At 43.0% G+C, this 230,686-nt stretch carries 195 protein-coding genes, 3 pseudogenes, 1 riboswitch and 1 other annotated feature (2 of these 200 cut by a window edge); of the genes and pseudogenes, 45 read left to right on the top strand and 153 right to left on the bottom strand.

Features of this window, described 5'->3' with window-relative positions:
• The 14 genes from IGI82_RS06550 to IGI82_RS06485 form a co-directional block, all read right to left on the bottom strand.
• On the bottom strand, nucleotides 1-314 hold the 5' portion of the coding sequence (locus tag IGI82_RS06550) for a hypothetical protein (protein ID WP_438841925.1). Its footprint begins 160 nt before the window's first position; only the first 314 of its 474 coding nucleotides appear in the window; it begins with the start codon at nucleotides 312-314; the stop codon falls past the left edge of the window.
• Nucleotides 265-1,878, bottom strand: coding sequence for a type II secretion system protein (locus IGI82_RS06545; RefSeq protein WP_438841924.1), 1,614 nt, complete (start codon nucleotides 1,876-1,878; stop codon nucleotides 265-267). Before IGI82_RS06545 ends, IGI82_RS06550 begins: the two co-directional genes overlap by 50 nt.
• On the bottom strand, nucleotides 1,865-2,551 hold the full coding sequence (locus tag IGI82_RS06540; RefSeq protein ID WP_413153471.1) for a type II secretion system protein: 687 nt from the start codon (nucleotides 2,549-2,551) through the stop codon (nucleotides 1,865-1,867). The genes IGI82_RS06545 and IGI82_RS06540 overlap by 14 nt, the downstream gene beginning before the upstream one ends.
• Nucleotides 2,552-2,594: 43 nt before the next feature.
• A complete protein-coding gene (locus tag IGI82_RS06535; RefSeq protein ID WP_375818963.1) occupies nucleotides 2,595-3,290 on the bottom strand; it encodes a type IV pilus modification PilV family protein in 696 nt (231 codons plus the stop codon).
• Nucleotides 3,291-3,315: 25 nt separating this feature from the next.
• Nucleotides 3,316-3,639 (bottom strand): hypothetical protein, encoded by a 324-nt coding sequence (locus IGI82_RS06530; RefSeq protein ID WP_413153626.1) that lies wholly within the window; start codon nucleotides 3,637-3,639, stop codon nucleotides 3,316-3,318.
• Between the two features lie 38 nt (nucleotides 3,640-3,677).
• The gene (locus IGI82_RS06525; protein ID WP_167826738.1) at nucleotides 3,678-5,132 is read right to left on the bottom strand and encodes a hypothetical protein; all 1,455 of its coding nucleotides are present in this window, start codon (nucleotides 5,130-5,132) and stop codon (nucleotides 3,678-3,680) included.
• Between the two features lie 13 nt (nucleotides 5,133-5,145).
• Nucleotides 5,146-6,189 carry a hypothetical protein gene (locus IGI82_RS06520; protein ID WP_061054321.1) on the bottom strand — a complete coding sequence of 348 codons (1,044 nt, stop codon included), beginning with the start codon at nucleotides 6,187-6,189 and terminating at the stop codon, nucleotides 5,146-5,148.
• Nucleotides 6,182-7,561: a glucosaminidase domain-containing protein gene (locus tag IGI82_RS06515; protein WP_438841923.1), complete on the bottom strand. Its 1,380-nt coding sequence runs from the start codon at nucleotides 7,559-7,561 to the stop codon at nucleotides 6,182-6,184. The genes IGI82_RS06520 and IGI82_RS06515 overlap by 8 nt, the downstream gene beginning before the upstream one ends.
• Nucleotides 7,494-7,868 carry a hypothetical protein gene (locus IGI82_RS06510; RefSeq protein ID WP_005235091.1) on the bottom strand — a complete coding sequence of 125 codons (375 nt, stop codon included), beginning with the start codon at nucleotides 7,866-7,868 and terminating at the stop codon, nucleotides 7,494-7,496. Before IGI82_RS06510 ends, IGI82_RS06515 begins: the two co-directional genes overlap by 68 nt.
• A complete protein-coding gene (locus IGI82_RS06505; RefSeq protein ID WP_375818778.1) occupies nucleotides 7,865-9,172 on the bottom strand; it encodes a hypothetical protein in 1,308 nt (435 codons plus the stop codon). Before IGI82_RS06505 ends, IGI82_RS06510 begins: the two co-directional genes overlap by 4 nt.
• Nucleotides 9,173-9,309: 137 nt before the next feature.
• A complete protein-coding gene (locus tag IGI82_RS06500) occupies nucleotides 9,310-10,395 on the bottom strand; it encodes a DivIVA domain-containing protein (RefSeq protein ID WP_142964400.1) in 1,086 nt (361 codons plus the stop codon).
• A gap of 789 nt (nucleotides 10,396-11,184) precedes the next feature.
• A complete protein-coding gene (locus IGI82_RS06495) occupies nucleotides 11,185-11,913 on the bottom strand; it encodes a GntR family transcriptional regulator (protein ID WP_438841922.1) in 729 nt (242 codons plus the stop codon).
• 101 nt (nucleotides 11,914-12,014) lie between these two features.
• Entirely contained in the window at nucleotides 12,015-13,370 is a 1,356-nt protein-coding gene (gene celB / locus IGI82_RS06490; RefSeq protein ID WP_016610408.1) for a PTS cellobiose transporter subunit IIC, read from the bottom strand.
• Nucleotides 13,354-13,866 carry a hypothetical protein gene (locus IGI82_RS06485; protein ID WP_015509419.1) on the bottom strand — a complete coding sequence of 171 codons (513 nt, stop codon included), beginning with the start codon at nucleotides 13,864-13,866 and terminating at the stop codon, nucleotides 13,354-13,356. Before IGI82_RS06485 ends, celB begins: the two co-directional genes overlap by 17 nt.
• Before the next feature lie 418 nt (nucleotides 13,867-14,284).
• Between IGI82_RS06485 and IGI82_RS06480 the strand changes: the two genes are divergently transcribed.
• On the top strand, nucleotides 14,285-14,653 hold the full coding sequence (locus IGI82_RS06480; RefSeq protein ID WP_077454582.1) for an iron chaperone: 369 nt from the start codon (nucleotides 14,285-14,287) through the stop codon (nucleotides 14,651-14,653).
• Between the two features lie 77 nt (nucleotides 14,654-14,730).
• Here the strand turns inward: IGI82_RS06480 and IGI82_RS06475 are convergent, their stop codons facing one another.
• Nucleotides 14,731-16,071, bottom strand: coding sequence for a peptidoglycan DD-metalloendopeptidase family protein (locus tag IGI82_RS06475; protein WP_010747909.1), 1,341 nt, complete (start codon nucleotides 16,069-16,071; stop codon nucleotides 14,731-14,733).
• A 283-nt stretch (nucleotides 16,072-16,354) separates the two neighbouring features.
• Between IGI82_RS06475 and IGI82_RS06470 the strand changes: the two genes are divergently transcribed.
• Nucleotides 16,355-16,786 (top strand): GNAT family N-acetyltransferase, encoded by a 432-nt coding sequence (locus IGI82_RS06470; protein WP_438841921.1) that lies wholly within the window; start codon nucleotides 16,355-16,357, stop codon nucleotides 16,784-16,786.
• Nucleotides 16,787-17,039: 253 nt separating this feature from the next.
• On the opposite strand, the gene IGI82_RS06465 is transcribed toward IGI82_RS06470, so the two are convergent.
• From IGI82_RS06465 to IGI82_RS06395, 15 genes and pseudogenes are all read right to left on the bottom strand, one after another.
• Nucleotides 17,040-18,350, bottom strand: a complete 1,311-nt coding sequence (locus IGI82_RS06465; protein WP_438841920.1) for an alpha-glucosidase/alpha-galactosidase — start codon at nucleotides 18,348-18,350, stop codon at nucleotides 17,040-17,042.
• Nucleotides 18,351-18,369: 19 nt separating this feature from the next.
• Nucleotides 18,370-18,471: pseudogene (locus IGI82_RS06460) on the bottom strand (carbohydrate ABC transporter permease); the annotation flags it as partial.
• Between the two features lie 150 nt (nucleotides 18,472-18,621).
• Complete coding sequence (locus tag IGI82_RS06455; RefSeq protein WP_438841919.1) at nucleotides 18,622-19,644, bottom strand: LacI family DNA-binding transcriptional regulator; 1,023 nt, start codon at nucleotides 19,642-19,644, stop codon at nucleotides 18,622-18,624.
• Nucleotides 19,645-19,863: 219 nt separating this feature from the next.
• The gene (locus IGI82_RS06450) at nucleotides 19,864-20,556 is read right to left on the bottom strand and encodes a response regulator transcription factor (RefSeq protein ID WP_438841918.1); all 693 of its coding nucleotides are present in this window, start codon (nucleotides 20,554-20,556) and stop codon (nucleotides 19,864-19,866) included.
• A gap of 11 nt (nucleotides 20,557-20,567) precedes the next feature.
• Nucleotides 20,568-23,168, bottom strand: a complete 2,601-nt coding sequence (locus IGI82_RS06445) for a sensor histidine kinase (RefSeq protein ID WP_128487538.1) — start codon at nucleotides 23,166-23,168, stop codon at nucleotides 20,568-20,570.
• Between the two features lie 12 nt (nucleotides 23,169-23,180).
• Nucleotides 23,181-23,717 (bottom strand): potassium-transporting ATPase subunit C, encoded by a 537-nt coding sequence (locus IGI82_RS06440; RefSeq protein ID WP_015509414.1) that lies wholly within the window; start codon nucleotides 23,715-23,717, stop codon nucleotides 23,181-23,183.
• 41 nt (nucleotides 23,718-23,758) lie between these two features.
• Entirely contained in the window at nucleotides 23,759-25,789 is a 2,031-nt protein-coding gene (gene kdpB, locus IGI82_RS06435; RefSeq protein WP_438841917.1) for a potassium-transporting ATPase subunit KdpB, read from the bottom strand.
• Between the two features lie 12 nt (nucleotides 25,790-25,801).
• Entirely contained in the window at nucleotides 25,802-27,478 is a 1,677-nt protein-coding gene (gene kdpA / locus IGI82_RS06430; protein ID WP_438841916.1) for a potassium-transporting ATPase subunit KdpA, read from the bottom strand.
• A gap of 259 nt (nucleotides 27,479-27,737) precedes the next feature.
• On the bottom strand, nucleotides 27,738-34,103 hold the full coding sequence (locus tag IGI82_RS06425; protein ID WP_438841915.1) for a bacterial Ig-like domain-containing protein: 6,366 nt from the start codon (nucleotides 34,101-34,103) through the stop codon (nucleotides 27,738-27,740).
• Between the two features lie 27 nt (nucleotides 34,104-34,130).
• A complete protein-coding gene (locus tag IGI82_RS06420; RefSeq protein ID WP_015509411.1) occupies nucleotides 34,131-34,859 on the bottom strand; it encodes a LytTR family transcriptional regulator DNA-binding domain-containing protein in 729 nt (242 codons plus the stop codon).
• A gap of 614 nt (nucleotides 34,860-35,473) precedes the next feature.
• The gene (locus tag IGI82_RS06415) at nucleotides 35,474-36,508 is read right to left on the bottom strand and encodes a DUF916 and DUF3324 domain-containing protein (RefSeq protein ID WP_438841914.1); all 1,035 of its coding nucleotides are present in this window, start codon (nucleotides 36,506-36,508) and stop codon (nucleotides 35,474-35,476) included.
• A 111-nt stretch (nucleotides 36,509-36,619) separates the two neighbouring features.
• A complete protein-coding gene (locus tag IGI82_RS06410; protein WP_005225652.1) occupies nucleotides 36,620-37,267 on the bottom strand; it encodes a WxL domain-containing protein in 648 nt (215 codons plus the stop codon).
• Entirely contained in the window at nucleotides 37,264-37,572 is a 309-nt protein-coding gene (locus tag IGI82_RS06405) for a hypothetical protein (RefSeq protein ID WP_115232166.1), read from the bottom strand. Before IGI82_RS06405 ends, IGI82_RS06410 begins: the two co-directional genes overlap by 4 nt.
• A gap of 14 nt (nucleotides 37,573-37,586) precedes the next feature.
• Complete coding sequence (locus tag IGI82_RS06400; protein WP_438841913.1) at nucleotides 37,587-39,056, bottom strand: adhesive domain-containing protein; 1,470 nt, start codon at nucleotides 39,054-39,056, stop codon at nucleotides 37,587-37,589.
• A 102-nt stretch (nucleotides 39,057-39,158) separates the two neighbouring features.
• The gene (locus tag IGI82_RS06395; protein ID WP_438841912.1) at nucleotides 39,159-48,557 is read right to left on the bottom strand and encodes an Ig-like domain-containing protein; all 9,399 of its coding nucleotides are present in this window, start codon (nucleotides 48,555-48,557) and stop codon (nucleotides 39,159-39,161) included.
• A gap of 1,159 nt (nucleotides 48,558-49,716) precedes the next feature.
• Here IGI82_RS06395 and IGI82_RS06390 point away from each other — a divergent pair.
• Entirely contained in the window at nucleotides 49,717-50,601 is an 885-nt protein-coding gene (locus IGI82_RS06390; protein ID WP_142962533.1) for a helix-turn-helix domain-containing protein, read from the top strand.
• A 73-nt stretch (nucleotides 50,602-50,674) separates the two neighbouring features.
• Here the strand turns inward: IGI82_RS06390 and IGI82_RS06385 are convergent, their stop codons facing one another.
• Nucleotides 50,675-52,237 carry a polysaccharide deacetylase family protein gene (locus IGI82_RS06385; protein WP_438841911.1) on the bottom strand — a complete coding sequence of 521 codons (1,563 nt, stop codon included), beginning with the start codon at nucleotides 52,235-52,237 and terminating at the stop codon, nucleotides 50,675-50,677.
• Between the two features lie 234 nt (nucleotides 52,238-52,471).
• Here IGI82_RS06385 and IGI82_RS06380 point away from each other — a divergent pair, with 234 nt between their 5' ends.
• Nucleotides 52,472-53,146: a CPBP family intramembrane glutamic endopeptidase gene (locus IGI82_RS06380; protein WP_438842596.1), complete on the top strand. Its 675-nt coding sequence runs from the start codon at nucleotides 52,472-52,474 to the stop codon at nucleotides 53,144-53,146.
• A 78-nt stretch (nucleotides 53,147-53,224) separates the two neighbouring features.
• On the opposite strand, the gene IGI82_RS06375 is transcribed toward IGI82_RS06380, so the two are convergent.
• The gene (locus IGI82_RS06375; RefSeq protein WP_438841910.1) at nucleotides 53,225-57,517 is read right to left on the bottom strand and encodes a MucBP domain-containing protein; all 4,293 of its coding nucleotides are present in this window, start codon (nucleotides 57,515-57,517) and stop codon (nucleotides 53,225-53,227) included.
• A 637-nt stretch (nucleotides 57,518-58,154) separates the two neighbouring features.
• Here IGI82_RS06375 and IGI82_RS06370 point away from each other — a divergent pair.
• Nucleotides 58,155-58,769 (top strand): helix-turn-helix transcriptional regulator, encoded by a 615-nt coding sequence (locus IGI82_RS06370; protein WP_438841909.1) that lies wholly within the window; start codon nucleotides 58,155-58,157, stop codon nucleotides 58,767-58,769.
• 112 nt (nucleotides 58,770-58,881) lie between these two features.
• On the opposite strand, the gene IGI82_RS06365 is transcribed toward IGI82_RS06370, so the two are convergent.
• The 20 genes from IGI82_RS06365 to IGI82_RS06270 all read right to left on the bottom strand — a co-directional run bounded on the left by IGI82_RS06365 (nucleotide 58,882) and on the right by IGI82_RS06270 (nucleotide 78,415).
• Nucleotides 58,882-60,048 (bottom strand): nucleotide sugar dehydrogenase, encoded by a 1,167-nt coding sequence (locus IGI82_RS06365; RefSeq protein ID WP_438841908.1) that lies wholly within the window; start codon nucleotides 60,046-60,048, stop codon nucleotides 58,882-58,884.
• Nucleotides 60,049-60,091: 43 nt separating this feature from the next.
• Nucleotides 60,092-60,931: a dTDP-4-dehydrorhamnose reductase gene (gene rfbD / locus IGI82_RS06360; RefSeq protein ID WP_438841907.1), complete on the bottom strand. Its 840-nt coding sequence runs from the start codon at nucleotides 60,929-60,931 to the stop codon at nucleotides 60,092-60,094.
• A gap of 50 nt (nucleotides 60,932-60,981) precedes the next feature.
• A complete protein-coding gene (gene rfbB / locus IGI82_RS06355) occupies nucleotides 60,982-62,010 on the bottom strand; it encodes a dTDP-glucose 4,6-dehydratase (protein ID WP_438841906.1) in 1,029 nt (342 codons plus the stop codon).
• Nucleotides 62,011-62,023: 13 nt separating this feature from the next.
• Nucleotides 62,024-62,605 (bottom strand): dTDP-4-dehydrorhamnose 3,5-epimerase, encoded by a 582-nt coding sequence (gene rfbC, locus IGI82_RS06350; RefSeq protein ID WP_016608107.1) that lies wholly within the window; start codon nucleotides 62,603-62,605, stop codon nucleotides 62,024-62,026.
• Between the two features lie 2 nt (nucleotides 62,606-62,607).
• The gene (gene rfbA / locus IGI82_RS06345) at nucleotides 62,608-63,477 is read right to left on the bottom strand and encodes a glucose-1-phosphate thymidylyltransferase RfbA (RefSeq protein WP_128432394.1); all 870 of its coding nucleotides are present in this window, start codon (nucleotides 63,475-63,477) and stop codon (nucleotides 62,608-62,610) included.
• A gap of 16 nt (nucleotides 63,478-63,493) precedes the next feature.
• Nucleotides 63,494-64,912: an oligosaccharide flippase family protein gene (locus IGI82_RS06340; RefSeq protein ID WP_438841905.1), complete on the bottom strand. Its 1,419-nt coding sequence runs from the start codon at nucleotides 64,910-64,912 to the stop codon at nucleotides 63,494-63,496.
• Between the two features lie 60 nt (nucleotides 64,913-64,972).
• Complete coding sequence (locus tag IGI82_RS06335; protein ID WP_220426790.1) at nucleotides 64,973-65,830, bottom strand: ATP-grasp fold amidoligase family protein; 858 nt, start codon at nucleotides 65,828-65,830, stop codon at nucleotides 64,973-64,975.
• Between the two features lie 75 nt (nucleotides 65,831-65,905).
• A complete protein-coding gene (locus IGI82_RS06330) occupies nucleotides 65,906-66,910 on the bottom strand; it encodes an NAD-dependent epimerase/dehydratase family protein (protein ID WP_220426791.1) in 1,005 nt (334 codons plus the stop codon).
• Nucleotides 66,911-66,931: 21 nt separating this feature from the next.
• On the bottom strand, nucleotides 66,932-67,846 hold the full coding sequence (locus IGI82_RS06325) for a glycosyltransferase domain-containing protein (protein ID WP_438841904.1): 915 nt from the start codon (nucleotides 67,844-67,846) through the stop codon (nucleotides 66,932-66,934).
• The gene (locus IGI82_RS06320; RefSeq protein WP_438841903.1) at nucleotides 67,847-68,902 is read right to left on the bottom strand and encodes an EpsG family protein; all 1,056 of its coding nucleotides are present in this window, start codon (nucleotides 68,900-68,902) and stop codon (nucleotides 67,847-67,849) included. It lies immediately after the preceding gene.
• Nucleotides 68,903-68,916: 14 nt separating this feature from the next.
• Entirely contained in the window at nucleotides 68,917-69,840 is a 924-nt protein-coding gene (locus IGI82_RS06315; protein WP_438841902.1) for a glycosyltransferase family 2 protein, read from the bottom strand.
• Entirely contained in the window at nucleotides 69,827-70,972 is a 1,146-nt protein-coding gene (locus tag IGI82_RS06310) for a hypothetical protein (RefSeq protein WP_016608116.1), read from the bottom strand. The genes IGI82_RS06315 and IGI82_RS06310 overlap by 14 nt, the downstream gene beginning before the upstream one ends.
• Entirely contained in the window at nucleotides 70,953-71,813 is an 861-nt protein-coding gene (locus tag IGI82_RS06305) for a sugar nucleotide-binding protein (RefSeq protein ID WP_438841901.1), read from the bottom strand. Before IGI82_RS06305 ends, IGI82_RS06310 begins: the two co-directional genes overlap by 20 nt.
• Complete coding sequence (locus tag IGI82_RS06300) at nucleotides 71,810-72,424, bottom strand: sugar transferase (RefSeq protein ID WP_196228627.1); 615 nt, start codon at nucleotides 72,422-72,424, stop codon at nucleotides 71,810-71,812. The genes IGI82_RS06305 and IGI82_RS06300 overlap by 4 nt, the downstream gene beginning before the upstream one ends.
• A gap of 12 nt (nucleotides 72,425-72,436) precedes the next feature.
• Nucleotides 72,437-74,254 (bottom strand): polysaccharide biosynthesis protein, encoded by a 1,818-nt coding sequence (locus IGI82_RS06295; RefSeq protein WP_438841900.1) that lies wholly within the window; start codon nucleotides 74,252-74,254, stop codon nucleotides 72,437-72,439.
• A 12-nt stretch (nucleotides 74,255-74,266) separates the two neighbouring features.
• The gene (locus tag IGI82_RS06290) at nucleotides 74,267-75,031 is read right to left on the bottom strand and encodes a tyrosine-protein phosphatase (RefSeq protein ID WP_438841899.1); all 765 of its coding nucleotides are present in this window, start codon (nucleotides 75,029-75,031) and stop codon (nucleotides 74,267-74,269) included.
• Nucleotides 75,032-75,054: 23 nt separating this feature from the next.
• Nucleotides 75,055-75,762, bottom strand: a complete 708-nt coding sequence (locus IGI82_RS06285) for a CpsD/CapB family tyrosine-protein kinase (protein WP_016608122.1) — start codon at nucleotides 75,760-75,762, stop codon at nucleotides 75,055-75,057.
• A 9-nt stretch (nucleotides 75,763-75,771) separates the two neighbouring features.
• On the bottom strand, nucleotides 75,772-76,551 hold the full coding sequence (locus IGI82_RS06280; protein ID WP_074931986.1) for a YveK family protein: 780 nt from the start codon (nucleotides 76,549-76,551) through the stop codon (nucleotides 75,772-75,774).
• A gap of 15 nt (nucleotides 76,552-76,566) precedes the next feature.
• On the bottom strand, nucleotides 76,567-77,499 hold the full coding sequence (locus IGI82_RS06275; RefSeq protein ID WP_074931990.1) for an LCP family glycopolymer transferase: 933 nt from the start codon (nucleotides 77,497-77,499) through the stop codon (nucleotides 76,567-76,569).
• A gap of 46 nt (nucleotides 77,500-77,545) precedes the next feature.
• On the bottom strand, nucleotides 77,546-78,415 hold the full coding sequence (locus IGI82_RS06270) for a hypothetical protein (protein WP_074931993.1): 870 nt from the start codon (nucleotides 78,413-78,415) through the stop codon (nucleotides 77,546-77,548).
• Nucleotides 78,416-79,269: 854 nt separating this feature from the next.
• On the opposite strand from IGI82_RS06270, the gene IGI82_RS06265 reads away from it, so the two are divergent.
• Nucleotides 79,270-80,739: a helix-turn-helix domain-containing protein gene (locus IGI82_RS06265; RefSeq protein WP_438841898.1), complete on the top strand. Its 1,470-nt coding sequence runs from the start codon at nucleotides 79,270-79,272 to the stop codon at nucleotides 80,737-80,739.
• 229 nt (nucleotides 80,740-80,968) lie between these two features.
• Here IGI82_RS06265 and IGI82_RS06260 read toward each other — a convergent pair whose 3' ends face one another.
• The 3 genes from IGI82_RS06260 to IGI82_RS06250 form a co-directional block, all read right to left on the bottom strand.
• Complete coding sequence (locus IGI82_RS06260) at nucleotides 80,969-82,159, bottom strand: 3D domain-containing protein (RefSeq protein ID WP_438841897.1); 1,191 nt, start codon at nucleotides 82,157-82,159, stop codon at nucleotides 80,969-80,971.
• Nucleotides 82,160-82,364: 205 nt separating this feature from the next.
• Complete coding sequence (locus IGI82_RS06255; RefSeq protein WP_005234965.1) at nucleotides 82,365-83,132, bottom strand: putative ABC transporter permease; 768 nt, start codon at nucleotides 83,130-83,132, stop codon at nucleotides 82,365-82,367.
• A 138-nt stretch (nucleotides 83,133-83,270) separates the two neighbouring features.
• Entirely contained in the window at nucleotides 83,271-83,648 is a 378-nt protein-coding gene (locus IGI82_RS06250) for a DUF7006 family protein (protein ID WP_005234961.1), read from the bottom strand.
• A 489-nt stretch (nucleotides 83,649-84,137) separates the two neighbouring features.
• Here IGI82_RS06250 and IGI82_RS06245 point away from each other — a divergent pair, with 489 nt between their 5' ends.
• The gene (locus IGI82_RS06245) at nucleotides 84,138-84,761 is read left to right on the top strand and encodes a hypothetical protein (protein WP_438841896.1); all 624 of its coding nucleotides are present in this window, start codon (nucleotides 84,138-84,140) and stop codon (nucleotides 84,759-84,761) included.
• A gap of 62 nt (nucleotides 84,762-84,823) precedes the next feature.
• On the opposite strand, the gene IGI82_RS06240 is transcribed toward IGI82_RS06245, so the two are convergent.
• The 3 genes from IGI82_RS06240 to IGI82_RS06230 form a co-directional block, all read right to left on the bottom strand.
• The gene (locus IGI82_RS06240; RefSeq protein WP_438841895.1) at nucleotides 84,824-86,677 is read right to left on the bottom strand and encodes a glucosaminidase domain-containing protein; all 1,854 of its coding nucleotides are present in this window, start codon (nucleotides 86,675-86,677) and stop codon (nucleotides 84,824-84,826) included.
• A gap of 33 nt (nucleotides 86,678-86,710) precedes the next feature.
• Nucleotides 86,711-88,201: a PcsB-like coiled-coil domain-containing protein gene (locus IGI82_RS06235; RefSeq protein WP_438841894.1), complete on the bottom strand. Its 1,491-nt coding sequence runs from the start codon at nucleotides 88,199-88,201 to the stop codon at nucleotides 86,711-86,713.
• A 368-nt stretch (nucleotides 88,202-88,569) separates the two neighbouring features.
• Nucleotides 88,570-89,190: a TetR/AcrR family transcriptional regulator gene (locus IGI82_RS06230; RefSeq protein WP_074535069.1), complete on the bottom strand. Its 621-nt coding sequence runs from the start codon at nucleotides 89,188-89,190 to the stop codon at nucleotides 88,570-88,572.
• Between the two features lie 109 nt (nucleotides 89,191-89,299).
• Here IGI82_RS06230 and IGI82_RS06225 point away from each other — a divergent pair, with 109 nt between their 5' ends.
• Nucleotides 89,300-89,902 carry an ECF transporter S component gene (locus tag IGI82_RS06225; RefSeq protein ID WP_438841893.1) on the top strand — a complete coding sequence of 201 codons (603 nt, stop codon included), beginning with the start codon at nucleotides 89,300-89,302 and terminating at the stop codon, nucleotides 89,900-89,902.
• 132 nt (nucleotides 89,903-90,034) lie between these two features.
• Here the strand turns inward: IGI82_RS06225 and IGI82_RS06220 are convergent, their stop codons facing one another.
• The 8 genes from IGI82_RS06220 to IGI82_RS06185 form a co-directional block, all read right to left on the bottom strand.
• The gene (locus tag IGI82_RS06220; RefSeq protein WP_005234953.1) at nucleotides 90,035-90,394 is read right to left on the bottom strand and encodes a DUF1304 domain-containing protein; all 360 of its coding nucleotides are present in this window, start codon (nucleotides 90,392-90,394) and stop codon (nucleotides 90,035-90,037) included.
• Between the two features lie 2 nt (nucleotides 90,395-90,396).
• On the bottom strand, nucleotides 90,397-90,684 hold the full coding sequence (locus tag IGI82_RS06215; RefSeq protein ID WP_016608137.1) for a putative quinol monooxygenase: 288 nt from the start codon (nucleotides 90,682-90,684) through the stop codon (nucleotides 90,397-90,399).
• Nucleotides 90,685-90,698: 14 nt separating this feature from the next.
• Complete coding sequence (locus IGI82_RS06210; RefSeq protein WP_008378805.1) at nucleotides 90,699-91,334, bottom strand: nitroreductase family protein; 636 nt, start codon at nucleotides 91,332-91,334, stop codon at nucleotides 90,699-90,701.
• Between the two features lie 14 nt (nucleotides 91,335-91,348).
• Nucleotides 91,349-91,756 carry a MarR family winged helix-turn-helix transcriptional regulator gene (locus IGI82_RS06205; RefSeq protein WP_034857624.1) on the bottom strand — a complete coding sequence of 136 codons (408 nt, stop codon included), beginning with the start codon at nucleotides 91,754-91,756 and terminating at the stop codon, nucleotides 91,349-91,351.
• Between the two features lie 209 nt (nucleotides 91,757-91,965).
• On the bottom strand, nucleotides 91,966-94,632 hold the full coding sequence (locus IGI82_RS06200; RefSeq protein ID WP_438841892.1) for a cation-translocating P-type ATPase: 2,667 nt from the start codon (nucleotides 94,630-94,632) through the stop codon (nucleotides 91,966-91,968).
• A 765-nt stretch (nucleotides 94,633-95,397) separates the two neighbouring features.
• Nucleotides 95,398-96,312: a cation diffusion facilitator family transporter gene (locus tag IGI82_RS06195; RefSeq protein WP_438841891.1), complete on the bottom strand. Its 915-nt coding sequence runs from the start codon at nucleotides 96,310-96,312 to the stop codon at nucleotides 95,398-95,400.
• A 177-nt stretch (nucleotides 96,313-96,489) separates the two neighbouring features.
• Nucleotides 96,490-97,629, bottom strand: a complete 1,140-nt coding sequence (locus IGI82_RS06190; protein ID WP_438841890.1) for an LCP family protein — start codon at nucleotides 97,627-97,629, stop codon at nucleotides 96,490-96,492.
• 193 nt (nucleotides 97,630-97,822) lie between these two features.
• Nucleotides 97,823-98,287 carry a VOC family protein gene (locus IGI82_RS06185; protein ID WP_438841889.1) on the bottom strand — a complete coding sequence of 155 codons (465 nt, stop codon included), beginning with the start codon at nucleotides 98,285-98,287 and terminating at the stop codon, nucleotides 97,823-97,825.
• 77 nt (nucleotides 98,288-98,364) lie between these two features.
• On the opposite strand from IGI82_RS06185, the gene IGI82_RS06180 reads away from it, so the two are divergent.
• From IGI82_RS06180 to IGI82_RS06160, 5 genes are all read left to right on the top strand, one after another.
• Complete coding sequence (locus tag IGI82_RS06180) at nucleotides 98,365-99,297, top strand: helix-turn-helix transcriptional regulator (RefSeq protein ID WP_438841888.1); 933 nt, start codon at nucleotides 98,365-98,367, stop codon at nucleotides 99,295-99,297.
• A gap of 70 nt (nucleotides 99,298-99,367) precedes the next feature.
• Complete coding sequence (locus IGI82_RS06175; RefSeq protein WP_015509366.1) at nucleotides 99,368-99,727, top strand: hypothetical protein; 360 nt, start codon at nucleotides 99,368-99,370, stop codon at nucleotides 99,725-99,727.
• 150 nt (nucleotides 99,728-99,877) lie between these two features.
• A complete protein-coding gene (locus IGI82_RS06170; protein WP_373192885.1) occupies nucleotides 99,878-100,417 on the top strand; it encodes a GNAT family N-acetyltransferase in 540 nt (179 codons plus the stop codon).
• A gap of 15 nt (nucleotides 100,418-100,432) precedes the next feature.
• Nucleotides 100,433-102,163, top strand: a complete 1,731-nt coding sequence (locus IGI82_RS06165; protein ID WP_010747847.1) for an ABC transporter ATP-binding protein — start codon at nucleotides 100,433-100,435, stop codon at nucleotides 102,161-102,163.
• Nucleotides 102,160-103,914, top strand: coding sequence for an ABC transporter ATP-binding protein (locus IGI82_RS06160; RefSeq protein ID WP_115232141.1), 1,755 nt, complete (start codon nucleotides 102,160-102,162; stop codon nucleotides 103,912-103,914). Before IGI82_RS06165 ends, IGI82_RS06160 begins: the two co-directional genes overlap by 4 nt.
• A gap of 67 nt (nucleotides 103,915-103,981) precedes the next feature.
• Here the strand turns inward: IGI82_RS06160 and IGI82_RS06155 are convergent, their stop codons facing one another.
• The 6 genes and pseudogenes from IGI82_RS06155 to IGI82_RS06130 form a co-directional block, all read right to left on the bottom strand.
• The gene (locus IGI82_RS06155) at nucleotides 103,982-104,254 is read right to left on the bottom strand and encodes a GNAT family N-acetyltransferase (RefSeq protein WP_438841887.1); all 273 of its coding nucleotides are present in this window, start codon (nucleotides 104,252-104,254) and stop codon (nucleotides 103,982-103,984) included.
• Nucleotides 104,242-104,520 carry a (4Fe-4S)-binding protein gene (locus IGI82_RS06150; protein WP_167823029.1) on the bottom strand — a complete coding sequence of 93 codons (279 nt, stop codon included), beginning with the start codon at nucleotides 104,518-104,520 and terminating at the stop codon, nucleotides 104,242-104,244. The genes IGI82_RS06155 and IGI82_RS06150 overlap by 13 nt, the downstream gene beginning before the upstream one ends.
• 190 nt (nucleotides 104,521-104,710) lie before the next feature.
• Nucleotides 104,711-106,903: an alpha-galactosidase gene (locus IGI82_RS06145; RefSeq protein ID WP_438841886.1), complete on the bottom strand. Its 2,193-nt coding sequence runs from the start codon at nucleotides 106,901-106,903 to the stop codon at nucleotides 104,711-104,713.
• Between the two features lie 40 nt (nucleotides 106,904-106,943).
• Nucleotides 106,944-107,759, bottom strand: a pseudogene (locus tag IGI82_RS06140) (carbohydrate ABC transporter permease); the annotation flags it as partial.
• A gap of 2 nt (nucleotides 107,760-107,761) precedes the next feature.
• On the bottom strand, nucleotides 107,762-108,637 hold the full coding sequence (locus tag IGI82_RS06135; RefSeq protein WP_010747841.1) for a carbohydrate ABC transporter permease: 876 nt from the start codon (nucleotides 108,635-108,637) through the stop codon (nucleotides 107,762-107,764).
• A 61-nt stretch (nucleotides 108,638-108,698) separates the two neighbouring features.
• Nucleotides 108,699-109,988, bottom strand: a complete 1,290-nt coding sequence (locus tag IGI82_RS06130) for an ABC transporter substrate-binding protein (protein WP_016608159.1) — start codon at nucleotides 109,986-109,988, stop codon at nucleotides 108,699-108,701.
• Between the two features lie 168 nt (nucleotides 109,989-110,156).
• Here IGI82_RS06130 and IGI82_RS06125 point away from each other — a divergent pair, with 168 nt between their 5' ends.
• Entirely contained in the window at nucleotides 110,157-111,680 is a 1,524-nt protein-coding gene (locus IGI82_RS06125; RefSeq protein ID WP_438841885.1) for a response regulator transcription factor, read from the top strand.
• Nucleotides 111,677-113,380 (top strand): sensor histidine kinase, encoded by a 1,704-nt coding sequence (locus IGI82_RS06120; protein ID WP_087627200.1) that lies wholly within the window; start codon nucleotides 111,677-111,679, stop codon nucleotides 113,378-113,380. Before IGI82_RS06125 ends, IGI82_RS06120 begins: the two co-directional genes overlap by 4 nt.
• Nucleotides 113,381-113,489: 109 nt before the next feature.
• Here the strand turns inward: IGI82_RS06120 and yicI are convergent, their stop codons facing one another.
• The 4 genes from yicI to IGI82_RS06100 all read right to left on the bottom strand — a co-directional run bounded on the left by yicI (nucleotide 113,490) and on the right by IGI82_RS06100 (nucleotide 118,869).
• On the bottom strand, nucleotides 113,490-115,772 hold the full coding sequence (gene yicI, locus IGI82_RS06115) for an alpha-xylosidase (RefSeq protein ID WP_194193041.1): 2,283 nt from the start codon (nucleotides 115,770-115,772) through the stop codon (nucleotides 113,490-113,492).
• 12 nt (nucleotides 115,773-115,784) lie between these two features.
• Nucleotides 115,785-116,660, bottom strand: a complete 876-nt coding sequence (locus IGI82_RS06110) for a carbohydrate ABC transporter permease (protein ID WP_159160345.1) — start codon at nucleotides 116,658-116,660, stop codon at nucleotides 115,785-115,787.
• A complete protein-coding gene (locus IGI82_RS06105; protein WP_008378847.1) occupies nucleotides 116,657-117,523 on the bottom strand; it encodes a carbohydrate ABC transporter permease in 867 nt (288 codons plus the stop codon). The genes IGI82_RS06110 and IGI82_RS06105 overlap by 4 nt, the downstream gene beginning before the upstream one ends.
• A gap of 71 nt (nucleotides 117,524-117,594) precedes the next feature.
• The gene (locus tag IGI82_RS06100; RefSeq protein WP_438841884.1) at nucleotides 117,595-118,869 is read right to left on the bottom strand and encodes an ABC transporter substrate-binding protein; all 1,275 of its coding nucleotides are present in this window, start codon (nucleotides 118,867-118,869) and stop codon (nucleotides 117,595-117,597) included.
• A 117-nt stretch (nucleotides 118,870-118,986) separates the two neighbouring features.
• Here IGI82_RS06100 and IGI82_RS06095 point away from each other — a divergent pair, with 117 nt between their 5' ends.
• Nucleotides 118,987-119,934 carry an AraC family transcriptional regulator gene (locus IGI82_RS06095; protein ID WP_016608166.1) on the top strand — a complete coding sequence of 316 codons (948 nt, stop codon included), beginning with the start codon at nucleotides 118,987-118,989 and terminating at the stop codon, nucleotides 119,932-119,934.
• Between the two features lie 80 nt (nucleotides 119,935-120,014).
• Here IGI82_RS06095 and IGI82_RS06090 read toward each other — a convergent pair whose 3' ends face one another.
• From IGI82_RS06090 to IGI82_RS06050, 9 genes are all read right to left on the bottom strand, one after another.
• Complete coding sequence (locus tag IGI82_RS06090) at nucleotides 120,015-121,442, bottom strand: 6-phospho-beta-glucosidase (protein ID WP_438841883.1); 1,428 nt, start codon at nucleotides 121,440-121,442, stop codon at nucleotides 120,015-120,017.
• Between the two features lie 16 nt (nucleotides 121,443-121,458).
• On the bottom strand, nucleotides 121,459-123,330 hold the full coding sequence (locus tag IGI82_RS06085; RefSeq protein ID WP_438841882.1) for a beta-glucoside-specific PTS transporter subunit IIABC: 1,872 nt from the start codon (nucleotides 123,328-123,330) through the stop codon (nucleotides 121,459-121,461).
• A gap of 116 nt (nucleotides 123,331-123,446) precedes the next feature.
• A complete protein-coding gene (gene licT, locus IGI82_RS06080) occupies nucleotides 123,447-124,283 on the bottom strand; it encodes a BglG family transcription antiterminator LicT (protein ID WP_438841881.1) in 837 nt (278 codons plus the stop codon).
• 227 nt (nucleotides 124,284-124,510) lie between these two features.
• Nucleotides 124,511-125,557 (bottom strand): hypothetical protein, encoded by a 1,047-nt coding sequence (locus IGI82_RS06075; RefSeq protein WP_438841880.1) that lies wholly within the window; start codon nucleotides 125,555-125,557, stop codon nucleotides 124,511-124,513.
• Between the two features lie 241 nt (nucleotides 125,558-125,798).
• Nucleotides 125,799-126,614 (bottom strand): carbohydrate ABC transporter permease, encoded by an 816-nt coding sequence (locus tag IGI82_RS06070; RefSeq protein ID WP_431399431.1) that lies wholly within the window; start codon nucleotides 126,612-126,614, stop codon nucleotides 125,799-125,801.
• Between the two features lie 21 nt (nucleotides 126,615-126,635).
• Nucleotides 126,636-127,520: a carbohydrate ABC transporter permease gene (locus tag IGI82_RS06065; protein ID WP_438841879.1), complete on the bottom strand. Its 885-nt coding sequence runs from the start codon at nucleotides 127,518-127,520 to the stop codon at nucleotides 126,636-126,638.
• A 30-nt stretch (nucleotides 127,521-127,550) separates the two neighbouring features.
• Nucleotides 127,551-128,861 carry an ABC transporter substrate-binding protein gene (locus IGI82_RS06060; RefSeq protein ID WP_438841878.1) on the bottom strand — a complete coding sequence of 437 codons (1,311 nt, stop codon included), beginning with the start codon at nucleotides 128,859-128,861 and terminating at the stop codon, nucleotides 127,551-127,553.
• 171 nt (nucleotides 128,862-129,032) lie between these two features.
• The gene (locus tag IGI82_RS06055) at nucleotides 129,033-130,145 is read right to left on the bottom strand and encodes an NADH-dependent flavin oxidoreductase (RefSeq protein WP_438841877.1); all 1,113 of its coding nucleotides are present in this window, start codon (nucleotides 130,143-130,145) and stop codon (nucleotides 129,033-129,035) included.
• A gap of 171 nt (nucleotides 130,146-130,316) precedes the next feature.
• Nucleotides 130,317-130,688 (bottom strand): MarR family winged helix-turn-helix transcriptional regulator, encoded by a 372-nt coding sequence (locus IGI82_RS06050; protein WP_016613534.1) that lies wholly within the window; start codon nucleotides 130,686-130,688, stop codon nucleotides 130,317-130,319.
• A 321-nt stretch (nucleotides 130,689-131,009) separates the two neighbouring features.
• Here IGI82_RS06050 and IGI82_RS06045 point away from each other — a divergent pair, with 321 nt between their 5' ends.
• Entirely contained in the window at nucleotides 131,010-131,669 is a 660-nt protein-coding gene (locus IGI82_RS06045) for a hypothetical protein (RefSeq protein WP_438841876.1), read from the top strand.
• A 44-nt stretch (nucleotides 131,670-131,713) separates the two neighbouring features.
• Here IGI82_RS06045 and IGI82_RS06040 read toward each other — a convergent pair whose 3' ends face one another.
• From IGI82_RS06040 to IGI82_RS05995, 10 genes are all read right to left on the bottom strand, one after another.
• The gene (locus IGI82_RS06040; RefSeq protein WP_438841875.1) at nucleotides 131,714-133,090 is read right to left on the bottom strand and encodes a TrkH family potassium uptake protein; all 1,377 of its coding nucleotides are present in this window, start codon (nucleotides 133,088-133,090) and stop codon (nucleotides 131,714-131,716) included.
• A 78-nt stretch (nucleotides 133,091-133,168) separates the two neighbouring features.
• Nucleotides 133,169-133,798: a V-type ATP synthase subunit D gene (locus IGI82_RS06035; RefSeq protein WP_010747829.1), complete on the bottom strand. Its 630-nt coding sequence runs from the start codon at nucleotides 133,796-133,798 to the stop codon at nucleotides 133,169-133,171.
• Nucleotides 133,779-135,176: a V-type ATP synthase subunit B gene (locus tag IGI82_RS06030; protein ID WP_325843286.1), complete on the bottom strand. Its 1,398-nt coding sequence runs from the start codon at nucleotides 135,174-135,176 to the stop codon at nucleotides 133,779-133,781. Before IGI82_RS06030 ends, IGI82_RS06035 begins: the two co-directional genes overlap by 20 nt.
• Nucleotides 135,160-136,947, bottom strand: coding sequence for a V-type ATP synthase subunit A (locus IGI82_RS06025; protein ID WP_087627189.1), 1,788 nt, complete (start codon nucleotides 136,945-136,947; stop codon nucleotides 135,160-135,162). The genes IGI82_RS06030 and IGI82_RS06025 overlap by 17 nt, the downstream gene beginning before the upstream one ends.
• A gap of 15 nt (nucleotides 136,948-136,962) precedes the next feature.
• Nucleotides 136,963-137,271: a V-type ATP synthase subunit F gene (locus IGI82_RS06020; protein WP_005225570.1), complete on the bottom strand. Its 309-nt coding sequence runs from the start codon at nucleotides 137,269-137,271 to the stop codon at nucleotides 136,963-136,965.
• On the bottom strand, nucleotides 137,261-138,247 hold the full coding sequence (locus tag IGI82_RS06015) for a V-type ATPase subunit (protein ID WP_087627188.1): 987 nt from the start codon (nucleotides 138,245-138,247) through the stop codon (nucleotides 137,261-137,263). The genes IGI82_RS06020 and IGI82_RS06015 overlap by 11 nt, the downstream gene beginning before the upstream one ends.
• Nucleotides 138,248-138,250: 3 nt before the next feature.
• Nucleotides 138,251-138,835: a hypothetical protein gene (locus IGI82_RS06010; RefSeq protein ID WP_087627187.1), complete on the bottom strand. Its 585-nt coding sequence runs from the start codon at nucleotides 138,833-138,835 to the stop codon at nucleotides 138,251-138,253.
• 13 nt (nucleotides 138,836-138,848) lie between these two features.
• Nucleotides 138,849-139,319 (bottom strand): V-type ATP synthase subunit K, encoded by a 471-nt coding sequence (locus tag IGI82_RS06005; RefSeq protein WP_005225567.1) that lies wholly within the window; start codon nucleotides 139,317-139,319, stop codon nucleotides 138,849-138,851.
• Nucleotides 139,316-141,277 carry a V-type ATP synthase subunit I gene (locus IGI82_RS06000; protein WP_413153538.1) on the bottom strand — a complete coding sequence of 654 codons (1,962 nt, stop codon included), beginning with the start codon at nucleotides 141,275-141,277 and terminating at the stop codon, nucleotides 139,316-139,318. The genes IGI82_RS06005 and IGI82_RS06000 overlap by 4 nt, the downstream gene beginning before the upstream one ends.
• Nucleotides 141,255-141,587, bottom strand: a complete 333-nt coding sequence (locus IGI82_RS05995; RefSeq protein WP_015509344.1) for a hypothetical protein — start codon at nucleotides 141,585-141,587, stop codon at nucleotides 141,255-141,257. Before IGI82_RS05995 ends, IGI82_RS06000 begins: the two co-directional genes overlap by 23 nt.
• A gap of 110 nt (nucleotides 141,588-141,697) precedes the next feature.
• Nucleotides 141,698-141,751 (bottom strand) — a sequence feature (sodium ion sensor (DUF1646 type); this cis-regulatory element may regulate processes involved in with the transportation of sodium ions).
• A 675-nt stretch (nucleotides 141,752-142,426) separates the two neighbouring features.
• Between IGI82_RS05995 and IGI82_RS05990 the strand changes: the two genes are divergently transcribed.
• The 10 genes from IGI82_RS05990 (at nucleotide 142,427) to IGI82_RS05945 (ending at nucleotide 147,918) form a co-directional block, all read left to right on the top strand.
• Nucleotides 142,427-142,675 (top strand): hypothetical protein, encoded by a 249-nt coding sequence (locus IGI82_RS05990; protein WP_438841874.1) that lies wholly within the window; start codon nucleotides 142,427-142,429, stop codon nucleotides 142,673-142,675.
• Complete coding sequence (locus IGI82_RS05985; RefSeq protein ID WP_438769688.1) at nucleotides 142,662-143,189, top strand: GNAT family N-acetyltransferase; 528 nt, start codon at nucleotides 142,662-142,664, stop codon at nucleotides 143,187-143,189. The genes IGI82_RS05990 and IGI82_RS05985 overlap by 14 nt, the downstream gene beginning before the upstream one ends.
• Before the next feature lie 57 nt (nucleotides 143,190-143,246).
• Nucleotides 143,247-143,732 (top strand): tetratricopeptide repeat protein, encoded by a 486-nt coding sequence (locus IGI82_RS05980; protein WP_086338469.1) that lies wholly within the window; start codon nucleotides 143,247-143,249, stop codon nucleotides 143,730-143,732.
• Nucleotides 143,733-143,958: 226 nt separating this feature from the next.
• The gene (locus IGI82_RS05975) at nucleotides 143,959-144,330 is read left to right on the top strand and encodes a hypothetical protein (RefSeq protein WP_074535041.1); all 372 of its coding nucleotides are present in this window, start codon (nucleotides 143,959-143,961) and stop codon (nucleotides 144,328-144,330) included.
• Nucleotides 144,331-144,365: 35 nt separating this feature from the next.
• Nucleotides 144,366-144,782, top strand: a complete 417-nt coding sequence (locus IGI82_RS05970) for a YybH family protein (RefSeq protein ID WP_375818650.1) — start codon at nucleotides 144,366-144,368, stop codon at nucleotides 144,780-144,782.
• An 84-nt stretch (nucleotides 144,783-144,866) separates the two neighbouring features.
• Nucleotides 144,867-145,451, top strand: a complete 585-nt coding sequence (locus tag IGI82_RS05965; RefSeq protein WP_288723619.1) for an AAA family ATPase — start codon at nucleotides 144,867-144,869, stop codon at nucleotides 145,449-145,451.
• 103 nt (nucleotides 145,452-145,554) lie between these two features.
• Entirely contained in the window at nucleotides 145,555-145,977 is a 423-nt protein-coding gene (locus IGI82_RS05960; RefSeq protein ID WP_438841873.1) for a VOC family protein, read from the top strand.
• 213 nt (nucleotides 145,978-146,190) lie between these two features.
• Nucleotides 146,191-146,349, top strand: a complete 159-nt coding sequence (locus tag IGI82_RS05955) for a hypothetical protein (protein WP_167823014.1) — start codon at nucleotides 146,191-146,193, stop codon at nucleotides 146,347-146,349.
• Between the two features lie 124 nt (nucleotides 146,350-146,473).
• Nucleotides 146,474-146,662, top strand: coding sequence for a hypothetical protein (locus IGI82_RS05950; RefSeq protein WP_005225554.1), 189 nt, complete (start codon nucleotides 146,474-146,476; stop codon nucleotides 146,660-146,662).
• A gap of 404 nt (nucleotides 146,663-147,066) precedes the next feature.
• Complete coding sequence (locus tag IGI82_RS05945) at nucleotides 147,067-147,918, top strand: Rgg/GadR/MutR family transcriptional regulator (protein WP_438841872.1); 852 nt, start codon at nucleotides 147,067-147,069, stop codon at nucleotides 147,916-147,918.
• Nucleotides 147,919-147,990: 72 nt separating this feature from the next.
• Here the strand turns inward: IGI82_RS05945 and IGI82_RS05940 are convergent, their stop codons facing one another.
• The 4 genes from IGI82_RS05940 to IGI82_RS05925 form a co-directional block, all read right to left on the bottom strand.
• Nucleotides 147,991-149,217 carry a glycoside hydrolase family 3 protein gene (locus IGI82_RS05940; protein ID WP_438841871.1) on the bottom strand — a complete coding sequence of 409 codons (1,227 nt, stop codon included), beginning with the start codon at nucleotides 149,215-149,217 and terminating at the stop codon, nucleotides 147,991-147,993.
• A 130-nt stretch (nucleotides 149,218-149,347) separates the two neighbouring features.
• Nucleotides 149,348-149,878: a folate family ECF transporter S component gene (locus tag IGI82_RS05935; RefSeq protein ID WP_005225551.1), complete on the bottom strand. Its 531-nt coding sequence runs from the start codon at nucleotides 149,876-149,878 to the stop codon at nucleotides 149,348-149,350.
• A gap of 26 nt (nucleotides 149,879-149,904) precedes the next feature.
• Nucleotides 149,905-150,006: riboswitch (THF riboswitch) on the bottom strand.
• 230 nt (nucleotides 150,007-150,236) lie between these two features.
• Entirely contained in the window at nucleotides 150,237-150,419 is a 183-nt protein-coding gene (locus IGI82_RS05930; RefSeq protein WP_005225550.1) for a hypothetical protein, read from the bottom strand.
• 31 nt (nucleotides 150,420-150,450) lie between these two features.
• Nucleotides 150,451-151,716 carry an MFS transporter gene (locus IGI82_RS05925; protein WP_438841870.1) on the bottom strand — a complete coding sequence of 422 codons (1,266 nt, stop codon included), beginning with the start codon at nucleotides 151,714-151,716 and terminating at the stop codon, nucleotides 150,451-150,453.
• 222 nt (nucleotides 151,717-151,938) lie between these two features.
• On the opposite strand from IGI82_RS05925, the gene IGI82_RS05920 reads away from it, so the two are divergent.
• Nucleotides 151,939-152,595: a Crp/Fnr family transcriptional regulator gene (locus tag IGI82_RS05920; RefSeq protein ID WP_008378905.1), complete on the top strand. Its 657-nt coding sequence runs from the start codon at nucleotides 151,939-151,941 to the stop codon at nucleotides 152,593-152,595.
• Nucleotides 152,596-152,739: 144 nt separating this feature from the next.
• On the opposite strand, the gene IGI82_RS05915 is transcribed toward IGI82_RS05920, so the two are convergent.
• From IGI82_RS05915 to IGI82_RS05795, 25 genes and pseudogenes are all read right to left on the bottom strand, one after another.
• On the bottom strand, nucleotides 152,740-153,345 hold the full coding sequence (locus IGI82_RS05915) for an SIS domain-containing protein (protein WP_438841869.1): 606 nt from the start codon (nucleotides 153,343-153,345) through the stop codon (nucleotides 152,740-152,742).
• Between the two features lie 14 nt (nucleotides 153,346-153,359).
• On the bottom strand, nucleotides 153,360-153,854 hold the full coding sequence (locus IGI82_RS05910) for a PTS sugar transporter subunit IIB (protein ID WP_413153545.1): 495 nt from the start codon (nucleotides 153,852-153,854) through the stop codon (nucleotides 153,360-153,362).
• On the bottom strand, nucleotides 153,851-154,933 hold the full coding sequence (locus tag IGI82_RS05905) for a PucR family transcriptional regulator (protein WP_438841868.1): 1,083 nt from the start codon (nucleotides 154,931-154,933) through the stop codon (nucleotides 153,851-153,853). The genes IGI82_RS05910 and IGI82_RS05905 overlap by 4 nt, the downstream gene beginning before the upstream one ends.
• 72 nt (nucleotides 154,934-155,005) lie before the next feature.
• A complete protein-coding gene (gene dapA / locus IGI82_RS05900) occupies nucleotides 155,006-155,902 on the bottom strand; it encodes a 4-hydroxy-tetrahydrodipicolinate synthase (protein WP_438841867.1) in 897 nt (298 codons plus the stop codon).
• Between the two features lie 4 nt (nucleotides 155,903-155,906).
• Complete coding sequence (locus IGI82_RS05895) at nucleotides 155,907-156,299, bottom strand: PTS sugar transporter subunit IIA (RefSeq protein ID WP_438841866.1); 393 nt, start codon at nucleotides 156,297-156,299, stop codon at nucleotides 155,907-155,909.
• Between the two features lie 21 nt (nucleotides 156,300-156,320).
• Nucleotides 156,321-157,247 carry a phosphoglycerate dehydrogenase gene (locus IGI82_RS05890; RefSeq protein WP_123834364.1) on the bottom strand — a complete coding sequence of 309 codons (927 nt, stop codon included), beginning with the start codon at nucleotides 157,245-157,247 and terminating at the stop codon, nucleotides 156,321-156,323.
• 12 nt (nucleotides 157,248-157,259) lie between these two features.
• On the bottom strand, nucleotides 157,260-158,093 hold the full coding sequence (locus tag IGI82_RS05885) for a PTS system mannose/fructose/sorbose family transporter subunit IID (protein ID WP_016621554.1): 834 nt from the start codon (nucleotides 158,091-158,093) through the stop codon (nucleotides 157,260-157,262).
• Entirely contained in the window at nucleotides 158,090-158,839 is a 750-nt protein-coding gene (locus IGI82_RS05880) for a PTS mannose/fructose/sorbose/N-acetylgalactosamine transporter subunit IIC (RefSeq protein WP_016608209.1), read from the bottom strand. The genes IGI82_RS05885 and IGI82_RS05880 overlap by 4 nt, the downstream gene beginning before the upstream one ends.
• 18 nt (nucleotides 158,840-158,857) lie before the next feature.
• Complete coding sequence (locus IGI82_RS05875) at nucleotides 158,858-159,337, bottom strand: PTS system mannose/fructose/N-acetylgalactosamine-transporter subunit IIB (RefSeq protein WP_016608210.1); 480 nt, start codon at nucleotides 159,335-159,337, stop codon at nucleotides 158,858-158,860.
• On the bottom strand, nucleotides 159,334-159,984 hold the full coding sequence (locus IGI82_RS05870) for a KDPG and KHG aldolase (RefSeq protein WP_016608211.1): 651 nt from the start codon (nucleotides 159,982-159,984) through the stop codon (nucleotides 159,334-159,336). The genes IGI82_RS05875 and IGI82_RS05870 overlap by 4 nt, the downstream gene beginning before the upstream one ends.
• Before the next feature lie 180 nt (nucleotides 159,985-160,164).
• Complete coding sequence (locus IGI82_RS05865; RefSeq protein ID WP_375818646.1) at nucleotides 160,165-160,557, bottom strand: OsmC family protein; 393 nt, start codon at nucleotides 160,555-160,557, stop codon at nucleotides 160,165-160,167.
• Nucleotides 160,554-161,444 (bottom strand): ATP-binding cassette domain-containing protein, encoded by an 891-nt coding sequence (locus tag IGI82_RS05860; protein WP_438841865.1) that lies wholly within the window; start codon nucleotides 161,442-161,444, stop codon nucleotides 160,554-160,556. Before IGI82_RS05860 ends, IGI82_RS05865 begins: the two co-directional genes overlap by 4 nt.
• Nucleotides 161,444-162,322: an ABC transporter ATP-binding protein gene (locus IGI82_RS05855; protein ID WP_060791841.1), complete on the bottom strand. Its 879-nt coding sequence runs from the start codon at nucleotides 162,320-162,322 to the stop codon at nucleotides 161,444-161,446. Before IGI82_RS05855 ends, IGI82_RS05860 begins: the two co-directional genes overlap by 1 nt.
• Before the next feature lie 3 nt (nucleotides 162,323-162,325).
• Entirely contained in the window at nucleotides 162,326-163,156 is an 831-nt protein-coding gene (locus IGI82_RS05850) for an ABC transporter permease (protein WP_005225544.1), read from the bottom strand.
• Nucleotides 163,156-164,115: an ABC transporter permease gene (locus tag IGI82_RS05845; RefSeq protein ID WP_002307597.1), complete on the bottom strand. Its 960-nt coding sequence runs from the start codon at nucleotides 164,113-164,115 to the stop codon at nucleotides 163,156-163,158. Before IGI82_RS05845 ends, IGI82_RS05850 begins: the two co-directional genes overlap by 1 nt.
• Before the next feature lie 72 nt (nucleotides 164,116-164,187).
• Nucleotides 164,188-165,768 carry an ABC transporter substrate-binding protein gene (locus IGI82_RS05840; protein WP_438841864.1) on the bottom strand — a complete coding sequence of 527 codons (1,581 nt, stop codon included), beginning with the start codon at nucleotides 165,766-165,768 and terminating at the stop codon, nucleotides 164,188-164,190.
• Nucleotides 165,769-165,819: 51 nt separating this feature from the next.
• Nucleotides 165,820-166,649: pseudogene (locus IGI82_RS05835) on the bottom strand (MetQ/NlpA family ABC transporter substrate-binding protein).
• A 256-nt stretch (nucleotides 166,650-166,905) separates the two neighbouring features.
• Complete coding sequence (locus tag IGI82_RS05830; protein WP_061054393.1) at nucleotides 166,906-168,000, bottom strand: aminotransferase class I/II-fold pyridoxal phosphate-dependent enzyme; 1,095 nt, start codon at nucleotides 167,998-168,000, stop codon at nucleotides 166,906-166,908.
• Nucleotides 167,990-169,189, bottom strand: coding sequence for a MalY/PatB family protein (locus IGI82_RS05825; protein WP_087627171.1), 1,200 nt, complete (start codon nucleotides 169,187-169,189; stop codon nucleotides 167,990-167,992). The genes IGI82_RS05830 and IGI82_RS05825 overlap by 11 nt, the downstream gene beginning before the upstream one ends.
• Entirely contained in the window at nucleotides 169,179-170,147 is a 969-nt protein-coding gene (locus tag IGI82_RS05820) for a homoserine O-succinyltransferase (protein ID WP_438841863.1), read from the bottom strand. The genes IGI82_RS05825 and IGI82_RS05820 overlap by 11 nt, the downstream gene beginning before the upstream one ends.
• Before the next feature lie 399 nt (nucleotides 170,148-170,546).
• Nucleotides 170,547-171,317, bottom strand: coding sequence for a C39 family peptidase (locus IGI82_RS05815; protein ID WP_438841862.1), 771 nt, complete (start codon nucleotides 171,315-171,317; stop codon nucleotides 170,547-170,549).
• Nucleotides 171,318-171,455: 138 nt separating this feature from the next.
• The gene (locus IGI82_RS05810; protein WP_005225537.1) at nucleotides 171,456-172,067 is read right to left on the bottom strand and encodes a hypothetical protein; all 612 of its coding nucleotides are present in this window, start codon (nucleotides 172,065-172,067) and stop codon (nucleotides 171,456-171,458) included.
• A gap of 118 nt (nucleotides 172,068-172,185) precedes the next feature.
• Entirely contained in the window at nucleotides 172,186-173,073 is an 888-nt protein-coding gene (rsmA, locus tag IGI82_RS05805; RefSeq protein WP_438841861.1) for a 16S rRNA (adenine(1518)-N(6)/adenine(1519)-N(6))-dimethyltransferase RsmA, read from the bottom strand.
• Nucleotides 173,070-173,642 carry a ribonuclease M5 gene (gene rnmV, locus IGI82_RS05800; protein WP_118214878.1) on the bottom strand — a complete coding sequence of 191 codons (573 nt, stop codon included), beginning with the start codon at nucleotides 173,640-173,642 and terminating at the stop codon, nucleotides 173,070-173,072. The genes rsmA and rnmV overlap by 4 nt, the downstream gene beginning before the upstream one ends.
• Nucleotides 173,635-174,405 (bottom strand): TatD family hydrolase, encoded by a 771-nt coding sequence (locus tag IGI82_RS05795; protein ID WP_438841860.1) that lies wholly within the window; start codon nucleotides 174,403-174,405, stop codon nucleotides 173,635-173,637. The genes rnmV and IGI82_RS05795 overlap by 8 nt, the downstream gene beginning before the upstream one ends.
• Nucleotides 174,406-174,590: 185 nt before the next feature.
• Between IGI82_RS05795 and IGI82_RS05790 the strand changes: the two genes are divergently transcribed.
• From IGI82_RS05790 to IGI82_RS05780, 3 genes are all read left to right on the top strand, one after another.
• On the top strand, nucleotides 174,591-175,307 hold the full coding sequence (locus IGI82_RS05790) for a hypothetical protein (protein WP_159160321.1): 717 nt from the start codon (nucleotides 174,591-174,593) through the stop codon (nucleotides 175,305-175,307).
• Nucleotides 175,308-175,480: 173 nt separating this feature from the next.
• A complete protein-coding gene (locus IGI82_RS05785) occupies nucleotides 175,481-176,341 on the top strand; it encodes a metallophosphoesterase (RefSeq protein ID WP_208788186.1) in 861 nt (286 codons plus the stop codon).
• A gap of 134 nt (nucleotides 176,342-176,475) precedes the next feature.
• Complete coding sequence (locus tag IGI82_RS05780) at nucleotides 176,476-176,649, top strand: hypothetical protein (RefSeq protein WP_010747796.1); 174 nt, start codon at nucleotides 176,476-176,478, stop codon at nucleotides 176,647-176,649.
• Nucleotides 176,650-176,677: 28 nt separating this feature from the next.
• On the opposite strand, the gene IGI82_RS05775 is transcribed toward IGI82_RS05780, so the two are convergent.
• Both IGI82_RS05775 and IGI82_RS05770 read right to left on the bottom strand, forming a co-directional pair.
• Nucleotides 176,678-178,435: a metal ABC transporter permease subunit gene (locus IGI82_RS05775; protein ID WP_005225531.1), complete on the bottom strand. Its 1,758-nt coding sequence runs from the start codon at nucleotides 178,433-178,435 to the stop codon at nucleotides 176,678-176,680.
• A 1-nt stretch (nucleotide 178,436) separates the two neighbouring features.
• Complete coding sequence (locus IGI82_RS05770) at nucleotides 178,437-179,159, bottom strand: metal ABC transporter ATP-binding protein (RefSeq protein ID WP_010747795.1); 723 nt, start codon at nucleotides 179,157-179,159, stop codon at nucleotides 178,437-178,439.
• 573 nt (nucleotides 179,160-179,732) lie between these two features.
• Between IGI82_RS05770 and IGI82_RS05765 the strand changes: the two genes are divergently transcribed.
• Entirely contained in the window at nucleotides 179,733-181,247 is a 1,515-nt protein-coding gene (locus IGI82_RS05765; RefSeq protein WP_438841859.1) for a flavocytochrome c, read from the top strand.
• A gap of 84 nt (nucleotides 181,248-181,331) precedes the next feature.
• On the opposite strand, the gene IGI82_RS05760 is transcribed toward IGI82_RS05765, so the two are convergent.
• The 4 genes from IGI82_RS05760 to IGI82_RS05745 all read right to left on the bottom strand — a co-directional run bounded on the left by IGI82_RS05760 (nucleotide 181,332) and on the right by IGI82_RS05745 (nucleotide 186,910).
• Nucleotides 181,332-183,398 (bottom strand): beta-galactosidase, encoded by a 2,067-nt coding sequence (locus tag IGI82_RS05760; protein WP_087627165.1) that lies wholly within the window; start codon nucleotides 183,396-183,398, stop codon nucleotides 181,332-181,334.
• 9 nt (nucleotides 183,399-183,407) lie between these two features.
• Nucleotides 183,408-184,262, bottom strand: coding sequence for a sugar ABC transporter permease (locus IGI82_RS05755; RefSeq protein ID WP_438841858.1), 855 nt, complete (start codon nucleotides 184,260-184,262; stop codon nucleotides 183,408-183,410).
• Between the two features lies 1 nt (nucleotide 184,263).
• Nucleotides 184,264-185,499, bottom strand: coding sequence for a carbohydrate ABC transporter permease (locus IGI82_RS05750; RefSeq protein WP_096742849.1), 1,236 nt, complete (start codon nucleotides 185,497-185,499; stop codon nucleotides 184,264-184,266).
• 139 nt (nucleotides 185,500-185,638) lie between these two features.
• Nucleotides 185,639-186,910 carry an extracellular solute-binding protein gene (locus IGI82_RS05745; protein WP_438841857.1) on the bottom strand — a complete coding sequence of 424 codons (1,272 nt, stop codon included), beginning with the start codon at nucleotides 186,908-186,910 and terminating at the stop codon, nucleotides 185,639-185,641.
• A gap of 254 nt (nucleotides 186,911-187,164) precedes the next feature.
• On the opposite strand from IGI82_RS05745, the gene IGI82_RS05740 reads away from it, so the two are divergent.
• Nucleotides 187,165-188,163, top strand: a complete 999-nt coding sequence (locus tag IGI82_RS05740; protein ID WP_081116594.1) for a LacI family DNA-binding transcriptional regulator — start codon at nucleotides 187,165-187,167, stop codon at nucleotides 188,161-188,163.
• A gap of 82 nt (nucleotides 188,164-188,245) precedes the next feature.
• Here IGI82_RS05740 and IGI82_RS05735 read toward each other — a convergent pair whose 3' ends face one another.
• The 17 genes from IGI82_RS05735 to IGI82_RS05655 all read right to left on the bottom strand — a co-directional run bounded on the left by IGI82_RS05735 (nucleotide 188,246) and on the right by IGI82_RS05655 (nucleotide 209,244).
• Entirely contained in the window at nucleotides 188,246-188,767 is a 522-nt protein-coding gene (locus IGI82_RS05735; RefSeq protein WP_086294879.1) for a GNAT family N-acetyltransferase, read from the bottom strand.
• A 17-nt stretch (nucleotides 188,768-188,784) separates the two neighbouring features.
• A complete protein-coding gene (locus IGI82_RS05730) occupies nucleotides 188,785-189,546 on the bottom strand; it encodes a YibE/F family protein (protein WP_438841856.1) in 762 nt (253 codons plus the stop codon).
• Nucleotides 189,543-190,574 (bottom strand): YibE/F family protein, encoded by a 1,032-nt coding sequence (locus IGI82_RS05725; RefSeq protein ID WP_438841855.1) that lies wholly within the window; start codon nucleotides 190,572-190,574, stop codon nucleotides 189,543-189,545. Before IGI82_RS05725 ends, IGI82_RS05730 begins: the two co-directional genes overlap by 4 nt.
• Nucleotides 190,575-190,742: 168 nt before the next feature.
• Nucleotides 190,743-191,702, bottom strand: a complete 960-nt coding sequence (locus IGI82_RS05720; protein ID WP_015509314.1) for a D-2-hydroxyacid dehydrogenase — start codon at nucleotides 191,700-191,702, stop codon at nucleotides 190,743-190,745.
• Nucleotides 191,699-193,030 carry an APC family permease gene (locus tag IGI82_RS05715; RefSeq protein WP_087627159.1) on the bottom strand — a complete coding sequence of 444 codons (1,332 nt, stop codon included), beginning with the start codon at nucleotides 193,028-193,030 and terminating at the stop codon, nucleotides 191,699-191,701. The genes IGI82_RS05720 and IGI82_RS05715 overlap by 4 nt, the downstream gene beginning before the upstream one ends.
• A 123-nt stretch (nucleotides 193,031-193,153) precedes the next feature.
• Nucleotides 193,154-194,374 carry an MFS transporter gene (locus tag IGI82_RS05710; protein WP_010747782.1) on the bottom strand — a complete coding sequence of 407 codons (1,221 nt, stop codon included), beginning with the start codon at nucleotides 194,372-194,374 and terminating at the stop codon, nucleotides 193,154-193,156.
• A 188-nt stretch (nucleotides 194,375-194,562) separates the two neighbouring features.
• On the bottom strand, nucleotides 194,563-195,162 hold the full coding sequence (locus tag IGI82_RS05705) for a YczE/YyaS/YitT family protein (RefSeq protein WP_005225521.1): 600 nt from the start codon (nucleotides 195,160-195,162) through the stop codon (nucleotides 194,563-194,565).
• A gap of 107 nt (nucleotides 195,163-195,269) precedes the next feature.
• The gene (locus tag IGI82_RS05700; protein ID WP_005225520.1) at nucleotides 195,270-196,754 is read right to left on the bottom strand and encodes a response regulator transcription factor; all 1,485 of its coding nucleotides are present in this window, start codon (nucleotides 196,752-196,754) and stop codon (nucleotides 195,270-195,272) included.
• A complete protein-coding gene (locus IGI82_RS05695; protein ID WP_087627158.1) occupies nucleotides 196,747-198,495 on the bottom strand; it encodes a sensor histidine kinase in 1,749 nt (582 codons plus the stop codon). Before IGI82_RS05695 ends, IGI82_RS05700 begins: the two co-directional genes overlap by 8 nt.
• The gene (locus IGI82_RS05690) at nucleotides 198,488-199,108 is read right to left on the bottom strand and encodes a DUF624 domain-containing protein (protein ID WP_074535016.1); all 621 of its coding nucleotides are present in this window, start codon (nucleotides 199,106-199,108) and stop codon (nucleotides 198,488-198,490) included. Before IGI82_RS05690 ends, IGI82_RS05695 begins: the two co-directional genes overlap by 8 nt.
• A gap of 278 nt (nucleotides 199,109-199,386) precedes the next feature.
• Nucleotides 199,387-200,856: an ABC transporter substrate-binding protein gene (locus IGI82_RS05685; RefSeq protein ID WP_005225517.1), complete on the bottom strand. Its 1,470-nt coding sequence runs from the start codon at nucleotides 200,854-200,856 to the stop codon at nucleotides 199,387-199,389.
• A gap of 27 nt (nucleotides 200,857-200,883) precedes the next feature.
• A complete protein-coding gene (locus IGI82_RS05680; protein WP_005225516.1) occupies nucleotides 200,884-201,804 on the bottom strand; it encodes a carbohydrate ABC transporter permease in 921 nt (306 codons plus the stop codon).
• A gap of 13 nt (nucleotides 201,805-201,817) precedes the next feature.
• Complete coding sequence (locus tag IGI82_RS05675) at nucleotides 201,818-202,699, bottom strand: ABC transporter permease (RefSeq protein ID WP_086294872.1); 882 nt, start codon at nucleotides 202,697-202,699, stop codon at nucleotides 201,818-201,820.
• A gap of 240 nt (nucleotides 202,700-202,939) precedes the next feature.
• Nucleotides 202,940-204,331: a glycoside hydrolase family 1 protein gene (locus tag IGI82_RS05670; protein ID WP_438841854.1), complete on the bottom strand. Its 1,392-nt coding sequence runs from the start codon at nucleotides 204,329-204,331 to the stop codon at nucleotides 202,940-202,942.
• Nucleotides 204,324-205,199, bottom strand: coding sequence for an ROK family protein (locus IGI82_RS05665; RefSeq protein WP_005225513.1), 876 nt, complete (start codon nucleotides 205,197-205,199; stop codon nucleotides 204,324-204,326). Before IGI82_RS05665 ends, IGI82_RS05670 begins: the two co-directional genes overlap by 8 nt.
• A gap of 3 nt (nucleotides 205,200-205,202) precedes the next feature.
• Nucleotides 205,203-207,881: an alpha-mannosidase gene (locus tag IGI82_RS05660; RefSeq protein ID WP_438841853.1), complete on the bottom strand. Its 2,679-nt coding sequence runs from the start codon at nucleotides 207,879-207,881 to the stop codon at nucleotides 205,203-205,205.
• A gap of 73 nt (nucleotides 207,882-207,954) precedes the next feature.
• Complete coding sequence (locus tag IGI82_RS05655) at nucleotides 207,955-209,244, bottom strand: glycoside hydrolase family 125 protein (protein ID WP_438841852.1); 1,290 nt, start codon at nucleotides 209,242-209,244, stop codon at nucleotides 207,955-207,957.
• 155 nt (nucleotides 209,245-209,399) lie between these two features.
• On the opposite strand from IGI82_RS05655, the gene IGI82_RS05650 reads away from it, so the two are divergent.
• Nucleotides 209,400-210,452: a GntR family transcriptional regulator gene (locus tag IGI82_RS05650; RefSeq protein ID WP_413141109.1), complete on the top strand. Its 1,053-nt coding sequence runs from the start codon at nucleotides 209,400-209,402 to the stop codon at nucleotides 210,450-210,452.
• Nucleotides 210,453-210,457: 5 nt separating this feature from the next.
• Nucleotides 210,458-212,608 (top strand): GH92 family glycosyl hydrolase, encoded by a 2,151-nt coding sequence (locus tag IGI82_RS05645; protein ID WP_087627154.1) that lies wholly within the window; start codon nucleotides 210,458-210,460, stop codon nucleotides 212,606-212,608.
• Between the two features lie 85 nt (nucleotides 212,609-212,693).
• On the opposite strand, the gene IGI82_RS05640 is transcribed toward IGI82_RS05645, so the two are convergent.
• Nucleotides 212,694-213,500 (bottom strand): Cof-type HAD-IIB family hydrolase, encoded by an 807-nt coding sequence (locus tag IGI82_RS05640; protein WP_015509304.1) that lies wholly within the window; start codon nucleotides 213,498-213,500, stop codon nucleotides 212,694-212,696.
• Between the two features lie 172 nt (nucleotides 213,501-213,672).
• Here IGI82_RS05640 and IGI82_RS05635 point away from each other — a divergent pair, with 172 nt between their 5' ends.
• From IGI82_RS05635 to IGI82_RS05615, 5 genes are all read left to right on the top strand, one after another.
• Nucleotides 213,673-214,668 (top strand): ROK family protein, encoded by a 996-nt coding sequence (locus tag IGI82_RS05635; RefSeq protein ID WP_087627153.1) that lies wholly within the window; start codon nucleotides 213,673-213,675, stop codon nucleotides 214,666-214,668.
• 37 nt (nucleotides 214,669-214,705) lie between these two features.
• Complete coding sequence (locus IGI82_RS05630) at nucleotides 214,706-216,547, top strand: FAD/NAD(P)-binding protein (RefSeq protein ID WP_087627152.1); 1,842 nt, start codon at nucleotides 214,706-214,708, stop codon at nucleotides 216,545-216,547.
• 191 nt (nucleotides 216,548-216,738) lie between these two features.
• A complete protein-coding gene (locus IGI82_RS05625) occupies nucleotides 216,739-217,677 on the top strand; it encodes an AAA family ATPase (RefSeq protein WP_005225502.1) in 939 nt (312 codons plus the stop codon).
• Nucleotides 217,678-217,679: 2 nt separating this feature from the next.
• Complete coding sequence (locus tag IGI82_RS05620; protein ID WP_395997132.1) at nucleotides 217,680-218,723, top strand: DUF58 domain-containing protein; 1,044 nt, start codon at nucleotides 217,680-217,682, stop codon at nucleotides 218,721-218,723.
• Entirely contained in the window at nucleotides 218,720-220,858 is a 2,139-nt protein-coding gene (locus IGI82_RS05615) for a transglutaminase-like domain-containing protein (protein ID WP_438841851.1), read from the top strand. The genes IGI82_RS05620 and IGI82_RS05615 overlap by 4 nt, the downstream gene beginning before the upstream one ends.
• Nucleotides 220,859-220,916: 58 nt before the next feature.
• Here the strand turns inward: IGI82_RS05615 and IGI82_RS05610 are convergent, their stop codons facing one another.
• Entirely contained in the window at nucleotides 220,917-223,568 is a 2,652-nt protein-coding gene (locus IGI82_RS05610; protein ID WP_016608271.1) for a cation-translocating P-type ATPase, read from the bottom strand.
• A 349-nt stretch (nucleotides 223,569-223,917) separates the two neighbouring features.
• Between IGI82_RS05610 and IGI82_RS05605 the strand changes: the two genes are divergently transcribed.
• Nucleotides 223,918-224,661, top strand: a complete 744-nt coding sequence (locus tag IGI82_RS05605; RefSeq protein ID WP_034857682.1) for an NADPH-dependent oxidoreductase — start codon at nucleotides 223,918-223,920, stop codon at nucleotides 224,659-224,661.
• Between the two features lie 110 nt (nucleotides 224,662-224,771).
• Here IGI82_RS05605 and IGI82_RS05600 read toward each other — a convergent pair whose 3' ends face one another.
• On the bottom strand, nucleotides 224,772-225,131 hold the full coding sequence (locus IGI82_RS05600) for a hypothetical protein (RefSeq protein WP_438841850.1): 360 nt from the start codon (nucleotides 225,129-225,131) through the stop codon (nucleotides 224,772-224,774).
• A gap of 159 nt (nucleotides 225,132-225,290) precedes the next feature.
• Here IGI82_RS05600 and IGI82_RS05595 point away from each other — a divergent pair, with 159 nt between their 5' ends.
• Together IGI82_RS05595 and IGI82_RS05590 are read left to right on the top strand one after the other, a co-directional pair.
• Complete coding sequence (locus tag IGI82_RS05595) at nucleotides 225,291-225,599, top strand: DUF5960 family protein (RefSeq protein ID WP_008378984.1); 309 nt, start codon at nucleotides 225,291-225,293, stop codon at nucleotides 225,597-225,599.
• Between the two features lie 128 nt (nucleotides 225,600-225,727).
• Nucleotides 225,728-225,934 (top strand): hypothetical protein, encoded by a 207-nt coding sequence (locus IGI82_RS05590; RefSeq protein ID WP_015509297.1) that lies wholly within the window; start codon nucleotides 225,728-225,730, stop codon nucleotides 225,932-225,934.
• A 143-nt stretch (nucleotides 225,935-226,077) separates the two neighbouring features.
• On the opposite strand, the gene IGI82_RS05585 is transcribed toward IGI82_RS05590, so the two are convergent.
• Nucleotides 226,078-226,371, bottom strand: a complete 294-nt coding sequence (locus IGI82_RS05585) for a hypothetical protein (protein WP_128488171.1) — start codon at nucleotides 226,369-226,371, stop codon at nucleotides 226,078-226,080.
• A gap of 310 nt (nucleotides 226,372-226,681) precedes the next feature.
• Here IGI82_RS05585 and IGI82_RS05580 point away from each other — a divergent pair, with 310 nt between their 5' ends.
• A complete protein-coding gene (locus IGI82_RS05580; RefSeq protein ID WP_438841849.1) occupies nucleotides 226,682-227,137 on the top strand; it encodes a type II toxin-antitoxin system HicB family antitoxin in 456 nt (151 codons plus the stop codon).
• Between the two features lie 162 nt (nucleotides 227,138-227,299).
• Here IGI82_RS05580 and pepV read toward each other — a convergent pair whose 3' ends face one another.
• Nucleotides 227,300-228,724 carry a dipeptidase PepV gene (gene pepV / locus IGI82_RS05575; protein ID WP_438841848.1) on the bottom strand — a complete coding sequence of 475 codons (1,425 nt, stop codon included), beginning with the start codon at nucleotides 228,722-228,724 and terminating at the stop codon, nucleotides 227,300-227,302.
• 159 nt (nucleotides 228,725-228,883) lie between these two features.
• On the opposite strand from pepV, the gene IGI82_RS05570 reads away from it, so the two are divergent.
• Nucleotides 228,884-229,720, top strand: coding sequence for an NAD(P)H-hydrate dehydratase (locus IGI82_RS05570; RefSeq protein WP_438841847.1), 837 nt, complete (start codon nucleotides 228,884-228,886; stop codon nucleotides 229,718-229,720).
• Between the two features lie 74 nt (nucleotides 229,721-229,794).
• Here IGI82_RS05570 and IGI82_RS05565 read toward each other — a convergent pair whose 3' ends face one another.
• Nucleotides 229,795-230,686 carry the final stretch of a beta-galactosidase gene (locus IGI82_RS05565; RefSeq protein ID WP_438841846.1) on the bottom strand. The gene runs 1,163 nt beyond the window's last position, so only the last 892 of its 2,055 coding nucleotides appear in the window; its start codon lies beyond the right edge, outside the window; the stop codon is at nucleotides 229,795-229,797.

Below are 230,686 nucleotides of genomic sequence, written 5' to 3'. Positions count from 1 at the left end.
TGTTGCAGTTGATTTTCCAGTTCCACCTGGTCATCCATATAGTAAGGTACGAGAACGACCGTTCCTTCAAGACGCCGGTTATGAGCCCCTGTTGCTAAAAAAGTCGGGTCAAATAATGCCAAATCTGGCAGGATTTCCATGACAAAGGTCGACTCTCTATCCACAGCTAAATGAAAGGGTTCAACGCCTGTATGACCCAAGATCAGCTGGGCACCATTTTTTAAGGTGATTTGATTCCAATACGCTGGATCTTCATAGTAAGAATCAAAAACCGCTGAGCTGCCTGCTTCTGCTAATGCCAGTCTTCGGCGCATCGATAAATGAAAGCCCGTGAACCTCCATCATGGTATTGCTGCCATCCAATGTGATTCTTGACGGGTCATGAGGCACTGTGAATTGATTTTGATTCTGAAAATACGAGAAATCATCGATCGTTCCACCACTAGGCATCATCGTATTCGTCAGCATAAAATCACCATAAACAGTAATCCTTCGTTCCGTATCTTCGGTACTATGCACGATCGAGCCTTCCGTGACCGGTCCCGCATAAAAATTGCTGCTCGTCAGAACCATTGACGGCTTCATAAACGTCAAACTACCATCTGCAGCAGGGTTTTGTTTCGTAGCTTCTCGATGATAGAAATTAAAATAATTGCTATTTAATTCGCCTAATCCAGAGCCCGCATCTGGTGAATTTACAGAAACATTCAGATGACCTTCAGCAAAGAGAACTCCTTCTTGCTCAACTCTCGAAGCCGAACTATTGGTATTGTTGATCCATACGTTTCCAGCAAGGATATCCGTATATGCTTGTGAGAGGACCAAGCGGCTGCCAGCTCGACTGCCCAAATCGATATACATTCCTAGACCCGCTTGCAAGAAGACGTCTTTGATCAAGTTCAACCCGTTGCTAGGCTGTCCGCCATCATTCTGGATCGCAAGCAGACTTTTTGCCGAAAACTGCCCGCTTCCCTGTCCTTCCATCTGGACCCCATGATTAAAGAAAAAGGAACCATCGAAATGCAGCCGATTAAGAATCGGCTTTGTACGAAAATCTAAAAATCTGCCGTCTTGAAAATCTTGCAGGACATTGTTGGCAAACCCAAATTGCAGGAAGTCATCCGATTCAAAGGCGAGATAATCAAATGATGGGCGTACGCGCTGGAAATCGGCGACTTCGAATAATTTTCGAATCCAAGTATCGGCGGATACCGCTTGTCCTACTGTAGAGGGTAGGTAATAGGGATAAAAAATGTTTCGCCAAATATCCAGCTGTGTTTGTCTTTGTTCGAGGTCTTCTTCTTCAAGCTGCATTTCATAGATATATTCGGCAGAAGCTGTATGTACTCGCGGCTGTCCTTCAGCCAGTTGCGTCTGATCCGTGACTTGCGATTGAATTTGAATAATGATTTGAAGATTGGTTTTATCTGGCAGCATCGAGGCTGCTTGGATCCATCCTTGCTCCCCACCAGATTTCGTCATTACATAAGGGGCGATCTCATTATATTCATAGTCAACAATAGAGGAGGTAAAAGAAAATTTATTATCGATGGTCTCATTCACATCGACTTCATCCAGCACAGATCTCAATTCGTTATCTAGATTGTCTATCCATTCATTATTATTAGAATAGAAGCCGCCAGATTGCATGGTTCGAGTGATTAAATCATCTATTCTCAGTTTTAGGTCCTGAGAAGCGAGTTGAAAGGAATATTCGTGTACATCTTCCACGCGACGGAAGCTATCTACCGTTCGAATTTGTGAATTGACATTTCGAGCAACAAGGAAGACCAAGCCAATCATCAAAGAGGAAAGAATGATCGCCGCGAGGGCATAAATCAGCGCAAAACCCGCTTCATTTTTTCTACCATCGTCCATTCCCCGGTACCCCCCCTCTTGCTTTCTCATTGTCCCGATAATTGATCGTAAATTCTCGTCTATAGATAATCTGCTCGTGGTTATCAGTGACCAGATCCTCCATCTGCCACCAGCCAGTCAAATCATCATAATAATCCGCAAAATTGATCGTTTCCGTGTAAAATAAAACGAAAAATTTGGTCTGTATACTGAACGTATCGCGATAATTTGGCGTATAGTGATGGGTCAGCGTCGCTTCATTCTCATTTTTTTGTTGAATGATCTTTAACTTAATGGTAGGGTCTTTCGTATCATAGACTCTGGCACGGATATTGTTGGTATCTGTGATATCCGTCACAACCATTCGCGGACTGCCCTCTTCCGTAATTGCTGCCCCTAAGGTTCCTTCGGGCATGGTTTTGACAATATGTTCCTCGTGGAAAAGAAGACTATCATATTTTCCTAAATACCCCGCATGTTCATAGATGCCGTCAATTTTGGCGATTTGGTCTGCTTGCGCCATGATTTCATTCGCGATCCCTTGAAAGGCAGCAATTCGACCTTGACGGACAGAGGCTTGGACGATCAGAAAGAGTGTCCCAGAAAAGAGAGCAATGATAATGCCGAATATCACGATCGCCCCTAACAATTCGACAAGCGTGACTCCTTGCTCATCCTGTAACCGATGCTTCATCTGCGCCCCTCCTTTGCAACTTCCGCAAGAACAGCCAGCCCTCTCAATAGTCAACTACCCAATGCAGATACGTTTCTGTCAAAAATGCGCCCGTTTGTTTATCGAAGACCTGAATAATAAGTCCGATGCCCAGCTGCCGACGATCATAACTGTCTTCTCGCAGTCCATGCCTGGGGTCTTCACGAATGGAGACCTTGACTAAATAGTTGGTGGTTTCTTCATTCTCCGACAAGTACGTTCCCATATAGAGGCGATTTTCTTCCGAATTTGCCAAGGGCTGCGGCAAATGAGCGCCAGAATGATCGTATACCACTTTGCGAATAAATCGTCCCCGATTGAGATCATCTACAGCAATCGGAATTTCTTCATACATCGGTTGCCCTTGCGCATTGTATTGAATCCCTGAATTATCGAGGACCAAATGGTGTCTGCGAATTTCTGAGGGGTCATCTGGATCGACCATCATCCAAGATGGTCGAGCAGTAAAGATCCCGATATTCAAATCCGCCAAATCTTGGGTCTGCGCTCGGTAGATTAGCCATTCCTTGACGTCATCTCGTGCTGCGATAGCCTCTTCCATTCGGGTATTGTAGCTAAGGATCAGGTTGTTTTGGATGATCAGCATGGCGATCATGACCATCGCGATCCCGAGAATGACGATCGCTCCAAGGATCTCAACAAGGCTGAACCCTGATTCATCAAGTACTCTATGTGCTTGTCTGCCGTTTTTCAGTTTCATCACCTGCTTTTTGCCTAGCCCCCGATCAAGGAGAATCCTTTTCTTCTAGCTGGTTGATACTTGTATCTGGGTCAAGAAAAGATAATTTGCTAAGGGTGAACCCCCAGTGAATCAGTTTATTGAAATCAGGGTAGTCAGCTAATGGAATACTTTTTTTGGCTTTGCGTGTGATGCGAATTCGTTCCCTGATATAATGATACCTTTCTTCTTCAACCAGTCGCTGAATCTCGGCGAGCCCTTTTTCAACATCAGGATCTTCGACATTCGCTTGCATGTATTGTTGGTAGAAATAATCCAAATACTTCCCGTATTGAAGAAAATAACGGTATTCAATTTCTTCAATGACCATTTTCACGTGAATCTCTCCTTGACTTATTTTCTAGCAACTTATTGAAGTGAGTGCAAATGCCGATAGATGATCGCAGTGGCACTCTCTGGCCGATCATTGTCTAACTGAAAGACCTCCTTTAATGATTGTCGATCAGAAGCCTGAATGACTTCGACTTTCGGTAAAAGTTCGTAGGCAAGATGGCTATCGTCTGCGACACTTGTATCGATCATCACTTGTTCGATCAGTGAACGGGTGACGCCATAACCGTCTTCACTTTGATAGGATCGGTCCAAAGGGAAACTATAATAAAACCAGCCATCATCGGGATTATAGATCCAAGTATTTCGATCGATCTGACGGTAATCGCTCAAAGAGCCGAATTCGATCATGATGGCTTCTGAGTCGATCTGGGCGGGACTTTCAGACACAAAGCTGCTTAGCGTTTTCACCGTTTGGGTCGGATACAACCCAGCAGCATCGGGAAACGCACTGATCATCTCTGGCAATTGAAAGGCACTGCCTAACCCAGATTCTGTCGTCGTGTAATCAAATGACGACTGGTCAATCGTTCCTTGTTCTCCGAGATACGTGAATCCCGTAGGTTCTTCATTGGTGGAAAAGGGGCTGGCTAGCTGCGACTCCGCCCAGTTTCGAACAAAATAACGATACCCTTCAAGATAATAACTATAGGTCAAGTTGGCTGCTTCAAAGGTCCACTCAGCAACCGGATCAGCAGGATTGAGCAGCAGCAGTTCCCCACTCATTTTCTGCATGACCGGTTGTTGGTTTCGTCGAAAGGAATAGCTGAAGTGCGCTTCGACAAGGACCGGTTCTTGCCAGAGATCTGGCGGACCATCGATCAAGTCTGATGACGGTTGCTCCTCCATTTCTTCATTGCCTTCGGTGTGATCGTAGAAGTTCTCAGGATTATCCTGTCCTTCAGCGTCTAATTCCCCCAATAACTCCTGCATCTCTTCACTATCGAAGGCATCCAAGGCAGGCGTGGGTGCCAACTCTTCGATCGTCTCATCGCTGATCCAAACCATCACTTGACCATCAAGAGCATTTCCAACAAGTTCTGGGATCTGCTGGGTCACGTTCTGATACCCTCTTGCTAAAATTTCGTTTTCATCAAAGCGAGACAGTACTGGTAATAAGTCTGGCGCATCACTCGCATCTGCCGCCTGCTCAAAGGCTGCTTCCTCACTGTCTGGCGCGATATAGCGCAGCACTTCTTCAAAGCTTGCTCGAACAAACACTGGCACTTCACTGGCGTTCATTACCCGAACGGATCGTTGGATCGTCGTCCCTGTAAGGGTCATTCGTTCCTGCCATTCTTCCAAAATCTCGATTTTTTCGAACACTTCATTTTCATCCGCTAAACGACGAATGTGAATAGACTGATTATTCTGCCAAATCAAGATGCTAAGCAACAAAAGAAAGAAAAGCAGACCCGCGATACTATTTCTTAACACTATTTTTTTTTGCAACCTTGTTTCCTCTTTTCTCAAGTAATGAAGGCTCTCAAGTAAAGAGATAAATGCCTAATAGAATGAATAAGGCGATCAATGATACACAGAAGATGATAGATAATATCAAGTTTTGATCAATAAAACGAAACACATCTGCTACATGGTTGATACTCATTGAGACTTCCCCAACGAAACGGTCTGCTTCGATGGCTTCTTCCCCAAATGCCTGTCCATCACCAATGACGGATAAATGATAGCCTTGCTCTTCGTCAGCCTCGATCGATAGCACTCGGCGGGCAATATAGCCTGTTCCTGAGCTATTTGTAAAGACTCCGATCCCGTTTGGCTGTACTTGAGTGAAGGCTTGTTCTCTTAAAATGATCAAATCTTGTGTGCGTAATGCGGAGCTGTCAAGATTCGCCATGCCATTATCAGATAAACGCACCACCCGATGATTGAAAACCGTCATCTCGTTTTGATCAGCTACATATAAGCCGATAAACGTAAAGAGGACAGTCATGCTACAAACCAAGAAAATCAGATAAATGATTTTCAGTACGAGATCACCAGATTTCTTTTTAGCTGTTGGTTTCTTCGTCGCAGCTTTGCCTTTTTGCGGGGTTGGTCGTTTCTGGGAAACCTCCGCTGGTTTTTTGCCTTGCTTGTGGGTCCCTTTTGATTTGGCATTCGGATTACTTGATTTCTTAGTTTTCCCCTGCTCGTTGCGCTGGCTTGGACGTGCTTGCTGCGGTGGACGCTTTTTCTTTTTGCGTGGTGCTTCACTGGTCGTACTGGCAGCTGCTCTTTCTTTTTGCTTGCTAGGATGCTGCTTTTCGGTCGGTAATTTGGGGCGATTCGCTGTGCTAGCCGCTTTTTTTCGTTTCTTTTTCGCAGGCGCCTGTCCTGTCGGTTCTTTTTGAGGTGGCTTTTTTGGTCGTTTCTTGCCACTTGAAGGGCTGGCTTGCTTGCCTTGCGCCTGAAACTTTTCGATTCGGGGATTTCTCGGTGTATCCTCTGGTTGTTCTCGTTTTTTTTCACGTTTGGCAGGCTGTGGCGGACGTTTTTTTCTTCTAGGTGCTTGCGACTGATTACTCATTGGCATCTACCTCGCTGCCCGCTCGTTCCATCCCTCTTAATTGGTTTGCATAAGTATTGGCATTGGCGTTTTCCTGCAAGCGATCCTTGACAGTCCGAATGGACGCAGGCAAATTCCCTGAGCCTCGACGATTTACCGAGCTTCTTTGCAAGTCTTCAAACAACGAACGGGTCGTCTTAGCTTCTTCCTTGCGGGCTGCTTCGATTGCTTGTGCACGTGTGCGTTCAATCTCTTCCAAGACCTCTTCGGTTGGCTCGTTGTCATAGATGGTTAGATCATAGGCCTCGATCAACGCATTCAGCTTTTGGTCATAATGGATGTCCGTGGCATAGCGCCCTGTCAACCATGCAGTTGCTTCCCGATAGGTTGGGGCATTTTCTTTCCAAACGGGGGCATAAAAGCGCGGGTTGCCTGTGATGCCTCCTCTTAGTAAGCGAGCGTAATCTTCGATGGATTCACGGTAACTTGGGTATTTACGGAAATTGGAAGAGATCGTATACCACGCACCACTTCCATCATCTTCTTGCGTATTGAAGGTCACTTTTTGCCCACGAAAGCTGCCCTTGATGCCAAAGAGATTGTGGTTTGGCGGACTGGATAAAGCACTATTTCCTGAGCCAGTCTCCAAGATGGCTTGTGCGATCATCACTGAAGCATAAAGATCATTGTTATAGGCAACATCCTGCGCGTCAGAACCGATCTCATTGATGAATTGTTGTGTCGTTAGATTACGTGAAACCGAAAACTGAAAGTTGCTTTCCCGCTCTTCTTCATCGATCGGCGATTCGGGTTCTTCAGTGATTGGATCGGGATCTTTTTCTTTGTCCTGATTGGTTTGATTCCCATTTGATTGGTTGTTTCCGCTATTGTTGCTGCTGTTGGTATCGTTTGTTTCTTCCTCGTTCGTTTCAGGTCCAGCAGGCTGATTCGGCTGTTGATCGCCTTCTGAAGGCTCTGGCGTCGGCGGAACATCTTCAATCTCTTGGTCTTCTGTTTCATCGGTGCCGCTCTCTGTTTCTTCCTCGTCTATCTGCCCATCATCTGCCGGTCGTTCAATATCATTTACGACTTGAACTTCCGTTCCTTTTTCGGCCTGCTCCGATTCTTCTGGGAGGCTTTCATTTGTTTGTTCTGGAGGAGTATCAAGTTGCTCCGTTATCCTGTCAGCTCCTTCGTAGGAGACCGGTCGGAGGGCATCCGTTATCGATTGCCCACGACTTTCTCGTTGTGCATCGATGGTTTCCATATAAGTAGATGGTTCTACACCTAAGATCGATCGAACCATGGCTTCAGAAATCGTTTGATTATTGATGATTCCGATAAATGCTCCGATCGCTAACAGACTTTTTACGTTTCTTCTGGGCTTTTTCATCTTCTTGATCCTCCTCCTTGGGGCTGTTCTTGCTGGTGCCTTTTTTTGGTCGTTCATGGTCTTTGCTTTCATTTTTTTCAAGCTGTACAAGTAGCAATTGATAATGGAAGGCATTGTTCCGCAAATACATCGTAAAACCTAGCAAAAGAGCGAGTAAAAACAAATGACTGATAGTGACATATTCTCGAAAGGCAGAGAGATAAAAATAGGCGGTCAGCTGCAAAAATACCGCTAATGGAATCAAAGAAGCAATAAAGTAGATGCGGTATAAGAATAAGAATCGTTGTTTTTGCTTTTGGGTTCTCATAGACTGCTCCTAACGTCTGTATTGCCTTCAATCAATGCTTTTTTTTCTAATAGATAGCTTTCGCTTTGGAGAAGATCAAAGTAAGCGGCTTTTCGTAAAAGATTGTCATAGTCCATCTTCATAATGCGTGCGTAAGGTTTTCTAAACCATGGTCGCTCATACAATTTGACCCGTGACTCAATCACGCTGCATTCATAAAAAACCAAGCTGATATCTTTAGCAGAAAGGTTGTTGTCGACCACTTGCTGCACTTGCCCTCTCTCATAGGTCAACTCTTTTTCGTTCAAGGTCATCTTTTCGATCTTTTGTACGAGATTGTCATTGATGCGCCAAACCTGTTCCAGGTATTTGGCTTTTTGAAAAAGATAGGTATATTCTCGTAAGCTGATCTTCAATTGCGTATGCCAGTTCTCGTCTTCTTCATCGGTCAAGCTGTTTAAATAGTGGATACTATTTTTGATCAAAGAGGCTTCCAAGTTTTCGATGTAGATCTCAAGCTTTTGATTGGCCAAGCGCAAGCGCTCTTTGCTTGCTCGTTCTCGTTTCGCCTCTTCCTCCAACGCTAATTCATTGGCGTTGACTTTGGACAATTGCTTGGCTTTTTTTGACTGTTTTTTTTTGCTGCTTTTTTTGCGAACTTTCTTTTTGAACTTTGGTGGCTCATCCGCACTGACCTTTTGGAACTCGACTGTGTCTTCCAGCTCTTTTTTCACTGCATCGGTTTTGCCTTGCCGTTTTTCTTCATGGACTTGCGCTTTCGGGCGACTCACAAACGTGACATTTTGTTCATCGATCACGCTTTGAACGATTTTTGCCAGTTGCTCTTTAAAGTCGTTCGCATCACTTACACCAGCCGAGGCTTGCTGCTGCAAGCTGGCATCCAACTGAATCGTAAAGGGAAACTCTTCTTCTGTGTAAGCGATTGGTACAAACTCCAAAAACAGATTGCTTTTTTCATCGGACACATGATTGATGCCGATTTGCGTCCACACAAACTGTGGGAATTGCTGTTCCAAAGGAATGCGTAATTTTGAGTAATCGATTTTTTTCCGTAAAATCTCCATCTCGATATGATGGGTGAAGGCTTCGATGGAATAAAATTGCTCAAAGTAATGCGTCACTTGTTTGCGGATCGAGGATTTGAGCGGCCACTTTTTTTGATAGAGGTTGTCGCAGGCAGTGATTACTGATGGAAGTGCCTCTTGTTTATAAAATAATTCCTCAAGATTTGGACTCAAGGTTGGATAGATGGCAATTTTTAAAATATCATTCGTCACATTCGTCCCAATAACCAACATTCTCATAAGAAATCAACTCGTAGTTGTTGCCCGTGATTTCTTAAACAGCACATATGGTCCTAGTGGGTTTCCCTCCTTTGTCGTGTCGCTCTCAGAAATTATTCAGCAGACCTTTTCGTCTATTCCGACTTATAACCTTCGTTTTAGTCTGGCAGATTCAATACTTTGCTATGCTGGATCAACTGCTCAAACAGCCCTTTCGACTCATGATGAAACGCCGTAAGTCGTTCTTGGTATTGCTTGATCTCTTGACGGATCTTCATCACTTCCATCGATGCTTCTGAAATGATCTTGTGGGCTTCATTTTCCGCCATTTGACGTCTTCTGTCAGCTTCCAGTTCTGCTTCAGCAGCGGTTTCCCGTGCTTTTTCTTTTGCTTCGATCAAAATCGTCGCCAGCTCGTCCTTCATTTGTTCGACCTTAGTCAATTCACGTTCCAAGTCACGCTGTAAGACATTCTTATCTGCCAATTGTTCGACTCTTGAACGCTCGAGATCACGATATTTCGCTTCGGCTTCTTGCAAGCGCATGTTCAACTGTTGATTTTCATTTTCAAGCGAAGTGATCCGCCGCATGCTTTCGACTTCTTTTAATTTGTAGTTTTCGATAATCGCCGCTTTTTCTTCTAAATGAATCGCTTTTTCTTCAAAAGCTTGGACTTGCTTGCTTTTTTCTTCTAATTCTTTTAGCAGTTCATCTTCTCTTTGACGCAATTGTTCGAGCTCTTCTTCTACTTCGATCAATTCGTCTTCTTGACTCGTCAACTGCTCAATTTCCTGCTCATAATTGGTTTTGAGTGCTTCTTGTTGACGTTCTGCTTCTTTTAACTGCTGCTGTAACTCGTTGTAGCGCATTTGCAGCTGCTTGTTTTCATAAATGATACTTTCTTGTTGCGTCGCTTGCGAAGCCATCCGATTGATGGATTCTTGTTTGTTTTCCAATTGCTTGGTCAAATGTTCGACGGTTTTGGTCAATTGTGAAACGGTATTTTCTAATGCCAGCAGCTCTTCTTGGGCATCATCCTCATACTCGTCTTCCTCGTATTCTTCATCATCGTACTCATCGTCCTCGTACTCGTCGTCTTCATATTCTTCATCGTCATACTCATCGTCATCATATTCTTCATCATCGTACTCGTCTTCGTCGTACTCTTCTTCATCATATTCCTCGTCGTAGACATGAACGCCTTCGTAAGTTTCTTCATCTTTCTTTTTGCGAAATAATGCCATGTTACCCCTCCTGATTCCTCACTCATCGATGATTTGATTCGTTGAACAATTTAATGTGTCTACAAATTGGTCTGCTTGTTAGTCTGCTTTCGTGAAAAGTTGCACTTTGGCTGTTCTACCCTCGGGCTTTTTTTCAAACGAGCTGACGTTTCTGCTATGACCTTTTGAGCAGTGATGTCCGCTTCCTTCTTGTCCCCCTTCGCTTAAAAAAGAAAGCAAAGACCCCCACATCCCTGGATTTCCACGACCTCCATGTATTTTGGAAGATAGAAATCAAGTAAATGAATCGGCCTGTTTCTCAATAAAATAGCCATTAAACGAAAAGACGGCTTCCGTTCGCAGAACATCTGTTGTCTATTTGATAGTATCAAAGCAAAAACAGATTGAAAAATCAGATATTTCTTCACTTGATGAAATATTTGTCAGAGGAAACCATTTATCCCCAGTGATATTGTTAAAAAATGAGCAAAATATCCTCGTATTAAAAAACAGGCGTTCTTCTTTAAACGATCTTTATCTTAAATCAACAATCACGCCTTCTTAACCGCCGATCAATCCCCTCAAAAAAAATCAGCGACCTTATAAGCCAAGGTCGCTGATCGATTCTTTACCTATTATATAGTTTTCCTGCTCAGTCAGGGTTCAGCCATTGGAAGCGATCCCTTTTTTCTCAGTTTGAAAGCAAGTTCCAGTCCGCTGCTCCGCAACTGTAAGTTTTTTTCTCCCTGATGGGCTGCTTTTCTATTGCCTTAAAAAAAGAAAGAACCGTTTCTTGAAAATCCGTTTTCTTTAAACGAACAACTTTTTATGCATATATAATGTCGCCATCCGATAATCATAATGGATCATCGAAAAGGCTAATAGTTCGCCATTTCTCAGATAGCTGTCGTCTCGTACGATCAGTGCGGGCATGCCTTCTTCTAGATGAAAGAACGCTGCTTGTTCCTGTGTTAGCGGTTTGCTTTGGATGAACTTGTCGATGAAGGCGACTGACAGTTGTTTTTCTTCTGCCAAAGCTTGGAACATTGACCCCTCCATCATCGTTTCGGAGATCTCCCCTACGATTTCAGGTATATAATAGGAGCGTTCAATCAAATAGGGTTTGTCATCTAGCGTGCGAAACCGTTGGACTTCGATAAAGTGCTGATCTTTCGCAAATTGTTTTTGACTTGGGAGAAACAACGCCTCTGATACTTTGACCAGTCGCTTTGAGGCTTTGACCGTTCGAATGTTTTTCTCGCCCCGTGTCAAGTCTTCATTGAAGCCAAGATCTCCTTGTTCAATGGCCGGTTTTTGGTTGTTTTGAAAGCGAATATACGAGCCGCGGCCTTGCATCTGGTAGATCCAGCCCATCTTGCTCAATTTATTGAGGGCTTGACGTAACGTATAACGAGAAACTGGATAAATCGCCAAAAGCTCTCGTTCACTAGGCATCTTCCCCTGCTCATTTCCTATGTCACCCGCTTCGATCTTTCTGATCAATTCCGCTGCTAAGTCTTCAATACTGAGTTTCGTCATTTGCCTACTCCTTTCCTTCGGATTCTCTACTACTATTATCATCTTTGGCGTAAAAAAAGCCAGCTATTTTTCATAGCCGGCTTATCAAAAAAACGGATTGATTATGCCTTCGTTGCGTTTGCTTGTTCGTCCTTGTATAATTTGCCATCATACATTTTGATGAATGGGAACCAAATCAAGAAAGCAACGACTGCACAGATGATTGCTAAGACAAAGGCACGCCAGTCACCACCTGAACCAATAAAGCCAGATAATCCAATTGGGGTCGGCCACGCTACTTGAGCAATCGGTGGGTTAACAAAGCCTAAGTTGATACCAAAATAAGCAACGGACATTGAAACCATCGGTGCTAAGAAGAATGGGATCGCTGTGTACGGGTTGTATACCACTGGCATCCCGAACAAAATCGGTTCATTAATATTGAAGAAGGATGGCACGATCGCTGCTTTTCCTAAAGCACTTAACTGCGCTGATTTTGCAAAGAAGGCGATGAAAATCACCATTCCTAACGTCGCTCCTGAACCACCGATCGTAACGAAACTGTTGTTAAATTCACCCGCAAAGGCAATGTTGGCACCATTTTGGTTTTCCACCATATTTGACAACACGATTGGCGTCAAGAATGAGGTCACGATCGTTGCCCCATGAATACCGACGATCCATAGTGCATGCATGAAGAAGTAGATAACAAGTAGTCCGATCCAGGTACTGGTCAATTGCGTCACGAAACTAAACGGAATCGCAATGACTTTGAAAATATCTGTGCCCATTGCGACTAATGCACCATTGATAACGATCACAGTGAGTGCAATTAGGGCTGTAGGAATCAAAGCAGTAAATGAGGAAGAAACACCTGTAGGTACTGTATCAGGCATTTTGATGACAATATTGCGCTTCACACAAAACGCGTAGATTTTTACGGCAATGATCGCCATGATGATCGCTGTAAAGATCCCAGTTGTTCCTAAACGAGTAACGCCTCCACCGATTTCCCAACCATTAATGATTTTCTGATCGTCAGAAATCACTTCAACTAGCGTGGCTACTCCGCCTTCAAAGACTAATTGCGGCAAGCACATAAAGAACGCCATCATAGAAAGTAATGCTCCATTGACTGGGCTTAAAACAAGTTTTTCTTCTTGTGCTTGAATCTTAGTATACTCATATCCAAAAACAATACAAAAATATAGTGCTAAAATCCCCATTGTTGCAGTGTTACCCAGCATATAGAGATTAACTACTTTATCAAATGATGTACTCCAAATGCCCTCTAATACAGGAAAACTTTGTGGCAAAACGCTGATGATCAAGAACATTGATCCTACGATAGTGAAAGGAATCGACGCCATCCCGGCTGCCATGACCCCACGAACGATCCGTAATTGTGAGATTTTCCCCATTGGACCCATTAAGTAGCGGTCCAAGAAGGCAAACATTTTGTTATTTTCTGAATCCATTGACTGTTCCTCCTTGAGTTTCAAATGTAGTCAAATACGTGAAATATTTGTCGCGGTCATGCTCGATCAACCACGCTTTACGCTGAATGAACAAACACGCCATCATGCCGACAGAAAACAAGGCAAGTAAGATCCCTCTACCCGATTGATTCATAAAAGGAATCAACGTTGCTTGCTGCCCGATCAAAATACCAAAAATTGCAATGAGATTGACGCCGAATTGGAGCCAATAACCGATCTTTGTCACCAGTAAACGATTCGATTGCTGCCAATATTTTTGAGTTTGTTCAATAAGTATAAGTCCATCAACGATCAATAAGGCAATGGGAATCAAACCAGCCCATGTCCATTGAGACAGACTCAATAGGGTCCAATAAAGATTGACAAAGAAAAAGATCGCAGTCATATAACGAAAAAGTAAAAAACGATTAAACCGCATACTTTTGTTTGCATATTCTTTCTTGGCTGCTTGGGTTACCGGTTTCCTTTTGGTCACAAGTCCTCCTCCTTTCGTTTTGCTTTCGCTCAACAACTTGTTCGAACAAGTTATATTCTAGCAGAATTCTTGTTGAATGCAACCGATTTCTTTTTGAAAGTGTTCTCTGAAAATAATCTGCTTTTTCATTCGTTATTTCTGAAAAGTTAAGCGAATCTCAAGGAACCTTGCAGGATAACGAGGGAATGTTCCTGACTCTCGGCTTTTGTTCGAGTAGAAAAAAGTTATTTTTAGCATTCGTTTTTGCAAACAGTGTTTGTTCCTGAAGGCTTTATCCCCCAAACAAGGCAACAGGTTTGTAAAGTTGCTAACTTTACAGTACACTCTAAGTAACAAAACGTTTGATTTCGAACACGCGTTATTTTTAGCGATCGACATTCCCTGTACTCGTTCCTTAAAACGAAAGGAGATCCTCCCCATGGATGTATTAGAAACTTACTTAACCAGCATTGAAGATCCAGTAAAGCAAGAAAAACTGCGTGCCTTATTTGCCGCTATTACCAAGAAATTTCCTGACCTCGTTCCAGTCATCAAGTGGAATCAGCCGATGTTCACCGCCCATGAGACCTTTATTATCGGTTTCAGCGTTTCAAAACCACATTTTTCTGTCTCCCCTGAAACCAAGTGTCTTGAACAGTTTGCCGATGCCATCGAAAAAGCTGGTTACAGCCATACGGATAACATTTTTCGCATCAAGTGGACTGAGCCGATCGATCAAGGATTGATTGAGGACATGATCGCTTTCAACCTGAAAGACAAAGCGGAGATGACCCGCTTTTGGCGCTGAGCCAATCGAGACTTCGTAAAAGAAGAGCAACCCAAAAAACCGCAGAAGCCTGTTCGCTTCTGCGGTTTTTCTGACTATTATAAGCCTAATTCTGGCGCCGGATCAAAGAATCCTGACCATAAGCTTGTTGACATCCCTAAATGTAGATGGACGCCAGTTGAATTCCCAGTCGTTCCCATACCGCCAACATATTGTCTAGCTGAGACGCTTTGTCCGACCGAAACAGCTGGCAGCGTACTAAAGTGCATGTAGTAGCTGTAAACGCCATTGGCATGTTTGATGATCACATAGTTACCAGTTGACGGACCATAGCCCGCTTCAACGACTTCGCCTGCTTGGATTGCATAGATCGGCGTTCCTGTCCCCCCAGTAAAGTCGATGCCATTATGTTGATTTCCTGATGCACCTGTTGGATCTGTTCGATACCCAAAACGACTCGAAATATGAACCGAATCGACTGGCATTTGCCATCCACCTGTGCTTGCTTGTTCCTTTGGCTCAGCTGCTTGCTGCACAGGTGCAGGCGTAGCTGCAGTTTTTTCTGACGACACCGATGTTTCTGGCGCCACTGCGGCTTCCGTCTTCGGCTGGGCTGCCGCCACTGCTGCTTGTTGAACGGCAGGACTTTCGGCAGTTTCAGCTGACTTGGCTTCTGCTGCTTGCTGACGTTTGGCTGCTTCTTCTGCTTCTTTGCGCGCTTTTGCTTCTTGTGCTTCTTGTTCAGCCAGTTGCTTCAACGCTGCTTCTTTTTGCCGTTGTGCTTCTGCTTTGTCCGCTTCCAATTGGTCTTTTTTCTCTTCTTCGGTGTTCAACGCCAGGGCAAGGTCGGCTAGTGCAACTTCTTGATTCAATTTGACATCAGCTAATTCCGCTTGTTTTCCTTGCAATGCGTTTGACTGCTCTTCGATCGCAACCAATTGTTCCTGCAACTCTTTTTCCAATTTCTGGCTCGTTGCGATATCTTCTTGCTGTTGTTCGACAATGCTATTGCTGGCATTCATGATCGTTACTGAAGCGATCGCCCGTTGAATAGCTTCTCCGATGGACTCCGCATCAACGATTTTTTGGAACAAACGATTGGAAGGTTCCGACGTTTGAATGTCACGCGCTTGATTCGCCAGTACTTCTGTGCGCTTGATGATTTTCTCTTCAAGGACTTGGATTTCTTGTGCCAAGGCATTGACTTCTTCTTCCGTCGCCGTTTTCTTTTGTAAAATTGCTTGGATTTCTCCTTCAATCGATTGAATCTCTGCCTCTGTAGAACGTTTCAGCGATTCTAATGAGGTGGATTCATTTTTTATGTCATTGATTTTTTCATTTTGCTGCTGGATCTTCTGATCAAAGCTGTCTGCGGATACCGTCACGACAGGCAGCGTCAGCAAAACAAGTGAACTTGCAACCAAAAGTGTCTTTTTCATTTTTTCTCCTTAACTAAATGTGTCTTATCGCTTTCTTTAGCATACCGAAAGATTTCACTCTTGGGGCTGTTTTCACACAAATAACATCTGGCTGCAAGAAATTGACATCTAGCTGAAACAAAATTGTTAGAATATTTCAACGAAAAAGATTGCTTTTCTTCGCCTTTTAACCTTCGTTACTTATTAATTGACTGATCTCCTGACCAATTGCTTACGAAAAAGCCGTGATTTGCAGTAATCAGCAGTGGACCTATGCTATACTGGATAAAAAACGGAGGTTCTCATGATACAACAAGTGACCAAATTTACCGATTCTGAATTAGAAACAATCGCCCAGATTTGGCTGCAAAGCAATTTGGATGCCCATGACTTTATTTCAGCTGCCCATTGGCAAGATAACTATGACTTTGTGAAAAATGCCTTTGCCGATGCCCTTATCTACACCTATTCGGTGGATGATCAGCCTGTCGGCTTCATCGGGATGTTGGATGAGTATATCGCTGGTATTTTCGTTTTGAAAGACTATCGTGCCCACGGCATTGGCAAGCAGCTTTTACAAAAAGTACAAGCAGAACACGAGAAGCTGACTCTGAACGTCTACCAAAAAAATACAGCTGCTATTGCGTTTTATCTCAAACATGGCTTTACCATCGTTTCTGAACAACTGGACTCTGATACCGATGAAATCGAAAACACCATGGAGTGGCATCGTTGATGCTGCTTTTTTTCACCTTCTTTTTCCCCTTTTGATCAATCGTACGACCATAACCGCTGATCGGCTTACCCGTCGAATCAATGGATACAATAAACGACAAAAAGCATTGCCTTCCATTTGCTGGATCGGCAATGCTTTCTTTATTTACTAGCGGTATTTCAACCAATGGTTCCCCCCTTGGTGACAATCACTTCGCGATACCAATCAAAGGATTTTTTTCGATACCGTTTGAGTGAACCAGTTTCCTTCTTTATCAGTGATAATCTGGTAAATAATCCCCATGGGCTTCGATCAAATCATCGACTAATTGGGTAATATCTGCCAATGATAACTCTGATGATAAATGAGGATCGAGGTAAGCTGCTTGATAAATCTTGTCTTTCTCAAGGGTCAACGCTGCTTCGACAGTCAATTCTTGCACATTGATGTTGGTTCGGTTCAATGCAGCAAGCTGCGTTGGTAAAGCGCCGACGTAGGTTGGTTGGATGCCGTTCTTATCCACCAAACATGGAACTTCCACACAGACATCCTCTGGTAAATTGGTGATCAAGCCTTTATTCAACACATTTCCAGCAATAACGGTTGGATTGCCGGTCTTGATGGCATCCATGATATAAGAGGCGTATTCCCGACTTCTCTTATGGGTCAAATCGCCATTATCGACGATATCCTCCCGCATCGTTTCCCAATCGCGAATCTGATTTTCGCAACGGGTTAAATATTCATCCAACGGAATCCCCAAATCGTCGATCAATTCTGGGTATTTTGATTTAATGAAATAAGGGTGATACTCGGCATTGTGCTCACTAGATTCTGTAATATAATAGCCAAAACGTTTCATCAATTCAAAGCGGACTGAATCACGGTGGGGATTTTCTTTCTCTTCAGCCAACTGACGGATCGTTGGATAGAAATCTTCCCCATCTTTGGTAATTTCCAATAAAAATGCCATATGATTGATACCAGCAATTTTCCACTGGAAGTCAGCCAGATCATATTGTTCTTTGATCCCTAAATGCTCGAATAATTCTGGAACACATACTTGAACACTATGACAAAGCCCAACCGTTTTGATGGATGTTGCTTTCAATACCCCCATCGTCAGCATCGCCATCGGGTTCGTATAATTCAGCAACCATGCATTTGGACAAACTTCCTCCATTTCTTGAGCAAATTCCAACATGACTGGTAACGTACGCAACGTCCGAAATATTCCGCCAATGCCCATCGTGTCACCTATTGTTTGGCGTAAGCCATATTTCTTCGGTATCTCAAAGTCAATGACGGTGGAAGGTTTGTAGCCACCAACTTGAATGGCGTTTACTACAAAGTCGGCATCTCTTAGTGCTTCTTTGCGATCATGATAGACCTGTATTGCTGCTCGGTTTTGATTGGCATTTTTATTGATCGTCTTTAACATTGCCTCAGATTCACGAAGTCGTTTCTCATCGATGTCGTAAAGGGCGATGTGGGAATCTGCTAAGCTCGGGGTCAACATTGCATCTCCTAGAACATTTTTAGCGAAAATAGTGCTTCCTGCTCCGATAAAGGTGATTTTTGTCATTTTCTATTGCTCCATTCTTTTATAATTTACCGCCAGTAGTGGCAATTCCTTCAATAAATTTGCGTTGAAAAATGATAAAGACAGCAACCATGGGCCAAATCGCTAGTAGCGAGCCTGCCATTTAGAGCCACTTTCTTGAAACAATTCATCCACTGTTTTTTATGTATCCGTTTTCTTTTTACAAAACAAATATACTGTTTACTAATTAGATTGTCAATGACTTTTAACTAAAATAAAAAGAGTAAACACTTTACAGTGTTTACTCTCAACATTAATCTCTTTGTTTTTCACTTTCTCTGACGATCATCTTACTGGCCACCATGATTTTAACAGGTACTTGACGAATGCCTTTGATCCGCTCTTCTACCATCCGTAAAGCAATTTTTCCCAGTTCTTCCATATCGATGGCAACGGTACTTAAAGATGGGGTCAAAAATTCTGCAACTTCAATATTGTTGAAACTGACTACTGAGATATCTTCTGGTATCCGATACCCACGTTTTTGCAAGGAGCGATATGTACCAACTGCAATCGAATCATTGGCGACCATAATAGCTGAAGGAAGGCTCTCTTTGCATTGTTCAAGCAATTGCTCAGTGGCTTTGATACCGTCTAATGTGTTCCATCCTTCTAGGTAAACATTGATGTATTCTTCCAATCCTTTTTCTTTCATCCAATACACATAAGTGTTCATCCGCATATCATCTGGCGATTGATGTTTCTCACTGGATGCATCCAAACGTACCCGATATCCCCCAATAAAAGCGATATTTCGATGCCCTTTTTTATACAAACGCTCTAAGTGCTCGGTTGCTGCTATAGAGAAATCCGTATATACCGCATCCCATTCTGAAGACAAAGAAGGATCATCGATCACGACGATATGAGGATTGACTGCTGCGATCTTTGCTAAAAAAGTTGGCAAGACTTGACCAATGACAAGGATTCCCTGATACTCCCTTAGCTCCTCAATGGCAACGGGGCGTTCAGACATATAATACGTTTTTTTTATGCGAAACTTATTTTGTTCTGCTTGTGCTTGAATGCCACGACGAATCGCCCGAAAATAGGGATCTTCTAATTCAGCTTCTTCCGAAACAGTGGATACCACTGCAATATTGATTGCCTTTTTCACAGGTACTTTCTTCTTACTATAGTGAAAATATTCCACGGCTTCGTTGATCTTATTTTTTGTTTCTTGCGTGACAGATAACGTAGGATCTTCATTGAGCACCCTCGATACAGTTGCGATCGATACACCCGCTCGTTTTGCGACGTCTCTAATTCCTGCCATAATACTCTCCTTTTTTACTTTATACTATGATATAAACACAAAATGATCAGAATGAAAAGAAATTTTAGTTAACAACCAACCTACTTGTTTACCCACAGTTTCAAATCATCTATGGAGAAGCAATCAGTTCAACGTCTCTTCGCAATTAACAACAAATAGAAACGTGCAGCGACCAAAGAGCCGCTGCACGTTTTTCCTCCTTATTTCCTATGACGACCGCTACTCTGCTGGATACTCCCGCAAGCGATACCCAACACCGATTTCAGTGATCAAATATTCTGGCTGCAGCGTATTGGTTTCGATTTTTTTGCGAATGTTTGAGATATTGACTCGCAAGGTTTGTGCATCCGCTGCAAAAGGTCCCCAGACTTCGCTAGTCAGGGTATCGTAAGTGACGACTTTGCCTAAATTCTTGAACATAACTGCCATGATGCGGTATTCGTTTTTGGTCAAATGGATCTCATTTTGATTCTTGTACAGGATTTTTTTTTCAAAATCGATCGTTAACTCCTTGTTTACGATAATTGGGCTGCTGCTAAAGGCAGTTGTCTCCTTGTGTCGTAGTGCCGTGCGAATGCGGGCAAATAATTCATTGGTACTGAAGGGCTTCGTTACATAATCATCGGCACCGAGGTCTAATGCTTGCACTTTGTCTTGTTCATCTTTGCGAGCAGAGATCACGATGATCGGTATGTTCATGCGCTTACGAATGATTTTCAACAGCTCCATGCCGTCAATGTCCGGTAAGCCCAGATCCAGCAAGATGAAGTCGATGGTTTCTTCCTGCAAGAGCATCAATGCCTCCATGCCAGTGCCGACTGATGTAAAGTTGTAATGCTCTCTTTGCAAGATGACCTCCATAAAATCAACAATATTCGAATCATCTTCAATCAATAAAAAATGTCGCTGCATGTTCTCCCTCCTTACTGCTTTAAATAAATACGAAAGATCGTACTGCCTGCTTTCGTTTCGATCGCCAATTTGCCTTCATGGGCATGGATGATGGTTTTGACGATACTAAGTCCGATACCTAATCCATTTTTTGAATCCACCGGCACTTCGGTGTCATTGGTCAAATTCGCTTGGATTTTTTGGTATTGTCCTAAGGGGATCTCCCCTTGGTTTTCGATTTCAATGACCACATCTTGCTCTTGAGAAACTCGCAAGAAAATCGGTGTATCGGCGGTTCCATGGCGAACCCCATTTTCAATCAAATTAAACAAGGCTTGTTCGATCAAAATTGGATCGACTTGGACAAAAATCAGCTGATCAGGCATCTTCACGATGATTTTTTGTTGCGGATAGACTTTCTTTAGGTGTGTCAAAACCGCTTCGATAATTTCTTCGATCGGTTCTTCACTGCGCTTGACCGCCATATTGGTCAAGTTGATGCGGGTCACCGACAATAAGTTTTCGACCATGCGGATCAACCACTGGGATTCACTTTGGATGTCTCCTAGCAGCTTTTGTTTCGTTTCCTTTTTGATTACGCCTTCGGTTTCACTCAATGTTTCGGCAATGCCAGAAATCGTCGTCAAGGGGGTCCGCAAGTCATGAGAGACCGCACGCAGTAGATTGCTGCGGACTTTTTCCCGTTCGTTTTCTAATTGGATCTGTTCTTTCTCACTCGCTAATGAGACTTGTTCCAACACGGTCGCGATTTGGGTGATCACAAGGCGCAAGTAATTCAATTGACTATTGGCCAACTGATGCTCCTCGTTGCGTTCTACCCCAAGGGCGCCTAGTGGTTTGCCGTTTAAAACGATCGGCAAGTAGAACCCATTGGCACCAATCAGAGTATCTGTGCCGCGACCGGCTTCTTTTTGATTTTTCACGACCCAAAAAGCGACGGCTTTCTCATCCTTGCCAGTCAGTTGAGACAGTGTTTCTCTTGAAGAATGCAGACTTCTCAAGTGGCCTTCTCTGTCATATAACGCCACTTCTCGCTGGAGTAAGCGTGCCAAATAGGTGGTCGTACTTTCATAGATTTCTTGCTCATTCCGCGTTTCCATGTATTGTTTGTTCAGTTCATACAATATCTCCATTTGATGCTCTTTTTCCTTGGCATTTTCTGCTTGGGTCTTCAATCGAACCATCAAGTTACTGATCATCAAGGCAACGATCAGCATGATCACTAATGTGATTGGATAACCTGCTTTATAGACCGTCAAGGAATACAAGGGTTCGACAAAGAACCAGTTGTAAGAAAGGACACTAATAATTGATGCCATGGCACTCCATAGATAGCCACTCGTGTAACGGGCCACTAAGAGAACAAAAAAGATGTAGACCAGCATCAAGTTCTGCTCGCCGAAATGCAGATACTGCATGCCTTCTGTCACTAAGGTGGCGAGCATGATCAGCCCAAAGGTCAAGGTGAAATCTCGACCGCCGCCTTCAAATAATTGCGAAAACGTCAGCCGTGGTCGCTGCATTTTTTCTTTAAAAGGAATCAAATGGATCTCAATGTCATCAAGGCGCCGAATCAAGCGGTCTTCTAAATCCTCGACAAACAATTTTTGAAACCACTTTTGAGAAACCTGTTTCCCCATGATAATGTCACTGGCGCCCGTCATTTTGGCATACTCTACGATGGTTTCAAAACTGTCATCCGCTTCAATGTTGATGACTTCTGCACCCAAACGCTCTGCCAACGGCACTTCGGTAGGTGTATCATCTAACGATCGAACTTGGATGACCGTCCATTCGGCACCGACTCCTTGGGCTAAGCGAGCGGTCCAACGAATGCATTTTTCTGCCATTTTTGGCAAGCGATCATCAATGATGGTCAAAAGCTTGCTTTGAACTCGTTTTCGACCGCCGTTCATTTGATTGATATGATTGGAAGCTTTTTGGATCGCTAATCCCCGCAGATGATCAAGTTTTTCTGGCGTAAAAAAATTTTTTAGCGCTCGTTTGGCATTTTCATCAGCATAGATTTTTCCTTGTTCCAATCGATCGATCAGTTCGTCTGGTTCAACATCCACTACCCGCAAACTGGCGTGTTGGAAAAAGGTGTCAGGCACCGTTTCTCTGACTTCCACTTCCGTGACCTTTTCCACGATATCATTCAGACTTTCGATATGCTGGACATTGATGGTCGTGTAGACGGTGATTCCTGCATTCAATAGTTCATCGACATCTTGGTAACGTTTTTTGTTTCGCGCACCAATGGGATTGGTATGTGCCAACTCATCGATCAAGACGATATCTGGTTTTAGTTGGATCAGTCGATCGATATCTGGCTCATAAAGGGTCAATTGCTTGTGCTGGTATTGCTTTAATGGTACTTGTGGTAACCCTTCAAGCAATCGATTGGTATCGGGACGTTTGTGGGGTTCGATATAGCCGATCACCACATTTTTGCCCATGAGCAAACACTCATGGGCTTCGGTTAACATCGTATAGGTTTTTCCGACACCGGCAGCAAAACCGAAAAACACCCGTAGTTTGCCACGTTTAGGTCCAAAGCCTGCTTGCAGCAGCATCTCTTCTGGGATCGTCTGCTGGTTGTTTTCACTCATAGATGCTTCCCCCTATTCCTCGGGTAATTGATCGAGCTGCTGATTCAAGGTCATGATATTGACGTATTCTCTCGTGGAGAACAGATCAGCTACTTTATTCCTGTTTATTATATCATGAATTATTTGTTCATCGATGCCTCTTGTGTCAGCGATCCGCGGCAGTTGAAAAAGTGCCGCTTCGACACTGATATCAGGATCAACGCCACTACCCGAAGCGGTCACGAGATCGATCGGCACACTGGTTTGGGTTGGGTTTTCTGCCAGCAACGTCGCTGTCCGCTCAGCTACGGTCTTTTTTTGGGTCGTATCATAGGGCGACAATTGTGAAACGGTTTGATCACGCCCTTGGAAGTAACCTGCTTGGTCAAAGGGTTGCGCAAGCAGCTCAGATCCTTTGACCGCTCCGTCTTCTACGATTTGACTGCCGTTGGCTTGATGGGCAAAAAAGACTTGTCCGACACCAGTGACCAACAATGTATAGAGACCGCCAAATAACACGGTACTAACTAGTAAAAATTTGATACTGGCAAAGAGGGTGTTCTTCATCATGTTTTCCTCCTAAATGACTCCTTGACTCTGATGGATTTTTCTTATAGCAGAACAGCTGACAAAAGCAAATCTACTAGCTTGATGCAAATGAATGGTGCGATGATGCCGCCTAAGCCGTAGACGACCAGATTGTGCCGCAGCATTTGGCTGGCTGGTTTTTCTTGGTATTTGACCCCTTTTAACGCCAAAGGGATCAAGGCGATGATCACGACTGCATTGTAGATGACTGCGGACAAAATCGCAGTTAAGGGACTACCAAGATTCATGATATTCAGCGCTGCGAGTTCTGGATAAATCGCATAAAACAGAACAGGGATCACTGCGAAATATTTGGCGATATCATTCGCGATACTAAAGGTCGTCAATGCCCCACGGGTCATCAGCAGCTGTTTACCAATTTGGACTACTTGCAGTAATTTGGTAGGGCTGGAATCAAGATCGATCATATTGCCCGCTTCTTTGGCTGCTTGCGTACCAGTGTTCATCGCCATTGCCACATCGGCTTGGGCGAGTGCGGGTGCATCGTTGGTTCCATCCCCCGTCATCGCCACCAAATGCCCTTTTTCCTGATATTCGCGAATCAGGTTCATTTTGTTTTCTGGTGTTGCTTCGGCTAAGAAATCATCGACGCCCGCTTCGGCGGCAATAGCAGCTGCCGTCAAGGGGTTGTCCCCAGTGATCATGATCGTCTTGATGCCCATTTTTCGCATGTCGGCAAATTTTTCTTTGACGCCGTTTTTCACGATGTCTTTTAAATAAACGACTCCAAGTACCTGGCCATTTTTTACTACGACCAATGGGGTTCCACCAGCCTTAGCGACTTTTTCTACGATCTCGTCACACGCAGTGGGATAGGTCTGCCCATTTGCCGTCACATATTGCTTGATCGTATCCGCAGCTCCTTTACGGATCTCATCACCACGATAGTCGATCCCAGACATCCGTGTTTTGGCACTAAAATCGATCCAATGAACATCGACTTGCTGAAACTCCCGCTCACGAATATTGAAGGCTTCTTTGGCTAAAATCACGATACTGCGGCCTTCCGCTGTTTCATCGGCAAAAGATGCCAACTGCGCTGCATCTGCCAACTCTTTGGCGGTGACACCTGGTACCGGCAAGAACTCGCTGGCACGGCGGTTTCCCAGAGTAATGGTTCCTGTTTTATCCAGCAGCAAAACATCCACATCTCCTGCTGCTTCAATCGCGCGGCCACTCATGGCGATGACGTTTTCTTTGGTCAAACGACTCATTCCAGCGATCCCAATCGAGGAAATCAAGGCGCCGATCGTGGTCGGTGCGAGACAAATCAATAAAGCGATCACGATCACACTGGAAATCGCCGTTCCCCGACCAGATAACTGACTGCTAAAATCGGTAAAAGGAATCAATGTGATGGAAACAGCCAAGAAGATGATGGTCAGTGTCACTAAGAACAGCTGCAAGCCAATCTCATTGGGTGTTTTTTTCCGCTGTGTCCCTTCCACCATCGCAATCATCTTATCCAAAAAAGAATGACCATTTTCAGCGGTCACTTTGATGACCAAGTAATCGGAAACGACTAACGTTCCTCCCGTGACTGCACTGCGGTCGCCGCCAGACTCACGAATAACAGGGGCTGATTCTCCTGTGATGGCACTTTCGTCCACCGAAGCAGCACCTTCCACGACATCCCCATCGGCAGGGATTTGTTCGCCAGATGGAACGTACACCAAGTCGCCTTTTTTCAAATCGGAGGAACGGACTTCGATAAAAGCCTCCTTGGCGACATCTTCCAAGGACATGACTTTGTAGGTCATGATTTCTTTTTTGGCTTGCTTCAAACTATCCGCTTGTGCTTTGCCGCGCCCTTCTGCCACTGCTTCGGCAAAATTGGCAAACAACAAGGTCAACCATAAGAAGACGGTCACACTGATGCTAAACCACAACGGGACCGTTTGTTCTTGAAAACATAAAATCGTTGTCAAGATCGCCCCTAAATAAACCACAAACATTACGGGGTTTTTGATTTGTTGGCGAGGATCCAATTTCTTAAAGGATTCGCCGATCGCCCATTGATAGATTTTTTTCATTTTTTCTCTCTCCTATTTCGTTGTAAAGAAGTCTGCGATTGGACCTAAAGCCATCGCTGGTAAAAAGCTCAGTGCACCGATCACGATGATCACAATGATCAGCATCGTGACAAAGACTGGACTCGTGGTTGACAAGGTTCCTTCATTACGAACGGTTTTCTTTTTGGCCCCCATGTTTTCTGCCAGATATAAAATGGCTGCGATGGGAACGAAACGTGAAACGAACATCAAGATACTACCCAAACTATTCAGGAAAACAGTATCTGCGGTCAAGCCGCCAAAGGCACTCCCGTTGTTGTTGCTAAACGAAGTTGCTGCATACAACAGTTCGCTAAAGCCATGGGCGCCTTGGTTGGTTAGCCAGCTCATGATGTCAGGATGCAAGGTCATCAACATAGCCCCGAAAAGCGTCAGTAGCAATGGCGTCAAAATAACGATACTCGTCATTTTAATGTCAAAGGCTTCGATTTTTTTGCCGATATATTCTGGTGTTCGTCCGACGAGTAAACCAGCGATAAAGACCGTCAATAATAGAAAAGCGATCATGCCATAAAGTCCGCTTCCGACACCACCAAAGATGATTTCCCCCAGCTGCATCAAGAACATCGGAATCGCACCCCCGAGTGGTGTGAAACTATCCAGCATGGCATTGACTGATCCACTGGAAGCAGCGGTGGTACTCACTGCCCAGAGACTCGACCAACCGACACCGAAACGTACTTCTTTGCCTTCTAGATTGGCATTCCCAAACACTTGACTGAATTGCGGTCCATAAGCTTCACTGATCACTACGCCAATAAAAGCCAGGATCAAAAAGACGGTTGCGGTGATCAAGATCGTACGTCCTTGTTTCCATTCTTTGATCCAAAAGCCAAAGGCAAAAATCAAAGCAGCTGGCAGCAACAAGATCGCTAAGTTTTCTAAAAAATTACTGAACATCGTTGGGTTTTCAAATGGATGAGCAGCGTTGGCGCCAAAGAAACCGCCGCCGTTAGTCCCTAATTGCTTGATGGCGATTTGACTCGCTACTGGTCCGAGCGCCATCCAAAAGGATTCTCCCTCAAATCCATTGACTTCCATGCCGCTGCTCAACGTTTGGACGACGCCTTGAGACAGGAGCAAGATCGCTAAAATCAATGAAAGTGGCAAAAGGATATAGAGCAAGGAACGGGTGATGTCTTGCCAAAAATTCCCTACCGTACGTTTTTGCTTTTGCTGCAGCCCACGAATCAAGGCACACAGTACAGCTAGTCCTACTGCTGCTGATAAGAAATTTTGCACCGTTAATCCTAATGCTTGGGAAAGATTGGTCAGTGCTTCTTCCCCAGCGTAAGCTTGCCAGTTCGTGTTCGTCACAAAACTGACGGCTGTATTCAATGCTAAGTCAAAGGACATGTTCTCAACGGCTGCCCCTTGCGGTAACCAGTGCTGAACCATCAATAATCCGGTCAAGCCGATGATGGAAAAGACACTGACGGCCAAGACTGAAAATAGATAGGTTTTGGCGGTCATTTCTTTTTTACTGACCGAACCAATCACTCGATAGGTCAACCGTTCAATGGGTTGAATAAAGCGGACAAACCGCGGTGTTTTTCCTTGCATGATTTCTTTGATATACCAGCCCAAAGGAACCGCTGCTGCTAGTAAGATCAGTAAAAATAAAAAGCCTTGCACAAAATAGCTACTCATCGTTCTCCCCCCTCAAACAAGTACCAAAAGAGATAGATCATTACGATCACTCCGATTATTCCTAAAACAAGATTCATATTCTTCACTCCTTCATGACGTAAGCATACGCAAAAAGAAATAAAAATAGTGTAAATCTTCTGCTAGCATCTTTATATCTTCTTTATACGGCTGCTTATCGGACAAGAAAACCGCACTACAGCAGGTATTAAAAAAAACAGCGGATATCCTTCACGATATCCGCTGCTAGAGTCATTGCGACTTATTTCGTTTTTCTGCTTTTGATCGTGTGTTTCTTACGAAAGAAGACGATCCCCGCTAGAGCAACAAGGCTCACTCCTGCAATCGAATAGCCTTGAGTGATGGCTGTACCAGTCTTTGGTAGCAACCGTTTGTCCTTTGCGGTCGCTTTGGTTTGTTTGTCAGTCTGCCCTTCATCCGTTGGTTTTTGTTGCCCTTTGTCAGAATCATCTTTCTCTGGCTGCTGATCGTTCTCCTCTGGTTCTTCTGCTTTTTCAACGACTTTGATCGTCGCTGTGGCGGTGACTGCTTCTTGTGAGCGAGTACCAAATAAACGTGCGAAAAAGTTAGGAGTTGCTGCTTCATCAGTGACGATTGAATAAGTGACTTGATAGGTGCCCGCTTTCTTCGTATCCACCGAACCGCCCACCAGCAGTTGCTCCAATGCGAGTGACTTACCGTCACGATCTGTAGCGGAGACAAAATTGTCGGCTGCTGTCCAGTTATCACCGACATAAATCACGCTATCTTTCACAGTCACAGACGTTTGATCTGCCAACACGGTGATCGTGGCAGTTGCTTCGGCTTTGCCATTTCGATAGATGACTTGGTATTTTCCAGGCACATCAGTATTGACTGTACCGCTAATCAATACTTGATCATAATCAACTGCTTGTCCGCTTTTATCTGTTGCCGAGACAAAATTATCGACAGCTTGCCATTTCTCTCCTTCATAGATTGTACTATCTTTTGCTACGACCGTTTCTTCGTGAGCAACCACAGTGATTGTCGCTGTGGCGCTGACTTTTCCATTCGTATAAGTGACATCGTATGTGCCTTCTTGATTGGTATCGACGGTACCAGTAACGATTACTCCTGATAATTCAACCGTTGCTCCCGTTTTGTCTGTGGCTGAGACAAAGTTGTCGGCAGCTTCCCAATCATCGCCGACATACAGAGTACTGTCTTTGGCTTTGACACTCGTTTGATCAGCTAACACGATGATCATGGCTTTCGCTTCAGCTTTGCCATTGCGATAAATCACTTCATATTTCCCTGGTGTGGCGCTATCGACTGTGCCTACTGTTGTGATATCAGTCAGTTTTACTGCGTTACCGTCTTTATCTGTTGCCGATACAAAATTGTCGGCGGCTTGCCAGTCATCGCCTTCATAAATCGTACTATCTTTAGCGACTACCGTTTCTTGGTTGGCAACAACCGTAATCGTCGCCGTTGCTTTGACATGACCATTTTGGTAAACCACTGGGTACTCGCCTGCTTTGGAGGTGTCGACTGAGCCACTAACGGTTACTCCTGAAAATGGTAGGTTTGCTCCCGTTTTGTCTGTGGCTGAGACAAAGTTGTCGGCAGCTTCCCAATCGTCGCCGACATACAGAGTACTGTCTTTGGCTTTGACACTCGTTTGATCAGCTAACACGGTGATCGTGGCTGTCGCTTCGGCTTTGCCATTGCGATAAACCACTTCATATCTGCCTTCTTTAGAGGTGTCAACTGTGCCATCAACGGTTACTTCTGTTAGCGGCAATGCCTTGCCGTCTTTGTCTGTTGCGGAAAGAAAATTATCCGCGGCTTCCCATGAGTCACCTACATACAACGTACTATCTTTAGCTGCCACCGTTTCTTGGTTCGCAACAACCGTAATCGTAGCAATAGCTTCTGTTTTACCATTGCTATAAGTAACTTTGTACTGACCTTCTTTGCTCGTATTAACTGATCCACTAACAGTCACTCTTGAAAATGGTAGGTTTGCTCCTGTTTTATCCGTTGCCGAAACAAAGTTGTCGATTGCTTGCCACTCGTCACTAACATATAAGTTACTGTCTTTGGCTTTGACACTCGTTTGATCAGCTAACACGGTGATCATGGCTTTCGCTTCAGCTTTGCCATTGCGATAAATCACTTCATATTTCCCTGGTGTGGCGCTGTCAACTGTCCCTACTGTTGTGATATCTGCAAGTTTTACTGCGTTGCCGTCTTTATCTGTTGCCGACACAAAGTTGTCGGCGGCTTGCCAGTCATCGCCTTCATAAATCGTACTGTCTTTAGCAACTACCGTTTCTTGGTTGGTAACAACCGTAATCGTCGCCGTTGCTTTTACTTTCCCGTTTTGATAAACCACTGGATATTGACCTTCTTTGGAAGTATCAACTGATCCACTAACGGTCACATTTGAAAATGGTACATTCGCTCCTGATTTGTCCGTTGCCGAAACAAAGTTATCAACCGCATGCCAATCGTCACCAACATACAAGGTGCTATCTTTGGCTTTAATTGATGTTTGATCAGCTAACACGGTGATCGTGGCTGTCGCTTCAGCTTTGCCATTGCGATAAATGACTTGGTATTCTCCTGGTACTTTCGTATCCACGTCACCACTGGTGGTGACTTCTGCCAAGCTTAACGGTTGTCCCTTCTTATCCGTTGCTGAAACAAAATTATCCGCAAGTTCCCACGCATCTCCAACATAAAGTGTACTATCCTTGGCAACGACTGTTTCTTGATTGGCAACCACGGTAATCGTCGCTGTTGCTGTTTGATTGCCGTTTTGATAGACCACTGGATATTGACCTTCTTTGGAAGTATCCACGGTTCCACTAACGATCACATTTGAAAATGGGACATTCGCTCCTGTTTTGTCCGTTGCCGAAACAAAGTTATCAACCGCATGCCAGTCGTCCCCGACGTATAAGGTGCTATCTTTTACTTTGACTGATGTTTGATCAGCTAACACGGTAATCGTGGCTGTCGCTTCGGCTTTGCCATTGCGATAGATTACTTGGTATTCTCCAGGTGTATCCGTGTCAACTTCACCGGTGATGGTCACTTCTGTTATTGCCACTGTGTTACCGTCTTTATCCGTTGCCGCTAGAAAATTATCAGCTGCTGTCCATGCATCGCCCACATATAACGTGCTGTCTTTGGCTGCCACTGTTTCTTGGTTGGCCACCACAGTGATCGTCGCTGTCTCGCTCACGTTGCCATTCATGTATTTGACTTCATAAGTGCCGACTTTAGATATGTCGACCTCACCGTTGACGGTAATTTCCGAGAAGGTCAACGCATTGCCATGCTTGTCTGTCGCTGAAACAAAGTTGTCTTCAGCATGCCATTCATCTCCCACGTAGATCGTGCTATCTTTGGCGTCGATCGTCGACAAGTCTTCTTCTGGTGTAATGCCGACAGAAAGATGATTGCCCGTCCGGTTCACTTGCACCTCTTTACCAAGCTGAAGTTCCTGTGGTATGACGTAACCTTCTGGGACGTAGGAAACATAAAGCATATAGGTCCCTGTATAAATATCAGCTAATTGGTATTCTCCATTTTCATCCGTTAAGACAGAAACGATATCTCCTGTCAATTGATTCCAAAGCGTCAAAGTAACCCCCGCAATCTTCTCAGTTGGCTCTTCGGTATTATAAACATCAAGCGTGGCATTGGTTTTGTAGATGATCCCGCTGGAATCGCCTGCCGAAAATTGCAGATTGGCCACCGTCGAGGTAGCCGTCCGTTTGGCTTCCGACAAGGTATCGATCGTATCAGAAACGATCGTGGCTGAGGCTGAGATTTGGCCGGCATTTTGTGAAAGGACGTTGTAACTGATTTCGATGTTTTTCGTTAGAACATAGTTTGAAAAGACAAGCAGTACGTCCCCGTCAATTTCTTTGACTTCATAGCTGTCATCTGGCACATTCGAAACAGTGATCGATCCTAAATCGATTTCGCCATTGGTGTTCCCTAACGATTTTAGAAGGATCGTTGGATTTGCTACTTTTTTCGAGCCATCATCGATATTTTTTGTCGTGACCTTGACTTGCGTCATGTTTTTCGTATTATTGACGGTATTTTGCGTAATGCCAATAATATCTGTCGCCGTATTGGATACTGAAACTGTAGCTGTGCCTTGCTGATTATTTGATAACGGTTCTTTTGCATAACCAGGTACATAAATCGTACTCATTTCCTGCCATCCATTGGCGTATTGATAGGAAATAATGTAGCGCCGATTGGTCGTTCCAAAATCAAAGGTATAATAGTTGGTTTCTTCATCATGGGTGATCGTTGGATAATTCGGATCGCTTTCCTTCATGGCTTGGTTATCATAATAGCCACGATCCCAATACTGTGGATAAATGCCACTGACTTGTTCATTGGAAACATCGATGATCGAAAACACGACATCGGTATTTTTCGGTACATGAGTTTCAACGGTCAAATCACTGATGGTATCTTGACGCGCGTTGACTAAAAACTGATTCTTACTGCTTTGGAGCGTGCGTTCAGAGTACAGTTTCCTACCGGTATAGACGGAGGTGTGAACCGTGTCAAGTCCCGTTGCGGAAATCGTGATTGGAATTGTATCATTAGGAATCGATTTTGTCGGTGCTAAACTGTCTGGCACGTAATTGAAGCCAATATCAAATTGAACGGAATAGGTAATGGGCGACGTAAAGGTGACCATCGTTCCGCCTGCTACTTCTTCAATCGTATAATCTTTTCCTAATGTGTAGTAAAAACTGACTTTTGGTACCTTTCTCAAAGAAAGATACTCTGGGTGTTCAATAAACATTTGTAAATTTTCGATTGGTTGTGAGTTACTGCCTTCGATGTTGATGGAAGTATCACTCATGTAAGCACCATTTTGATCATAATTTCCCCAAGCCGTTTCAGCATTGTTGGGATTAAGAACACTGATTGGTTCGACATAGTTGTCTTCAACGATTTTGAATTCTCTATTTGCGATCAACGGTGTCGAGACATTGAGAATGATATCTTTCTGATCAAAGGGTACGGTTATGTTCGTGGAACCAAGAGTGAGATTGCTGTCTTTTGTAGCAGTCACAATCAGTTTGTCCCCACTATTTTCGACAGAAAAATAATCCGAAAAAGTCACATTTTGATAGAAGGCGTCTCTTGCTGTTAACTGTTTCGCCGTGATCGGCTGTCCGTTTTGACTCGAAAGGATAATTTGTTGACCAGCTTTCATCTCCGTCGGCATTTGATGAATTGATACATAGTAGTTTCCTTTAGAAAGGCCATTCATAAAACTGGCAGAAGCAACACTCATAAAATACCTTGAATCGACTTCTTTTTCATCTTTGCTGGTTTTTGCGATAAAGGAAAACCCTCTGTTTTGGGCAGTTGTTTGTTTTAGCTGTACCGAACCAAATCCGGTCGTTGGATACCCTTTTGAAAAAGAAGGCGTATAATCCGTCAGCTCGGTCAAACTCATGGTGAATTGATAAGAAACCCCATAAGCCTTTTGTTTGTCCATCTGTTTGATTTCAACAGCAGTATTGTAAAGACTATTTGAGGTGATCGTATAGTCTGTCCCTTCGACTAATGCTGTCTGTGTTTCTGGCTTGATCTTTCCTTTGATATCCACCTCATAGCTGAAAACTTTTAACGGTTGAGTCTCAATCTTTTTGAAGGAAGCCCCCGGCGTATCAACCAAATGCAGTGAAAGAGTTTCTGTTCCAGGTAATGTCCGATCGGTATTGTAGTAAACCATTCCATCCATCCCAAAGACATTTTTTTCTGACACATATTGAATCGGATCGACCTCTTCATACAAATCAATCGCATAGCTTGTCTGGTTTTGATCGCCGATCTCAATCGTTAGCTGAGGCTTATCTTCTGAATATAGATAACTAGTCAACTCGATCGAAAAAGAGGCATCATGAACCGATTGATTAAACGTGATCATCAGTTGATGAGCTGCACTATCTACAGCCCACGATGCATTAATCGCTTCATTGGTTCCTTGCACATCACTAAAGCCAAGGCCTTGCGGCAAGTCAAAAACAGCAGTGGTGCCAGCGAAATAATCTTTGTTATTGATTTCAAAATCCAATTTCAGTTTCACTGGACTATTGTTTAAGATTCGTGTTTCTTCCGTTCGGCTGAATTCTTCGCCAGCAATTGTCAGCAGGGTGCCTTTTTCCAAAAGTTCTTGGTCATTGATGCGCGTGCTGACACGAGGTGTGTGTTGCTCTTCTTTGGTTTCTTTTGAATCGGATGTTGAAGAACTTTCTTGTCTCGCATGGCTAGAATCTTCCGTTCTATTTGAGGAAGCGGATGTGCTCGTTTCACTTGGTTCCGTGTTTTTTGAACCAGCTGATGATTCCTCTTTGCTCGCTTCGGAAGAATAATCTGTTTCAGCATCCTCAGCTGCTTGTGCTTCGTTTCCGTTAGCATCATTTGTCGATTCAGTCATCGTTTCTAGTAGTTGATCGGATTTGTCTAGCGTGTTGACGGTCTGTTCTTGTTCGGTTGTTTCCGCTATCGCCATGATCGGAGTGATCACTTGAGTGATTCCTAGTGCGGTAACAACGATGCCATGACGAATTCTTTTGCTTCTCTTATTCATTTTTTCCTCCAGTAAATGTATGTAGTTTTAACTGATTGCCTTACGGATTTTTTTCCCGACTTCTAACTCTTCTCCATTAAAAAAGCACAAAACATTGTTTGTTCGATCGATCATTTTGATTTGTCGCGCATTGATAATGTAGGATTTGAAGACGTTATAATACTCTGGCAGCTCTAATTGTTTGATCACCTTCAAGGAAGTTTCGAGGAATTCGATCGACTTTTTTTGGTGAAAAGCGATTCGGTTTCGCTCTCCTTTGATCGTTGTAATATAGTTGATTGCTTCTGCATCAACCACCATCAACTCTCTTTTACTGACGATTTTTAATAAGTGCTTTTTTCCGAGTAATGATCGTTTGACTTCGATCGCTTCCGTTAATAAATTTCTTAGCTGCATTGCCACCTCCTTTTCTTTTGTATCGATGATCCCTAAAGGACAGATAAGATTCAGCTTCTTGATTTCGATTTTGGAGGCATAGGCACCATAAAAAGCGATTTGACACTTTTTGCATTGTTCTCTCAAGCTTCCTGCTAATTGAAAACTTCGATCAAATCCTTTCATTTCAATGGAAAATAAGAAGAGATCGTTCACATCTGTTAGGTATCCGTCAAGAAAAGGGGCTAATTCTTCAGGTGAAAGAATCTGCACTAAAGAATGCGGAACACGACTTTCCGTAATCATTTTCTTCATCAAATTCCCATTAAAAAAGTTGTCATCTACTATATAAACAGCGAAATTGCTCAAATTTGCAGACATCTTAATTCTCCTTTTTGCATCATTTCTAATTGTATTCTTAATCAAAAATGCCTGCTTGCACTTTCAAACGAATTAAAGAAACATTCATGCAAAAAAGGTAGTTTAAATTAAAAACAAAGTAAGAAAAGACGCTGTAATTGGTCTAAACCTATTATAGATAAATAGACACGCTAAAGAGTTTTCTTAAAGCTTTTATAAGGGAGTAAGCGTAGCCAACAGAAAAATATTATGTTTTTTTAACAATATCTACGACAGACTTTTAGGGAAGCGGAAACATTATTGTGTAAAGTTTTATGATAATTTCATGTGAAAAAAATGATCAGAACCCAACATCACAAACGTTATTTATTTTCCACTGGATGCTTCTTTCCTTTTAACGATTGAAGAACAATTATTCATCAGTGATGACATGACCTCCTATTGGTGAATGTCAAAATTTCTTCTTCACTGTTCTCAACAAAACGTGCGGAACACGAAAAAACCATTTATTCTCAATGATAAATGGTTTTCTTTCCTGATTCTTTTTATGAGTGGTACTGCTTTTAGCTATTTGAAAACATTTTTTACTATAATAGTAGACTTTTCCTGCAACCACCGTTGATTTCCACTACCTACTAATCATCACTTTTATTCAATGCTCGCTTCAGCTTACGATTATGCCAAATCAAATAGGCGATGATCAGACATAAAACACCCCCAATCGATAAATAGAGAAGGATCGGTGAGGAGGTTTCTTTAATACTGACATCTTGCTCGTTTCTTTCTTGCGCTTCTTGCCTTTCAACTTGGAAAGTGGGCTCTCCTTGCCATTGTTGATCAGCTGCTTTGAGGGTCGTTTTTATTTCATACTCTCCTGATTGCAGTTCGTTTCCATCTAATGGCAGTGCGTAATTCATTAACGCATTGGGCGCTAATTGGATCTCTTTTTCTCCTTTGATCGCTGTTGCTTGTCCATCATGAAACACTTCATAAGCAAGCGTGGCCTTGCTAAGATAATTTGCCGCTGTATTTTCCACCGCTACGATGATGACATTGCGGCGATTGATTTCTTCCAGATGGGCTTTCTCAATCCGGACCGCTGGTGGGATGTCGGTCTCTTTGTTACGAAGCAACACCGCCACTTCTCTGGCTAGTAGGTTTTGGACATTTCCTTGAAATTCTTCACTGCCGGTTTGCTGGACGTATAGTCCCCCTGCCAAAATCCCATCAAAGGATTCAGATGGCATCTGGACTGTCAAGGTGATTTCTTTTTGCTCACTAGGGGCTAACGAAAGAGTTTCATCACTTAAAGTGACGAGTTCTTCGATCGCGTATGGAGCAGAAGGCGTTGCTTCCTCATTTGCCCCAGAGTACTCAACGACACCCGTCATGTTCGTGACCGCTCGATTAAAGGATAGCTGTAGATTGATTGGTTGCTCGCTTTTATTGGAAACCATGACCGCTAGTTTTTCTTCTGCCTTGGGCTTCAGCAACAAATCATAGTACATCAGCTCTTTGTCTTGCTGTGACTCTGGCAATTTGATTTGAACATCGAAGGTATCAAGTGAATCTGCTGCCCCCGTACTGCTCGTACCAATGAAAAATAAGACCGTTAGAATACTTACTACCCAATACTGAAATCCTTTGCCTCGAACTTTCTTCTGATGCATCCTGTCAGATCCTTTCTACACAAAATAGGAAAGAAAAATCAGCTAGCATAAAAAGCAGCCGCTCAGGCAAGCTGCTTTTTTTCTGCTAACTGTTACGCAATGACTACTGCCCTATGGGGTCGTCGGCGCACTGCTGATCGTCCAAACGAGGGTCGTTTGGTAGGTTGCTGATTGTTTTTCCGTATTGGCTGGGATCGAAAGGGTGAATTGTTCTAATGGCATCGACGTTTCACCGATCCCTTCGCCAGCATTGGCGGTCAAGAACGCATACTCATTGTTGATCGCCGCAAAATCAAGCTCGCCATTGGCAATATCACTGGTTCCTGTTGGCGGCGAACTCAAGTTATTGGTCAACGTCCCCGTATCTACCGTTAATACCGCACCGTCCAATGTGCTGTCTCCTGCCGTAAATTGGGTTGCTTGCCGTACTTTGATCGCCCAAGAAGAGTTCGCCTGTCCTCGGTTATCGCTGACCGCAACTGCCCCTCTTTGCAGCGTTGACCCATCCCCAGGTAGTCCAGTTCCATCCGTAGTAGCTACCCACGTTTCGGCATTTTCTGTTTGGATTTCATGGGCACCAAAATCTAAATTCGTTGGTAGCTGCGTATTGGGATCACTCCCGCCTTTATCCGGGTCAAACACGATGCCCCCAGAGGTATATTCTACAACACCGGTCGTGTCATCTGCTTGCACTGTCGCACCAATGCTAAGGGCAGTCAATACGCCCAATGCGCCTATTATCGATTTCTTTGAAATCATTTTGCCATCCTCCTTTTTTTGATCCAAATGATCAATGTCAGACTAGTGAAGAATCCGCCTATTACGGGCAACCAAAAGTGATTGGTTTCTGCAAGCTGTGGCAGCGGTTCTTCTGCGTTAGTGACCGTTTCTTGACTGGTCGGTGGTTCAATTTCTTCATCAATGGAATCACTGCTAGCTGTTTCCGTTGGTCCTTCATAAAACTCAATGTTGCCGGTCGTCGTATTGGCTACTGCTGATGGAACGATACTGTAGAAACTGCCGATCATCAAAATCAGAAGCAGCACAAGGGAATTTTTTTTCATTCTGCTCTTCCTTTTCAAGGTGTATCGGAAACGGTCCACACGACTGTGGCGCGATACTGACCTTGAAATTTAGGTGTTTTCTCAGGTACAAATAAATTGAACTGGGAAAAATTAACAGTCAGTCCACCAGTCGATGCCGCATTTTCCAACGTCACCACATTTTTTTCGACATTTTGCTGCAGGGCAATCGTTGCATTATCAGGTAAAACCACTCGACCATCTGTAAATGTCGAATTGACAGTTCCAAGCTGAACTCTTAATTCGGCAGCTGGCAATGTTCGCGTGCCATTGACCCAATTGGTGGATTGTCTGACCTTGACTTGCCATTTTTTCTGACGATTGCGGGTATCATTGATCCGTAAAATCCCAGTTGTAGCTGCTGCGCTTTGGTCGCCGTTGGCGGTTGCCCGCCATGTCTCACTCTTTTTCGTTTGAATGGCATGTCGGCCAAAATTCAGCTGAGTCGGCAGATTCGTCCGATCCATCGTCAGTGCTTCGACCATGAAATAAATCATGGTTTGGCGACTACTGATATTTAGCGCACTAAAGTTCAAGAGATTGATGTCCGTCGGCTTTGCCTTCAACACAGAAGCCGAAAAATTGGCGGTCCAATTTGCGGACAACTGTCCTGGACCCGAAAGTAGCGTAGGAATTTGAACATCCGTTGCTCCTAAAACGGCTGCATCCGCCATTTGTTCTTGGACGGTTGCCAAATTGTTCAACGCTGACGTTACGGTGCTAAGCAAGGTATTCAGCAATCCTTGCAGCAATGCACGAACAACACCGCCAATATCGATGCCGATCACTCGGATCTGGGTATTTTGAATCGCCGTGCTTAAATTCCGTAAAATTTGCGGGACATTGGTTCCTAAAACGACACCGAGGTTCGAACTCATATTGGCATACAACGCTTCTTTTTGGGTGGTGAACTGCAACGGACTGCTTATTTCTACATTCCCTAAATTACCAACGGTTTTTAGCAAGGAAATTTGCTGATTGACAGCCGTTAAATCGATTTGCACGATCCCGAGGTTGACATCTAATGATTTAGTCAAGGAATCAATTGCTGATAAGATCGCATTCAAAAGCGGGACGTTAGCAATATTGACTGTGGTCGACGTTTTGATAGCTGCTGGTCCATTGGCACTGATGCTAGCTCTCAACTCTGTGGGGATCGCCAATAAAGCAAATTTATCCTCACCGTTGACATTGACAGAAGCATTCAAGCCCCCGTTCCCTTTGATCGAAAAAGTCACTGGTCGATTTGTCACACTGCCTGGCCAAGGGGCACTTGCTGAAGTACCACTTGTATTGGCACTCGTCAAATTGCTTAAAATTTCCACATCTAATACGTTCACAGCCGCCTCGGCTTCTTTGGTCGTTGTTAATAGATACAAATTGACGAAACTGATGCTGGTCAACAAGAAAATCAACTGAGTGATCGTCCATTTGTAAAAACGTTTTTCCCTCCTTCTGCTTTCCATACCATTTCTAACCCTTTCTTTACGAAACGATGATCAATGCTTCAACGTTTTGATTCACTAGAGATACCAGCGGAGGATGTCCACTCCGCTGGTAAAGTCATGCTATTTTTGCTGGTCTTTTTTCTTTCTTGCTTTGAAGAACAAGCCGATTCCTCCGACAACGAAGACTGCTGCTCCAATCACTGAAGCATACCAAGTTCCTTCTGATCCCGTTTTCGGTAAGAATTTACTTCCCCACCAGCTTTGGTTGTTATTGTTGCTGTTCCAATTATTGTTTCCCCAATTGCCCCAGTTGCCCCAAGCGCCATTGCTTCCGTCGGTACCATTCGTACCATCAGAACCATTGGTGCCATCCGTGCCATCGGTTCCGTCCGTACCGTCAGTACCATCTGAACCATCCGTGCCATTGTCACCCGTTGGTACCACGATTGGTGTAGCTGCACTGCGGTATTCTCTGCCACCTGCTGTAACGATCGCCACAACGTTAAGGGTTTCTTCTGGTGAAACATCCTCTGGATCTAATGTGATGCTAAACGCACCATTTCCATTGGTCGTTCCTGTTCCGACAACGTCACCCGCTTCATTCAAGATTTCGATTGTCGCATTGGCTGGTCCATTCCCGAAGACTGGATAGCCATCGGTAGGATTGCCAGTGATCGTAGCAACCGGTGCATCAACCGTCAAAGCATCGACTACGGTCGTCGTCGGATCACTTAGGGTTTCGCCATCTGCTAAAGCAAGAACCGTAACGGTTTCACCTTCCGTCGCTTCTGCGGATAGCTCAACACGCCAGTCGCCATTTTGATCGGCGATCGTTGTGATTGGTCCTTCAGCCGCGAAGATGGTCAGGAATCTACTTGTTAACGGATCGCTGATGGTAACGGTGATCGTAGCACCTGGCTCACTCGTTCCGCTGATCGTTGTATCACCAGCCGTAACTGGGTCAATGGTTGGGGTATCTGTCTTGATGCTTTCATCATCGACAGGTACGACGATTGGCGTCGCATTACTGCGGTAGTCATCCCCACCAGCAGTGACGATCGCCACAACCGATAAGTTTTCTTCTGGTGCGACATCCTCACTAGTCAATGTGATCGTGTAGTCACCATTTTCATCGGTAGTGCCTGTTCCTACGACATCTCCCGCTTCATTCAAAATTTCAATCGCTGCATTGGCAGGACCGTTCCCAGTTACTGGATAGCCTTCTTGGGAATTCCCAGTAATGGACGCTGAAGGTGCGTTGACCGTGATGCCATTAACAACGGTCGTTGCTGGTTCACTGGCGGTTTCTCCTTCACTTTGCGCCACTGCTGTTACGATTTCATCTCGAGAAACTTCCGCAACGTCCACTGACCAATTTCCTGCTTCATCTGCTTCGGTTTCAACCGCTTCTTCTCCTGTTACCGTCACGGTGACCATTGATCCCGCTACAGCAGTACCGGTAATGGTCGTGTCACCAGCTGTGACTGGTTCGATGATTGGTGTAGCGGTTTGATCGATCGTATTCTCAACGGGCACGACGATTGGTGTCGCATTACTCCGATAGTCTTTGCCACCAGCGGTGATGATCGCAACGACATTCAATGATTCTTCAGGAGAAACAGCTTCACCAGAAAGCGTGATCGTGTAGTTGCCATTTTCATCGGTAGTGCCTGTTCCTACGACATCTCCCGCTTCATTCAAGATTTCAATCGCCGCATTTGGTGCTGCCATCCCCGTCACTGGGTAACCATCCTCTGGATTGCCAGTGATGGACGCGGTCGGTGCTGAAACCGTGATGCCATCCACACTCACTGTGATTGGTGCACTAGGATCTTTTTCAGGTGATTGTGCCACAACAGTGACGGTATCACCCTCCGCAACTTCAGGTACCTCGACTGTCCAATTTCCCTCTTCGTCCGTTTCGGTCGTGATCGGTTCATTTTCACCAATCGTTACCGTCACCGTTGAACCTGGTTCGGCAGTCCCGCTGATCGTCGTATCGCCAGCTTTGACTGGATCGATCGTTGGTGTTGCAGTTTGTTGCTCTTCTTGATCCAAAGGTACCACGATCGGTGTCGCATTACTGCGGTATTCTTTGCCGCCAGCTGTCAGAACTGCAACGACGGTTAAGCTTTCCGCTGGTGCAACAGCTGTTGGTTCAAGAGTGATACTGTAGTTTCCTTGCGCGTCTGCAGTTCCTGAACCGACGATTTGTCCATCGCTATTCAAGATTTGTACGGTGGCATTGGCTGGTGCCGTTCCAGTTACGGGATAGCCCTCCGTGCTATTGCCTGTGATAGTTGCACTAGGAGCAGTGACCGTCAACGCCCCCACGCCAACTGTGACTGGAGCACTTGGCTCTTTGTCAGGTGATTGAGCCACAACAGTGACTGCATCGCCTTCGGAAACTTCTGGTACTTCTGCCGTCCAATTGCCTTCGTCATCCGTTTCAGCCGTGATTGGTTCCGCATCTGGTACGGTGATCGTCACGGTTGAATCTGGTTCAGCCGTTCCGCTGATGCTGGTATCCCCCGCCGTGATTGGATCAATCGTTGGTGCTGCTGTCTGATCCACTACCGTATCTGCTGGTACTATGACCGCTGTTGGATTACTGCGATACTCTTTCCCACCAGCTGTAACGATGGCAACGACGTTCAAGGTTTCTTCTGGATCGACAGCTTCAGCAGTTAATTCCACTGTATAGTTGCCGTCTCCATCAGCAGTGCCTGTTCCTACGACTTCATTGGCTGCGTTCAAAATCTCGATCGCTGCATTGGCTGGTGCTGTACCAGTCACTGGGTAGCCATCCGTGCTGTTGCCGCTGATGGAAGCTGTTGGTGCTGCGACAGTCACTCCTTCAACGATGACAGTGATTGGATCACTTGGGTCTTTGCCGTCACTGTCTGCGACGACTGTGATGGTATCTCCTTCAGACAATTCAGGCACATCGACACTCCAGTTACCTTCGTCATCTGTTTCGGCGGTTTCTTCTGTGCCATCAGGTAGTGTCACAGTCACAGTTGAGCCAGGTTCGGCCGTTCCGCTAACTGATTCATCGCCTGCTTTGATTGGATCAACCGTTGGTGCCGTTGTTTGATTTTCACCCGGTTCAGCTGGCACCATGATCGGTGTCGCTGGACTGCGATAACCCTTGCCACCAGCTGTGACCACCGCAACCACCGTCAAGTTTTCTTCAGGAGAGACGTCTTCACTGGTCAAAGCGATCGTGTAAAGTCCTGCATCATCGGTTGTATCCGTTCCAACTGTCTTGCCAGCTTCATTCAAGATTTCGATGGTCGCATTCGCTGGTCCTGTTCCAGTCACTGGATAGCCATCGGCTGCATTGCCGCTGATAGACGCACTAGGAGCCGCCACCGTTAATGCCCCGACCGTGATCGTTGCTGGTGTACTTGGTGTTTCATTTTCTATTTCTGCCACTGCCGTAACAGTCGTTCCTTCGGAAAGCGCTGGTACCTCAGCTTGCCAATTGCCCTCATCGTCAATTTCAGCGGTTATTGGGTCTTCCTCACCGACCGTCACGCTGACTGTTGCTCCTGGTTCGGCTGTTCCGCTGATTTCTGTTGCGCCAGCCACTGCTGGATTGATCGTTGGTGTCGCCGTTTGATCCGCTGGCACCACGACAGCCGTTGGTTGACTACGGAAGTCATCCCCACCTGCTGAAACGATGGCAACGACACGGACCGTTTCCCCCGCTGATACTTCTTCACTGGTCAAGGTAACGGTGTAAACGCCATTCTCATTGGCTGCCCCTCTGCCAATCACTTGATCATCAGCATTTAAGATTTCGATTGCCGCATTGGCTGGTGCTGTACCAGTTACAGGATAACCATCTTCACTATTGCCAGAAATCGTTGCTGTTGGTGCTGCCACGATCAGCCCTTGCACCGTCACTGTAACTGGTAAACTTTCTGTTTTGCCGTCTGCCAAGGAAGTAACGGTCAAGACATCATCTAGAGAAACCGTCGGCACAGTTGCCGTCCACTCACCTTCGTCATTCGCTGCCACTGTAACAGTATCGCCGGTTGGTAGTTCAACCGTTACATCTGCCCCAGGTTCAGCCGTTCCGCTAACGGTTGTAGCCCCAGCAACCACGGGTGCGACAGTTGGTGCCGCTGTTTGGTCTTCTGCGTTATCTTCTGGCACCACGATAGTAGTTGCTGGACTGCGGTATTCTTGTCCGCCAGCTGTTACCATTGCCACCACTCGCAAGGTTTCTGCTGGAGAAACACCATCTGTCAAGGTGATCGTATACTCACCGTCTCCATTGGCAGTCCCACTGCCCACCACTTCACCCGCAGCATTTAAGATTTCAATGGCTGCGTTGGCTGGTGCTGTCCCTGTGACTGGATAGCCGTCAGTACTGTTGCCAGTGATCGTTGCCGTTGGTGCTGCCACGTTCAAGGCACCGACACCGACACTAATTGGTTCACTTGGGTCTTTGCCTTCGGCTTCCGCAACCACTGTGACCGTGTCGCCTTCTGAAAGCTCTGGTACGGTGACTGTCCAATTGCCTTCCTCATCCGTTTCGGCAGTCACTGGATCTTCTCCAGGAATCGTGACCGTCACCGTTGAACCAGGTTCGGCCGTTCCTCCGACGGATGTATCACCGGCTTGCACTGGATCGATTGTTGGGGTGGTCGTTTGGTCTGCTGGTACCATGATGGAAAGCGGCGCACTGCGGTATTCATCGCCGCCAGCGGTCACCACTGCCACCACCTGAAGTGGCTCTGAAGGATCAACTTCACTACTGCTCAATGTAATGCTGTAGGCACCTTCCTCATTTGCTTCGCCACTGCCGACAATCGCACCGGCTGCATTTAAGATCTCAATCGCTGCATTCGGCGTGGCCGTTCCTGTAACTGGATACCCATCGGTACTATTGCCGCTGATCGCTGCTGTCGGTGTCGCCACACTAAGTGGATTTACGACGACTGTTGCTGCATCACTTGGTGTTTCCCCATCGAGGGTCGCTACCACGGAAACTATTTCTCCTTGAGAAACCTCGGGCACCGTTGCCGTCCAATTGCCTTCATCATCTGCTTCGGCAGTGACGGGCTCTGCGTCACCAATCGTTACCGAAACTGTCGCACCAGGTTCAGCCGTTCCACTGATCGTGGTGTCGCCTGCTGTCACCGTTTCAATGGTTGGGGCTGCAGTTTGGTCCAATGGTACTGTGATTGGGGCGGCCGCACTGCGATAATCTTGACCACCGGCTGTGACTACCGCCACCACCCGTAAGGTTTCAGCTGGAGACGCATCATCACTCGTTAACGTGATCGTGTATTGGCCTTCGTCATTGGCGGTGCCAGTACCTACGACCTCGTCATCGGCATTCAAGATTTCGATGGCTGCATTGGCTGGTGCCGTTCCCGTTACTGGGTACCCATCGTTACTATTGCCACTGATCGTCGCGGTTGGCGTAGCAATCGTCAGCCCATTGACCCCAACACTAATTGGTGCACTTGGGTCTTTGTCTGGTGCTTGTGCGACCACTGTGACGGTTTCTCCTTCAGAAACTTCAGGAACTTCAACTGTCCAGTTGCCCTCGTCATCGGCTTCACCAGTCACAGGTTCTTCACCTGGGATCGTTACCGTCACCGTAGCGCCTGGTTCTGCAGTTCCACTGATCGTCGTATCCCCTGCATTGATAGGATCGATGGTTGGTAATTCTGTTTGTTCAAGCTCATCTGCTGGTACCGTCACTGGTGTAGCAGGACTGCGATACTCATCCCCGCCAGCTGTTACAATCGCAACGACAGACAAGGTTTCTTCTGGTGCTGCATCGGCTGGTGCGATGGTTACCGTATAGTTTCCATCCCCATCGGCTGTGCCAGTACCAATCACATCGCCTGCTTCATTCAGTACTTCGATCGCTGCATTCGCTGGTGCAGTCCCCGTGATTGGATAGCCATCGGTACTATTGCCGCTGATGATCGCTGTTGGTGCTGCCACGGTCACTCCTGCGACCCCAACGCTGATTGGCGCGCTTGGCTCTTTGCCTTCGGCTTCCGCAACGACCGTGACTGTATCGCCACCAGAGACTGCTGGCACTTCTGCAAGCCAGTTTCCTTCGTCATCCGTTTCAGCCGTTACTGGTTCTTGATCGGTGATCGTCACAGTAACCGTCGACCCTGGTTCTGCCGTTCCGCTAATCGTGGTATCACCTGCTGTGACCGGATCGATCGTTGGTGTCCCTGTTTGTTCAATGTCTGCTGGTACCGTGATTGGTGTGGCATTACTGCGGTAGTCTTGACCGCCCGCTGTCACAACTGCCACCACCTGCAAGGCTTCTTCTGGCGTCACATCGGCTGGATCTAAGGTCACGGTATAAGCACCCGTGTCATCCGCCGTCGTGCTACCAACAACATCGCCTGCTTCATTCAAAATCTCAATGGCCGCATTCGGTGTCGTTGTTCCGCTGACTGGATAGCCATCCGTGCTATTGCCTGTGATGGAAGCGCTCGGTGCACTGACCGTAACACCATCAACGGTCACGGTAATCGGTGCACTTGGATCTTTGCCTTCGGCTTCGGCAACGACTGTTACCGTATCGCCTTCTGATAATTCAGGAACCGTCGCTTCCCAGTTGCCTTCTTCATCGGCTTCTGCCGTGATCGGATCGCCTTCAGGCAGCTTGATCGTCACTGTTGCCCCTGGTTCAGCCGTTCCGCTGACGGTCGTATCCCCAGCTGTTACTGGGTCGATCGTTGGTGTTTCCGTCAAGTTTTCTACATCATCTGCAGGAACTACAAGTGGTGTGCCTGTACTGCGGTAGTCTTCACCACCAGCCGTCACGATCGCTTCCACCCGCAAGTTGTCGCCAGCTGCCACCTCTTGAGGATCAAGGGTGATCGTGAAGTTGCCATCGTCATCGGCTGTTCCACTACCAACGACATCGCCTGCTTCATTCAAAATTTCAATCGCTGCATTGGCAGTCGCTGTTCCCGTTACTGGATACCCATCTGTGCTATTCCCAGTGATCGTAGCCGTTGGCGCCGCCACGGTTAAACCGCTTACACTCACGGTGATTGGGGCACTCGGATCTTTGCCTTCAGACTCAGCTACGACCGTCACGGAATCGCCTTCTGCCAATTCAGGAACCGTTGCTTCCCAGTTGCCTTCATCATCGGCTTCAGCCGTGATTGGGTCGCCTTCAGGAAGCGTGATCGTTACCGTTGCCCCCGGTTCGGCTGTCCCACTAACGGTCGTATCTCCAGCACTGACTGGATCGATCGTTGGTGTTTCCGTCTGCAGGATATCTGCAGGCACCACAACAGGTGTCGGGTTGCTTCGATAGGTTTCGCCGCCAGCGGTCACAACTGCCGTTACATTCAAGGTTTCTTCCGCGGCAACATCTGCTGGATCTAACGTCACCGTATAAACGCCATTCTCATTGGCAGTACCTGTTCCGACAATTTCGCCATCCGCATTGGTGATCTCAATGGCCGCATTTGGTGCAGCTGTTCCAGTCACTGGATAGCCTTCTTGACTATTTCCTGTGATTGAAGCCGTCGGAGCATTGACCGTTAAGGCGGACACGGTGGTGCTTGCTGGCTGACTTGGTGTTTGTCCTGCTAGTTCGGCAACAGCTGAAACTGTATCGCCCTCTGACACTTCGTCCACATCAACACGCCAATTGCCCTCTTCATCGGCTTCCGTCACGATCGGATCTGCCCCGTTGACGGTCACAGTAATCGAGGCACCAGGCTCAGCCGTTCCGCTGACGCTTGTATCCCCAGCAGTCACTGGTTGGATCGTTGGTGTTCCTGTTTGTTGCTCGGCATCATCTGCTGGAACGACGATTGGCGTATTGCCACTGCGGTACGTTTGGCCGCCAGCAGTGACGATTGCAGCAACATTCAAGTTTTCATTTTCTGCTACATCTGCTGGGTTCAATGTGATACTGTAGTTGCCGTTCTCATTTGCCGTCCCAGTGCCAACGACTTCACCATCGGCATTGGTGATTTCAATAGCTGCATTTGCTGCGGCTGTCCCCGTCACAGGATACCCATCGGTGCTGTTTCCTGTAATCGAAGCCGTTGGGGCATTGACCACTGGAGCCACTACCGTTGCCGTCGCAGGTTCACTCGCCGATTCCTCATCCGCTTCCGCTACTGCTGTGACTGTATCACCTTCCACCAATTCAGGGACATCCGCCGTCCAATTGCCGTCACCATCTGCGGTTGTGGTAATAGGTGCACCGCCGTTGATCGCCAATGTGATGGCTGCGCCTGGCTCAGCTGTTCCACTGATCGTCGTTTCCCCTGCTGTCAATGGATTGATCGTTGGTGTATCGGTTTGATCTTCTGGTGTATCTGGTGCAAACCAAATCGAGTTATTGCCGTCAGCATCCGTAAATAAATCAATCGTGATGAGGTCAAGCTGAGACATTGTTGCTTCAAAGCGAGCTTCGTAAGGATTAGATGGATTCGCCACACCATTTTCAACCAATTGTGCATAGGTCGGACTGGTAACATTCGTTGGAATGACCACATTGGTTTGGCCTAAAACAGAAGCAGAAGCGACCTGATCTGCTAGATTGGTCGTAGCATTCAAGACATTTTGAGCAGTTTCAACAGTGCCATTTAAAGTCGCTTTGGCGGTATTGACCGTCGTTTGTACCAGTGTATTGATCCCGCTGATCAAGGTACCAATTCCTGGGATTCCGCTGGCACCATCTAGAATACTGACTTGAATCTGTGCCGCTTGTAAATTATCAAGAATTTGATTGATACGCTGATTGACAACGATAAATAAACCATCATCCACATTGGCAATCAGGGCACGTTCGTTTTCGGTTAATCCAGCTGGAACTTCAAAATTCGCTTGGCCAAATTGTCCGAGTTGATTTAGTAAGTCTAACTGGGTCGTAATTTCAGCTAAGTTGACGGAAATGATACGACTAACATTGACGAGAGAAGCCGCCTCATACAACGGATTCGGTACAGGAAGAATGTCGCCAATCGTAGGAGGAATATCCAATGCGTCAGCTAAATTTTGATTGACGATTCCATCCACCGTGCTGATCAAGGTATTGACTGCTGGTGTGACTGTCCCGATCAATGTTTGCAAGGCTGGGAAATTTCCCAATTGTAGTGTCACATTGGTGGAAATTGAGGCATTTCCTGCCGGTTGAACCAAACCAGTAAGCCCTTGAGAAACCCCAACAACTGCGACTTTATCCCCATTCAAGACATCAACCGTTACTGCATTTGATCCAGAAATCGAGAAATTGACTTGGTTCGTTGCACCAGGCGTTGCATAAGGTGCAGACGCACTCGTGCCTGAGTTATTAGACGCTGTGATATCTGAGAAAAGTTCAGCTGAAACCAAAGCAGCTTCAACCGTCGTTGGTGCCCATAATAAACTTGCTGGCACGACCACCGTACTCGTCAACAACATCCCACTGACAGTTAAATTCGCAATAATATTTTTCTTTGTTCGAACGCGTGTGTTTTTCTTTGAATCCATGAGCTTTTTGTAATTTATGCCTTTCATTCATTCTCCTCCTGTTCGAAATAATTTAACCGACAAAAGATAAAACTGATGATCTCTGGAATGTTTCCTGCCCCCTTTAAAACCAGATGAAAATCTATTTCAACCCAACACCCAAAGGCATAGAGAGAAAACAAAAGTTACCGATAGCTCAGCGAAGATTTTTTCGCCTGCTTTCTGAAAAACCCAGTGATTTTTGTTCAAATAGTTTCACAGCACATTAGAATGCGCTTGTGAAAACCGAGAGATAAAATAACTAATCGAACACACTGTGTAACAAAATTCTAGCAAATTTATTTCTTTCCAACAAATTATAAACACGATAAATAATTAAAAAAACACTGAAATTAACGTTACAAAACATAAAACATTTATTTTATAAACAAGCACAGATTATTTATATTTATCTTATAAACAGGCGCATAACGATAAAAAGTTATCATTTTTTATCAAAAAAAGCACCTTACTCCTTATAATTAATCAATACAATGAATACGATTACATTTGTTTCTTTATACTCAAGAAGAGAGAAAAACGATGATGTTGTTTTTTCTTGTCTTCAACCCCGTTTTTTACCTACGAAAATAAAAAAACAAAAATAATTCAGGCGTTTTTCACGATATTGTCTAAAATAACTCTTACCGACGAAAAAAATGGGCTCGAAAAGCTCCCAGAACGTTCTGTGAAAAAAGGAATGAAAATCTCCTATTAAAATCGAGCGTGCGCAATCATGAAATGAAATTTCTTCAATCGCCATTTACTTTTTCTTTCAACGAAATTCTTCAGCAGCTATTTGGTCTTATATTTTGGACATAAGCATTCATTCGCTTCTTTTTGTTTATACTTGCTGGTAAGAAGGAAACGCAGCTGCCCAATCGTCTTCTTCTAATACCACATAAGGAGCATGAGAAGATGGATTGGTTAGTAATGATTCTTGTATTGATATGTCTTAGTTTTGTCTGAGAAAAAAGCGTGAGAACGAATCGTTCTCACGCTTCCTTATTATTTCACGCCCTCTCTGGGTGCACATTACCGTGAAACATCCTTCCATCAAATCAGAAGAGGTCTGAAATATAAGACCTTTTTAATTCCTACACTGGACTTGTTTTACTATAATGGGGATACATGATTTCATTAATTCAATGAGAGCGGAGGCTTTCTTATGTATGGCGAAACGATCAGACAAATCCGATTGAAAAAAGGCTTCACCCAAAAAGAAGTCTATGGCACGATTATTTCAAAATCCTATGCCATCGAATTTGAAAAAGGCAAGCATCAGATTGCTGCCAACCTGCTGTTGCAAATCTTAGAAAATCTATCAATGGATATCGATGAATTTCTCTATATCGCGAATGGCTATCGGCTGGATGAGCAAAACAGCTACAACCATCGGTACACGCAATATTCAAACAAGCACGATATCAACCAGTTACAAATTCTATTACAGGAGCTGCAGCAAACCTCTAGCCGACTGAACAATGTCCGCATTGCAGAGGTTCGCTCACGGATTCGCATGCTGCAATGCTTGGCAGAACATGGCGTCTATCGGAAACGTGCTGTTTTGGAATGTGATCGTCAAACGATTATCTCTTATCTCGTTGATGTTGAGAGCTGGACGTTACAAGAAATCCAACTCTTTGGCAACACCATCGATCTTTTGGACAACGACCATAATTTCCTCTTCTTCAAAAAAGTATCCAAGATGCTCGAATACTACATCGATATGGAAAAAGGTCGGGAAATCTATTGCGCGCTACTGATCAATTTGATCGAATATACGCTAAAACACCAGCAATACGATGCGACGGAAGTTCTCGTCGTCCAATTAAAACTTTTGGCGACCGACTACAAAGAATTTTTCCACCAAGCCGTCTGCAAGTTTTTCCAAGGCGTGTTGCTCTTAAGAACCGGTGACAAAAAAGCAGGCAAAAGGATTACCACAAAGATGCTAGCTATCATGCGAGAATTGGATCAAGGTGCCCTTGCCGATGATTTTGCTTTGCTGCTTGATGATGACTACCTCCGAGCATTTGCCTCCTCCGAGTGATAAAGCGGCAACTGCAGCGTTCGTTTAATAAAAAAAGGAAGTAATGATTGCCATCACTTCCTTTTTTCAGCTATTAGCTAACACTGCGTTCATCTGTTGCACCAAAGTATTGATACATTGGTTTTTGGCTGCCATTGAGCAATTGATCGACCGTCACAAATTCATAGCCTTGCGCTTTGAGTGCTTTGATGATACCCGGCACGGCTTGAACAGATTTCGGATGAATATCATGTAGCAAAATAATCGATCCATCGTAAACATTGTTTTGGACAACCTTCAATATCTTGTTTGGATCTTTTAGCTTCCAATCCTCGGTATCAACACTCCATTGAATGATCGATTTTCCTGCCGCTTGGGCGCTTTGCTGATCGATCGCCCCATACGGTGGGCGCAAATTTTTAGGCAAGACCCCTGTCGCCTGATAGATGGCTTTGTCCGTTTTGGTTATTTCCGCTTTGACCTCCTCTGGTGACAACGTATTTAATTGGGGATGAGAATAGGAGTGACTGGCAATTTCATGCCCTTCCTCATGGACTTTTTTCGCGACTTCAGGGTATCGATCCACCATTTGGCCTAATTCAAAAAACGTTGCCTTCACATCATTGTCTTTCAAGATTTTTAAGAGATCCAATGTCGAAGTATCATTTGGTCCATCATCAAAAGTCAACGCAACATATTTTTTGTTTTCGTCTAACATCGCTTGTTGCTCTTTCAATTGATCCGCATTGACCAGCTCTGGATCAATAAACGGCGCAATCTCTTTGTAAGCCAAAGTGATCTCGGATACGCCTGTTTGATTTTGCGGCAACTGGAGCGTTATTTTTTCAGGATCATAAGTAAATTTTGAATCATAGGTGATTCGGTCCATCCCCAAGACCGCATCAATGATTTTAGTCGGTTCTTTGGCTTGATCCAAAAGCTTTTGTTGAATCACTTGCTGGATCCCTAGTAAGCTGCCTTCATCTGGAACCAAGTCTTTCAAAGATAGTTCATTGCCAGTTTTCTCGGAAATAAAAATTGGATCGGCAACCACGCTATCCGCATCTTCAAACCGCCCAGTCTCCCGATTCCAAACATAGCTGTCCGCTTTTAAGGAATAGGTTGACACTTTCGATGCGACTGCTTGTGCTTGAATCCGAGCGATCGTAACGGTCTCTTTGTCGGCATGTTTTTTACATAGCTTGTTCGCCATGGTCGATAATTTCTTACTTGCATCCTTTACCGGGATGGCACTTTCTTCTTTTGGTCGGAAAATCAATTCTTTTTTGTCCCCATCAGACAATGTTTCAAGTTTTGCGGGAATTCCCTCTTTGGCCTGCTCTTCTTGGATCGATGCTAATAGCTTTTGTGCGGCAGCTTCATATTTTTCTCGTGCCAATGCTTCTTGCTGCTTCAAAGTAAAAGCGATATAGCCCCCAGTGGCGATAATGACAATTGTCAGCAGCGTCATCAATGAAAAGAGATACTTGCGATGGGTTGGCTTCTTTTTAGAAACTTGACGATTGGCGGTTGGCGTGCGTCTTGTCGTTCCCGTTGTTTGCTTTTGATGTGAGTCGACCCTCGAAATAGGTGCTTGTTTTTCAGAAGTCGCTTCTCTATGTTGTGAATTATTTGAATCATTGCTTGATTTCTTCATAAACATTCTCCCTCAAACATAATAACGTAAACAAAATGTAACATAAGCGTAATAATATTTCAACAGTGTTACAGAGATTCTTATAAACTTCTCTTTTTGTTCACAAATTTTGAGAATTGTTCTTAGAAATCCTTTATTCTGCTTTTAAGAAAACCAATTCTGCCAAGTATGATATCGTGTTCACTGCTTTTTCTTTTTGTTTAAAAATAATGAGAGGTATCTTTTTGTACTTTGATGTTTTTTCTGTTTATAATTCAGCATGTGGCAATTACTATGAAGGATGTGTTCAAAATGAAACACAAATCAGCAGTTTATTTATTCGTTCTTACCTTACTCATTGGGTTAACCTATCAATTACTTCCATATACTCCACTAAATGATTCCGTGTTATCGATCATCGGTACCATCTGGAATCTGGTCTTCGCATTTAGCGCAGGGTATTTTCTCTTACGAGCAACCTTTTTGGAGCAGTTCAAACATTTTCGGTTTACCGTTTTATTGTGGGGTGTCCCTTTCGTCATTTTGACTGGCGTGTTCTTTTCCTTTATTTATGCCGCTATTTTTGGACAACCAACAACCAACTCGATCAGCGAAACCATCACTGTCCAAATGGTCTTTTTGCAAGTCCCCTTTATGCTGATGGGAGAAGAATTGCTTAGCACCAACCTCTTGTTGGCGTTGCAGAAAAGAGGCCTTTCATTTGCCTGGTCATCCATCATTTGCAGTGTGCTATTCGCTTTGTGGCACATCCCAGCGTACGGCTTTCATCCAGCTCAATTATTGATCACCTTGATGCCTGCCAGATTGGCACTCAACTACGTTTGGAAAAAATCCAATAGCGTATGGATCAGCTGGATCTGCCATTTTCTTTATGATTCCCTGGGATTCATTTCATTTTTAGGTAAATAAGCATCAAAAAGGACAGCTGAAGCCTAGCTGTCCTTTTTGATAGTCAGTAACGCCTTTCCCCAATGGCTTACTTAATCACTATTTTCGCTTTCTGAAATAAAGCCAGCTTGCCGTGGCGATAAAGAACAAACCAACTACAAACGGGAACAACGTCCCCTGTTCATCGGTCTGCGGCAATCTTTGTGCAGAAGCGCTTTTTTTCGAAACAACAGTCGCCGTTGGTTCTTTTTCTTTTTTATCAGAAATAATGGCGGTTGCTGGGTTTTCTTTTGTATAAACATACGTCACAGTTGCCTCTACCTTACCGAATGTACCTTTGGCATTTTGCGGCAGCCGACTTTCGTCTACTATGTAGCCGTCGATTGTTAGTTGATATTTTTTTGTGCTGGCATCGTAAGACTCGCCCACGTTTCCACTGATCGTTTGCGAAGGATGAATTTCTTTGCCCTCTATATCTACGTATTCGACCGTTATATACGCTGCGGGTATCGGATTTTTTGTGTAGAGGTAGGTGACTGTTTGCGTCGTTTCGCTAAATACACCTTTACTATTTTCTGGTAATTGGCTTTCGTCCAATGTGTAGCCATCTATTTTTACTTGGAATTGTTCTGTGCTTGCATCATAAGACTCGCCTACGTTTCCACTAATCGTTTGAGAAGCGTGAATTTCGTTGCCTTCTGTATCCACGTATTTGACCGTTACATCCGCTGCTGGTACAGGATTTTTTGTGTAGATATAGGTGACGGTTTGTGCCGTTTCGCTAAATACGCCTTTACTATTTTCTGGCAATTGGCTTCCATCTAGTGTATAGCCATCGATCGATAGTTTATATTGATCTGTACTTGCATCGAAAGAGTCGCCTACGTTTCCACTAATCGTTTGTGAAGCGTGAATTTCGTTGCCTTCTGTATCTGCGTACTCGACCGTGACGTCAGCTGCGGGTATCGGATTTTTTGTGTAAATGTAGGTGACGGTTTGCGCTTTTTCGCTAAATGTGCCTTTACTATTTTCTGGCAATTGGCTTTTATCTAAAGTGTAGCCATCGATTGTTAGTTGATATTTTTCTGTACTAGCATCGTAAGAGTCGCCTACGTTTCCACTGATCGTTCGTGAAGCGTGTATTTCGTTGCCTTCTGTGTCCACATACTCGACCGTTACATCCGCTGCTGGTATCAGATTTTTTGTGTAAATGTAGGTGACGGTTTGCGCGGTTTCACTAAATACGCCAGTACTGTTTTCTGGTAATTGGCTTTCGTCTAGTATATAGCCATCGATCGATAGTTTATATTGATCTGTGCTTGCATCGTATGAGTCACCCACATTACCGCTAATTTTTTTAGCAGCGTGAATTTTTTTGCCTTCTGTATCCACGTACTCCACTGTGACATCCGCTGCTGGTACGGGATTTTTTGTGTAGATGTAGGTGACTGTTTGCGCTGTTTCGCTAAATACACCTTTAAGATTTTCTGGCAAGTGGCTTTCGTCCAATGTGTAGCCTTCGATTGTTAGTTGATATTCTTCTGTACTAGCATCGTAAGAGTCGCCTACGTTTCCACTAATCGTTTGTGAAGCGTGAATTTCGTTGCCTTCTGTATCTGCGTACTCGACCGTTACGTCAGCTGCGGGTATCGGATTTTTTGTGTAAATGTAGGTGACGGTTTGCGCTGTTCCACTAAACATACCTTTACTATTTTCTGGCAATTGGCTTTTATCTAAGGTGTAGCCTTCGATTGTTAGTTGATATTTTTCTGTGCTAGCATCATAAGACTCGCCCACATTTCCACTGATAACTTGAGAAGGATGAACTTCTTTGCCTTCTGTATCCACATACTCCACTGTTACATCCGCTGCAGGTATCGGATTCTTTGTATACACATAGGTGACTGTTTGCGCAGTTGCGCTAAACACACCTTTAAGATTTTCTGGTAATTGGCTTTCGTCTAAGGTGTAGCCTTCAATCACTAATTGATAGTTCTTCGTGCTGGCATCGTAAGAGTCGCCTTCGTTTCCACTAATTGTTTGTGAAGGGTGAATTTCGTTGCCTTCTGTATCCACGTACTCCACTGTGACATCCGCTGCTAGTATCGAATTTTTTGTATAGATATAGGTGACGGTTTGTGCTGTTTCACTAAACACACCTTTACTGTTTTTTGGCAATTGACTTTCGTCTAGTGTATAGCCATCGATCGATAGTTTATATTGATCTGTGCTTGCATCGAAAGAGTCACCCACATTCCCGCTAATCGTTTGGCTAGCGTGGATTTCGTTGCCTTCTAAATCTACATACTCAATCGTGACATCAGCTGCGGGTATCGGATTTTTTGTGTAGATATAGGTGACGGTTTGCGCCGTTTCGCCAAATACACCTTTAAGATTTTCTGGCAAGTGGCTTTCGTCTAGTGTATAGCCATCGATCGATAGTTTATATTGATCTGTGCTAACGTCGAAAGAGTCATCCACATTCCCGCTAATCGTTTGAGAGGAGTGTATTTCTTTGCCTTCTGTATCCACATATTCAACAGTTACATCCGCTGCTGGTATCGGATTTTTTGTGTAAATGTAGGTGACTGTTTGCGCTGTTTCGCTAAGTACACCTTTAAGATTTTCTGGCAAGTGGCTTTCGTCTAAAGTGTAGCCATCAATTGTTAGTTGATATTTTTCTGTACTGGCATCGTAAGAGTCGCCTACGTTTCCACTGATCGTTTGTGAAGCGTGAATTTCGTTGCCTTCTGTATCCACGTACTCCACTGTGACATCCGCTGCTGGTATCGGATTTTTTGTGTAGATATAAGTGACGGTTTGTGCTGTTTCACTAAATATACCTTTACTATTTTCTGGCAATTGGCTTTCGTCTAGTGTATAGCCATCGATTTTTAGTTGGTATTGTTCTGTGCTAGCATCGTATGAGTCGCCTAGGTTTCCATTAATCGTTTGAGAAGCGTGTATTTCTTTGCCTTCTGTATCAACGTATTTTACTGTTACATCCGCTGCTGGGACAGGATTTTTTGTGTAGATGTAGGTGATGGTTTGCGCGGTTTCTCCAAACACACCCTTGCTGTTTTCTGGTAATTGGCTTTCGTCTAGTGTATAGCCATCGATTTTTAGTTGGTATTGTTCTGTACTAGCATCGTAAGTGTCGCCTAGGTTTCCACTAATTGTTTGTGAAGCGTGAATTTCGTCGCCTTCTGTATCCACGTACTCCACTGTGACATCCGCTGCTGGTACGGGATTTTTTGTGTAGATATAGGTGACGGTTTGTGCTGTTTCGCTAAATACGCCTTTACTGTTTTCTGGTAATTGGCTTTCGTCTAGGGTGTAACCGTCAATTGATAACTTATACTCATCCGTACTAGCATCATATGAAGCACCAATGGTACCAGATAAAGTCTTCGTTTCATGGATTTCTTGCCCTTGAGTATCAAGATATCTAACAGTTACCTCTCCCACCTGCTCCGGGTCAACAATGACATTGACTACATGTGTTGTATATACACTATATGAGGCTTGTCTAGCCATAAAAATTGCTACGTAAGTCCCCGGTTTGCTCGGATCAACATTTGTGTAGTACGGAAAGATCTGTGAGTCAGAAATACTTTTTTCTATGTTGCCGCTAAAATTTAACTTAAACGCCTCGATCCCTAATGCCTGTGTTGAGAAATCGAAGCTACTGTTTACAGGAATATGAATCGTATCGGGACTATCTCCAAAAGCATACTCGCCCACAATTAGACGCTCATAAAGTGCCAATGTTTTCGTTTCTCCTGCTTGCAAATTGATAGAATTTCCAATCGATGTAAATGCGTAATTCAGTCTTTGATTCGTTGTACCCACTTGCTTAATAAAATATCCCCCTGAAGGAACCTGAATCGTTACCTTTCCTGAACTGTCCGTGACTAACAACGTCACTTCACCAGATGTCGAGGAGGTCAATGTGAAATAAGCGCCTTGAATTGGCTGGTTTGAATTACTATCTAAAACTTGAACCGTCAGTTGCGCATTGGCAGCTCTTGCAGACGACGGATCAACAGAAGAAGGGACATTATTTACAGGGCTAGCAGCAGGTTCTTCTTTACTTTCTGATCCGCTGATGGCTTCTTTACTGTCACTACTTGCTTGTGTTTGTTCGTTCTCAGCATCCACGCGCTCTGAGGTCGTTGTTGTTAGCGTAGGATTTTCTACTTGAGAGGTAGCTTGTCCAGCATCCGCAGAAGCATTCGTATCATCAGATTGTACAGTTTTCACTTCTTCCTGATCCACCTGCGGAGATTCTGAAAACACTTGGCTTTCCGCCACTACCTGAAATGCTGGCGTTACCACCGCAGCACTTAATAAGATTACTAAAGATAGAATAGATTTAAACTTCTTTTTCACAAACTTTCACCTTAACCTTCTTTTTCAAAATTAAAACTTTTTTACCCAACCTATTTTCACACCTGAAAATCATTATAATTTATTAATTTTTAATTTACAAACATTTTTTTATTTAGCGTATCCTCCACTCCTATCAAAAAATTTTTATGCGGACACATGTAATACCATTGAGCGTATGTATACTTAATTCACTTGTCATCGCATTGCATCACCTCTTCAGAATTTTATAATTCAAGCACCCTTACCTTCAAGCAAACCCAGTGCAAATCAGCGCAAATCTTCTTTGCATCCTTGTTTTATCAATGATTTCATTTTCAAAAAAGCAAATTATTTTTTACTTAATCGTGACTTTCTTTTTTCGAATGATTCGAGTAAGACTATCTTCTACTCTGAATATGTGCTATCTTTGAACATTTATCAGTTCATATATGACAATTGTTACTTATTACAGGTGAAGGATTCACTGAAAAAAATCGAGTAATTCCAGAAATTTTTTTAGGAATATCTGAAGGAAGCTCATTTTAATTTAATCTTATAGGAACAAAGAAAATGACTTGTGCATTTTTTCGTTAAATCGAGCTTTACAATTGTTTCTTTGAACCGCTTTATGATAGGATATGTCAGAAGGAGCATTGAAATGACTACAGCTGAAAAAATAAAAGAGAGTCGCTTGAAATTAGGACTCACCCAACAAGAAGTTTCCGAAAAATTATTTGTTACTAGACAAACGATCTCAAATTGGGAAAACAATCGAAGTACCCCAGACATCGACACATTGATCAAATTAAGTGATCTCTATCAAATCGATTTAGAGTCACTACTAAAACCAGAACAATTAGCAGAAGAACCAGAAATAAAGATCGAGGAGAAGAAAAAAACCTTCCGCCTTCCTCTATACTTGCTAAATTTGACTGCAGTCGTCGCTTGCGTTTTCACCGACTTCTTCACACCTACAGGAACAATGACCCTATGGACAGCTGCTGCACATTTTTTGTTACTAGTTAACTTTGTCCTTTTATTCGGCTTTTTCCTCACAAAAAAAAGACCCCTCCCTGCAAAAACAATTGTCTTTGCATTAGGAAAAGGTCTGTTGATCTTAGCCATTATATTAGGTTTTACTCTTTGGTCGAATAAAGGAGCTTCCGCTGATGCGTTACATCTGATTGGCCATAATTATGGTCATTTTATCTATTTGACGTTTAAAGCAATTGGGGTGATTTATTTGTTTGATTGGCGGAAGTTTGAGATGTAAGGACTCCAATTTCAAATTTGAAATCAAGAATGCAGTTGATAACAATAATTGATTTGATTGTTCTCAACTGCATTAGGATTTAAGAACAATAAATTTATTTAACAAAACGAAGTTAGTTGTCTCCAAAGATATCTCTTGTATATACCTTATTCTCAACATCCTTCAAAATTTCTTCAAAACGATTGGTAACTATTACATCAGACAAATCTTTAAATTCATCAAAATCTTTTATTACTCTTGAATGATAAAATTCAGCTGCATCTAAAGTTGGTTCATAGACAACAACTTCTATACCTTTTGCTTTAATACGTTTCATAATTCCCTGGATGGAAGAGTATCTGAAATTATCTGAGTTTGCCTTCATAGTCAGACGGTAGATACCAACCACTTTAGGTTTTTTTGCAATAATTTGATCAGCAATAAAATCCTTTCGGGTAGTATTCGCTTCTACAATAGCACCAATAATATTACTAGGGACATCTTCATAATTTGCTCTTAACTGCTTTGTATCCTTCGGTAAGCAATATCCACCATAACCAAAAGAAGGATTATTATAATGTGAGCCTATACGTGGATCTAATCCTACACCTTCAATTATTTGTCTACTATCTAAACCACGTGACTCTGCATAAGTGTCCAACTCATTGAAATACGCTACTCTTAGGGCAAGATACGTATTTGAAAAAAGTTTTATTGCCTCTGCTTCAGTAGAATGAGTGAGTAAAACCGGCACTTCTTCTTTAATACAGCTATCTTTGAACATAGCAGCAATTTCTTTTCCCCGATCAGAAACCTCACCTACAACAATTCTGGAAGGATACAAATTGTCATATAAAGCTTTGCCTTCTCTCAAAAATTCAGGAGAAAAGATAATATTCTCAGTATTAAATCTTGCCTTTACATCTAACGTATATCCAACTGGTACAGTCGATTTAATTATGAAGGTTGCATCTGGGCGTATCGCCAATGCTTTTTCTATAACATCTTCAACTGTAGATGTATTAAAATAGTTCTTCACTTCATCATAATCAGTTGGTGTAGCAATAATTAAATAATCTGCATATTTTACAGCATATTCAAAATCGTTCGTGAACTCAATATTCAAGTCATCACGTTTCAAAAATTCGTGTATTTCTTTGTCTTCTAAAGGTGATTTCCTTTGACTTAAAAGATTAACTTTTTCATTTACAATATCATACGCTTTAACATGTTCAGTTTGAGATAATAATAACGCGTTTGCTAGCCCGACATAGCCTAATCCAAAAACAGAAATGTTCATTTTTTATTCCACCAATACAAATTTTTTTATAATACATCTCTAATTACTTACTAGATTGCACCATCATTCTTAATGCTTCTTGCCATGTTGGGATTTCAAATCCCAACTCTTTTGCTTTTGAAAGATTCATCACCGAATATTGTGGTCGCTTCGCCTTTTGTGGGAACTCGGAAGAAGGAATCGGCTTGACAACTACATCTGAATCTTTTAGTATTTCGCAGGCAAATTCATGCCATGAGCAGCTGTTATCATTCGAAAGATGATAAATTCCCGTCGGTGCTTGCTTTTCGATAACATAAAGCATAAATTCTGCTAATGTTCGTGTCCAAGTTGGGCGCCCATATTGATCATTTACTACTGTTAAAGTCTTATGTTCCTTAGCTAATCGCTGCATGGTATAGACAAAATTGTGTCCGTACCGTCCAAAGACCCAAGAAGTACGAATAATATAGTAATCATCCAATATTTCTTGGACTGCTTGTTCCCCTAATAATTTGGTTCTTCCGTATTCATTTTGGGGATTTACTTGATCATCGACTTGGTATTCACCAACTTGCTTTTCTCCATCAAAAACATAGTCAGTACTGATATAAACAAGTTTTGCACCTATAGCTTTTGCAGCCAGGGCCACATTTCTTGTGCCAGTGACATTGATTAACTCATCTAATTCTTTGCCTTCTTCTTCTGCCTTATCAACTGCGGTATACGCAGCGCAATGAAAGATAACTGATGGGCGAATTTCTTTTACTTTCTCCATCGTGACCGTTTCATCTGTGATATCCATCTCTTTCGCATCTGTAGACACGTAGTCAATTCCTTTTTCATCAAATAGATGACGTAATTCACTGCCTAATTGGCCATTTCCTCCTGTGATTAAGTACATAAATGATCGCTTCCTTTCAAAAAAGCAGGATCTCTCCTGCTTTTGATTCCTTATTGTCCTTGTTCTGCGTAACTTTTCTCTACTTGTGCTTTTTCATCTTGCCACCAAGAAGGATTGTTTCGATACCAGTCGATCGTATCAGCTAGACCTTCTTCAAAATTAGTGAACATCGGCTGCCAACCCAATTCTTCTTTTAATTTTGAGGCATCAATGGCATACCGCAAGTCATGACCGGGGCGATCAGTCACATGATCATACGCATCTTTTGGCTCTCCCATCAATGTTAAAATCGTTTCAATGACTGATTTGTTGTCTGCTTCTCCATCAGCACCAATCAAGTAAGTCTCGCCAATTCGACCTTTTGTTAAGATTGTCCATACCGCTGAAGAATGATCATTTGTATGGATCCAATCGCGAACATTTTTTCCATCACCATATAATTTTGGTCGAATACCACTCAGAATATTCGTAATTTGGCGTGGAATAAATTTTTCAATATGTTGGTACGGACCATAATTATTGGAACAGTTAGAAAGTGTTGCCCGCAAGCCAAATGAACGAACCCAAGCTTTGACTAATAAATCAGAGCCTGCCTTTGTGGAAGAATAGGGACTAGATGGGTTATAGGGTGTTTGGTCGGTAAACTTCTCCCCTGGTCCTTCTCCATGCCCTGGAAGATCTTTTCGTAACGGCAGATCTCCGTACACTTCATCGGTTGATACGTGGTGATAACGCACATCGTATTTTCGACAAGCTTCAATCAATGTATACGTACCAATAAGATTTGTCTGAACAAAAGGAAATGGATCTTTCAATGAGTTATCATTGTGTGATTCTGCAGCATAATGAACCACCGCATCCGTTTGCTGGACCAACTGATCGACTAATGTGCTATCAGCAATATCGCCAACCACTAACTCTACGCGATCTTTTGGAAGACTCGCTAGATTTTCTTTGTTACCAGCATAAGTTAGTTTATCTAAAACAGTGACATGGATCTCTGGGTGATGATTAACGACATAATGGACGAAATTAGACCCAATGAAGCCTGCCCCTCCGGTTACAATGATTTTTTTCATGTCCACTCGCTCCTTATATCTCGCCATAAATAAACGGGTTTTGTTCTTCGAATGCTTTTAAAGTTGGGTGATGTTGGTCTTTTTCCGAAAGAATCGCTTTTTCTTTTGCAATGGGCCAATCGATTGCCAAATCAGGATCATCAAATGCAATACCTGCATCAGCCTCAGCATCATAATAATTATCACACTTGTACAAAAAGTTTACATTTGAAGTCAATGTCATGAAACCATGAGCAAATCCTTTAGGGACCAACAATTGTCGCTGATTACTTTCAGATAAAATATAGCCTTCCCATTCTCCATAGGTTGGACTTCCTTTTCTGATATCAACGATTACATCTAAAACAGCTCCCGTCACCACACGAATCAATTTGGTTTGCGCGGCAGTTCCTTTTTGGAAATGAAGTCCTCGCAAAACACCTGCTTCGACAGACAAAGAATGATTGTCCTGTACAAAGTTTTGTGTGATTCCTGCTTCTTGAAAATCGGCCTGGGAATAGCTTTCGGTGAAGAATCCGCGATGATCACCAAATACAGCGGGCTCTATAATCAAGACATCTGTCAATTTTGTTTTTGTTACAGTTAGTTTTCCCATGTTTATGCCTCACTTGCCAGGTTCAATAAATATTGACCATATTGATTTTTTTTCAAAGGTTGTGCTAATGCGATCAATTGCTCCTGATTGATATAACCCATTCGATAAGCAATTTCTTCTAAACAAGCAACTTTAAGATTTTGTCGCTTTTCAATGGTTTCAATGAACGTGGATGCTTCTAGTAAGGACTCATGTGTACCTGTATCTAACCAAGCAAATCCCCGTCCCATCAATTCTACTGAGAGTTTTCCTTTTTCAAGATACTTTTGATTGATATCGGTGATTTCCAATTCTCCTCGTTCAGAAGGGACAATTTTTTTAGCAATCTCAACAACTTGATTATCATAGAAGTATAAACCTGTCACGGCATAGCTAGACTTTGGCATAGCAGGTTTTTCTTCAATCGAAACAGCTTGCATCGACTCATCAAATTCTACCACGCCAAAACGTTCTGGATCGTTGACATGATAACCAAATACCGTGGCACCTTCTTCTTTTTGAGCAGCTTTTTGTAACATCTTAGATAAGCCACCGCCATAGTAGATATTGTCTCCTAAAATCAGGCAGACACTCTCATTTCCAATAAATTCTTCCCCAATGATGAAAGCTTGGGCAAGTCCATCTGGTGTCGGTTGAACAGCATATTCTATCTGAAGTCCTAATTCTCGTCCATCGCCAAAGAGCTCTTCGAATCGCGGGGTGTCCTGTGGTGTAGAGATGATCAAGATCTCTTTAATGCCAGCCAGCATTAGCGTAGACATAGGGTAATAGATCATTGGCTTATCATAAATTGGCATCAATTGTTTCGATGTTGCTTTTGTGAGTGGATACAAGCGTGTGCCTGATCCCCCTGCTAATATGATTCCTTTCATGAATACCTCCAAATTTTCAATTATTTTTTATTGCTTTAACTACAGTCATTAATGGATTACATTTCATCAAAATAGTCATGATCATATAAATTGTAAACCCAATTATGATTTGAACAAACGTAGTAGTAAAACTATTAAGCATAGTTTGAGTAAGAATTCTGGTTATACCAAGCATTAAAACAGATGCAAATATGCATTTTAGTATATATTTCTTTTGGAATGAAAATCTCGTTTCTTTAATAAAAGCATATACTCTCGTAACACTTACAAATAACTCAGCTAAAACAATAGCTAATATCGCTCCGTACACCCCTATTATCGGAATAAATATTAAATTTGTGATAATGCTAATTGCAGCACCGTTTAAAACCGCTATATTGTATACCTTGATTTTATTCATTGGGACCAAATATTGTCTACCGACTGCTAAACCTAATGGCATGATTATTGTAAGTGGAGATACCAATGGAATAGTTTTAATTATAAAGTCAAACTTTTCTCCGAAAAACCAGGGAACCATTTGGGGTACAATGAGAATAGTCCCAAACATCATAGGTATAGTGAAAAATAACTGTATATGTATCGATTTTGTAAGGACATTTAATAAGCTTTTTGAATCACCTTTTGCCACTAAATTACTAAACTTGGGCAGCAAGACTAAATCTATAGTTGTTACTAGTGTAACAAGTATACTGTTGAGTATTAATGTATTTGTGTAAAATCCAACATCTGTAGTAGTTGCTAACCATCCTAACAAAGTCTTGCTCATATTGGTGTACAATATTATCGCTATTTTAGGGATAAAGAATTGCATTGCTGGCCAAAAATGATAATACATGTGTTTAAGTTTAACTGTTTTAAATTCAATTTTTTTAATAATAAATAGCCACATGATTAGTTGAGTAAAAATTAGATTCATACCTTGAATAATAATGTAAGTTGTTATATCATCTGGGCCTTTTACAAAATATAAAATGGCTAAGAATGAGAACACTTGTGCACCTATACTGCTGAGACTAGACTTTTTAAAATCTTCAATCCCCATAAAAAACCAAGATATATCGAAAACAGCTGCTATTATTACAAGTGATTGCAAATAAAAATAGAGCCTATATTCAGAAAAAGAAACTATAGTAAAATATGCAAGTAAAGACAATATTGAAACAATAAAGCTCATCCAAAATATTTCCCAAAAACATTTTGACATTTTGACTCTATCATCCCTAACTCTTGCAATCTCTCTATTTCCATAGACCCCGATGCCTAAACCAGCGATTAATACAAAATACTGTGCTATTGAGTTTGTATAATTAAAAACACCTATTCCACTTGGTCCTAAAGCATTAGATACTATAGGAATTGTTATAAGCGGAAGAATTAATTTGGTAACTTGAAATATACTTTGATAAAAAAAATTAGAAAGTATTTTCCTCATGACTTCCCCTCAACTATTCTGTAATATATAAACCTTTTAATATGATATGAATAAAAGTTATTATATAAATTTATTTTTTTCTGGTAAAATTAACCATTCACCCAATGTCTTGTCCCAACATTCAGGAACAAATCCTTCTAAGCCACTTGCTGGGAAAAAAGTCAATTCGCCAAAATAAACTTTTCCATCAACTTCATATAAGTCAACTCTCACAAAAGGAATATTTTCTGATAATATTTCTGCTAAATTTATCATTTCATCAAGCTTCTCGGGTCTGCATATGTCTTTGGTGGAATTAGGGTGATGCTTACGGGACATATTTAAATGTTTCCAGTCTGTATCAAAAAAATCTTCAGTTAACCCTTCTTTTGTATACCTGTTTCTACACACTAAGACTATTTTTACTTCCCCATTAAAACAGAAAAATTTATAATCACTTAGATTATCACTAATAAACTCCTCTGCAATAATTTTAGGCACTACATTTTTATAAGGCCACTCACGACTCATATAAAAGAAATTACATCCAAAACTATCATCGATTTTTTTCTGAGCCTCATGAAAATTAAAATCCTTTTTATTTTTACAAATTATTACCCCTCCACTATCATGGGTACATTTTAAAACAAATTGGTTTGGCAAAGATCCAAAATCTATCAATTCAAAGTTACTCCAATAACCTAAAGTAGGTATAAGATATTCTTTTCCAATTTTTGCTCCAACAATTTCTTTTACTTTATATTTATCTACTAGAAAAGTATATTCTTTCCTCCTATCATAAAGCTTTAACCACTGAAGCTTTTCATTAAATGTTATTGGTTCTCTTAAATTTAGCTTTTTTCCCATGACTTTCTTATACTGAATCTTCAAAAATAAATAACTAGGTATTGATCTTTTCAATATGTTTCTAATATTCATTTATTTAATCCCCAAATTTGATTTATATGTTACTTTATTATAAAAATAATTATCAGTATATTTCGATTTATAAATTTATTTATAATATTTAATATACCAGTCTATAAATTCACTTAATCCTCTCTCTATTGAAGTGTTAGGTTTAAAATTAATATCATTTTCTAAATCATGAGTATCCGCATAAGTATCTTTTACGTCCCCAGCTTGCATCTCTTCAAAATTTATTCTTGCTTTTGTGCTTAATTTATTTTCAATAGTGTTTATAAAATCCATTAAGTTTACTGGCTCGCTATTTCCAATATTATATATCTTATACGGTGCCCAACTCTCGTTTGCAGAATATTCTTCCTTTTTTATATTGTCCCTATTTGGAATATGATTGATCAATTTAAATAAACTTTCTACGATATCATCTATATATGTGAAGTCTCTCTGCATATGACCATTATTGTATACGTTAATTGGCTTTCCTTCCAAAATGTTTTTAGTGAAAGAGAAATATGCCATGTCTGGACGCCCCCAGGGTCCGTATACAGTAAAAAACCTTAGACCTGTAGTTGGCAAATTATACAAATGACTATAAGCATGGGCCATTAATTCGTTAGATTTTTTTGTTGCAGCATATATACTAACCGGATGATCAACGTTATCTGTTGTTGATAATGGAAGTTTTGTATTACCACCATATACTGAACTCGATGAAGCATAAAGAAGATGCTTAATAGAATAGTCTTTAGACAAATTTAGAATATTTAAAAAACCTTCAATATTTGATTTTATATATGCTTCGGGATTTTCAAGAGAATATCTAACTCCAGCTTGAGCTGCAAGGTTTATTACGATATCAAATGATTCTTTTGAAAATAACTTGTTCATATTATTTTTATCGCAAATATCTAATATTTCAAATCTAAAATTATTGTAATGATTTAATAAATCAATCCTATCTTTTTTTAAATTCACATCATAATAATCATTTAGATTATCAATGGCAACAACTTCATATTCAGTACTTACTAGGATTTTTTTTGCTAAATGTGAGCCTATAAATCCTGCTCCCCCTGTTATAAGAATTTTCATAATAAATTCCTCCTCGACCTATCAGTGTGATTTTACTGAAATTTTTGCACTGCGATATAAGTTTTTTCCTAATTTCGTGACCTCTGATACAAGGATATTATTTTTCCAAAGGACATATGGCAACGAAAGCTGATCCCTAAAAGAACCAGTCTTTATGAATTCTTCCCACCATTGATTAAAGACTTTTTTCGAATTTAAATTATTTAAATCAGACACAATTACTGTCGCTTCTGGCAAACCATAATTTATTGGAAAACCTACCTTCTTATACCGCTGGATTTGTTCATCTATTGCAGTTGCGTTCCCTTTCTTATACAGCTTTAAAACTTCGGCTTCTTGATATAAACAGTCTCTTTGAAAATGCCTATGAAATGCCAATCCAGTCTTATCAGTTACATACTGAGACCAAGGTTTAATATCAGAAGTTATATCTACGTTTCCATCAATATAGATAGCAATATCATATTTGTCTTCAAATAATTCAAAAGGATGCATTTTTAAATATCTGTTAATAAGAACATTGTCTTGTAAATACGTAATATAATCGGGGATTCTTTTAGTTTTCCATGTTACTGTTTCCGGCTCTTGATCAGTAAACAAATAATAATCAATATCTTCGTCCAAAAAAGTTAGTTCTGGAATATTATCATAATTACCAGTTATACAAGTATATACAACAATTTTCTTGTCATCGACATATTGTCTATCGGCAATCATCTCAACATTATTTCTATTTTCTTCATCTCTAAATACTACAAAATTTCTATTAATGGTCTTACTAATTTTTTTCTTTATGAACACATTCATTATATAGTTGAATGATTTAGTATCAAAGGAGAGTTTTGAAAAAAAATCAGATATCCGGGTTTCTCTTTTTAATCTAATAATCTCAAGGTTTTGCTTTTCTAAAACCTCTATAGTTTTCTTATAATCCAATTAGTTTCCTCCAAAAAATATATTATATCTAAAAACATTTAATACTATATGTTCAAACTCAAATAAGTATAGAAAATAATAACCAGTTAATATAAAAAGAAGGAATGTAATTATATCAACAAGAAAAGAATATCCTCTTTTTATATATACTTTAATAGAAAAGTAGTTTGTTAAATTGAACAAAAATAAGGGAATCATATTTCTATATAACCTAAAAAAATCGGAACTAAAGCTCAAAAATGGTATTGCCAACAACAAGATTATAGAGATTTTCAATGTGAGTAATGCAATTTTTATTGTTTTTCTCTCAATTTTGGTTTTATTTTTCAAAATAAGCATTCTTTTGTAAATAAAAAAGTTAACTATAATATTAGCAATTATAAGGACGATATAAAGCAGCAAGCTAAATAATGAAATACCATCTAAATATACTAAATATTTTTGTCCGAATGGTAATAAGCCCAATAAATATTTTATAAAAAAGGTTCTAAATACTATTAAGAGTAAAGTTATGGATACAATATATCGAAATATTTTCTGTAAATCTAATTTTATTATTAAGAAGCATAAGTAAAATAAGCTTGTTATGTGAAAAAGCGAAGCTAAGATAACAAAAAAAGTAAATACTAAATATTTTTCATTTAGCAAAAAAATCAGACCACATAATACACAAGCATACGCTAAACTATTTCTTATTTGAACAATATCCAACATAAATGGGAAATATATATATAGCAATAATGAAATAAATGGATTTCTTGAAAAATAAAATGTAACCATTGTAATCACTGTTAGAAAAATAGTGGCTATAACAAATAGAAAACTTTGATATGATAAGCCAAGTGATCCTAAAAATCGCATCAAAAATGAAAAACCAGCTTCTACTCCCGAATAGCTAGTAATTCCGATTCGAGTAAAAGTATTATATATATTTGAAAAATTTTCGTAATCAGGATTATAAGTATTACCAGCAAACATTAACCACATTATAAATACAACCAATATGGTCATTATCATATTAAAAAAACCAAAGTTTCGCTTTTTATTTTCTATCATAGTTAATCTCCACACTAATTAGATTGTTCTTTTTTGAACATTATATTTCCATCTTTATATCCTTTAAAAATCGATTTTAGCTTACTTAATTTTTCGTTCTCAAAAAAAACAACTCCAATTAAATCATGTATAAATCTGTGATTCATTAGAACTATAAAACCAGGATAATCTTTTCCATAAATTTTTTTTAAGTACTGACCATTTCTAAAAATATAATATTTACGTAAAGAGTTATGATGATTTGGTTTTATGGTTAAAAAAAGAAAGTGTTTTTTTTCTCTATTCCCAATTGTATGTTCTAGCAAAGCATTGGATGTGGCTACAATATCATAGCCACATGATAAGACTCTTAATGAGTATTCAGTATCTATTTGGTCAATGAAAAAGTCATCTCTTAGTAATCCTATTTTCTTTATAAGATCCATACTCATCATGCTACCTGAAGAGATGACAAATGATACTTTTTTATATTCAGAATTATTTAATATAATATCTTCATATCCTTTTTCAGTAAGTCTAGCGTAATGAGCAAAATCTTTAATATTTTTATCTTTATAATTAGGAGCCAGTATTCCTAGTTTATAGTTATTTTCAGTTTGATATTTTTCATATGCTGCTTCCATCGACACAACAAAATTTTTAGGAATTAATGTATCCTGATCAAAAAAGAATAGATAATCGAAATCCATATTATCGGCATATAAAATGCCTTTATTTTGTGCCGCAGCTAGTCCGATATTTTTATCATTTCTAATTATTTTCAAATTATCCACATTATCTTCGAGTTCTTCAAGACTTATTACAATAGAGCTTTCTTTAGAACCATTATCTATAACAATCAAATAAATTGATTGAGCAACTAATTCTTTTATAACCTTGTAAGTATCAAAGTCTGGATTATAGGTAACCATCACGCCTACCGATCTAATATTTTGCATTTAATTCTCCTAAAAACTTATCATAAAATATTTCGTTCATTTTAGCAGTATAAGAAGATTCCGAAAAGTACGTTTGATACATTTGTCTTGTATTCAATCTGTAAGAATCTATCAAATTACTTCGCTTTAAGTTTATCATTCTGTTAGCAACTATTTCTTCATTCCCTCTCTCTAAGTTGAGTCCAATTTCATAGTCTTTTACGAAATTCCAAGTATCATAAGGGATATTATTAATAATTGGCAACCCGTATCTAAAGTACTCAATTGATTTCATAGTCAAACCAACTTTTGTTGAGCTTTTCATAAAGTTTAAACCAAAGTCACACTGAGATATTATATCTTTTTTCTTTAATTCATCAAAAATTATTCCATAATCGTTAAAACTAACATTCGATAAAATTAATTTCTCAACTAAATCTTTTTTCTTTTCTCCATCCCCTATAATATTAAAAGTAACTTTGATTTTATTATTTAAATTAACTAATAAATCAAACAATAAATCAATATCTAATAGATTGTTAATAGATCCAATGTAACAAAGATTAATTCGATTATAATCTTTCTCTTTGTACTCTGTTTCTATCGGAATACCACCATTAAAATAAACCGTATTAAATGGAATAGATTTGTTCGTTTTTTTTAAAAAATCAGCATACATCTCACACTCAGTTATTACAACATCAGCATTATTCAAGTGTTTATCCCTAATGTTACTCCAGAAACGAGCAATTTTTAAATTCTTAAGCTTACCTAATGGCATTGCTTCGGGCCACAAATCAATAATGTCATAAACTAGGATACTATTATAGGAACTTTTATATATTTGTGAAACAAGCGTATTTGGCGGAATTAGAACATACAACAAGTCATAGTTTTCTTTTTCTATCACTCCTCTAACTTTTTTAGCAAAAGAAAAGTGCGAATACATTCTCCTTATTGATAGATTCTTTTTGTATGCGGGGACATCAATTACTATTGTTCCTTTTTCTTTATTATCAATCTGAACTTTATCTCTATGCGAAAAATTTGAAACAATTATATCCACTTTGCATCCCATAGATTCAAAATAAACTTTTGTTTGCTGTGCTCTAATATTGTATGTTTCAAAACAGTTAACTATTCCAATTCTCATGATCTTTCCTCTTAAGTTCTTTGTCATATGTTAAACTTCCGAATGCTTTATTTACTAGTCTTCCAATTCTTCCAGGAAAGTATCCTAATAAACAAATAAACCAATTTAGTCCAGAAAAAAGATATACTTTTTTCCCTTTTGATGAAGCTATTTCTTTAACCATAAAACTAGTTCTCTGTAGTACTGGATCTTGCGGAAAAAATACACCAGAATCACAAGAGTCTATTCTAATTTTAATAAAACAACATAAACGATTAATATTTAACATTGATCTTTCATTTTTTATATTAGGAAAAACTGGGGTTAAATTTGCTATTTTCACTAGTTGTTGATAATTCCCTTTACTTCCCTCTCCATAAATCATTGGTGGGCGGATGATTGCTATTCTGAAAGTGTCACTTTTAAGAGGGGTCATTTTTTTTTCAGCTTTCCACTTACTATCACCATAAAAATTGGATGGATTAGGCTGTGTTTCAGGAGTAATAACACGTTTCTTATTTATATTCGTTTCCTCACCATAAATAATAATCGAACTCATATAAATAAATTGTCCGTTTTTTCCATTTAAATCATTTTTGTACTTTTCAGCTGTTTCAACTGCAAGATCACAATTTACTTTATAATAAAGTTGTTTCGTTTCTTCACTGACTTTTGAAACGTCTGCATGGGCAATTCCTGCGACATGAAAAACAGAATCATACTGAGAGAAATCTTTTTCTTTCCATTGGTCTCCATGCATATCAACTGTATCAATTTGATAATTATCGCCAAATTGCTGCATCCATTTCTCGAAGGATGTACCGATATAACTGTTCGCTCCTGTAATTAGGATTCGTTTCATTCGATTTCCTCCTTCTTCATCGTTCCCGTCCCGCCTTCAACGACACCGTCACTTTTGAAAACAGAAGTAATCGTACCAAAGAAGCATTTTATATCCATCCTTAAACTAATATTATCCGTATATTTGCCGTCTAACTTGGCCTTAATTGGAATTTCAAGCTCGTCTCTACCACTAATTTGAGCCAACCCAGTCAATCCTGGACGAATATCATTTGCTCCATACTTATCACGCTCTTCAATCAAATCATATTGATTCCATAGCGCTGGACGAGGCCCAATGACAGCCATATCGCCTTTGATAATATTGAATAATTGAGGCAGCTCATCCAAACTGGTTTTTCTTAAAAATTTCCCGACCTTGGTGATATAAAAATCAGGGTCTTCCAAAAGATGTGTTGGCATTTCTTTTGGTGTATCAATCTTCATTGTTCTGAATTTATAAATATTAAAATAGGTTTTATTCTTTCCAACCCGTTTTTGCTTGAAAATAATTGGTCCCTTAGAATCTAGTTTTATTGCTAAGCATAAAAGTAATAAAACTGGTGATAACACAACGATCCCCATTAACGATAAAATAAAATCAATGATTCGTTTCAATCCATCCTTATACAACAAAACCCACTCCTATTTGTTTGAAGCATTTGCAAATTTCACAATTTCATTAGCCAAAGTAGCACTTTCTTTAGGAAGTGCTTCTACAAAATAAAGTACCTTTTCCAAGGAATAACCTTTGATATTGCCAACAAAGATTTTCTCGAAGACTGCTTCATCATTCCGTTCTTTATCCAATAATAGTTCTTCGTATAATTTTTCCCCAGGTCGAATCCCAGTTTCAATAATCTCAATATCTTCTTCGCTATAACCACTTAGACGAATCATATTCTTCGCAAGATCAACGATTTTCACCGGTTCGCCCATATCTAAAATAAAGATTTCGCCACCCTTAGCAAGTGCGCCTGACTGAATAACTAAGCGGCTAGCTTCTGGGATCGTCATGAAATAGCGAGTCATGCGAAAATCAGTCACTGTAATTGGTCCGCCTTTTGCTATTTGCTCACGGAATACTGGAATCACACTGCCTCTTGAACCTAAGACATTACCAAAACGTACAGCAGAAAATTTCGTGCAACCTTTTTCATTTAAGCCAGTAACAATCATCTCGGAGATGCGCTTTGTTGCCCCCATGACGTTTGGCGGATTATTGGCCTTATCTGTAGAGACCATTACAAAGTTTTTCACCTTCGCAGCTTTAGCAGCTTCAGCAGTATTTTTAGTTCCGTAAATATTGTTTTTGACTGCCTCTCTAGGATTGTATTCCATCAACGGCACGTGTTTATGGGCTGCCGCATGATAGACGATATCCGGTTTGACTTCGTTCATGATTTCAAACATCTTTTCACGATCTTGTATATCGGCTATAACGGGAACGATTTCGGTAATATTGTCTTTAAAATTGATGTTCAACTCGCGGTCAATTAAGTAGATCGAGTTTTCTCCGTGTCCTAATAAAACTAGTTTTTTAGGATTGAATTGAATCACTTGGCGGCAGATTTCGGAACCAATCGATCCTCCTGCTCCAGTCACTAATATCGTCTTTCCGGTAATTTGATCTTTGATGGAGTCGATATCCAATTTGACTTCATCTCTGCCTAGCAAATCAACGACATCGATTTTCTTCAAACGTGAAGTGCTGATTTTCCCAGAGGCGATTTCTTCCATTGAGGGCATCGTATTGACTTTGACATGCAAAGGTTCAATTAAGCTAAAAATACTTCGCAATTTTTTCCGTGACAAAGAAGGAATGGCGATCGTGACCATATTGATCTCATACTTTTGAATCAAATCAGGTAAATCAGTGATACAACCCAAGACTTTTTTCCCAGAAAGATACGTGTTTCGTTTATTCGGATCATCATCGACAAATCCGATAATATTAATGTCACTTGCCGTTTTCGAACCTACAAAGCTATTGTAAAGAATACGGCCGCCTTCTCCTGCGCCGACGATCAGGGTATTCTTGACAACCTCATTGGACGTCCCCCTCATGTTTTTTCTTTCAATATAGATCCGCCAAATCAATCGACTAGCAATGATCAAAAAGAGCGAAAGAAAGTACGTAAAGATCACTAAACGCACGCTATAGGTTTCATCACCGAAAAATAAGATCACATTGCAAGTAAAAGCGCTGCATGATACAGCCAAGAAGATAGCAATCATTTCTTTCAGATTCGTATAGCGATTGATTCGAGAAAAAACACGGAACACAGAACCATAAAAAAGGTAGAAGCCGACAGACAGACTCACAGAGATCAATGTAAATTCCCTTGGAATCGCCACAAAGGGTCTCATAAAATAAACTGCTGCTATATTTGCTGCTATAATCAATAAACTATCTACAAGTATTAGAGTTACAATTTTTCTTCTTCTCGTTAATTCAAACAACCCAGTTGCCCCCTAAAATAACCCGAATTTCTTTTTTTTCACTTCTATATAACTTGGAAAACTGATTTGATCCCCGTTTATCAAATCTTTTGCCACTTGTTTCATCAATGTTACTTTCTGCAAACCAAAATCTTTTTCAATTTGATCGTAGGCTTCTTTTAAATTAAAGGTGCGTTTTGTAACGCCATGGGCATCCGAAGCGACCATCTGAACAAGATTATGTTCAACCATTGTTTTTGCGGTTTTTTGAATCTCTTTTCCAAATACGCCGACATAACTTGGCGCAGTTAACTGAGCTAAACAGCCCATATCTAAAAATGGGATTAGATTGTTAGGGTCTTTCCTAAATTGAGCATTCCGCTCGGGATGGACAATGACTGGAATTTTTCCCAGCTGTAGTAAATCGAAGAAAATTTGTTCTGTATACGTAGGTACTTCAATCGTAGGAAATTCTATCAAGATATACGTATCATCAAGATCTGTAAAAAGGATGTTATTTTTCTGTATATCCTCAATTAAATCTCCTGTTATTCTCACCTCTTGTCCCTCAAGTACTGTCAAGGACAAGCTCCGTGCGTCCAATTCTTCTTGTAAAGAAGTAACGAGAGAAATGACCTCTGACTTCGGATTGCGGTATTTTCCATTGTTATGATGTGGGGTACAAAGGATATGCGTAATTCCTTGGCTAATCGCTTTTTCAGCCATAGCGATGCTCGCATTGATGTCTTCTGCTCCATCATCAATTCCTGGTAAAATGTGGCAATGTAAATCAATCATTTCTCTCGTCTCCTTCAAACTAATTAATTTCCATAATAATAGTAGTATCCTGAATCTTTCGAGTGTTCGGCACCGTTATAAACGACACCAACAATTCTTGCTTGAACCATATTTAAAAGATCTCTCGCTTTTGTTAAGGATTCTTTCCGAGCAACATTCTCTCGAACCACTAAAATCGTTCCGTCTGCTTTAGATGCCATGATTTGCGCATCAGTTACTGCTACAACTGGTGGCATATCAAAAATAACCACATCATAAAGATTTTTCGCTTCTTCCATCACTTGATTCATTCGTGCTGACCCAAGTAGCTCAGATGGATTTGGTGGTTTTGGTCCACTTGTTAAAACAGATAAATTATCGATCACCGTTTTTTGGGCTGCTTCAAGGACGCTCGTTGAGGTGCTTAACACGGTACTCAATCCACTCGCATTATTTAAGCTGAATGTCTTGTATACTGTAGGCTTCCGCATATCGGCATCGACTAACAAGACCCGTTGTCCTGATTTAGCAAAAACAACCGCTAAATTAGCTGAGGTTGTCGATTTTCCTTCGCCAGGCCCAGAGGATGTAATGACAATGGTCTTGATTTGTTTATCTGCTGAAGACGCAAATTGAATATTTGTACGGATCGTACGATATTGCTCTGAGATTGGTGAAGAAGGATCAATTAGCGTGATCAAACTTACTGCATGTGTCTGCGTCCCAGTACGTTCTTGTTTTTTTGCCATCATTGTTCCCTCCTAGACTCGACTACGACTGCGGCGTGATTCTGCCGCTTTGTCGCCTTGCGGTTTCTTAATAAATGGTGCACTTGGTTTTTTCTGAATGGTCGCAGCCAATTCTTTTGGTGACATTTGCGGTACAGTACCTAATACGGTAAAGCCTAATGTTTCAGTTACAAATTTATCATCTTTGACAGTTCGATCTAGCAACTCCAATAAGAAGGCTAAGCCAACACCGACCATGATGCCTAGTACTAGACCAATGGCTAAGTTTAGTTTGTTGTTAGGTGAAACTGGAGTGGTACTAGCTACCGCACTTGAAATGATTGAGATTTTATCAACATTCATAACATCTTGGGCATTTTCTTGAAAGACTAATGCAGTCGTGTTAGCAATATTTTGCGCTGACACTGCATTGGTACTAGTTGCCTGAATGGAAAACATTTGTGAGTTTTGCGATTGATTGATTGAAATGGATTCTTTCAATTGTCCGACAGTCAAGTCAAGGTTGTTTTCGGACTCCAGTCGATCCTTTACTTGTGTCATAACTAAATCACTGACGATCATATCCTTATACGTATTGATCATTTGCAGGTTTGTATTTACATCGTTTGCATTGGTAGTTTCTGATTGAGGCAATGTCACAATCAACTGGGCTTGTGAACTGTATTTAGGTGTAATGACAAAGAAGGTGAATATCCCTGCTAAAGCTAAACCAGCAAACATTGAAATAAAAATAGCAGCTAAGTGTTTCCGTAGAATTGCGAATATTTCTTTTAAGCTAATTGTTTCTTCCATCTTTTCTCCACTTTCCTATTCATTCTCTAGATTTAGTTGAGCTTTCAACTCTTTTTGAACTCTTGCTAGTTCTTCTTCACTCACACGTTGATATGAGATGCCGTCTTGCATGAATCCTTCCCCTTGCAACTGATCTTGTTTGATCGTTTGAAAGGCACTGCGATAGTTAAAGGCTAAGGTTCGCATGTCATCGAAACTCATATCTGTTTTCATGTTTTGCTCAACAGCATTTAAAATCGTTTGATATTGGGTGATTCCATCAAGACTCAAGACTTTCTTAACGATCCCTTCAACGATTTTCCTTTGGCGCTCCTGACGTCCATAATCGCCGTTTGGATCTTCATAACGCATTCTTGAATAGGCAAGGGCTTGTTCGCCATTTAGTGACGTACGTCCGATAGCAAAATCAAAGCCATCTTGCGAAAAGGTGATTTCATTGTCAACTTCAATGCCGCCAACCGCATCGACTAATTCTTTTAAACCAGCCATATTGATTGATACGTAATGATCGATCGGAATATCCAAAAATTTTTCTACAGTGTTCATTGCCATCGCTGGTCCACCAAAAGCATAGGCATGGTTAATTTTATCTGTCGTCCCGTGTCCAACGATATCAACATAGGAATCTCGTCCAATACTCACCACTGTCGTCTGATTATCTTGTGGGCTGATGGTCGCAACCATCATGGTATCAGAACGGCCTTGTTCGACTCTGCCTAAATCACCGGTATCGATCCCCATCAGTAAAACCGAGAAGGACTCTTGTTGGGATAGATCGACATCATTTTCACGTAGGCGATCTTCTCGATCACGCTCAACTGATTGATAGGTTTCGTTAATTGAGTTTGACACATCAAAATATAGTTTAGCAGCAACACCGATCAATCCGATGACTAACACTGCAACGATTGAAAAAATAATTAGAAAGATCTTTTTTCCTTTTGACATTTGCTTTCCTCCAGTTATCTCTTTTTTCTTTGATACATGTTTTCAATTAGTAGACAACGTCTGAACTTTGATCTGTCCAGGTGCCGTCTCCTGCTGATGTATCCTCTGAATAACTTTCCGTTGAAGCGGGGGGTGTATACGTGCTGTATCCTGTGTACCCCATTTGGGTAGCGACTTTGTCTGCTAATTCGGTGTATTTCTCTTTCAATTCTTCATTGCGAACTTTGCTGATACTGTCGACTGCACTCAGGTATTTTTCTAAGGTGACTTCACTGGTCACCTCATCCCCATCAAGCATTTCATCAAAAGTTTCTTGTAATTTTGCAATGCGGTCCAATTGGGTATCCGCATACTCTAAATAGGAAACAACTAACTCTTTCCATTTACTGTCTTCAAAAAAGCTCAGATTTTCACGGACATTCCCAACATCCGTTTCTTTTAGATCGGCTCTAATGATGACATCATTCTCAGCACTTTGCCAATTTGAAACGCCTTCAGTAAATAAGGCTTCCGTATCCGCTTGTACTTTTAATTTTGCCTCGATGTCTTTTAGTTGATCATCAAGGGCGGCTTTTTCTTGTTGGATCTCGACTGACTCACTTGGTAATGCATCATCATCGATCCCATAATCGTCTGCAGATACTTTCACTGCAGAAAGTTTTGCGACTGTTTTAAGAACGTCTTCCTCTTTAAGATCTTTTCTTAAAAATGTTTGATCCTCGTTGCTGTATAATTCAGCAATTTCATTAGACAACTCATTGATGCGATCTTTTTCGCTGGCAATCGCTGTCTGTGCGTATTCGACTCGCTGCTGATATTGCCTTTGGTTATTTTGTCGGTAACCAATGAAACATATTGCAACTGCGCCAATACCCACGGCTAAAACAGTCAAAGTCTTTACTAACGGCTTTCCCATGAACACACTCCCTACTTCAATTGTGCTTGTTTAAGCATGCTGCCTTCGTCTCACATAATAAAGGCAATTCTAGTTTATTATAAGAGAAATGTATCATTAAATAAAGGAAATTCCTGTTTTTTCTTTTTTAAGGTATATTTTTCATCAATAAAAGACTTATATAATAGCAAACATCAGTTATTTTAAATATCCATAAATAACGTGTAGCATACTTGACAGTTTTTTTAAACCCTCTTTTTAAATAATGAATAATTCAGTGATAATCGTTGTTCTCATAGTCTTTGAGAGTTGTCACATCATAGAAAAATAACCTCAAGTGATTATATTCAATCATTTTCTCAACATCTTTTCATTATAAATAGAAAACATAAGAATTTCAGAAAGAAAAGTTAAATGCTTTTGTTGTTATTATAAATCGGTTGAATAAAACTGAATATTTTTCTTGGGGCACATAGGGTTTCCTTCGCGGTTACTATTTAATTACACCAATCGTTCCTGTTAAAATTATAAGTTATCTTCCCCAAACTGACTTTCCCCCTCAATTCCGCCCTTTCAACTTCTATCGGTTTATTTTAAATATAGTTAATCATTCATTTTTTATTTTATCGTAATAAAACTATCCCCCCTCTCTTACTATTCAATGCCAGTCAATTTCCTTCTTTGCACTGAAAAAACGTGTTTCTACCTATATATATGCCGATCATCAGTTGATTTATAGAAAATGCAAAAAATCTTGCACAGGCTCAGGTATAGATTTCACCAACCGATGAAATACGTGATTTGTTTTTTCTTCCCTATCTTCTTTAAGATGAATAAGTAAGATTTGCGATTTTATTCATGAAAGGAGCCACGTCTTGAGAAATTTTCAAATTAATTTTATTACCAACACAGCAACGATTCGATGGCTGAAAATTTTGATGGCATTCGAGAAAAATTATCAATGTTCGACTCAAGGTTTGGCAAAGATTTCAGGAAGTACCACGCGAACGATCGTAACGGACATAACGGATCTCAAAGAGTATTTTGGCGACTGTTTATCGATCGACTCTTCTCATAAGGGGTATATTTTTTCAATCAAGCAGTCCGCTGTGTATTTAACGAAAAAACGTGCGCTGATTGCCGATGAGATTTTGTTCCATATCATCGAAAGTATTTTCCACAATGATCTTTATAGCTCATCGGAATGGGCAGAGAAATACCATATATCAGAAAGCACCGTTCTTCGCTATTTGCGGAAGGTGCAACCTATTTTTTCTTTCTATCGTTTGGAGATCCAAACCAATCCTATTTGCTTTCTTGGTGAGGAGATCAATATTCGCAAGTTTTTCCATGATTTCTATTATGAATCGGAAATTACTGCCCATACGATCTTTCCACCGATCGCCATCCAAAATATCACTGCTAGTGCTTTTTCAAGATGTTATCAACTCGACCAGCATGCTTGTTCATTTGGTGAGTTCAATTATTACTTGTATATCACCTTTGAGCGCCATTTTGCAGGTCAACGTATCGAGTTGCCTAAGCAAATTAAAAAACTATTTGAGCAATATAATGATTTTCAGCTATTTTCTGAAATCAACGAGGCAATGAGTGAACAATACCAAAAAGAACTTCCCTATGAGGAAGTCCTTTATTTGTTCTTATTGGTGAAAACCCGTCGTTCGATCAGCAACTTGGCGATCGAACAAACCTTTTGTAGAGAGTATAATCATTGGCCTGAAATCAAGCAGCTTACGGCAGCCTTTGTCAAGGATTGCTTGCCAGATACACAAGATAGCGCTCGCGACCGACTCTTAGTAGAGTCCTTTTTTACGGTAGCAAAAATCAAGCAATTATTATCCCCCTTATTAAATCATATGATTTCTGATACCGTTCAATTTGTCGAAGAGGCGTATACGGACGATTACCATCTATTTAAAAACTATCTGTTGACGCAACCATTAGCTAGAGAAATTTGGGACAGTAACACACTGGAGCACTTAGGAACGAGTCTTACGATGTACGTTACTTCTATTAAATCTTTGTACTGGCAAGCCAAGAAGAATATCGCTTTTTTGTTCGAAGGCCCCTTTTATTTATGCCAATTATTAAAATGCAAATCTGTTCGTTATTTGCGCAGTTCTCGGACCTTTTATTTTCCGGACTCCAATGAATTGTCGGCAGGCTATTTGGAAAAAAATCAGATTGATTTGATCGTTACCAACTATACGGAATACATTACCGAATATGCCCAAGACATTGATTATTTGCTATTCAAAACCTTCCCTGATGAGCACGACTGGGAAGCTTTAGAGGAAACGCTAAATGCTAATTTCAATCCTTGATCAACGAACATTCGCCGTTTCCCGTTTCCCTCGATCTGACCAAGCTATTCAAAAAATGCTCCTGAGAATGAGTGTAAGAGCTTGTGAGCAGTTTAACAATAAATCCAGAGCCTATCGCTTATGTCGTCACTGACGCAGCGATAGGCTCTCTTCTTATGCCTTCCTACATTAAAAGCAAAAAAAGAAGCAGCCACTTCATTCAGTGAGCTGCTTCTTGTTAGTTGATTGATTAATCGAGGATCGTTACTTTTACTTGACGACGGCCCCATTGGATACATTGTGCGACGTTATCAAAGTGAACATCAATGATATTTCCTTTGATCGCGCCACCAGTATCAAGCGCTAATGCTACGCCATAGCCTTCAACATTGACTAAGGTGCCTAACGGAATCACGCTTGGATCAACGGCAACTGCCATTGGATTTTTACGTAAGTCTGTACCACTTGCTGTAAAGAAACTAGAGCCAGCTTCTTTATACGAGTAAGCAGTTGATTCCATCATCAATGTCCGACCGCTGCTTGTATTGCTGTTGTTATTACTGTTGTTACTTGTATTGCTTGAGCTGTTAGTTGAGCTATTGTTACCGCTTGAAGAGCTGCTCGATGATGAGCTGCTGCTTTCAGTCGTATTGCTGCTCGATGAAGCAGACGCTTGGGATTCAGAAGCGCTTGAACGTTCAGCAGCTTGGGCTGCTTCTTTTTCAGCTTTTTCTTTCGCTGCTTGTTCCGCCGCTTCTTTGGCTGCTCGTTCTTCTGCTGCTTTTTCAGCAGCTAAGCGAGCTGTTTCAGCTTCTTTGCTGGAAGCGATTTGTGCCAAGGTTGCTTCGTTTTCTTTCAATTGGGCTTGTAGATTCGCAATTTTTGAATCCAATGTTTTGGCTTCTGATTCTAATGCGGTTTGATTTTCTTTCAATGATTGCTGTGTAGACTGTGCTTTTTCTTCTAAAGCTTCCAGCTTTTCTTTTTCTGCTGTCAATGAATCGATCTTTTCTTTTTCCAAGTTTTGTAACATCGTCATCGCATAGGCACGATTGATAAAATCTTGGATGTTGGATGATTCTAATAGTACCGTCCAGTCTCTGGTAGCCCCGCCATTGACTTGGATGTCTTTCATACGTTCCGCAACGACAGCTTCACGCTTTTCAATTGTTTCTTGTGCAGTTTTGATTTCTGCTTTGGTTGTTGCTAATGATTCTTCATTTTCAGCGATTTGAGCTTTTAGCTCTTCTACCTCACTGTATTTCGCATTCACATCAGTCAATGCAATCTGCACTTCCGTACTGATTTCCTGACTTTGCTGCATGACGGCACTTTCTTGCTCTTGCAATGATTCAAGTGACTCAGCCTGCGCAAAGATTGGAGAAACGATTCCTGCCGCAAAGACAGCGACAACGATTGTTCGTAGTTTCTTTGCCTTCAAAAAATTCCCTCACTTCTCACTATGGTTTCCAACATATCCTATTATACAAATTCTTAAGAAGAATTTTATTGCAGGACCTTTACAATTTGTTACAAATTATCGTAATAGTGGGTGTTTTAATCGTCTTTTTCAACTGAAATCAGTCAGAAGTGGGAAGAATCAGCATTGATAAGGGTTTATTTTTTGTAATCTTACCGTAACAAACCTATTTTTTCTTACGGATCGCTTCAATAAATCGAGACAATTCCTGACTGCTTTTTATCTGATTGATTTCTAACTTTTGAAAGTTTTTTAAGAGTCTTCTTTGATGGAAATTCAATCTCGGTAGATTCTGTTTTAATACGCGCCATTCTTCTGGAAACGCTGCGAAGCGCCCTTGCCAATCGTTTTTATATTGCTCAATATTTTCAGCCAATTCTTTTTTGTGCTGTTCAAAGGCTTGATTGACCTGTTGCACCGCTTTCTGAAAGGCAACCAAGTTAGCTAGGGTATAGCCCATATCAAAAGAGAGAACCATCAATAAGAAAACTGGCAATAAGAATCCTACGCGAGCACTCAATGTTTGAACAATCTCCAGCATTTGCGGATGAACAAATCGAACAATGAGCACACAGCACACGCCCCAAAAAAGAGAAATCGGCAATGCCACCCGTCCATTGATATTTAATGGGACTTCTTTATAATCCCACCATGAGGCATGAAAAAAACGCTCAAGTAAATAACTTGTCACATATTCAAGCACGGTAACCAACAACGCTGCCGCAAAGAACAGTGGAATCACTTGCTCATGCAATGGCCGCAATAAATAGACAACGCCAAGAATCCCAAAGCCGTAGATGGGTGTGATGGGACCAACAAGGAAGCCCCGATAAACAAAGTGCTTGGCTTTTAGTGAGCAATAAATGGTTTCCCAAAGCCAACCGATAAATGAGTACAAGAAAAATAATAAAATGATCCTTTCAAATTGAACCATACCTATCCGCTCCTTTTCAAACTGTCACAATGATCTGTGCAATCGTACTTGTCATCACAATCATACCACAAATCAATCAGTCTTATTTTGAATCAGTGCAGTAGCTTATTCCCTGTTTGAACGTTCTTTTTTCGTTGCTTATTGATCACCAAAAATAATTGATGGGTGCACTTGTTCTTTCAAACTATAGCCACATAGTTCTTTGTTGAAGGTAAAATGATCTTGTTCCACATTTGCAATGATCTCATCTTCGGAAAATCCGTGAAAATCGTAGTCATTGATGTAACTGCGAAGTAATACTAATTTTGCATCGATCAAGAGAACTCTTTGGATATCCATCCAAAAAGCCATGTCTTTATTTTTCAATATTTTTTTCAATTCTGCTTCCTGTGCTAACCAGTACGCATAGACTGATGGCATTTCACCTTTAATGGTTTCAGCAGATAATCCTTCTCTCATTTTTACTAGATACTCATTTACTGATTGATAAAACAATTTCCTTCCCCCTAGTTCCATTATTTTTAAACGTAGATCTTATGTTTCTTCTATTCCTCGCCGCTTTGAGCTATCTTTCTCTATCCGGCTGTCGCTGATGTCGCCCTACTTTTTGTATCGAAAGAAGCCATAGCATTTCGCAACAAAATTCTGACAATTATTCAAAACAAATAGATAAATAAAAAACACACTATTATTTTATAGATATAACCGACACAATTTTTAACTTCACTATTCTTTTAATGCTTCCTTTCTTTTCTAAAGCATAGCAAAAGTCGCCCCGTATTTATAATCAACTTTTGCATCAATCTAAGAAAAAAGTGAAAATAAGCGGTAACAGTCAGTTATTTCGGCTTCATTTTTTTAAATTTATTATTTAACAATCCTTTATTTTTTTCTTTTCATGCAGTAACTGAGAATATTTTATTGCGTTATTTCCTTTCCTATTATACGATTAACTAAATAATGTTGGTTATTTGAAAATAGAAAACAAAGGGGAACGTGAGAATAATGAGAAAAAGTGTTGTTTTTAGTTTATTGGGGTTCACACTTCTTTTTGCTGGCTGTACGCCAAAAGAGGAGAAACCAACTTCAGAAAGCACAGAAAATGCAAGCGCTACAAGCTTATCTATGACTTCGTCAACAGAAGTCGCGCAAGAGTCGACGGGCTCTTCCAGCGAAGCGGCTTTACCGAGTTCGGAACAAACCATCACAGGCGTGAGTGGAATAAACTATACCATCGATTTGCCTAGTAATTGGCAAGAGGTACCCGATTTCACTTCATTGAATCCTGACAATGATTTCATGTTGTCAGATGCGTTAGAAACGAAATACTTAGCTGCAGTCGTTGAATCGAAACAAGATTTTGCCGATTTAGAAACTTATCTCGGATTGGTTCAAGAAAATTTGGCAACAAGCTTCGATACGACCGCCACCTTTTTACCAATTCCTGACACGAAGGCCTATTTCGTTGATTTCCCAGCGACAGTTGAAGGGCTAAATATCCACTATATTTATTATGTACTTGAAACCGACAATAATTATGTTCAGTTGTATGGTTGGACGTTAGAAAGCTTATACGACTCTTCAAAAGACGAGCTAACAGCGATCATGAACAGCTTCAAAGAAGAATAAACAAAACATCTGGAACCATTTTGGCAAATAGCCGCAAAAATGGTTCCAGATGTTTTTTCATTTTATCTACGGACTACAAGACGCTGTCCTACAAGAATCAATGAGCCAGAAAGATTATTCCACTGCATCAACTGATTCACAGTCACACTGTAGCGTTGCGAAATGCCCCATAGAGTGTCTCCCGAACGTACGGTATAGGTGGTGCTGTTTGATGAGGAAGTGTTCGTTTCTTGAACATACGCTGCACTTACCCAGCCACGCCCTTCAATTCGATACCAGACGTTGTTGCCATTCACACTGGTTCCGGTCTTTTGCGCAACCGCGCGAAAAGAGGAGTTGTTTAACAAAGAACCAACAATTCTGGCACTGGTAGACGCATCAGAGCGAATATTCAATGTTGCGGTTGTACGAAACTCTTTGTTGATGCTTTGCTCAGAGCTATTACTTCCAGCGTTCACTTCTGTCACGTACGTAGCACTCACCCAGCCGCGTCCTTGAATTCGATACCACACATTGTTGCCGTTGACACTCGTTCCTGTCTTTTGAGCGACTGCTCGAAATGTCGCATTACTTGCCAAGGAGCCAACAACAGAAGCGCTAGTCGATGCATCTGAACGGATGTTCAAGGCAGCAGTTGTGCGGAACTCTTTGTTGATGCTTTGTTCGGCATTGTTGTTATTGTTGTTACCATTATTATTGTTGTTATCATTCCCACCCGTATTCGATGAGATCTCCGTCACGTGAGCAGCACTTACCCAGCCACGTCCTTGAATTCGATACCACGTCGTATTGCCGTTCACACTGGTACCAGTTTTTTGCGCTACTGCTTCAAATGTCGCATTGGCAGCCAATGAACCAACGATCGAGGCGCTAGTGGAAGCATCCGAACGGATATTGAGTGCTGCATTTGTTCTGAATTGCTTATTGATCGCCTGCTCAGAATTGTTATTGTTGTTATCATTTGAACCGCCACCACTTGATGTATCGTACTGGGTCAAATTGTGCGTTTCAATCAAGTTGTTTAGCTTACTTGCATAAGAAGTATCGGTGGCATAACGTCCTTGCAGCCATTGAGTCGCGTCACGATAAGAATTTGTATTAGACTTCCATGCCCCATGGTAGAAGAAAACACCCGGCGAAAATGAGGTAGTTCTCAAAACGTGCGCATTGTCTTGAAAAGATTCTTTTAATGAGGGGTATTTACGAAACCTAGCAATAATCGGATAGAGATTGCCATTCCCGTCATCTTCCATGGTTTGCATCTCTACAAATTGTCCATTGTAAGATCCCTTGATACCAAACATATTATTTGCAAGAGTGGTCAGCGTGGATTGCCCCCAACCTGATTCTAAGATCGCTTGGGCAATCATGACCGAAGCGTAGAGGTCATTTGCCCCGGCAACTTCTTGTGCCATTGGTCCTACTTGCTGAATAAATGCTTGCTGATTGTTGGAACGTGCCATTGGATTGTTGTAGTTGGGCATGACCTTCGTTTCAATGGCGATCCGCTCTTCTTCTGACAGAACAGGAATGTCACGATCGATTTCTGCTTCATTCTGTTCAGAAGCATCATCTGCTGGTTCATTTTCGGGTACGTCTTGAATTTCTACTACATCCGAACTTTCAGCTTCTGATGATTCGGTACTATCTTGCGTTGCTGGTGATCCCTCGTTCACTTCTTGATCTTCTACAATGCTCACGGAATCTTGCGTCGATGTGTCTTGGGTTGACTCTGCTGTTTCAACTACTTGAACACCATTTTGGGTTTCTGCTGACTCAAGTGTATCTGCTAAGACATTCATCGGCAAAATATTCACCGTACTAACAAGTGCAGCGGTTGCCGCCGCACTTTTACGGTAAAGAAGCCCTCTTTTTTGTTTCTTCGCACGATAACGAAGCTGTTTTCTTTCTTCCATTTGTCTCTCCTTAAAACTACAGCTAGCTACTTCTTACATTCTTACTGCAAAGCTAGGTGTAAAATGAGCGGTACTGCCAACAGAAACATTTTGTCCTGGGCGTGGTGCATGAATGTATTGTCCGCCACCTAAAGCAATGGCTACATGATAGGTGCTGCCTGATGAACCCCAGAATAATAGATCTCCTGGTTGTGCTTGGCTAACGGAAATCACTGTACCTGCTGTTTCTTGTGGTACCGTCCATCCACCTATATCTCTCCCTGTTACTTGTAAAAAGACATAGCGAGTAAACCCAGAACAGTCAAAGCTGTCCGGTCCTTTGGCACCCCAAACATAGGGTTTTCCGATATGCTTATAAGCTTCTGCCACGATTGCAGCCCCATTTGTTGATGCTGGTGCAGAAGGTGCTGGCGGCGTCACGATCGGTGCTGGTGACGGAGCAGGCGTTGGCGCTGGTGTTGGTGTAACGGGCGTCGGTGCTGGCGTTGGTGCAGGAACCGCAGGTGCACTGTCCGCTGGCGTCTCTGGTGCTGCAGGTGTCACTGGTGTTTCTGGCTCTTGAATTTCAGGTGTATCTACTGGTGCTTCTTCTGGAGCCTCTGGTGTTTCAACTGGTTCAGATTCTTGCGTTTCCTCTGGCTGCGTTTCTGCTGGTGCTGCTGGCTCTTCCACTGGCGCTTGGCTCTCTGTTTCTGCGTCAGCTTCGGTGCCCTCTGCTTGAACAGCCGCTTCATTCAAGGCTGCTGCTTCCGCTGCTGCTTGTTCTGCCTGCTGTTGCGCCGCTTGTTCCGCTTGGGCTTGTAAAGCAGCAACGCGGGCAGCTTCTTCACGAATTCTTGCTTGCTCCGCTTCATAGGCTTCTTTTTCAGCACGCAGCTGTTCTTTTTCTTCTTCTTTCGTTGCTTCTTCGTAGGCTAACTGACTAACCAAGACATTTAATTCTGCTTGGCTTGCTTCCAAGACACCTTTTTGTGCTTCCAGATGGCTCTGTGCTGCTTGCAATTCTGCCACTTTTTCTTGTGATTCCGCACGCTTTTGTTCAACTGCTTGTTGGTCGGCTTTTTGTTGTTCGATCACTTCATTATTCGCTCGAATGATCGTCGTCATCGCATGGACCCGCCCCACTAGATCACTGACAGAATCAGCTTCTAGTACGGCTGTTAGAAAATTGTCGCCTTTTCCATTGACTTGTGTTTCTCTGGCTTGCTTTTCGATGTTTTCTGAGCGTTTGGCAATCCGCTCTTCTAACTGATTGATTTCCTGATCCAATCCTTCGATCGCTTGCAACAAATCACTTTGCTGCGCTAAAATGATTGCTGCTTCTTGATTTAATGAATCAATTTCTGCAGACAATCCATCAATTTCCCCTTGTACGCTTTGACGTTGCTGTCTCAACTGATCAATCTCGTTATTTTTTTGTTCGATCAATTGATCGTGATTCGTAGCAAAAACGGTCACAGGTCCGCCGAATGATGACAATACAATGCCACACATACACACTGTTGCAAAGATTTTCTTCTTCATCTGATCCTCCAAATTCAATTTTAAAACTTTTTTTTCATTTATTTGACCATTTTCATTTTACCATAGTTCAGCAGCAAACCCAATCCGTAAGCGATTTACATTTTAGTTACACAAATAAACTCTGTTTTTTTATTGCATGTTCCCCACTCCTATGCGATCGCCCCCCCTAGTGAATCCCTATTTATCAACTGTTCAAGAAAACTTCATAGAAAAAGTCCTTTTTCTTAAGAAAAAATAAATAATGTTGTAGATTTCACTTTGATTACATTAATTTTCTGCAAAATATGCTTGATTCACAAAATTTTAAACAGACGAAAAAAGCTCCTTCCTAGTGTTTTCTAGAAAAGAGCGTGCTTTTTTTGTCTGTATTATGCGCGATAGGGGAGTAGTTGTCTCATTACGGCGATTTGGTCATCAATGGTCTGTTCTGTGATGTGACCGGTCAGAGCCAAAATCCCCAATCCTTCAATCACGAACATATAGTTTTCTGCAATCACTGCCAAGTTTTCATCTTTTAACACGCCTTGCTGAACGCCGACTTGAAAGATCTCATGGATCGTCCGTTTCGTCTCAGAAAGTTGTGCTTGCTGCAGGGAACTGGAGGCTTCGGTTTTATGCGTATAGTAATACTCGTAGACGGCTCGCAGCATACCGTCAGAAATGCTGTGGAGTAGACGCTTGCGATGGTCGGAAAAATATTTGTTTAAAATCGTTTCAAAGGGCACTTGCTCCATGATCATCTCTCGTACATCATCAAATTTTCGTTTGGAGCGCTGCTCTAACACTGCCAAAAAAATCTCATCCACCGAACGAAAGTACAAATAAATGCCGCCGCGACTAATGCCGCACTCTTCGATAATGTCCTTCATTGTCGCATCAATCAAACCTTTCTTACTAAAGACGACTTTGGCACTTTCAAGAATCAAATCACGCTTTTGTTGTTTTTTCTTTTCCGCTGTAGTCAATTCGCTCTGCTGCTTCTTCGCCATTTTTTTGGCTCCTTTCATCACATTATTAATGACACTCGTGTCATTTTGTTGTATAATCAACCTAACTTAAAAATGACACGAGTGTCATTATAAAAAAGGAGTTTTTACAATGAATACAAAAAGCAAAACCTATCGCCTTGTCATTCGTGCCATTTTGACTGCTATTATTATTTTACAGACGATGGTACCTTTCCTTGGATTTATTCCGATCGGTATCACTAGTTTAACGATCATCCATATCACGGTGATCGTCGCTGCCATCGTTTTAGGGACAAAAGACGGGATGTTCATCGGCTTAGTCTGGGGTGTTTTTACCATGATCCGTGCGTTTACTTCTCCGACAACGCCCTTGGACATTGCCGTTTTCACCAACCCAATCATCTCGGTGGTTCCCCGTGTGTTGGTTGGCTTAGTGGCTGGTCTCTTGTTTACGATCATTTACAAAAAGACCAAAAAAGTCGTCGCTGCTTCGATTGTTGCAGCAATCTTTGGGACCATCACCAATACAGTTTTGGTCTTAACCCTAATGGGAACCTTATATACTGGCTTAGTTGCCACTACCTATGGTGTCGATGCTTCGGCTTTATTCGTGACCCTCGGTGGAATTGCTATAACGAATGGAATCTCTGAGGTGATCACAGCTGCGATCTTAACACCTATTCTAGTAAAAGCCTTATTTGCGGCAACCAGTTTACGTCCAGAAAATCGTTAGTCCCTTCTCTTATCCTATCATTTTTTTCACGTTCTGAGTACTCTTTGCCCAAACATTAAAAGCCCCCGATCGAAGAAAGCTTCTATTGTATAGAAATGCTTTCTTCGATCGGGGGACTTCTTCCTTTATTGGTTAAAAAAAGGTGGATAGCAAGGCAAGGATCGCTAGACCGCCTTGGGTCAAAATAATTTTCTTGTCGCTAGTCACACTGCCATATGCAGCTACTAAGATAATGTAGATCAACAGCAAGCGACTGATTTCCAATGGCGCTGAAGCAAAGGTAATACTATATAGTAACCCCAAACCGATCAGCCCATTGTAAACCCCTTGGTTTTTGAACAAGGTCACAACGATCGGTCGTTCAAGTTCTGCTTTCGTCACGTTGAAGATCCGCGCTGTTGCTTTGGACGTAGTGGCAAATGTTTCTAAATAGAGAATATAGAAAAATTCTAAGGCAACCAGTACAATCAAAATCGTCGATAAAATCGTCATCTTTATTCTCCTTGATGAGCGACAACGATCTCGCTCGGTTTGGCTGCAAAGTCAGGCATTTGTTGGAATAATTGTTGCAGCAGCGGGTTTTGATTGTGAGCGGTGATCGCTTCTTGATTCGCCCATTTTTCGACCATGACAAACCGATTGTTCTCTTCCAATGATTCATAGAGATGATAGCCGTGGCAGCCTTCCTCAGCTCTCGCCGATGCTAATAATGGCGTAACAGCGGCTAAAAAATCTGCCCGCTTTTCTTCTTTGATGTAAAACGTTGCATTAATGATTTCCATCGTTTTCCCTCCTCTTATAGAAATGTCGTAATTTGTTCTGCGTCTAACCGAACGGATTCATAGCCTAATTCTTTGGCTTTTCCGACTGAAAGGATCATGACAGGAACATAACGCTCTTTGTCTAAGCCAAAAGCTTCGGCTAATTGATCTGCTTCAAAGCCGCCGATTGGGTTGGTTTCATAGCCATGCGCCCGCGCAACTAACATAAATTGCATGGCAGCTAAACTAGCGTCGATCTTCACCACATCATTCATTTGTTCTTTTGTAAGATTTTCGTAATGAGGAATGATCGCTGCTAATTGTTGGTCACGTACTTCTGCTGGCATTTTGCCTTCTGCTACTGCTTTGTTATAAATTTCTTCTCCTAGTTCATGACAAAGCATATCACCAAAAATCAAGACCATTGCAGAAGAGGTATCATTTTGACGGACGTTGAAACGAATCAACGGTTTCAATTTTGCTTTTTGCTCATCGCTTTCCACAACGACAAAGCGCCAAGGCTGCATATTGACTGAGGAAGGTGCTGTAGTTGACTCTTGGATCATGGTCAACATTTCTTCATGGGGGATTTTGTAGGTTTCATCATAGACACGAACCGATTTTCGGCCAAAGGTGATCTCTGAAAAATTGTTATTGCTATATTCTGTCATGGGTTTGCCTTCTTTCATGGAACTAATTTCATAAGTAATGTTAGAAGCTGTGCTTCTTCTTTTTCGGTCAAATTGATGCCTAACGACTCCTCAGAGCTGGCATGCTTTGAAGCACAACTAGCCAAATCGGCTTGTGCTTTCGGTGTCAAAGAAACAAAAATCTCGCGGTTATTGTCTTTGTTTCGTTCCCGTGTCACAAATTGTTTTTCTTCGAGAATCTTCAAATGCCGAGTGACCGCTGCACTATCAATCTTCAATTCATTCTGTACTTGATTTTGGGTACAGCGTCCTTGCTCATTCAAAAACTGCAGCAACTGATAACGGGTCAGACTAAAGCCAGTCTCTTTTTCAAAGATCGCCGTTAATTCTTGATTCACGATTTTCATCCGATACAGCAATCCGCTTAGCTCACGTAAATTCATTGCATAAACCGCTCCTTTCATCATTGACTTGTCAACTGTTGACTAGTCAATTATAAATCATTTTCTTTTGCTTGTAAAGAGTAAGCAAAAAAGACCCGCAGCTAGGCGAACCTCATCAAGAATCGAAACAGAAATTCTTTGATAAAGGTACACCATCAGGCTGCGGGTCTTCGTGACTCCAGTTTTGAGAAAATACGGTAGAATATATTTTATTTTAATTGGAAGAGTTTCTTCAAGCCCATCACGATCAGTGTAGAGATCGCTGCAGCAGCGAAGATAATGCCCCACGTGCCAGCTTCAATCGGCATCGTATCCAATAGCTCATTCATAAACGGTACATAGACCGCTGAAAGCTGTAAGCCGACGGAAAGGAGCAATGCCCCCATCAATGGTTTGTTTTTCAAGAGGGTTTTGTCTAAACCAAAGCCGCTGCTCTTACGAACGTTGAAAATATGCATTAATTGCGCCACTGCCATAAAGGTAAAGGTTGCTGTTTGTGCATAAAGCAACTCGTGATCCGTCAGCATCAGGAAGTTGAAGAAGCCAAACGCCACCAAACCAATCACGACCCCACTTAAAATGATGCGTCCTAAGAAACGCTTGTTAACGAGGCCATCCGCTTTTGTGCGGGGCTGGCGCTTCATAATGTCGTCTTCAGCTGGTTCAAAGGCTAATGCCATGGCTGGAGCAATATCGATGACTAGATTCAAGAAAAGGATATGCAGCGGTTGGATCGGCATGGGCATCAAGAAAATGACACTTAGAAAGATTGTCACGATCTCAACCATATTACAAGAGAACAGGAAGGAAACATATTTTTTGATGTTGTCAAAAATGATGCGTCCTTCTTTGATAGCATCGACGATCGTTCCAAAACGGTCATCCGTCAAAATCATATCGGAAGATTCTTTGGCTACTTCTGTCCCACGAATCCCCATGGCGATCCCGATATCGGCGCCGTTAAGTGCTGGCGCATCGTTGACCCCATCGCCAGTCATTGAAACGATATCGCCTTCTTCACGCAACGCTTCCACAAGCTGTAATTTATTTTTTGGTGAAACTCGAGCAAAGACAGCGACTTCTTCGATTTTTTCGTTAAAGCCTTCTTGCCCTGCCAATTCATCGATCTCACGACCCGTCATGGTTTTTTCATGGTCTTTTAAGCCAATTTCTTTGGCGATCATGGATGCCGTCTTCGGATGGTCCCCCGTGATCATTTTCACTCGGATCCCCGCTTCTTGGGCAACCTTCACTGCTTCTTTGACATCTGTTCGCGGCGGGTCGACGATGCCCGCAAAGCCTTGGATCTTGATTTTCTGCAGTGCTGCTTTCAGCTCTGCTTCGTCCGTTCCACCTTGATAATCCTTGATGCAACCGACAGCGATCACCCGCTGCCCATGACTGGCTAACGTGTCATTGTATTCATGAAGCTGTTCTTTTTCTTGGGCATCAGCATCGGCTAAATCAATCAAGACATCTGGTGCCCCTTTGATGATCAATGTCCGTTGTTTTCCTTCATACACGGTCACCATGTATTTGTTGTCGGAATCAAAGGGCATTTCTGCGATTTTCTTCAGCCCGCTGTCCTGCTCTTTTTGGCGATCGATGCCGATTTTTTGACCTAAAACGACGAACGCCCCATCTGTTGGATCACCGAGGATCTCGTATTGCCCTTCGTTTTCACGTAAAGTAGCGGTGGTACATAAAGCACCGTTTTCGATCATTCCTTGCAGCGCATCATGATGGGCCGCATCGATCTCGGTTTCATCCTCCGAGTCTGCCTTGTAAAATTTTCCGTTGGGTTCATACCCATTTCCTGTCACTTTGAACATTTCTCCTGAACCTAAAATGATCTCAGCAACCGTCATTTGGTTTTCTGTCAGCGTCCCCGTTTTGTCACTGGCAATGATACTGGTGGCGCCCAGGGTCTCAACAGCTGATAACGATTTGACCAGTGCTTTGTGCTCGGCCATTGTCCGCATGCCTCGGGACAATGTGATCGTCGAAACGGCTGGCATTGCCTCAGGTATCGCTGCGACCGCCAAAATAATCGAGATATGGATCATTTCGACAAATGGTTGATTCGTCAAGATCCCAGCGATCAAAACTGCCACCGCAGCAAAAAGCGCGGCAATAATGATTGCTTTTCCTAGCTTGTCCAATTCGATATCTAACGGCGTTTGATGCTTTTTGTCACCCGTCAGCATGTCACTGATTTTTCCGACCTCGGTCTTCATACCGGTTTCTGTCACTACAGCATAGGCATTTCCCCGAGTTGCCGCAGTTCCTGCGAAAACGACATTGCGGCGATCGCCTAATGGAACATCTTCTTCATAAGTTTCTCGTGCATCTTTTTCAACAGCTTCTGACTCACCGGTCAGCGCTGATTCGATGCAGGAAAAGTTGCTCGTTTCAAGTAAGCGGGCATCTGCGGCAATAGCATCCCCTTCTTCCAAAACGAGAATATCGCCTGGAACGATCTTTGCCGACTCGATCTCCATTACTTCTCCATCACGAATCACTTTTGCGGTAGTGTAAATCATGCTTTGAAGTGAATCAATTGATTTTTGTGCTCGTAATTCTGTAATGAAACCTGTCATTACAGCAATCACCACGGCAATCAATACTGCAATTCCTTCAACCGTTTCCCCCATCGCAAAAGAGAGTAACGCAGCTGCTAGCAAGAGATAAACAATCAAGTTGTTCAAGTTATGCCACAGCAATTCCCATACAGAAAGGGATTCTTGTTGCTGGATCGTGTTTTCTCCGTATTTTTCTAAGCGTTTGTCGGCTTCATTCCCTCTTAGGCCTTGCTTGCGGTCACTTTCAAAATGTTTCAAGGTCTCTTCAGTCTTTTGCTGGTAAAATTTTTCCATCAAATTCCTCCTTTTAATTGTAAACTTCTTGCCGAGGGTTTCCACGTTTCTGAAGGGATAAATCGGTACAGATACCTTGCACAGTCATTTTTTGATTTGAATCGATTCAGGCGATCGCTGAATGAAGGGAATATAACCAATAAGAAAAGCAAGCGTAGGTTGACTGGCTGAGGGAAAAGGTATGTGTGTTGAGCATCGATCATTTTGCGAGCAATGAAGCAGCTGCTTTTAATCGTCGCAAGTGATCTTTCTATGTACGTACTTTGTGAAAAAACCATCCGGACTACTTCTAACCTATCATGGATGAAGATGTTCGCAAAGGATTTTGCTTCACAAGTGGTGTAAAAAAACAGTCGTAACAAAATTAGCACCACTGCTTTTGGTGACGATTGGGCAGCATGTCAGTAATGCCAAACAGGTACTCGTTTCGGTGTTTTCTTAATAATCTAAGCTTTTGCTATGTTGTGATTTACAATGTTACAACTCTAGCAAAAAAATAACTTTAAAAAGAGAACGCTTGCTGTCCTTACTTTATTTTAACAAAAAACAACAAACTTTTGAACAAAAAAAGTGTTTATTGCTAAAAAAACAATTGAATTGCGACCTCTCGCTGACATTCTCCTTGCTGATCGTCTGAAAAGGTTGAATCAAAACTAGTCATGATCCATAGTGTTCATATAAAACAAGCACGCCAATACCCCAAAAAAGCATTCCTCGTTTGAATGATAAATCACCAACCGAGGAATACTTCGTATCTATTCTAATTTAAGAGGGAACTTCCTCACTCTCGATGTAGCAATAGACTCGCAGATCAGGCAAAGCCTGTTTGATCCGCTGTTCGATGGTATCGATAAATACGCTTGGTTCTTCGGGTCCTAGCTTCAAGGTAAGGTCGGCGACGATCAAAAGTTCTTCTGGACTTAGATGGAGGGTTCGCAAATCTTTGATTTGAATGATGGCAGGATCGGCTAAAATTTGTTTGATCGCCATTAAATCAGAAGCAGAGGCGCCCTCACCAATCAAGAGGCTATAAAATTCTTTGGCTAAAAAGACAGCAGCAGCAATCAGCAACAATCCACCTAAAATGCCGCCGAGGGAATCAAATACTGGATTGTCCGTCAATGCGGTCAATAAGATTCCTGCGATGGCGATCGTCACACTACCTAAGGCAAACAAATTTTCCGTGAAGCCTAAAAGCAGATCAGAATCCCGGCTTTCTTTCAAAAAACGGACGAGGGGTTGTTTTTGTTTATTTTGTTCTTTGACTTCTTGCCAACCATCTTGAACTGCAGTCACTTCAATAAACAAACTGACAAATAAGATTGCTGCCACCAGCTGGATCTGCTCCACTTCGTGGGTGGGGTCTAGCAGATCACGGCTGGCTTCAACAACCGCTAAAATCCCACCACCTAAAAAAACTGTCATGGCAACTACAGTACTAAAAAAATAGGTCGCTCGTCCTTCACCAAACTGATGCAGTTCACTGCGTCCTCGCTGTGCTCGGTTTTCACCGATGGCTAGAAGTCCTTGATTGATGCAATCGATCAGACTATGGATACTTTCATTCATCAAGACTGCACTGCCGCTAAAGAAGTAGCCGATGGCTTTCATGATCAACCCTAAGACATGGGTCAGCAAAACGATTCTACGGGCTTTTTGCTCTTGCTGTTTTTCCATCATGGTTCCTCCTTCGGTGTTGGACTCGCTGTAACAAGCTGTCTCTTTTCTTAAGCATAGCACTGCACTTCCTAGATGAAAACGAAAGTGGCTTGCGGGTCTGACCTTGTCTTCACTGGGGTTTAAAAAGGACTGAGGGCACAAAAAAAGTCAGGATCGCTCCTGACTTTTTTCTCTTGATTAGTAGCCGGTTCCGTCATCAACGACTTCCGAGCCGTATCCGTCGCCAGTTCCTGCACCGGTTTCGGTTCCTGTATCGGTACCTACGCCGGTTTGGGCTTCTGTATTCGCATCTGCTTGTGTATCTGCGGGTGCTTGACCTAATGCTTTCAACATATCATTACGAATTTCATTATAAGAATAATCTTGAATATATACGATCGATTGTCCATCATAAGATTCCCCATCGTACCATTCAAAGGTATGTTTTTGAATATCGAATCCAGACAACATATTGCCTGCTAAAGATACTAAGTCTTCAAACTTGAAGTTTGTATTCACGTCTTCGCTGACTGAGTCTAAAATTTCTTGGTACTTGGTGACATTATTGATTTTCAAAGCTTGATGGATCGCTGCTTCAATAACTTCTTGCTGACGATTTCCTCGATCCACATCGGTATCCATTTTCCGGATACGGGCAAAAATCAAGGCTTGTTCACCGTTCAGCAATTGACGACCTTCTGGAATCAATGTTTCTCCCGTGTTGTCTGAAGTATATTTCTTGTTGATGTCGTAAGGCACATCAACAGTGATCCCTCCGATGGCATCGATGATTTTCTCAAAACTGGTAAAATTGATGTTTACGTAATAGTCAATTGGCAATTGCAGGTAGTTTTGGACTGTTTCAATCGTTGCGTCTTCCTCACCAATTGTGAATGCACTATTGATCTTGGCGGTAGCAGCAATCGTCCCGGTTCCTGTTCCATCATAAATGTTGGTCCAAATGTCTCGAGGGAGACTGACCATATCGATTTTCTTGTTTTCGCCATCGTACACCATGTAAATCAAACTGTCGGTACGGGCACTGTCCAAATGTTCTGTCTTTTCACGTTCCGCGTCATTATCGACACCCATCAGCAAGATCCCAAACTTTGAATTAACATCAGAAGCTTTCAATGAGTTGTCTTCTTTACTTTTATTGGAACTGATTACAGCGGATTCTTTAAACATTTTATCCACTGAATTTTTTGCTGCATAATACGTATAGCCGGCAAATAAAACGATGCCTGCAATGGCGAAAAGAAAGATTCCTCCAATAATCACGCGTTTGTTGCGCGCTTTGTGGGCTCTTTGCTGTTTATATCTCGTCTTTCTATCCATAGTGCCTCCTTCATTTCTCCTGAATTGCTCTCCCCGATTGTACCAGAATTTTTACGATCCGCCTATTTTTTTAAGAAGTTTTATTCTTTTTCTGTGAAGTCCTTTAAACATTCCTTAAAAATAATTCTGGGATTGAAAGAAACTTGGATAAATAGTCAACTTCTATGGATATTTTATTAAAAAACGAGTTTTTTCATTCACCCTTTTTGGAGGGATCAACTTCTTTTTCGACAGTCAGCTGAATAATTACACCAAATGGATCGCGAACACTTGCATAAAAAAACGCAAAAGCATTCTCACTTGGTGCTTGGATCGTCTGACTGCCTTGTTGCATCAATCGTTGATAAAGCTTCTGAGCTATTTGGCTCTCCGCTAACGTCAAACTCAGTGACAAGTGATTGCCTCGCTGAATCGTCTCTCCTTCAACTAGTGGATTGTCTGCCAGCTGCAACTGGAAATCTCCGATCTGTAGGATGGAGTGAGAAAGATACTGTTCTTGTCCCGCAAGAATCTCCAGCGTTGGATCAAGTCTCTCACGATATTCCTGGTTGGTGATGGCAAATAAGAGGGTTGCGTCTAGAGTTTCTTGATAAAATTGAATGGCTTCTTGGGCTTTGCCGTCTAACGTTAAAAACAAAGCGATTTTTGGTTCGATCATTTGTTGGTTCCTCCTTTTCTTGTTACCATAAGTGTAACTGTGAATATTGCCAAAACTTGGCACCATTGGAGAAAGAAATGAAAAAATCAGAACGCTTAACACAGGAACTATTGTATTTACAAGGAAAAACCACATTTCATCTAGCCGATTTGATGGAAACCTTCGCAATCTCAAAACGTACAGCCGTCCGTGATGTCCAATCATTGGAAGAGCTGGGCTTGCCTCTCGTGGTAGAAACCGGTCGTTATGGCGGCTATCAGATTTTGAAAAATCAACTGACCCCCTTGTACTTTGACAAAAATGAACGGTATACCCTTTTCTTTGCTTTGCAGCTCTTACAAAAATTAACCGATTCTCCTTTTGATCGGAGCTACCAAGGGCTACGGCGAAAACTGTTGCAGTCTTTTTATCAAGGAGACACCGAGTGGTTAGAAAAAATGGAGACGGCGGTTTCGTTTCAAGGGGTTCCTCAATTGACGAGTGCGCCGATCCTTTCAGCACTTTTTTCAGCGATCGTACAAGAACAGGTCATCCAATTTACCTATCAGCGTTATCAAAAAACGAACAAGACCGTACAACCCTATCAGCTGGATTTTCGTGCTGGCTACTGGTACTGTTTGGCCTATGACTGTCAAAAGCAGGCTTTTCGCCGCTATCGCTGTGATGCAATGCAGGGACTTGCTCCGACTGAAAAAACAGGCTATACCTTGCAGCAGTTAGCTGAAAAACAGCTGCAGCAACAAGTGTTGACACAAACACTGGACTATCACATCCGCTTTGATCTATCGGCAAAGGAACGCTTGTGGCAAGAAAAATATCCTGACATGGCAGTGGTGGAAAATTCTAGCGAGCTTTGCTTAGAGGGGCACATTGCCGACAATGAGCTGGGTTTTCTGGCTGATTTTCTCTTGCAATTTGGTCCAACCATTAAAGAAATCCACCCGTTAGTCCTCAGACAAACGTATACTGAAAAAGTTCGGCAAATGCTGCAGCCGTTTGCAACGGACTGACCGCTTTCCTGCATTGATTATTGATTGCTTGCGCCGAAACTGATTCTAATTGATAAGGAGTTTTCTACCTATGTTTCTTTTAAATAAAAAAACCTTCCAAGCATTGGCTGCCCCCTATAGGACAGAAGGGGCTGCCATCGGCTATGCAAAATGGCAGTCCTTCAACGCCATCACCAGCCGTAGCCTGCTCGTTCTAGATGATCAGCAATTGACGATTTTGGCGTTGAATCTTTTCTCGACAAAAGTCGTGCAGCACAAAAGCATACCGCTTGCTGAGCTGAAAAAACAGCACAAAGATCCTGTTGTAGGGATGCTCGTCCCGATTCGCTTTACTTATAAAGGGGAAACCTACCGTTTTCAAATGCAGCGAGTGATCTTGCCCTTGGGAGATTGGCAAAAAACCTTTCTTGCCCGCTGGCAGTCGTGGTAAATGAGCAGCAACTGGCAAGGTTCGTTTTCCTAGGAAAAGACTTTTCAAGTGATTTACATTTTTTTTGCAAGAAAATGAATAGATTTTTCAGGGGATGTTTTCGGCTATTTCGTTCTATGGTAAGATGTCCCTAAAGAATTGGAGGCTGTTATGGGTTTTATTGCAAGTGAACGTTTACTGCTTCGTCCGTTTCAAGAAAGTGATTTTGCCGATACCTTTGCTATTTATCAGCAAGCGGAAGTCTGCCGATTCTTACTTCATGAGCCTTGGCAGACAGAAACGGCAGCTGCGGCTTTTGCCAAAAAATGCCAACAGCACACCTTGGCGGACCAAGCAGGTCTTTCTTTGGCAGTACTACACGATCAAACGGTCATCGGCGATTTGTCGGTGTGGTCTACTGGTCAGCCGTCTTCCGTTGAAATCGGCTATGCCTTCCATCCGTCATTTGGCGGACAAGGGTTTGCTCAAGAAGCATTGAATGAATTGTTGGGCTGGTTGTTTGCCAGTCAGAAGATCCATCGGGTCCAAGCGACGCTAGACGCCCGCAATCAGGCCTCAGCTAAGCTTTGCCAACGCATTGGATTACGCCAAGAAGCACATTTTATCCAAGACTGGTGGAACAAGGGGGAATGGACCGATAGTTTGGTTTTTGCCTGTTTGGCCAGTGAACATCCTGCTCATCCGAAATAATTTAGGAGGTTTTTTATGATTAGCTTGTTACGCTATGCCAAGGATTATCGCAAACAGATTATTCTTGGTCCGTTTTTCAAATTTTTAGAAGCGGTGTTTGAATTGGTCCTGCCTTTGCAGATGGCCGCTCTAGTCGATGAGGGGCTACGGCAAAACAATTGGTCGAAAGTCGTTGAAATGACGATCTGGATGATCGTGATGTCCGTGGTAGGCATGATCTGTGCCGTCATCTGTCAGTATTATGCTTCCGTCGCTTCTCAAGGCTTCGGGACGGAATTACGCAATCGCTTGATGAAAAAAATCAACACCCTTTCCCATAGCGAACTAAACTTATTCGGGACGGATACCTTGATCACCCGAATGACCAACGACATCAATCAGATGCAGATTGCTTTGGCAATGCTGATTCGGCTGGTGGTCCGGGCGCCCTTTTTAAGTATCGGTTCGGTGATTATGGCCTTTGTCATTGATTGGCAAGCTGGCTTGATTTTCCTACTCGTCTTACCGCTCTTTTGTATCGTCTTATTCTGGATCATCGCCAAAACCGTGCCATTATATAAGAAAGTTCAAATTCATCTCGACGAATTGAACGAACTAGTGAGTCAAAATTTAAGCGGGATTCGGGTGATTCGTGCTTTTGCCCGCACAAAAACGGAAACGAAACGCTTTGATAAGGCAACTGATGATTTAAGTGATGTCTATTTACGGGTGACAAACCTGTCTGCTTTATTGACGCCTGCCACCACCTTGATCATGAATGTCGGCATTATCGCGTTGTTTTATATCGGTGGATTCAAGGTCAATATTGGCAATTTGCAGCAAGGACAAGTATTGGCACTGGTCAATTACATGAATCAAATGCTCTTAGCGTTGATCGTGGTTTCCAACTTAGTGATCATCTTTACCCGTGCGGCAGCATCAGGTTCACGGATCAACGAAGTGTTAGCCACTGAGCCGTCGATCGGCGATGAACTTTCAGAAGTCTTTATGGATCAGCCGAAAAACAATGTGGGAGCGATTCGCTTTGAGCACGTTGATTTCCGCTTTTCAAAAGAATACGGATTAGCCTTGAAAAACATTGATTTCCAAGTCGCACCGGGGTCTATTTTAGGTATCACTGGACCAACCGGGAGTGGGAAATCTGCCTTGACCCAATTGATCCCCCGCTTCTACGATGTGGCTGATGGCAAAGTGATCGTTGACGGACACGATGTGCGGAAATGGCCTTTACAGCAATTACGCCAAAAAATCGCCATGGTGCCTCAAACCGCCGTGCTGTTTACGGGAACGATTCGAGAAAACTTGCAATGGGGCAAAAAAGATGCCACCGATGAAGAGTGCTGGCGTGCACTAGAAATCGCTCAAAGCCGCGACTTCGTTGAAGCCTTGCCGCAGCAATTGGATACCCCGATTTTTGAAGGGGGCAAGAACTTTTCTGGGGGACAAAAACAACGGTTAACGATTGCCAGAGCATTGATTGCTAAACCAGATATCTTGATTTTGGATGATTCTCTAAGTGCCCTTGACTATCAAACCGATCTTGATTTGCGGATGGCTTTAAAAGAAAGCATTCGTGGTACGGTCATCATCATCTCCCAACGGGTTCGCTCCATCCAAGATGCGCAGCAGATCTTAGTCTTAGACCAAGGGAATTTGGTAGGCAAAGGGACCCATGAAGAGCTACTGGCAACGTCAAAAGAATACCAAGAAATCGTGGCATCACAGGCAGAGGAGGAAGAAGCATGAAAAAGAAATCATTCGATTGGTCGGCCTTTCGTCGCTACCTCCCTTATTTGACTGCCTACGCGAAGGAAACTTGGGCAGCAGTTGTCCTCGGGATCGCTGCTGGTGTTTCCTCGGTTTATATGACGTATCAGATCGGTCAAGCCGTCGATCAGCTGATAGGTGCCGATCAAGTGCAGTTCAGCGCCCTCTATCGTATTTTGCTTTTGTTTGCCGGAGTGGTTTTAGTGACTGTGGTCAGTCAATGGTTGATCCAGCGACTAGGCAACCGCGTGGCGTATTTATCCGTCGCTGACTTACGTAAAAAAGGCTTTGCCCATCTCAATACATTGCCGTTGCGCTATTATGACCAAAACTCCCACGGCAACATCGTCAGTCGCTTTACCAACGACATGGACAATATTTCCATTGCCGTCGCTGCAGTCTTTAACCAGTTGTTCTCTGGTATTTCGGTCGTCTTGATCGCCTTAGTCGTCATGCTGCAAATGAGTGTGCCCTTAACGTTGGTCGTATTGGTTTCGACCCCGATCATCTTTTTGGTCAACTGGATCGTGGCACGAACGTCTCAATCGCATTTTGCTCGCCAACAAGAAATCGTCGGCGAAATTTCTGGCTTTGTTACGGAAATGATCGGCAATCAAAAAATCGTCAAAGCCTTTGATCGAGAAACCATCAACCAAAACCGTTTTGAAACGATCAACCAAGAATTGAATGTTCGGGGGCAAAAAGCACAGTTTTCTTCTTCTTTGACCAACCCCCTTTCACGATTCGTCGATCACTTAGCGTATCTGTCAGTCGGCTTTGTCGGCGGTTTGCTTTACTTTTCTGGTTCAGGTGCCGTCACGGTTGGGGTGATCTCCAGCTTTACGATCTACTCCAGTCAGTTTTCGAAACCATTCATTGAATTGTCGGGAATTACCACCCAGATCCAAACGGCATTAGCTGGACTTTCAAGAACCTTTGAGCTATTGGATCAAGAGCCAGAAACAGCCGATGACCAAGAATCTCAATCACTGGGTGAGATCAAAGGCGAGATTGCCTTTGAGGAGGTTTCTTTTGCTTATGATCCTGGTCAAAAATTGATTGAAGATTTCACTTTTACCGCAAAACCTGGAGAAACCGTCGCGATCGTCGGAAAAACTGGTGCTGGTAAATCGACGTTGGTCAATTTATTGATGCGTTTCTATGATGTCGATAAAGGGGCAATCAAGATCGATGGCACCGATATTCGTCAGTTGAAACGAGAAGAATTACGGCAAAGCTTCGGAATGGTCTTGCAGGATACGTGGCTCTTTGATGCCTCTTTACGAGAAAACCTGCAATACGGCAATGACACTGCCACAGATGAAGAAATCTACGAGGCCTTAAAGCATGCCTATATGTATGAGTATGTGATGCGCCTACCAGAAACACTAGATACACCGATCGGTCATCAAGGGATCAAGATCTCTGACGGGCAACGGCAGCTCTTGACGATCGCCCGCACGATGATCAGCAACCCACCCATGCTGATTTTGGATGAAGCAACCAGTTCGGTTGATACTCTGACTGAGAAAAAAATCCAAGATGCTTTCTTGAAAATGATGGAAGGCAAAACCAGCTTTGTGATCGCCCATCGCTTATCAACGATTCGAGCAGCAGACAAGATCCTGGTGATGGATGCCGGTCAAATCGTGGAGCAAGGAACCCATGAAGAATTACTGGCAGAACAAGGCTATTACTATCGCCTGTACCATGCTCAATTCCAACATTGATCAGCCACACCACAAACCCCCATCAGCTCAAAGGTACCTGCTTGAGCTGACGGGGGTCTTTTTTTATTTATTGGTTCCAAACATCGGCATATTCTGGTTTGCGTTCAAATTCTTTTTTGGCAAAGGGACACAAAGGAATGATTTCCTTTTGTTCTTTGCGGGCTTTTTCCACCCCTTTTGCCACTAATTTTTCGGCCAGACCTTGGCCCCGATAAGCGGGATCGACAAAGGTATGGTCAATGATCAAGCGTGTTTCGCCCGCTTCCGACCAGGTCATTTCACCGATTTCTTTGTCGCCGTCTTTTAACACAAATCGAGTGTTTTCTTCTAAGATTTCCATGGTTCTTCCTCCTTTAATATGTACTTTAATGCACCGCTGGGGCAAGTGTGGATCACTTGTGCCGCTTGCGCTGCTTCCCCGTTATCAGGAATCACCCATGGTCGCCGTCCAACTTCAAAAATAGCGGGATTGCCCCGCACACAGTTGCCGCTGTGAGTGCAGATCTCTTTGTTGTAATAAATATCGATCGCTTCGCCACGATACTTCCGATATCCTGCAGCAATCAACCCTTCTTCTGTTTCATTCGCTAGTGGCTGTTCGTCCATTTTGAACACCCTCCTCTTACTGATTGTCAGAAGCAAACTGCCTGCCTCCTCCTTCATCATACGACTTCTCGAGAAAAAAATAAATCATTTGTTCTAAAATAGCCTCTCAGTTGCCGATCATTAACCAAAAGCTTGCGGCAGCACAATAAAGCGTCCCGTCAAAACAGCATGTTTTGACGGGACGTTTTTTTCATTCGTGGGGCACTTTTGCAACAAAATGAAACCGCTGCGTGGCATAATCCCCGGCTAAATGAGGATCGATATATAACCCGAGTTGCATCAATTCATCGCCACCGAAGGTCTCTCCCCCACTTTGATAGGTAAGGTCAGGATCTAAGCCAGCCAGTTTTAAAGTAACCAATGGTGCAGAGGCTTCGGCTAAGACTCGGAAGTAAAAGACGATCGCTTCTTTTTTATCTGGGGAAACATACAGCCAGGCGGCGTCATTGCCTTCATAAGGGCTGAGCAGGCGAACAAAGCGGCCCAACTGCAGCAGGCGCCGATGTTTTTTATAAAAAGCGATTTGTTCTTTGATCTGCGCTTTTTCCTTTTGTGTCAGCTGTGTCAAGTCAAGCTCATAGCCCAGTAAGCCAGACATCGCAGCATTGCCGCGAATCGCTAGATCCGTTGCCCGTTGGGTCTGATGGTTCGGGATCGCTGAGACATGGGCACCCATGGTGGATGGCGGATAGACCAGACTGGTTCCGTATTGGATCTTCAGGCGGGCGATGGCGTCGGTGTTGTCGCTGGTCCAAATCTGCGGCATATAATACAAGAAGCCAGCATCAAAGCGCCCACCGCCACCAGAACAGCCTTCAAACAGGATCGTTGGATAGGCAGTGGTCAGTTTTTCCAGAAATTCATACAAGCCCAGCAGATAGCGATGTGCAACCTCCCCTTGCTGGGCAGGATCGAGGAGCAAGGAATAGACATCCGACAGACTGCGGTTCATGTCCCATTTGATATAGTCGATGGCAACCGTATCAAACAGTTGGGTTAACTGGTGATAGAGATGGTCTCTGACATCTTGCCGAGAAAAGTCCAACACATACTGACTGCGGCTAAGCGCTGGCTTGCGATTGGGTACTTGTAACAGCCAATCAGGGTGCTGTCGGTTTAGTTCACTGTCACCAGAAATCATTTCTGGTTCCAGCCAAAGCCCGAATTGCAGCCCTTTGTCATGGACTTTTTGGGCAAATCCTGCCAAGCCAGAAGCCAGCTTGCCTTCGTTTTCAAACCAATCGCCTAATGAGGTTTGGTCATCTTCTCGCTGACCAAACCAGCCGTCATCCAAAACAAACAGTTCGATTCCCAGCTCCTTGGCTTCATCAACGAGGGCATCTAGCTTTTCTTCATTGAAATCAAAGTACGTTGCTTCCCAGTTATTGATCAGGATCGGCCGTTCTTGCTTTTTGTATTTACCCCGAATCAAATGCTCGTCATAAAAATCATGATAGGTGGCTGACAGCTGATTCAAGCCAGTCTCACTATAAGCAATCACGGCTTCTGGGGCTTGAAAGCTTTCAGTTGGCGGCAATTGCCAGGCAAATTGATGGCTGTTGATCCCCATGATCACACGAGTTTGTTGGTAAGGATCTTTTTCGATGATGGTTTCATGATTGCCGCTATATAGCAAGCTAAAACCAAAACACTCCCCAGCAAACTCCGTAGCATTAGGTTCCAGCAAGACGGCAAAGGGATTTTGCTGATGGCTGCTGGAACCCCGCTTGCTGTCTAAACGCTTGATGCCGCGATGGATGGGTTCTCGGGTCACTTGACGTTCCTTCGCCCACGCCCCTGGCAAGTGGATCAAATCAAAGGGACGGTTAGGAAAATCCAGGGATTGACTCGCCAGCTGTTCGATGGTAACAGGCTGGTTTCCGTGGTTGATCACTTTGCTTGAGCGGACGATCACTGCCGCCTCCTCAAAAATCGTGTAAAACAGCTGCAGTTCGAGTCCCGCCACATCATCTTTTAAGGACAGAATCAGTGTTTCGATGCCGTCGTCGGCCCCATGGGTCTGAGGCAATCCTGCTAAGGATGGTTTGCCTTGTTGAATCTGGTAATCACTAAAGACAAAATGGCTGACTCGGCTGCCGTCAGACTGGCGAATCGTATAGGCAGCTTCTCGAAAGTCCCCGAAGCCATTACCAGGAAACTCCAGCATCAAGGTGTCTAATGAGAAAAGCCGATCGCTACTGTCTGGGGGATTAGGTGAAAAGGACCGATCAAGGCGTGGGTAGCGATAGCCACCAGAATAATGGGCGATTTTCTTCCCAAAATAAAGGTGCGCCACATTGCCCCCTTCCTCTATCTGTAAGAGATAGCTGATTTGATCGTTGCTTAAATGAAAGACGTTTAATTGTTTGTCAAAAAGAATCATATCGTACCCTCTACTTTGTATTTGTTTGCTGATGTCCCGCTTATTTCACGGAGCCCAGCATCCCTTGGACAAATTGTTTTTGTAAAACGAAGAAAATGATGGCCGTCGGCAGTGTGGCGATCACGATGCCGCACATCATCATGCCATAGTCAGGTGTATAAGAAGCACCCATTGCTGAAAGAACCAGTGGAACGGTCCGTTTGTCTGGTGATTGCAGGGCAACTAATGGCCATAAATAATTGTTCCAGCTGCCCATAAACGTAATGATCGCGGCAGCTGCGTAGGTATTTTTAGCCGTAGGCATGTAGACTCTAAAGAAAATACTCAGTTCATTCAAGCCATCGATCCGAGCAGCTTCGACTAATTCTCTAGGGAATGCCTTGATGTTTTGGCGGAAAAAGAAAATCAAAAAGGCGGTACAGACTGAGGGCAAAATCACGACAGCGAAGGTATTGATCCCGATCGGTGTGCCGCTAAGTTTGCTGAACATCCGATAGAGCGGGATCATTAGCGCGGCAAAAGGCACCATCATCGACAGCAGGAGAATATTAAAGATGCGGTCTTTGGTTTTCGTCCGATAGATCTCAAAGCCATACCCTGCCATGGAGGAGAACAACAGCGCAAAGACGGTCGTAATCACGGCAATCACTGCGGAATTGCCTAATGCCCGAGTAAAATTCAAATCAGAAGAAAAGAGATTTTGGAAGTTGATCACCAATTGATCGCCAATCATGATTTTTCCAGCAACGATATCAAAGGTTTGATTGGTCATCCCTAGAATCATCCAAACAAATGGAAAAATAGAGATGAAAGCCAAAATCGCCAGAAAGACGTATTTTAAAGTGAGTGAGATTGTTTTCAATTTTCTTTTCCTCCTATTTTCGTTTGGATGATCGATAAAATCACGATCGCAATCACGATAACAAAGGAGACCGCAGCGGCGTACCCAAAGTTTGGCGTGAATTTGTAACTCAAATTGTAGATATATTGCGACAAGGTCGTCGTGGCATTGGCTGGTCCACCGCCAGTGATATTTTGAACTTCATCGAATAATTGCAGCGTACCGATCGTTGAGGTGATCGTGGTAAATAAGATGATTGGACGCAAGTTGGGAATCGTGATTTTGAAGAATTGATCCCATTTCGTGGCACCATCGATCTCTGCCGCTTCGTAAATACTTGGATCGATATTTTGCATGCCTGAGATGAAAAAGATCATATTGTAGCCAGTCCAACGCCACGTGATGGCAAAAATGATCAGTACTTTTGCCCAGAAGGGATCCGTCAACCATTGGATCGGTGCATCAATCAGGTGTAGTTGCGTCAAAAAGTTATTGACTAACCCATTTGCCGAAAAGAGACTTTTCATGATCAAGGAATAAGAAACCAAGGATGTGATACAGGGTAAAAATAAGGCGGTGCGGAACAGCCCTTTAAATTTCAATTTTTTGTCATTCAATATGTTCGATACGATCAGCGCCAAAAAGAGCATGATCGGAACTTGGACTAATAAGTATAAAAACGTATTGCCAAAGGCTTTTTTAAAGGTTGAGTCGCTCAACATCCGCTGATAGTTGCCAAGACCGTTAAAGGTCATCGCTGTCGGTGGTCCTGATTGGAATGACGTGAACAATGCCGAGACCATCGGAATAAAGACCAGCATCGTGATCAAAATGACGGGTAAGGTAATAAAGGCATTGCCGTTTGCAAACCAATTTTTTGTTTTGTTTTTCATTGTAATTCCCCCTTAACACAGAAACTCGCGATCGCTCACGAGTTTCTGCAAAGTTGTTCGATTAGTTTGCAATTTGTGCTTCCACTTGTGATTGTGCTTCTTCTAATACTTTATCGATGTCTTCGCCGTTGATCACTCGTTGCAAGCTTTCAGTCAAGACAGATTCAATGGCATAGGTGTGATTGCCGTAGTTCACGGCTGGAATTTCTTGTGACCATTGAGAGAAATCTTGGAAGACTTTTTGACCGCCATAGAAATCAAGCCCCGACGTATATTCTTCCGTTTCTTCTGCAGCATTCATGGTTGAAACCAAACCGATCTCGGTAGCTAATGTACCCATCAATTCTTTATTTGAAGCAAAGGTATTGGCTAAAAAGTCTTTGGCATTTTCTTCGCCGTCAACCCCTTTGATCACGTACCAACCTGCTCCGCCGATGCTAGAAGCATTGACTGAATTGCTGTTGCCAGCGATAGATGGGATTGGAGCGATCGCCCATTTGCCGCTTTGGTCTTCCGCGCCTTGAATCGTGCTGGAATACCACGCACCAGTTGGCGCAGAAGCGACATTCCCCGATTGAACGGCATTTACCCCGCCATCCCAATCAGAAACTTGTTCAACTAAGCCTTCATTCAACAATGTTGCTAAGACAGTTAGACCAGCTTTGAAGGATTCATTGTCTTTGATGGTTACGGTGGAGCCATCTTCACCGGTATACCATTCGCCTGCCGATTGCATAATGATTCGTGCCAAGCCAAGATCGCTTGGGTCTAACGACATCATAGCGTGACCCGTTTTTTCTTTGACGTCTTTGGCGATGCTGATAAAATCATCCCAAGTAATATCTTGGAGATCAGCCTGCTCATAGCCTGCATCGGTCAAATAATCTGTGCGGTAAAATAGTCCTGCGACGCCACTGTCAAATGGCACCCCATAAATGACATCGTCGACTTTATTGACCGCAAATTTATAGCTGGAGAAATCCTCCTCATTCACGATATCCGTTAGATCACTAAACGCATCTGGATAAGAAGAAAGGTATCCTTGGATGCGGTAGTCTTCGATCAAAACGATATTTGGTAGTCCGTCCGTATTTCCAGATGCCAGACTCGTATTTAATTTTTGAACGATATCATCTTGTGACATCGTCACGACTTCCACATCGACATCTTGATTTTCATATACTTTTTTGGCTTCATTGACTGCCTTGATGTTGAAGGTCTCATCCCATGCCCAGACCGTGACTTTGTTTGAGGACTCGCCAGAATCCCCAGAGCTTGTGTTGCTGTTTCCGCAAGCCGCCAAAGTCAGCACTGCAGCTGCCGTTACCATCGATGCAAGTAGTTTTTTCATTTTTATCCCTCTTTCCTTTTATTTACATGGCTAACTATACACTGATTTTGTAACCGTATTCAATGATTATGAAAGAGCTTACTAAATTTGTCCAAAAATAGAAAAAAGTTACAATACCTTTCTTTTTTGAAAGCGTTTATAATAAAGAAGAGATATAGGGGGGATACCATGACTATTTTACGCACGGTCTTAGTCGTTGATGATGAGGCAACGATCCGAGATGGATTGAAACATATGATACGTTGGGAGCAAGAAGGGTTCCGTCTCTTAGGCGATGCAGCGAACGGGCAAGAAGCATTGGCGCTGATCCATGAACTGAATCCCGACATCGTGATCACGGATTTGAAAATGCCACAAATGGACGGTCTTCAACTCACAACGATCATTCAACAACAATATCCAGAAGTCCATTTTTTGGTCTTGAGCAGCTACGATGATTTCCAATACGTCAGTCAGTCTTTTAGAAATGGTGCCGTAGATTATCTTTTAAAACCGACACTGACACCGACACTCTTGTTGAAGACGCTGCACAACATCTCACAAAAGCTGTCACATACAAAAGGCTCCGTGACTGAGGAGACGCAGCTGCAAGAATCGTTGAATCGCTATTTAGCAGGGTATGAAGAACCGTTGGCTCCTTTGGCGGACTACCTTGCATTAGATCAGTCGCAACAGCAAGCCCAAATTTTGACCACCAATTTTAGTGGCTTTCGTGCCAATGATCAGCTGCTACATGCATTAACGGAATTTACTCAATCACAACCGCAGGTAAAGACGCTCTTTTTTCAAACCAGTAACAAAGATGCCGGCTTAGTGATCAGTTATCCAGAAGGAACGAATGTTTATTCCTCTTTGAAAGAAACGTTGGAACAATTGCGTTTTACCGAGCCAGACGCCTTCTTTACTCTCAGTGTGCCCTTTCAAAAGATTGAACAGTTGCGGGACCATTTTGTGACGCTTAAAGCCAAAAGCCAAGGACAATCGTTTTTTTATAAACGACAACGGTTGGTGCCAGAACAAGAACTCTTTTTGTACATCGAAAGTGATCGCTTTGATACGAAGAAGTTCTTGCGGGCTTTGTTAGACAACAACTTTTTGTTAGGAATCACCAGAATCGAGGAATATTTTAATGACATGATTTTATCCAATGTCGATCCGACATTCTTAAAACAACAGGCCAGCAGTATTTTTTACACGTTACTGTCCCGCTTGGAAGAAGAATTTCCCACTGCCCCACGCTTTAGCCGCTTAAAAGCTGAATTTTTGCATGCTATCGGTCACGTGCAGTATTTGGAAGATTTTTCTGATTTGTTGTTGGCGACCATTGATGATATTCGTCAACAGCTGACGACCTTATCACCGCTGGATGAAGATGATCTACTCGTTGCGATCCAGCGCTTTATTCAAGACAACTACACCAAAAGCCTGTCATTGTCTGAACTAGCTGAAACCTTTCATTTTAGTTACACCTATCTTTCGGCTTTTCTTTCTGCGAAACTGAAAATGAGCTTTTCTGAGTACGTAAAGAAAACCCGCTTGGATAAAGCCAAAGAACTACTGACACAATCTGATCTGAACCTATCTGAAATCAGTGAAGCGGTTGGGTATTCAGATATCAGCTATTTTTCTCGCATCTTTAAGAAAGAATGTCAGGTCACCCCATCGAAATATCGGCGGTTGAATCAATTATGAAAATCAACCAATGGATTCAGAAAAATGAATTATTCAGTCGGATTTTCCTCTTTGTTGTCGTCGGGGTCATTAGTGTTTGTCTGCTAACCGTCGTCGTGATCTATGGTCGCTCGAAAGATGCCTATGTTGCTTCGTACCAGAGTTCCAATCAGCTGCTACTGGAAAAAATCCAAGAAGATTATGAGCGTCTGAACGAGAATATCCATCGGATTTTTGACATCGTCGATGAAAGCAAAGCCGTTGAAACATACTTAGAAGGCGACATGAATCAAGGCCGTACGATTTTAGAATTAAACGAGCAATTAAAAGACACCCGCTCTTTGTTTCAAGACATCCCCTCGAATTTAGTGTTGATTGGGGTCAACGGGGGCACTTTCTTTCAAAACGATGCGGTTCGCAATCAATCAGTAGATGATTTTCTCGCCAGTGCCTTTATCCAGCAGATCAATGACAATGACGCCATCAGTCAGTATTATTTCTTAGATCAAGGCTTGAGCACCTCCACCAGCGACTCCCCTGGCTTGATGTACGTGCGCAAATTAATGAAAGAAGAAACGATTTTCGGCTATGCCCTGATTTTCTTAAAAGAATCCGATTTTTCTTCGATCTATCGTCAACTCTTAGATACCAGTCTTCACTCGATCTATATCGTCAATGAGCAAAATCAAATTCTCTCCACTTCTGATCCGAGCCTTTTAGGCAAGCCATTTGAAGATCGTCTCGTCACGGTCAAAAGAGATACTAGCATCAATCAGCTGCCCCTTTATTCGTATCATTTTACTTTTTACGATGTTTTGGATGAATCGCATCTAGTACGCAATATGAATCTGATCAAGCCAGCTCTTTTAATTTCTGTCGTCAGTATTTTACTCTTTAGTCTGCTGGCATTTTGGATCATCCGCAATATCACCCAACCGATTTATCAGCTGATTGCCAAGCTGCCTGCGGTCACACAAGGCGATTTCAGCGACAAGGTTACCATCAACGGGACGTACGAAACGCGAGAATTGGGGCGTGCGTATAACTTGATGCTAGAGGACTTGGAATCTTATGTCGATCATTTAATGGTTACAGAAGCCGAAAAACGCAAGTTCGAGATCCGCTCGTTGCAAATGCAGATCCAACCGCATTTTGTCTACAACACATTGACTGCCATCAAGTTTTTGATCTGGCAAAACGAACAAGAAGCCGCCACCCAAGCGATTGAAAGCTTTGTCCAATTGTTGCGGCACACCTTTAACCGCAAAGAGATCGTCCCCTTAAAGGATGAGCTAGCGATCGTGGAAGAATACCTCGTGTTAATGAACGTACGTTACGGCAATCGCATCCAATCAACGATTTTTTCAGAAGATGGCTGCGAAGATATTCTCGTACCGAAGATGATTTTGCAACCGATTATCGAAAATGCCTACCTGCATGCCTTTCCCGAAGAGGATTCAGGTTTGATCCAGATTTTTTCTCGCGTCAGTAAGGAAGGCCTGAAAATTGAGATCATCGATACGGGCATCGGGTTCAATGAAGAGCACCCAACCAGCACCGCCAACCATTTTGAACACTATTCGGGTATTGGCTTGGACAATATTGATCAGCGTATCAAGCTGCTCTATGGGGAGAAATATGGATTGACTGTAGAATCACGCCTCAACGAAGGAACCACCGTTCGCTTGCTGCTGCCGATCCAGCGGGAGGAACAAAACTGAGCCAAAGAACTGGGTCTGCACTTTGCCGTTAGTTCTTCAATGCTTAGTTCACTACAAAAAACCTACCGTCCTTGATAGATACCCATCAAGAACGGTAGGTTTTGTTTCCCTATTCAAAGACGGTCATTTCTTGTCCGTCCATAGTGATCAAGCTGCCAAAAGGATGTCGTTGGGCATTTGCAAAGCTTCGATTGCGAAACAGCACCTGAACCTTTCCCAACCCTTCCATACAAATTCGATAACCGCTTCCTTCTGGTTCAATAGAAATTGTTCCAGCTGGCACGCCCTGCTGATCACAGACTTCAGCAGAAACTGCTTCCGTTATTTCAAAGGCATGAACGATCAGGTTTTTGGTGTAGTCATAGGCGGCGGTCTGTTCAACGCTTCCTTCAATGATCAGTGAATTCGGTCGTACCATCAACGGTAGATGGAAATAGTCATAGCGTTCTTCCCACCATTTTTGGCCTTCATAGCGTTTGTTGTCTAAATAATTTGTCCAAGTTCCAGCTGGCAGATAGAACGGAACCTTTCCTTGCTCATTAAAAATCGGCGCAACTAGTAAGCGATCCCCCAGCATATACTGCTTATCAATGGCATAAACCGTCTGATCCTCTGGGAACTCTAGCATCAATGGACGCATCAGGGGAATGCCCGTTTTTGCAGTGGCTGCTGCTTGACGATAAATATAAGGCATTAGGCGGTTTTTCAATTTTGAAAAAGATTGACTGACATTTGCTGCTTCTTCTCCAAAATTCCATGGTACCCGATATTCAACATTGCCATGGTAACGACTGTGGGTCGACAATAAACCAAATTGCGTCCAACGTTTATACAGGTCGGGGGTCGCTTGTTCTTCAAACCCGCCGATATCATGGCTCCAAAATCCAAAACCAGATAAGACAAAGGATAAGCCACCACGGAGAGACTCTGCCATCGAAGAATATTCAGATAAATTGTCGCCTCCCCAATGGACAGGAAATTTTTGGGAACCGACAGAAGCAGAACGGGCAAAAAGAACGGCTTGATTTTCCCGCATTTCTGCCAGCAGTTCAAAGACGGTTTCATTGTATAGATAGGCGTAATAATTGTGCATTTTTTTCGGATCTGATCCGTCATAATAGACGGCATCTTCAGGGATCCGCTCACCGAAGTCCGTCTTAAAGGAATCAACACCTAATTCAATCAATTCCTTTAAGCGATCTTTATACCATTGACGAGCCTCTGGATTGGTAAAATCAATGATCCCTTGTCCAGCTTGCCAAAGATCCCACTGCCAGACTTCACCTGCTTGGTTCTTAATAAAGTACCCTTTCTCTTTGCATTCTTGATACACAGAGGCTTTTTGCCCAATGTAAGGGTTGATCCATAAACTGACTTTTAATCCTTTCTCATGGATTTTCTTTAGTAATCCTTTCGGATCAGGAAACAATTCGTCATTCCATTCAAACCCACACCATTCAAATTCCTTCATCCAGAAACAATCAAAATGAAAGACATCAAAAGGAATATCACGAGCTTGCATTTCATCGATAAAGTGCATCACTGTTTCTTCACTATAATCAGTTGTAAATGAAGTGGATAGCCATAAGCCAAAAGACCACGCTGGCGGTAAGGCGGGTTTTCCTGTCATGTCGGTGTATTTTTCTAGAATGGCTTTCATATCTGGTCCATAGATGATGTAATAGTCCAGACGCTGCCCCTCGACACTGAATTGCGTGCGGGAAACGTTCTCAGAAGCCACTTCAAAGGAAACCGCTTCGGGATGATCAACAAAAATACCGTAGCCTTTATTCGTCAAATAAAACGGAATATTTTTGTATGCCTGCTCGCTACCCGTACCACCGTCTTGATTCCAAATATCAACGGTTTGACCGTTCTTGATAAAAGGAGTGAACCGTTCCCCTAATCCGTAAACAAGTTCATAAGGATCTAGCGAAAGCTGTTCTCGCATATACTGCTTGCCGTCATTTCCCGAAATTTTAGCCTGTGCTTTAGGCATGGAAGAAGTCAACAAGCTACCTTCTCCGAAAAAGTCAATTTTAAAAGCCGCTTGTTTAGGGACTTTCGCTTCCAATGATCCAGATTTGAAGATATACATGTCTTCGTTATCGGTATCGATCTTCACGTCTGCAGGTTGAGTATCTAGTGCAAACGACGGGGCCTGCATCGTCTGGTCATGATGCACCAAGCTGACTTTGATTACATCGTTTTGCGGAGTCGAAAACGTGAGTGTGGTTAAACCAAGGTTCAAGGTATCGCCACGCCTCTGAATCTCTTGATAGGGCAGATAAAGGGTCAATTGCTCCTTTTCTACCTTATGATCATAAGCAATTCGGGGATGTTCGAGTTGGACGCCTTCTTTTGCCAGCCAATAGCCATTTGTAAATTTCATCTTCTTTTCCTCCTACTTTACTGCACCATCTGAGATGCCTTTCACTACATGTTTTTGCAAGGCAATAAACAAGAGAATGATTGGCAGAACAACGATCACCAGAGCGGCTAGCGCTAAATGCCATTGCTTGTTAAATTCGCCGAAGAAATAAAACATCCGCAAGGGAATCGTATACATTCCGGCTTTATTAATACTTAATGAAGGCAATAAATAGTCATTCCAAAACCACAATGTATTCAAAACAATCACCGTTACCGTCGTTGGTTTCAACAAAGGCAATATTACTTTCCAATAAATCTGAAAGGTATTCGCCCCGTCAATGATCGCTGCTTCATCCAGCGATCGTGGAATGCCTCTTAACGCACCATAATACAAAAAAGTCGACATACTGACAGCCAATCCCAAGTACATTATCATTAGACCCGGCTGATTTAACAAATTCATTCGTCCAAAAAGAGAAATCAGTGGAATCATGATCCCTTGAAAAGGGATCAGCAAGCCGATGGCAACAACAAAATAGAGGACTGAACTTAAGCGGCTGGTATTTCTCGATAAAGCGTATGCTGCCATTGAAGAAACAAAAACCACCAAGATCAAAGAACCGACAGTAATCAACAATGAATTCATTAAACTTCTGATGAAATCCAGTTTTTCTAACGCCTCTTGATAATTCTCAAAGGACAATCCGCCAGGCAGCGACAACGTACTCTGAAAGATCTCTGCTTTTGTTTTAAATGAATTGATCACGATCAAGAAAAACGGATAAAACCATAAACACGCAAGTAAAAGACCACTTACGATCAGCAGACTATGCTGCAGCTTTTTTTTCTTCTGCCGTCTACTTTTTGTTTTTACTTTTTTAGTAGAGGAGTGACGAGTCTCGATCATGCGCTGATCTCCTTTCTGCGGGTAATTGAGATTTGAATAATGGAAATAATGACAATGATCACCAGAAATATCATCGCTTTTGACTGAGCAAAGCCCATTTTTCTCATTGAAAAAGCTTCATTGTAAATATTCATGGCTGCCATCTGAGTCGAATTGAACGGTCCGCCCTGTGTCAACGCCAAGTTTTGATCATAGATTTTAAAGGCATTTGACAGCGTCAAAAACAATGTTACGGTAAACGCGGGCATCAACATGGGTAGTTTGATTCGGAAAAAGACTTGTAGCGGATTGGCGCCGTCCATATCTGCTGCTTCTAAAATTTCTTCTGGAATATTATTTAGAAACGAAATATAGATCAACATCATATACCCGCTCATCTGCCAGACGAACAAGATAACCAAACCCCAAAAACCTGTTTCTGGTGTATTCAACCAGCCATTAAAAAAATTGATCCCAGTCAAATCGGCGATACTCTCGAATGCTTTGTTAAAAATAAATTGCCATATAAATCCTAGTATGATCCCACCAATTAAGTTCGGCATGAAAAAGACGGTCCGAAATAGAGTGGTCCAGCGTCCCAGTTTTTGCGTGACTAAAGTTGCTAACAACAGCGCGATGACATTGATCAAGATCACACTGTAAACAGAAAATTTCGCCGTGAACAACAAGCTGTTAATGAACGCCTGATCTTTAAAAGCGCGCAAGTAGTTTTCCAATCCGATAAAGTCGCTGATCGTATTGCCGTTCCAGTTGGTCAGTGAGTAATATCCCCCTGTAAATAAAGGAATAAACAGAACGACCAATAATGCGACGAATGCCGGTGCTAGCAGCAGCCAAAATGATTTTGAACGATTTGTTAACATACAGCTCCTCCTATGATTTCCTTGATTTTGCCTATCCTGCGCGCATCACTACAGGATAGGCATCACTTTGGTTATTGACGTTCTTGCGCCCAGCTGCTTTTCAGCTGATCAGTAAACTCAGTCCATGAGATTTGATCGGCTGCATAAGCCTGGAACTGAACCCCAAAAATATTTTGTCCGTATCCATCTGGATAAGAGTTATGGACCCAAGGAACCGTTTGTCCATTCGTTAAATACGTATAAATGTCATTGGACAACGGATCAGAAATATCGTCACTGGAGAAGTTCGTATAAGCTGGAATAAACTCAAAATCATCGATGATCGCGGTCATCGCCTCTTCATCGGTATACATCCATGTCAAAAATTGTATGGAGGCATCGATCACTTCTTGTTCCTTATCTTTGTTGACACCCCAATACCAAGCTGGTCCGGCTACGATTTTGCTGCCGTCTCCCACTTGCATTGGGACGATCGCTAATTTTTCTTTTGCAAATGTATCATCCAAACTGTTTAATGTAGGAACGATCCAATTGCCTTGATGAATGATGGCAACCTTCTCACTGGCAAATAATTCTTCGACTGACGTGCTGTAATCCATTGATTCCAACGGTTGAGCATTGTATTGGATCGCCAGATCAGCGTAGTCTTTCAGTTGTGCCTCATAAGTTAAATGAAGCTCTTTGGCTTCCAGTGTTTCTTTCAAGCTATCATTAAATTCAGGTGCAAAAAAGTTCGAACTGAATTGACTGAAAACCCATGTTTCACCGCCGCTGAAGCCGAATACACCGTCTAATCCTAACTCTTCTTTCTTACTATCTAACGTTTCTACTGCCTCCTTAAAATCGGCAAATGTTTCAATCGCTTCACTATCGATTCCCGCTTGCTGAAACAGCTCTTTATTGATCAGCCAACCGTAGCCTTCGATATTCATCGGCAAGCCGTAAACTGTCTCATTCAGTGTTGCCCCTTCCAACGTTCCCTCAATTGCTTTTTGAGCTAATTCTGTATCCCCAAGGTCATATAACTTGTGTTCCCATGTTTGCGTATCTGCTAGTCCCCCCAGCATAAAAATGTCCGGTTCATCACCAGATGAAAATTTTGATTGGAGAGCCGCTGTGGCGTCCGTTCCTCCACCTACAGTAGTCATATTGATTTTTATGTCCTCATGGCTTTCTTCAAAAGCCGCAACCAATCGATCCATCTGTTCTGCAGTCTCTGTCTTGATGTTGAAAACTTCTAGTGTTACACTACCATCATCTGAGGTACCGCTTCCAGAATTTCCGCAACCAGCAATTCCGATCACACTTAACATAGTAGCAGCCGTCAACAAAATTCTCTTTTTCATCATTGTTCCCTCCTCAATCAATTCGATCACAAATTGATTATATTGATATTTCGGCCCTTCTGTAATCGTTATCTTAACCGAAATACCTTGTAATATTGATGAAAATGGAGGAGACAGATGGTAACCCAACCCTATATTTTTACGCCAAACCCTAGTGAATATGATATTGATACTTCTTTAAAAGAGATCACGGAACATGGTGACAGCTTGTTTCCAGTCAGTGTTTATTTGACAAATCATCCTGCTGATCAAGCAAATATGATCCACACCCATTGGCATCGCGAGCTTGAGATCCTATATATTTTTCGAGGAAAGATGGAAATAAAGGTCGAAGGTGTTTCTTATATCGCTAAAGAAGGCGAGCTTGTATTTATCCCTGCCAATCAGCTACATGAGGCATTAAATTATCAGCAAACAGCTTGTACCTTCTTTGCTATCGTCTTTGACGCGACCTTTATTGAGAGCCGCGTCTCTGATTTGATCCAGCAGTCCTATCTGGACCCGTTGCTCCATTCCGCGGATCAGCAAGCGATTCACATCACAAGTGATTTCGTTTCTCATATGAACATTCAACAGGCATTGACTCATATTATAGATTTATTTGCATTAAAGGAACCATTGTATGAGCTGGCGATCAAAGCGGAACTCTTTTTATTTATTAAATATCTTTGTCAAAATAGCCAATACATTAATCGCAATAAGAAACCTATCGACAGTAAAAGCAAACTCAATACGTACAAATGCAAGAAAATCCTACTTTTTATTGAAGAAAATTATCAACGCCCAGTGACACTTGAGGAAATCAGTCAATATATTGGCTATAGCAAAGAACATTTCTGCCGTTTTTTTAAAAGAAATTTCCAGATGAGCTTTTTTACCTATCTAAATAAGTTCCGCATCAAAAAAGCGGAGTATCTCTTACTCCATACGGATTTAAAAATCATCGAAATCGCATTGGAAACTGGGTTTGATGATCCGAATTACTTTACGACACTTTTCAAAAGGGAGACCGCTTTGACCCCTTCCAACTATCGCAAACGACCGAGCAACACCACGAGTTTATAATTCTGAAAATCAATAAAACAAGGGTATCCGCTAGTTGAAAAAGCGGAACACCCTTGTTTACTTTTTATAAATGAACTGGCTTAAGCCAAATCTTCCCCATTTGAGGCAATCACTTTTTTGTACCAATAAAAGGATTGCTTTTTGCTGCGGGCTAATGTGCAATTGCCTTCATTGTCGCGATCGACATAGATATAGCCATAGCGTTTCTTCATTTCTCCGGTTCCTGCAGAAACCAAATCGATACAGCCCCATGAAGTATAGCCCAACAGTTCCACACCGTCTTGGTCAATGGCTTCTTTCATCGCAGCGATATGCGCACGTAAATAGTCGATGCGATACACATCATTGATTTTTCCATCTTCGTTTGGTGTATCCACCGCTCCTAGACCATTTTCGACGATGAAAAGCGGTTTTTGGTAACGATCATAAAGATCATTCATCGTGATCCGTAAGCCAAGCGGATCAATCTGCCAGCCCCATTCCGACGCTTCTAAATACGGGTTTTTAATGGTCGGGAACAAGTTGCCTTCCGTTTTCTCAACACCAGAATCTTCTGAAGCTGCGACCCGAGAGGCATAGTAAGAAAAGGAGATAAAATCGACGGTATGGGCTTTTAATAAAGCCGTATCTTCGGCGGTTCGTTCCAAAGTGATTCCTTTTTCCGCTAGCATCTTCAAACCATAATTTGGATATTTTCCTCGCGATTGCACATCGATAAAGAAATAGTTGCCGCGATCGCTTTTTTTGCTTTCCCAGACATCTTTCGGATTGCAGCTGTAAGGATAATAACTAGCCGCTGCCAGCATACAGCCTACTTTGTTTTCTGGATCGATCTCGTGGGCGATTTTTGTTGCCAACGCACTAGCGACTAACTCATGATGAGCAGCTTGGTATTTGATTTGTTCTTCATTTTCGCCCTCAGCAAAGGTCAGCCCTGCACCGAGAAACGGGGCATGCAAGATCATATTGATTTCATTAAAGGTCAGCCAGTACTTCACCAATCCTTTGTAGCGAGTGAAGATCGCCCGACAAAGGTTTTCGTAAAAGGCAATCATCTTACGGTTGCGCCAACCGCCATATTCTTTGATCAGATGGATCGGACAGTCAAAATGCGTGATCGTCACCAAAGGTTCGATTTGGTATTTGCGACATTCTAAAAACAGTTCTTCATAAAAGCGCAAGCCTTCTTCATTAGGGGTTTCTTCGTCGCCCTTCGGAAAAATTCTTGACCAAGCAATCGATAAACGATAGGTTTTAAAGCCCATCTCCGCAAATAAGGCGATATCTTCTTTGAAATGATGGTACATATCAATCGCTTCTTTTGCTGGATAGAAATACCCTTCTTCAAAGGCAAGCATCTCACGCTTGCCGGTAATGACTGCTCGTCGCTCCTTGCCAGTCGGAATCACATCGACATTGGCAAGTCCACGCCCCCCTTGATCAAACCCGCCTTCACATTGATTGGCGGCTGTTGCGCCGCCCCATAAAAAGTTTTCTGGAAATCCCATGTCTTATTCTCCTTTTTTAGCCGATCACTTTGATGATTTGATCGCCAAACGTAATCGGACCACTGTTTGCCGTCAAAATGTCGCCAACTTCTGCACTGTTGGTGATAACGATCGGCGTGATCACAGGATAACCTTTTTCTTTGATAAACTCGATATCAAACGTAATCAAAGGATCGCCAACTGTCACTTTTTGTCCTTTTTCTACTTGATAGGCATAGCCTTCGCCATTCAATTGCACTGTATCGATCCCCACGTGAATCAGCAGCTCAATGCCTTCCTCACTGGTCAATCCAATGGCATGTTTGGAATCAAAGACTGCTGTGACAGTCCCGTTGACTGGTGCTAGCACTTCTCCAACGGTTGGCTCGATCGCTACCCCTTGTCCAAGAATTTCTTCTGAAAACATGCCGTCATTGACTGCTTGCAGGCTTTTTAGTTCCCCTTTTAAAGGTGCTTTGATCTCCGCGCCGCTGATTTGATGGGTTGGTTCTTGTTCTTTGTCAGCTGGTGTTGCTTCAGGTGCTTCTTCTGTGACAGGGTCTTTGTATAAGAATAATGTCGCAATAAATGTGACCACGATACTGATTGCCGCACCAATGCAGGCATTGGTCAAATGACGTAAGGTGTCATCGCCGATATAGCTTGGCAAAGTCAATAGGCCCGGTGAACCGCCTGAGAAATTGCGGACACGCATGATTCCCATAAACAGACCCCCAAATCCGCCACCGATCATTGCTGCATACAAAGGTGTTTTAAACCGTAAGTTGACCCCATACAACGCTGGTTCAGTGATGCCGAATAGACCTGTCAGACCTGCAGAAAATGCCAATTGTTTGATCGTAGAATCTTTGGATTTGAAACCAACGCCGATAGCTGCAGCTCCCTGACTGACGTTTGAAGCCAGCATGCCAGGATAGATCACTGTATCATAACCTGTGGTCATTCGGTTGTTGATACCGATAGGAACCAATCCATAGTGGGTACCCGTTGCCACGAACAATGGGGTGAAGGCACCGATCAATAACGGAACGATCCATGGGCTGACCGTTTCTAAGGTTTGGATCCCTGCGGAAATCGCTTCACTGATCATATAGCCTAGAGGACCTAAAGCAACTAATGCTACCGTCCCTACGACGAAGATCGTCAGCAACGGTTTGCTAAAGAATTTGATTGCTTTTGGTGAGACCTTATCAGCAATCGGTTCAACGTAAGACATGAACCAAACACTTAAGATGATGGGGATCACCGATGATGAATAGGTCACTGGTGAAATCGGCAAACCGAACAAATGGATGCCGCCACCTGACTCATTGACTGCTGTCACCATACCGATGAAGTTGGGATGCAGTAAAATTCCACCCACCATCATCGCCAGATACATGTTGGCTTTGAACTTTTGCGCAGAAGAAGCAGCCAGTAGAATCGGTAAGAAGTAGAACGCAGCATCCGCCATAAAGTTTAGGATTTGGTAACTTTGACTTTCTGCCGTCAAAACATTAAAGACCACCAGCAACGAAAGGACCGCTTTTAACATCCCAGCTGCCGTGATGGCTGGCAAGATCGGGGTGAAGATCCCAGTGATCGTATCGATAATTTTCGCTACACGTCCCCGATCGTCTTCTTCTGTTTCTTGATCACTAGTCAAATTGGTTTGGGCAGTGATTTCGTTGTAGACATTGCCAACATCACTGCCGATGATCACTTGGTACTGTCCGCCCTTGTTGACCACACCCATGATGCCTGGTGTGTGTTTTAAAGTGCTTTCTTGTGGTTTGCTGTCATCTTTCAAGTTGAAGCGCAAGCGGGTCGCACAATGGGTCAAGCTTTGGATATTTTCTTCCCCACCAACATTGGTGATGATCGTTTTTGCTAACTCTTTGTAATTCATGTCGTTCCTCCTATTTTGGTCCTTCGTTTGCTTTTCGTGTGTCAAAACATAAAAAAATACCTAAACGAACCCCTTGGGAGTTCATTTAGGTATAGCCTGCCAATCCAGTAACAATCCTAAGCACTTGTTATTCGTTTGATGTGTATAGTTAAATAGATCAATTCGTCTTCTTCTAACGGTCTACCGAATTCTTTGTTGATGTAGTCGCTGATTTTCAGCGCACACGCATATTCCTTCATATAGCGGTCTTTCAACATAAAAATAAAACTGCCGGTTCCTGCATCATCGAGCTTTGTTCCGCTGAATAAGCGCTGGACAAAAAATTTCAAATGGGTCACAAAGCGTTCGTAGTTCAATGAATACTCATCAAGCTCCATTGAAAAATGATATTTAACGATGTTTAGGATATGCTGAATGATCTTCGCCATTTCCGATACTTGACTGACCTGCGCCATATCCAACTCCGCATTGACAATGTGCAGAGCAATGAAGCCGGCTTCATCTTCTGGCAACTCGATCGCCAAGCGATTTTTGATGATCGATAACGCTTCTTTGCCAATGAGGTATTCATGGTTATAAAACCGCTTGATTTCCCATAGCAAGGCATTTTTGATTTCCATGCCATTTTGATAGCGCTCGATAGCATAATTGATATGATCGGTCAGCGTCAGAAATAATTTTTCGCTCAATTTTTTCCCAAGGGAAACTTTTGCAAAACTGATGATCTCATTCGCTGCTTGAATATGTTCGATAGGGATAGAAGAAAGTAATTGGGTTAGTTTTGTGACATTCCACTCTTGTGTACTGAGATAGACTTTTTCAATCTTGGTATCGTCGATCACATCGCCTGGCTTTTTCTTAAAGCCTAAGCCTTTGCCCATGACGACCAATTCTTGATTTTCCTCATTCTCAGAAATCACAATGTTGTTATTGATCACTTTTGTTACGTTCATTTTAACGACCCTATTCTTCTTTAGATTTCTTCACACAAAAAAATAGGTATAGCCCGCCTAAAGCGGTAACAATCCTCAGAGCCAGTGTAGCATGAGAAAAATCACTCGTCAATGGGGATTTTTAACCGCTTGTTTAAAAGCAGAAAACAGCGCTGCTGCCATTTGAGTCTTTGGCAGAACGCTGTTCAATGGTTTATGGATCACTAACTCTCTTTGTGAGAGATGAATTAGATACGATTTTCGTGGTCAGCAGTTTTGACTAAGTTTGCACCCACCAACCCACCGATTGACGTAAGAACGAGTCCTAAGACCATTGCCACAAAGCCCCAAATGGATGCTTTGGCTGTTGCATCACTTGCTTCTTCCGCTTTTTGACGAGCGTCTTCCACTGCTTGGTCAATGTCTTGTTTGGCTTGTTCAAGATTTTGTTGTGCATTTTCGATTTGTTTTTGCGCTTCATCAGAAGCATCTTGCAAACCAGTGACAATGTTATTGGTTGCTTCTTCTGCTTCTTGTTGGCTTAAATCAGTATTTTGAGCGACCGCATTTGAAATTGCTTCTTCATCCACTGAATCACCGATCGTTGTAGCACGATCTTGTAATTTGCTTGCTAAATCATCAATGATTTTATCAGCATCATTTGGATTGGTTGCAATGTCTTTGCCGGCATCTTTGATGTCGTTTGTCGCATCAGACAATTGATTTTGCAAATAGTCTGGTTGCAATTCAGGAACATCGGTATCTTGTAAAACATCATTGACGTTCGCTTGTAATTCATCTGTATTGACGTCTTCCATGTTTCCTGTTATTTCATCGAAGGCTTTTGAAGCAACATCGCCAGCACCAGATGCCACTGTTTCAACACCACTACCGACAGCAGAAGCAACGTTTCCTAGAAGTGAACCGACTACAGAAAAAGCACCGATCGTTAAGTAAGAGAGCATAACCATCATCACGATCATACTTGTTGCCCATGTTAAGAAACCATGAACCAATCCGACACGTCGAGCAGCAACACCAGAAACAAAACCAGCGCCGAATAATGCCAAGACGAAGGTGATCACTGTCCAAATCAATAATCCTGTACCCACACCATCTAATGGGTTATTAGAGGTTGGTTCCACCATACCAAAACCGATTGCTGAGCCAATCATTGACAGTGTCATGAACAACGCGATAAATGTTACAACTCCTGCAAAGATAGACCCCCAAGACAAATTATAGCCTGCCTCCCGCTCATCTGAACCTAAATAATTTTTAAATCCTCTTTTCATCATTACATCCCCTTTTTGTTTTTTTAACCTGAATTAAGTCTAACAACTGATTGTTTTTTTATCAATCAACTCGACTTGCGCTATCTTTTTGTAAGAAAAATGAATGATTCTGAATTGTTTGACTATTTATTAAAATAATGCCTCTCAAGGCAATTGTTTTTTATCTGGGGAAAGCTATTTCATCCCCTACGTCAAGCCTTCCCCAACCTTATGGAAAAGTAGCAAAGCTGGTTATTGATACTTACAGTTTCAAAGAACCGGTCATGCCTTTCACAAAACCTTTTTGCATAAACAAAAACAATACCAACGTTGGGATCGTTGCAATCACGATCGCCAGCATTTGAACGCCATAATTTGGTACGTAACTGGCTGACGATAAATTGGAAATCAGCAATGTCATGGTTTGACGACTTTCCGTTTGCAAAAAGACCAAAGGTAGCAAATAACTGTTCCATGCGTTCATAAAGGCGTAGATGGCAGCGGCAGCATATGTCGAGCGCATCATAGGAAAAACGATTCGGAAAAATATCGTGTACTCTGTTGCCCCCTCGATGCGACTCGCATCTAAAATACCGTCAGGGAAAGACTTGAAGTTCTGGCGAAAAAAGAAAATCAGAAACAGGTTATTGACCAATGGCAAAATGACCGCCACGTGCTGATTGACTAGCTGCATTCCTGCCATCATCTTAAACAAAGGGATCACCAAAGTTGCCAGCGGCACCATCATACATAACAGAAAAACCGCATAAATCCCTTCACTCGCCCGCGTTCGAAACTTCTCAAATCCAAAGGCAGCCAAAGAAGTGACCAGTAGACTGACGAGGACGGTGATCAATGAAACCTTGATGGAATTCCACATGATCAATGGGATGTCGTAATTGCTGAACAGCACCTGAAAATTGCTTGCTAGCTGATTCCCAAAAGTCAGCTTCCCTTCGGCAACTTGATTAGCGGTATTGGTAGAGCCCACCATCATCCAGTAAAACGGAAAAATCGAAAAAAACGAGATGATCAGTAAAAAACCATATTTTATGCATCCACTTAAAGTAACTTTCATAGCTGCTCCTTTCTATCGCTTTTATTGATTCGTTTTCGCGAGTTTCAACTGGATCACAGATAAAAGAGCAATGATGATCACTAAGACCCACGACAGCGTAGCCGAATACCCAAAATTTGACGTATAGACAAAGGAGTGGTTATAGATCAGTTGGGCGACAGTCAACGTCCCATTGGATGGGCCACCACCTGTTAGATTCACCACTTCATCAAAGAGTTGGATCGTCCCAATGGTGGAGGTGATGGTTGTGAAAACGATCACCGGCTTCAGCTGCGGGATCACTACGAAAAAGAACTTTTGAAACCCATTCGCCCCATCGATCGCAGCAGCTTCTAAAGTGTCATCCGAGATATTTTGCAATCCTGCCAAATAAAAAATCATGTTATAGCCTGTCCAACGCCAGCACAGGGCAATAATAACGGTCAGTTTTGCTAGAAGCGGATTATTTAGCCAATCTAGCGGTTGCGTGATCAAGCCAATGTTCAACAGCCCTTGATTAACGATCCCGCCAATTTGAAACATCATTTTAAATAAAACTGCATAGGAAACCAGCGAGGTGACACAGGGTAGAAACAACGCCAATTTAAAGAAGGAGCGTCCTACAAGCTTCGGCGTGTTCAAAACAAACGCTAGCAGAAGACCCAATAACACCATGATTGGTACTTGAAAGATCAGAAAGATAAAATTATTGAGTAAGGCTTTTTGAAAAATCGTATCCTGCAGCATGCGCAGGTAATTGCCGAAGCCGACAAAAACCGATTGCAGTCCCTGCATACGATGCAGGGAAAGGTATAAGGAATAGACGATGGGATACAGCAAAAAGACACTACTGAATACTAAAGAAAGGCCAATAAATCCCCAGACTTGTTGGTTTTTGGGGCGCTTTTTTCTGATCGTATTTTGCATATTCATCACTCCTTAAGCAACACAAGTCGGCTATTCGCCGACTTGCATCTTGTAGGTGTTTTCTGCTTCCGTCAACATATCCTCTAAGGACATGGTACCATCAAAATAGCTTTGCATTCCCCCACGCAAGGCATCCACTGCCGCTTGGGTATTTACCCCGTAATCAACGGCGGGGATGTCCGCCATCCAACTGGAAAAATCTTTATAGATTGGGGCGTCATTAAAGAAAGGATCTTCATATTGATAAGCTTCTCCTTCTTGTGAGGGTAGGTAAGTCCCCACTGCCCCATTTTCTACTAAAATCTCTTGATAGAATTCATCATTCCCAGCAAATTCTTGTTTAAGAAAATCAATGGCCAACGCTTTATTTGGTGAGTCATTGAGCACCAACCAGCTAGAACCACCCAAGTTCGAGTAAGGTGTCGCTCCAGACACTGTCTCTAATTGAGGAAGATTCGTATAGCCCCATTTTCCTTTTTGATCTTCTGCGGAGCGGATCGTCGCTGAAAACCAGATGGCTGAATTGACTGCTGCCACTTCTCCACTCGTCACTGCACCGATCCCTTCTGGCGCAAAATAATCTACTGGTTTTGCCAACTCTTTTTCTTCGATCGTCTTCAGGAGCGGCAGCATTTCACGAATAGCAGGATTGTCTTTCAAGAATATGTTTCCGTCTTCATCAAAATACCATAATCCGGCTGACTGCATCGCCATCTGGATATAATGAGTGCCGCGATTTGGAATAAACGCGACGAACCATTTCCCCGTTTTTTCTTTGACTGTCTCACCAATCTCCACAAATTTGGACCAGGTTAGATTGGTGAGTTCACTTTCATCGATCCCCGCTTCACTTAAATAATCTTTGCGGTAGTAGAGTCCAGCAGAACCTGAATCAAAAGGAACCGCATAAACGCCTTCTTGATAGGTCGCATTCGTTACTTTGTAAGGAGCAAATTGGTCAAAGTCAATGTCTTCCGATAATTCTGCAAATTTTCCTTCGTAGTTCAGCAAATAGTTCTGCACGTCATAGTCATCCATCAAAACGATGTCAGGCAAACCTTCGGAGACCCCTGAAGTAAAGGATGAAACCATTTTTTGCTTGGTATCCTCGTTGGACATCTCGACGGCATTAAGGTCGATTGCGTCATTGTCCGCATTGTAATATTCCCCGGCTTTTTCCATAATTGGAATATTAAAATTTGTGTCCCAAGCCCAAACAGTTAGCGTATTCTCATCTGTACTGGCAAAATCTTGTGAATCTGCTGTTTCTTGATTTCCTCCACAACCAGCGAACAACACCCCTGTGACAATTACTAGCAAGAACAAGCTACTTTTTTTCATTTTTCTCCCTCCAATATGATTCTCTCCTCATCCCCCGATAGCATAAAAATAAAGTAAGCGCTTACCATTACACCAATTATAAAGAATGATGTTCATAATTGAAAATAATTGGATCGTTCCTCTCGTTTTACCAAAAAACCACCTTCGCCCAAGGCAAAGGTGGTTGTCTGCTTATTTTTCTTCATTTAGGCGATCTGGCATCATGTTTTCCATAAAACCCCAAACGCCGTTTTGTAATACGAGTTCCTCACGTTCGTAAGTAGAAACCGTGGTGCGGATCAATTCATCTTGACCGTCTAAGACTTTTTGTCCCCAATGAGGATCGATCAACAATGCCCGGCCCACTGCTACAAAGTCTGCATGTTCTAGCAAGCCCGCGGCATCTTTCGATGTTCGGACATCCCCTACACCAATCAAAGGAACCCGCTGAGCGATTTTTTCATAGATATACGCCAACATCGATTTTTCTTGATACGCTTTTGAAATCGATTTACGGGTATAATCCGCAAGAGAAATGTGCAGATAGTCTAATCCTTTTTCTGCCAGTTGGTCCACTAAGAACAACGTATCTTCAAAGCGAATCCCTGGTTCTTCGAATTCTTCCGGTGAAAACCGATAACCGACGATAAACTCCTTCACACCTGATTGGTCTACTGTTTCCAATACTTCATCGACGAGCTTCTCAATAAAACGATAACGGTTCTCTAGTGAGCCACCCCATTCATCGGATCGACGATTTGAGTGAGGAGAAAAGAATTGTTGAATCAAATACGTATTGGCTCCGTGGAGTTCTACGCCATCAAACCCCGCCTTGATCGCCCGTTCGGTAGCTTTTTTAAAGTTTTCAATAATCGCTAATATCTCATCCACCGTAACTTCTCGGGGAACTTGGGCATTTGGTCGTTCAGCTGCAACCGCGCTGGCGGATATGGGTTGTGTGCCTCGTAGAACTGAGTCATCCGTCATCCGACCGGCATGAAAAATCTGTAAAATGGCTTTGGTCCCATTTGTTTTGATGGTGCTGGCTAATTTGCTTAATCCAGGTAAAAAGGCATCGTCATAAGCGCCTAATTCCCCTTCCCAGCCCTTGCCATCTTCTTGGACATTGGCTGCCGCTGTGATGACTGCTCCGACTTCCCCAGAGCGTAAGCCATAGTAAGCCAACTCATCTTTCGTAATCACCCCATCAAAGAAGGACATCTTGGTCGTCATTGGTGCCATAATGATTCGATTTTTCAACTGTAATCCGCGCTTAAATGTTGCTTTGTCTGTTACATTTCGCATGGGTTTCCCACCTTTTCCATTGGATTCATTTCGCTTTGTAAATCTGACTGGCTTGGTTACCTAAGGAGATCCTTAAAGCAAATCGGTGCATTTTTTTCTCTTTTGCCAAAATATACATGCACATGCATCTATATTACAAAAGAATCAAGGAGAAAACAAGTGAAAACATCTTTAGTCTAGCATTTCCTCCAAGACTTTTTCAAAAACGACTTTTGAGCGCTGCAGTTTCTTTTCCCCTGATTGGGTCAAATCAATATAGATCCCCCGCTTATCCTCTTGACAAGAATGCCGTTCGATCACACCACACAGGTTGTCTTCCATGCGCATGATCATGCGTGACATCGCACTTTGACTCAAATCAAAATGGGCGATCAAATCGTTGAGGCGCATGCTATGATTGGGGGTCTTTTCTAAGTAATAAAGCACGTAATACTCATTCAAAGACAGATTGCTTTCTGCTTTGAGGGCTTGTTCCAAGCGAGCTTCGATCGCTTGATGCTGATTCGTGAAGGCTAACCATTGGCCCATCCGTTCTTTTTCCATCCTCTTCACCACCCCATTCTCCTATACCAAGGTATTTTAATCTAGATCCCTGCGTTACGCAAGCCGCCAGAAAGCTTCGCCACTATGGCTGAAACTTTATTATACAAAACTAGCCAGCTGCTGCGGACGTTAATGAATATTTTATGATAGAATTGACGAAAAATTCAGCAAAAACTTCCTATTCTTTTTCAGTGTGCTGGATTACAATATCTTTAACATTAAAGAATATTTAAACGCTATGTCAGCAAAATTGTGCATTTCGACACAATAGTTTGCTTGTTTTAGATGCTTTAGTATTCTAAGGAAAGGATGAAGTAAACAATGAAAAAAATATTTTCTTTGATTGGCACACTGACGCTCGTCAGTTTGGGGCTTTTGACAGGCTGTAACAACGAAAAAGATACCGCGCAATCAACCAGCGAGCTAAGTCAGAGTCTTGTATCTACTGAAAGCAAGCAAAGCACGACGATGCAAACGACTGAAAGCAGCTCCTTAGCGTCAACCTCTACTTCAGAAACTTCAACCTCAAGCCAGCAATCGACGGACCACTCTGACGCAACGCAAACGACAGCAAGCTCAGTATCCACCAACGAGTTTCCATATGCCGTTGATCTTTCCCAATATGGCCCTTCACTGACGTTTTATTTCCATGGCGTCAATGTTCCAGATGCTGTCACGATTCAAAATACGAGCCCATTGATCATTTCGATCGACGACAGTACAAGCTATGAAGCACAAGTCGATACGATCTCAACAAAAGAGATTCGCATCTTTTCAGCAAATGACAATGGGATTCGCACCGTAAAAGTGAACACTCAATTGACCTTTGCAAAAGGGATCACTTCCAATGGAAATCCTGATTTTAGCCACAACCTGTACCTATTTACAAATAAGGAGGGTGGTCTATCTTTGATCACGCCGAACTATGCGGGGAATGTCAGCGATGACCAACGAGATGTGATGTTAGAAGTACTTCAATAAACGAAAAAAAAGGGAAACGAAGCGTGCTTCGTTTCCCTGTTTCGTTACCCGATCATCACGGTTTCATCAGGATATTTGTAGCCAGCTTCTTGTTTGTTGGCTTTTTTCATCAATGAAAAAGCAACGGTCATGATGCCGACTCGACCAATGAACATCAAAAAAATGATCAAAAGTTTGCCAAAAACCGACAAGTAAGGCGTCAACCCCATGGTCAACCCCACCGTTCCAAAAGCGGAAAAAACTTCAAAGGCAATGGTTGGCAACCCAAAGTTTGGGGTTTGCGGCATACTCTCAGTGATCGACAATAAGAAAATGGCTACGAAGCATAACGTCAAGGTAAGGAAGAACAACGTAAAGGCACGCGATACAGCAGATTCTTTGATCGTGCGACCAAAAACTTCCGCTCGACTGCGCCCTTTCAATAAGCTGCGGATCTTGATGATCAAGACCGCAAATGTCGTTGTCTTCAATCCCCCAGCAGTTGATCCAGAGGTGCCGCCGATATACATTAAAATCATCGTCAGCATCAAGCCTGCTTGACTCATTTGTCCGTAATCAATACTGAAAAACCCAGCGGTTCTTGGGGTGACCGCTAAGAAGAGGTATTGGAAAAAACGTTCGATGACCGAATCACCCGTGATCAACTGTGAATTGGCTTCGGTCAAAAAGAACCCTGCCGTTCCAGAAACTACCAAAACGATCATAGCGATCCATGCCAAGCGGCTATGCAGGGACCGTTTTTTGGACGCCGTATGCAGGAGATCGAACCAAACGAGAAATCCCAGACCACCTGCGATGATCAAGAAACTGATGACCCCCAGCACAAATGGGTCGTTTTGAAACCCTACCATGCTGTTGCCGAACAAATCAAACCCAGCATTACAAAAGGCCGAGATCGCATGAAAAACACTGTACCAAAGGCCTTGCTCCCAACCAAAACGGGGCACGAATGCAAAAGCCAGCAAGATGATCCCACTGACTTGGATCAAAAAGGCGATCCGAATCAGGTACCATGCCAAATGGATCTCTCCAGACATTCGGTCCAGATTCAATGATTCCCGCAAAATCATCCGAGTACTAAGATGGACTCTTTTTCTCGCCAAGATGTAAAAGAAGACGGGAATCGACATGAAGCCGATCCCACCGATCTCAATCAGCATCAGCAAGATCCCTTGGCCCCACAGGTTGTAATGATCGGCTACGGTCAAGGTCGAAAGACCCGTCACGCAAACAGCCGATGTGGCAGTAAACAGCGCATCTAAAAAGTTGGTGCCTTCACCACTTTGGGTGACAGCCGGCAGCATTAGCAAGCCAGTTCCTGCCAATATCAGCAAAACGAAGACCAGAGTGACGATCTGCGGAATCAAAAAGCGTTGCGATGCCAGCTTTTTTTTCAAACGATTTCTTTTTTTCATTTTCATTACCTTTGACCTTTTGCAAAAACCAATGTCTTAGTAATCCAAGTTTATTGCATTTGTTTTTTCTCTTATCATACCATTTTATTTTGATTTATTCTTCACTTTGATCATTCTTGTTACGTTTGCTCGTTCATTTTCTTCCAGCCGCATTTTGATTCCATAAATGGCTTCTTCCAGCTCGGGAATCGTCAAATATTCTAGGGCATTGACGCGTCGGCGCGTCCGTTCGATTTCCCCTGCCATCAATTGACAGGTCTTTTCGATTTCCGTTAGCTCCAATAGCTTCGGCATAACGTCGGTAAAACGGGCGACAGCATTATCTAACGGAACATTGGAATTCAAAAAGCCGTACTCGATCGGCGCTTGCATCACCGTATCGTCGTAATCAAAATGCATCACCGGCACTTCCACACTCATGATATTTTTCGTGGATAACTCAAGGGAGACTTCAGTTGCTGGTAAAATAAACATTTCTTCAATGTATTTTTCATTGATCGTGGCATTGGCTAAGCGAAATGCCTTCATGGCACGCTGCAATTGTTCTTCGACTTCTTTACGCAAGCGGTCATTCTTTTTGATCAATTCAATAAATTGACGCATGAGTTCGTCTTGTTTGTCTTTTAATAATTTGTGTCCGCGTTTGGCTGTCGCCAATTGTTTGCTGAGGCGCGACAGCTCCATGCGGGTTGGATTAACGGTTTTTTGCGCCATTTTTCTCCTCTCCCGGTAAGTATTCCGCCAGTAAGGCATCGCTGATCCGCTTCAGCTCGACTTTTGGCAGCATCGCCAATAATTCCCAGCCTAATTCCAAGGTTTCGATAATCGAGCGGTTGGTGCGATACCCTTGGTTCAAGTATTCATTTTCGAAGCGTTCCGCAAATTTGGCATAGGTTTTATCTACTTCCGACAATGCCGATTCTCCTAAAACGACTGCCAATTCCTTGGCTTGCTTTCCTTGAGCATAGGCAGAAAACAACTGGTTCATTGTTGCGGCATGGTCTTTACGTGTTTTGCCTTCACCGGTCCCTTTATCTTTTAACCGTGACAATGACGGCAAGACATCGATGGGCGGCTGGATGCCGTTTTTATACAAATCTCGAGACAAGATGATTTGTCCTTCGGTGATATAGCCTGTCAAATCGGGAATCGGATGGGTTTTGTCATCTTCTGGCATGGTCAAAATCGGCAGCTGGGTCACTGAACCTTTCAAGCCGCGAATCCGTCCCGCACGTTCATATAACGTGGATAGATTGGTATAAAGATACCCAGGATAACCCCGACGTCCTGGCACTTCACGACGAGCAGAGGAAATCTCCCGCAAAGCTTCACAGTAGTTGGTCATATCCGTCATGATCACCAAGACATGCATGCCCTTTTCATAAGCCAAGTATTCGGCTGCCGTCAGTGCCATTCGGGGAGTAGCGATCCGCTCGATCGCTGGGTCATTGGCTAGATTCATAAAGACGACAGAATGGTCGATGGCGCCAGTTTGACGAAAATCTTCCATGAAATATTCTGCTTCTTCAAAGGTAATCCCGATGCCAGCAAACACAACAGCGAAATCGTCTTCCGAGTTCAACACTTGTGCTTGACGCGCAATTTGCGAAGCCAATTCTTTATGAGGCAGACCAGAACCAGAAAAAATCGGCAGTTTTTGTCCCCGAACGAGCGTATTCAAGTGGTCGATCGATGAGATCCCCGTTTGAATAAACTCATCAGGATAATCCCGCGCTGCTGGATTGATCACTTCGCCGTTGATGTCCATAAATTTTTCTGGGACGATCTCTACTCCGCCATCTTTGACCCGACCTAAGCCGTCAAAGACTCGCCCGATCATTTGCTCGGAAACGCCTAATTCCAAAGGATGTCCTAAGAAACGCACCGCAGATTCCCGCAAATTGATCCCGCCGGTTCCTTCAAAAATTTGGACCAACGCTTTGTCTTCTTGGATCTCCAGTACTTGTCCTTGCCGCGTTTCGCCGTTTTGCATGCGGACTTCGATCAACTCTTCGTATTTGACACCGGAGACGCGATCGACGGCCATCAATGGTCCGACGACTTCTCCAATCGTTTTATATTCCTTGATCATCGGTGCGGTCTCCTTTCTGTAAAATTTCTTTCATCGTTGCTTTGATCTCTTGATGCAGAGCAGGAATTTTTGCTAATTCCGTTTCAGGCAAGTACTTCATACGTGCCACTTTGTCTCGCAATTCTTCGGTTCCTGCATAGATTTCTGAAAGATACGCACCTAGTGTCAAAGCATCTTCCGCTTCTTTGTGGAGCAGCAAGATCGTTTCCAGCATTTTGAACTGCTTTTCACGAGAGGTAAACGTATCGACGTCGTCAAAAGCGTTTTGCTGCAAGAAATCTTCTCTCAATGATTTGGTGGTTTCCAGCAATAACTGATCTTTTTCGGACAAAGCGTCGATGCCGACAAGTCGAACGATCTCTGACAACTCAGATTCTTTTTGCAGCATCCGCATGGCTTCTGTTACTTGTTTGGACCAATCCACTTGCATTTGTTGGTCCAAAAAGGCACCCAATTCATTTTCGTATAAAGAATAGCTCTTCAACCAATCGATCGATGGAAAATGACGCTTTTGCGCTAAGGTGGCATCTAAGCCCCAAAAGACTTTAACGACCCGCAACGTATTTTGGGTAACTGGTTCTGAAATATCGCCGCCTGATGGTGAAACGGCGCTGATGGCAGTGATACTGCCTTCTTGATCTGAACCTAAGCAAATCGCTTTTCCAGAACGCTCATAATACTCTGCCAAGCGGCTGCCTAAGTAAGCTGGATACCCTTCATCCCCAGGCATTTCTTCCAGACGACCAGACATTTCTCGCAGTGCTTCTGCCCAACGTGAGGTGGAATCCGCCATGATCGCCACTGAATACCCCATGTCTCGGAAGTATTCCGCAATCGTGATCCCAGTATAAATCGACGCTTCCCGAGCGGCTACCGGCATATTGGAGGTGTTAGCGATCAACACGGTTCTCGCCATTAAAGATTCACCACTACGAGGGTCGATCAACTCTGGAAACTCGTTCATTACATCGGTCATTTCATTGCCGCGTTCGCCGCAGCCGACATAGACGACCAGGTCGACATCCGCCCATTTGGCGATTTGGTGCTGAACGACAGTTTTCCCTGCACCAAAAGGTCCTGGAACGGCTGACGCCCCGCCTTTAGCGATTGGAAAGAAGGTGTCGATCACTCGCTGGCCAGTAATCATTGGTTCGACTGGATTCAGTTTTTGCTTTACAGGACGACTATGACGAACGGGCCATTTTTGCAGCATCGTGAAAGACCGTTCTCCTTTGGGTGTATCTAAAATATAAATCGTTTCATCGATCGTAAATTCCCCCGCATAAACAGCCTTGACTGTTCCTGAAACGCCATGAGGAACCATGATCTTGTGATTGATCAATGGTGTTTCTTGCACGGTGCCGATGACCATCCCGGTACTGACTGCCGCGCCGACTTCCACAGTCGGTACAAAAGGCCACTTTTTCTCATGATCCAACGCAGGCAATTGCACCCCACGCGTCAAGAAGTTACTTTGGGTGACAGACATGAAGGTTTCTAAGGGACGTTGGATGCCATCAAACATTTGTGACATGATCCCAGGCGCCAATTCGACGGATAGCGGTTCACCGGTGGTTTCGACTGGTTCACCAGGTCCGATCCCGGACGTTTCTTCATAGACTTGGATCGAAGCGACGTCGCCGCGCATTTCGATGATCTCACCGACCACGCCTAAATCTCCTACATAACAGATATCTTCTAAACTTGCATGGCCCATATTTTTGGCTAACACCAATGGACCGGATACTTTAATAATTGTTCCTTTTTCCACAACATCGGCTCCTCTCTATAGTATGTTTTGTCCAACTGCTTTTTCGACATTTTCTTGAATCATTCGTTTGCCGATTCCTCGGGAACCATCGTAATCAGGGATCAAGATGACTGCAGGTGTCATTTTTTGTTGGACTTTTGCTAATTCATCGGGAATCAGCTCTGCACATTTTTCAGTCAGGTAGATGATCGTACTGTTCTTCATTAATTTTGCCAGCGCCTGCTTCACTTCTTTTTCTTCCGAGGCATAGCAGACCTGAAAGCCAAATAGTTGAAAAGGAATGACGGATTCTTTCTCGCCGATCACGCCGATTTTATGAGTCATAGTGCCGCATCCTTTCTCTGAGTTGTTCTTCCGTAAAGCCGCTGCGTTTGCCTACCAGCAAGATACGCAGATTTTGCAGTTCCAAAACCTTAGCATTCAAAAATGCGAGTAAAGGCAGTGGTCCTAAAGCATCCGTTTGAGCTTGACCATAGCTTTCTGTGATCAAATTGTCTTGTAAAAGTGCCAAGCCAGCAAAGTCGATCACCTGTTCATGAATCAAAGGCCGCAACACTTCCTGATAATCACTTTCTAATAAGAAGGCTAAAAAGTCACTATAGGACGCATCCGCAAACGCTAAAAATTCTTCTTTCGGGATACTGCCGACACTCACTAAGACTGCCTCCATAAAACTACGCGATCGTTTTTGAAGTACACAACGAGCGGCAATCGTTATATTGGTCAGATCGATCATCTTGATGACAGCTTCTTGTAGCTCAGGGATCTTGATTTCATCTGCCAGTCGCCGTTGTTCATGTAAATACCGGCGATCGTAAATGATATCGATGCCTTGCAGCACGGCGCCGCCTTCTAAGTACTCCCGCACTTCTTGGATCGTAGTCACGATTTTCTCAGGCAATACCTCTGAGGTTCCCGTTTTGATGGCGGTCCGACACTCATCGATCGTGTAAAAACCATCTTCGATCAGTAGATGATCATAATCTTTTCCAGTGACTGACTCTTTGGTCAAGACTTTTAGATTATGGAAAGTAAAAGGCATCATATACAGTCGGAGGATCTCTTGATCAGGAACCAGCTCGGCCAATTCTTTGATCGTCTTTAACAATTCTTCATCGAGATAGGTTTCGAATCGTTCATGAAAATCTGGCTTCAAATAGCGTTGATAATGGGTCTGCTGCAAGACAGCTTCGACTTCAGCAAACCCTTGTGCCGCAATCATTTGCTCGACTTCTTGCGGCTTTAGCAACGTCATCTCTTTCAGCCGAATGATTGGATTCAATTGATGATAGTTCCTCATGGATCAACCTCCTTGTTGTATGATCTGCAACCACCGTTCCCGGGTTTCTTTCTTGTATTCATCAAGCAAAACCTGATAGGTAAAATTGTATTGAATGCCGTTGTCATCCACCAAAAAGCCTGCTTCTGACAATGGTGCGCCTGCTTTGATTTGATACGGTAGTTTTGATTGACAAGACGTAAGCCAAGCGGCATCTAGATGGGCTGCTTGCTCAGGACCAGCGTGGAAGGTCACCGTCCCGCTGATCGGCAGCTGTTGCAGCACATTTTCAGCAAATGACTGCAGCTCTTCTGGCGTCCAGGCAACCATTTGTTGATACGCTTGCTCAAAAAGTTGTGTCAGGTATTCGTTTTGTTTCACCATTTGCTGCTGCTTAGCGGCACTTGCTTGGCGATTCAGCGCTTGCTGATAATTTTTTTCGGCTTGCTTTTTTGCTTGCTGGGCACGAAGCTGCAAGTCCGACTCTTTTTTCGCCCAGTCACGTGCCATCGTTTCACTGATCCTAGCACGTTCAGCGGCAGCCAAACGTTCCCGTTTTGTCTGCGCTTCTTGGTCTAGTTCAGCAATCATTTTGTCGATTGCATCCATACCTTCGCCCCCTTTAAATCGTTCCTAAAAGTAAGAAAGAAATAACAAAGCCTAAGATGGCATACATCTCAACCATTACTGAGAACATGACTCCTTTAAAGAAATGCTCTGGTTTCTTCGCTAAAATTTGAATCCCAGCTGCAGCGACCTTCCCTTGGGCCATTCCTGAGAATAAGCCAGTAAAGGCAACTGGCAGTGAGGCCATCAAGTACGCCATACCAGTCACTGTCGACATTTCACCACTTAAGCTACCATAGATCATAAACGCAATAACGAATCCGTAAAGTCCTTGCGTTCCGGGAAGCAATTGTAAAATCAAGGCTTGTCCAAACTTCTCCGGCTGATTCGTCGTTAAGGCTGCCGCTGCTTCACCAGTTTGGCCCACCCCTTTGGCTGAACCGATCCCAGAAAAGATCGTAGCGATCCCCATTCCGATAATTGCAAACACCATACCACCATTGTTATTAATTAAGTAATCAATCATTTATTGTCTCCTCCATTTTCTTTATCAAAATCAACGTATTTCTCACTTGGCTTAAAGGTTTCAAATTGGCGCCCCCCACCAGTGAAAAATTTTCCGAAAAACTCTACATATTGTAAACGAGCGGCATGCACATACGCACTCAGTAACGATAAAAAGATGTTTAAAGCTTGTAGGACAACCAATAAGAGAATGCCCACAGAAAAACGAGCGGCTGGCGGCAAATAGCCCACCAATAAGTTGAAGGCTGCTGCGATACTCCCACCAGAGATCCCTAATGCCATCAAGCGGCTATAGCTGACAAAGTCGCCGATGTAACTGGTCACACCGTACAAGTCATACAAGCCTAAAAAGAAGCCGCCCACTTTGGTTTTCCCTTTAAGAATTGGTACCACGATGATCAATAAGGCACTAAAGCCTGCTAAAATCAAGCCGACGGTTGTTAGTGCTGGGACATCGATCAAAAGATTGCCTGCGGCTGCCACTAAAAGACCACTCAAAAGTCCTAGCCACGCAAAACCTTCGTTGACTGCACCTAAAAGATCCTTTTTGCGGATATTTTCTTTGGCTGCTAAATAAAGGCCTGTAAACAGTTGGATGCCACCAAAAATCATGGATAGACCAAAGATCGCCATAAAATCTTCGGAGGGCGATAAAAGTTGGAAGGGCAATGTAGCACCAAAGAAGGAGCCGTAGATTGCGCCCCAAATCATAGTTGGCACAGACAAAATCTGGAACAATTTCAGAAACCGTTTGGTCCCTTTGGGCAAACGCAAGGCGTGTAGCCCAATCGTGGTCGCGACAGCCATTAATGCACCATAACCTAAGTCAGCCACCATCATACCAAAGAAAACATAGTAAAAAGGCGTCATCCATGGGGTTGGATCGATCTCATCGTATTTTGGCAAGCTGTACATTTCCGTCAACATTTCAAAGGGTTGAATAAACGAGGCGTTTTTTAGCTTCGTTGGCACTTGATTGGCAGCGATCTCCTCTGCAGTGGGTTCTTCAAATGAATAGTAAATCTCGTTGGCAAAGGATTCTTGGATCATTTCCGCCACTAACGGCTGATCCTTTTCTTCGATCCAGCCGCGCAAGAGGGCAAAGGTCTGACCAGCTGCTAAGCGCTGTTGCATCATTGCCCGATTCTCACGAGTCAAAAACAGTTCTTCCGCTTGCTGCAGCAGGATCAGCCGTTGTTTGTGCTGACTGATTTCTGTAATCAGTTCTTTGCGCTGCTGCGTCAAGGAAGTCAAGGCTTGTTTCGTATTTTGCAAAACCACTTTTGGTGATTCGGATGTCAGGCCAGTTTCTTTCTTCACCCCATATCGGTGAAACAATTGGAACACTTGCTCTTCGATCGCTGTTAAAAACAGGCAGCTGAAATTGACTTTTTTGGGTTCAGAATAGATCACTTCGATATGAACCTCTTCCAATTGACGCAAGGCTTCAGCTAGATCTTCCCAGCGTGGACCTTCGACACTCCCAGCAAAAAAACTTGTATGTGCAGGCGCTTCGATCTCCAAGGGTACGTCAAGATTTTGCCATTGTGTCGCCCATTCTTCCGACTGCGTCGCTGCTTCGATCGCTTCGATCGTCTCTACCCAGCGCTCCTGCAAATTCTCGACTTCAACCAGCTCCGTTAATGCTGCTGCTTCATCGAAGCTTGTTTCAAAGTCCGACAGCCGCAAGGCATCTCGTTGCCATTCCGTGCCTTTTTTCGCATCACCATTTTGACGAATAAAGCGGATCGCTTCTTGCAGTCGACGAATCATTGGTTGATGAGAAGCACCTTCTGGGGTGGCTCCTGCAAAAAATTCCCGCAGCCAAGTTTCGTTCGCTTCCTGCTCAAATACGTTCTCGATTTCAACAAACTGCATCGTTTGCAGCTTCGTCAATAACCTTTCTTGGTAGTGCTTCGGGGTGATCAACGTTAGTTTATTTAGTTTGGTTACTGCCATAAGTCCCGATCACTCCTTCAACGATCTGTTGAACCGCTTGTTCTTGGAAGCTTTGCATATTTTTTTGGTAACGATCTAACACTTGCTGGTTCTCTTTTGCCAGCTGCTGCTTTTGTGCTGCTAGTGACTGTTGCAACTGCTCTTCGATTGTTGCTTGTTCTTGAGCAAGCGCCTCTTCCAAAGCGGCTGATCGCTCTTGCAATGCTTGTTGCTGCTGTGCTTCTTCCGACTGCAATTCTTTTTTCAAAGCGCGCAATTGCTGTTCATTGGCTTCTTCTGCTTCTCGTAAACGAGTCAAAGCTTCTCTCATCGATTCCCCTCCTATAATGATTTGTATTCTCAACTGAAAAATAAACAAAAAAAGCATACCTCACGAAGAAGTATGCTGATATGAAAAAAGGCCAGCATTCCTCCAAGAATGTTTGCCTCACCCCTTGGCAAACCTGATCCTTGAAGCATAAAAAATGCTCAACCTTTGTCTATTTTATTTTTCAATTCCTGAACTATTATAGCAAAAAACGGCGTTCTATTCAAGTGAAATCATCTTTTGTGAGAAAAAAGTGCTTTTCACCTATTACTGATTCACTTGCTACCTACCCAACTTTCCACCTAACATTTGCCAGGGATCGGATTGTTCTTACTAAATTGAAATCGGTCAAAATCAATTTAAGACTTAGAATGGTATGAATGAAGAACGTTGAGATTTTTTGAAAATGCTAGACATCATTTGATTGGTACCCAAAAGGAGATAACAGTTCCAACAACCCATTCGATCCCTGACAAATCTTAAGTGAGAAGTTCGCTTATTTCGCTTCTCTTTTTATCGGTGGCAGCGGTTGGCCCTTTTCTTCACAAATGAAATAACCGCCTCGATAAAGGCATGTGTAAATTTTACCTGGTTCCATTGTTAAAGGAAGCCCATTTTTTAAATACATCGGTTTTCTTTCCATTGTGTTCACCTTGTCTTTCGTGGGAAAATCAGTCAAAATAAAAAACAACAGCTATTTCTAATCTTATCTTCAAGATTACCAAAAAATAAATCAATTTTCTAGTTTTTTAATCAAAATATCGCAACTCTATCGATTATTTTATATAAAGATGGAGATTTAACGAAGTGTGTGTGTAAAGAATGAACAGGAGGAAAAAAGGATGTCAGATGAACGTTGGTTTCAAATTAGAAGAAAGCGAAACATCGAATTGGTTCTTTGTCTGCTTGTCGTCCTGCCGATGGTCTATGGCTTATGGTTTCAGCTCGCTTTTTTGATCCACTACATGTCGTTTTTGTTTCTGGTAGCTGTCTTCACTGCAATCTACGAAGGAATTCGTTGGATCTGGGCTTTTATTAGAAAAAAAAGCGTGAAAAAGCTTGGCTCTGCTATAATAAATGAAACGAGCTGAGAGGAGTGCTTCTATGAAACGAATCATTATGGCTTGTGACTTACAACATGCCCCCAAAACTTCACAAGAATCCGCCCTTTCTTTTGAGCCTTTTCTCCCGAATTCTCGAAATGTCGCAGAGCTTTTTTATTCCGCCTATCATGAAACGACAGATGACGAAGGGGAATCGCTTGCTGACTGGCAAAGAGAGCTGAGAGAGACCGCTGACGGAAAATACGGTCCCTTGATTCCAGGGCTTTCTTTTCAGTTACAAAAGGATGATCATCCTATCGGTGCCGTAGTAACCAGCACGTTTCAAGAGCTTCCCCTGCTATTATTTGTCGTTATGGGCGCAGCCTTTAAAGGCAACGGCTTATCCAAGTTGCTGATGAAGGAAGTGATCCAACGAGCAAAAGGCATGGGACTCACTCACCTTTACCTGGTAGTAACGGTTGAAAACCAGCCAGCCTACAAGCTGTATGAAGCATGCGGTTTTTCTTTTGCAGGTGAAAGCTGGGCAGATCTTTCCCCTTAGCTATGCTTGCAAGTTATCTAAGTCATTTTCTACTATTTGAAAAGGAGCTTCCAACCAATGAATGAACGACTAGCTGCTGCGATCCAACTTCGGGCTGAAAAAAAACTGCAACAATCAAATGAACAATTGATTCAATTAGCTGCCGAAAATCCCCAAGATGCCTTTGTGCAGTACCAAACGGCTTGGAGTTATGATCTTTTAGGGGAAGAACAACAGGCAATTCCTTATTATGAACAAGCAATCGCGTTAGGGTTATCAGAAAACGACTTGCCAGATGCCTACCTAGGTCTAGGCAGCACCTATCGTGCCCTCGGCAATTATCAAAAAGCCGAAGACGTGTTTTTACAAGCGATGAAGCTATTTCCAAAAAATCATGCTTTGCAAACCTTCTATGCCATGACACTGTTTAATCTCGCCGAGTATGAGCAAGCCACTAAACGATTATTGACCCTGCTTGCCGAAACCTCTAGCGATCCAGACATCCAGTCTTACCGACAGGCACTTTTGTTTTATGCGGATAAACTCAATGAGACATGGGCATAAATATACCCTATGAAGCAGCTCCTCCGCTCCCTTTTCTCGTAAAAGGGAGTCTTTCTTTTGGATATCTCGCGATCATCCTTTGCTACCACCGACTGTCCTTTGAACCTTTTCCTCCAAGCAACGCTACCCATCATTATCGAATTTTTCGATAAAAAACCAGTTGACGGCTCTCAATAAATCTGTTAGTTTATCTATGTTTTTTTAATAACAGATTGGAGGAATGACTATGCCCTTTATTGTCTATTTTTTCCTATCCTTATTGATCATTTATATTCCGACACCAACCCTTTTGCTGTTTTTTCAAAAACTCGCCTCGCAGCATGACAATCTGACGGCTTTCAGTAAACTTTTTCTATTATTGATGATCTTGCTAGATTATTACTTAAGCTATTATTGGTTAAAAAACTGCAAGGTCAAAAAAGCGCATTACCTTTATTTAGTCTTTGTCAATGTCTTCGAATGGCTGATCCACTTCTATCTTTATTCACGATTTGAAACGATCAATCTACTAGTCATTTTGTTGTTCCAGACTGTGCTTTTGTGCTGCATGGTCTTCTTCCCATTGTCGGAGAAGTTCCGACGTTTCTTATTTACATAGTCAGTGAGAAGAAGGGTTCACAGTTTTCGGTTTCCTTGATACACTATCCTTATCCATTTGCGAAAGGAAGTGCGCGTATCCACACACCGGAACAAGCTCTTGAAGGCTATATTCAAGCAACCAATACCCACGATTTTCGTCAAGTCCAGCCATTCATTGGAAAACAGGCGATCTATTACTTTTCTGATGCAACCTGTCGAACACCTACGGAAATTTGCCAGTATTTTGAGAATGCTTGGGACTTAATCAAAGACGAACATTATCATATTTCAGATGTGCAATGGCTCCACAAATCTGCTCAATCCGCAGTCTGTCTTTATACGTATCACTATGAAGGTTTTCTGAATGAAGAATTTATTGAAGGCTCGGGTAGAGCCACAAATGTTTTTGAAAAGATCGAAGGAAACTGGGTTTTGGTCCACGAACACTTAAGCTCCTCAGTTACCCCCTAGCCTACGTCATGATTTAAACGATCACAAGAACTGATTTACATTGCAAACCACCTTTGTTACGATTGATAAAAAGGATGTGTTGTGATGTCATTGATCGTCTTGATTGGCGCACAAGCCGCAGGGAAAATGACTGTGGGAAAAGAACTGGAAAAACGATTGGATGCAAAGCTTTTATTCAATCACCAGACCATTGATCTTTTTGCGAACTTTCTTGGCTATAGCCCCGCAGCATTCGCTTTGTCTAATCAAACACGGATCGAACTCTTCAAAGCCTTTGTTCAAAATGAAGCCAATAATACGACAAAATCAATCATTTTTACGGTCTTGATTGATTTCGATCAAGCGGGAGATTTAGCTTTTTTACAAGAGATCGCCCAACTATTTACCGATGCCCAGCAAAAGGTCTATTTTATCGAATTAGTGGCTGATATTGAGGAACGCTTAAAGCGCAATTGCCATGAGGACCGTTTAGCCGCAAAGCCGTCAAAAAGAGCGCTGGCTTTTTCTAGAAACGAGCTTTTGTCTTCGTTTGAAAACTATCGTTTAGAAAGCCTGCCACAGGAATTAACTACCCTTTTTCCAACGATTCCTTCGCTGAAAATCAACAATACCCACTTATCACCTGATGAAGTGAGTCAAACAATTATTGCCCATTTTTCCTTGACTTAAGTGCCAAAGAAACGCCATTCTCAAGATTTGCTTCAATACGAAAATGTCTATTGACTTTGACGCTGCGTCAAGCGGTATCCTCTAATTAAGAGGAGGTGTCAAAATGAAAGTTTATGTTATGCCAATGTTTTATCAATTGAAGACAAAAGATATTGAACAATCATCAAAATGGTTTGCAGAAATCTTGGGGTTCCAGTCATTGTATCAGTTTCGCAATCAAGAAAATCAAGTGACGATGGACCATCTGCGTCTTGCTGACTACCAAGATTTGATGCTGATTGCCGCAGACTCGTTCACTGTTGGCGATGGGGCAATTTTGAATGTAGCGATGATTGATCTTCAGAATATCGCTCAGAAAATTCCCGAAAAGTGGATCGTGGAACCTTTGATGGAAAAGCCTTGGAATGCCTTTGAAATGACCATCAAAGACCCCCACGGTTATTTGTTTACCCTAACAGAGGCGATAAGAAAAAACGAATCAGACTTTCAAACCTTGATGGACCAAACCAAGGATTACTTACAATAAAAAGGAACCGAGTAAGAAGGATGGCTTTCTTACTCGGTTCTTTTTCTCTTTGTATTACCAGCTATCTAATACATATATTCTTATAACACAAAGAGAATTATTACTCATATAAAACAAATAAAAAGAACACGGTTTATTTATTTTGAATACTTTCATTGTTTTTAATTCTGTTCAAATATATAATGGTTTTATCTTAATAAAAGGAGTGACGTAATGAACGTAAAAATAATTTCAAGTGGTTTTTCTGAAAAATCCTTTGAGAATAAAGTCAACCAGTATTTAGACTTTATTCAGGATAATGGTTTAAAAATTGTTGAGATTCAGTATCGCCCAAGTTTTTACGGCTATTCTGCCATGATCATCTACAACTGATCCTATACAATTCCTAAATCAGTGTAACGAATGATACACATCCCCCAAACGAAATTTTATCAACACCATATTTATTCACACCGACTTGAGAACATGTTACACTAAGCGAAAAGGAGGATTTCCTATGGAAAAGAAATCGCAGCTTCCGTGGTACAAGCGCAAAAAGTTCTACCTTCCAGTTGCCGTCGTCCTCGGCGTGATTGGGGTTCTTCCCAGTCTCGTCTCTCTTTTCGGGGTATCGATCGATGATGAATTCAATCCTGATTACTATTCTGATCCGAATGAACCAATGTTCAAGAAAAAACAAAACTGACTGTTGGGATGCCGTATGCAGGTTTTTTGACCAACAAAAAAAGAGCAATCACTCGCTGTTGTGTTTGCTCCTTTTTTAAAAGGGATTCGGCAGACCTACGCACCTTGACAGGGTAAGCTGTTTGGGGAGAGGGCGTTTGAATGCGCGAATGAACAGTAACTTATTACGTGAAACCACTTATACTTTTTTCCTGTTAAAAAATCAATTGCTAACCAATCACAAAGGATCGATTATTTGAAGAAAGAAAAAACGTTAGCCATTAGTTCTACAACTTCCCAGGGAAAACTAAAAAAATCAAACATCCATTTCTCCTCCTTTAATTGACTTTCTTCAAGTTTACCCGCAAAATAAAGCTGTAACATATTTGGACTATTTTTCCGTCCACTTTTTTTAGGAGGGATTTTTTGAAGGCCAATGACTTGTTAAAAGAGTTACGAACGGAACGAAATATCTCACAGCGAAAATTGGTTGAGAACATTTCAGAACGCAGTACACTGGCAACCTTTGAACAAAAAGGGCACCGCATCGCCTTTGATATTTTGCACCAGTATTTGGACCGCTTAAATGTCACTTTGGAGGAATTTGAGTATCGCTTGGATGACAATCAAGTCAGCGAGAAAAAGCAGCTATCCAAACAGTTGACCACCGCTTACTATGAAAGCAAGTATTCTGAAGTCCTCTCTTTGATTAACAAAGCCCAAGCGCTGTATAAAACCACGAAGGATTTCTTCTATTATGTCCTGTATAGTCAATTCTTTTTGATTTTAGAGAAAAAAGGCGTGGTTACCGACGAGGAAGAACGGTGCATCATCGAAGCGACCATCAAGAAATACTTGGAACGCATCGACACGTGGGGAAAATTTGAAATCTCCTTATTTACCAATCTGCTCTTCCTCTTTTCTGACGAGTACATCTTGTATCAAATGGAACACCTGAATAAAAAAATTTTTTACAGCAATGCGTTAAGTATCAATTATCAAATCTACACAAAATTGCTGACGAATGCGGCTTTCTTGTTTATCGATCGCAAAAAACCTGCCGAGTTGGCGCATGTGCTGACGTATCTAGCCGATCACCTGCCGCCGGACAATGATCGTATCCGCTTGATGATTCGTTATTTCGAAGGCATTTACGCCTTGTTTCAAGGAGATCGTACGCTGGGAATGGCCACGATTGAAAAAGCATTGGATTATCTGCGTTTTATTGGGCAAGAAGCCTTTGCCAAAGAATTAGAGGCACTGGCTCAGAGTATCTAAAAAAACCTGCTGCTTCCTCTCAGTAAGAGAACGACTCTCTTACACGGAGGAAACAGCAGGTTTATTTTTTTCTTAAAGTACATGCAATGCTTCTTTCCAGAGCAAGACCCGTTTGACAGAAGCATTCAAATCAGCTTCTAAATAGCGGCCATCTTCAACCGCTTGTACCACAAAAGGAATCTGTTCTTGGTAGGTAGATGAGATCACTAGATCATTTCCCGCCTGCAACGCCTGTAATGCGGCTTCTTTTTGCGGAATGAACTCAGAAAGTCCTGCCATATCCAAGTCATCCGTCATGATGACCCCTTCAAAATGCAATTCATTTCGCAGCAGCTCATGCACGGGTTTTGAAATAGAGGCGGGTACGGTCTCATCGATACTATGGACGATCGTATGGGCGACCAAAATACTATCGGCACCAGCTTTGATCCCTGCGGCAAAAGGCAGAAAATCCGTTTCCCGCAATGCAGATAGCGGGCGGTCATCGGTGACGATTTCGACATGCGAGTCACGATTGTTGCCATAACCAGTAAAATGCTTCAAGGTTGACCCAACGTGGTGTTTCTGTAAAACATGAACCACACGTTCTACAAATGCACTCGTGCCCTGCGCATCCATGCCAATGGTTCGGTCGTAGATAAAGGACTGCGGATCAGTGGAAACATCGGCAACGGGAAACAGCCCGGCATTGATGCCATACGCTTTTAAAATTTCCGCTTTCTTTGCTGTATCTTCTTCGATCGCCGACCATCCACCTTGAGCATACAGCTGTTGTGGTGAGAGAAAACGCTGATCCGTAAGGTTTGGATTGCGGCTGATGCGACTCACTGTTCCCCCTTCTTCATCCATACCGATCAACAGCGGAATGGCGCTGGCTGCTTGGTAATCTGCAATTTTGTTTTTTAAGCTCTCCGCCGTCTCATTTTCGGTATCACGGCCGAATAACAGATAGCCACCAAAGTGATACTTTTGAAGCTCTTCGATTTGATTGCTTTCAGGTACACGGACAAAAAACAATTGCCCGACCTTTTCCTCCAAACTCATCGTAGCGATTTTTTCTGCTATTGCCTCTTCTGACTGTTCTTGCGCGGAAGTTGAAACAGAAGTTGACGTGGAAACTGAGGTGGTTTCCTGACTTTCCCTGCTTTCTTCCTTTGTTTCGTCCCTCGAGCTGATTTGCTGGATCACGGCTGACTCCTCCGTTTGCTGTTTTTGCTGTTCTATCAACCACTTCATCCCTCCCATTGCTACTAAGATCAAGAAAAGAAACAGTCCCATAGCGAGTCCTTTTTTATTCATAGGTTCCCCTTCCCCTCTAAACAAGTTATTGAGAATGATTAAGCCAATCCTTAGAAAGAAAAAAGTGAACCACTGACGAAATATTCGCAGATGATTCACTTCAATGGATGTTATCGTTCTTTTTTACTCGTTAAACGAACCGTCGGATCAGCCGTTTGTATGGTACCGCACGCCCTACGATGTAAATCAACGCAGTTTGTATCGGGAACATGATGACTGCTTTTAGCAAGCGGACCGACCAGATCGCCCAGCTTGTCAAAGGAATATTCAGCATCATAGCTAACCAGATCGGTGTTAAGATCAAGGTTATTAAAAGTGTATTTAACAAGACGACCATCGCCGCTCGTTTTAATGTGACTTCTTTCCGATAGAAGAAGTAGCCATAAATCAGTCCACCAACAAAGGCATTGATGGTAAAGCCAAAAAAGTAGGCTGATTTTGGAAAAATCACCATTCCTGCGATATCAGCTAATGAGGAGCCAACTGCTGTCCAAAATGGACCAAACAGCATACCCATGATCAGCTGGGGTACAAAGGAAAATGTGATTTTGATATAGGAAGTTTCAAACCCCAAGATTTGCGACAAGACGACCATTAAGGCAATCAAAAGTCCCATGACCGCAATCATGTGTGCATCGACTTTTCTTTTCATAGCGAGCATCTCCTTTTAGAGTTGCTACAAATTCATGCAGCGAATGCGAAAATAAAACCGCGAACGAATGCTCGTTCTTCGTCCGAAAGGCAACATCCCATCCTTTCAGCACTTAACGCTTTATTTCCTACTCTGATTTTTATTAGGTATTGCTACCCAGACACACTATAGCATACAAGCGCGGACTGCTACAATTTTTCTTGCTTATTTTCTTGTACAAACTCTGCCAATGTTCGCGTTTCGTTTTTGTGTATCAAAAAAACGCTTTTCTCACGTGAATGTTTCTGCCACCAGTAAGTGAGCAGCAAACATTCTCAAAAAAAGCGTTCATTCCTGTTTCTTGTTTCCTTTCAAACCTTATGACAATTTACCCAATCAGATTGTCATTGATCAATACCGATTTGATGTCGCGTAATTGATGATCGATAGCAAGCTGTTCATGGGTCATTGTTGCGGTGACCTCTTTCATGGCATGCATTTCTTCATTCAATTCGTTGATATTCGTTACTAATTTGTTCAATGCTTCAATAATCAATTGATTGTTATCCATGGTGAAACACTCCTTTTTGTAATGGTTGAGGTTAGTCTTCTTCGTTGATTGGCTGCTTCATCGTACCAACGGCGGCAACTGCGCGTTTCGTTTTATAAAACAATTTGTATAAAACAAGAACGACGACTGGGATCAGTCCGCATAAGATGTAGATTTGCGAATAATCAAATAGACCGTGTAAGCTTCCTAGTGCATAGGGACCTACGCCTAAGCCGAGATCCAGCCCGATGAAATAAGTGGAGAGCGCTACGCCGACTCGGTGAGGATCGACTTCTTTCAGACAGACGGCTTGGCCATTGGACATGAAGGTGCCATAGCCCAAGCCGACAAAGCAACCCGCAAGCAACAACATCCAGCTGTTACCAGTAATACTCAATAAGAAAAGACCCAGGGTCAAGAATAGAAAGCTAGGATACATGACCGCATCTGCGCCATGACGGTCAAAAAGTTTGCCCGTCATTGGTCGAGTGAAGGTCACAGAAAGTGCATAGACGATGAAGAAAAAGGCACCGGCCGTTTCTAACCCAAGGTCACTAGCATAGATCGACAAGAAGCCGAGAACACTGGAATAAGCCAGTCCGATCAAAAAGGCAATCCCAGAAATGAAAAAGACTTTTGGTTCGACAAAACTTTTGATGGACCATTTTTTTAATTGTGCTCTGTGTTCTTCCGTCAATGGGATGTTTTTGACTGGGAACCAGAAACACGCGATGGCTGTTGCGATTGATAAGAGGGTTGCTAACCAAATAATGAAATCAAAGCCGACCGTCGGTAATAATAGCATGCCAATAAAAGGTCCGACTGCCGCTGCTAAACTGGTACTTAATCCATAGTAATTGATCCCTTCCCCATGTTTGGAAGCTGGGATATAAGCGGTGACGATCGCATTAGCCGCAGTCGAGACGGCGCCGTAAGCAAAGCCATTGAAAAAGCGCACGGTATCTAAAATATAAATGTTGACTGAGACCAAATAAGCAGCGGTGGTAATGACATAAAACAATATCCCCCAGCGCAAAACGGCTTTACGACCAACTAATTCTAAAATTTTCCCAACATACAAGCGAGCGATCAAGGTCCCGATAATGTAGATCCCCGCTGCCAAGCCAGCTTGTGCAGTGGATGCCCCTAACTCCTGTGTGGCAAATTTCGCGGTGATGACGACAAAACAATAATACACGAGAAAGACGATAAAATTGATCAAGGTAATCGTGATAAACCCTTTGTTCCATAGTTTTTCATTTTTAGTTGACGGCAACGAGCTGACGACTCCTTCTTGATTGGTTTCCCTATCTGACATGTTTCTTCCATTCCTCCTGTTTGTGCTGTGATGCGTTTTACTATACCGAAACTTCCTCTGCTTGAAATGCGCTTTTGCTGTTAAAAAAGAGCATTAACAAGAAACATTAACATTTGTTATTGCTTTTTCACCAGAAATGTCTTTTAATGAAGCATGAATAGAGGAAATTTCAGATTTTTTTCAGAAAATGTTGGGTTGGCATGAAGTGAAGGAGTAACGTGGGTGGAGAAACAGATATTACGTGATTATTTAGAAAAACAAGCAATACCGGTCGTTATCCGTAAGAAAAAGAGTTACTTGACATATGAAGGCATCCCGGATCGGTACGTCTATATTTTAAAAAAAGGCATCATCAAAACTAGCGTAGTGACCCATGAAGGGCGCGAATTCAACTTGCGCTATTTGACGGATTTTGAGATCGTCTCTTTGTTTAAAGACGAATCCTCTCAAGAAGTCGAAGCCCCTTTTAATGTGCGGGTTGAATCAGAAGAAGCCGAATTATACAAAATTGTGCGGGATCAATTTTGGGCAGATGTCAATCGTGATCGCCTGCTGCAGGATTATGTCAAAGAGTATTATCGAAGAAACTTGATGGATACGATGAAAAAGATGCAGCAAATGCTGATGAACGGCAAATTTGGTGCTGTCTGTACCCAAATCAATGAGCTGTATGAAACGTTCGGAATCCAGACAACAGATGGTGTCTTGATTGACTTTGAAGTCACCAATGAGGAGATCGCTCGCTTTTGCGGCATTACCTCTGCCAGCAGTGTCAATCGAATGATGCAAAAATTACGAGAATCTGGCGCCCTAAAAAGTGTCGATCGCAAACTATTAGTGACAGATATCGACTTTATTCGGGAGAATATTATTTATTGATTTTAGTGTGAATGAGTTATAGATGGAAACTAAATAGTAAAAGCATATAAAATGACAGGCACAACACTGCAATGAGCAAACTCATCATCGCTATGTTGTGCCTTGTATGGTATTTGTGTATCGCTGTATTTACTAATCAGTTTCTCAGTAGATACAAGATTCGTTCTTTTTCGATAAATGTTCCCCGATACTTCCAGCAGGATGCCATTTTAAATAAGTCTGAACATCTAATTGCTTTTCTTCCTGCAGTAATATGGATAACTCTTGGATAACCATCATCTGAGCAAGAATCGAAGCTCTTGGCGGTTTGTTTAAATCATCCCCTTCCCTCACTACTTTTACAGTGATCGCATGTGTCGATAACTTAGCCATTGAAGAAGATGCATTACTAGAGATTGTTATAATCTTGGCATGATTATTTTTTAGCACTTGCAAAGTAGCAATCATTTCTTTCGTTTCTCCACTGTTTGAAATAGCGATCACTACATCATTTTCAGCAACCTGCCCACTTGAACCATGTACCGCCTCCGTACCATCCAAATAGTATGCAGGTGTACCAGTGGATGACAATAGTGATGCGCCATAGGCAGCAACATATGAAGGTTTTCCGATTCCTGTTAAATGAATACGTCCATTCTGCAATTCACATCCCAATATTTCTTGGACAACTTTTTTCAAATCAGAATCATTCACGTTGCGAATCACACTGTTTATTGCCAGCTGGGCACTTTCTTTGTATTCCTTCAGCATCGTTGTTCACCTCCCTAAATTCTTATTTGTTCAAAAATACTATACTCCTTTACGTCCATTGGAGTTGTTTGGTAGTAAAAACGAATACCGTTTTTCTGTAATTCGCGTATTTTCTGCAAATCTTTATCATCATAATAATAATCTAGCTTCCTAATCAAAAACCTACTTGCTGGATATGGTACTTGTACTTCTCTAAGCGGATAGCCGTTTTGATAAGCGGAATAAACATCAGAAATTTTTTTGAAAAGTAATATGATATTTATTTTTCTCGCATCGGTATCCTTCTCTAATTCTTGATGAAAGGCTAATAACTGATCTGCAGAAAGGATCTTTACATTGATTGTTGAAGGTAAAGATAACTGAAATACTTGTTCGAAAAAGAGATCTCCTTTACTTTTTTCATCAACGATAATAATTTGACTCGCATTGACAAACCTGCTCCAATTTAATGCTACTGTCGCATGAAGCAATCGATTATCGACACGAACTAACTTTACTTTCCCGCTCATAGCTGTCCACCTGCCTGCTCTTGCTTTTGATCATTCTTAAACAGCTTAGAAAGCATGTAAAAAAGAACTTTCCCTTGAAACGTTCCCCTTATATCAAGTCCAAATTGTTCCTCGTATTTCTTTAGCTTATAAACGAGTGTGTTCTTATGAACAAAAAGTTTCTCTGCAGCCTGTGTGACATTATAGTCTGCTTGAAACAAACCGTCGGCAATCATCACCATTTCATCAATCTCACTTGTTGAAATAGTTTCGTAGTAATAGTTAAAGGTTTGATTTACTTTACTTTCAATTAAATATGAAACAAAAAAATCAACTTGATAGTCTTCAAAAAAGACAGTTTGATTGACCGCTATTCTTTTTTGATGGGTTAGCCACAAGCAAGCCTCATAACTCTGTTTATAATAGGAGAGTTTATTTTGAACAGATCCTACATAATACCTGCACTCTGCGAGTCCCCAATCTTTTAATTCCTCAATAAAGGAAGTAATTACTTCTTTTACCATTCCCATCTTGATTGATTGAGGTAAGGTTTTAAAAAGTAGGAGCCTTTTTGAATCTAATAGTGCTAGAATCGTTCCTTTATGCTCTGTTCGATATTTCAGACGTTTCACTTCTTCTGCTTCAAACCCTCGGTTACTGCATATCAGTACTGCCACTCGTGGAAGCGTCCAGTCAATTTTCATTTCCTGCATCAATTCTTTTGTCGCTTGCAATTCCATCTTCTCTTCATCAAGCAATAATTTGATAAGCTGTTCGTCTAAACTAGCATTCATCTGTAAAAATTCGTCAGCTAGTTCATATTCTATTCGAGTAGCTAAGGACTGTGCGAGTAATCTACCGACAATTTCAATTTCAGAGTCTTCACTATAGACCCAAAGATAACCAAAATTCTGCTTTTTAACATGAACTTTGAATAAGAGATTTCTCTTATCAGCGCTATGCAAAGGAATAATATTTCCAATCAAATTTTTTTCACTGCTGAATTTGATCCTTCCAGAATCATCTAGCAAGCCGATTACGTAATTGCGGTAGTCTTTGACGACTAAAATAAACTCATAAAAGATTTGTTCTAATTTCACTCTCGTCACCCTGTTTCATGAAATAATAGGTTTTAAACATTCTACCATTTTTGCAACAGTGTCTTGCTAATACTATAAAATATTTTGATTGCGAAATTCCTCAATCAACGTCTGGACTTTGTTCTGATCATCTGCGCTTAGTTCATTTACAGGTTTTCTTGCTGGGCCTACTTGTGCAATGCCTGCTTGTTCTACGGCATACTTCAATACCGAAGGAACACTTCCAAGAGGCAAAATACTTCTTAGTGACTCTATATGTTTTTGATAGTTTCGGGCTTTTGTCTCATTGCCTTCTCTTAAAGATTTATCTAACTGAACAAGGCTTTTTGTTAGAAGATTGCTCGTTCCTGCAATAGCTCCTGATGCGCCTAATTGATACCCATCACTAATTTTCGAATCTGATCCCACTAGAACATCGATACCAGTTTCTTTGCCTACTGACAGAAATGACTTTAATGTTTCTAAGTCCCCACTACTGTCTTTGATTGCTTGAATATTCCCGACAGCTTTAAACTCTTCGAGCAAGGAGGGAGAAATATTGCAGCCTGTATTCTTGGGAATGTTATAAAGAACGATAGGTATTCGAACCGATTGTGCAATCTCTTTAAAATAACCCAGTAATTCTTGTTGACTCGGTGTAATGAAATAAGGAGTGACAATAGATAATGCATCGACTCCTAAAGCTTCGGCTTCTTGGGACAGCCAGACTGCTTCTTTTGTTGCGCATGATCCAGTTCCAGCAAATACAGGAACGCGATGATCGGTTACTTCTACAACAAATTTTAGAAATGCTTTTTTTTCTTCCCTAGATAGTAGATGAAATTCACCATTGCTTCCTAAGGGAAAAATCCCTTGAACACCACAACTTATAAGATGCTCTATTAGTTCTTCTGCTGCCGAATAGTTAATCGCTTGTTCAGAATTTCTGTAAAAAGGGGTTAAAATTGGAGTGATGATGCCCTCGAACATAGTGTTAGTCCTCCTCAACTACTTGATTTGTATAGACAATGGCTTGCTGTGCCGATGCAATAAATTGCTGCATGATTTCAGTGTCTGACTGCTGATCCTTACTCATATACACATCAATGAATAACGGCATACTAAGTCCTGCGATTACATGGTGTCCATATTTTCTGGTTAAAACAGTCAACACATTTGATGGGGTACCACCAAACAAATCCACTAGAGCAATTGTGGTTCCAGACATTTTTCTTAACAAAGAATCAGCTTGATTCATAAAGTCTTCAAATGATTGTTGTGGAAGAAGTGAAATTGAATAAACATTTTCAAGATTACCTAAAATCATTTCTGCCGAATTTTTTAATTCTTCACCAAATTTTCCATGTGTTGCAATAATTATGTTCATTTCTTTCTCCTCTTTCATATATTACTGGAAATGATTAATAATCTTTTCTGCCGATAAATTACAGGTTCGTTTTTCTGCCTCTTCCGTTCGTGCACCTATATGAGAAGTAAGATAAAAATTATCAAGTGTTACTAATTTATCTCCACATTGCGGGGGCTCCTTTGAAAAAACATCAAAGCAAGCGCTGCGAATTTTACCCTGTGTCAAGGCTTCATACAAGGCTTCTTCATCAACAATTCCTCCCCGAGCCGTATTTATTAAGCAAGCACTTTTCTTCATTTTTTCAAATGCCGTCTGTGAGAACATGTTTTTAGTTTCGTCTACGAGAGGAAGATGTAAAGACAGATAGTCCGCATGTAAAAGTATTTCTTCAAATGAAGCCTCATTAACCGCTGATTTTTTTAATTCATTTTCTTTGATTGGAAGAATATCTTGAACGAGAACCTTCATTCCTAAACTCAAGGCAATTTCAGCTAATCTTTTCCCGATCGCTCCATAACCAACAATTCCTAAAACTTTGCCAGAAATTTCATATCCTGTCGGCTTGTTCCAAAAACCGTCCTTGACTTCTGCGATATTTCTATAGAGATTTTTCGCATCCAAAAACATCAATGCAGCAACATGTTCAGCGACTGCATTCGTATTTGTTCCCAAAGTTCTTTCTACGACGATTCCTTTCTCCTTGCAAAAATCAGTATCGATATTATCAATACCTACACCAAATTTGCAGATAATTTGTAGTCTGGGACAAGCTTCTAAAAATGAACGATCGATGTCGTCCACTCCCACAATTAACGCATCAGCGTCTTGGGATTTTTTTAGAAGTTCTTCTTTGGAATACGCTCTTCCAGTATCATTGTAATCCACGGTAAAACCAGCTTTTTCTAAAACTACTATTTCTTCTAAACCATAGGACGAAAAGCCTCTAGGCGTTATGACTAGCTTCATCTTGATTCTCCTTTATATAATTCCCAAAAATGTCAGTAAAATAGCAAATACCATTGTTACCAGAATGATCTGCAAATATTTTGGGCCGCGTTTAATAATATAAAAGTACATAGCCATTACTAAGAAAAACGGCAACATATTTGGCAAAATATCATTTAATAGCTCTTGTACTTTAACCGTCTCTGTGTCGCTGACAAATTCCAACGCTGTGGAGAAATTGACATAGGCTGCCGAAAGACAACCAATCATAAAGAGCCCAACAATACTTGCTATATCGATCACCTTTTTGATCATTCCAGAGTTTAAAATATTCAACACGGAATTCTTTCCAAATGTATATCCTTTGTTAAACAAAAGCCAAGACCAGCCAAACGACCAGGCAAGATAAATCAATCCTGGAATAAAAGCAGCAATAACTGAACCATTAAGAGCCATCGGAACAAAAATAGCTAATGGGATGGTTGCTACAATCCCTTGATCCACACTATCCCCAATACCAGCCAAAGGTCCCATCAATCCAATTTTTAAAGACTCGATGATTTCCGGTGTTATTTCTTCATTTCCATTTGCCCTTTGCTCTTCAAGAGAGATAACAATTCCATGAATTATACTTCCCCAGTCACAATTCGTATTAAACATTTGAACATGGCGTTGCATGGCAGCTTGCAATTCATCTGGATCATTTGCATATAGCTTTCTTAGAATCTTATTTAGAGAATAACTGAATGCTAATGCTTGCATCCTATCAAAACTAACAGGTACTTCTACTGCTAAGCACCATTTCCACCATGCCTTAAGCAGATCCATGCGGGTAATTTTCTTTTCAATGACTACATCTTGATTCATGCGTATTCCTCCTCATCAGAACTTTGTTTATATAACGAAGAAATCATTGCGATACATACAGCAAAAACGGCACCCGTCAGCATAGAAAAGCCCAAAACGGAATAAGCAAAGAAACCAATGACAAAAAATGGTAAATATTGCTTTTTCCCCATAACAACTAGCGTTAGCGCAAATCCTAATGCAGGTAGCATACCACCAGCATTTGAAAGTCCATTCATCAACCATTCGGGAATAATATTAATAAATGCTTGAACCACATTTGCTCCAAACATAGTCGCTACAAATACGGGAGTGAAATACAGTAAACCATTAGTCAACCAAGGAATGACGAATGAAAACAATGATAACCGTTCATATTGATGCTCAGAAACAAATTTATCCGCTTGGGTATTATAAAAGGAATTAATGGTTCTACGTACGTTATTTATCAACACACCCAGTACGCCAAAAGGAACCGCTAATGCAACCGCTGTGTTTGGATCTAGCCCATTTTGTAGAGCTGCAGGAATAGCAATACAAGCAGCTAAGGCACGATCACTGGGAATGTTTCCACCAGCCTCGATCCCTCCCATGTATAGAAGCTGGATCGTCGCCCCGTAAAGTAATCCAGCTGAAACATCTCCAAAAATCCAGCCAATCACTACTCCGAGTACAACTGGGTTTCTAAAAGCAAACGAAAAATAATACTGTGCTCTTCCCATTGCCAACCAATAAGTAAGACCTACTAAAATCGATGGTATCAACATTTTTTATTTCCCCCTAAGTCATAATTTTGCGACTGCTTTTTTTAGTGGTTCTGATGGATAATCTGGTGTGGTTTGCAAATAAATCGAAATCCCTTTCTTTTCTAAAGCCAAAAGTAGGTCTGCATCGGTCTGATCTAAAGTGATGGCATTATTCACTGCTTTTCTGCCCGGACCTCCGCCTAAACCACCAATTTGAATTTCTTTTAAATCTAAGCCATTCATCACTGTTTTATAAAGTTCTTGCACATTTTTAAATAAAAGCATAATCCGATTACGATCAAACTCCTTATTTTGAAAAGCAAGAACTGCCTGTTCGCTAGACAAAATTCGAATTTTAACACCTTTTGGCGCAGCCATTTTAAATACATCTTGCATAAAGGTATCTTGACTAAGCTGTGTATCAATCGTCACAATTTCATTAATGTCACATTGTTTAAGCCAACGGGTAATTACTTGTCCATGAATCAATCGAAAATCTACTCTTGTTAGTGCGATCATTTAAATCCCTCTTTTCGTATCTTTCTATTTGCTTCAATAATTTTGCAAATCTCTTTGGCATTTGTTTCGATTTCCTCAGATGAACCTTTCGTCAAAAGAGAACCAAAGCCGCAAACATCGACACCGTTTGCAAGCCAATCTCGCAAATTGCTCAAATCAATTCCCCCACTCGCTAGAATAGGCATATCAGGTAAAGGCGTCTTAAATACTTTGGGTAAACGTTCACCGTAAAAATCGGATATCGGAAACGCTTTAATAAATGAAGCACCTAAAGTCAATGCTTCAACCGCTTCAGTAAAGCTTGTACATCCAGGAGCATAAGGAATCTGGTATCGATTACATATTTTTGCGACTTCTTCACTATAATTTGGCGCTATGATAAACTGTGCCTCGTTTAAAATAGCATGACGAGCTGTTTCGCTATCCAGGACAGTCCCAGCGCCAACGATCAGCTTATCTTTGTATTTTTCACGTAACTGCCTTATCATGTTTCCAGCGCTATTTAACGTATAGCTCATCTCCATTACAGGAATTCCACCACGAATACAGGCTTCGGCAATTTCGCAAGCCCTTTCAAAACTCTCAGTGCGAACAATTGCTAGTGCACCAACTTCAAACATACTTTTTGCGATCATTGTTTTCTTCATCTTTCTCACCTCTGATTAGTATTTTTCCATAATTTCATCAGAAAGAATATATTCATTGCACACAAAAAAAATTGGATTTTTTGTGTGTCAAAGGATATTTAAGAACACAAATCTTTAAAGAATAAAAAAAAAACTCTGCTTCAACAGTTGAAGCAGAGTTTCACAAATGAATATTATTTTTTAAATAAACGTCACTGTTTCCGTCACTTCGATCGCTGGATCTAATGATTGGATCACGGGGCAATTTGGTGAAACGAGTTTTAGGCAACGGGTCGCTTTGTCATGGTCGGCTTCAGCGATTTTCGCATAAAACTGAATGTGGATGGCACTGACTGGTTGGGCTTTTTTGTTGTCGTCCCGGTCATAGCTGACTTCGATCTTTTCGATTCCTGCTGTGATTTTTGAATTCTCTAGGACGGATGCGTATACATAGCCGCCGCAAGCAGCGACCGCACTCACCAGCATTTGGACTGGCGAATAGCCTTTTTCCCGTGCTAATACCCAATTGCCAGTTGGGGTCGTCATTTCAAATTTGTCGCTTCCTTGATGGATCGTCAATGTTTCTACTGTCATCGTTTTTCTCTCCTCACAAAATGATCTGGTTCAACTTCGACCCATTCATACAATGGTGTCAAAGTAATCGTGCTTTGAATCTCCGTTTGTTCCATCGCACCTCTTGCTAACAAAGGATCAGCGATCGGCGCTGCTGCTAATAATTTCTTCGTGTAAGGATGCAGCGGATTGTCAAACAAACGGTCGGTGGGTGCCAATTCAACTAATTTCCCTTGATACATGACGGCTGTTCGGTCACTGATATGACGAATCACGGACAAGTCATGGGAAATGAACAAATAAGACAACGAAAACTCTTTTTGCAGACGCAGCAGCAATTGGATGATCTGAGCCTGAATGGAGACATCTAATGCCGAAGTCGGTTCATCACACAAGACGAACGCCGGGCGATTGACCACCGCACGAGCGATGCCGATCCGTTGCCTTTGTCCGCCGCTGAAACTGCGGGGCAGTTTATGGACATCATCACCCGTGATCCCGACGATCGCTAAGATTTCTTTGGCTTTCGCTCGGGCAGCATCTTTCGTTTCATGATACAACGGCTCCATCACCAGTTCAAGTGCCGTCATGCGGGGATTCAATGATGAATACGGATCTTGGAAAATGATCTGCATTTGCTGATACGCTGCTTTGCGATCTTCTGCCGTCAATGCTGTTAGCTCTTTGCCTTCGAAGAAAATCTCCCCGCTTGTTAAGGTCTCTAAATTTAAAATACTGCGTCCTAAAGTGGTTTTCCCACTCCCAGATTCCCCTACTAGCCCCAATGTCTCGCCCCGATGGATCGTTAGGCTGACATCTTCGACCGCTCGGACTTCACTGACAGTGCCGCGCCAGTTTTTGCTGCGAAAGGTTTTCGTCGCATGTTCTACGCGAATCAGTTCTTCCATTATTCTGTCACCTCCTGATTGCGCCAAACGCGATGGGTCTTAGATAACTGCGTTTCTTGCAACTCATCTGCCAATGTCTCATGATAGTCAAAGACTTTTAATTCGGCATGCTTGTCGCCTAAATGGGCCGCCTGCAATAATTGTTTCGTATAAGGATGCGCAGGTTGATAAAAGATTTCTTCTGTGGTGCCTTCTTCCACGACTCGACCTTGATACATCACTTTAATAAAGTCGCACATTCCTGCAACGACCCCAAAGTCATGGGTCACAAGGACGACGGAAAGCTGGTTCTCTCTTTGCAGGTTTTTGATCAATGCCAAAATCTGTGCTTGGATCGTCACATCTAAAGCCGTCGTCGGTTCATCTGCGATCAGTAATTTCGGTTGCGCCAATAAAGCCATGGCGATCATCACCCGCTGACGCATCCCTCCTGATAGCTCGTGGGGATATTGTTTCATACGTTGTGCTGGAAAAGGTATGCCGACTTTTTCTAACTCTTTGACGGCGATTTCTTGAGCTGCTTTTTTCGATACGTTTTGTGAGCGGCGAATCACTTCAATCAAATGATAGCCAATCGTACGCAAAGGATTCAACGAAGTCATCGGGTCTTGAAAAATCATGGCGATCGGTAATGTTCGACGATCGGTCACTGCTGCTCCTTCAAATGTATAACTGGCATAGTGATCGGTCACCTTATCAGGCAAAAGATCCATGACACTTTTCATGGTCATACTTTTGCCACTACCAGATTCGCCGACGATCCCAACCACTTTGCCTTTTGGAATCACTAGATCCAGCTTTTTGACTAACGGTTTCGGACCGGTTTTGCTGTGAAACGTCACATTCAACGCTTCGATCGCTAATAATTCTGTCTTCATCGGTCACACCTCCCTTTGCAAGACATGTTTGATCATGTCGCCGATGTTGTTGAAGGAATAGATGGTGAAAATAACAAAGAGCCCTGGAAGGATCGCCATGTATGGTGCCCGCTGCAAGCTGTTTTGCGCATTTTGCAACAGACTGCCCCACGAAGCCATCGGCTGCTGAATCCCTAATCCGAGGAAGCTCAATGCTGATTCGGTCATGATCGCCCCAGAAATACTTGCGGATGCCGCAACGATCAAGGTTGGCAGTACTGCTGGGAAAACATGCTTCACGATAATACTGAATGAAGAACGACCGATAAATTTTCCGTAAGCAACATACTCCCGTTCTTTCGCCGCTAACGTTTCACCACGAATCAAACGAGCGATGTTCATCCATGAAAACCCGCCGATCACAATAATGATCGTGGTTAGTCCAGGACGTAAAAAGACGCTCAAAACGATCACTAACACCAGCCAAGGAATCGATGACAACACATCGACGAGCCGCATCAGCAAATTATCGATCCATCCGCCAAAGTAGCCAGAAACAAGACCGACAAGGGTCCCGATAAACGTCGCAGTGATCATTGCCAAGACACCTACAAACAAGGACACCCGACCGCCGTAGACGACCCGAATAAAGTAATCCCGCCCCACTTCATCAGTCCCAAACAAATGAGCCCAGCTCGGTGGCTGTGACATGTTGCTGACATCCGTTGCATTGGGATCGATCGGGATCAAAGGTGCAACAAGCGACAAAATAATCAATAACGTCAAGAAAACGACAGAAAAAGTATAGATGGGCGAAGCAAGCATGACTTCACTGATTTTTTTGAAACGTTTCATTACTTGCTCCCTCCTTTACGGATACGTGGATCAACCACGGAATATAATACATCCGCTAACAAATTCCCTAAGATGACCAATGTTGCTGACAGCAGCATGATCGCCATGATCACAGGATAATCGAGGCTTTTCGTTGCACTCATCAAGTAAGGTCCGACGCCCGGCCAGCCGTAGATCGTTTCTGTAATGATCGCACCGGTAACTAACATCGGTAACGCCAAGCCGATTTGGGTGACAACGGGAATCAAAATATTGCGACTGATGTGACGACTGAAGATCTGCCATTTGCTGGCGTGGAATGCCCGTTGCACCATCACGTAGTCTTCTGATACTTGCTGAGTCGCTGATGCCCGAATATACCTTGTCAAATCTGGGAAGAAGGCGACAGTCAATGTGATATAAGGCAAAATAAAGTGCTGCAGAAAATCGCCAAAATCCCCTTCTTTGCCGACTGTATACATGCCAATGATCGGGAACATATTCAATAAGTAACCAAATACATAAATCAAGATCATCGCAAACCAGAAGGTCGGCACGGCGATCCCTAGAGATGCCACAGCGTCAATGATCCGATCCCAAATCTTTCCTTTGTTGGCAGCGGCTAACAGGCCTAAAATGATCGCCAGCAATAAAGCGGTCAAATATGCAGGGATCACTAGCCGCATCGTATTCGGGATCCGAGTCGCAAGTTCTTGTGAAATGCTGCTTTGAGAAACCAACGAAAAGCCAAGATTACCAGTAAGAACATTTCTGATCCAAAGAAAATATTGAACCAAAAAGGGTTGATCCAAGCCATAGCGCTGCCGCAACAGATCGATTTGCTCTTGTGACATATTCGGTGTCGTGATGGAATCGATCACATCATACGGGGCGATATGTATTAGTGAAAATACGATAAAAGAGATCACAAATAGCAAAGGGATTGCTTGCAATACTCGTTTTGCAATATATCGAAACATAATTGACCTTCTTTCTTTTTCATAGAAAAAAGCTGTGATAAAAAAGATTCCTCTTTATCACAGCCAATGGATTTACTTGATTGTCAATTTAGACATATCTTCGAATGTATAGATTGGGATCAAGCCTGCATCTTCTACATTACCAATTCGGTTATTGACCGCTAAGATTTTCTTGTTGTCAACGATTGGGTAAATGATCGCTTCGTCAGCAATGGCTTTTTGCAGATCATCGTACAATGCTTCACGCTTGTCTGTGTCCAATTCAACTGCTGCTTGCGCAAACAAATTGTCAATGGTTTCGCTATTGCTTTGGAAGTAGTTGGCACTGCCGCCAGTTTCGAATAAACTGCCGTATAAGTCAGGGTCATTCCCCATGATATACCCGCCAAGGAACAGGTTGTATTTCGTTGAATCAGGTTTTTTCAACTCAGTGAAGATCGCAGTACCATCGCCCCCTTCAAGGGTAACTGTAATGCCTGCTTGTTGCAATTGTTGTTGGATCAACGTAGCTTGGATCGTTTGAGCTGGGTCAGTTGAGTTGAACGCCAAGTTCAATGACAAATCAGTGACACCTGCTTCTTGTAAAAGCTCTTTTGCTTTTTCAGCACTTGTTTCATATTTCTCGACATCTTCGGTAACGTATGGATTGTTGGGTGGTAAGAATGAATACGGTGTTGCATAATAGTCTTCATCTAAATACGCTGCTTGATTTAATTCATCTTTGTTCAACGCATACAAGACTGCTTGACGAACCTTCACATCTTGTAATGCATCTGAATGAGTATTTAAGCCTAAGTATCCGATGCGGTTTTCTGTATAGGGATAAACAGAAATTTGCGTATCATCTAAGTCTTCAATATCTGAAGGCAAAACAACGGCTGCGTCAACTTCCCCTTTTTGCAAAGCAACTTTGGCCGTATCAGTACTTTCAATGATCCGCAAGGTCACGTTTTGAATCGAAGGCTTGCCGCCATAATAGTTTTCATTGGCTTCAAAAGTAAAGTACTCACCACGTTTGTATTCTTTCAATTGATATGGACCCGTACCAACTGGTTTTTCAGGCAGTTCACTGACCGAAAAGTCGCTAACATCTTTAAAGATGTGCTCTGGAATGATGTATGTTTCGGTTGCGATATTGCTGATTGCTGCTGCACTCGGTGTTGGCAACACAAATTTCACGGTGTATTCATCCACTTTTTCGATTGCGATCGGCTGGTCGTCGACCCAAAGCGAATCGGCATTGCCGTTTTCTTTTTTGACTTTTTGTTCATACGTGAAAACTACGTCATCGGCAGTAAAATCTTCGCCATCTGACCATTTGACATCTTGTTTCAAATGCACGGTCAATGAAAGGCCGTCTTCCGCCGGTTCCACTGATTCTGCTAACGCATTTTGTGTTGTTCCATCTGCTTCCACTGTAACGAGTGGAGAATAGATCATGTTTGTCACTGTCAAGCCCCAGCGATCACTGGTGTTGATCGGGTTGGTGGACGATGGGTCCCCGCTGATGGCATAAGTGAATGTTGCATCATCGCCAGCACCAGCTGCACTACTGGTTGCCGTTTCCTCTGTATTTGATCCACCGCAGGCTGCTAGAACGAATCCTAGTCCGACGACGGCAACACTTGCTAAACCTTTTTTCCAATTGATCATTTTTCCATCCTACTTCCTGTTCCTATATAATTATAGTAGATTTTTTGCTTTTTATTCCCAAACAGGGATACTTGATTTCTTGGTAACTTCGTCAATAATTGCTTTTACTTCATCGGTCTGATAATACGCTACGACCGTTTGGTACACATCATTTTCTGCTTCGTCTGCTCGCGCAGCAATGACATTATAATAGGGCGTGGAGGAGTCAGCCACAGGTTCTAAGAAAATCGCATCTTCTGTAGGAACCAAGCCAGCATCGACTGCCATGCCGTTGTTGATCAAAGAGATGTCGACATCGGTCATTGCCCGAGCCGTTTGATTGGAATCAAGCAGCTCAAATTTCAAGACTTTGGGATTCTCAGTGACATCACTGGTTGTTGGCAGTAACCCTTTTGATTCATCCAAAGTGATCAAACCAGCCGTTTGTAAGAGTAATAGTGCGCGGCTTTCATTTGACACATCATTGGGTAAAGCCACCGTAGCACCATCTGCCAATTCGCTGACATCAGTGATTTTATCGGAATAAATACCAAGTGGGTTTAATGTCGTATACGCAATCGTCGTGTTGGAATAACCACTTTCTTCGTTGACATTATCCATAAAAATTTCCGTCAATGCTGCGTGAAGATCGATTGACCCATCCTCTAGTGCGACGATTGGTTGGCGATAATCGGTGAACTTCACCAGTTGCAAGTCGATATTTTCGTTTTCCTTCAATCTTCCTGCACATGTTCCCAGGCTTCATTTTGGTCGCCAACGACACCTAATTTGACGACGGTCGTTTCTTCATCCGCTTGGTTGGTGCCACAGGCAGCCAAGCTAAACAAGGCAAGCAGCCCAATCACTCCTGTCGTCAACACATTTACTACATTTCTTTTCATCCCTTTTTTCCCCTTTTGTTCCCTCCTCAGATCAATCGTCCTATTTCCTTGTCGAATGGCCCAACTAGACCAATTTTCCCTCTGTTTCTCAAAACAACCTACTTTTTCAAAGGAGAAATGGTTAATCCCTGTTGCCGTCAACCGAAAACATCGGACTCACTATTCATATGTAGTGTAACTTTATCCTATACAACTAAAACTGTCAATAAAATTACTCTACAAAAGTAAGTTTTTCACTAGCTGATCTGCGGTTGGGTTATTTGAATATCTTCAGTGCATTTTCTAAGTCATCGATCAAATCTTTACTACTTTCGATCCCAATGGAGATCCGTAAAAGATCCGGCGTCAATCCATAAGATTCTCGTACCTCTTGAGGAATATCTGCGTGGGTCTGTGTCGTTGGATACGTGATGAGACTTTCCACACCACCCAGGCTTTCCGCAAAGGTAAAGACCTTTAATGCCGCTAAAAAACCGCTGATTTTGGTTTCATCAAGCACCCGAATACTGATCATCGCCCCTGCATTTGGGTACAGCACCTCTTTGATCGCCGGATGGGCTCGTAAAAAGCGGCCAACTTCCTTGGCGTTGGCTTCCTGTCGTTCAAAGCGCAACGGCAGCGTCTTTAAACTTCGGATAAATAACCACGTATCAAAGCTGCTCAAGGTCGGGCCTGAAGTATTAGCTAAATAATTCAAACGCTCCCCTACTTGCGCATCTTTGGCGATCACGACGCCAGCCAAAATATCATTGTGACCTGATAAGAACTTGGTTCCTGAATGGATCACCAGATCCGCGCCTTCTTCTAAGGGCAACTGCCGTAACGGCGTCAAAAAGGTGTTGTCTACGATCAGTAGCGCCCCATGGTCGTGTGCAAGCTTGGCGGTTTCAGCAATATCCGTCACGGTCATCAAAGGATTCGTTGGGGTCTCTAAAAAGACAGCCGTTACCTCGTCAGTTAGTTTTTCACTTAATTCTGTTACAGTGCTGAAGGTATCGAAGAATGCCCGTTGGCTTTTTTCCAATTCCGCAAAATAGCGAAAGCTGCCGCCATACAAATCACGAGAAACCAAAAAGCGACTCCCGCTGGTAAATAAGTCAAAAATCAAAGCGATCGCACTCATGCCAGAGCTGGTCACTACTGCCCGAGCTCCTTTTTCTAATTCAGCAAGACCTGCTTCTAAGATATCACGGGTCGGGTTTTTGGTACGGGTATAATCATAGCCTGTACTTTGCCCTAACTCAGGATGAGCAAAGGTCGTGGAAAGATAGATCGGTGGGCTGATCGCCCCAGTTTGCTGATCCGAATGATTGCCTAATTGTGCCAGAAAAGTTGCTGTATCAATCGTCATGTCGTTCCTCCTTTTTGATTGCCTCGATCATGCGATCAAGGGCTTCTTGAATGATCGTCGGTGTTGTCGCAAGATTCAGACGAATCAAGCCCTGACCGCCTTGTGAAAACCATTCCCCATAGTCGACTGCCAGACCGGCAGTATCTTGGATCACGTGCTTGGTTCGTTCTTTGGCAATGACTTGCCGCAGATCCACCCAGAGAAGATAGGTTCCTTCTAATGGCAGCAGCTCAATTTTGGGAAATGCTGCTTGCAGTTGCTGGCGGACCATTTGTTCATTGGCAGCAATCACCAAAAGCAGGTCCGCTAGCCATTGATCCCCCGATTCATACGCGGCTTTCGCAGCCACCAATCCCAAACGATTGACTTCCGTCTGCTTGTATTGTCGGCACCACTCCTCATAGGCTCTACGCATCTCTAAAACAGGAATCCAAACATGAGAGAGCAATAATCCTGCTAAGTTGAAGGTTTTTGAGGGCGAATCCAGAACGATCAGCTTCTCAAAGCCGACCCCCTGTGCCACTGTCACGGCTGAAACAAATTGCTGCTCACCGAGTATCAGCTCACGATGGATCTCGTCGGCGATCACGACAACCTCATGTTTTTGGCAAATGGCCAATAACTGATGCAGTTCTTTCTCTTGCCAGACCCGCCCTACTGGATTGTGAGGGGAGCAGAGAATAAATAGTTTCACTTTTTCTTCAATGATTTTGGCTTCAAAAGCAGCAAAATCGATTTGATAAGAATTCCCCACCTTTTGCAAGGGTGCTTCTATCAAGCGCCTTTTCGTCTCTTTGATGCTGTCAAAAAAGGGATAATAGACGGGCGGCTGGATCAAGATGCCATCGTCTGGTTCTGTGAAACAATGAAGCAAATCAACCAAAGATTGGACGACCCCTGTGGAAAACGAGAGCCATTTTTCTTCGAATTTCGTCCCCCAGTGGCGATCTTGCCAAGCTTGATAGGCTAAAAAATAGCCTGAGGGGGGAATCGCATAGCCAAAGGTTCCTTGAGCAACCAGTTGCTGCAAGGCTTCTTCCACTGCCTTTGGCGCAGCAAAATCCATATCAGCTACCCATAAAGGCAAAAGCTTTTCTCCTTGGAACCGTTGATCCACAAGATCCCATTTTAAAGAATCAGTGCCTTTTCGCTGTCTAGCATAGTGGGAGAGAAAATGCTCAATCGTCATTGATACTCACCCGACCTTCTGGCTCACTGCCAATTCGGTAGCCTTCTTTCGTCGGCGTGACGGACAGGTCATACGGCGTTCGCAAATAGGTTTCATTGATCCAATTGCTGAAAAACAAAGAGGCATGTCCCCGCCAACGGTTGGTAATTTTACCGCCTAAACGGTCATAGGCAAAGTAATTTTTGGGCAATGCGGTAGCTAAGCCCCGTTCCATGTCTCGCAAGTACTCTTCATTCAAGGTCGTTGTGTGGTATTCAAAATGCCCTAGCAAGAAGGCATTTTTATGATCTTCTGATACGAAGATGGAAGGCCCTGTTTCAATACCCGCTGCCAAGATTTCTAAAGGCGCCTGGGCGAGCTGGCCTTCATCGATGCCAGTATAGCGCGAATGGGGCGTATAAAAGACGTCGTCAAAACCGCGAACGAGCGGATGAAAATGCGTGACTGCTTGTTCGAAGACACCGAACAATTTGCTTGGGTACAACACTTTGTCGATACCATAATGGTAATAAAGACCAGCTTGTGCCCCCCAACAAATATGCAGGACTGAAGTGCAATTCGTCTGGCTCCAATCCATGATCTCTTGCAGTTCTTGCCAATAATCAATGGCTTCAAAGGCCATTTTTTCAACAGGGGCACCAGTGATGATCAAGCCGTCGAATCGTTGGGACTGGATCACTGAGAATTCTTGATAGAACTTTTCCATGTGATCGACAGACGTGTTTTTACTTTCGTGGTACTTCATTTTCAGTAAAGTTACTTCAATTTGCAGCGGACTTTGGGAAAGCAGGCGCAGCAATTGATTTTCTGTGGCGATCTTTTTCGGCATTAAATTGACGATTGCGATCTTCAAGGGACGAATCTCTTGTTTCGCCGCTTTATGCTGCAGTAAGGCAAAGACATTTTCTTTTTGCAGGACCGCTGCAGCGGGTAGTTCTTTGGGAATAATGATCGGCATTGCTTCAACTCCTTACAGTTAAATTTCTTGTTGAAGAGAAGGCGAATAGTTTCCGCTGTGAAAAACAAAAAAAGCCGCCCTTTTATCCTTACGGATAAAAGGGACGACTTGATGCGCGTTACCACCCTAATTCGTGCTATTCTCACAAATAACACCTCAACAGTACACTATGATACTTGGCGCTGTAACGGGCGCATGCCGTTTTGCTGGCGTGAACCAACAAAAAAACTCAGAGCTCATCTTCACTGATCACCGCATGTCTCCTTTTTCACCAACCGGAGTCTCTGTACCTTTGTTGATCTGCTACTCTTCTCTTCAACGTTATCGATTTCTTTGTTTAATTTTAAAAAATTATAATTGTTTTTTCATTTACTGTCAACGGCAAGTTAGGGATTTTTCTTAGATTTCTTCTAAATATAAGTATTGCTGACCCATTTTTTCATAGATCGCTGCTAAGTCTTCTTTGCTGACTTCACGATCCTTATGCCCATAAGGATCATTGACATACATCGTATCACCATCGATGCCTGTGATCACCACCGAATGGATCAATGCCGTCACAAGGATTTCGCCATTTTGGGTATTCCATTGAAAGAAATCAGCATCGGCAGGTACTTGTAATTCTAACGTCGCAATCATCCAAACTGGTTTCCCAGATTGTAGTACTTTGACGATCTCATCAAAGCTTTTGTCTCGTCCACTAACGACTTCGTATTGCTCTTTTACAATCCTTTCGGCGACATCGGTGATCGGTTCTACGTCAACCCCCATCGCGCTATCGCCGCCATAGATGTTTCCAACAAAGCCTTCTCGTGGATCTCCATGGTGATAATAATCCTCATAAAGCGGGACATACGCTAATTCTTCCGCCAATTGATTTTTATTGGTATCAAATCCGTAAAAATTCAAGAGCATCGATAAAGCCGTTACCTCACAGCCGTTCCCTAACGCCACTTCATCGAATTGATTTTCTAACGGAACATCCAATTGAATAACCTCACTGTATTCAGGCTCTGGTGTTTGTTCTTCATCCGAAAGTGCTAGTGTCAATTCATCCTCTATCTTTTCAAAGGGGGACTGCCCGTTCTTACTGTCATAAAAAATCAGCAGAAAGAAGAGCATCAAGACGAACATACCTAAAAGTAACCGTTTTAACTTTTTCTTCTTCATCTACTTCCTCCTCTTGTATATTATAACTTATTTCTGTTTATTATTTCACTATAATAAACTTTTTAGGAAGGAGTATTTTCTTAATCTAAACACAAAAAAATAGACCCGTTTAGGCAGCGGGTCTATTCAAACTGGCGCTTATGCCGCTTTCTTCTGTTTCTGGATAAAGCGTCCTTTTGCTTTTGAAAACGAACGAATATCAAATTGTTTGCTTAAGGCACCTGCAACAAAATAAGCCAAATTGAAATCGATCAAGCTATGGATCAACCCGCCGATCCCCATCAAAACGAACAAGAAATAGTAGAAATTACCATCGAATGCGGTCCCTGGTACATTTCCTGTGAAGTAAAAGGCGGCAACGACTGCCATTTCAACGGCAGAATGGATCAGTCCGATAATCAAGTTAAAGCTCTGAAATTTGATATTCAATAAAGAGGGTTTGCCATTTTTTAGTAAAATATCTGGGTGCTTCTGTAAATAAAAGGCACCGATGACGGCAAAAACAACATGGGACAATGCCCGTAAAGCAATAATGGGTGGCAGTGTTAAGAAAAAGCCAAAGGTCGTTCCTAAAGCTACCGCGATCGCCATCGCAGGTGAAAAGAACATCGCCACAAAGACGGGCACATGGCTAGCTAAGGTAAAAGATGCTGGTCCGATGACGATTTTGGGCATTACCATGGGAATGACGATCCCCATGCCGATCAACAATGCAGCGATCGTTAAATGGCGGATGGAATGATTTTTCATTTATACTCTCTCCTTCAATGTGTCATGACAGTTCTGTCTTGCTTATTCTACTGGTATTTCCACAAGGTGTCAAGACACAAAAAAACGAATGTTTATTCAACATCCGTTTTTATTGAAGTTATCCTTTACGCGCTTGCATTTCATTGCTTAATTTGGCAAATTCCGCTAACGACAGCGTTTCTCCACGTCGTTTCGGATCGATCCCACTTGCTTCTAAGCTGTCTGCCAACCACTGTTTGGTTGTTTCATCTTTTCCATAGCTATTTTGCAAATTGTTCCAAAGGGTTTTACGACGCAGCTGAAAGGCTGCTTTCGTTAATTTGAAAAACTCTTTTTCATCGGTGACTGCGACTACTGGTTGTGATCGACGCGTCAATTTCAAAATAGCCGAATCAACATTCGGTTGGGGCACAAAAACGGTTTTCGGGACGATGAATGCCAGTTTTGCTTCCATGTAGTATTGCACAGCGATCGACAACGAGCCATAGGCTTTAGTCCCGGGAACTGCCGAGATTCGATCTGCCACTTCTTTTTGCATCATCACGACCATTTCATCTACTTTTACCTGAGACTCTAAAAAGTGCATCATAATTGGCGTAGTGATGTAGTAAGGCAAATTTGCGACAACTTTTAATGAAGCAGCCGTATCGCTGAATACTGACTGAATGGTCGTTGCCAGATCTGCTTGCAAGACATCTTGATGAATGATTTTCACATTTTGATATGGCTGCATTGTGTCGGCTAACACTGGGATCAACCGATCATCAATTTCAAACGCCAACACTTGCTTGGCATGTTTTGCCAACTGTTCGGTCAGCGCACCGATTCCAGGACCAACCTCAATGACGTTTGTCGTCTCGTCGATGCCTGCAGTTTCTACGATTTTCCGTAAAATATTCGGTTCTGTTAAGAAGTTTTGCCCTAAACTTTTTTTAAAGGTAAAGCCATGTTTCGCTAAAATCTCTTTGGTTCTTGAGGGGGTTGCTATATCCCGTTCTTCCTTCACAATTCTTCCTCCACTATTTTCATTGCTTCTGCCAACTCTGCATCGGTGATACGAAACATTGCCAGCCGCTTCTCTAATTGTTTGCCGTTCGTATAGCCGATGCGTAAAAGATCCCCCAACCGCTCTCGTTTCTCTTTCGCTCCAGCCCCTGCGATCAAGCCATACGCTAACAACTGTTGCCGATCAATGGTCCCCTCACTGACTTCATTTGAAGCAATCGGGGTTACGACTTTTCGCAAGGCTTCTTTCAACGCTTCATGGCTGGCGTGTTCCACGCCTAAACTGCCCTTGCTTTTCGGTGCTGCCTGACTGCGCGGTAAAAAGGCATGCTTGGCATCAGGAACGACTTCCATAATGATTTTGCGAATCTTTTCTCCCGAAAAATCGGGATCGGTAAACACGATGACCCCTCGTGTCTCTTGGGCGTGCTCGATTTGATCAAGGATCGTGTCATCGATCGCCGAACCGATCGTCTCGATGGTATCTACATCGAACACTTCTTGCAATCGGCGGGTGTCGTCTTTGCCTTCGACGACAATGATTTCTTCGATTTTCGGTTTATTAGTCATTGATCCTAAACAAGCGATGGGCATTTTTTGTCGTGTAGGCCGCAACATCAGCTACCGCTTCTTGCCGCAGCTCCGCGATTTTATCTACTACATAATGAGTATAGCCCGGTTCATTGCGCTTGCCGCGATAAGGAACAGGGGCTAAATACGGCGCGTCAGTCTCAACGAGTAGCCGATCTTGTGGCACGACTTGCGCAGCTTCTTGTACCTCCGTCGCCTTTTTGAAGGTCACGACACCACTAAAGGAAATGTACATTCCTAGGTCCAAGAACTTTTTCGCCCATTCACCGTCCCCGCTAAAGCTGTGCATGATGCCGCCGATCGTTTGGACTTTTTCATCCTTTAAAATCGCATAGGTATCTTCTAAGGCTTCACGGGTATGAATACTGATAGGCAGCTGATGTTCACGGGCGATCGCCATTTGCCGACGAAAGACCTTTTCTTGAACTTCCTTCGGATCTTCCATCCAGTGATAGTCTAAACCGATTTCACCTAGGGCAACGACTTTTGGTCGTTCCAAGCGCTCTTGCAAATAGGTTTCCACTTGTGGGGTATAAGAACCAGCTTCGGTTGGATGCCAACCGATAATACTGTAAACGCCAGGATATTCTTTGCTTAATGCTAACGATTTTTCAATCGTTGGCTGATCGAAACCGACGACCGCCATCTCCGTTACTCCTAGTTCTTGCGCACGGGCGACCGTTTCGGGAATGTCTTCGTTAAACTGTTCTGCATTCAAATGTGTATGAGAATCAAAAATCATGAAATCTCCTCCTTAGTCCTTCTATACTCTAGCATATTTTGACGGTTTAAGAAACGAATCCTCTTCGCTTTTTTCAGCAGTTTAAGAAAACTTTCAGCAAGCAAAAAAAATCCGCCCAAAGTTGGAGGACGCCAAAGCTGATTTTCTCTATACTGAGGGTAACGAAATCGCATGGAGGTGGAAATATGGAACGATCAAAAATTGATCCCGGCCGCTTTTTTTCTGGCCAAAAAGCAGCAACGAAAGGCACGTTAAAACATCAATATCATTACTATCGGCAGCAAAATGCCCATCAAGCATTCAACAGCGATTTTCAGCGAAATTTCCAGCATGATTTCCCGAATTTTGCTACCTGGCTAAAATTGCAGCAACAGACACCACAAAAGAATCAAACAGCGACTTTTTCTCACTGGTTATTGGTTGGTTTCTTCGGACTTTTGACAGCAGCAAGTTTTTCGCAACAGCTCTTATTCCTACTTTTTGTCTTTGTCTTAGCCGCTCTCGTCAAAGGACCTGGCATGATCGTATGGGGTATCGTGTATTCCTTCTTAGTTAGTCTGTTCCCGCCATTGGGTATCGTTCTTTCTGGCTTATTTTTCTTACTGACCCTGCGTCAATTAACCAAAAACGTCACTTTCGTTTTGACTGCATTGTACTTTTACGGCTATCCCTTTGTCATCACTGCCCTCCAACATTTTACGAATTGGAACCCGCAATGGCTGTGGGTCGGCAGTATCGGTTTTGCCTTGATCAGTGGCCATTTTGTCTTAAAGCAAAACTATCCCTTTGCTTCAAGTAAAAGTCTCGCATGGGCGATCATCTCTGTCCCTTATGATTGTGTCATGGCTTTGATCCCCGTCAAACACAAAGCACGCTTTAAACGTTTGGTGAAAATCAAATAATTACGATCTAGGATACAAAAGTCGGCTATTACAGCCCCTTTTGTATCTTTTTTTCATGGAAGAAACAAACGAAATACGATGGATATTTTTTGTTATTTTTGCTTTCGCATGATTGCTTTTTTTGTAAGAATCTACTATGCTAGAAACTAGCAAATCAAAAAAGGAGCCACGCCATGTACACCCTCATTCTTATTGCATTCCTCCTTACGGGCTTGCTAGTTTACTCCTTTATTATTGAACCGCATCTTCTCAAACAACGGCACTACCTCATAAAAAAAGACAAGCGCACCGTCTTAGATATTTCAAAGGCTTACGATCTTTATCAAGCAGAAAACAATCTCGTGATCGCCCATATCAGCGACCTTCATTTTTCTCGTTGGTACAAACCACGGCGAATGAATCGCATCATTCGATCAACGATCCAAAACAAGCCGGATCTGATCATCATCACGGGGGATCTGATCGATAATTATAAAAAATGGCCGCATCGTTCAACCAAGCGACTGATCGAAAAGCTGAAAAAATTGCAAGCGCCTCTGGGTAAGATCGCAGTTATGGGGAACCATGACCATTTGAATGACGGGCATTACTTTGTTAAGGAAATATACCAGCATGCAGGGTTTACCTTACTTGATAATGAGTCGGTTTTTGGTTCTGATGACAAGACGTCGATGAATATTGTCGGTATCGATATAGAAAGTCCGAAAGTCAGTTTTACCTATGAAGCAACCTTAGCAGAGTGGCAGCTGCTTTTGCTCCATGAACCCGATTATGTTTCTCGGATCACCAATCTGCCAAACTACGACTTGATTCTTTCTGGCCATAGCCATGGCGGGCAGATTCGCTTGCCTTTTTATTATGCGAAAACAAAGGGCGCGTTGAAATATACCGATGGGCTCTACCTTTTAGGCAATGAGACCTTATTAAGTGTTTCCAGCGGGGTTGGTATGACCAAGATTCCCGCCCGACTCGGTGTCCCACCTGAGATCCTTTATTACCATTTAGAACCGCAACAGCAACTGAACGTTTCTTAACTGTTCAGCGGTGTAATTGGGAAAAAATCAGCGAATCGTTTCAGCAAACGTTCGATTCACTGATTTTCTTTTTGCGCCTACCGTGTTAAAATATACTAAATAAACACTTTTCAACAATTAGGAGGAACCAAAAAATGCTCATCTCGGGAACGCTTTGGTTTTTGATCGCCTTCTTCGCTTATACAGCCTATGTATACGGTCAGGGGTTGTACTTTCCTGTCATCGCTTTTCTTGCTGCTTTGATGGGCTGCGGATTTTATCTCTTTGCTTTTCTCCAGCACAAAAATACGACGAAAAAACATCCTTAGCCAGAACGAGCTAAGGATGTTTTTTGCATTATTGATTCAAGCCCTGATAAATCGTATCGAGATTCCACTTCATCATGTTATAGTAGCTGTCGCCTTCTTCTCCCGGTTCTGCAATCGAATCGGTAAAGACGGTTCCGAATATCGGAATACCTGCATCACGAGAAACACTTTGCATCGGACGAGTATTGACGCTGCTTTCGACAAACAAGGAAGCGACGGCTGAGTTTTGCAGCTGATCCACTAAGTTCTTGATTTGCGCAGGGGTTCCTTCTTCTTCGGTATTGATTTCCCAGATATAGGCAGACGGTACACCGTAGGCTTTGGAGAAGTATTTGAAGGCTCCCTCACTGGTGACGATCAATTTCTTCTCTTCGGGAATCGATTGGAAGTTTTCCTTCGCTTGCTGATCCAGTTCTTCTAATGAAGCCAAGTAGCGTTCAAGGTTTTCTTCATAGAAAGAGCGATTGTCAGGGTCCTTTTCGCTCAAGCGTTGAGCAATGTTGCGGGCATAGATCATACCGTTTTCTAGATTTAACCAGGCATGAGGATCGGCTTTGCTGTGGTCTTCATCATCAGAAAGATAAAGCACATCCACGCCATCACTGACGGCAAAGTAATCTTCATTTTCTACCTTATTGGCATTGTTCATCAATTTGGTAAACCAGCCATTGCCGCCAGTTTCTAGATTCAAGCCGTTGTAAAGGATAAGATCGGCATCGGTCGCTTTTCGAACATCTTCCACTAAAGGTTCATATTCATGGGGATCACGCCCCACTGGTACGATACTGTGAAGATCGATTCGATCACCGGCAATGTTTTCCGTAATATCAGCAATGATCGAATTGGTCGCTACTACTGAAAGTTTCCCTTCTGTTTGGGCCATCTGTCCGTTTTGCTGTGCCAAAAAGAAGCCACCAGCTACAGCTGCCGTTGCTAAAACCGCCGTCGCTGACCAGCGTTTGACTGGACTGGTCTTTTGTTTTGGTGAGAACAAGAAACCGATCACGAAAAAGGCTCCTGCGGTCAAAACGATACTTGATCCTGCGGCAATATTAAAGCTATACCCGATAAACAAGCCGATAAATGAGGCGAAACCACCTAAAACCCCTGCGATGACCATCATATGCTTCAATTGTTTTGTATAAAGATAAGCCGTTGCTGCTGGAGTGACTAACAGAGCCACGATCAAGATCGTTCCGACGCTTTGCATCGCTGTCACTGAAACCAAAGTCAACAAGAACATCAATAAATAGTGATAGGCTTGCACTTTCATCCCAAAGGCCTTTGCCATCATCGGATCAAAAGACGTGATCAACAGTGGACGGAAGAAGAGGATGATCACTGCCAGCACAAGGATAGCGATAGCGATCGTCAGCCATTTGTCGCTGTCTTGCACCGCTAGCACATTCCCAAACAAAATGTGAAACAAATCAGTCGAACTATTTGCTACTCCAATCAAGATAACCCCTAAAGCTAGAAACGAACTAAAGGTGATACCGATCGCCGTATCGCTTTTGATCAGGCTGTTATTGGCGATATAGGTAATGATCATGGAAGCCAAGATCCCAAAGAAGATCGCCCCGACAAAAAAATGAACGCCGAAGATATAAGACAAGGCTACCCCTGGTAAGACCGCATGAGAGATTGCATCCCCCATCAAGGACATCCCTCGTAAGATAATAAAACAACCGATCACCCCTGCCACAATCCCGATCGCGACTGCCGTGATCAAGGCATTTTGCAAGAAATGATAGTTACTTAAACTCGTAAAAAAGCTTGTCAACATGTTAAACGCCTCCTTTCACGATGATCGCATCGCCAAATGTTTGCTTCAAATTGCTCTCGGTAAAGACTTCACTGACTGGTCCCGCAGCGATCAGGGTTTGATTGAGCAGAACCAAGTAATCAAAGTATTCGGTGATTTTCCCCAGATCATGGTGAACGATAAAAATCGTCTTGCCAGCATCTCGCAAGTTACGCAACAGGCCGACGATGATCGCTTCACTGGTGGCATCGATCCCTACAAAGGGCTCATCGAGGAAAATATAGTTGGCATCTTGCACCAACGTTCGAGCAATCAAGACCCGCTGAAACTGCCCGCCGGACAATTCCCCAATCTGACGTTCCGCAAAGGATTCCATTTCTACCGCTGCCAGAGCGGCTGTCACTTTCTGCCAATCGTTTGCCGACATCCTTTGGAACATGCCCATCTTAGGATACAAGCCTAAAGATACGACTTCTTTGACTGTGATCGGAAACGTGTAATCAACCGCGGTCTTTTGTTCGACATAGGCAATTTCCTTTTGAAAGTCTTTTAACGCTTTTTTGTCGACACTCATGTTCCCACTGGAAGGGATCAATTTCAACGCCGCTTTGATCAGCGTCGACTTCCCTGCCCCATTTGGACCAATGATCCCTACGATCGACGGTTTTTCTACTTGAAACGACAAATCCGAGATCACTTGATGATCGCCATCATAGGCTGCGGATATTTCTGAAAAAGTAATCATTATTTTCACTCCATTTCCATAGTTAAGGATAGTTTATTTATTTTTTAGGTAGACCTAACTTATTTTTATTATACAAGAAAGGATTTGTTTTGCAAGACAGTTCTCTTGATTTTTTTAAGAAACACCACAGTTTCTTGGCAATGACTCTTTAAAACTAAGGTTCTATCTTTATTTATTGAGTAAAAATTGGTGCCCACAAACACGGATACCATCAATTTCTTTCTATCTTTTGATCGCAAAGCATTTGATTTATTCTTAATAAAAGAGATCATTCCTCGGCACCTCAGTGACGTACGTTTTTTCAATAACAGAAGAGAGGCTAATCAAAGCCTCTTTGCTTTCTCCCTTCATGATTAATATCAAACAAATCAAAGAATCAATAATTCTTCTATTTCCATAAATTCACGAATTCACTCTTTTTTATGATGACCAAGAAACCCTTTCATCTCGACTAAAACGCTTTATAAATTAAACTTTTCTAATTATTATGTGATTTTTCGAACAAAAGCTAAAAATAACATGACAACTATGTTAGTCTTTGATTTGGAAAAAGTTTTAGGAGGAATAAAAACAATGAAGAAAATTTTCCAAACACTATTAGTCCTAACCTCGTTAGCAACTTTGAGTGCTTGTGGCGCTGATTCACAAACAAGCAGCAGCTCAAGTACTGGTTCATCTGCTAATGAAGAAACAGATGCAACTTCTGCTGCATCTGGTCAAGAATACACAGACCCTAGCGAACTTGCAGACAGCTACGATGTCGTGATCGTCGGTGCAGGTGGCGCTGGAATGGCCGCTGCGATCCAAGCAAAAGAAGCTGGCGCAAACCCAGTTATTTTAGAAAAAATGCCAATTTCTGGTGGGAATACATTGAAATCTTCAGCAGGAATGAACGCTTCAGAAACCAAATTCCAAGAAGCAGAAGGCATCGAAGATTCAAACGATCTATTTTATGAAGAAACATTAGCTGGCGGTCACAAAACCAATGATGAAGAATTGTTGCGCTACTTTGTGGATCATTCAGCAGAAGCGATCGATTGGTTAGATTCCATGGGTATCACTTTAGACAACTTAACAACGACTGGCGGGATGAGTGAAAAAAGAACGCACCGTCCATCGGATGGTTCCGCTGTTGGGGAATACTTAGTTGATGGCTTGATGCGCAACATCCATGAATTGGAAATCCCAATTTTTGTGAATGCCGATGTCAAAGAAATCAATGAAGAAGATGGTCAAGTCAACGGGGTGACCGTTGAAGTAGAAGGAACCGAACAAATCATTGATGCCAAAGCAGTTGTCGTTACAACAGGCGGTTTCGGTGCCAATTTCGACATGATCACCGAATACAAACCAGAATTGGCAGACTACGTGACAACGAACCAAGAGGGTTCGACTGGTGATGGGATCAAAATGATCGAAGCATTAGGTGGACAAACGGTTGATTTAGAGCAAATCCAAATCCACCCAACAGTGGATCAGTCTAAATCACTGTTAATCACTGAAGCTGTCCGTGGAGAAGGCGCGATCTTGGTCAATCAAGAAGGCGAACGGTTCTTCAATGAAATGGAAACACGAGACAAAGTCTCTGAAGCGATCATTGCCCTACCTGAAAAATCAGCAACGTTAGTTTTTGATGCAGGTGTCAAAGAACGCGTGACAGCCATTGATTTTTACGAGCAACAAGGGTTAGTCAAATCCGCTGACACGATCGAAGAATTAGCAAAAGAATTGGACATGCCAGAAGCAGCGCTTGCTGACACGATCGCTACGTGGAACAGCAGTGTAGCTGCTGGTGAAGACGAAGCCTTTGGACGCAGCACAGCAATGGACAACGATTTGTCAACAGGACCTTACTATGCCATTGCCATCGCTCCTGGTATCCACCACACGATGGGCGGCGTGAAGATCAACACCAACACAGAAGTGATCGCTACGGATAACGAGATCATTCCAGGTCTTTTTGCAGCCGGTGAAGTAACTGGTGGGTTGCATGGTGAAAACCGAATTGGCGGTAATGCCGTTGCCGATATCATCATCTTCGGACGCCAAGCAGGAACAAAAGCTGCCGAATTTGCGCAAGAAAATTAAAACACTCTCTATAAAAAAGAAGTACTTACGTTTTTTTTCATCAACGTAAGTACTTCTTTTTTCATATAATTGACACAATAGTCTTTATTGATCTGGTGCTGTCACTTTGATAATCTGCACCTCATAAGGCGCCAACTGAAGCTTTTGGTTTGTCGTTTTTCCAGTAAGCAAATCGATTCCTGTAGTTGCTACCTCTACTTCTTGATTTTCTTCGGAAAAATTCATCACAAAATAATAGGTGGTCGGAGCGAGCTGCTCTTGCTGACTTTCTCTACTTTGGATCGACACGTTCGTTGAACCTTGACGGACCCACTCATTTTGTATGCGAAGCTGTTGTGTTACTTCTTGATAGAAGTCTTCCAAAAAGGCTTGATCCGTCCGTCCCCCAAGATAGTAGGCACTTCCTTCACCATAATCATTTACGGTCACTGCAGCTTGACCTTGATAAAAATCAGCACCGTAGACCCCTAACGTTTGGGCAGTGTTTGTTTGAACAACACTACAATAATCATGAATTTGGTACTGCTGCTCCTTCATTAAAAGCAGATTTTTTTGTTTCGGATATAACGTATCGATTTCTTTCACAGACACACCAAACAGTTCTTCTAACTCTTGAGGCCAGCCCCCTAAATAGGTCAAGTCCGTTTCATTCACGATCCCCGTCAAATAAGTGGAAACCAGCGTCCCGCCATTTTTCGTATACTGTTGAAACTTTTTCATAGTTTCTTTTGGTAAAAGGTAAAGCATCGGAGCGATGATCAATTGGTAAGAGTCAAAGTCATGGTCTTTCGTGATGACATCAACCGCGATGTCATGATCCCAAAAATAGCGATAATGCTCTTGCAACGTTTGTGGGTAGCGTTTGCTCTCCAAACCAAAACCTTGCGCATCATTGAGCGCCCAATTGTTATCCCAATCATAGATGATCGCCACTTTGGCTTTTTTGTGCAATCCTTTGATTTCTTTGATTTCTTCTAAGGCTTTTCCCACTTCTGCTACATCTTGAAAAACACGATTCTGTTCGTCGTTGTCATGGTCCACGACGGCCCCATGGAACTTCTCAGATGAGCCTCGAGATTTTCGCCATTGGAAATAAAGATTACTATCTGAACCGTGAGCAATAAATTGCATAGAAGACAACAGATGCATCCCGGGGCGTTTCGTGCGATTGACTGGATGCCAATTCACACCACTAGGGGTTGATTCCATGATCAAAAAGGGTTGCTTTTTCAAGCTACGGTACTGATCATTGATAAACCCAACCTTACTTGCCAAATCAGCGGTCGTTCCCCAATCATTATGCCAAGCAGGATAACAATCCCAACTAATGACATCTACATGCTGGGCAAATTTTCCATAATCAAGGCTATAAAAGGGAATCAAATCTCGGGTATCTGCCATGAAATTCGTTGTGATCGGTACATCTGGAGACAAACGACGAATGTCTTTGATCTCATGTTCATAGAAATCAATGGTCTGATCGGTCACAAAACGATGCCAGTCTAGATTTAGTCCATGAACTTGCATTTCGCCGATCGGTGAAGGAGATTCGATTTGCGACCAATCGGTGATGGTATGACTCCAGAAAGGTCCCCACCAGGCCTCATTCAAGGCTGCTAATGTTTGGTACTTCTGCTTGACCCACTGACGAAAGTTTTCTTGGCAAATGGGACAATGACAATCTCCAGAATACTCATTGGAAATATGCCACATCAATAGTGCTGGGTGATCGTGGTAGCGTTCAGCTAATTTCCGATTGATGATCGCCACTTTCTCACGATAGATCGGTGAAGAAAAGCAGTGATTGTGACGCCCGCCGTGTAACATTTTTTCCCGTTTTTCATTGGTCCGTAGAACTTCAGGGTATGCTTTAGACAACCAGGCAGGACGCGCGCCGCTTGGCGTCGCTAAAATGACGTTGCTGTTTCGTTCGGCGAGCTCATCCATGATTTTGTCTAACCATTCAAATTGAAACACCCCTTCTGCTGGCTCTAAGGCACTCCAAGCAAAAATACCAAGGGAAAATGTATTAGCATGAGCTTTTTCCATTAGTTCTAAATCTTTGGCTAAGATCTCGGGATAATTTAGCCACTGGTCAGGATTATAATCCCCACCATGTAAAAAGCGTTCTTCTAAGTTATATCTTGTCATCTTCTCTTCCTATCCTTTTGTGCCACCAGCGGTCAAACCGGAGACAAAATGTTTTTGTAATGCAATAAAGACGAGCGCGATCGGAATACTGATCAAAATAGCCCCTGCCGCAAAAGTTGTATAGCTGGCTCCCATTTTATCCGTGACTAATTTGTATAACCCGATGGGTAATGTATAGTACTCAGGATTACGTAAAATCACAGAAGACAGGGCAAAGTCTCCAAGTGGTCCAGTAAAGCCATTCATGGCAACGACTGCCAGCATTGGTCGTGATAAAGGAATCAAAATTTGCCAGAATATTCGCGTATTGCTTGCGCCATCTATCTTGGCACTCTCGTCTAAATCTAACGGGATCGAGTCAAAATACCCTTTCAATAAGTACGTGTTCATGGGAATCTGGCCCCCAACGTAAATCAAGATCAGCAACCGATGGCTATTGATCAAGCCGAGCATTTGCGCCAATACAAAAATTGCGATCAAGGCAGAGAACTGCGGGATCATTTGTAGTAGTAAGAACAGCATCAACCCATTTTTACGGCCTGTAAAACGAAATCGTGAAAAGGAATACGCCGTCATGGAGACAAAAATCAGTGACAAGAACATGGTCATGACTCCAATCTTCAATGAGTTCCAATACCACTGGACATAATACAAAGAATTATCCCCTGCAAATAGTTTTTGATAATGCCCTAATGTTGGGTTAGCTGGAATCAAGCTCGTACTTACTAAACTGTTTCCCGGATTAAAACTTGCCCCCACAGCCCACAGCAATGGGTAGATAATTACGATCACAGACAACGTTAAGAGCAAGTACGTCAAGGAAAGACGGAGTATTTTTTGTTTTTTTATACTAGTAGTATTCATATCAACCGACCTCCTTGAATGAATTTGTTCGGCGGAATTGCCATAAAGCAATCGCAATCACGACGATCGATAAGAGAATCGTCAACGCTGCTGCTAATGCATATTGACTATTTTGCATCGTGAGCTTATAGATCCACGAAACCAAAATATCAGTACCACCAGCGGTCGAACCAGGAACTGCCGGTCCACCAGAATTAAACAGATAAATGATATTGAAATTGTTGAAGTTAAACGTATATTGCGTAATCAAAATCGGTGCCATTGCATAAAGCAGTAATGGCAATGTGATTCGGCGGAATTTTTGCATAGCTGAAGCACCATCGATGGTCGCCGCCTCATACAAATCATCCGGAATGGATTGCAGCGTCCCTGTAGTCACGATAAAAATATACGGAAAGCCTAGCCAGCCTTGAATCAGTAGCAAAGCTAAACGGGTCCAATTCGCACTCGTTAGCCAAGGAATCGGTGAAATCTGGAAGAAATTCAAAATCGAATGATTGATCGCACCAAAGGAATCATTGAACATTCCTGAAAACACCAAGATCGTAACAAATCCCGGAACTGCCCATGGGAGGATCAAAATCGTTCGAAAGAACTTTTTGAATCGTAGTTCTTTTTGATGCACCAGCACCGCTAAAAATATTCCGATAGAAACTTGTAACGTTGAGGCGATCAAGGTCCAGATAACTGTCCAGCCCAGAACATTGAAGAAGGTACTACGCCAAATATCGACAGTAAAAATCTTCTTAAAGGTCTCTAATCCCACCCAATCTGCTAAATTGGCGGGTGCAGAATGATACAGATCATAGTTCGTAAAAGCTAACGCGATACTAAAGAGAATCGGAAAAATAACAGAAAACGCGAGTAAGAAAAATGCTGGGCTACTCATTAAATAAGGATAGCCTTCTCTTAATAGTGCCTGGTAGCTTTCACGGATAGAGTTGACTGGTAGCTCATTGTCTCTTAATTCTCCGTTTTTATAGGCATCACGGATGTTTAAATAATAGAACAACAGACCAAAACCGATGACGATCAAGGCAACTAATCCTTCTGCTAATAAAAAGATGGAATTGTCTCTCGGCACTTCCACGCCTAATGTCACGATGCCCCAAAGTCCCATATTAAATAAATCTTTAAAGACGACAAGATACATAGCAAAAAAGAAGAAAAATAAAGCGCCTTTGATTTTTTGCCGATTATAAAATTGACCGAATCCTGGTATTATCGAGAATAGCATTGCTCGTTTTGCATACGACTGCGTGTTTTTCACATTTTCGCCCCCTGTAAGAAAAAGCCGCTGACAAACGTTTCGTTCGGCCTTACTTGATTCCTAATGATGAATGACCACCCGAAACGTTTGTCCTTGAGACGACTTTCTAGTTTTGAATTGCCGCAATGGCTGATTTGATCTGTTCGACTGCTTGTGGTAAAGCTGTTTTCGGTTCAGCCTTTCCAGTAGCAATGGTTTGTAATGCGGCATCAATTGGTTCCCATACCGAGTTCATCTCGGTAATTCCTGGTGTTAGCTCTGCATATTGAGATTGAGCGGCAATGGCTGCGGCACTTTCACTTTCTTGTACTGTAGAATCTTCCGCTAAGGCAGCAACTGCTGGTACTTCCTGTGTTTTTTCATAACGAACTTTTGAATTTTCTTCATTGCTGATAAATTTGACGAATGCTTCAGCTAATTCAGGGTTTTGGGAATAGCTACTTACGTTGTAGCTTTTGACACCGATAAAGGAGCCCATATGTTCTCCATTGGCCAGCAATGGCAATTCCTGAACTCCAAAATCAATACCAGCTTCTTGAAAAGGAGCTAAATTCCAAGGACCAGAAATCACGGCTGCCGCTTTCCCTTCTGTAAAGAGTGAATCAATCACATTAATACCTTGTTCCCCAACGATTCCTGGAGGAAAGACACCTTCATCATAAAATTTTTGGATATAGTCAGCTCCTTCGATCGCGCCTTCATTTGCCAGACCGATGTCCTCTGGATTATAAGAACCGTCTGCATTCGTACCAAATACATACCCACCATAACCACCAAGAACACCTTGGGCATAGTAAATTTGATCCCATTGAGCCAATAGACCATAGCTATCAGGCCCTAAAACAGACTTGGAATACTCCAGCCACTCATCCGTTGTCTGTGGCAAGTCTTCTTCGGAAATTAGTTCTTTGTTATAATACAAAATTTGTGTTTCAACCGCTTTTGGTAAGCCGTAGACTTTGCCGTCAACGATTTGCGATTGCATTGCTGATTCTGTATACAGCTCTTGTAGCGTTTGATCGACTGTTAATTCTTTCAACAAACCTTCGGTAACGGCTGTACCGATTTGATCGCCAGGAATCGTGATGACATCCGCACCTGTACCAGCGGGTCCATCCAATCGTAAATCTTCGATCTGTCCACCATAGGCTTTTTCGACCACTTTGATCGTCACATCGTGTTCTTCTTCAAATTGTTTGACTGCCTCTTCAATCCCAACTGATTTTGCTTGGTCTTCCCAGACCAATAAATCATAGTCCTTATCGCTGCCACTATTTGCTGCAGTACTATCTGTCCCTTCACTTTGTGGACCGCAAGCACCTAATCCTAAAGCTGCTACACTTAAAAAAAGAACTCGAGACATTTTTTTCATCATCATTTCTCCACCTTTTCTTTATTTTGCAAACGCTATCTTCTCGTTTATAATAAATTATTTTACTTAATATGTAAATAGTTTTACTAAATTAATTTCTCCAACGGAGTAAATAAACGGATAAAATCAAGGTTTATCTCACAAATAATTTTTCAAAATACCTCCACGCTCTAAACTTTCACTATTGAGTAAATATATTTAGTAAATTCATTTACTTGGTAAAGTTGTTAGCGTATACTAGAAGAAAGAGGTGAAGAAGATTGGTTACAATAAAAAAAATTGCCGAGCAATCAGGCTTTTCACAAGCGACTGTTTCCCGATTATTGAAAGGCGACGAATCGTTGTCGATCGCAGCCGATACGCGTCAAAAAATTATTCATACCGCTTTATCACTAGGTTATGATCGCTCAAAAATAAAAACAACACTAGAAAAAATCGCCGTCCTTTTCTGGCTGACAGAACAAGAAGAGCTGCAAGATGTCTATTTTCGACAATTGCGTATCTCTTTAGAAAAATATGCGAAAATCAACAATTTGGAAATTCAACTGATCACCCATGAAGATGATGTTTTAGAAACACTGCAAGAAGTCGCCGGATTTATTGGGATTGGCTCTTTCACTGAGAAAGAAACGCAGCAGTTCAAATCCGTTTGCCCCTATGGCGTCCTTTTGGAAATCAACCCCTGTCCAGAGCTGTTCGATACGGTCAAACCTGATACTGATCGAATGACGCAACTGGCGATCGATCTATTTTTAACAAAAGGATACCGAAAGATCGGCTTTATTGGTGGTGCTTATCTAAATCCTGATACCCAACGTGCAGAAATGGATAGTCGCGAGGTCATCTTCCGTCAAACGCTGGCTCGTCGAGATGCGCTCGATGAGGCGTTCTTATTTAGTGGTGGCAATTTTTCCGTTGAAACCGGCTATCGTTTGGCGAAAAAAATGGTGGAATCCCTTGGTGACAATTTGCCAGAGGCGCTCTTTGTGGCTTCTGACACCATCGCAGTTGGTGTGCTCCAAGCGTTAAATGAACGATCCATCATCATTCCTGATCGCTTGGAATTAATCAGTATCAACGACAATGAGATCGCAAAATTTGTGGCTCCCCCTCTAACAACGTTTAAAATTGATGTGGAGGAAATCGCCAAAACCGCGATCGATTTATTGGTGGATCAGATCGTTCATCCTCGAGCGATCACCAAAACAGTCCTTTTAGGGGCTGAACTCATCGAACGAAAAAGCTTTACGCAAGCATAAAAAACGCCCCTAGAAAGTTAGAAAAAGCTAACTTTCTAAGGGCGTTTCATTGTCTAAATCGAAAAAAGCATTCTTTCGTTTTTCACATCTCTTTCGCCACAGCATACACAAGATGCGGCATGTCCACTTGCCGATAGTGTTTGACAAAGCGATCCACCAGCTTCATTCCATTGCGCAATGCCACATTTATGGAGGCTTGATTGGTCTCACGAATGATCGAATAAACAATGGCGGCATTCAGCGTTGCAAACGCATAGCCTTTACAAGCCTGGGCGGCTTCTGTGGCAAACCCATGATGCCAGAAGTTCTTTTGAAACAAGTACCCAATTTCTAAAACGGCTTCTCCCTTGACGTCTTGCCATGTCAACCCGCATTGACCGATCGCTTGCCCGGATGCTTTCTCAATCACTAGCCACAAGCCAATGTGATCGTTTTGATAGCGTTGCAGCTGTTTGTCGATCCAACCAGTGACTTCTTGCTCACTGAAGGGTCCTTCATAGGCAATCATCACTTCTGGATCTTGCAAAATCTTTTCAATCGCTGGTCGATCGTCATGACTCATTTCTCGCAGGACTAATCGCTTAGTTTCAATTAGTGGTTCCATGGTGGTTGCGCCCCTTCCTATTCCATTCGGTTTCTTTTCAAAAAATACCAACTTGCTGCCCATGCGGTGATGGGTAAAATAATCACCGCTGCCAGACCCGTGACCAAACAAACGACCAATTCTGAGACGAACGCCTTCGAATTGACCATTTCACCAAAGGAGATCGACAAATCTTGAAACCACGCAATCAACGCCAGATTACTTCCCATAAAGGCAAACAATAAGGTATTGATCGTTGAAGACAATACGTCTGATACCACGGTCATACTACTTTTACTTAATGCCTTGATCGAGACTTGCGGGTTTGCTTGAAAAAGTTCATAGGTCGCAGTGCTGATTGCCATACTCCCATCTGCCACCGCCCCCGAAAAACTCATCAAAATGATCGCAGTCATCAATGTCTTAAAATCGATGGCTACATCAAAGGAATACATCGCCAACTCATCCAGTTCCTCTGCCGAAAACCCATGCAGATTCATTGCAGCGAGCACAAGCGGAAATAGTAGTAGAAAAAGCCCTAGAAAGACCAACACACAGACAAAGGCAATTTTGGTTTTCTGATTGACGCCGTTCACGAAAAACAAGGTGATCGCCGCCACGGCTAAAAAGGCAACACAAGCCGCTGGTAAAATCGGTGCCCCTCGGTCAATCAGGACCAGCAGCGCTAGAAAGACAGCCACATTCATAAACAGACCAGTGACTTGAAACAGCCCTTCGATCCGAAAAACAGTGAAAGTCAGCAAGAGAAAAAGCAAGCTCAACACAAACAAAACATTCATCTTGCTTTCCTCCTTTGTAGTTCAAAGCAAAGGAGCGTCAACGGTACCGATAAAACCAGCGCAAAGCCGCCGCATAATGTACGCACTATTTCTAAAGAAAGATGCATCGGCAATGCTTGCGACAGCAGCCAGCCATTTGCTAGGTAAAACAATAGCGCTGGCATACTCCCACTTAAATAAGCAAACAACAAGACATTGATCATCGAAGAAGTCGTATCTTGCGCGATGGACCGACCGATCGCTAATCGTTCCTTGCGGCTAGTCTGGGGATTGATGCGCTGGATCTCATCTAGACTGGCAATCAGCATGACAATATTGTCCATGCTGGCACCAATCGCGCCAATCAGCAGACTCCCTAGATAGACACTGCGATACGGACGGGTCAGAAACGACATTTCTTCATAGCGCAACCCATGATCTTGCAAAAGATCCATGGCGAACCGACAGAGAAAAAACGCCAAGAGGACGCTGGCTAACGAGGCAATGATTTTGCGGCTGTCGATCGTACGAAAGCCATAGGAAATCCCCATCGTCAAAACCAACGAGACGATCGTAAAAACGATCATCAAAAAGACCAATGAAAAGGAGCTGTTGCCTTTGTGAAACCAAAGAAAAAGGAGCAGCAAGCAAGTATTCACAAAGATACTAAGTAAAGCCCGCAAGCCCTTTTTGCCACCAATTGCGACTACTGCCATCAAAAATAAGGCAAGGAAGAAAAAGAGATACCCATCCCGTTTTTGTGCTTGTACCTGCCAGCCATCCCCTTCTTTTTGCAAAAGCAGCTGTTGTCCGGTCTGATACAACGGATGAATCGCACCGTTGGGGGTGTATTGCGTAGTGACTGTCCGTAGTACCCCAGCTTCTTCTCCGTTACGAACGATCCCTTGGATCTGCTGCTGGTCGGCGGTGACTTGAACCGTTTGTACTTCTATGATCGGCTGTGCATAAAAGCGGCTGCTTTGGGTTTGGATCAGCCAGCTCAAGACCAGCACGCTAACAAAGGCCGCTAGATAATAATACTTTTTCAAGATCGTCTCCTTTCATTTTCAGCAAAAAAAGACTTAGACAAACCCCCAGTCCTACGACCGATCACCTTGTGAGGCTGGATGACTGGTCGAAATGGTTACTGTGTCGGCGAGACTAACTGCTTTGCTAGTCGCCTGTTTTGTCAAAGTCCTTTTACTTGCTCGTTTTGCTTACACGACATTTTGCGGTGTACCTGCTTTAAAGCCGCTTAAGTTCGCCACAGCAATCCCCATCAAACGACGCCGCGTTTCGACGGGTGCCCAAGCGATATGCGGTGTCAAATAGCAATTTGGCGCCTGTAATAAGGGATTGTCAGCTGCGATCGGTTCTTTTGAAACGACATCTGCCGCCAAGGCTGCGATCTGCCCTGTTTGCAGTGCTTCAGCAACTGCCGCTTCATCGATCAAGCCGCCACGGGCGGTATTGATCAGGATCGCAGAAGATTTCATTTGTGCCAATGCTGTGCGATCGATCATTTTTTCTGTCTCAGGAAACTGCGGAACATGAAGGCTGATGATATCTGCTTCTTGATACAATTCCGCCAGCGAAACTTGTTTTGCCCAATCTGCTTGTGCTGGTTTTGGTCGATGATTAAAGTAGATCACCTTCAACTGAAACGCATGAGCGATCGTGGCAACTGCTTGAGCAATCGCACCATATCCAATCAGCCCAATCGTTTTGCCTGCCAATTCCATCAATGGTGTCTGCCAATAAGAAAAATCTTTGCTGGTTTGCCAGTCGCCCTGATGCACGGAACGATTATGGTGTCCCACTTGATTCGTCACTTCCAGCAGCAAAGCAAAGGTCGCTTGTGCCACTGCATTGGTACTGTAGCTAGGAATATTGGTCACGGTGATTCCCTGTTCCTTCGCTGCTGCCAAATCAACGACATTGTATCCAGTTGCCAAGACCCCAATGTAGGTCAATTGCGGACATGCTTTGAGCACATCTGCGGTGATCGGTGTTTTATTTGTCAAAATTGCTTCGGCATCGCCGATTCGCTCAATAATTTCTTGTTTATCTGTATACGAGGTACGATCATACACCGTCACCTCTCCTAATTCTTCAAACCCTTGCCAAGACAAATCTCCTGGATTCAACGCATAGCCATCAAGTACAACGATCTTCATTCTTTCGCTCCTCTCGCTTTTCCTTTTGCTTTTCCATAAAAAACGGGAATTCCTAGTAACGTCACGCCAATTCCCACGACTGCTAACCACGTGTCAGTGATCAAGGTCATAATCAAGATAAAACAGCCACCTAAGATCGCAATCAAGGGAATGATTGGATAGAAGGGAACTTTATACGGACGCTTCATCTGCGGTTCTGTTTTTCGCAAACGAAAAACTCCTACAAACAATAATACACTAAAGAACCACATAACAAAAACCAGCATATCGGTCAAGAGATCAAAGGTGCCTAAAAGCATCATGATACACGCGATCCCTAATTGTAAAAAAGCCGCCGCATAGGGTGCATTGGTGGTTTTACTTAAAGTGGCAAAGGTCTTGCTGAAAGGAATCTCATCTTCCAACGCCATGGCATATGGGACCCGCAAGCCAGTCATTGTATAGCCGTTCAATGCGCCATACACAGAGATCAGGATACCGATCGTGACCAGTTTTCCGCCAAAGCTGCCAAACAAGGCCATCGCAGTTTCTGAGGCACTGTTCAAATTACCAGCGATTTGATCGATCGGCAATGTTTTTAAAAAGGCAACATTGATCAACACATACACCAAGGTAACAAAACTCAATCCAAAGATGATGGCTTTTGGTAAATCTTTTTCGGGTCGCTTCATTTCCCCAGCGACATTACCGACTCCCATCCAGCCGTCATAAGCAAAAAGGGTTGCTAAGAGGGCACTACTGATGCCAGCTGCAAGCGATCCTTGAGTATTGGAAGAAAAATTCACCAATGAGACCGATACTTGCCCTGGTGTCAACAGGCCCGCCACGATGATCACCGCAATCGGAATCAGCTTGACTGCTAACGTGACGGACTGGACTTGAGCAGCGGCTTTTGTTCCCAAAAGATTGATCAATGTCACACTCGTTCCGGTCAAAATCGATAAAGGAAGCAAATAATTGCTGGGTAGATGAAATAAGTTCAAACACTGGGTCGCAAAAATAATACTTAAAGCCGCCACGTTTGCTGGAAAGTAAATGATACTTTGTGCCCAGCCTAATAAAAAGGAGGGTAATTTCCCATAAATTCTTTCAATATATCGAATGGGTCCGCCAGTCTCAGGAATCGCCGTCGCTAACTCCGCCACCGTCAAACCGCCGCAAATCGTTAGAAAGCCGGCAAGCAGCCAGACCAACAATGTCAAACCGGTGGATTGGGTCTGCTGGACCACAGCCGCTGCTTTGAAAAACACGCCGGCGCCGATCACCGTTCCCATTACTGTCGATAATGCCCCAAAAAAACTGATTTCTTTTTTCAATTGACTTTTCACAACATCACTTCCTTTTTAAATGAATAAGTCAAAGTATAGCGGATAGAAACTATCTTGACTAGAGGAATTTCAGAAAACAAAAAGCAAATACCATGAAAAGACGGCATTTGCTCCAAAATTTTTTTATTCTTTTGTGGATTCTTGAAAAACCAGCAACGGAAGCTGTCGTTTTTTGTGCATTTGTTGAACCAAATAAATTCCTGCCAGCAAGATGATCGGGAAAACGATCGCCCCTAGAATCCCAACCTGCAACTGTTGTCCCGTCCATTCGACGATACTGCCGACGACAGCGGGTCCGATTGAACACCCTAAATCTCCTGCTAATGCCAAATAAGCAAATAGCGCCGTTCCGCCGTTGCGAATGTATTGCGCAGAAAGACTAAAGACCCCTGGCCACATGATCCCTACGGCAAAACCGCTTAAGCCGCAGCCAAGGAACCCGATCAATGGCAATGAAGCAAAGCCGATCATCATATACGCCAGTAGGCAAAGCAAAACACTCAAAAACATAAAGCGTTTCAAATCGATGCGTTCCCCAAACTTGCCGTAAAGCAAGCGGGAGATCCCCATCATCAAGGCAAAAACCATTGGCCCTGCTAAATCGCCTAGCGTCTTACTAACGCCTAAGCCCTGTTCGGCAAAGGTCGATGCCCATTGGCTGACTGCTTGTTCGCTGGCTCCAGCACAGACCATCATCACCAGAAACAGCCAAAAGCTTTTCAAGGAAAAGAGCTGCCGAGTGGTCAACCCTCGTTCTCCTTCGGCAACGATTGGCGCCAACGGGACTTTGGTAAAGAAAAACAAATTGACCAACGGGATCAGCGCCCAGATGATCGCCAAAATCGGCCACTGTTGAATACCGAACACCATGAAGAACGCAGTTGAGAACAAAACGACCCCCACGTACCCCCAGCAATAAAACGAGTGCAGCATGCTCATCGTTTTTTCCTTATGTTCCGTTGGACAGGCTTCAACGATGGGACTGACTAAGACTTCCAGCAAGCCACCGCCAATGGCATACAACAAAACCGCTGCTAACAATCCGCTAAACGGGGTCGGAAACCATAAGGGAAAAACGGCTAGACCAATCAAGCCGATCGCTGCAAAAAAATGCGCGGCTACGATCGACACTCGATAGCCGATGCGGTCTACAAAAAAGATTGCTGCAAAATCGACGGCTAACTGGGTCAAAAAGTTAAAACTAACCAGCAAAGTAATCTGGCTGATCGGTAGCTGGTATTGGCTTTGAAAGGTCAAAAATAATAAGGGGGCAAAATTATTGATGACGGCTTGAACGATGTACCCTACAAAGCAAGCCGCAATCGTCGAACGATAACTTTTCATTTTCACTTCTCCTTTACTCGTCTTATCAGTATACCAAGTCCAATAAGACAGTAACCATGGAGAAAACACTTTTTTTACCCAGAGAATCTTAAGGAAATCAGCATTTTTCTTCCTTCAGATAATTCCCTTAAATGGAAGCAGCAAAAAAGCTGTCCTCACAGACAGCTTTTTCCGACTTATTCTCAAGGCTAGGCGTTTTTCTTCCGAGCAGCGATGGTTTTCATGGTGGCTTCAAAGATTGGGCCAATAAAGACGATACACAAGAGAGTACCTAACCCAACACTGGCGCCTAACGCAAAACCGATCAAGACCATGGCAGCATCCAAGCCGATACGGATCGTTTTTTGCGTCAATTTGCTTCGTTTGTAGATTAAGGCCGTCAAGGCTTCTAAAGCCGCTGATCCTTTGTTGGAAGAAACGTAGATACCAGCGCCGATCCCAAATAAGATCGGTGCAGCGAAAATAGCGATCCAAGGATAAAAAGGCAAATGAATCGATACTTTGTCCATCACTGGTTCAAAGATCCCAATCAACAGGCCTAATCCGATCCCATTGATAAAACTGCCAATGCCTAATTCAGCACGATCAAAGACTGCAACGATCAACAAAACAATAATATTAAAACACAAACTGGCAATCCAAAAAGGGACATCGACGAAATTCAAAATTCCTAGTAAAAACGTACTGATCGTATCATAACCTTGATGGGCGGTGATCAATAAGGAAATGGCCAACGCAATCAGCCCGGTACCTATCAAAACTTGTGCAAATTTTTTGGTTTCTTTCACAACATCACGCTCTCTTCTTTATTTTTCCTCTCTTAGTTTACCGTGAAAGCGTCACAATTACTATCATTTAATCACAAAAACCAGATTTTTTTTGAAGAAATCTAAATTCAATCAAGGGATTCATAATGCTGTTCATAGGTATCGCGAAACTCTTTGGGGGTCAGACCATTCAATTTCTTAAACATTTTGGAAAAATAGTTGGTATTGTTGTAACCAATACGATCGCCGATCTCACTGATCGTGGCTTTCGAATGAAGCAGCAGCTGCTGGGCTTGCTTGATCCGCACCAGATTGACGTACTGATTAAAACTCATTTCCGTTTCTTTCTTAAAGAGCTGGCCCAAATAAACGACGCTGACATGCAGTTCTTCTGCCGCTGATTTGACCGTCAAATCATGGGTATAGCCTTCTTCGATCAGTTGGATCGTCTTTTGAACGATCTCCGAATAGCGTTTTTGCGGTGGCTGCGATTTCGCCAGCTCCAGCACATCATCAAAGAGCTGCCGCAAATCTGCCAGTGTATTAGACTCACGAATCCGTGCCAAAATCTGTTCATGGTTTTCATGAGAAAGTACTGGTAACTGCCGATAAATATCGTTGAACAACAAGAACGAAACATAGCGAACATGCTCAGGGTCTGCTTGGGTTTGTTCCAAAATAGCGAACATTTTATCCAGCTCATGTTGGATCGTTTTGACATCCCCAATGGTCAGTGCTTTGTTAAAAGACAGAAACGGGAGTTCTTCGTTTCGCTCTAAAATATCCACGTGGATCGTCTGTTCTTGTAAGAACAGATCTGGGTAGAAGGCTTGCAGTGACTGAACCTGTTTGATTTTTTCATAGGCTTTATACAAATTCTCCCACTCGTTGATGGTCTCACTCATAATCAACTGCCAGTCAGTACTATTGAGCTGCTGTGCCAGTGCTTTTAGATCAGCGTTGATTTGCTGCCTTGGTCCAGCAGCAGTAATGATCACTTGGTTTTCATCTAATCGCCCTGGTAAGATCAATGGCTGATCGTGTTGCTGAAAAAACGTCGTGATTTTTTGTAAGATCTCAGCAGTCCCATTGAACTGCAAAACGGTAAAGGGTGCTGCTAGTGGCACCCGCTGTTGCGCCAGCAAATGGAGGTACTCGCTTTCGTTCAATTCATCATTCAACCAAAGCAGCAGGCTTGATTCTTGATACAGTTCTTTTTCTGCCAACAGTTTTTGCTGCTCCTCTAACTCAGCTGCAATTGCTTGTACACTGCTGCGTAGTTCTTCTTTGTTAACAGGTTTGACGAGATAATTACGCACACCTAACGCCATGCCTTGTTTGACAAAGGCAAACTCCTGATAGCCTGATAGAATGATCGAGAAAAATCGATTCCCAAACGCTTGTGCTTGGCGGATCATATCGATGCCGTTCATTTCTGGCATCCGAATATCCGTGATCAGCAAATCAACGGAATGCTCTTGCAAGTACTCGAGGGCTTCACTAGCACTTTTCGCTGTATGCACCACCTCAAAGCCCAGTTCTTGCCAAGGCAAGATCATTTGCAGCCCCTGCAAGATCATGTATTCATCATCAACGAACATTGCTTTATACATCTGTCTCATGCCCCCTTTGCAAACGTTTCTCATCTAAGCGGATCTTGACCGTAAACCCAGCACCTGCCTGAGATGTAACGTCCATTTGATAGGCGCTGTTGAACATACCCCGCAACCGTTCGTGAACATTTTTGATCCCGATCGAGGTTTGGGCTCCGATCTCCTGATTTTGCAGTTCTTCTTGGATCATCGACAACTGCTGTGCATCTGCGCCTTTGCCGTTGTCTTTGACCTCAATCACGATCTGATCGACTTCTTTATAAGCCTTGATACTGATGGCATTATCATTGCGCTGATAATCGATGCCGTGAACAAAATAGTTTTCGACAAGCGGCTGCAGCGTGAACTTCGGCAATTCCAACTGTTCTAATGCCGAATCGATGGTTACATGATAGGCGATCTTATCTGGGTAGCGCATCTGAAACAAGTAGACATATTTTTCACAAAAATCGATTTCTTCTTTTAAGGTCTTCGTCTTTTCTTGCGTCGTATTGTTCCGTAGCAGTGCCGAAAAGGCATAGACGACATCCGCCAGCTCTTCTTGGTTGCGACTCAAGGCATACATTCGAATGTATTCTAACGTGTTATACAGAAAATGCGGATTGATCTGTGCTTGCAGCGCCCGCATATCGGCGTCTCGCTGCTTGATCTCTAACGTGTAGATATCTTTGATATACTCGTTGATACTGTAAGTCATTTGATTGATGGCTTCTGCGATTTCTTTCAGCTCTTGTTGGACATTGGCGGTATCGATCCGCTTATCAAAATTCCCTTGACTGACTTCTTTCGTCGCATAGACGATCTGCTGTACTTGCGAGGTATAGCGCTTGAAGGTCCGATGGAGCACCCATAGGACCAATAAGAGAATCCCAATCCCAAAGCTAAAGATCCAAATGGCGCTAGAAAAAATATCCCGCCAGATCACACCTTTCGACAACAAGATCAGTGACAACTCTCCGCTGACGGTCGTTTGTTTTTTGATATAAAAGTCTTTCGACAGAGTGTCGTGAATAGTTCCATGAGCCACCGCCTGATCAATTTTCGCTAAGGTCTGCTTGCTAAGGTTCGCGGCATCCTTGTATAGTCGCTGACCATTGGAGGTATACAAAAAACTGTTGATACCATGCGCTTGGTTGTCTTCTTGTCGATTGGCTAAGACATCGTCTGAGTGAAAAATCACGTAGACTTGCCCTAACGGTTGCGCATAATTACTTGGTTGGGCGATCGAACGAACAAAAAACAGACGATTTTTCAAATCGATCTGCTTGCCGCTGCGTTTTTCTCCATAAGGGGTATCTGGGGTTGCCACTAATGTCTCATTGCTTTCATCTAGTTGAATAATGATCTCTTCGATACTAGGATGATTACGGATCAAGCGATAGAGGATGTTTGGCAAATACACACTTTGTCCCGTCTGGCGAAAAATATCATTACTATAGGAAAAATAGTCTGGCAATGAAAGCTGTAAATAATTGCGCAGCGATTCAAAAGCAGTATCCGAACTGGTAAATTCGCCTAACACCGTTGAAACGACCGCGTTTTGATCCTGCACGTATGCATCCAGCTGCATACTGGTAGCTTCCACGAGGCGTTCGCTGCTATTGAAGCGGTCTGCCCCAGTATATGCCGTCAGAACCAGCATGATAATAATCGAGATGATCACCAAAAGGACGCTATACAACTGCATCAACTGATTGATCAAAAAGTCATGTTTAAACAAACGAAAGCGCTGCTTAGTCATGTGCCAAGTCCCGATCTATGACGGTTTTTTCCTGACTGATCGCCACGTGGCACCACAAAATCAATAGACTGAAGGTTCCAAAGAGCAAGAGCCCTTTCATCATCCAAGTAAAAGCGAAAATACTGGCAATCCCCACTAACAATTTTAGAAAGGTCGCCATATGAAGAAACAGACACACGAAGGACAATTTCAGGTTATTCCACAAGGAAATCTCATAGGATGTGTCAAAAACCACACTTAGTAAGTACAGTAAGATACTCAATCCGCTGACGACAACTAAAACAAAAGAGATCATCAGCCAAATCAAGCCTTGGATCTGGGTAGCTAAATACAAGTTATACACTAAGAAACCTGTCAGTAGGAAGAAAAGATAAAACTGTTTATTGGCTTTGACAAAGACGCTGCGCCAAATGCGCCATGCGCTGCGAAAGCTTTGATGCTCATAATTTAGTCCGTCTTCATGGATCAAAGTACTAATGGTATGAAACGCTGGACCGATCCCTAAGATTCCGCCACCTGCCAATGTCAAGACGACGAAAAACAAATTCAACTTCACGATCGCCCAAATCAAGCGAAAGCCCTTGACCAACCCACTATTTGCTGTTTCTTCCATTTAAAATTCCTCCCTTATTTGTTCCCTATCGAAAATGTAGCATGATTTTAGCTTCCTACTCAAGCTACCTGAGAATCTTTTAATGCTATGTACGTTTTAGATGCTCCATGCTTGCTGCTTGAAGGTTAAAAAACAAAAGTAACGTTATTTTTTCATCAAAGATTTCGCTATTTACTTTAAAGAAAAAGCAGCCAGAAGCTAGACGTGGGAACCATTGGTCCTGATGCGTTTAGCCTCCGGCTTACTTGATCTATTGATTGGTGAGCGGCGCCTATTGCTTATTCTTGGCTTGCACGATACTCATCAAATTGTTTTTGCATTTCATCGCGGACCTTCTCCCAGCCAGCGGTTTTTAATTCTTCGTTTAGTTTCGGAACATTTTCTTCTGGATCGATCGTTCCGGTTGCTAAACTTGCTTTGTAACGATTCATGACATTGGCGATATTCGTGATTTCTGTTTTCACATTATCAGTCTTGAAGTTGAACCCTAAGATTGGTGATGCTTCAGCGTTAGCAATATTTTCATCACGCTCTTTGATCATATCGTCTGTGATGGATTCTTGTGTATAAAGGATCATGTTGTTCCCAGTGTTCCAAGCAGCCATGCGGGTATTTGGCAAGTAGCCATCAAGGAGACGGATTTTGTTGTCTTCGCCCTCGATTTTTTCCCATGCTTCGCCTTCAACACCCCAAACCAATCCATTCAACAATTCAGGATCGCTGTTCAACAAGCCCAACACTTCCACTGCTTTTTCTTTGTTTTTCGAAACATTCGCTACGACAAAGTTTGCCATTTGCGCTTGGCCTGTTGATTTTAATTGTTTCGTGATTGGACGTGAAACCAATTCATGACCTGCGGCATTGCTTAAGATCGTATCGCCGTAATCCATTGGTCCTTGGGTTTCTTCACGCATGAACCATGTGTTGCCTTCTAATGGGTAACCAGTCGTATTAGTGGCTGCATCAGTTGGGATCAAGCCTTCGTTGTACCATTTGTGCATCAATTTCAAGTTTTCCATTTGTTCATCATCTTCGTATTGATTGATGATCTTCGTTGTATCGCCGTCCAATTTAACAGCAAATGGGTAATCTTTCCCGATCACATAATCATAGTTTCCAGAAACATTAAAGGTTTGTCCGATCGCAAACGGTGCGATGTTTGGTTCTTCTTCTTTAAACTTCTTCAACACGTCTTCGGCATCTGCATAAGATTCGATCCCACTGATATCCAAATCATATTTATCTAAATACTCTTTATTGAAGGTCAAGACTTGTTGGGCATAAATATTGCCGTTGACTGGAAAGGCATATAATTTTCCGTCGATCGTATTGCCTTTGATATAAGATTCGTCTAATTGATCATACGCTTCTTTGGCATATTTTGGTGCTAACTCCGTCAAATCTGCATACGCGCCTTTTTGCGCATTCGCAACATAGTTTGAGGCAAAGGAAATATCGTAGTTTTCACCCGATGAAATGATGGTACTCATTTTTTGATCCCAATCACCCCAGCCGATATACTGCAGATCGATGCGAGCGTTGGTTTTTTCTTCAATGCGTTTATTGGCGATCTCCATTAATTGATCAAAGTTTTCTGGCTTGTCCCCGACTTGATACATCAATAAAGTCGTTACGCCGTCTGCATTGTTTTCTGAATCGGATGTTGCGCCGTTCGATCCACAGGCAGCCATTCCCAAAGTTGCCGCTGCGGCCATCCCAGCAAAAGCTGTTTTTTTCCACAAATTCATTTTTGTTTCCTCCCTATACTTATTTGATTATTCTTTGACGCCACCAATTGTCAGACCACCGACAAAATACCGTTGGAAGAATGGATAGGTGATCGCAATCGGTAAGGTTGCAACAACAACGATTGCCATGCGAGCAGTTTCGCTTGGCAAAGCGGCCAAACCACCTTGGATCTGGGCAGCCATACCAGAGCTTTTGGCTAGATAGTCCAAGTTGCTTTGAATCCGCATCAAAAGTGCTTGTAAGGGCACTAAAGAGTCTTTTTGAATATACAACAATGCATTGAACCAGTCATTCCAATAGCCAAGAGCGGCAAATAGACTGATCGTTGCGATCCCTGGAACGGCTAACGGCAACACAATGGACAGAAAAATCTTCATTTCGCTGGCACCGTCGATGCGCGCAGATTCTATAATACTATCTGGTACCGTCTTTTTAAAGAAGGTCCGCATAACAAGGATATTAAAAGGCCCTAAGGCAAGGGGTAAAATCAACGCCCAAATCGTGTCTTTCAATTGGATCAAGTTGACCATCACTAAGTAATTGGCAACCATCCCTGGCGCAAACAACATGGTGATCAAAGCGAAGATCGTAAAGAAACGACGGAATGGAAAATTTGAGCGAGAGATGACATAGGCATATAGCGAGGTCATCGTTGCATTGACGAAGGTACCAAAAACAGTGATAAAAATAGATACGCCAAATGCTTGGAAAATTTTGCTGCTCATTTGTCCGCTAAACAGGTAGGTATATGCTGCGAAGGAAAATTCTTGTGGCCAAAAGCGATAGCCGTTTTCTGCCAAAGAGGTTTCACTGGTCAATGAGATCGCGATCACAAAGAGAAACGGCAAGACACAGGAAATCGCGAACAGACCGATCACGATATTAAAAATCAGGTTGACCGTTGGGTTAAAGGAGCGGATCTCGACTTTCGTTACTTTTTTCTTCATTTATCCATCCTCCTTAGAATAATGCTGAATCTGGTTCTAGTTTACGAACAACCAAATTCGCTGTTAGTAATAGTAATGCCCCAACCACTGATTGATAAAGGCCGGCAGCTGCGGTCATCCCGAAGTCGCCTGTGGCAGTCAGTCCATTATAAATGTACGTATCTAAAACGGAGGTGACTTGGTACAACGCCCCAGAGTTTCGTGGGACTTGATAGAAAAGTCCGAAGTCGGCACGGAAGATCCCACCGATGTTCAAAATCAACAAAACAGAAATCATTGGAATCAGCTGTGGCAACGTCACATTTTTGATCTGCTGCCATTTGCTGGCGCCATCGACCATCGCGGCTTCGTAATACGTCTGATCGATCCCGACCACTGACGCATAATAGATGATGCTGTTGTAGCCTAAGCTCTTCCAGACATTCATAAAGACGAAAATAAACGGCCACCATTTCGGATCAGCATACCAGTTGATTCCTTCACCGCCCATACCCGTGATCCATTGGTTGATGATTCCTTTGTCTGGACTCAAAAAGGCATAGACAAAGTACGAAATAACCACCCAAGAAAGGAAGTACGGCAACAGGGACATCGTGTGATACACTTTTACCAAGCGCTTATTGCGCAGCTCACTCATAATAATGGCAAAGGCAATCGCAAAGAATAGGTTGAATGCTAAAAATACGATATTGTAGAGTAGGGTATTTCTAGTGATCAGCCAAGCATCATTGGATGCAAATAAAAATTTAAAGTTATCAAAGCCGACCCATGGGCTTTGTTTCAAACTGGCAAAAAAGCCGTCTGGTGAAATGTGGAAATCTTTGAACGCCACCACATTTGCGAATACAGGTATATAGAAAAAAAAGATAAACCAGACAACACCTGGCAAAGCCATCAATATCAATGCTTTGTATTGCCAGACATTCCTCCAAAACCCCTTTTTCTTCACATCTCATCATCTCCTTCATGCTACTAGAATAACGCTTTCATCCCTAAAAAATAAGGAACAAACTAAAGATAAAATGAAACAAATTAAAGGTCTTTGTTTATATTTTGTTTTTATTCTCTAAAAACCTGAAAAACGTCCTACCTTTTGCAAGATAGGACGCTTCATTGATTTGTTTTTTATGAATGATCAGTCGACAAAGCCGTTTTGTAGAATCACTTCGTGGAACCACTCACCAGACTTTTTGATGGTCCGTTTTTGGGTAGCCAAATCGACAGCAATAAACCCGTAACGATTTTTGAATTCATTCAGCCAAGACCAATTGTCCATGCAGGTCCACATGTGATACCCGCGGCACTGGCTGCCTTCTTGGATCGCTTGGTGAACATACCGCAAATGATCTTTGATAAAAGTGATGCGGTACTCATCTTGGATCTGACCGCTGGCATCGATAAAGCGTGTTTCATCTTCGACCCCCATGCCGTTTTCTGAAATATAACAGGGGATATTGCCGTAGTTGTCTCGTAGGTTGATCAAGGTATCATAGATGCCTCGTTCATAGATCTCCCAGCCTCGATGGGGATTGATTTTCTTTTCTGGCCAATCATACACATCGAAGTAATCTTCTGGCATTGGTGTGTCCGCTGTTTTGGCAGAACGCTTTTGCTGCACCCGCCGTGGCTGATAATAGTTGACCCCCAAGAGATCGACCGTGTTTTCTTTAATGATCTGCAAATCTTCTGCTCTGGTTTCTGGCATGATCGCCAACTCGTTTAAGACAGCGATCAATTCTACAGGAAAGGTGCCTTTGACCGCTGGATCTAAGAAGGATCGGTTAAAAAAGGCATCTGCCAGTTGCGCCGCTTGGACATCTTTTTCATCGTTCGGATCTTTCGGATAAGTCGGTGTCAAATTCAAGATGATGCCGATTTCGCCTGATTGCTGAGATTGACGGAAGCGTTGGATCGCTAAGGCGCTGGCGAGTGCTTCATGGTAGCCGACTTGCACCGCATGTGCCAAGTTGATTTCTGCTGGGTAATGCTGTTGATACAAATACCCCATCTCCACTGGCACGATCGGTTCATTTTGCGTGAACCAATGACGGACTTGATCACCGAACAACTCAAAACACAAAGCAGCATAATCTGCAAATGCTGTGACAGTCTCGCGATTGAGCCAGCCCCCTTCTTTTTGCAGTGCCATCGGCATATCAAAATGATACAAATTGATGAAGGGTTCGATGCCATTTTCGATCAAAGTGGCGAAGTACTCGCGATAAAACGCCATCGCTTGTTGATTGACCGCCCCTCTTCCTTCTGGCAGCAAGCGACTCCACTGGATCGAGGTTCGAAAAGAATTAAAGCCGATCTCTTTCATCAACGCCACATCTTCTGGGTAACGCTGCAGCAGCTGGACGGTATCTTTTGGTCCCCGTTTTTGATAAAAACGTTCTGGCTCCGTTGCGTACCAATAGTCCCAAATCGAATCACCTTTGCCATCATCGGCCGTTCGTCCTTCAGTTTGCGGACCGCTGGCAGCAGCTCCCCACCAAAAATCTTTAGGAAAATACAGATTAGTCATGGGCAGTCACCTGCTCTTTGCCTAACAAGAGACAGCCGATAATCCCGCTTTTGTTCGGCAAGCCCCAAGTGACGATGTAGTCTTCCACTGGTGGTGTCTCCATATAGCCTGCCATTTGTTTTTGGAAGGCTTGTTGGATTTGAGCGAGTAGATGCGGCTGATTCATGACCCCACCGCCTAAAATGATTTTCTCAGGTGCTAAGGTCAACGTGATATTGACCAGCGCTTGCCCTAGATAAAAGGCCTGCAACCCCCAAATCTCGTGCGCTTGCGGCAAGTCTTGTCCTTTGATCCCCGTACGTCCTTCTAAAGAAGGCCCTGCGGCTAATCCTTCCAGACAGTCGCCGTGATACGGGCATGTACCAGCATACGTATCTTCACTGTGACGTTTGACATAGGTATGACCGATTTCTGGATGACCGATCCCCTCGAAAATCTTTCCTTCACGAACGACTCCTGCGCCAATGCCGGTTCCTACTGTCAAATAGACACAGCTGTCTTTGCCTTGCGCCGCTCCTTGGCGTAATTCCCCATAAGCGGCAGCATTGACATCTGTTGTCCAAGCAAATGCTGTCTCTGGGTAGCGCTTCTTCAATGCACCGAGAAAATCGAACTGCTGCCAGCCCTGTTTCGGCGTCGCGAGTATGTGGCCATAGGTCGCTTGGGTTGGATCGATCCCGATCGGACCAAAGGAACCGACCCCTAATGACACGAGATCGTAGGGATCGAAAAAGGCAAAGATCGCCGCTAACGTTTCCTCCGGTGTTGTCGTTGGGATCGACTCTTGGGCGATGATCGTCAACTGTTCATCGGCAACGGCACAAATCATTTTTGTGCCGCCGGCTTCAATTCCTCCATAAACCATCATTTCTCACTCCTTTACTCCAATGGTACGAATTTCATATGGGTGTAATTGCTGATTGACGGTCGATGCTTGTTCTTCCTCTAAAAGGTTCAACAGACAGAGCGTCGCCTGCTCTTTTTGCACGTGAAAGGCAGTGGCTTGATCCGCCAAATTATAGCCCCGCAAAACGATCTGCTGGTCTTGGCGATTGCGTTTTAAAGCGGTGATAGCTACCGTCGTTCCATGAGCTTCCATGTATTGGTTGCTGCTGGCTAGCTTGCCTTGATGCTTGTCGGTCTGACTTGCCGTCCAAGGAACTTGGGCAGCTTGTGCTTGGCGATACGTTTCATAACGTTCTTCAGGAGCCCCATGAAAGGCTACACCGTATTCAAAGGTGTGGCTGCCTAAGCATTGCGCTTCTGGTGTTGGGAAGTAGCCCCAATCGCCTAGCTCTCCCGTACAGCGCAACAAGGTCAAGCAGATCTGATCCTTCACGATTTCATATTCGTTCAAACCAAAATTAGAAACCGTCATGCCGCTAGTTTCATCATGCAAGTTGACAAAGGCGTGCTGATGCTGCGGATTTGTTGGGTTTTCCCAATGACTGGAAACCTGATTCGGCCGTTTTACGACTTCATAAATGCTGTCAGCTTCATGGAAATCCGTGATGATCCCTGTTGGGAATAACACCCGCAGTCGGTGATCTTTGCTTTGGTTGTTGACGGTGGTTTTAAATGCCAGGCGGTTGCTGGTTCGTTCTAAACGGATCTCCGTCTCGATCTTGAAAGCAACCAATTCTTGACTCCGCTGTGCCTTACGGAAACGGAAATCGACGACAGCTTTTTGTTCTTCTAACAAACGGTCATCTGCTGAAACGGGAATCTGCAATTCTTGCGTCAGTCGCACGATCCCCACCAGTGGATCGTTTTGTTCGATCGTCACGTGATGCGGAAATTGTGTCGATAAGATTGCTTGATCTCCTTCTGGTTGTTTGAAGATGTACTCATTGGCGATATCCCCCACATCCTCGAAAACCAGTAAATTGCGATACGTTTTTTTGTTTGCTTTGTCTGTAATCGTCAAGCTGCCGTTTTCAGTAATGACGGCTTCCAAATGTGCGTTGGCAAGTTTGCGCCCTCCTTCTGAAACGATCGGGGCGCTCTCTACTGGCGTAGCGGCTTTTTCTACTAGGGCAAAGGTCTGCCATGAAAATTCTGGCAACTGGTTTGCTTCAACTTGGACCTTGACAAAGCGTTTCATGAAAGGAATCCGAAAAGCATCTTTAGGCAATTCATAGTCAAAAAGGACCTCTTCTTCACTGATGATCGCAGCAACAGGGTTCCCCTGTTCATCGATCACCGAATAAGAACCTTTTGGCTTCGCCAACAATTCGTGGTAAAGCTTGCTTGGCAATCCTTCACGGAATGTTTTACGCTCAAGTTCGATCACGACTTCCACTAAACCAGAACGGGTGCTGCCAGTGGTGTTGAAGACCACGAAGGGGCGACTCTCCTCAGGAAACTGGCTCGTGTCGATGGCGGCTACTAAATTGCGTAACGCTTCATCTGCCACGAACTTGCCGATTTCATTGGCTTTTTCAAAGCGCGGCATCATTTCTCGGTGTACTTCGTCCACTGAACAGCCGCAGATACTGTCGTGAGGATGATTTTGCATCAAGGTTTTCCACGCATGATCCAACATATCGTGAGGATAGCTGCCGCTTGCTTCATAAGCCATAGTTGCTAATGGCTCCGCAACATTTTCTAATTGGCGGGAAACCTTTGTATTCCATTGTTTTAGATAAACTCGGGAAGAGGCGGTATTGGCTAGAGTATACCAACCATCGGTTTCTTGACTGGTCAATTCACCGGTGACAGTTCCTAGGTCATCTGGCAGATCTGCTTGCACCGCTTCAAGGTATTCGGTAAAGCTGGCGTGTTTGAATTCATACTCTGGGAAAAGCTCGTTGGCTGTACGAATCGCTGCCGAAATATCTTTTTGGACGGGTTGATGATCGACCCCATTCATCATTAAGTAATGATTGGTGGCTCCAAATTTTTCTACATCTTGCAGTTTTTGTGTCCAAAAAGCTTTGGCTTCTGCTTTATCCACTGGAATCTCATTGCCATTGGAGTACCAGTTGGCAAAAAGTAGACCAAAGATTTGACTGCCATCTGGACCTTTCCAATGCATTTCAGAATATTGGGAAGTAAATTGATCATCGGGTAAAACTTCGTTGTCAAAGCCGATCGGTTTGACGCCACGCCCAAATGCAGCACTTTCAAGATTGGCTTGCAGCATCATTTGCGGAGTTTGTCCCATATTGCCGAAGGTATCTGGGAAATACCCCAACATAACGGGGGGGCCCCACTTTTTGCTTTCTGCCATTCCAATCAGCATATTACGGGTGTTTGATTCGGCACTGATCAAAAAGTCATCTTGCAAAATATAAAACGGACCGATCTGTAATTTCCCTTGTTTGATGGCCGCTTTGACCGCCTCGCGTTTTTCAGGCCGCACTTCTAAATAGTCATCCAAGATGATCGTCTGTCCATCTAGATGGAAGCTGTGAAACTCAGGGTCATTTTCAATTAATTCTAAAAGATCATCCATCAATTCCACTAGCCGCATGTGATGCTGTTCGTAAGGCATGTACCATTCCCGATCCCAGTGGCTGTGTGAAATGATATAAACTTGTTTCTTCATTGATTTTTACTCCTCGCTGTTTGCGTCGTTGGACTGCTTTTTGTGTCACTCGAATGGTGGTGGGTCGTGCTGCTTATTTTTCCACTCGGATATCGAAATAATCCATGACCAATTCACAAAACATCATGTTCGCCCACGAGAACCATTCTCTCGTGTATTGCGAAGGATCATCGACATCGAACCCTTCATGCATCAAATTTGTACCCGCATCTGTCGCCACTAACTGATCCAAAATTCGTTTCTTTTCTTCTTTGTCAGTGGTGGTCATCCCTTCCATTGCCATGGCGATCGGCCACACATAATTTTCTGGCGTATGAGAGCTACCAATGCCTTTGGCGTGTTTCCCTTCATAGAAATACGGATTTTCACTGCTCAACAACGTTTTACGGGTTTGAAGATAAAGGGGATCTTCCATGCTGCCATACCCCAAGTAAGGGGCGGCGATCAAATTCGGCACATTGCTGTCATCCATCAGGGTGCCATTGCCGAATCCATCCACTTCATAGGCGTAGACTTCTTCGCCAGCTTGGTTCGTGGTCAACCCGTATGCTTTAATCCCTGCTTCAATGTCTGCTTGTAGTTTTTTCGCTTGTGCCACGATCGCTGCGTCTTCTAAAACCGTCGTAAAGATTTCTTGGATATAGCCTAAGACCACCACCGCAAACATATTGGAGGGAATCAAATAGCCGTATTTGCAGGCATCATCACTTGGTCGAAAGCCTGACCAAGTCAAGCCGACAGGTTTCACTGGTGCGCCTTTGCCGTCATGAGTCAAGGTATCTTCTTTTCGCCAGGTATCCCGTTCAAAGCGATATGGAGATTCCTCATGATTTTGTTCTGTCACAAACACTTCCAAGGCTTTTTTGATGCCTGTTACAAAATCATCATTGAACTGATCGGTTCTGCCTGTGTTTTTATATAGCAGATAGGCCAGTTGGATCGGATAGCATAAAGAGTCGATCTCATATTTGCGTTCCCAGATCCAATCGTTCATTTCTGTATCGTCTGTTTGGTGGCCAGCGCCATTGGCTAATTCGTTAAAGGCATTTGCGTAAGGATCGATCGTAATATAGTAGAATTGCTTCTTGACTAACCCGCTGATCATGCTTGCTAAGTCTTCATCTTCTTTGGCGATCACCAAATACGGACGAACTTGTGCAGTGGAATCTCGCAGCCACATCGCTGGAATATCCCCCGTCAGTAAAAAGGTCGTGCCATCCTCATGACGCTTGACCGTCGTTAGTAGTGTATTGGCAAAGGCTGCGTTAAAATTTTTCGCCCAATCGGCATGCGTTTCTCCGCATAGATCCGTAATCGTTTCCATAAATGTTGCTACTGAAGTTGGTATTTCTTTATAAACCATTCCATCACCTTCCCTGATTTGATATATCAATTTACGAACCTAGTATATCATGAATTAATTGAATGTCTAGCGCTTTTTCAAAATAATTAAAGGGTTTTCATTTTTATTGGTTTATGGTATGCTAACAAATATGATATATCAAAAGGGGTTTTCTTATGAAACAACCATTATATAAAAAAATTTACGCGGAGCTTCACGAAGCCATCGTTGAAGGGCGATTAGCGCCTGGCAGTCGTGTCCCTACTGAAAAAGAACTATCTGAACAATACCAAGTCAGTCGGATCACCTCTAAAAGAGCCTTGACGGAACTGGAACAAAATCAGCTGATCTATCGCGTGCAAGGCAGCGGCAGCTTTGTCCGAGAATTGAAGGAAAAAAAAGCGACTGGACGAATTTTGTTTGTCTTGCCCTTTGCCAATGATCTCTCTTTAGGAAACTTTACCGAAGGCATTTACCCCGTGATGCAAGAACACGGCTTTGAACTTTTGATGACACCAGTGGATTATTTGGAAAAAACGACGGCAGCTGAGCTGATGCAAGAATTCGACGGCCTGATCTATTACGCCAGCAATACGTTTTCTTACTATGACTTACTGTTCGAATGTGCTGAAAAGCACTTTCCTATCGTGACCTTAGATAAAAAGCTGCATGAGTTTGATTTTCCAGCGGTGATGCCAGATAACTTTCAAGGTGGACAGCTAGCCACAGAGCATTTACTTGCGTTGGGGCATCAACGGATCGCTTATATTTTTGGTGATACCCATCATCCGCAATCCGTCCGTCAGCGTTATCTAGGTTACATCGATGCGCTGAAAAAAGCCCAAAGAACCTTTCGCACCAAGCTCGACGACACGGCTGCCAGCATCGCAAATGCGCTTGCCTACTTGGAAGAAAATCAGGTCACGGCAGCCGTCTGTGAAAATGACTTGATCGCCATCGAATTGATGCGTGCTTTGCGCCAAGCAGATTTGCACGTCCCTGCCAACATTTCCCTAGTTGGTTTCGATAATATCCAAGCCGCAGCCCTCGTTGATCCAGCACTAACGACTATCGGGCAGAATTTTGCCGAGATGGGGCGCTTGGCAGGAAACCAAGTGATTGAGAAAATCAACGCTGCGAAGGCAGCAACCCCAGTACCAACGGAGACGACCACCCATCTAGTGGCGGTTTCTTTGATCAAAAGAGAATCAACCCAATTAAAGGAGTGAACCAAGTGAACGTATCAATGATCGACACACGACACGGAACAGACAACCAATATAGTTTTTCCCACGGCAACTGCCTGCCTTATACAGGGGTTCCTTTTGGCATGAACTACTTTGCCCCGCAAACCAGCGATCAACGCGGCAGTTGGTGGTTTCATCCAGAAGATCGAACCTTTCAGGGCTTTCGCATCACCCATCAGCCTAGCCCATGGATGGGGGATTTCAGCCATCTGACGATGCTGCCGATAAACGGCACGCTTTCTGAAAATACCCTTTTCCATGCGCAAAGCTCGTATCGTCCCGAAGAAAGCACCTTTAATCCAGCCTTTCTTAAAATCAAGACGCAGCGGTATTTAACAACAACGACTTTGATCCCCAGTATGTATGGCGGTGTGCTGACTATTGAAAACTGCGGGGATCAGCCAGGTCTTGGCTTGTCACTGCCGGGTGACTATGTCTTAGAACAGTTGGATGAACAAACAGTGGCTGGTCAACTGATCGTATTTTCAGGGTGCGAAGATGAACGCTTCACCTTCCATTTCGTCTATCGTTTTGAAACACCCATCACGGCGATCGAAGGTGCCTTGACAGGCAAAGAAGCCTTCGTCGTTCTCCGCTTTAATGATTGCCAAACACAGACGATCCGTTTTGCGACCTCGTTTCTCAGTCGCGAACAAGCTTGTTTGAACTTGCAACGGGAACAGCAATGGGCTCCTGCCGATTATCTGGCTTCTGTCCAACAGCAATGGAATCATTTTTTGCAAAAAATCGAGATCGAGCATCACGATCAAACACAAGTTTCTACTTTTTATCATAATTTTTATCGCTTATTCTTGTTTCCTCAAACCTTCTTCGAAATCGATCAAGAGGGCCGCAAAATGCATTGGGATACCTTGGCAAAAGCAATCAAACCAGGACCACTGTATACAAACAACGGCTTTTGGGATACGTATAAAACTGTCTACCCGCTCTTTTCACTCTTGGCTGTCGAACAATTGGAAGACATGCTGGAAGGCTTTTTGAACAGTTATCGCGAAAGCGGCTTTTTACCAAAATGGCTATCGCCAGATGAGCGTGGATTGATGCCAGGGACGCTGATCGATGCCGTGATCGCTGATGCCGCAGTAAAAGGCATTCGTCCTGATTTGATGCCCAAATTTTTAGCAGCGATGAAAAAAGGCGCCACCGTCCAAAGTGAAAATCCCAATTATGGTCGGCGCGGCACGACGGACTATTTGACTTACGGGTATGTGCCATTGACGCATCATGAATCGGTCAATCACACCCTTGATTATTGTTACAGTGATTTTTGTATTTCACAAGTCGCGCAACAGCTGGGTGACGAGCAAGCAGACTATTATCAGCAGCAATCGCAAAACTACCGCAACATTTTCGATCAGGAAACTGGCTTTATGCGGGCAAAAGATCCCGATGGTGCCTTTCGTCCAGAATTCAGTGACATACGCTGGGGCTTAGATTATGCAGAAGGCAGTGCGTGGCAAAGCAGTTTTGCTGTTTACCATGATTTCGCTGGCTTGATCGCCGAACACGGCGGCAAAGCGGCCTTTGAAGCAAAACTGATCGACTTGTGCAATCAAGAACCTCGCTATACGACAGAAGGCTACGGCTTTGAGATCCATGAAATGAGCGAGATGGCTGCACTCGATTTTGGTCAGCTGGCGATCTCCAATCAACCAAGCTTCCACTATCCGTATCTATTCAGCTATTTGGGCAAACCAGAAATGGCACAGCCCTTGATCAAGCAGCTATTGACACAATGCTTCAATGACTCGCCCAAAGGCTTTCCTGGCGATGAAGACAACGGTAGCATGGCTGGTTGGTACATTTTCAACTCCTTGGGCTTTTATCCAGTCACACCAGGGACGGGGGAATATGTCATCGGCATGCCATTATTTGATCAAGCAACACTACATCTTGCTTCAGGCAAAGACTTAGTGATCAAGAGCACGCCCAATGCGCCGCAACAGCTCTTCGTGGATAAAATCACATTGAACGAAGAACCCTTCGAGCGATTGTTTTTCACCCACCAAGAATTGACTGCCGGTGGTACATTGAACTTCCAGCTAGGTATCGTCCCTCGCAGCAAAGAGTGGTCAGCCGATGCCTATCCTTATAGCGTCAGTCAACCACATGCATAACGAAAAAACCGCTCCTTAGCAACAGGCAGCAGTCTACTTTCAGTCAAATGAAAGTACGTGCTATCCCTGCTAGGGAGCGGTTTTTTTATTGGTTCATTTGTAGCGGTAACAGACGTTCGATGGTTTTCAGCACGCCATTTTCATCGTTTGACTTGGTCACAAACGCTGCCGCTGCCTTGACTTCCTCAAAGGCATTGCTCATGGCGAAACTAAACGTGCCAGCTGCCATCAACTCCAAATCGTTCAAGCCATCGCCGAAGACCATAGTCTCTTCTGGTGTGACGTGCAGCAATTCTTGCAAGTGTGCCACAGTCGTTCCTTTGTGGACGCCTTGATTGGTGATATCGATCCAAGCGGCTTCCGAAGCCACGATGTAGGCGTCGTTTGTAAACTCACCTAACTGTTGGACATGCTCAAAGCAACGTAGTTTGGGATCAAAAATAGTGAGCTTCACAAAATCTTCGGTGATGGTTTGATAATCCGTCACCGTTTTGACCACCCGATAAGAGCCCCGAACTTTCTGGGCATCTGCTTCATTGGTCGTTTCCGCAATGTACGCCGCAGTCGGTGTACAGGCAATGATCACATGATCTTGCGCAATCGCAGCGAGCTTCGCAATGATCCGCCGCCCTAATTCGTTTGGCAGCAGTGATTCAAAGATGTATTCGCCTTGATGTTTGATGCGGGTCGCGCTATCCCCAAGAATCCAAACATCCGCTGCTGCTTCACCAAACAGTTCTTCCACTCGTTCACACTGTTTGCCGGTACACGCAGCAAAAGCAACACCCGCTTCTTTCATTTGTTGGCTGACTTGTTCATAATAAGGCCGATCAAAACTGCCTTGGCTGTTCAAAAATGTGCCGTCTAAATCTGTGATGACTAATTTGATCATACGTTTCTCTTCCCCTCTACCTCGTGTCCTCTTTATGGCGAATCACTTAATTAACATTGTTAATTAAGTATACTTATTTTCAAGTTTTTCGTCAAGTCAGTCTTTTAAAAACTTTACATCGTTTCATCCCGTCGGTATACTTAATTAAATCACTTCATTAAGGAGAACACCTATGGCTTCTACCACCCATTCCATTCGTCAGCAAAACAAACAGCTGGTTTTAAAAACCTTATTTCAAAACGGGGCATTATTCGCCTCCGATTTAGTAAAGAAAACCGGCATCAGCATGGTCACCACTAACTCATTATTAAAAGAATTGTTGGCAGAGGGGGAAATCACTAAAGGTCCGCTGGAGCAAAAAGAGCTAGGGCGGCCTGCCGTGACCTATCAGCTAAACCAAGAGCGAGGCCATTCTCTTTTGCTTAGTTTTATCGATCACGATGGTTCCTTGGCTCTTTGGTCCATGCTGATCGACCGCAAGGGAAAGGTTTTGGCAAAACACGACCAGCCCTTTCCTGATGTTGCCCCTCATCGCTTTCAAGAATGTGTAACGAACGAGCTAGCATTATTTCCCTCTGTGGAACAGATCGCCCTCTTTTTACCAGGAAAAATCAGTGGAGGAACCGTGACTTCCAGCTGGTATGAAAAATTTAATGGCTGGCAGCTGGCAGCCCTCGTGGCAGAGGTCACTGCACTGCCCTTCTACTGTCAAAACGATGCCCATATTTTAACGATCGGCTATTGCATCGCCCAACAGATCTCCTTGCAGCAAACCATCGTCGGCATGTACAATCCCGAAAAAAGCATGCCTGGTATCACGCTCCTGGTCAATGGTGCGCTTTTAGAAGGAAAAGATGCCCTAGCGGGAGAGGCAAAATTTTTGCCCGGCTACTTGGATCAAGGGGCACCGCAAGACCGCACGGCTTTGGTTCAGCGCCTGACAAGCTTACTGCCATTTTACAATGCAGCTTTTGCCCCCCACTGTATCATTTTAGCCAGCAGTGATGCAGTAAAAACCGATCTCTTAGACGCGATCCAAAAAAATCCATTGCTGCAGCAACAACCCAATCAGCCTGCTTTCCATTATATCGATGCTATCGAGGAAGCCATGGTGCTAGGCATGCACTGGCTGATTTTCCGCAAGACACCTTTTGACTTAGCCCGTTGATGACACAAAGACCATAGAATAATTGAGGCGGTGTGATATGAAAATAGCTATCATTGGTGCTGGTCCTCGTGGACTTTCACTTTCAGAACGACTGATCGCTCATAGCAAACAAAACAAACAAGCCATCGACTTGCTGCTGTTTGATCCCTTTCTTCCTGGGGCAGTTTGGCGCACGGACCAATCGGCGGATCTGCTATTGAATTCTGTAACCAGTCAGGTCACCCTTTTCACGGATGACACATTAAGCACCGGCGGTCCCGTGGTCAAAGGACCTACCTTATACGAATGGGCAGTGACAGAAGGGAAACATTTCGCAGCCACGCATGCTCCTGAGCTCGTTGCGGAATGCACAGCACTTGATTCACTTGATCCTAACAGGCATTGCTCGCGGGCGTTATATGGCCTCTATCAGCAGTGGTTTTATCAGCAGCTATTAAAAGAGCTGCCTGAATCCATTACCGTCAACCATCTGTCAGACAGTGTCAGCTCCTTGACCCCTCTTTCCAAAAATCGCTACCAGTTGACGACGGCTCACCAAACATTTCTTGTTGATGCCGTCGTCTTAGCTACAGGCCATTCACAAGCCCAACTGTCAGCAGCAGAACAACGATTGGCGGCGGCCGCAGAAAATAATGGCTGGTTTTATGCACCGCCAGCCAATGCGGCAGATACGGATCTAACGGCGGTGAAAGCTGGCGAACCTGTGATTTTACGGGGACTAGGACTTGCCTTTTACGATTACGTCACCCGCTTGACCAGCGGTCGGGGCGGCACCTTCGTCAAAGTCAATGGATCCCTCGTCTATCAACCTTCTGGTGAAGAACCACAAATCATCGCAGGTTCTCGTCGGGGTGTCCCGTATCATCCTCGTGGCCGCAATCAAAAAACACCGACGCAGCAGCGAAAGCCCGTTTTTTTGACCCCTGAACGCCTCGCTGCTTGGCAAGCAGCCAAAACGGTTGCTGGCAAGACCCTGCTCTTCTATTTAAAAAAAGAGGCAGAACTCGTCTATTATCAGACGCTGCTTTTAGAAAAACAGCTGCTGGACAAAGATCAGCTTGCCGCTTTTACCGCCGCCTTTGTTGCCTCTGAAGGATCTGAAGACTTGCTGAAAAAATGGCAGCTTCCTACGACGGAGTGGTGGTCATGGCAACAACTAGCCGACCCCTTTGCTCAGAAAAAGCAACAGTCGTTGCAAGACTTTTTCATTGCACTATTACGTACCCAAATCCAAGATGCCGAAAAAGGCAATCTAACAGGACCTATCAGCAGTGCCTTGGAAGTCTTCAAAGACCTGCGGGACCCGATTCGGTTTGTTCTCGATCATCAGCTAATGCCAGTACAAGACTTGAAAACACTCTTTTGGCAGTCTTTCGTTCCCTTGAACAGCTTTTTATCGATCGGTCCGCCGGTTCAGCGACTGCAGGAACTGGTCGCCTTGATGGAAGCGGGAGTGGTGACCTTACTAGGTCCTGACATGACTGTTGCGATCGAGGAGGCTTACTGTACGTATTCAAAGCGATTTGACGACACACGCTATCACGCGACGCAACTAATTGAGGCTCGCATTCCATCGACAGCGATTCGTCGAACCAACAATTCCTTGTTGCGGCAACTGCTAAACGATCGGATTATTCACCCGCACCAGTTGGCGATCCCCAATGAGGTGCCTTTTGAGACGGGTGCGATCGCCATCGATCCTGAGACCAATCAGATCCTTGGACCAGATGACCGCCCTTACCCTACCCTCTATTGTTTTGGGATTCCCACAGAAGGCATCCACTGGCTGACGGCTGCCACTGCTCAGCCAGAAACCGATGCTTGGAATTTACGGCAGGCGGACCAGATCGCCGCTGACCTCTTGCACCACACCTTCTAGTCGCTTCTGTTCTATCAAACGCAAACTTCCGAGGAAACGCTTCGGAAGTTTTTTGTTTTTCTTTCGCAAATCCGCAGAAAGGATTTCTCTTTTTTGAATATTCTTGAAATTTTCTTTAATTGTTACACGAAAATTGCGACAGTCCTAGAAAACCGTTACAATGGAAGAAACGAACGTAGGGAGGTTATCAGATGACCGCTGAATTACAAAAAATAGATGCCTTGATCGCAGAAGTGGAAAAAGTGATTTTAGGCAAACGAGATGTGATCCAATTTACCGTGGCTGCGCTGCTTGCTGGCGGACACGTTTTATTCGAAGATATCCCTGGTGTTGGGAAAACGATGTTGGTCAAATCGTTAGCCAAAGCCATTCAAAGTGACTACAAACGGGTACAGTTTACCCCAGACCTTTTACCTAACGATGTGTTAGGTGTGTCGATTTTTAATTCCCAAAGCCACCAGTTCGAGTTTCGTCCTGGCCCGATCTTCACCTCCGTCCTCTTGGCAGATGAGATCAACCGAACCACACCAAGGACGCAAGCCTCACTCTTAGAAGCCATGTCAGAAAATCATGTCACCATCGACAATCAAACGTACCCATTGAGTCCCCACTTTTTTGTTTTAGCCACGCAAAATCCAATCGAATATGAAGGAACGTATCCTTTGCCTGAAGCCCAATTGGATCGTTTTTTGTTCCGCCTGCATATCGGTTACCCAGATTTTCAAGATGAGCTCGCCCTCTTGACTGGAAAACGACAGCAAAGCTTGGATCAGATCCAAACCATTTTACATGCTGATGAAGTGACCGCTTTAAAAGCGATGGTCGATGACGTGTATGTCGATGAGCGGGTCGCCCGTTACGCATTGCAGCTGGTTCAAGCGAGCCGTCAGCATAATGCCATTGACCTTGGTATCAGCCCTCGTGGTGGGATCGCCTTCTTAAAAGGGGCCAAAGCGTTAGCATTGACGGAAGGTCGGACCTTTGTCACGCCGCAAGACTTGCAGCGAATTTTACCAGCAGTCTTCGGTCATCGTTTATTACTGAAAGGTGGCGTTCATGCCAGCACGGAGACCCTTTCAGACTTGATGAAACAGATGATCCAACGAGTGCCTGTCCCAACGAGGAGATAGCGATGAAGAAAAAGAAGCTTGAACGCCTGCTGCGCCTCCTGTTGTTTAGCGCTGCCTATTTTCTGCTGCTGGCTTACTGTGTGATCTTCAATAATAATGCTGGCTGGAGCCTTTGGTTTTTACTGACTTTGTTATTGTTGCTTGATGCAGTATTCTTGCTCCCCTCCCTCAAGAAGGTTCAAATCATTTTAGAAGAATCGATCCAAGCTGAAACACACACAGCGATCACCTTACCGCTGCAAGTCTTCAAGTATCGCCCGACGCTGCTGCCGCTGGTCGATTTCACCTTACAGTTTGACGATCGTTTCAAGGAAAGTCATCACAGCGCCTTTTATCGAGGCAATCTGATTCGGCTGCAGCTGCCTTGGACCCCAAAGGAGCGAGGCATCTATGAAGAATTGCCCGTTCAATTGTACAGCCATGATCTCTTTGGCTTTTTTGAAAAAAGCTACGCTGCAGTTGCGAAACAATCGATTTTGATCCTGCCTAAATTGGCGCCAGAAGCCGTTACCCTGCTGCCATTTTTTAAACAGCAAGTCCGCAGCCAAACCCACGGAGAACCCAATTTTTCTATTCGACAGTTCCGTCAATACCAGTTAGGGGATTCCTTAAAAAATATCGATTGGAAATTATCCAGCAAACAACAGGAATTGATCTATCGCGAACGAGAACATGAAGAAGAACAAGACATCGTTCTGCTCTTTTGGGGAGAAGATCATCCTGCTTTTGAAGAGACTTTGACACTGTTTTATTCGATCCACCATTTCTCGCAAAATCAACGACTTTTTCAGCCGCTCTTGATTGGTGACGGATTGACTTCTCCTTACCAAACGGATGCCGCTGCCTATGCCCAGATCCGTCCCTTCGAGAAAGTTCCTGAAGGGGTACCGCTTTTGACTGGCAGCCATCTTGTCTTCATTACCCCGGTTTTTACCCCACAACTGGAAGACTACCTCAGTCAGTTGGAAGCAAAAAACAGCTGCCAAGTGTTTACCTACGCTGATTTAATGAGGCAGTTGAATAAACTTGAGGAGGCGGTAGGATGAGATTTATTAAGAAAGCGCTGATTGGTCTTCTGACCTTTCTCAGTCTATCACTGGTGATCTTGCCGTTTATCGCAGTTTATGACCTTGGCAATCAGTTCACCCTTTTAACTTATGCCTTTAGTGTCTGTTTGATTTTGACCGTGGTGCCGAAAGTCCGTTACAGTTTGCCTTTGCTGGCAGCCGCTTGGCTGATCGTCTTGTATCGGATCTTTCCTTATGGGACTGCCTTTTCTTTTGATTGGCTGCTGCGTTTTTGGCTAGACCTGCACCGTGCCTTTCAAGAGATCCTCAGCGGTGAAGTCGGCTATATCACCGAACTGGCGGCGGTGACATTGATCGTTAGCTGGGTTTTGTTTTTAGCGATCTTACCGATCGCTTATCAACGCTTTTTCTTGATTTACGCTACCATGATCGGCTACTTGCTAACAGTCGTGATTTTTAATCAATTTGATCTGACGTGGCATTTGATGGGTATTTTTCTTTGTGCCTTGGCTTCTTCACTGATCCAGCGCAGCGTCTTTCAATCCAGTCAAACGATCGCTCCCTGGTTCGCTGTGATGCTATTGATTGGTGGACTAGCCGTCACTGCTGTCTACTTGCCGCAAACGAGCCTGCGGGAACAGTTGGCAGCCCGTTCCACGCCTATACGGACAAATCTGAATCAGCTGGGTTTTTATCAATTTATTGAAGATCATGGCACGCCCAGCGGCTCTCGCACTGGATTCAGTGAAAACGACCGTCAATTAGGCGGACCACTACTGGATGATGCGACGATTTTATTTGAAGCGCAACAAGAAACCCCGCATTACTGGCGGGTGGAAAGCAAAGATTTTTATTCTGGTAAGGGCTGGATCAGTACGAGCCGCGAAGAGGCTCGCTTAGAAGCAGAGGCCGTCACGATCGCGGATCAAAGCTATCAGCAAGCCTATCTTGAGAACGAGTCTGTTCGGGTCCAATTTCAAAACCATGGAGACTATGTCCCATTGCCCTATGGACGCAGCACGTTGTCCCTTGAAAACGGTGCTCGCGGTTTTCAGATCAGCGACGCCATCCAGCGGGTCGATCTCATTGATCCACTCCCAGACACCACCTTGACCCTCGATTGGGACCATCCAGATTTTGCCGCAGAAAATCTCCAAAATCTGCCTTTGATCTATCCGGATTCTCCGATCGATTATATCCAGTTACCCGATTCTTTGCCGCAGCGGGTACGAGATCTCGCAGCTGAGATCACCGCTGACAGCAACAGTCTGTTTGATCAAGTCACGGCGGTTGAAAGCTATTTGAAAGATCCGCTCGTATTCCGCTATTCCAAAACCGATGCCGTCGTGCCTGCAGAAGAGCAAGATTATGTTGATCAATTTTTATTTGAATCACAAGTCGGCTACTGCGACAATTTTTCCACGGCAATGGTCGTGCTACTACGGAGTTTAGAGATCCCTGCTCGCTGGGCAAAAGGCTTTTCTCCTGGATCTCCTGCAACAGAAAACGGCATTACTACCTATACCGTTCGCAACTTGAATGCCCACTCATGGGTGGAAGTCTACTTTGACGGCTACGGTTGGGTACCTTTTGAACCGACCCCTAGTTTCCAAAATCCAGATCATCCCGTGTTGACTCAAGAATCTACTAGCTCCGAAGAAACACCGACCGCTAGCAGCGAAACAACACCATCGAGCAGCAGGGAAACAGAAAGCAGCGAAACCACGACCAGCAGTTCTGCAACAGCCGCGGTTATCGATGACGTTTGGTTGACTGAGGAGTTGAAACAAACGCTGCGCAATGGCTTCTTTGGAGGCTTAGCTATCCTAGGACTTGGCCTACTTTTCTATTTCCGCCATTCGTTTTTCCGTATTCATTTATGGTTGATCTGCCGCTTTAACAAACAGCCGCTAGTTGCTGCCTATCCTTTGTTTTTACGGCAAACGACGAAAGTTCTGTACCGTAACGAGGCGGAGCCGTTGATCGATTATGCCCAACGACTCGAAGCATTCTATCCACTGTGCCATGGTGATTTTATCCGCTTGACGCAGCAATACGAAGCCTACCTTTACAGCCAAGAACAGCCGGCTGGTCAAGAAGCCTTCTTGAAGCAAGTCGCTGCCCAAATCAGTCAGCTGAAAAAAATCAACTAAGCAGTGAGGATAAACGACAAAAAAACGTATCGATCAATCGATCGATACGTTTTTTGCTTTAGGCGTTTCCTTGACGTTTTTGAACGGCAATAATAATCAGTTTCGTGATTTCCATCAAAACAACTGCCACAGCAGCCATTGCGATACATAGACCGACATGTCCTAAAGTGAAGGTTGCTGGAATCGCAAAGACTTCACGGATGCCAGGAATCAAGGTAATGCTGTATAGTCCACCACAAACGACGATCGCCAACCATACCATTTTATTGGCAAAAAGGCCAGCTTGCCAAGCAGTCTCAGTGTTTGAGCGTGCTGGTAATGTTTGCAATGTTCGGCTCCAGATAAGTGTTGAGAAGGCCATCGCAACACCTAATTCAGGTGATTGGTTCATTCCTAACCATTGTGCCAAAATCACGACAGCGGCAATCAAAATACCACGATACGTTACTGAGATCAATGTTTTTCCAGTGAAGATACCAGCATTTGGATCTCTTGGCTGGCGCTGCATGATCGTTGGTTCGGCTTTTTCCATTCCTAGAGCAATCGCTGGTAATGAGTCGTTGACTAGGTTGATAAAGAGCAGCTGCAAGGCAGTAAATGGATTGTCCCAACCCATCACTAAGGCAAAGACGATCGCAATGATCGCACCTAAGTTTCCAGCAAACAAATACGAAATAGCTTTTTTGATGTTGTCAAAGACGTTTCGGCCAACTTCTACTGCACGAATGATCGAGGCAAAGTTGTCATCCGTCAAGACCATCGCCGCTGCGTCTTTGGCAACGTCCGTTCCGGTTCCCATTGCGATCCCGATATCCGCTTGTTTCAAGGCGGGTGCATCATTGACCCCATCCCCGGTCATGGCAGAGATCTTGCCTTTGTCTTGCCAAGCCCGCACGATACGGATTTTGTTTTCTGGCGAAACACGAGCATAGACTGTGATTTTGTCTAATTGATCCGCTAGTTCGGTTTCTGAAAGAGCATCCAATTCCGTACCAGTCAAGGCTAAGTCGCCCTCGGCTGAAATACCGATCTCTTGTGCAATCGCCACGGCTGTCGTTTTGTGGTCCCCTGTGATCATTACTGTTTTGATACCAGCAGATTTAGCATCCGCTACGGCTTGTTTGACTTCTTTACGAGGAGGATCGATCATCGCCATCAAACCAACCAAAATCAGCTCGTTTTCATCTTCAAGTGTCAATTCTCGTGATTGGGCATCGGTCAATGGACGGTAAGCAAACGCCAAGACCCGTAATGCCCGTTTTGAGAATTCTTCGTTTTGATGTTGTAATTTCTGCTTGATTTCATCTGTTAAAGGCACGACTTGATCATCGATCAAGACTTTAGTACTGCGCCCAAAGACGATGTCTGGCCCACCTTTGGTCAACAATAAATGTTCGCCATCGATCTCATGTAAGGTAGACATCAATTTACGATCAGAATCGAAAGGCAATTCTTGCAAACGAGGAAACTGTTGACGAATTGCCCGATAAGGCTGATTTAGTTTCTCACTGTAATCCAGAAAAGCAATTTCAGTAGGGTCTCCTAGCTTCGCCCCATCTTCACTGATGGCAGCATCATTGGCCAAGACACTGATCTCTACTAAGCGTTTTTCAGGCAATGTCCAGGTAGTTGGCTCATCGGAGAACGTGCCCGTTTGCCCATTTGGTAAATAGTAGTCAACAACGGTCATTTTGTTTTGGGTCAAAGTCCCGGTCTTATCGGTACAAACGATACTCGTTGAACCCAATGTTTCAACCGCTGGTAGTTTTCGAATGATGGCATGACGCTTCGCCATTTGTTTTGTTCCGATCGAAAGAACGATCGTCACGATCGATTGCAAGGCTTCTGGAATCGCTGCAACGGCTACGGCTACCGCAAACATAAAGGCGTTGACTAAGTCTTGTGTCATATCACCTGTTCCGTCACCTAAGAACAACCGTGCGACTTGAACCCCTAAAATAATCAATGAAAGGACTAAGATCGCCAAGCTCAGTTTTTTACTGAAGCTGTCTAATCCTCTTTGCAATGGCGTTTTGTGTTCAACTGTACTTTCCAATAAGCCAGCCACTTGACCGATTTCCGTCACATTACCAGTCGCAGTTACGATAAACCGACCACGCCCGTAAGTGACGATCGTTCCACTGAAGACCATGTTGTCACGGTCGCCGATCGGTGCGGTACGATCGATCACACCTAATTCTTTTTCCGCTGGCGTTGATTCCCCAGTCAGCATTCCTTCATCGACCTTCAAAGAACCCTCTTCGATCAATCGACCATCTGCTGGTACATAGTCCCCAGCTTCTAAAATAACGATATCGCCGACAACCAATTCTTTCGCCAGCACACTTTGTTCTTTGCCATCCCGAATGACGTTAGCATCTGGTGCCGACAAGCTTTTCAAAGCGTCTAACGACCCTTCGGCTTTTTTTGTTTGAATCACACTGACGACGGAATTCAACAAGAGTACTGCGAAGATAACGATCGACTCAACGTGGGCACCCATAACCATTTGGATGATTGCCACGATCAGCAAGACGATCACCATCGCATCTTTGAAGGTATCTAAGAATAAGGCAAAGCTAGATTTCTTAGGTGCTTCCTTCAGCTGGTTCAAGCCATTTTCTAACCGCTTGGCTGCCTCTTGCTGCGTCAACCCCTCTGGACTGCTCTGGACCTCTGCCATAATTTCCGAGATTTCTTTTTGATACATTTCTTTCGCCAATTTTTTTGCCCCTTTTAATTTTATTTTCCTTAGGCACTCTGCTAGAAAAAAAGAGACCTAAGACAAGTATACGCTTGTCTTAGGTCTCACCATTTCAAATAATACCAGAAAGCTGTCGCCAGCTTACTTACTGTTGATATTATCGCAGCTTGCGCCACCGGTTACTCCCCTAAGGAATAATAATAAGAATGTATCATTATCATAACGGAAACTTTTGTGCTTGGCAACTATAAAACATCAATTTGAAAATTTTTTGAAAACATTCTTTTTGTTCCCATTCCTTTTTTTCTGTTACACTAAGGAAGAAAGAAATTTGTACGTTACAGGAGGAAAAACGATGGATCTTTTTGATACTTTTACCCGCCATAGCTCTGTCCGAGATTTTCAACCCCGGCCACTATCAAAGGAACTCAAGCAAAAATTAGTAACGGTTGCCCAGAGCGGTTCCAGTTCGAACTTTGTTCAAGCCTATTCGATCATTGAGGTCAGTGATCCTGAAAAACTGGCTGCCATCGAAGAGATTGCCGGTGCCCCAAATTACATCACTCGAACGGGCGTCTTCTATCTTTTTGTCGCCGACTTACATAAACACCAGCAGCTGCTGACCCAAGCAGGGGTGCCTGATACCCACTTAACCACGATGGAACCATTTATTGTGTCTGTCGTTGATACGACCATCGCTGCCCAAAATATGGTAGCTTACGCTGAAGCACAAGACTTAGGAATTTGTTACATCGGCGGCATCCGCAATGATTTGCCTCGTATCGCAGAACTTGTCGGCTTACCAAAATTGACGTTTCCGTTATTCGGTTTAACGATCGGCTATCCGCAACACAGAAATGAGCCGAAAGTCCGCTTGCCCCAAGAAGCGATCGTAAGTGTCGATCAGTATCAACCGCTGACGCAGGAGCAAACAGCTCAATACAACCAAACGACAGAAGCCTATTATGCACAGCGCAGCAGCAATCAACAGCAAACCAATTGGCAAACGAAAATGACGGAATTTTTCCGTGAACCGCGACGTCCAGATGTCGCGGCCTTTATGAAACAACAAGGCTTCTCAGACTACTTCGGTGAATGAGGACACTAATTACCACGGGAAAATAAAAAATGATCTTTGGCAAGGAATCTTGTCAGGATCGTTTTTTGCTTGGTGTAAAAAATCAGGTTCAGGCGGCTCTTGTATCTTTGTCATGCTAATTCACGTGCGGCTTCTTGTGCGGCTTCGTTGACGGCAACTGCCTGCTCACATTTTTCCATTAATGCTACTAACGCTTTATCTAACACTGCTTCATTTTCGGAGGTTCGCTGACTGATTTGCGTCATAGGCTGCGCCGCAAGATCCAGCAAATAGGTAGGGATTGCTTCTTTTTCAGCAAAAGTGCCCTTGATCAGCGGCTGGTAGACAGACTCGCCACAGGATCCGGTTTTGATAAAGGCTAGTTCGAACTGCGCCTTCCCTGACAAACGCAACCGATAGACCCCTTCTTTGGTCAGCAGTTTTTCATCGGCAAAGCGTGCCTGTAATCGTGCGAAACGTTCGTAATCCATGGTATCTGCTCCTTTTGATTCCTTCTTTTCTCTAGTGTAGCAAATTTCTTGTTAGCAAAACATCTTTTTCATAGAGAACGCCTCCTTTTTCCTCGTTTGGTGATTTTTCACTTTACAAACAGAACAAACGTTCGTATAATTCAAGTGAGGTGAATGTGTATGCCAGCTGCAAAAATTGCTTATGCAAAACAAGAAACCTATGCATTTGAAAAACACTATTATGAATTGGTAAACTTTCCCACACCAGTGGCGCTTTTGTTTGATGAATTCGCACTGACGATGGAGCGCAATCAAAAATCGTATATTGCGATCCCCGCACGCTATTCCGTCTTAAAGGTTCCGCTCGTCTTTGTTTTTCGACTAGAGACTAAGGATGCGCCTGTTTATTATTATGAGCACGTACTCGCTGAAAATAAGATCATTCGCCGCTACAACCCCGAGCGTAACTATTTGCCCGGCGGAAGATAGACCAATGGTTCACCCCATTTACTGTACTCAGCGGCTGCACTCTCCTGATGCATATCACTGAGCAGCAGTTCGAATATTTGTCATCCAAACGAAACACCTCTATACTAAAAAGAAAGGGGTTTTTCACAATGACGAAAAAACCGCCGCAAACGTCTGAAGAAAAGGAAGCCGCTTCTAACAATATGGGACTGGGGATCGGTGTCGGAATGGCATTAGGTGCTGCGTTTGGGATGCTGTTTTTTGACAATCTAGCATTAGGCATGGGTTTAGGCATCGCACTAGGGGTAGCGATCGGTGCGGGCATGGATCAAAAAAGCAGCAAAGACAAGAAATAGCTGCAGCAAGGAGCTGTGTTTATCTGTCACAGCTTGCTGCCCAGTAAATACCAAAAAAGCCTAGGTTCTGCACTTGTTGTGCAGGACCTAGGCTTTTTTGCTACTTCGAGCAATATTCTCGAAAGCAGCTACTTCACAGTTGGTTACAACAGATTTCTTTTCGCCATTTCTGCGCGATACAGTTCATAGACCGCATCACTTTGCTTTGCATGGCTGCGGTAAAAGAGCCCATAAGAGAAAATCGCTTGGAAATTGCTTCCTTGATTTGCTCGTGCTACAGCGTGGTACAAATTCGCCAACTGCTGATCAGACATCTTCCCGCTTTTGATTCGTTTGGCAACTGCTTTTTGGGAAAGGGTAAATAAAATCGTCGTAAATACTTGATAAATCACCCAAATCGCCAGAATAACCAAAATAAATTTCACCAAATCAGGCATCACTTTTCAACTCCTTACAAAAAGTAAATCATTCGGATGATTTGATGTCAATAATAAAATAGAACATTTTCATTAATAATAGACACAAAGATTTTTAAATTACCACAAAAGATGATGTTCTTTCAATCATCAGAATTTCTGAATTGATACTCTCCTCTTAAAAAAAATTGCCTATTGTTCAGTATTTATGACACTGGTACAATTGAAAAAGCAACAACTCTTACTTAAGACTACTAGGTACTAGTGAAAAATAAGAGCGCTACCATTGTAATCAGATCTGTAGCGAATCGCGAAAAAGGAGTTGTACACTATGTTAACAAGTTACCCTGCATTGTTTTATTACACCGATACAGACGAAAGCGAAGTGAAGTATTTTATTTCTTTTCCTGATTTTCCTGAGCAAGTCGGCACTCAAGGCTTAGACATCGCCGATGCTTTATTCATGGCATCCGATTGGCTCGGAATCGTTTTGGCAGATTGTATTGAAAATAATCGGGAGATTCCGCTCTCTACCCCCATTAATTGTTTATCACTGGAAGCGAATAATCCGTTTATAGACGATTTAGATTTTGAATTCGATTACGACAAAGAAAAATCATTTCTATCGATGGTCCTTGTTGATGTTTCAGAATATTTAGAGAATCAAACCTTCGTCGAGAAAAAACTGGCGATTCCTCAATGGGCGGATAAACTAGGACGAACTATGCATTTAGATTTTTCAGAAATCCTCACTGACGCAATCCTAAAGAAAAAATGTAAAGACTAATTGCTTCTACACCTCATCACTATGAGGTGTTTTTTACTACTCAGCCCCCTGTTCCATACTAAAAAAGTGCGGCATTCTCTCACATGAAAAAGATACGAGAATGCCGCACGAAACGTTCAATTGTATTTATTTAGCGAGTGAACAGACCCAATCAATCTCTCTTTATTTCGCCAAACGGTAGATAGCATCTGCATAGATCACCGCTGCGTTGAATAGGTCATCCAAGCTCATGAATTCATTGGCTTGGTGCATGGTGTCGACATAGCCAGGGAACATTGCGCCATAAGCAACGCCGCGTTTCAATAGACGACCGTATGTGCCGCCGCCGATGATTTGTTCGAAGCCTTTTTCGCCGGTATGTTCTTCATAAACCGCCAATAAAGTTTCTACCAATGGATCATCTGCTGGCACGTAGTGAGGTTCCATGTTGCGGTCATTGCGGGTAACGGTTGCCCCTTCCATACCGACGGTGCGTTCCACACCGATTTCAAGTCCTTCCGCAGTTACGCCTTTAGGATAACGGAAGTTCAATGCGATAAAGTTGTCTGCTTGTGTTCCTACTTGGTTCGCTTTAAAAGCAAATAAACCAGCATTCATAGTCAATTTACCCATTTTTTCATCTTCGTACGCCACACCTAATTTTTCACCGTAGAAATCTTCATGGACATAGGCTGCTGCTGCATGGATGAATTGTTTTGCGCCGCCGCCAAAGGCATAGTTATCTAAGAAGACTGCTAAGAAAGTCCCCGCATTGATTCCTGATTGTGGGCTGGCACCATGAGCACCTTTACCGACTAATTCGATCGTCACTTGTTCATTTTCTGTTTCAATCGTCCCCGTCACTGGATTGGCTTCAACGTAATCGAAAAAGGCTTTTTCGATCGCTAGTGCTTCTTCTGTTGATGGAGCAATGAAGCTTGCTGTTGCCGTTCCTGGTACCATGTTTTCTCGCAAGCCAGCAGTAAAGCTTTGCAGCGTGAAGTCTCCTTCATTGTTGCCTTGGAAATGGATACCTAACGTCACATTCCCTTTTTCTCCATTGATGATTGGGAAATTGGCATCTGGTGAGAAGCCAAAATCAGGCTTTTCTTCATGCTCAAAGTAGTAATCCATATCTGCCCAGCCGCTTTCTTCATCAGAACCAACGACAAAACGGATTTTTTTCGATAATGGCAAGCCTAATTCTTTGATGATCTTCATCCCATAATAGGCAGCCATTGAAGGACCTTTATCATCAGAAGAACCACGAGCATAGATTTTGTTGTCATTGATGACTGGATCATAAGGATCGGTTGACCAGCCGTCACCTGCAGGAACAACATCCATGTGGCCGAAGATCCCTAATGTTTCGTCTCCTTCACCAAATTCGATGTGACCAGCGTAGTTATCGACGTTTTTGACTGTGAAGCCATCACGTTCGCCATAAGCTAGCATGTGTAGCAACGCATCACGAGGTCCAGGACCAAATGGCGCATCCGCAGACGCTTTATCATCTTCTCTTTCACTTTTCACTTTCAATAGATCAATCAAGTCGTTCAGCAAATCGTCTTTGCGGGCTTCGACCTCTTTTTTCCAATCGATTGTCATAGTGTTCCCTCCATTTCTGTTCTCGCTATTTATGATAACACTCTTAAACCAAAAAAGGAAAAAAAATTGCGCCTTTTTCCATGGGTCTTTTCTATGAAATTTCTAGGAAACAGGTATAATAAATATAACTCGATTTTGATTAACGAAAGGAGTCATTGCATGGAGCAACTTGATTCTGCAATTTTATCCAAAGTGATCCAACAGCGCCCGACAAAAAGCCACAAAGGCACTTTTGGCCGAGCCGTTTTAGTAGGGGGCAACCGCCAATTCGGTGGGGCGATCTTAATGGCTGCGCAAGCCTGTGTGTATGGGGGAACTGGTTTGACCACCGTGATCTCCGATGGCGTCAACCGAACCGCCCTGCACGCCCGCTTGCCTGAAGCGATGTTTGTCGATTGGCAGCAAACAGAACTGATCGATACGGTCACCGAATCGGCAGACGTCCTACTGATTGGTCCTGGATTAGGCGAAGGAAAAAGCAATTTTGATCTGCTGCAGCGGATCGTTTCTGCCCAAAAAGAACACCAATGGTTGGTGATCGATGGTTCGGCGATCAATTTGGCTGCCAAATATCCGCTGATCATCCCCTTTCCTGAACAAGTCGTCTTCACGCCGCATCAGATGGAATGGCAACGGCTCAGCGGACTGGCAATTGCCGACCAGACCGAAGAAAACAACCAGCAAGCCCAACAAAAACTCGGAAGTCTGGTAGTCTTAAAAAGCCATCGCACACAAATTTATGGCAGCAACATCGCCCAAAATCCCCTCGGAACACCCGCAATGGCGACTGGTGGGATGGGTGATACGCTGGCAGGCATGATCACCAGCTTTTTGGCACAGTTTGAAAAAACAGAGGAAACGATCCAAGCGGCTGTCTATCTCCATAGCCTGATTGGCGAAGCATTGGCAAAAGAGCACTATGTCGTTTTGCCGACACAAATCAGTGCCGCATTGCCTCAATGGATGAAAAAGCACCAAGCATTCGATCCAGAATGATTTCTGATAAACCATTCATCAAAAAAACGTCCCTTTCTGCATTTATCGAAAGGGACGTTTTTTCCAATGGTCAGCTAATTGTTAAAATAAACCACTCGCACTTCATACGGCGCCAAGGTTGCTGTTTGAGGGACTGCTTGATTGGTCTCTAAATCAACGACTTCTTTGATCAAGTGTAGTGTCTGCTCTTTCTCAGAAAAATTCATGATGAAAAAGTACGTTCGTTCTGGACTGATCCTGCCTTGGATCGAGACTGCAGGATTGGCATGCGCGATCCTTTCCTCTGCCAAGGACAGCTCACGGACCAAAGAGGCATAAAACTGTTCGAAAAAGTCATAGTTGGTGCGAGCCGCCAGATAGTAGGCGGTGCCTGCACCAAAGGCATTTTTGGTGATCGCAGGTGTTCCTTGGTAAAAATCCGCTTGATACTCCCCTAGTACCTCCGCTGATTCGGCTTCGATGATTGCAGAATAGTCCCGTGTTTCAAAGGGCTGTCCTTGAAAAACCAACTGATTGTGTTCAGTGTCAAAAAGAGTTTCCAGCTCCAGCACGTTGATGCCTAATAATGCTCGCAACGGCTGTGGCAAGCCCCCCATATACAACAAGTCGGTTTCATTGACCATGCCGCTAAAGTAACTGGAAATCAAGGTACCACCGGCTTGTGTATACTGGCAAAGTTTTGCCATCGTCTCCGATGACATCAAGTAAAGCATCGGAGCGATCACCAACTGATAGTCAGAAAAATCTTGCTCTGGCGTCAAAATATCGACAGCGATGTCTTGTTCCCAGAAATAACGATAATGCTCCTGCAACGTTTGCGGATACCGTCTGGTTGGTCGACCAAACCCGCCGCCTCGCTTCAATGCCCAGTTGCTTTCCCAATCAAAAAGGATCGCCACTGCTTTTTTTCTTGTGGTTCCTTGAATCTCTTTGATTTTTTCCAAGCGCTTGCCGTAAGCCGCAACT

This window comes from Enterococcus sp. AZ067 (assembly GCF_051715005.1).
Lineage (GTDB): Bacteria > Bacillota > Bacilli > Lactobacillales > Enterococcaceae > Enterococcus_D > Enterococcus_D casseliflavus.
Note: the sequence above shows the minus strand (reverse complement) of the source record. Positions and strands in the feature narration are given on the sequence as shown.

Coding starts and splice junctions, on each gene's coding strand:
- IGI82_RS06545 (WP_438841924.1), bottom strand. CDS start 1,878: ATGGACGATGGTAGAAAAAATGAAGCGGGTTTTGCGCTGATTTATGCC.
- IGI82_RS06540 (WP_413153471.1), bottom strand. CDS start 2,551: ATGAAGCATCGGTTACAGGATGAGCAAGGAGTCACGCTTGTCGAATTG.
- IGI82_RS06535 (WP_375818963.1), bottom strand. CDS start 3,290: ATGAAACTGAAAAACGGCAGACAAGCACATAGAGTACTTGATGAATCA.
- IGI82_RS06530 (WP_413153626.1), bottom strand. CDS start 3,639: ATGGTCATTGAAGAAATTGAATACCGTTATTTTCTTCAATACGGGAAG.
- IGI82_RS06520 (WP_061054321.1), bottom strand. CDS start 6,189: ATGAGTAATCAGTCGCAAGCACCTAGAAGAAAAAAACGTCCGCCACAG.
- IGI82_RS06515 (WP_438841923.1), bottom strand. CDS start 7,561: ATGAAAAAGCCCAGAAGAAACGTAAAAAGTCTGTTAGCGATCGGAGCA.
- IGI82_RS06510 (WP_005235091.1), bottom strand. CDS start 7,868: ATGAGAACCCAAAAGCAAAAACAACGATTCTTATTCTTATACCGCATC.
- IGI82_RS06505 (WP_375818778.1), bottom strand. CDS start 9,172: ATGAGAATGTTGGTTATTGGGACGAATGTGACGAATGATATTTTAAAA.
- IGI82_RS06500 (WP_142964400.1), bottom strand. CDS start 10,395: ATGGCATTATTTCGCAAAAAGAAAGATGAAGAAACTTACGAAGGCGTT.
- IGI82_RS06495 (WP_438841922.1), bottom strand. CDS start 11,913: ATGACGAAACTCAGTATTGAAGACTTAGCAGCGGAATTGATCAGAAAG.
- celB (WP_016610408.1), bottom strand. CDS start 13,370: ATGGATTCAGAAAATAACAAAATGTTTGCCTTCTTGGACCGCTACTTA.
- IGI82_RS06480 (WP_077454582.1), top strand. CDS start 14,285: ATGGATGTATTAGAAACTTACTTAACCAGCATTGAAGATCCAGTAAAG.
- IGI82_RS06475 (WP_010747909.1), bottom strand. CDS start 16,071: ATGAAAAAGACACTTTTGGTTGCAAGTTCACTTGTTTTGCTGACGCTG.
- IGI82_RS06470 (WP_438841921.1), top strand. CDS start 16,355: ATGATACAACAAGTGACCAAATTTACCGATTCTGAATTAGAAACAATC.
- IGI82_RS06465 (WP_438841920.1), bottom strand. CDS start 18,350: ATGACAAAAATCACCTTTATCGGAGCAGGAAGCACTATTTTCGCTAAA.
- IGI82_RS06455 (WP_438841919.1), bottom strand. CDS start 19,644: ATGGCAGGAATTAGAGACGTCGCAAAACGAGCGGGTGTATCGATCGCA.
- IGI82_RS06450 (WP_438841918.1), bottom strand. CDS start 20,556: ATGCAGCGACATTTTTTATTGATTGAAGATGATTCGAATATTGTTGAT.
- IGI82_RS06445 (WP_128487538.1), bottom strand. CDS start 23,168: ATGAGTGAAAACAACCAGCAGACGATCCCAGAAGAGATGCTGCTGCAA.
- IGI82_RS06440 (WP_015509414.1), bottom strand. CDS start 23,717: ATGATGAAGAACACCCTCTTTGCCAGTATCAAATTTTTACTAGTTAGT.
- kdpB (WP_438841917.1), bottom strand. CDS start 25,789: ATGAAAAAAATCTATCAATGGGCGATCGGCGAATCCTTTAAGAAATTG.
- kdpA (WP_438841916.1), bottom strand. CDS start 27,478: ATGAGTAGCTATTTTGTGCAAGGCTTTTTATTTTTACTGATCTTACTA.
- IGI82_RS06425 (WP_438841915.1), bottom strand. CDS start 34,103: ATGAATAAGAGAAGCAAAAGAATTCGTCATGGCATCGTTGTTACCGCA.
- IGI82_RS06420 (WP_015509411.1), bottom strand. CDS start 34,859: ATGTCTGCAAATTTGAGCAATTTCGCTGTTTATATAGTAGATGACAAC.
- IGI82_RS06415 (WP_438841914.1), bottom strand. CDS start 36,508: ATGCATCAGAAGAAAGTTCGAGGCAAAGGATTTCAGTATTGGGTAGTA.
- IGI82_RS06410 (WP_005225652.1), bottom strand. CDS start 37,267: ATGATTTCAAAGAAATCGATAATAGGCGCATTGGGCGTATTGACTGCC.
- IGI82_RS06405 (WP_115232166.1), bottom strand. CDS start 37,572: ATGAAAAAAAATTCCCTTGTGCTGCTTCTGATTTTGATGATCGGCAGT.
- IGI82_RS06400 (WP_438841913.1), bottom strand. CDS start 39,056: ATGGAAAGCAGAAGGAGGGAAAAACGTTTTTACAAATGGACGATCACT.
- IGI82_RS06395 (WP_438841912.1), bottom strand. CDS start 48,557: ATGAAAGGCATAAATTACAAAAAGCTCATGGATTCAAAGAAAAACACA.
- IGI82_RS06390 (WP_142962533.1), top strand. CDS start 49,717: ATGTATGGCGAAACGATCAGACAAATCCGATTGAAAAAAGGCTTCACC.
- IGI82_RS06385 (WP_438841911.1), bottom strand. CDS start 52,237: ATGAAGAAATCAAGCAATGATTCAAATAATTCACAACATAGAGAAGCG.
- IGI82_RS06380 (WP_438842596.1), top strand. CDS start 52,472: ATGTTTTTTCTGTTTATAATTCAGCATGTGGCAATTACTATGAAGGAT.
- IGI82_RS06370 (WP_438841909.1), top strand. CDS start 58,155: ATGACTACAGCTGAAAAAATAAAAGAGAGTCGCTTGAAATTAGGACTC.
- IGI82_RS06365 (WP_438841908.1), bottom strand. CDS start 60,048: ATGAACATTTCTGTTTTTGGATTAGGCTATGTCGGGCTAGCAAACGCG.
- rfbD (WP_438841907.1), bottom strand. CDS start 60,931: ATGTACTTAATCACAGGAGGAAATGGCCAATTAGGCAGTGAATTACGT.
- rfbB (WP_438841906.1), bottom strand. CDS start 62,010: ATGAAAAAAATCATTGTAACCGGAGGGGCAGGCTTCATTGGGTCTAAT.
- rfbC (WP_016608107.1), bottom strand. CDS start 62,605: ATGGGAAAACTAACTGTAACAAAAACAAAATTGACAGATGTCTTGATT.
- rfbA (WP_128432394.1), bottom strand. CDS start 63,477: ATGAAAGGAATCATATTAGCAGGGGGATCAGGCACACGCTTGTATCCA.
- IGI82_RS06340 (WP_438841905.1), bottom strand. CDS start 64,912: ATGAGGAAAATACTTTCTAATTTTTTTTATCAAAGTATATTTCAAGTT.
- IGI82_RS06335 (WP_220426790.1), bottom strand. CDS start 65,830: ATGAATATTAGAAACATATTGAAAAGATCAATACCTAGTTATTTATTT.
- IGI82_RS06330 (WP_220426791.1), bottom strand. CDS start 66,910: ATGAAAATTCTTATAACAGGGGGAGCAGGATTTATAGGCTCACATTTA.
- IGI82_RS06320 (WP_438841903.1), bottom strand. CDS start 68,902: ATGATAGAAAATAAAAAGCGAAACTTTGGTTTTTTTAATATGATAATG.
- IGI82_RS06315 (WP_438841902.1), bottom strand. CDS start 69,840: ATGCAAAATATTAGATCGGTAGGCGTGATGGTTACCTATAATCCAGAC.
- IGI82_RS06310 (WP_016608116.1), bottom strand. CDS start 70,972: ATGAGAATTGGAATAGTTAACTGTTTTGAAACATACAATATTAGAGCA.
- IGI82_RS06305 (WP_438841901.1), bottom strand. CDS start 71,813: ATGAAACGAATCCTAATTACAGGAGCGAACAGTTATATCGGTACATCC.
- IGI82_RS06290 (WP_438841899.1), bottom strand. CDS start 75,031: ATGATTGATTTACATTGCCACATTTTACCAGGAATTGATGATGGAGCA.
- IGI82_RS06285 (WP_016608122.1), bottom strand. CDS start 75,762: ATGATGGCAAAAAAACAAGAACGTACTGGGACGCAGACACATGCAGTA.
- IGI82_RS06280 (WP_074931986.1), bottom strand. CDS start 76,551: ATGGAAGAAACAATTAGCTTAAAAGAAATATTCGCAATTCTACGGAAA.
- IGI82_RS06275 (WP_074931990.1), bottom strand. CDS start 77,499: ATGTCAAAAGGAAAAAAGATCTTTCTAATTATTTTTTCAATCGTTGCA.
- IGI82_RS06270 (WP_074931993.1), bottom strand. CDS start 78,415: ATGGGAAAGCCGTTAGTAAAGACTTTGACTGTTTTAGCCGTGGGTATT.
- IGI82_RS06255 (WP_005234965.1), bottom strand. CDS start 83,132: ATGGTTCAATTTGAAAGGATCATTTTATTATTTTTCTTGTACTCATTT.
- IGI82_RS06250 (WP_005234961.1), bottom strand. CDS start 83,648: ATGGAACTAGGGGGAAGGAAATTGTTTTATCAATCAGTAAATGAGTAT.
- IGI82_RS06245 (WP_438841896.1), top strand. CDS start 84,138: ATGAGAAAAAGTGTTGTTTTTAGTTTATTGGGGTTCACACTTCTTTTT.
- IGI82_RS06240 (WP_438841895.1), bottom strand. CDS start 86,677: ATGGAAGAAAGAAAACAGCTTCGTTATCGTGCGAAGAAACAAAAAAGA.
- IGI82_RS06235 (WP_438841894.1), bottom strand. CDS start 88,201: ATGAAGAAGAAAATCTTTGCAACAGTGTGTATGTGTGGCATTGTATTG.
- IGI82_RS06230 (WP_074535069.1), bottom strand. CDS start 89,190: ATGGCGAAGAAGCAGCAGAGCGAATTGACTACAGCGGAAAAGAAAAAA.
- IGI82_RS06225 (WP_438841893.1), top strand. CDS start 89,300: ATGAATACAAAAAGCAAAACCTATCGCCTTGTCATTCGTGCCATTTTG.
- IGI82_RS06220 (WP_005234953.1), bottom strand. CDS start 90,394: ATGACGATTTTATCGACGATTTTGATTGTACTGGTTGCCTTAGAATTT.
- IGI82_RS06215 (WP_016608137.1), bottom strand. CDS start 90,684: ATGGAAATCATTAATGCAACGTTTTACATCAAAGAAGAAAAGCGGGCA.
- IGI82_RS06210 (WP_008378805.1), bottom strand. CDS start 91,334: ATGACAGAATATAGCAATAACAATTTTTCAGAGATCACCTTTGGCCGA.
- IGI82_RS06205 (WP_034857624.1), bottom strand. CDS start 91,756: ATGAATTTACGTGAGCTAAGCGGATTGCTGTATCGGATGAAAATCGTG.
- IGI82_RS06200 (WP_438841892.1), bottom strand. CDS start 94,632: ATGGAAAAATTTTACCAGCAAAAGACTGAAGAGACCTTGAAACATTTT.
- IGI82_RS06195 (WP_438841891.1), bottom strand. CDS start 96,312: ATGATGGAAAAACAGCAAGAGCAAAAAGCCCGTAGAATCGTTTTGCTG.
- IGI82_RS06190 (WP_438841890.1), bottom strand. CDS start 97,629: ATGGATAGAAAGACGAGATATAAACAGCAAAGAGCCCACAAAGCGCGC.
- IGI82_RS06185 (WP_438841889.1), bottom strand. CDS start 98,287: ATGATCGAACCAAAAATCGCTTTGTTTTTAACGTTAGACGGCAAAGCC.
- IGI82_RS06180 (WP_438841888.1), top strand. CDS start 98,365: ATGAAAAAATCAGAACGCTTAACACAGGAACTATTGTATTTACAAGGA.
- IGI82_RS06175 (WP_015509366.1), top strand. CDS start 99,368: ATGTTTCTTTTAAATAAAAAAACCTTCCAAGCATTGGCTGCCCCCTAT.
- IGI82_RS06170 (WP_373192885.1), top strand. CDS start 99,878: ATGGGTTTTATTGCAAGTGAACGTTTACTGCTTCGTCCGTTTCAAGAA.
- IGI82_RS06165 (WP_010747847.1), top strand. CDS start 100,433: ATGATTAGCTTGTTACGCTATGCCAAGGATTATCGCAAACAGATTATT.
- IGI82_RS06160 (WP_115232141.1), top strand. CDS start 102,160: ATGAAAAAGAAATCATTCGATTGGTCGGCCTTTCGTCGCTACCTCCCT.
- IGI82_RS06155 (WP_438841887.1), bottom strand. CDS start 104,254: ATGGAAATCTTAGAAGAAAACACTCGATTTGTGTTAAAAGACGGCGAC.
- IGI82_RS06150 (WP_167823029.1), bottom strand. CDS start 104,520: ATGGACGAACAGCCACTAGCGAATGAAACAGAAGAAGGGTTGATTGCT.
- IGI82_RS06145 (WP_438841886.1), bottom strand. CDS start 106,903: ATGATTCTTTTTGACAAACAATTAAACGTCTTTCATTTAAGCAACGAT.
- IGI82_RS06135 (WP_010747841.1), bottom strand. CDS start 108,637: ATGAAAAACAAAACAAAAAATTGGTTTGCAAACGGCAATGCCTTTATT.
- IGI82_RS06130 (WP_016608159.1), bottom strand. CDS start 109,988: ATGAAAAAACTACTTGCATCGATGGTAACGGCAGCTGCAGTGCTGACT.
- IGI82_RS06125 (WP_438841885.1), top strand. CDS start 110,157: ATGACTATTTTACGCACGGTCTTAGTCGTTGATGATGAGGCAACGATC.
- IGI82_RS06120 (WP_087627200.1), top strand. CDS start 111,677: ATGAAAATCAACCAATGGATTCAGAAAAATGAATTATTCAGTCGGATT.
- yicI (WP_194193041.1), bottom strand. CDS start 115,772: ATGAAATTTACAAATGGCTATTGGCTGGCAAAAGAAGGCGTCCAACTC.
- IGI82_RS06110 (WP_159160345.1), bottom strand. CDS start 116,660: ATGATCGAGACTCGTCACTCCTCTACTAAAAAAGTAAAAACAAAAAGT.
- IGI82_RS06105 (WP_008378847.1), bottom strand. CDS start 117,523: ATGTTAACAAATCGTTCAAAATCATTTTGGCTGCTGCTAGCACCGGCA.
- IGI82_RS06100 (WP_438841884.1), bottom strand. CDS start 118,869: ATGAAAAAGAGAATTTTGTTGACGGCTGCTACTATGTTAAGTGTGATC.
- IGI82_RS06095 (WP_016608166.1), top strand. CDS start 118,987: ATGGTAACCCAACCCTATATTTTTACGCCAAACCCTAGTGAATATGAT.
- IGI82_RS06090 (WP_438841883.1), bottom strand. CDS start 121,442: ATGGGATTTCCAGAAAACTTTTTATGGGGCGGCGCAACAGCCGCCAAT.
- IGI82_RS06085 (WP_438841882.1), bottom strand. CDS start 123,330: ATGAATTACAAAGAGTTAGCAAAAACGATCATCACCAATGTTGGTGGG.
- licT (WP_438841881.1), bottom strand. CDS start 124,283: ATGAACGTAACAAAAGTGATCAATAACAACATTGTGATTTCTGAGAAT.
- IGI82_RS06075 (WP_438841880.1), bottom strand. CDS start 125,557: ATGAAAAGAGGATTTAAAAATTATTTAGGTTCAGATGAGCGGGAGGCA.
- IGI82_RS06070 (WP_431399431.1), bottom strand. CDS start 126,614: ATGAAAGTTACTTTAAGTGGATGCATAAAATATGGTTTTTTACTGATC.
- IGI82_RS06065 (WP_438841879.1), bottom strand. CDS start 127,520: ATGCAAAATACGATCAGAAAAAAGCGCCCCAAAAACCAACAAGTCTGG.
- IGI82_RS06060 (WP_438841878.1), bottom strand. CDS start 128,861: ATGAAAAAAAGTAGCTTGTTCTTGCTAGTAATTGTCACAGGGGTGTTG.
- IGI82_RS06055 (WP_438841877.1), bottom strand. CDS start 130,145: ATGCGAAATGTAACAGACAAAGCAACATTTAAGCGCGGATTACAGTTG.
- IGI82_RS06050 (WP_016613534.1), bottom strand. CDS start 130,688: ATGGAAAAAGAACGGATGGGCCAATGGTTAGCCTTCACGAATCAGCAT.
- IGI82_RS06045 (WP_438841876.1), top strand. CDS start 131,010: ATGAAAAAAATATTTTCTTTGATTGGCACACTGACGCTCGTCAGTTTG.
- IGI82_RS06040 (WP_438841875.1), bottom strand. CDS start 133,090: ATGAAAATGAAAAAAAGAAATCGTTTGAAAAAAAAGCTGGCATCGCAA.
- IGI82_RS06035 (WP_010747829.1), bottom strand. CDS start 133,798: ATGGCGCAAAAAACCGTTAATCCAACCCGCATGGAGCTGTCGCGCCTC.
- IGI82_RS06030 (WP_325843286.1), bottom strand. CDS start 135,176: ATGATCAAGGAATATAAAACGATTGGAGAAGTCGTCGGACCATTGATG.
- IGI82_RS06020 (WP_005225570.1), bottom strand. CDS start 137,271: ATGACTCATAAAATCGGCGTGATCGGCGAGAAAGAATCCGTCATTCCT.
- IGI82_RS06015 (WP_087627188.1), bottom strand. CDS start 138,247: ATGAGGAACTATCATCAATTGAATCCAATCATTCGGCTGAAAGAGATG.
- IGI82_RS06010 (WP_087627187.1), bottom strand. CDS start 138,835: ATGGATGCAATCGACAAAATGATTGCTGAACTAGACCAAGAAGCGCAG.
- IGI82_RS06005 (WP_005225567.1), bottom strand. CDS start 139,319: ATGATTGATTACTTAATTAATAACAATGGTGGTATGGTGTTTGCAATT.
- IGI82_RS06000 (WP_413153538.1), bottom strand. CDS start 141,277: ATGGCAGTAACCAAACTAAATAAACTAACGTTGATCACCCCGAAGCAC.
- IGI82_RS05995 (WP_015509344.1), bottom strand. CDS start 141,587: ATGAGAGAAGCTTTGACTCGTTTACGAGAAGCAGAAGAAGCCAATGAA.
- IGI82_RS05990 (WP_438841874.1), top strand. CDS start 142,427: ATGTCAGATGAACGTTGGTTTCAAATTAGAAGAAAGCGAAACATCGAA.
- IGI82_RS05985 (WP_438769688.1), top strand. CDS start 142,662: ATGAAACGAGCTGAGAGGAGTGCTTCTATGAAACGAATCATTATGGCT.
- IGI82_RS05980 (WP_086338469.1), top strand. CDS start 143,247: ATGAATGAACGACTAGCTGCTGCGATCCAACTTCGGGCTGAAAAAAAA.
- IGI82_RS05975 (WP_074535041.1), top strand. CDS start 143,959: ATGCCCTTTATTGTCTATTTTTTCCTATCCTTATTGATCATTTATATT.
- IGI82_RS05965 (WP_288723619.1), top strand. CDS start 144,867: ATGTCATTGATCGTCTTGATTGGCGCACAAGCCGCAGGGAAAATGACT.
- IGI82_RS05960 (WP_438841873.1), top strand. CDS start 145,555: ATGAAAGTTTATGTTATGCCAATGTTTTATCAATTGAAGACAAAAGAT.
- IGI82_RS05955 (WP_167823014.1), top strand. CDS start 146,191: ATGAACGTAAAAATAATTTCAAGTGGTTTTTCTGAAAAATCCTTTGAG.
- IGI82_RS05950 (WP_005225554.1), top strand. CDS start 146,474: ATGGAAAAGAAATCGCAGCTTCCGTGGTACAAGCGCAAAAAGTTCTAC.
- IGI82_RS05940 (WP_438841871.1), bottom strand. CDS start 149,217: ATGAATAAAAAAGGACTCGCTATGGGACTGTTTCTTTTCTTGATCTTA.
- IGI82_RS05935 (WP_005225551.1), bottom strand. CDS start 149,878: ATGCTCGCTATGAAAAGAAAAGTCGATGCACACATGATTGCGGTCATG.
- IGI82_RS05930 (WP_005225550.1), bottom strand. CDS start 150,419: ATGGATAACAATCAATTGATTATTGAAGCATTGAACAAATTAGTAACG.
- IGI82_RS05925 (WP_438841870.1), bottom strand. CDS start 151,716: ATGTCAGATAGGGAAACCAATCAAGAAGGAGTCGTCAGCTCGTTGCCG.
- IGI82_RS05915 (WP_438841869.1), bottom strand. CDS start 153,345: ATGCTGAAGGAATACAAAGAAAGTGCCCAGCTGGCAATAAACAGTGTG.
- IGI82_RS05910 (WP_413153545.1), bottom strand. CDS start 153,854: ATGAGCGGGAAAGTAAAGTTAGTTCGTGTCGATAATCGATTGCTTCAT.
- dapA (WP_438841867.1), bottom strand. CDS start 155,902: ATGTTCGAGGGCATCATCACTCCAATTTTAACCCCTTTTTACAGAAAT.
- IGI82_RS05895 (WP_438841866.1), bottom strand. CDS start 156,299: ATGAACATAATTATTGCAACACATGGAAAATTTGGTGAAGAATTAAAA.
- IGI82_RS05890 (WP_123834364.1), bottom strand. CDS start 157,247: ATGAAGCTAGTCATAACGCCTAGAGGCTTTTCGTCCTATGGTTTAGAA.
- IGI82_RS05885 (WP_016621554.1), bottom strand. CDS start 158,093: ATGAATCAAGATGTAGTCATTGAAAAGAAAATTACCCGCATGGATCTG.
- IGI82_RS05880 (WP_016608209.1), bottom strand. CDS start 158,839: ATGTTGATACCATCGATTTTAGTAGGTCTTACTTATTGGTTGGCAATG.
- IGI82_RS05875 (WP_016608210.1), bottom strand. CDS start 159,337: ATGATCGCACTAACAAGAGTAGATTTTCGATTGATTCATGGACAAGTA.
- IGI82_RS05870 (WP_016608211.1), bottom strand. CDS start 159,984: ATGAAGAAAACAATGATCGCAAAAAGTATGTTTGAAGTTGGTGCACTA.
- IGI82_RS05865 (WP_375818646.1), bottom strand. CDS start 160,557: ATGACAGTAGAAACATTGACGATCCATCAAGGAAGCGACAAATTTGAA.
- IGI82_RS05860 (WP_438841865.1), bottom strand. CDS start 161,444: ATGGAAGAACTGATTCGCGTAGAACATGCGACGAAAACCTTTCGCAGC.
- IGI82_RS05855 (WP_060791841.1), bottom strand. CDS start 162,322: ATGAAGACAGAATTATTAGCGATCGAAGCGTTGAATGTGACGTTTCAC.
- IGI82_RS05850 (WP_005225544.1), bottom strand. CDS start 163,156: ATGAAACGTTTCAAAAAAATCAGTGAAGTCATGCTTGCTTCGCCCATC.
- IGI82_RS05845 (WP_002307597.1), bottom strand. CDS start 164,115: ATGTTTCGATATATTGCAAAACGAGTATTGCAAGCAATCCCTTTGCTA.
- IGI82_RS05840 (WP_438841864.1), bottom strand. CDS start 165,768: ATGATCAATTGGAAAAAAGGTTTAGCAAGTGTTGCCGTCGTCGGACTA.
- IGI82_RS05830 (WP_061054393.1), bottom strand. CDS start 168,000: ATGACGATTGATACAGCAACTTTTCTGGCACAATTAGGCAATCATTCG.
- IGI82_RS05825 (WP_087627171.1), bottom strand. CDS start 169,189: ATGACGATTGAGCATTTTCTCTCCCACTATGCTAGACAGCGAAAAGGC.
- IGI82_RS05820 (WP_438841863.1), bottom strand. CDS start 170,147: ATGCCGATCATTATTCCCAAAGAACTACCCGCTGCAGCGGTCCTGCAA.
- IGI82_RS05815 (WP_438841862.1), bottom strand. CDS start 171,317: ATGAAGAAGAAAAAGTTAAAACGGTTACTTTTAGGTATGTTCGTCTTG.
- IGI82_RS05810 (WP_005225537.1), bottom strand. CDS start 172,067: ATGAAAAATCATTCCATCCGCCATTTAACGATCGCTGCATTGTTGATC.
- rnmV (WP_118214878.1), bottom strand. CDS start 173,642: ATGACTAATAAACCGAAAATCGAAGAAATCATTGTCGTCGAAGGCAAA.
- IGI82_RS05795 (WP_438841860.1), bottom strand. CDS start 174,405: ATGATTTTTGATTCTCATACACATTTGAATGCAGAACAGTTTAACGAA.
- IGI82_RS05790 (WP_159160321.1), top strand. CDS start 174,591: ATGGAACGATCAAAAATTGATCCCGGCCGCTTTTTTTCTGGCCAAAAA.
- IGI82_RS05785 (WP_208788186.1), top strand. CDS start 175,481: ATGTACACCCTCATTCTTATTGCATTCCTCCTTACGGGCTTGCTAGTT.
- IGI82_RS05780 (WP_010747796.1), top strand. CDS start 176,476: ATGCTCATCTCGGGAACGCTTTGGTTTTTGATCGCCTTCTTCGCTTAT.
- IGI82_RS05775 (WP_005225531.1), bottom strand. CDS start 178,435: ATGTTGACAAGCTTTTTTACGAGTTTAAGTAACTATCATTTCTTGCAA.
- IGI82_RS05770 (WP_010747795.1), bottom strand. CDS start 179,159: ATGATTACTTTTTCAGAAATATCCGCAGCCTATGATGGCGATCATCAA.
- IGI82_RS05765 (WP_438841859.1), top strand. CDS start 179,733: ATGAAGAAAATTTTCCAAACACTATTAGTCCTAACCTCGTTAGCAACT.
- IGI82_RS05760 (WP_087627165.1), bottom strand. CDS start 183,398: ATGACAAGATATAACTTAGAAGAACGCTTTTTACATGGTGGGGATTAT.
- IGI82_RS05755 (WP_438841858.1), bottom strand. CDS start 184,262: ATGAATACTACTAGTATAAAAAAACAAAAAATACTCCGTCTTTCCTTG.
- IGI82_RS05750 (WP_096742849.1), bottom strand. CDS start 185,499: ATGCTATTCTCGATAATACCAGGATTCGGTCAATTTTATAATCGGCAA.
- IGI82_RS05745 (WP_438841857.1), bottom strand. CDS start 186,910: ATGATGATGAAAAAAATGTCTCGAGTTCTTTTTTTAAGTGTAGCAGCT.
- IGI82_RS05735 (WP_086294879.1), bottom strand. CDS start 188,767: ATGGAACCACTAATTGAAACTAAGCGATTAGTCCTGCGAGAAATGAGT.
- IGI82_RS05730 (WP_438841856.1), bottom strand. CDS start 189,546: ATGAATGTTTTGTTTGTGTTGAGCTTGCTTTTTCTCTTGCTGACTTTC.
- IGI82_RS05720 (WP_015509314.1), bottom strand. CDS start 191,702: ATGAAGATCGTTGTACTTGATGGCTATGCGTTGAATCCAGGAGATTTG.
- IGI82_RS05710 (WP_010747782.1), bottom strand. CDS start 194,374: ATGAAAAGTTATCGTTCGACGATTGCGGCTTGCTTTGTAGGGTACATC.
- IGI82_RS05700 (WP_005225520.1), bottom strand. CDS start 196,754: ATGTATAAAGCAATGTTCGTTGATGATGAATACATGATCTTGCAGGGG.
- IGI82_RS05695 (WP_087627158.1), bottom strand. CDS start 198,495: ATGACTAAGCAGCGCTTTCGTTTGTTTAAACATGACTTTTTGATCAAT.
- IGI82_RS05690 (WP_074535016.1), bottom strand. CDS start 199,108: ATGGAAGAAACAGCAAATAGTGGGTTGGTCAAGGGCTTTCGCTTGATT.
- IGI82_RS05685 (WP_005225517.1), bottom strand. CDS start 200,856: ATGAATTTGTGGAAAAAAACAGCTTTTGCTGGGATGGCCGCAGCGGCA.
- IGI82_RS05680 (WP_005225516.1), bottom strand. CDS start 201,804: ATGAAGAAAAAAGTAACGAAAGTCGAGATCCGCTCCTTTAACCCAACG.
- IGI82_RS05675 (WP_086294872.1), bottom strand. CDS start 202,699: ATGGCTTTGCCAGGTGTTGTCTGGTTTATCTTTTTTTTCTATATACCT.
- IGI82_RS05670 (WP_438841854.1), bottom strand. CDS start 204,331: ATGACTAATCTGTATTTTCCTAAAGATTTTTGGTGGGGAGCTGCTGCC.
- IGI82_RS05665 (WP_005225513.1), bottom strand. CDS start 205,199: ATGATGGTTTATGGAGGAATTGAAGCCGGCGGCACAAAAATGATTTGT.
- IGI82_RS05660 (WP_438841853.1), bottom strand. CDS start 207,881: ATGAAGAAACAAGTTTATATCATTTCACACAGCCACTGGGATCGGGAA.
- IGI82_RS05655 (WP_438841852.1), bottom strand. CDS start 209,244: ATGGTTTATAAAGAAATACCAACTTCAGTAGCAACATTTATGGAAACG.
- IGI82_RS05650 (WP_413141109.1), top strand. CDS start 209,400: ATGAAACAACCATTATATAAAAAAATTTACGCGGAGCTTCACGAAGCC.
- IGI82_RS05640 (WP_015509304.1), bottom strand. CDS start 213,500: ATGATCAAATTAGTCATCACAGATTTAGACGGCACATTTTTGAACAGC.
- IGI82_RS05635 (WP_087627153.1), top strand. CDS start 213,673: ATGGCTTCTACCACCCATTCCATTCGTCAGCAAAACAAACAGCTGGTT.
- IGI82_RS05630 (WP_087627152.1), top strand. CDS start 214,706: ATGAAAATAGCTATCATTGGTGCTGGTCCTCGTGGACTTTCACTTTCA.
- IGI82_RS05625 (WP_005225502.1), top strand. CDS start 216,739: ATGACCGCTGAATTACAAAAAATAGATGCCTTGATCGCAGAAGTGGAA.
- IGI82_RS05620 (WP_395997132.1), top strand. CDS start 217,680: ATGAAGAAAAAGAAGCTTGAACGCCTGCTGCGCCTCCTGTTGTTTAGC.
- IGI82_RS05615 (WP_438841851.1), top strand. CDS start 218,720: ATGAGATTTATTAAGAAAGCGCTGATTGGTCTTCTGACCTTTCTCAGT.
- IGI82_RS05610 (WP_016608271.1), bottom strand. CDS start 223,568: ATGTATCAAAAAGAAATCTCGGAAATTATGGCAGAGGTCCAGAGCAGT.
- IGI82_RS05605 (WP_034857682.1), top strand. CDS start 223,918: ATGGATCTTTTTGATACTTTTACCCGCCATAGCTCTGTCCGAGATTTT.
- IGI82_RS05600 (WP_438841850.1), bottom strand. CDS start 225,131: ATGGATTACGAACGTTTCGCACGATTACAGGCACGCTTTGCCGATGAA.
- IGI82_RS05595 (WP_008378984.1), top strand. CDS start 225,291: ATGCCAGCTGCAAAAATTGCTTATGCAAAACAAGAAACCTATGCATTT.
- IGI82_RS05590 (WP_015509297.1), top strand. CDS start 225,728: ATGACGAAAAAACCGCCGCAAACGTCTGAAGAAAAGGAAGCCGCTTCT.
- IGI82_RS05585 (WP_128488171.1), bottom strand. CDS start 226,371: ATGCCTGATTTGGTGAAATTTATTTTGGTTATTCTGGCGATTTGGGTG.
- IGI82_RS05580 (WP_438841849.1), top strand. CDS start 226,682: ATGTTAACAAGTTACCCTGCATTGTTTTATTACACCGATACAGACGAA.
- pepV (WP_438841848.1), bottom strand. CDS start 228,724: ATGACAATCGATTGGAAAAAAGAGGTCGAAGCCCGCAAAGACGATTTG.
- IGI82_RS05570 (WP_438841847.1), top strand. CDS start 228,884: ATGGAGCAACTTGATTCTGCAATTTTATCCAAAGTGATCCAACAGCGC.